We start from the raw sequence: 226,563 nt of genomic DNA on the forward strand, positions 1-226,563 counted from the left end.
GGTCAGCTCGGCGAGCGCCGGCGCGGTCGGCGCCACGCCGTTGTTCACCGCCGCCGTCCGTGCCGCCTCGGCGGCGGGCTCCAGGGTGAGCGGAGCGGCCGTGCTGTCCGTCACCGGGCCGATGCCGCGCTCGTCGAACACCTTCTTCACCTCGGCGACGGCGGAGATCGCATTCGGCCAGCCGGAATAGAAGGCCAGCTGGGTGATCGTCTCGCCGATCTCGCCGGGCTTCACCCCGTTGTCGAGCGCCCGCCGGACGTGCCCGCCGATCTGCGCCGTCTTGCCGGTGGAGATCAGCGTGGCGACGGTGATCAGGCTGCGGTCGCGCGGCGCGAGCTCCGTGCGCAGCCAGACATCGCCGAACAGCACGTCGTCGGTGAAATGGCCGAGGCCGGGCGCGACGTCGTACACCGCCGGCGGCGCGACGCGGCTGCGCTTGGTCTCTTCGGCTTCCGCGCCGGTGGCGGCGAGCGCCGAGAGCACGATCCCGGCGGCGATCTTCTTCATGGATGGTATCTCCTTGGCCGAGACCGGCGACAGCCCGGCGGTTCGCCGGCCGGGATACCGGCGGCGTTGAACGGCGACGGATGAGGATGCGCCGGACCTGCCGCGACAGGTCCGGCGCGGGAACCTCAGCTCAGATTGAGGTCGATGTTCTTCAGTGGCAGCTGGCGCACGCGCTTGCCGGTGGCGGCGAACACCGCGTTGAGCACCGCCGGCGCGGCGACCGCGATGGTCGGTTCGCCGACGCCGCCCCAGAAGCCGCCCGACGGCACGGTGATCACCTCGACCACCGGCATCTCGTCGAGGCGCATGACGTTGTAGGTGTCGAAGTTCTCCTCGACGATGCGCCCGTCCTTCACCGTGCACTCGCCATACAGCATGGCGGACAGGCCGTAGACGAAGGAGCCGGCGATCTGCGCCTCCACCTGCTGCGGGTTGACGACATAGCCGGGGTCGGTGGCCGCGACGATGCGGTGGATCTTCAGCCGGCCATCCTTGACGGAGACCTCGGCCGCCGCCGCCACATAGCTGCCGAAGCCCATGACCTGGGCGAGGCCGCGATGCACGCCCTCCGGCGGCTTGGTGGTCTCCCAGCCGATGCCCTTCGCCGCGGCTTCCAGCACGGCGAGATGCTTGGGATGGTTCGCCATCAGCTTGCGGCGGAACGCCAGCGGATCGACCTTCGCCGCCTGCGCCAGCTCGTCGATGAAGCATTCCAGATAGACGGCGTTCTGGTTGAGGTTGACGCCGCGCCAGGCGCCGGGCCGGATATGCGGGTTGCGCATCGCATGGTCGATGAGCAGGTCGGGAATGGTGTAGCCGATCGCCATTTCCGCCCCGCCGGGCATCAGGCCCTGGAAGGTCACGGGGTCGCCATTGGCGGTCATGATCGAGGGGCGCATATAGGCCATGATCGACTGGCCGGAGATGCGCATGTGCAGCGCTTCGAGATTGCCATCGGCATCCACGGCGCCGCGCAGCCGGCACTGGGTGACGGGGTGGTAGCGCCCCTGCGCCATGTCCTCCTCGCGGGTCCACATCATCTTCACCGGCGTGCCGGGGACCTGCCGGGCGATGCGGGTCGCCATGGTGACGTATTCCGTGGTCAGCCGGCGGCCGAAGCTGCCGCCGATGCGCACGACATGCACTTCGCAGGCCTCGGCCGGCAGCTCGGCGGCGGCGGCCAGCGCGTCGAGCGCCGCCTCGGCCACCTGCGTCGGGCCCCACATCTCGCAGCGCTCCGGCGTCCAGCGCACCGTGGCGTTGATCACCTCCATCGGCGCGTGGTTCTGATAGGGGAAACCGTAATCCGCCTCGATCACCCGGCCGGCACCGGCCAGCACGGCCTTGGCATCGCCGACGCGGTTACCGACGAACTGGGTGTCGGCGGTCAGTCCCTCGCGCAGCATCGCGGCGATGGTCTCGCTGGAGACATTGGCGTTCGGCCCGTTGTCCCATTCGATCGGCAGGGCGTCGAGCGCGGTCTTGGCGCGCCAGAAGGTGTCGGCCACCACCGCCACCGTCTCGTCGTCGACCCGCAGCACATGCTTCACGCCGCGCATGTTCGACACCGCCGACGCGTCGAAGCTCTTCAGCTTGCCGCCATGCACCGGGCAGGCCTTGGGAATGGCGACCAGCATGCCGGGCATGGAGATGTCCATGCCGTAGACCAGCGAACCGTTCAGCTTGTCGAGCGTGTCGAGCCGCTTCACCGGCTGGCCGGCAATGGTCCAGTCCTTCGGGTCCTTCAGCGTGAGGCCGGTCGGCGGCGCGATGCCGTTGGCAGCGGCCGCGACCGCGCCATAGGTGGTGGAGCGCCCGCTCGCCTGATGGGTGATGACGCCCTTGGCGACGCTACATCGCGCCGCCGGCACGCCCCATTGCTGCGCGGCTGCCTGTACCAGCATGGCCCGCGCGGTGGCGCCGCCCATGCGGACATATTCCTGCGAGCCGCGAATGGCGCGCGAGCCGCCGGTGGACTGGTCGCGCCACACCCGCTCGCGCCGCCGGTTCTCGCCCGGCTTGACGAGTTCGAAGCGCACCTTGTCCCAGTCGCAGTCGAGTTCCTCGGCGACCAGCTGGGCAAGGCCGGTCAGCGAGCCCTGTCCCATCTCGGCGCGGGCGATGCGGATGATCACGCTCTCGTCCGGCTGGATCACCACCCAGGCATTGACCTCCTTGACCGTTTCCTTGGCCGCCTCCTGAGCCACGGCGCGGACCGGCAGCGGAAACGAGAAGCCGAAGCTGAAGGCGCCGGCGGCGGCACCGGCGCCGGTGAGGAAGCCGCGACGGGAGAGCCGGCCGGCGGCGCTCTGCGAATGGATCCGTTCATGTATGGTCATCGACGCCTCCCTCAACCGCGATTGGTCATGCGTTCGGCGGCGAGCTTCACGCCGGCCAGCACCCGCGGATAGGTTCCGCAGCGGCAGATATTGGTGATCTCGGCACGGATGTCGTCGTCGCTGGGGTTGGGGTTCTGCGCCAGCAGCGAGGAGGCGGCCATGATCATGCCGACCTGGCAGTAGCCGCATTGGGCGACGTCGAGCTCGGCCCAGGCCTGCTGCACCGGGTGCGGCGTCTCCGCCCCGAGCCCCTCGATGGTGACGATCCTGTTCTCTTCGGTCACCGCACTGACCGGCAACGCGCAGGAGCGCGTCGCCACCCCGTCGAGATGCACGGTGCAGGCGCCGCACTGGGCAACGCCGCAGCCATATTTGGTGCCGGTCAGGCCGACATGCTCGCGTATGACCCAAAGAAGAGGCGTGTCGTCCTCGACATCGACCTCGACTACTTTCCCGTTGACGTTGAGTTTCGCCATCTCGCGCTCCCGGCTTGAGGATGAAGGTTCAGTCAGTTCGCGGCCGCCAGCCCCGCGAGATAGGCGGTGATGTTCGCCCGGTCGGCGGCATTGGCGACCGACACCGTCATCGTCGTGCCCGGCACCATGGCGCGCGGATTGGCGATGAAGCTGTCGATCCGCGCCGCGTCCCAGGTGACGTCGAGTTCACGCATCTTCGGCGAGTAGCGGGCGCCCTCGACGCTGCCTGCCTTGCGGCCGACAAGGCCGGACAAGGTCGGGCCGATGCGGTTCTGCCCCGGCTGCACGGTGTGGCAGGAGGCGCAGCGCTGGCGGAACAGGCGCTCGCCGGTGGCGGCGTCCTGCGCATGCGCCGTGGCGGGCATCAGGGCGGGTATCAAGATCACCTTCGCGAACAAGACCAGATGTCTTGCGTTCATTTCACCTTCCATCGGCGCTATCGGGTGCCGGCGGAGGGCGACGGTCCTGCCGTCGCCGCGACCGTCCGCGCACCTCACCCCTCACGTCACCTACCGTAATGAGGGGCGGCAGGGCCGATTACCCGGCGCACCGCGCATAAGCCTATGTCGCTCATTCATGAGTTGGCGTGCCGCGGCGCAAGGCGGCATGAACGCTGGATCCGGCGTCGGTGCCGGTGCGCGCGGAGGGCGGCTGATCAAGGAAAGTTGAGCATCCGGGGCCGGGAATGGCGAGCGGTCCGCCGGCATCGCGAACCTGTGGCGCGGGTTTCGTGCGTCGCGGGGGGCGGTGGCCGCTTCGGCTGGCGCAGCGGGATCGCGGTCCTGATGCTCGCCCGGCCGTGGGAGGGAGGCGAGGGGGCGGCGAAGCGGAGGCCGGCTGCAGCCGGCCCCGCAAAGTGGAGCCCGTCGGGAGGCACCCCGCCGCGCTTGTGAGGCGGCGGGGCGAACGGGTTCAGAACGGGCTGTTGGGGAAGTAGAACCGGGCGGCGTTCTCCGGGGTGATCAGCGTCGAGCCGATGATGAAGCGGCCATAGACCGGCGTGTCGGAGACGAAGCGCAGCGCGGTGATCTCCAGCGCGGTGGAGATCAGCGCCGGCGGGTAGGTGACGTCGACCGGCAGCTGCGGGTCCTTGTCCATGATGCGCTTGACGATCTCCTTCATGCCGGCACCGCCGACCACCCACATCTCCTTCTGCCGGCCGGCCTGCGAGATCGCTTCCAGCACGCCGACCGCCATGTCGTCGTCGGCCGCCCACACCGCGTCGATCTGCTTGTGCTTGGACAGGTAGTCCTGCATCACCGAGAACGCTTTGTCGCGGTTCCAGTTGCCGTGCTGCATGTCGAGGATCTCGATGCCCGAGCCCTCGATCGCCTTCTTGAAGGCATCGACGCGCTCATTGTCGAGCGTGGTGGGGATGCCGCGCAGCACGACGATCTTCTGGCCGCTCTTGAGATTGGCCTTGAAATACTCGCCGGCCACCCGGCCGAAGGCGGTGTTGTCGCCGGCGACGTAGAGATCCTCGATGCCGGCCTGCGACAGGCCGCGATCGACCACCGTCACCCATTTGCCGGCTTCCTTCACCGCCTTGACCGGGCTGGTCAGCGGCTCGGATTCGAAGGGCAGCACGACGAGCGCGTCGATGTTGCGCGTCGCCATCATGTCCTCGATGTCGTTGACCTGCTTGCCCACCGCGCCGGCGGTGGCGAGCACGAAGTCGAGGTTGGGATAGGTGGCCTTGAGCCGCTTGATGGTCTCCTGCGCGTGCCAGTTCAGCCCGCCCATGAAGCCATGCGTCGCCGAGGGGATCGAGACGCCGATGATCGCCTTCTTGCCCTGTGCCGCGACCGGCACGGAAAGCCCGGCGGCAGCGGTGGCAAGGGCCGCCGTGGCAAGGAAAGTCCTGCGTTCCATGTTGCTTCCTCCCATGTGTCGCCGCTCTCAGGCGGCTGATTTTCCACGCTGCAGCACCACAGCGAGAACGATGATCACGCCCTGGATCGCCCCGTTGAGATAGGGCGAGACGAGGTCCGCGAGATTGAGGATGTTGTCGATCAGGCTGAGGATCAGCACGCCCACCACCGTGCCCCAGACCCGGCCATAGCCGCCCTTGAGCGCGGTGCCGCCGATGATCACGGCGGCGATGGCCTCGAGCTCCCACAGCATGCCGGTCGAGCCCGACGCCGAGCCGAGGCGCGGCACATACATGATGGTGGCGAGGCCGACGAGCAGGCCGAGCAGCACATAGGTGAGCAGCCGGATGCGGTCGACATTGACCGCCGAATACAGCGCCACCTTGTCGTTGGAGCCGATGGCCTCGCAATAGCGCCCGAAGCGGGTGTGCCGCATGGCGATCTGCCCGGCGATGGCGACGGCGGCGAAGACCAGGATCGGCCAGGCGACGCCGAACAGGCCGGAATAATAGACCGGCCGGTAGAATTGCCGGACACCGAAATCGAGGCTGATCGTGCCGCCATCGGCGAGCCAGGTTACCAGCGAGCGGAAGATGCCCATGGTGCCGAGCGTGACGATGAACGGCTCGATGCGCGCCTTGGTGACGAGCAGCCCGTTGCCCAGTCCGGCCAGCAGCCCAACCGCCAGCGCGATCGCCATGCCGGCGAGCACCAGCGGCACGCCGACGCCCATGCCCGGCAAGAGCGCATTCATGGCGAGGATCATCACCCCGGCGATGAAGGCGGCCATCGAGCCGACCGACAGGTCGAGCCCGCCGGAGGTGATCACGAAGGTCATGCCGACCGCGATCATGCCGATGAAGGCCGAGCGGGCGAGCACATTGGTGACATTGCCAGCGGACAGGAAATTGTCGTTGAGGAAGGCGCCGAGCACCACCAGGAGGATCAGCGCCAGCAGCGGACCGAGGGCGGAAAGGCCGGGCAGATGCAGGCCGGTGGCGGGGCGCAGCGTGGCGTCAGACATGATGGGCGTTCCCTGCGGCATCCTCGGCCGTGCCCATGACGAGGCGGACCACCGCCGTCTCGCTGATGCGCTCGCCCGCAAGCTCGCCGGCGAGGCGGCCATGGCGCATCACCAGCACCCGGTCGGACAGGCCGAGGATCTCCGGCATATCGGAGGAGATGACGATGACGCTTTTGCCCTCGGCGGCCAGCGCGTCGATGAAGGCGTAGATCTGGCTCTTGGTGCCGACGTCGATGCCGCGCGTCGGCTCGTCGATGATGACGATTTCCGGATCGCCGAGCAGCGTCTTGGCGAGCAGCAGCTTCTGCTGGTTGCCGCCCGAGAGGTTGCCGACCTTCATGTCGCGGCGCGGGGCGCGGATGTCGAAATCGGCGATGGCCTTGCCGAGCGCCGCCTCCTCGCGCGCGGCCGACAGGAACGGCGCGCCGAAGCGGGCCAGCGTCGAGAGGGTCAGGTTCTCGCGCAGATTCTTGTCCAGCAGCAGGCCGCGTTCCTTGCGATCCTCGGTGAGGTAGGCCATGCCCCGAGCCGCCGCCTCGCGCACCGAGCCGATCGCCACCGGCACGCCGTTGCGGCGGATCTCGCCGGTCGCGGGGCGCAGGCCGACCAGCCCCTCGGCGAGCTCGGTGCGGCCGGAGCCGACAAGGCCGGAAATGCCCAGCACCTCGCCGCGCCGGAGCGCGAAGGAAACGTCGGCGACCAGCGGCGGCACGCAGAAATTCCGTACTTCCAGCACCGCTTCGCCGGGGTGATGGCGCTTGCGCGGATAGATATCCTCAAGGTCGCGCCCGACCATGGCGGTGGCCATGCCGTCCTCGGTGAGTTCGCCGCGCAGCGCCCGCCGCACCACCGCGCCGTCGCGCAGCACGGTGACGCGGTCGGCGAGGCGCGTCACCTCCTCCAGCCGGTGCGAGGTGTAGAGCAGCGCGACGCCCTGCGCCCGCAGCCGCTCGATCTGGCGGAACAGCACCTCGACCTCGCGCGAGGTGAGCACGGCGGAGGGCTCGTCCATGATCAGCACCCGCGCTTTTCGCGAGAGGGCTTTGGCGATCTCCACCATCTGCCGGTCGGACACCGGCAGGTCGCGGATGCGCGCCTCCGGGCGAATGGGGCTGTCGAGCTCGTCGAGCAGCGCCTGCGTGCCCGCCCGCATGGCGCGATGGTCGAGGAACACCCGGCCGATCTCGCGCCCGAGATAGATGTTCTCGGCGACGGTCAGGTCGGGGGCGAGGTTGAACTCCTGGTGGATCACCACCACGCCGGCCGCCTCCGCCTCGGCGCCGCTGTGATAGGGCGCGGGTCGGCCGTCGAGCCGCACCTCGCCGGCGCTCGGTGCGATGAAGCCGCCGAGGATCTTCATGATCGTCGACTTGCCGGCGCCGTTCTCGCCGATCAGCGCATGCACCTCGCCGGCATGGAGCGCGAAGTCGATGCCGTGCAGGATCTCGATCGGCCCAAAGCTCTTGCGCACGCCGGCCAGTTCCAGCACGGGCGCGACCACGCTCATAGCGTCACCCACGCGGCATCGCGCTTCGAGGACTGCACGCAGGCGGCGACGAAACGCATGCCGGCGAGCCCGTCGGCCAGCGTCGGGTAGAGCATGCCGGCAGGCGGGGCCACGCCGGTGCGGTGCGCGCGGATCGCCCGCGCCGCCTCGGCATAGATGTTGGCGAAGGCTTCGAGATAGCCTTCCGGATGGCCGGGCGGGATGCGCGAGACCCGTGCCGCCTCCGGCCCCGCGCCGGCGCCGTTGCGGGTGATCAGCCGCTTTTCCGCGCCGAACGGCGTGAACCACAGCCGGTTCGGATCCTCCTGCGCCCAATCGAGGCCGCCCTTGTCGCCGTAGACGCGCAGCCGCAGGCCGTTCTCATTGCCCGGCGCCACCTGGCTCGCCCACAGCATGCCCTTCGCGCCGCCGGCAAAGCGCAGCAGCACATGGGCGTTGTCGTCGAGCACGCGGCCGGGCACGAAGCTGGTGAGATCGGCGGCCAGCGCTTGCGGCGTCAGGCCGGAGACGAAGCAGGCGAGATTATAGGCGTGGGTGCCGATATCGCCGGTGGCGCCGCCGGCGCCGGAACGTTCCGGGTCGGTGCGCCATTCGGCCTGCTTCGAGCCGGACTTCTCCGCCGCTTCGGTCAGCCAGTCCTGCACATATTCCACCTGCACGAGTCGCAGGCGGCCGAGCGCGCCGGCCTCCACCATGGCGCGGGCCTGCCGCACCATCGGGTAGCCGGTGTAGTTGTGGGTGAGGATGAACAGCGCGCGCGACTTTTCGGCCGCCGCCGCGAGCTTCTTCGCCTCCGCCAGGGTGGCGGTGAGCGGCTTGTCGCAGATCACATGGATGCCGCGCTTGAGGAACTCGATCGCCGGCGCCGCATGCATGTGATTGGGCGTGACGATGGCCACCGCCTCGATGCCGTCGCGGCGTCGCGCCTCGCCTTTCGCCATGGCGGCGAAGTCGTCATAGGAGCGGGCGAGGCCCAGCGCCTCGGCCGAGGCGCGCGCCTTCTCCGGCGTCGAGGACAGCGCGCCGGCAACGAGCTGGAACTCGCCGTCCAGCCGCGCGGCGATGCGGTGCACCCCGCCGATGAAGGCGCCGGAGCCGCCGCCCACCATGCCCAGGCGGATCGGGGCGTGCTCCGAGGTGGGCGAGGCCGCGATCATCGGTCCAGCCCCAACAGGCGGCGGTTGGCGGCGCGGTCGGTGCCGGCGGCGGCGAAATCGTCGAAGGCGCGTTCGGTGACGCGGATGATGTGGCTCTTCACGAATTCCGCGCCCTCGCGCGCGCCGTCCTCGGGATGCTTCAGGCAGCATTCCCATTCGACGACCGCCCAGCCGTCGAAATCCATCGCCGCGAGCTTGGAGAAGATGGCGCCGAAATCCACCTGCCCGTCGCCGAGGCTGCGGAAGCGCCCGGCCCGCTTCAGCCAGGGCTGGTAGCCGCCATAGACGCCCTTGCGCCCGGTCGGATTGAACTCGGCATCCTTGACGTGGAACATGCCGATCCGCTCGGCATAGATGTCGAGATGGTCGAGATAATCGAGCTGCTGCAATACGTAGTGCGAGGGGTCGTACAGCATCTTGGCGCGGGGATGGTTGTCGACGCGCTCAAGGAACATCTCGAACGTGTCGCCGTCGTGCAGGTCCTCGCCGGGATGGATCTCGAAGCAGATGTCGACGCCGCACTCCTCGGCATGGTCGAGCAGCGGGCGCCAGCGCCGCGCCAGCTCGTCGAAGGCCTCCTCGATCAGCCCGGCCGGCCGCTGCGGCCACGGATAGACATAGGGCCAGGCGAGCGCCCCGGAGAAGCTCACCATGGCGGTGAGGCCGAGATGCCGGGAGGCGGTAAGCGCCTTCCTCACCTGTTCCACCGCCCATTGCTGGCGCGCCGCCGGATCGCCATGCACGGCGGCCGGCGCGAAGGCGTCGAACATCGCGTCATAGGCCGGATGCACCGCCACCAGCTGGCCCTGCAGATGGGTGGACAGCTCGGTGACGGCGACGCCGTTCGCCTTGGCCTGCCCGGCCCAGTCCTCGCACCAGCCCTTCGAGGCGCTCGCGCGGTCGAGGTCGAGGATGCGGGGATCGTTGGTGGGAACCTGCACGCCGCTATAGCCGCAATCGGCGGCCCAGCTTGTGATCGAATCCCAGCTGTCGAACGGCGCGTCGGCACCGATGAACTGGGCCAGAAACAGGCCCGGCCCCTTGATGGTCTTCATGTTTCCTCCCGACCGGACCTGCCGGCCAACCGTCTTGTTTTTATGATCGGTTGCAAACAGCGTAGCGGAGTTATGTAATCGATTTCAAGAGGGGTCACGTAACGGAAGAGTCGCCGGGTTGCCGGCGGGCGCGCGACCCGTCTATGGAAAGGCAATGGAGCACCAGAGACCGAAAATCGTCGATGTGGCGCGGCTCGCCGGCGTGTCGACCGCTACCGTCAGCCGCGTGCTGTCCAATCCGCAGATCGTCAGCCCCGAGACCCGCGAGCTGGTCGAGGACGCGATCCGCCAGACCGGCTACCGACTCAACCATGCGGCGCGCAACCTGCGCCACCGGCGCACCGGCGGCGTGGTGGCACTGGTGCCCAATTTGTCGAACCCGTTCTTCTCGCAGATCCTCGCCGGCATGGCGGCGGTGCTGGCGCCGGCCGGCTACAACCTCTTGGTCGCCGACACCCGCACGGCGGGCGGCGACACCGTGCTGGGCTATGCCGAGCCGAGCCGCACCGACGGGCTGATCGTGCTCGACGGCGCTCTGCCGGCCGATGTGCTGGGCCGTCGCCCGGTGGTGCTGGCCTGCGAGTGGATCCCCGGCCTCGTCGCGCCGCGGGTCAACATCGACAACCGCGCCGCCGCGACGATGGCGGTCGAGCATCTCGCCGATCTCGGCCATCGGCGCATCGGCCATGTCGCCGGCCCGCCGGGCAATGTGCTGACGCAGGCGCGCCTCGCCGGTGCCGAGCAGGCGCTCAAAGCGCGCGGCCTGCCGCCGCCTCTGGTGCTGCAGGGCGATTTCTCGCTCGAATCCGGTCGCCGCGCCGGCGCCGAATGGTTGGCGCTTCCCGCCGACGAGCGGCCGGACGCCATGTTCCTCGCCAGCGACGCCATGGCCTGCGGCTTTATCGGCGAGGTGCAGCATCGCGGCCTCACCGTGCCGCGCGACGTGTCGGTGATGGGGTTCGACGACATCGAGCTCGTTGCCCACATGACGCCGGCGCTGTCGACCATCCGCCAGCCGCGCGAGGCGATCGGCCGCCATGCGGCGCAATGCCTGCTCTCCATGATTGGCGGCGAGGCGTCGGCCGAGGACATCGTCCTGCCGGTCGAGCTGGTGGTCCGTGCCAGCACCGCGGCGTGGCCGTCCCGCTGAGCCGGAGGCTCTCCCCACGCTTCGGGAAGGCCGCCGATCCAGAGTTGTCGCGCGGTACGACCCGTTTATCTCGTGGGAAGGCCTATCCCGCGAGAGGGCGGGTGAGGGTGAGGCCGTGTCCCTTGCGGCCCTCCAACCGGCCGTCGCGCACCACGACGCGGCCGCGCACCAGCGTCGTCACCGGCCAGCCGGTGATCTCCAGCCCCTCGTAGGGCGTGTAGTCGCAGCCATCGTGCAGCAGGTCGTGGGTCAGCGTCTGCCGGAGTTCGGGGTTCCAGATGGCGATGTCCGCCTCGGCGCCGATGGCGATGGTACCCTTGCGCGGATAGAGCCCATAGGCCTTGGCGTGGTTGGTGGCGGTCAGCGCGACGAAGCGGTTGATGTCGATCCGCCCCTTCATCACCCCTTCCGAGAACAGGATCGGCAGCCGCGCCGCCACGCCGGGAATGCCGTTCGGCACCCAGCGGAAGCTGGTGCGGCCCTTCGGCACCAGCTTGCCCTGCGGATCGTCGTAGCGGAACGGGCAATGGTCGGAGGAGAACACCGAGAACACCCCCTGCTGCAGTCCCTGCCAGCAGGCGAGCTGGCTGTCGCTGTCGCGGGGCGGCGGCGAGCAGACATATTTCGCCCCCTCCATGTTCAGCCCGCCGAGGTCGTCGGCGGTGAGCACGAGATATTGCGGGCAGGTCTCGCCCATGATCTTCAGGCCCTTGGCCTGGGCGCGGCGGATCTCCTCCATCGCCTCGCGATTGGAGACATGCACCACCATCAGCGACACGTCGGAAAGCTCGGCGAGCGAGATGGCGCGGTGCGTCGCCTCGCGCTCGGCGACGATCGGCCGTGAGGTGGCGTGGAAGCGCGGCGCGGTCTGGCCCTCCTGCTCCAGCCGGTCGGTGAGGAAGCGGATCATGTCGTAGTTCTCGGCATGGATCATCACCAACGCGCCGGTGCGGCGGGCGACGTCCATCACCTCGAGGATCTGCCGGTCGTCGAGGGCGAGGCCCTCATAGGTCATGAAGACCTTGAAGGACGGGTAGCCGTCCGCCGCCAGCGCCGGCAGCTCCTGCCCGAGCACCTGCTCGGTAGGGTCGGAGATGATGAGATGGAAGGAGACGTCGACATAGCATTCGCCTTCCGCCTTGGCCTGGTAGGCCTTGAGCGCGGCGCGCAGCGATTCGCCCTTCTGCTGCAGGCAGAACGGCATGATGGTGGTGGTGCCGCCGAAGGCCGCCGAGCGGGTGCCGGTCTCGAAATCGTCGGCCATGACGATGCCCTCGCCGGAGGGCTGGGCGATGTGGACATGGCTGTCGATGCCGCCGGGCAGCACCCAGTGGCCGGTGGCGTCGATCACCTCGTCGGCGTCGGCGGCCGGCAGCCCGGCGGCTAGCGCGACGATCCGGCCGTCCTTGATGCCGATGTCGCTGGCGAAGACATCGCTCGCGGTCGCAACGCGCCCACCCTTGATGACGAGATCATAGGCACTCATGGGATTCCTGCTCCGGTACGGCGGTAGATAAGGGAATGGGTCAAAGCGAGATGCCGTAGCGGGCGGCGGCGGCGCGCACATGCTGCTGCATGGCGGCTTCGGCGCCGGCGGCATCGCGGGCGATGAGCTGCTCCGCGATCACCCGGTGCTCGCGCGGCGTCTCGCCCAGCCTTTCGCGCCAGGCCATCGGCAGGCGCTGGCTTTCCTCCGCCATCTCGCGGATCGGCCGGTACATCGCCGCCAGCATCGGATTGCCGGACAGTTCGAAGATGCAGTCGTGGAAGCCGGCATCGATGAGGCTCATCTGCGCGAGGTCGTCGCGCCGATAGGCGTCGTCCATGCGCTCGACGAACTCCATCAGCCGAGAGGCTTCCGCCGGTCCCACCCGCGGCGCCGCCAGTCGCGCGACATAGCTCTCGAGGCCGAGCCGCGCCTCATAGACGTCGCGCGGCGTGCAACGGTCGGCATAGCGCCAGAGCGGGCCGCGCTCGGCCGGGCGGGAGACGAAGACGCCGCTGCCGGCCCGCACCGTCACCAGTCCCTTGGTCTCCAATATGGTCAGGGCCTCGCGCAGCGATGGGCGGCTGACCCCGAGCTGCTCGGCGAGGTCGCGCTGCGAGGGCAGCCTTTCGCCCGATTTCAGGCTGCCTTGCAGGATGAGGCCCTGGAGATGCTCGACGACGTTGCGCGGTACCGGCCCGCGATCGCCGGCGGTACCGACCGTCGAAGCTGCCTCATTTTTTTGCATCGTCGCCCCTGAACAAAAATCGCGCCGGAAAACCCGAATCCACCATAGCGCGGCTTGACGGGAGCCGGAACCGATCGCATGGTGAACTGGTCAGACCGATCTGACCAATTTAATCCGTTCCAGTTCCTACCGCCAGCCTCAGGCACGAATTTCCCGCAACGGAATGTGCCGCGCGCTGAAGAAGAGGGGTTTCACATGACCATCGCCGGGCTTGCCCTGAAGGGGGCCTTTGCCGCGAGCCTGCTGCTCGGGATCGGTGCCGCGTCCGCCGCCGACATGAAGGTCGGCGCCAATATTGGCAACGTGCCGTGGGAGTTCCAGGACGAGAGCGGCAAGACCGTCGGCTTCGAGGTCGACCTGATGACCGAGGCCGCCAAGCGCCTCGGCTCGGGGGTGGAGTTCGTGAACATCCCGTTCAACGGCCTGTTCGCCGCCGTGCAGTCCGGCCAGATCGACGCCGCCGTGTCCTCGATCACCATCACGCCGAAGCGGCTGGAATCGGTGTCCTTCGCCCAGCCCTATTACGACAGCGACCAGTCGCTGGCGGTCGTCGCCAAGTCCGGCATCAAGGACCTTACCGGCCTCGACGGCAAGGCGATCGGCGTCGACACCGGCTCGACCGGCGACATCTGGGCGACCAAGGAGAAGGACACCTACAAGATCGCCGACATCCGCCGCTACGAAGGCCTGTCCCCGGCGATGCTCGACCTCGCCGCCGGCCGTATCGACGGCTATGTCAGCGACATTCCGGCGGTGCTCTATTACATCAAGGACAAGCCGGTCTACGCCGTGGTCCAGCGCATCCCGACCGGCGAGCAGTACTCGGTGATGTTCGCCAAGGACAGCCCGCTGGCGGCCAAGGTCAATGCCGAGATCACCAGGATGAAGCAGGACGGCACCATGGCGACGCTCCACAAGAAGTGGTTCGGCACCGATGCCGATCCCAAGACCTCGACGCTCACCGTGCTGGACATGCCCAAGAAGCCCTGAGGCGTAGCCCTGAGGCGGCGCCCCGGGCCTCCGTTCCGGGTCTACGCTCCCGAGCTGAGGCTCTGAGCCCTCGCGACGTGGACCGGCGGCTTTGAGTCGCCGGTCCACCTTGCTGCCGATGCCGGTGCGCCGCTGCCGCCGGCATCCTTCCAACGCGCACCGGAGCGCCCATGTCGGTCTTCGAGACATTCCTGAACTGGGACGTGTTCGTGCGCGTCCTGCCGCTGCTGCTGTCGGGGCTGTGGGTCACCTTCACGCTCGGCCTGCTCGCCATCGTGCTCGGCTTCGCCGGCGGCTTGCTGCTGGCGCTGCTGCGGCTCTACGCGCCGACGCCGTTCCGGCAGATCACCGTCGCCTTCATCGACGTGTTCCGTGCCATCCCCATCCTGGTGCTGCTGGTCGTCACCTATTATGCCCTGCCGTTCCTCGGCATAAGGCTCTCGCCCTTCGCCGCCGCCGCCTCGTCGCTGAGCCTCGTCTCGGCGGCCTATTCGGCGGAAATCTTCCGCGCCGGCATCCAGGCGGTCGCCAGGGGGCAGTTCGAGGCGGCCAAGGCGCTCAGCCTGTCGCCCTTCCGCACCATGACCGACGTGGTGCTGCCGCAGGCGATCCGGGTGGTGATCCCGCCGATCACCTCCAACGCGATCAACGTGATGAAGGACACCGCGCTCGCCTCGGTGGTCGCCATGCCGGACCTGCTCAAGCAGGCGACGCAGGCGCAGGCGCTGACCGCCAATCCGACCCCGCTGATCGGCGCGGCGGTGATCTATCTTGCCATCCTGCTGCCGCTCGTCCGGCTGGTCGCGCTTCTGGAGAAGCGCATGGCCGCCGGCCATCGCTGAGGAACGCCCCATGGAGACGGCGATGCGCCCCATCATCCGCATGACGGATATCGTCAAGAACTTCGGTAGCTTCCGCGCGCTGACCGATGTCGGCCTCGACGTCGGCGAGGGCGAGATCGTGGTGGTGATCGGCCCGTCCGGCTCCGGCAAGTCGACGCTGATCCGCTGCATCAACCAGCTGGAAGTGCACGACACCGGCACCATCGAGGTCGATGGCCACACGGTCACGCGCGGCGCGGGCCTCGCCGCCGTCCGCGCCGAGGTCGGCATGGTGTTCCAGAGCTTCAACCTGTTCCCGCATATGACCGCGCTGCGCAACGTCGCGCTCGCGCCGGTGCGGGTGCGCGGGTTGAGCTGGGACGAGGCCAATCAGCGCGCCCGCAAGCTGCTGACGCGTGTCGGTCTCGAGAGCCACGCGGAAAAATATCCCGCCCAGCTCTCCGGCGGCCAGCAGCAGCGCGTCGGCATCGCCCGCGCGCTGGCCATGGAGCCGAAGATCCTGCTGTTCGACGAGCCCACCTCGGCGCTCGATCCGGAAATGGTCGGCGAGGTGCTGGACGTCATGCTGCAGCTCGCCCGCACCGGCGTCACCATGGTCATCGTCACCCACGAGATGAGCTTCGCCCGCAAGGTGGCCGACCGCGTGGTGTTCATGGATGCCGGGCGGATCGTCGAGCAGGGGCCGCCGGAGCAGATCTTCGACGCGCCGCGCGACCCGCGCCTGCGCAGCTTCCTCAACGCCGTGCTGTCGCACTGATGATGCGCGTCCTCGTCCCCGAGCCGCTCGACGCGGCGACCTTCGCCCCCTTCGGCCAGGTCATGGCCTTCGATCCCGCCGCCGCCCGGCGGGTGAACGACGGCTGGGCGCAGCGCGCCGACCTTGCCGCGGTGCTCGATGCGGGCGGCTGGCAGGGGCCGCCGCAGCTGGCGGTGTTCCGCGCCCACCACCAGCCGTTGCCGGCCGCCATCGGCTTCGTCGAGCGGCATCCGGCTTCCTCGCAGGTCTTCATGCCGCTGGCGCCGGTCGGCTTCCTCGTCGTGGTCGCGCCGGCGGCGGCGGATGGCGGCCCCGATCTCGACGCCGCCCGCGCTTTTCTCGGCGCGCCGGGGCAGGGGGTGAACTACCGGCGCGGCACCTGGCACGCGCCGATCACCGCCACCGACGCCGATACCGATTTCCTGATGCTCATCTGGGAGCGCGGCACGCCGGACGACTGCGTCGTCGTGCGCCTGTCCGCCCCGCTCGTGGTACAGCCGCGCCCCGCAGACGGGGCGGCACTTGAGGAGACGCCCCATGGCGCTTGATCTTGCCTTCGTCCGCTCGCAGTTTCCGGCGCTGGCCGACGGCTTCGCCTATATGGACAATGCCGGCGGCTCGGTGGTGCTGCGCAACGTCGCCGAGCGGGTCGGCGACTATCTCCTCACCACCAGCGTGCAGACCGGGGCGAGCTACGCGCATTCCCAGCGCGCCACCGCCCGCCTCGCCGAGGCCCGTGCACGCATCGCGCTGATGCTGAATGCCGGCCGCCCGGAGGAGATCGTGCTCGGCCCCTCCACCACCGTGCTGTGCCAGAACCTCGCCCGCGCCATGCTCTCCCGGCTGAAGCCCGGCGACGAGATCATCGTCACCGATTTCGACCATGAATCGAATATCGGCCCGTGGCGCTGGCTGGAGCGCTTCGGCATCGTCATCCGCGAATGGAAGATCGGGCGCGACGACGTCGAGATCGACCTCGCCGCCCTCGACGCGCTGCTCGGCGAGCGCACCCGGCTGGTGGCGGTGACGCATGCCTCGAACATCCTCGGCACCATCAACCCGGTCGCCGAGATCGCCCGGCGCGTCCATGCGGTCGGGGCGGAGATCATCGTCGACGCCGTCGCCTACGCCCCGCACCGCGTGGTCGACGTCACCGGCTGGGACGTCGATTACTACGTGTTCAGCTTCTACAAGACCTACGGCCCGCATTTCGCGGTGATGTACGGCAAGTACGACAAGCTCGTCGAGCTCGACACGCTCTATCACTACTTCTACGAGCGCGACAAAGTCCCGGCCAAGCTGGAGCCGGGCAACACCAATTACGAGCTCGCCTGGGGATCGGCGGGCATCGTCGATTATCTCGACGCGCTCGGCGGGCGCACCGGCGACCGCGCCGCCATCGTCCGGGCCTTCGACGATATCGCCGCGCAGGAAGTGGCGCTGGCCGACCGGCTGCTCGGCTTCCTCGGCTCGCGCAACGACATCCGCATTGTCGGCCGCCCGGATGCCGGCATCGATCGCCGGGTGCCGACCGTCTCCTTCAAGGTGGAGGGCGCGAATTCCGCCGATCTCGTGCACAAGGTCGACCGCGAGCAGATCGGCATCCGCCACGGCGACTTCCATTCCCGCCGCCTCGTCGAGGCGCTCGGCCTTGCCGACGAGGGCGGCGTGATGCGGGCCTCGCTCGTGCATTACAACACGCTGGAGGAGGTCGATCGCCTGATCGCCGCGCTGGAGCGGGCGCTGGCCGGCCGCTGAACCGTCCGGCACCGGCGGCGGCCTTTGTCGCGGCCGGTGCTTCGCAGCGGTGACGAACATGGTTTAATGCGGCGCATCGTTCTCTCACCGTGCCGCCCCCATGCATGATTCCGCTGTTATCGCCTGGCTGCTGTTCTTCGCTCAGGCGGGCATCCAGCTCGTCTTCATCGCGCGGGCGCTGCTGCGCCCGCATCGCGAGCCGTCGTCGCGCTTCGCCTGGGTGCTGGTGATCGCGCTGGCGCCGGTCGTCGGCGTCGTCGCCTACATCCTGTTCGGCGAGGTCAATCTCGGGCGGGTACGCATCGGGCGTTTGCGCGCCGCCTTCGCCGCCCTGCCGCCCCCCGCCGAGGTGGCCGGCGCCTCGGCGGAGGCGGAGATCCCCGAGCGCTATGTGCCGCTGTTCAAGGTCGGCCATTCGGTGAGCGGCTATCACCCGGCCGACGGCAACCGGGCGAGCCTGCTGCCCGATTCCGCCGCCGCCATCGCGGCGATGGTGGCGGACATCGATGCTGCGCGGCAGAGCGTGCACGTGCTGTTCTACATCTGGCTCGCCGACGAGAGCGGGCTGACGGTGGTGGAGGCGCTGAAGCGTGCCGCCGCGCGCGGCGTCGTCTGCCGGGCGATGGCGGACGATCTCGGCTCGCGGGCGCTGATCCGCTCGGCGTACTGGCGCGACATGGCGGCGAGCGGGGTGCGGCTGGCGTCGGCACTGCCGATCGGCAACCCGCTGCTGCGCCCGTTCAAGGGCCGCATCGACATGCGCAACCACCGCAAGATCGTGGTGATCGACAACGCCATCACTTATTGCGGCAGCCAGAACTGCGCCGATGCCGCCTTCGCGGTGAAGGCGAGCTTCGCGCCGTGGGTCGACGTGATGGCGCGGTTCGAGGGGCCGGTGGTCCGGCAGAACCAGCATCTGTTCGCCAGCAACTGGATGGCGCAGACCGACGAGGATCTCAGCCCGCTCTTCGCCGAGCCGCTGCCGGCTGTCCCGGAGCCGGGCTTCGTCGCGCAGGTGATCGGCTCCGGGGCCGGCGTGCGCTATTCGGCAATGCCGGAGACCTTCATCGCGCTGATGAGCGCCGCGCGGCGCGAACTGGTGATCACCACGCCCTATTACGTGCCGGACGAACCGATCCAGGCCGCGCTGTGCGCCAGCGCCCGGCGCGGTGTGGCGACCACCATCGTCTTTCCCCGGCGCAATGATTCCTGGGTCGTGGCGGCGGCGAGCCGCAGCTATTACCGCGAGCTGCTGGAAGCCGGCGTCGAGATCCGCGAATTTGTCGGCGGCCTCCTGCACGCCAAGACGCTGACCCTCGACGGCGAGATGACGCTGATCGGCTCGGCCAATATCGACCGCCGCAGCTTCGAGCTGAACGCCGAGAACAACATCCTGCTGCACGACAAGGCGTTCACCCGGGCGATGCGAGAGCGCCAGCAGGCCTTCCTCGACGCCGCCACGCGGGTGACGGTCGAGCATGTGGAGGCCTATAGCCGCTGGCGCCGGCTGTGGAACAACACCATCGCCATGCTCGGGCCGGTGCTGTGAGGCCGGTGCCTTGAGACCAGTGTCTTGAAGCGGGTGCATTGACGCGGAGCGTTGACGCCCTTGCCGGTCGCGACCGGCAAGGGCGCGCCGGTCCGTCGAGCTTACGGATCCCGCGAGCCCTGCCGGCCACTGGCATCGGGCGGCCGCTTCAGCAGCGCGCGGCCCTGGAAGCTCTCGTGGCGCGGTTCCAGCGCTGCCCGGACACCTCCTGCAATCGCCGGAACGCCCATTGACGCCGTCCGATTTGCAAAGCAAACTCCAAAAATAGAGTGAACTATAAATATCATGTCGCGCGGCGCCACCCTGCCGCGCGAGGGGAGCGTCATCGATGTCCGCGCCGTCGGGAGCCGCCGCATGAGCCCGCGCCAGCACGCGCTCGCGCTCCCGGCCGGTCGCGGGGCGTTCCTGGTCGCCGTCGCGCTGGTGATGGTGTCCGACGTGCTGTTGCCGTTGCAGGACGCCCTCACCAAGCGGTTCGTCGAGGCGGTGCCGGTGGCGCAGCTGCTGCTGGTGCGCAGCTTCACCGTCATGGCGCTCGCCCTCGCCTTCGGGCGCGGCCGGCTGGCGGGGCGCATCGTGCGCTCGCCGGTGAAGCGCACGATGATCCTGCGCGCGCTGGTGATGTTCGCTGCCTGGAGCTGCTTCTACCTCGCTCTGGCGGAGATGCCGCTCGCCCAGGCGGTGACGCTGTATTTCGTCTCGCCGATCTTCGTGGCCGTCGCGTCCGGCCCCGTGCTCGGCGAATGGCCGAGCGCGCGGCACTGGCTGGCGATCCTCGTCGGCTTCCTCGGCGTGGTGCTGGCGAGCGGGCTGGTGCGCTTCGAGCTGACCACCGCGGTGGCGCTGGCGCTCGCCTCCTCGGCGCTGTGGGCGGCGGCGCTCTTGATGCTGCGCTCGATGGCGAGCGAGGAGAGCAGCCTCGTGCAGGTGACGGTGGCCAACGGTGTGTTCGTGCTCGCCGGCGCCGTGCAGTTGCCTTTCACCGGCTGGCATCTCGCACCGGCCGAGCTGTTCGGCGTGGCGCTGATCGGCGTCGTCGGCGGCACCGGCCAGTTCGCCCTCTATGAGGCGGCGCGGCGCCTCCCGGCGCATCTCATCGCCGTGCTGGAATATGGCGGGCTGATCACCGGCTTCGCGCTCGGCTACCTGATGTTCGGCGATGTGCCGACCGCGCTGGTCACCTTCGGCGCCGTGCTGGTGGTGATTTCCGGCGTGCAGGCGGTGCGGCTGGAGAGCCGTCGCGCCGCTCCCTCCATCGATGCCGGCGAGCCTGCACCCGATGCGCTAGCGCCCGGCGAGCTCGCGGCGCTGCCGGGCCTGCCGCTCACCCCCTTCCTTCCCCCTTCGCAACAGGAGACAAGCATGTCGAAGGAAACCCACGACCTCGTGGTCAACTACATCGCCAGATACCGCTTCCCCTTCCCGGGCCAGACCACCTGGCCGGAGGGCTACGTCACCACCACCAATGTGCCGGAGGCCAAGGCGTCGATCCCGACCCCGGCCGGCGCGCATTTCCCGGACATCGTCATCACCGACAAGACCGGCCGGGTGCGCGAGCTCGGCGAGGTGGAGATGGAGATCGGCCCGCAGGCGCTGCCCTATCTCAAGGCCGGCTCGGAGCTGACCGACAACGACACCCCGACCCAGGTGAAGCACTTCTTCGTCTATGTGCCGGCCGGTCACGAGGCGGTGGCGCAGAAGCTGCTCGAGGACAACACCATCTCCTATGCCGGCGTGCGCGGCTTCACGGTGAATGCTGACGGCACGGTGAAGATCGTGCCCTTCGTCACCAAGGGCGACCAGTACGACCACCAGATCACCGATCCGGCGGCCGCCTGACGCGAAAAGGCCGGGTCGCCTGCGCGGCCCGGCCATTTTTCGGCGCGGAAGGGTTTGGGCCCGGACGGGCGGCGGCGGGATCAGGGTTCGAGAAGGTCAGGGTTCGAGAAGATCCCATGGGCTGGGGAACTTCGATACCGGCACCTCGATCAGCGTCGGCCCCGTCTGTTCCATGGCCCAGCGCAGCGCCTGCGCGAAGGCTTCCGGGCCTTCGGCGCGGCGCGCCTTGGCGCCGAAGCTCTCGGCGTAGCGCACGAAGTCCGGGTTGGTGAGGCCGGTTGCGACGACCTTGCCGCCATACAGGTCTTCCTGCATGCGCCGGACATTGCCATAGGCGCCGTCGACGAACACCACGCCGATGGCGCCGATCCCGTGCTGCACGGCGGTGGCGAGCTCGTTGCCGGTGAACAGGAAGCCGCCATCGCCGCACAGCGCCACCACCGGCACCTCGGGGTTGGCCGATTTGGCGCCGAGCGCGGTGGCATAGGCGAAGCCGAGCGTGCCCTGATAGCCGGGCGTGAGCAGAAGGCGCGGCGCCGCGACGTCGAAGGCGCCGGTCGAGACATAGCCGATCTGGGTGTAGTCGGCGACGATGCGGGCCTCGGCCGGCAGCACCTCGCGCAGCGCCCGCACATAGGCCATCTGCGGCGCGAGGCGGGTGGCGAAGGCCTCGGCGATCTCCGCCTTCAGCGCGGCGATGGCGTCGGCGCGGCCGATCCTGGTCGGGTCGGTCTTCGCCGGGCCGGCCTCCACCACCTCGACGAGCGCCGCGAGGGTGAGCGGCGCGTCGGCCTCGATGGCGATCTCCGGCGGCGTGCCGCGCGCGAACTGCGCCGGGTCGGTGTCGACGCGGATGACCCGCATCCCCGCGCGCTCGCCCCAGTTGCGGCGTGCCTCGTGGAAGCGGGTGCCGACGGCGAGCACCACATCGGCTTCGGCCCACAGACGCTGCCCCTCGGCGAAGCCCACGGCCAGCGGATGCGTGCTCGGCAGCACGCCGCGCCCCTGCAGATGCGCGACCACCGGAGCTTCCAGATGCTCGGCGAGACGGGCGAGCGCCGGCTCGCCGCCATAGGCGCCGGAGCCGACGAAGATCAGCGGCGCCTTGGCCTGCGCGAGCAGGGCGGCGGCGCGGGTGACGGCATGGGCGATCGGCGCGCGCGGCGGCGCGGCAACGGCGGCGCGCGCCGCGGGCAGCTCGGCCGCCGCCAGCAGCACGTCGGCGGGAAGCTCGACGGCGACCGGCGCGATGCCGGCCTTCAGCTTGGCGAAGGCGGTCTCCATCAGCGCCGGGATCTCCTCCGGCGTGCGGGCGATGCCGCTCCAGCGCGTCAGCCCCTTCACCATGGCGGTCTGGTCGGGCAGTTCGTGCAGCTCGCCGCCCCCCACCCCGATGGCGGTGGAGGCGATCTGGCCGATCAGCGCCAGCACCGGCGCGCGCACCGCATAGGCGGTGGCGAGCGCGGCGGTGGTGTTGAGGAAGCCGGGGCCGGGCACGCAGACATAGACACCGGGCTCGCCGGTCGACTGCGCATGGCCGAGCGCCATATAGGCGACGCCCTGCTCGTGGCGGGCATTGACGATGGTCAGCCAGTTCTGCGCGCCGTAGAGCGCGTTGAACAAATGGTCGAGCTGGATGCCGGGAATGGCGTAGAGCGTCTCGACGCCGTTGGCCTTCAGCGCGTCGACGACCGCCTCGCCGCCGGTCATGTTCCTCATCGCCTCGCCTCCGGCACTCACGAACGGTAATCCGGCTGCTCGCGGTCGAGCTTGCGGCGGAAGGCCTGCCAGGGCAGCCAGCCCTTGTTGGCCTCGCCGCCGAACTGCTTGGCGGTGCGCGCCACCACCTGCGAAGGCGGGATCGACAGCGGAACGCCGGTCGACTGCGCCGCCACCTGGATGCGGCAGGACTGCTCCAGATAGTACATCCAGTAGAACGCCTCGGCGACGGTGGCGCCGACGGTGAGCAGGCCGTGATTGCGCAGGATCAGCGCGTGTCCCTTGCCGAGGTCGCGCACCAGCCGCTCGCGCTCGGTGAGGTTGTCGTCGGCGGCGATGCCCTCATAGTCGTGGATGCCGACCTCGTCATAGAACTCGATGCTCATCTGGTTGAGCGGCAGCAGCCCGCCTTCCTGCGCCGCCACCGTCATGCCGGCCAGCGTGTGGGTGTGCATGACGCAGGCGGCGTCGTGCCGCTCGCGATGCACCGCCGAATGGATGACGAAGCCGGCCGGGTTCACCGGCCAGGACGTCTCCTGCGCCGGCTCGCCCTCGGCGTCGACCACCACCAGCGACGAGGCGGTGATCTCCTCGAACAAGAGGCCGTAGGGATTGACCAGGAAGCGATGACCCTCGCCCGGCAGCCGCACCGAGAGATGGGTGAACACCGTGTCGGACATGCCGAAATGGGCGATCAGCCGGTAGGCGGCGGCGAGGTCCTCGCGCAGTTCCTGCTCGGTGGGCTGGTAGCCCGGGGCGGGCGGAGCGGGCGGCACGGCGGGGATAGGCATGGGCGGCTCCGGCGGGTTCAGCGAATAGCGAAGGAAGCGAGCGGGTCGTCGCGCTCGGTGCGGATGACGTTCTCCGGGCGGGCCGGATCGGCATGGCCGATGGCGATGCCGCAGATGAGCATGAGGTCGGGCGGCGCGTCCAGGAACGCCGCCACCGTCGGCGCGTACATCGCCCAGTCGGCCTGCGGGCAGGCATCGAGCCCGGCCTCGCGCAGGAGCAGCAGCACGGTCTGCAGATAGATGCCGAGATCGAGCCACTGATAGGGCGTGGCATTGCGCCCGATGAACAGGAGCACGCCGGCCGGGGCGCCGAAGAACTGGAAATTCTCGTCGATCCATGCCTTGCGGGCGACCGGATCGTGGCGGTCGATGCCGAGCGCGCCATAGAGGATCTCGCCATTGCGCCGGCGGCGGGCGAGCGCGGCCGGCGTCAGCACCGGCGGGTAGAAGGGATGCGCCATCGGCTCGCCGTCCGGCAGCTCGGCGAGGCGGGCGCGCATCAGCGCCTTCAGCGCGGCGATCTCCCCGCCGTCGACGAGGCGCGCCGCCCAGGGCTGGAGATTGCCGCCGGAGGGTGCCCGCGCCGCCCGGCGCAGCACGTCTTCGAGGAGGGCGCGCGACACCGGCCGGTCGAGAAAGGCGCGCGTCGAGACGCGGCCGTCCACCGCTTGCGAAACGCTCATCCCGCCCGGCGCCGCGCCGGTCACGGCACGCTCCATTCCCGCCCGCGCGGGGTGTCGACATATTCCGGCCAGCGATAGCCGATCGGGGCCGCGAAATCCTTCGGCAGCAGCGGCGCCACCCATTTGCTGCCGCCAACCCCGCCACCGGTGCGTTCCTCGAACTCGGCGCGGATCGCCGCCAGCGCCGCCGGGTCGGTCATCAGCTCGATGACGGTGGTGGCGATCACCGAAGCCGCCCTGCTCCACATCGGGTCGATGCAGGCCGGCACCCCGCCCATGGCGTTGCGGGTCCATTCCGGGTAGCGGTAACCGGGCTGGGGCGGCTGCAGGGTCGGGCGGGCCACATAGAGCCGCACCGTTGGCGCGTGCCAGGTGTAGTCGACATAGTCGTCGGCGGCGTAGTTCAGCTGCCAGGCCGGCAGTTGCGCCCGGAACGCCGCCTCTGCCTCCCAGGGCGGGGTCAGCTTTTCCATGCCGGTGAGGAACGGCTCGTCCATCGGCTCCAGCCCGAGCCCGGTCTGGAGCTGCCGGGCGAAGTCCTTCGCCTCCTCGCTCCACACCGGCGCGCCGAGTTTTTCGAAATTGCCGAAGGTCAGCTTCGACATCGCGGTGTTGGGCAGGCCGGCGCGGGTCTTGGTGATCCACGCCTTGGTGACGGTGCAATGGGTCATCGCCGCGATGTGGTCGGCGTTGCGGTCGAGCACCGCGAAGGCAGCCTCGCACATGGCGAGGTTGGGCGCGCGCATCGAATACTGGATCTGCCCGATGCCCGGGGCGATGTTGTCGGCGGTGGCCTGCCCGGCGATCGGGATGAACTCGTTGAGCGTCCACGAGCCGGAATGCGGCAGCATGGATTCCTTCATCATCTTCGAGTTGGTGTACATCAGGCACACCGCGTCGATGGCGCCGGGCGCCCGCGCCATGGCGTGCACGTGGCTCACCGTGCCGCCGGCGGCCTCGTTCTGCCAGGTCTCCGGATTCTCGCACTCGAAGGTGTAGATCCGGCTCCAATAGGGGGCGCTGGTGGTCTCCCAGAAGCAGCCATTGGTCAGCGCCGGAAAGGAATGCGGGTGGAAGCTGAAGGCGGCGTCCAGCCCGTCATAATAGCCATGCGCGGCATGCACCGGCTTGGCGCCGCACATCTTCTCGGCCGGCTCGCCGAAATAGACCAGCGTGCCGCCGATGCCGTGTTCCTCCATCGCCCGCTTGGCGGCAAGGAAGCCGGCAAAGGATCCCATGCCGAGCGCCGAATGCGGATCGGTATGGCCGGCCGCGCGCGGGCTCTCGCCGGGGCGCGGGGCGCGATAGGGCACCGGCGCCTGCGTCTGGCCGGGCACGGCGTCATATTCGGCATAGCCGGCGATCACCGGGCCGGGGCCGTTCGACCAGCGGGCGCGGAAGGCGGTCGGCATGCCCGCCGTGCCGCGCTCCACCGTGAAGCCTTCCGCCTCCAGCCGGTCCATGTACCAGGCGGAGGATTTGTACTCCCGCCAGGACGGCTCGTGCAGGTTCCAGATGGTCATGTGGTCGGCGGAGAAATCCGCCTGCCTGTCGCCGAGATAGGCGAGCGCGCTCGCCTGCGCCGGGCTCCAATCCCCTGCGGAGGTGTCAGGATCGACCATGGTCACACCTCGTCGCGGATCAGCGGGGCGGTGGAGCAGTGCAGGCCGCCGCCGCCGGAGATCACCTTGTCATAGGGAACGGTGATCACCTCGACCCCGTGCAAGGCGAGCCGGTCCATGGTGTAGCCGGAGACGCCTTCCGGCATCAGCATGCGGTAGGGGGCGACGGCGAGCGAGTTGATGATGGCGCCGTCATCCTCGTGATGCAGCTCGATCAGCCGGATGCCCAGTTCGTTCAGCCGCTCGATGAACCAGTAGGGCAGCAAGGTGAAGTTGGCGATGGCGAGGTCGGGGCCGATCATCACGAACAGCCCGTCAATGTGCAGCCGGTAGCCGGTGAGCGGCACCTTGATCAGCTCGACGCCCTGCGAGCGCATCACCTCCTCGATCTGCCGCGCGCCTTCGTCATTGGTGCGCGACGAGACGCCGGTGGCGGCGACCTTGGAGTTGAGCCAGCAGAAGCTGCCGCCCTCGGCGACGCCGGTGCCGGAAATGGTGCGCAGGATCGGGCAGCCGATCTTGGCCAGCGTGCGGGTCGCCGGCAGTTCCTCGCCGCGGCGGATGCGCGGGCCGAGCCGCATCACCATGGCGCCGCCACCGATGCCGACCACCGCGTCGCGGGTGTAGCAGGTCTTCATGCGGCCGGGCGCGGGCGCGTCGATGAACACCACCTCGACGCCCTCAGCCCTCAGCGCCGCGACATAGGCGTCGTGCTGCGCCTGCATGGCGGTGAGGTCCGGCGGCTCGTCGCCGCGCCAGTACCAGCCGGCCTGGGTGTCGCCGAAGGCGTTGTTGTCGAGCCGCTTGGCGGTGTCGACGACGTTCACCTCGTCGCCGGGCCGGTGCATCAGTACCACGCGCAGCCGGCCGACATCGTTGGTGCAGCCCCATTTGCGCCCCCACCAGCGGGTCAGCTGCTCCTCATCCTCGAAGGCCGGCTCCGGCTCGGAGGGGAACTGCTTGATCAGCTGGTTGTAGCGCCATTCGTTCTCGGTGATCGCGCCCAATTCAGGCTCCCGGCAAGGACATCATCGCGTGCACCAGGACGGTGCGTCGCCAGAAAGCCTAGGAGCGGCCCGAGGGCGTTGCAACATAAATTTGGAGTCAACTCCAAATTTATCGAAGCCTCATGCCACCCCGGCGTTTGCCGTGCCGGCGCCCGCCGGCTCGCGCAGGATCTGGCTGAGGATGAAGCGGATGTTGCGCGCGCCCTGTCCCAGCATCTCCTCCACCGTGCCGTCGGTGCGGGCGACGAAATTGCCGAACTGGAAGGTGGTGATGCCGACGATCAGCTCCGACAGCACGATGGGGTCCACCGTCGGGTCGAGCCGCCCGCGCTGCTGGTAGGTGCGGATCAGGCGGATGTAGTGGCGCTTGATCAGCGTGTTGAGCCGGGCACCGGTGCGGCTGGCCCGTCCGTCCGGCTCCAGATACTGCGCGGACATGATCACCCGCCAGCATTCGCGCGACAGATGCCGCATCGCCTGCTCGGCCAGCAGCCGCTCGAAGGAGAGGATGCCCTCCACCGGGTCGTCCGGCAGGTTGCGAATGAAGCTGCGGCGCTCGGGCAGCGCGGCGTGCACGTGGCGCAGCGCCAGCTCCATCAGCAGGTTCGGCTTGGTGGCGAAGTAGTTGTAGACGGTCGCCGGCGCCACCGAGGCCTTCTCGGCGATCGTCTCGATCCGCGTCGCCTCATAGCCCTTCTGGCTGAACAGATGCTCGGCGGCGTCCAAAACTTGTTCAGCCCTGAGCCGCTTGTGCTTTTCCCTTAGGCTGCCGCCGGCCATTCCCCAAACCCTTTCCGCGCCCGGACCTGTTTCCCGAAGCGTCGCTGTTCTAGCCGAGCCGCGTCGGCAAGGCGATCTATATTCTGCTCTAAAAATAGAGTTGACGATAAAAATTCCAACCCGAATTATATCCCGTGCCGGCCCGGCGGCCATGGCCCGTTCCACGATGGCCCATTCCGCCGCAGCCGGCGCCCTTGCGGACGCGGCCGGCCGCTCGCGGGCGACAGCTCGATCCTCCCTGCCGCGGCGCGAACGCGCCGGATCTCGATGGTGGTGCATGCTTCAGTTGATCGACAATCCTCCCCCCTGGCCGAACGGCGCGCGCTGCGCGGTGTGCTTCTCGTTCGACTTCGACGCCGAGAGCCTGCTGCACCTCTATTATCCGCAGGATTCCACCCGCCGGATCAACCTGTCCTCGTCGCTGCGCTATGGCGCCCGGGTGGCGGTGCCGCGCATCGCCCGCATCTGGAAGCATTTCGGCCTCCGCCAGACGGTGTTCGTGCCCGGCTGGTGCGTCGAGACCTATCCCGCCGCCATCGAGGCGCTGCTGGAGGACGGCCACGAGCTCGGCCATCACGGTTGGCTGCACGAGCGGCCGAACCAGCTCGCCCCGAGCGATGAGCGCCGGGTGCTGGAGCTCGGCATCGCCGCCATCGAGAAGGTCACCGGCAAGCCGCCGGTCGGCTACCGCGCGCCCTCCGGCGCCTTCTCCGAGCACACGCTCGACCTCCTGATCGAGCACGGCTTCACCTATGACGCCTCGCTTGCCGGCGACGACGTGCCCTATCTCCTCGAAGGCACGCGCGGCCGCCTCGTCGAGCTGCCCTCCGACCATCCGCTCGACGACTGGCCGCAATATGTGAACCTCAAGGAATTCAACATGGGGATGACCATCCAGTCGCCGGCGCGGGCGATGGAGGTCTTCCGCGCCGAGTTCGACGCCGCCTGGAACCATGGCGGCGTGTGGGCGGCGATCTGGCACCCCTTCGTGTCCGGCCGGCTCGCCCGCGCCGAGGCGATGGTCGAGCTGATCGAGCACATGCAGGCCAAGGGCGGGGTGTGGTTCGCCACCCTTGCCGAGATGGCCGCGCACATCAACGGCGTGATCGCGCGCGGCGAATGGACGCCGTCCGTCGAGCGCCTGCCGTTCTGGCCCGAGCCGGTGCCGCAGCCGGTGCGGCCGAGCCGCTAGGCGCCAAGTTACTGAGAGCCCGGCCACTGAGTGCCTGGCCGTCAAGTGCCGAACCCTTCCTTCCAGACAAGGCCAAAGGCCACTTCCAGATCACAGGGAACTTCGATGCTTCACAGGACGATCCTGACTGCCGTCGCGACGCTCGGCCTTGTCGGCCAGTTCGCGATGACCCATCCCGCCTCGGCGCAGGCGCTGCCGCCGGAAGTCGCCAAGAGCAAGGTGGTGCGCGTCGCCATCGAGGCGGCCTACCCGCCGCTCGAGGTGCGCAACACTGCCGGCGAACTCGAAGGCTTCGACATCGACCTCATCCGCGCGATGGGCAAGGTGCTCGGCGTCACCATCGAGCATCAGGACGGTGCCTTCGAGCAGATGACGCCGTCGCTGCAGTCGGGCCGCGTCGACATGATCATGAGCGGCTTCTACGACACGCCCAAGCGCCGCGCGATGTTCGACTTCATCGACTATCTCAAGGCCGGCGCGCAGTTCTATTCGCTCGCCGCCAACAAGGAGGTGCAGAAGCTGGAGGACCTGTGCGGCAAGACCGTCTCCAGCGTCCGCGGCACCTCCTATCCCGACACCATCAAGGCATTCTCGGACAAGATCTGCGCCGGCAAGGAGCCGATCACGGTCATCCTCGACACCAATCTCGGCCAGCAGATCACCAATCTGAAGACCGGGCGCATCGTCGCCGGCGTGCAGGGCCTCGAAGCGGTGCCGACCATCGTGCAGACCGAGCCGGGCACCTTCATGATCCTCGGCGAGCCGATCTCCATGGCGCTGATGGGCATGGCCTTCAACAAGGATGCCGACAGCACCGTGCTGCGCGACGCCTTCGCCTATGCGCTGAAGCAGGTGATCGCCGACGGCACCTATGACCAGCTGATCAAGAAGTGGAAGCTGGACATCTCCGCCTATAAGGACGTCAGCATCAACGCCGGGCCGCAGCCGTGAGCGCCGCCCCCCACGCCGATGTTGCGCGCGGGGGGCCGTCCATGGCGGAGGAGCTTGACATAGCGCGCCTCCGCCATGTCAGGCGCCCGCATTTCGGACGGATCGCGGCCATCGTCGCGATCCTCTTCGTCGCCTTCCTGCTGGTGCGAGCCTTCGCCCATGGCAAGATCGACTGGGCGACCACCTGGGAATTCCTGTTCTGGCCCACCATCCTGTGGGGGCTGTTCAACACGGTGTGGATGTCCTTCGTCTGCATGGCGGTGGGCATCGCCATCGGGCTGGCCTGCGCGGTGGCGCACGCCTCGACCAATCCGGTGCTGAAGGGCGCGGCGATCTTCTACGCTTGGTTCTTCCGCGGCGCGCCGGTGATCCTGCAATTGCTCATCTGGTTCAATCTGGCGCTGGTGTTTCCCACCCTCGGCATTCCCGGCCTGTTCGAGTTCAAGACCGTCGTCGTCATCACCCCGGCGGTGGCGACCATATTGAGCCTCGGCCTCAACGAGGGCGCCTATGTGTCGGAGATCATCCGCTCCGGCATGCTCGGTGTCGATCGCGGGCAGTATGAGGCGGCCAAGGCGATGGGCATGACCAATGGCACCGCGCTCCGGCGCATCATCCTGCCGCAGGCGATGCGCATCGTGGTGCCGCCGCTCGGCAACGAGTTCATCGGCCTCGTCAAGATGACTGCGCTCGCCTCGATCATCGGCTTCGGCGACGTCGTGCGCAGCGCCCAGGACATCTATTATTCCAACGCCAAGGTCATCGAATTGCTGATGGTGCCAACCTTCTGGTTCCTGGTGGTCGTCACCGTGCTCACCCTCGGCCAGCGCGTGCTGGAGCGCCGCTTCGGGCGTGGCTTCGGCACCGGGGGCGCCCGATGACCCGAACGGACGGCACTTCGAGCGTCACGCCGGTCGTCTCGGCGGTGAAGGTCGGCAAGAAGTTCGGCGGCCATCAGGCGCTGGCCGACGTCACCATGGACGTCATGCCCGGCGAGGTGGTGTGCATCATCGGCCCCTCCGGCTCGGGCAAGACCACCTTCCTGCGCTGCATCAACCAGCTGGAGAGCTTCGACAGCGGCGGGCTGTGGCTCGACGGCGAGCTGCTCGGCTATCGCCGGGTCGGCGAGGCGCTGCACCCCTTGAGCGACAAGGAGATCGCCCGCCAGCGCCGCAAGACCGGCATGGTGTTCCAGCGCTTCAACCTGTTCCCGCACATGACGGCGCTGGAGAACGTCACCGAGGCGCCGGTGCAGGTGCTCAGGCGCCGGCGCGACGAGGTGCACGACGCGGCGATGCTGCTGCTCGACCGGGTGGGCCTCGCCCACAAGGCGGGCGCCTATCCCTCCGAGTTGTCGGGTGGCCAGCAGCAGCGCATCGCCATCGCCCGCGCGCTCGCCATGCAGCCGAAGCTGATGCTGTTCGACGAGCCGACTTCGGCGCTCGACCCCGAGCTGGTCGGCGAGGTGCTGGCGGTGATGCGCGACCTCGCCGCCAGCGGCATGACCATGATCGTGGTCACCCATGAGCTGGGCTTTGCCCGCGAGGTCGGCGACCGGGTGGTGTTCATGGACCAGGGGCGGGTGGTCGAGACCGGTACCGCCACCGAGCTGATGAACGACCCGAAGGAAGCGCGCACCCGCAACTTCCTCAAGACCGCTTTCACGCGCGGCTGACGCCGTCTGCCGCTATGCTCGTGGGATTCGTAGCCGCCGCCCGCGATCGCGCCTTCCAGGGAGCCTTGCCGTGTCGAACCTGACGATCGATTCCGACCGCCTGTGGTCGAGCCTGATGGAAACCGCCCGCTTCGGCGGCACGCCGGACGGTGGCATCCGCCGCCTCACCCTCACGGCGGAAGACCGGCAGGTGCGCGACTGGCTGCGCGCCGAGTGCGAGGCGCTCGGCTGCACCGTCGCCATCGACGCGCTCGGCAACATGTTCGCCACCCGGCCGGGGACGGATCCCGACGCGCTGCCCATCGCCATGGGCAGCCATCTCGACACCCAGCCCACCGGCGGCAAGTTCGACGGCGTGCTGGGCGTGCTGGCCGGCCTCGAAGTGCTGCGCACCTTCCACGCCGCCGGCTACGTCACCCGCCGGCCGCTGATGCTGGTGAACTGGACCAATGAGGAGGGCTCGCGCTTCTCTCCGGCGATGATCTCGTCCGGCGCCTATGCCGGCGTCTTCACCGTCGACGACGTGTTGGCGCGGACCGATGCGCAGGGCGTCACCTTCGGCGACGCGCTGGAGGGCATCGGCTATGCCGGCGAGGCGCCGGTCGGCTCGGTGAAGTTCGGCGAGATGTTCGAGCTGCACATCGAGCAGGGTCCGGTGCTGGAGCATGAGGACAAGACCATCGGCATCGTCACCGGCGTGCAGGGCATACGATGGTACGATATTACTGTAGAAGGTTGCGCCGCCCATGCCGGCACCACGCCGATGCCGCTGCGCCGCGATGCGCTGGTCGGAGCGGCCGAAATCGTCCTCATCGTCCACCGCATCGCCCTCGAGCATGACGGCGTCGCCACCATCGGCGAGATCGGCGTGGTGAACGCCTCACGCAACGTGGTGCCGGGCGAGGTGCGCCTCACCCTCGACCTGCGCCACCCCGAGACGGCCGCCCTTGAGGCGATGGAGAAGGCGGTCGAGGCCGCGCTGGCAGGACCGGCCTTCGCCAAGACCCCGGCCCGCCTCGTCCGGATGTGGGACAGTCCGCCGGTGGCGTTCGACGCCGGCTGCATTGCCGCCGTGCGGGACGGCGCGGCTGCCGCGGGCTATCCGGCGCGGGAGATCGTCTCCGGTGCCGGGCATGATTCCGTCTACACCGCCCGGGTGGTGCCGACCTCGATGATCTTCGTGCCCTGCAAGGACGGTCTGAGCCACAATCCGGCCGAGAGCGCCACGCAGGCCGACTGCGCCGCCGGCGCCCAGACCCTGCTCAACGCCGTGCTTGCCCGCGCCGACGGGGCGAGCGGGAACTGACGAACGGATGGAGCCGTGGAAGCCCGGCTCCATCCGACGCCTCGTGGCTCGGGTCGGCCCGGTAGACCGTCTCCGGCTTCCATAGCCGCACTGGACGGCCGGCCGGGCGCGGATTAGACCGCTGGGATGCGTCCCGGTCTCATCATCTTCGATTGCGATGGCGTGCTGATCGACAGCGAGGTGCTCAGCGCCCGCGCGCTCATCGACGAGCTGGCCTGTCACGGCGTTGCCGTCGACATGGAGTTCGTGGCGCGCCACTTCATCGGCCGGGCCTACCAGGTGATCCTGACCGAGGTCCGCGAGCAGTTCGGCGTCGTGCTGCCGGCGAGCTTCGAGGCAGAGTATCGCGCGCGGCTGATCGCCGCCTTCGAGGGCACGCTGTCGCCGATGCCCGGCGCCGTCGAGACGCTGGAGGCGCTCGATATTCCCTATTGCCTCGCCACCTCGTCGACGCCGATGCGGCTCGCCGCGTCGCTGCGGATCGCGCGGCTCGAGCGCTTCTTTGCCGGCCGCGCCTTCACCGCGAGCGAGGTGTCGCGCGGAAAGCCTGCGCCCGACCTCTTCCTGCATGCCGCCACCCGCATGGGTGCCGAGCCGGCCGCCTGCGTCGTGGTGGAGGACAGCGTCGCCGGCCTTCAGGCGGGCGTGGCCGCCGGCATGCAGGTGTGGCACTTTACCGGCGGCAGCCATCTTGCCCTCAGGGCGGCTGTCCTGCCGGACGATCTCCGTCCGGAACGGAGTTTCGCCAGTTTCACCGAATTGCGGGAGGCGCTGCCGGACCTGTTCCGGTCGCCCGTTCCCGTGTCTGCCGATCGGGCCAATCCCGCATGAACCTTCCCACCGAGCTCGATGCCTCCGCCGACGATCAGGCCGCCCGCGCCGCCTGGCTCTACTACATTGGCGGCCTGACGCAGGACCAGATCGCCGCTGAGATGGGGGTCTCGCGCCAGCGCGCCCAGCGACTGGTGAGCCGTGCGGTGGCCGCCGGCCTCATCCATGTGCGGCTGAACCATCACCTGGCGAGCTGCCAGGAGCTGGAGACCGCGCTGCGCGAGCGTTTCCGGCTGGTGCGCTGCCGGGTCATGCCCGGGCTGGGCGCCGACCGCGACCCGGTGCGCGCCATCGCGCCGGCGGCGGCGGCGGAGATGGAACGGGTGCTGCGCCAGCCCGAACCGCTGGTCATCGCGCTCGGCACCGGCCGCGCCATGCGCGGCATGGTGGAGGCGCTCAGCGCGATCGAGGCGCCGCAACATCGGCTGGTGTCGCTGATCGGCAATATAGCGCCGGACGGCTCGGCTTCCTATTTCGACGTCATCATGCGGATGGCGGAAAAGGTGCATGCGCCGCACTACCCGATGCCGGTGCCGGTGATCTCCGACACCGCCGAGGAGAACGCCACCTTCCAGTCGCTCGGCCCGGTGCGCAAGGTGCGCGAGCTGGCGCGCGCGGCGGACGTCACCTTCGTCGGCGTCGGCCAGATGAGCGACGACGCGCCGCTGCTGACCGACGGCTTCCTCAAGCCGTCGGAGCTGCACGAGGTGCAGGCGGCCGGAGCGGTCGGCGAAGTCGCCGGCCGCATCTTCGATGTCGAGGGCCGCTATCTCGACCTCGCGATCAACCAGCGCCTCGGCGGCATGCAGGCGCCGGCCGCCCGGCCCGACCGCCCGGTCATCGGCGTGGCCGCCGGCCCGTCGAAGGTTCCGGCCATCGCGGCGGCGCTGCGCTCGGGCATCCTCAACGGGCTGATCACCGACGAGCCCACCGCGCGCGGCGTGCTGGCCGTCTGACGGCTCCCGCCGCTCCGGCTTTTTCCAACGATTCCGGCGTCACGCCAACGTGTCGCCACGCCCGGCAACCGGCGCGGTGGCGGCGGCGTTGAATCCCCGTATTTCCATGCCTTGCGCTCCATCCGGCCGGGAGAAGGGAGCCTGCGTCTCGCAGGTGCAGCACGGTATGGGAATTGACGACGCGTCATCCTAGGTGAATATTTGCCCACAAGGCGATGAATTGCTCAAATCGCCAGGGAGGAAAGCCATGAACGTCACCGCCCGCGCCCTCATGGGCGCGTCGCTGCTGCTTGCCGCTACCAGCGCCGTCTCGGCGCAGACCACCATCACCGTCGCCACGGTGAACAATGGCGACATGATCCGCATGCAGCGGCTCACATCCGACTTCAACGCCAAGCATCCCGACATCAAGGTCAACTGGGTGACGCTGGAGGAGAACGTGCTGCGCCAGCGCGTCACCACCGACATCGCCTCCAAGGGCGGCCAGTACGACGTGCTGACCATCGGCAATTACGAGGTGCCGATCTGGGCCAAGCAGAACTGGCTGGTCGCGCTCGACAATCTCGGCGCCGACTACGACCAGGCCGACCTGCTGCCGCAGGTGGCGGCGGCGCTCACCGTGGGCGGCAAGCTGTATGCGGCGCCGTTCTATGCCGAGAGCTCGATGCTGATGTATCGCACCGATCTTCTGGAGAAGGCCGGGCTGAAGATGCCGGAGAATCCTGACTGGGGCTTCATCACCGAGGCGGCGGCCAAGATGACCGACAAGGCGGCCGGCGTGTACGGCATCTGCCTGCGCGGCAAGGCCGGCTGGGGCGAGAACATGGCGTTCCTCACCTCGATGAACAATTCCATGGGCGGCGCCTGGTTCGACATGCAGTGGAAGCCGCAATTCGACAAGCCGGAATGGAAGAAGACCCTCGACACCTATCTGAAGCTGATGACCAGCTACGGCCCTCCCGGCTCGTCCTCAAACGGCTTCAACGAGAACCTCGCGTTGTTCCAGACCGGTAAATGCGGCATGTGGATCGACGCCACCGTCGCCGCCTCCTTCATCTCCGACCCGAAGGAATCCAAGGTCGCCGACAAGGTGGGCTTCGCGCCGGCGCCGACCCGCGCGGGCGGCTCTAACCACGGCAACTGGCTGTGGTCGTGGAACCTCGCCATTCCCGCCAGCACCACCAAGGCCGACGCCGCCAAGACCTTCGTCGCCTGGGCGACCTCGCCGGCCTACACCAAGCTGGTGGCGGAGAAGGAGGGCATCGCCAACGTGCCGCCGGGCACCCGCACCTCGCTCTACAAGAACGAGGCCTATCTGAAGGCGGCGCCCTTCGCGCCGATGACGCTCAAGGCCATCGAGGCGGCCAACACCCAGAAGCCGTCCGAGCAGCCCGTTCCCTATACCGGCGGCCAGTTCGTGGCGATCCCCGAGTTCCAGGCCATCGGCACCGCGGTCGGCCAGCAATTCTCGGCAGCACTCGCCGGCAAGGCGACCGCCGACCAGGCCCTGGCCGCCTCGCAGGCGCTGACCTCCCGCGAGATGACCCGCGCCGGCTATCCCAAATAGCGGGCACCCGAGGCCGGGCGGCGCTTCCCTCGCGCCGCCCGCCACCCGTTCCGCAGTCCCACCCTTGCCTCGCAGGCGCGGCGGATGCCGCCGGCCGCCTGCCCACGCCGGGAGCCCACCCATGGCGACGCAAGCCTCGCAGACCGCAAGCCGGCTGATGCTCTCCCCGGCGGTGCTGCTGCTGTTCCTCTGGATGATCGTGCCGCTCGGCATGACCATCTATTTCTCCTTCCTGCGCTTCAACCTGCTGATGCCGGGGACGGAGGCGTTCACTGGCTTCGAGAACTACGTCTACTTCTTCACCGATCCGGCGTTCTGGCCGGCGCTGGCCAACACGCTGACGCTGGTGCTCGGCGTGCTGGTCATCACGGTGATCGGCGGGGTGGCGCTGGCGGTGCTGCTCGACCAGCCGATGTGGGGGCAGGGGATCGTGCGCGTCCTCGTCATCGCGCCGTTCTTCGTCATGCCCAGCGTCTCGGCGCTGGTGTGGAAGAACATGCTGATGAACCCGGTGAACGGGCTGTTCGCTGCCTTCGCCCGCGGGCTCGGCCTCGAACCCTTCGACTTCTTCGCCGACGCGCCGCTCGCCTCGATCATCGTCATCGTCGCCTGGCAATGGCTGCCCTTCGCGACGCTCATCCTGCTCACCGCCATGCAGAGCCTCGACCGCGAGCAGATGGAGGCGGCGGAGATGGACGGTGCCGGACCGTTCTGGCGCTTCCTGCACCTCACCGTGCCGCATCTGACGCGGGCGACCACCGTGGTGGTGCTGATCCAGACCATCTTCCTGCTGTCGGTGTTCGCCGAGATCCTCGTCACCACCAATGGCGGGCCGGGCACCGCTTCCACCACGCTGACCTTCCTCGTCTACATGCAGTCCATGCTGCAATTCGACGTCGGGCTCGGCTCCGCCGGCGGCATCGTTGCCGTTATCCTCGCCAACATCGTCGCGATCTTCCTCATGCGGATGATCGGCCGGAACCTGGAGGCCTGACATGTCACGCGCCGTCTCGACACGCCGCAAGGCCGTCGTCACCGCCCTGGCCTGGGGCGTCGGGCTGGTCATCTTCTTCCCGATCCTGTGGACGGTGCTGACCTCCTTCAAGACCGAGGGCGAGGCGATCAACGCTCACCCGTCCTTCCTGTTCTTCGACTGGACGCTGGAGAACTACCACACCGTCAACGAGCGCTCCGACTACCTCGCGCATTTCTGGAACTCGGTGGTGATCGCGCTCGGCTCGACGCTGATCGGACTTCTCATCGCCATTCCCGCCGCCTGGTCGATGGCCTTCGTGCCGGGCAAGCGGACCAAGGACCTGCTCATGTGGATGCTGTCCACCAAGATGATGCCGGCGGTCGGCGTGCTGGTGCCGATCTACCTGCTGGCGCGCGACACCGGCCTGCTCGACAGCAAGACCGGCCTCGTCATCGTGCTGACGCTGGTCAACCTGCCGATCATCGTGTGGATGCTCTACACCTACTTCAAGGAGATCCCCGGCGAGATCCTCGAAGCGGCACGCATGGACGGTGCCTCGCTGGGCTCGGAAATCCTCTACGTGCTGACCCCGATGGCGGTGCCGGGCATCGCCTCGACGCTGCTGCTCAACGTCATCCTCGCCTGGAACGAGAGCTTCTGGACGCTGAACCTCACCGCCGCCAACTCGGCGCCGCTGACCGCCTTCATCGCCAGCTATTCGAGCCCCGAAGGGCTGTTCTACGCGAAATTGTCCGCCGCCAGCACCATGGCCATCGCGCCGATCCTGATCCTCGGCTGGTTCAGCCAGAAGCAGCTGGTGCGCGGCCTCACCTTCGGCGCCGTGAAATAGGAGACTGCCATGGGCGAGATCGTTCTTTCCGAGGTCAAGAAGTCGTTCGGCGGCGTCTCCATCATCCAGGGGATCGACCTCACCATCGACGATGGCGAGTTCGCGGTGTTCGTCGGGCCGTCCGGCTGCGGCAAGTCCACCCTTCTACGGCTCATCGCCGGGCTGGAGGACACGTCGTCGGGCACCATCTCCATCGACGGGCACGACGCCACCCACCTGCCGCCGGCCCGGCGCGGCCTCGCCATGGTGTTCCAGAGCTACGCGCTCTACCCGCATATGAGCGTGCGCAAGAACATCGCCTTCCCGCTGCGCATGGCCGGCGTGCCGAAGGACGAGCAGGAGCGCAAGGTCGAGGCGGCGGCGAAGGTGCTCAACCTCACCCCCTATCTCGACCGCCGGCCAGGCCAGCTGTCCGGCGGCCAGCGCCAGCGCGTCGCCATCGGCCGGGCCATCGTGCGCGAGCCCTCGGCCTTCCTGTTCGACGAGCCGCTGTCCAATCTCGATGCGGCGCTGCGCGTCTCGATGCGGCAGGAGATCTCCGAGCTGCACCGCTCGCTTAAGACCACGATGATCTACGTTACCCACGACCAGGTCGAGGCTATGACCATGGCCAACAAGATCGTGGTGCTGAACGCCGGACGCATCGAGCAGGTCGGCTCGCCGCTGGAGCTCTACAAGAGCCCGGCCAACCTGTTCGTCGCCGGCTTCATCGGCTCGCCGAAGATGAACTTCATCGCCGGGGCGGAAGCCGCGAAACATGGCGTCCATACGATCGGCGTGCGGCCCGAGCATATCGCCATCGCCGCCGACGGTCCGTGGAAGGGGGTGGTCGGCCTTGCCGAGCATCTCGGCTCGGACACCTTCCTCAAGGTGCAGGTGGACGGCATCGGCCCGCTGACCGTGCGCGCCGGCGGCGAGGTGGGGCTGAACTATGGCGACACCGTCGGCCTCGCGCCGCAGGCCGGCAAGCTGCATCGCTTCGACGAGGGCGGCCGGGCCGTCGCCGGATAGCGCCGCGACAGCGGCCGGCAGGAGGTTCCTCGCGCGTCGCGCGAGGCGGATCAAGGCGTTGCCCGAGGCGCTGGCGTCGACGGCGGCAAACTGGATGACACGAGATGAATACGCCCGCCCCATCGCTTCCCGCCTATGACCGCTCGGAGCTGACGCCGGGCATCGTCCATATCGGGCTGGGCAATTTCCACCGCGCGCACCAGGCCGTCTATCTCGACGACCTGTTCGCGCTTGGCGAGGGCCATGACTGGGCGATCATCGGCGCCGGGGTGCGCCCGGCCGATGCGCGGATGCGCGACGCGCTGAAGGCGCAGGACTGCCTGTCCACCGTCATCGAGCTGGACCCTTCCGGCAAGCGGGCGCGCCGCGTCGGCGCCATGATCGACTTCCTGCCAGTCGAGCCCGGCAATGGTCCGCTGATCGCCGCTATGTCGCGGCCGGAGATCCGCATCGTCAGCCTGACGGTGACGGAGGGCGGCTATTTCATGGATCCGGCCGGCCGGCTCGACACCGCCGCTAGTGAGATCGTCGCCGACGCTGCCGATCCCGCCGCGCCGCAGACCGCCTTCGGCGCCATCCTCGCCGCGCTGAAGGCGCGCCGCGCCGCCGGCATCGCACCCTTCACGGTGATGAGCTGCGATAACCTGCCGGGCAACGGCCATGTCACCCGGCAGGTGGTGGTCGGGCTGGCCGAGCTGTTCGACGCCGAGCTGGCGCGATGGGTCGACGCCCATGTCGCGTTTCCCAATGGCATGGTCGACCGCATCACCCCGGCGACCGGCGAGCGCGAATGCGCCATGGCCGCCGCCTTCGGCCTCGACGACCCGGTGCCGGTGACCTGCGAGCCATTCCGCCAATGGGTGCTGGAGGACGATTTCCCCGCCGGGCGGCCGGCGCTGGAGAAGGTGGGCGTCGTCTTCACCGATCACGTCCATGCCTATGAGGCGATGAAGATCCGCATCCTCAATGGCGGCCACGCCATCATCGCCTACCCCGGCGGGCTGATGGATATCGAGCTGGTGCACGAGGCGATGGAGGAGGCGCTGATCGTCGCCTTCCTCGATAAGGTGGAGCGCGAGGAGATCATCCCCATCGTGCCGCCGGTGCCCGGCACCGATCTCGCGGCCTATTACGCCATCATCCGCGAGCGCTTCGCCAATCCCGAGGTGGCGGACACGGTACGGCGGCTCTGCCTCGACGGCTCCAACCGCCAGCCGAAATTCATCGTGCCTTCGATCCGCGACAACCGCGCTGCCGGGCGGTTGCCGACCGGGCTGATCCTCGCTTCGGCGCTGTGGTGTCGCTACTGCGCCGGCGTGTCGGATTCCGGCGCGGTCATCGCCGCGAACGATCCCAACTGGGAGGCGCTGACGGCGCGGGCCCGGCAGGCCAAGGCCGATCCCGCCGTGTGGCTCGCCATGCAGGAGGTCTATGGCGATCTCGGCGAGGATACCGAGGTGGTGGCCGCCTTCAGGGCGGCGCTGCAGGCGCTGTGGGCGAAGGGCACGCGCGCGATGCTGACCGGGTATCTCGCCGGCTGAGGCTCCATGGCGTCAGGCTGACGGGCCGGCTGCAAGCCTCAGATGGCGAGAGCGGAGGCGAAGCGCCTCCCGGCCTAACAGGGGCGCCGGCGGTCCAGCCGTGCCTACGCCCGGGGCCTCGCCGCCAAGTGGCATGCCGGTGGTGCCCTTGCCGACCCCTCGTCTGTACGGCCCCGAGTTGTCTCGCCGTTGCGCACGTACCTGCGTCAAACCGCTTGCCGACCGAACCGCCCTTCGTCATTATCCGGGGAAATCTCCTCGCACAGCGCCGTGCGAGGATCTGGCGATGACGCCTCGCACCGAGCCTGCCGGCTCGGGCGGGGCTTTTTGTTTTCAAGCCCCGCGCACATTGTGCCGCAAGGAACCGCGCCGCATGAACCTCGACCAGTATGCGATAGCCGAAGAGCCATTTTACGCCCCCGTCGCGGAAGAGGTCGTCCTGTTCGAGGCGGCCTATGCGGAGCGCATTCCCTTGATGCTGAAGGGACCGACAGGATGCGGTAAGACCCGCTTCGTCGAGCATATGGCCTGGCGGCTGAAGCGCCCGCTGATCACCGTCGCCTGCCACGAGGACATGACCGCATCCGATCTGGTGGGACGCTATTTGCTTGATGCCGACGGGACGGTCTGGCGCGATGGGCCGCTCACCGAGGCGGTGCGCCACGGGGCCATCTGCTACCTCGATGAAATCGTCGAGGCACGCCAGGACACCACCGTGGTGATCCATCCGCTCACCGACGAGCGGCGGGTGCTGCCACTGGACAAGCGCAACGAGCTGGTCGCAGCCCATCCCGACTTCTTCCTCGTGATTTCCTACAATCCCGGCTACCAGAGCGCGGTGAAGGACCTGAAGGAGTCCACCAAGCAGCGCTTCGCCGCCATCGACTTCACCTACGCCCATGCGGACCGGGAGACAGCGATCGTCGCGCAAGAGGCCGGCATAGCGCTCGACATCGCGGAAAAGCTGGTGCGCATTGCCAGCGCCTCGCGCAATCTCGGCGGGCGTGGCCTGGACGAAGGAGCCTCGACCCGTACGCTCATCCGCGCCGGCAAGCTGATCGCCCGCGGCATCGGGATCGCGCAGGCCTGCGACATGACCATCGTCTCGGCGCTGACCGATGATCGCGACACGCGCGGCGCGCTGCGCTCGGTCGTCTCGGCCTGCCTGTGAGTGCCGGCATGGTGCCGGCCTCGCTCCGCCTCTCCGCCCCGGACGAGGGCGCGCATTCGGGCGATGTGCTGGCACGTCGTCTCGCGGGCCGTCCCGAACTCGCGGCCCGCTTCGCCGCCGCCCGTCTTCTCGTCGCGCGCCATGTCGAGGTTGCGGACGCCGATATGTGGGCAGGGTCGGTGGCGGCCCTCTACGACGCCAATGCCGGTCCGGCCCTGCTCGAGGCTCTCTGGTCGCTGGAAACGCGCCTCTTGCCCGGCACGTCGGTACCGGCACTGCTGGCGCTGTGGTCGGCCACGCGGACGCTGTGTCGCCACGCCGGCGCCGCTGTCGCCCGCCGTGCGGTGGAGGCCGTCGCGGCACGTGTCCATTATGGCGAGGATGGCGCCCACCTTGCTGCGGTGCTTCGGATTTTGGCCGGCCTCGCGGAACGTGCCGCGGACGCGGTTGCGCCGCTGCTCGATGCGTTCGACGACATCGTCGATGCGGTGGATGCATCGGGGCTCGAGGCCTGGATCGCCGATGGGCTGGCTCTCCATCCGGCCGACCGGCGGCGGCGGGCCGCCTATTTCCGGCTGGCGGACGCGGCCGCCCGGCAACGCCTGGCCGAACGGGCAGGTGCGATACGCTACGCACCGCATGAGGAAAGGCTGCGCAAGGTGACGCGTGCGCTTTTCGGCTTCGAGCCGGAGGTGCGTGTGATCGCCGATCGCGGCCTGCGCCGTACCCGTCTCGCCGGTGGACTGCTTCTGATGCCCGCGCGCTTTACCGATCTGCCGGCCGCCGAGGCGCCGACGACCTTCGAGGCGGCGGTGCTGCATGCCGCCTGCCATCGTGCCTTCACCACGACGCGATTTGCGGTCGGGCGGATGAAGCCGGTGCAACTCGCTCTCGTCGCGCTGCTGGAGGATGCACGCGTCGAGCGGTTGGCGACCCGGCGCTATCCCGGCCTTGCGCGGCTGTGGGGCGGGCTTCACCACGCGCCGGCGAGCCGGATCCAGACGATCCCCTCGCTGTTCGCGCGGTTGGCGCGCGGTCTCGCCGATCCTGCGTTCGCCGATGGCGACGGCTGGATCGCGAAGGCCCGGCGCCTGTTCGACGATGCCTTCGCCGCCGATCCCGCGCAGCAGTCCTTTGTGCCGGAGATTGCCCGTGTCATCGGCCATGACCTTGGGCAGCTCCGCATTCCCTTCGACGCCAAAGGCTATGTCGTTCAGCCGCTTTATCGCGACGACGGGCTCGGCCTGTTCGACTGGGCCGAGACCGACCCCGAGAACGCGGACGCGCTCGAATTGATGGTGGAGGCGGCGCGCATTCGCGAGGAGGAGGTCGACGCCGGGTCCTCCGACGCCCCGGCTGAACCCGGCGAGCGCGCCCGCGCGCAACCGCGCGCAGAGGATGAGGAGGGTACGCTCATCGCGCTCCACCCGGAATGGCACCACCGGCTGCGCGCCGAGCAGCCGGACCATGTGACGGTGCGGCTCTATCCCGCCGCCGAGGGCGCGACCGATCCGCTGCGCGCGCGGCTCGCGGTGGCGCGGGGCGTACGGGCCCGCATCGACGCGCTGGTGCGTCGGGCTCGGCTAGACCGTCCGACGCGCCTGCGCCGGCGCATGCAGGGGGACGACCTCGATCTGGAGGCGGCACAGGAGGCGATGCAGGCGCTGCGACTGCGCGAGATGCCCGATCCGCGCATCCACATGGCCAAGCACAGGCAGGGCCGCGACGTCGCGCTGATGCTGTTGCTCGACATCTCGCAATCGACCGCCGATCCGGTGGCCGGTGAGGGTGAGACAGTGCTCTCGACCGCCGCGCTGTCGGTGGCTCTGCTCGGGGAAGCGCTGGCCGGGTTGGGCGATCCTTTCGCCGCGGATGCCTTCGCCTCCAATGGCCGGGCGGATGTGCGCATCACCCCGCTGAAGAACTTCGACGAGCGCTGGGAGGCGGCGCTGCCGCGCCTCGCGGGCCTGCAGCCGGCCTATTCCACCCGCCTCGGTGCGGCGTTGCGTCATGGCGCCGCCCGCTTGGCGTCGCGTGCCCATCATCGTCGCGTGCTCGTGGTGGTGACCGATGGCGAGCCTTCGGACATCGACGTCGAGGAGTCGGAATATCTTATCGAGGATGCCAAGCACGCGGTCGCCCGGGCGCGGGGGCAGGGGCTCGACGTGTTCTGCGTCGCGCTGGGCGAGGCGGCCGACAAGGCCGGTGCCGCCATGTTCGGCCGGCGCAACACCTTTGGCGTAACGCGTGTATCGGAGTTGCCGCAGCGGCTGGCGGCACTTTACTACCAGCTCACTGTGCGCTGATTCTATTTGCGCCGCACCGCCGGTGGCACGCCGAAGCGCGCGGCGAAGACATGGGCGAAGGCCGCGCGCATGGCCCGCTCATGGGCGGCGCCGTCGCGGGCCAGCAGGCGCAGGCCGAGGCCGGCGCCGTTCGGCAGCGAGCTCACCCCGGCAAGGCAGCCGGGTCGGTCGAGTGCATCCTCGAAGCCGTGCGCATCGGTCTCCGCGGTCAGCCATAGCGCGCTTGCCGCGACGCGGTGGCCGTGCAGCGGACCGTCCGGCCGCGCGAGGTCCGGGCCATCGACCACCTGGCGGTCGCTGGCGACGAGCTGCCCGTCGCGACGCACGTCGACGCGGCTTCGATAGGCGAGCGGCATGCCGCCGGCGTTCTTCGGATCGTGCACCAGCAGGCCGTCGGCGAGGAAGGCGACGGCATCGCCCTCGAGGGCGATGTCCAGCCGCGTATCCGAAGCGGCACCGGGAAACAGGATCTGCGGGTCCGGCGTGTAGGCGAGAAAGCCTCCCGCCGCGACCTCGACGAGGACGCGCATCCGCGCTGTGCGGCCGCGATCGCCATGCACCAGCGTCGAGGCCTGGGTGGTGAGGTGCAACGCCGCGCCAGCGCCGACCCGCACCTGCACTGTCAGGTCCTCTCCGGCATAGAAGCCGCCGGAAGAGGACTGCATGTAGAGCGTCGCCACTTCCGGACGTGCGGCATCGAGCGCGAAGAGACGCGTGAGGTGGAACGGGTAGGTGACATAGCGCCCGACGAGGCGGCTCGCCGGGCCGCGGCGTTCCACTGCGATGTCGAGTTCGGGCCGGCGGAGGGAGGCGAGGGGGGCGTTCATCGGCGGATCAGCACCGCCGCGCAGATCGCGTCCGCTACCGCCTCGATGTTGATGCCGGCGCGACAGGCCGTGGCGAGCAGGGGGCTGCCGCCGCGCACCGCGCGCGCCTCCTCCAGCATCGCGTCGAGATCGACGCCGACATGCGGGGCGAGGTCGACCTTGTTGACGACCAGCAGGTCGCATTGCAGCACGCCCGGCCCGCGCTTCCTCGGGATGTCGCCGCCGCCCGCCACGTCGATGACGAAGATCCACCAGTCGACGAGGTCGAGCGAGAAGGTCGAGGCGAGATTGTCGCCGCCGGATTCGATGATGACGAGTTCGAGCCCGGGGAAGCGGGCGTCGAGTTCGTCGGCAGCGAGGATGTTCAGCGTCGGATCCTCGCGGATCACCGTATGCGGGCAGGCGCCGGCCTCCACCGCCAGCACGCGGGCGGGGTCGATGATGCCGGAACGGCGCAGCCGTTCGGCATCCTCGGCGGTGACGAGGTCGTTGGTGACGACGGCCACCGAGATGCCGCGCCGCTGGAACACCGGCAGCAGTGCCTCGATCAGCGCGGTCTTGCCGGAGCCGACCGGGCCGCCGATGCCGATGCGGGCGGCGTTGGCGGGATGCGGTGGAACCGGCTGGCGGGAGGGGGAGAGGTCGTTCATCTCGTCACCTCAGCATGTAGCGCTGCGTCAGCGGCAGCTTGGTCGCGGGCTCGCAGGTGGCCAGCACACCGTCGACGAAGACGTCGAAGGTGGACGGATTGACCTCGATGGTCGGCAGCGCGTCGTTGCGCAGCATGTCGCGCTTCGAGAGCGTGCGCGTGCCGATGGCGGGCAGTAGCGCCTTGGTGAGGCCGAGCGTGCCGGCGAGGTTGTCCTCGATGGCGAAGGGATGCACGAAGCAGGCGGAGAGCTGGGAGGCGGCGCGGCCGAAGGCGCCCCATTGCGGGCGCAGCGCCAGCGGCTCGCAGGTCATCAGCGACGCGGCGCTGTCGCCCATCGCGCCCCAGGCGATGAAGCCGCTTTTGATGATCAATTCCGGCTTGGAGCCGAAATAGGCCGGCCGCCAGACCACGATGTCGGCCATCTTGCCGTCTTCCAGCGAGCCGACATGGGCGTCGATGCCGAAGGTGCGGGCGGCGTTGATGGTGTATTTGGCGATGTAGCGGCGGATACGCTCATTGTCGCCGAACGTCGCCTCCTCCGGCAGGCGGCCGCGCTGGTCCTTCATCTTGGAGGCCAGCTGCCAGGTGCGGGTGATCACCTCATGGATGCGGCCCATGCCCTGGCTGTCCGAGCCCAGCATGGAGATGGCGCCGATGTCGTGCAGGATGTCCTCTGCCGCGATGGTTTGCGGGCGGATGCGGCTCTCGGCGAAGGCCACGTCCTCCGGGATCGCCGGATTGAGGTGGTGGCACACCATCGTCATGTCGAGGTGTTCGTCGAAGGTGTTGACCGTGTAGGGGTTGGTCGGGTTGGTCGAGGACGGCAGGCAATGGCCGTAGCCGGCCACCTTGATGATATCAGGCGCATGGCCGCCGCCGGCACCCTCGGTGTGGTACATATGGATGGTGCGGCCGGCGATGGCGGCCAGCGTATCCTCGAGAAAGCCGCTCTCGTTCAGCGTGTCGGTGTGGATCTGCACCTGGAAGTCGAGATCGTCAGCCACCTTCAGGCAGGTGTCGATGGCGGCAGGCATCGAGCCCCAGTCCTCGTGCAGCTTCAGTCCCAGGGCCCCGGTGCGCATCTGCTCGACGAGCGAAGCGGGCTTGTGGGAGTTGCCGCGGCCGAGGAAGCCGAAATTGATCGGCCACGCTTCAGATGCCTGCAGCATCTTGCCGACATTGAACGGCCCGCCGCAGTCGATGCCGACGGTGATCGGGCCGAGCGAGCCGCCGATCATGGTGGTGATGCCAGACGCGATGGCGTGCTCGCACAGCTGGGCGCTGTCGAAATGCACGTGGACGTCGATGGCGCCGGCGGTCGCGATCAGCCCCTCGCAGTCGCGCACCGTGGTGGCGGCGGAGACGCGCAGGCGCGGGTCGACGCCGTCCATGATAGCGGGGTTGCCGGCCTTGCCGATGCCGACGATGCGCCCGTCCTTGATGCCGAGGTCGCCCTTGACGATGCCGAGCACCGCGTCGATCACCACGACGTTGCACAGCAGCATGTCGAGCGCACCATCGGCGCTGGTCAGGCCGGCGACGGTGCCCATGCCGTCGCGCAGGGTCTTGCCGCCGCCGTGCAGGCATTCCTCGCCATAGACGGCATGGTCCTTCTCGACCACGGCGATCAGCGAGGTGTCGCCGAGGCGCACGCCGTCGCCGGTGGTGGGGCCGTACATGGCGGCATAGTCGGCGCGGCTCATCCGGGCCATGGCTCGTCTCCTTCGTGAAACTCAGGCGCCGCGGAAGCCGGCGGCGCGGGCGCGGTCGAGCGCGGCGTCCGCCGCTTCGGGGGCGGTCGATCCGTTGGTCAGGCCGTTGAGCCCGCTTACCTCGCCAATGCCGCCAAAGGCGACCAGCGCCACCTCCTTCGCCTGACCGGGCTCGAAGCGAACGGCGGTGCCGGCGGGGATGTTGAGGCGCATGCCGAAAGCCGTCGCGCGGTCGAAATCGAGGGCGCGGTTGGCCTCGAAGAAATGGAAGTGGCTGCCGATCTGCACCGGCCGGTCGCCGGTGTTGGTCACCGAGAGCTGCGCGGTGCGGCGGCCGACATTGAGCTCGATCTCACCCGGAGCGGCGATGATCTCGCCGGGCACCCGCGTCTCCGTGGGCACGGCGTGGCCGGGGCGGATCGGCTCGTGCACGGTGACGAGCTTGGTACCGTCCGGGAAGGTCGCCTCCACCTGCAGCATGGGGATGAGCGCGTCGACCCCGTCCATCACGTCGTCGGTGGTGAGGAGACTGGCGCCGAGCTCCATCATCTCGGCGACGCTGCGGCCGTCCCGGGCGCCCTCGAGGATCTCGTCGGCGATCAGCGCCGTCGCCTCGGGGGCGTTGAGCTTGCGGCCGCGCGCGCGGCGCTTCCGGGCCAGCTCGGCGGCGGAGAAGATCGTGAGCCGTTCATATTCGGTGGGCGTCAGCAGCATGGTCCGCCTCTCAGTTGGAAAACAGGCGCAACGGCAGGCGGGCCTGCCGCGCGGCGGCGATGTCGGAAAAGGGCGAGAAGCCGACCGGTTCGGCGTCGGAGGCGACCGGCTCGGCGCAGACCGCCGCCACCGTGGCGAGCAGTGCGGGCATCGCCTGCTGGGCGCCGAGCGCGCCGATCAGGCCGAGCCGCGTCGCGGCCGTCAGCCCGCCGGTGACGAGCTGGTAGCCGGCGAGGAGAGCGGCGGACGCCTCGTCGAGGCCGGAGGCCCGCCACAGCAGCCCCTGCACGGCGGCGAGCGTGCCGGGCGCCGCGCCGTCCGCTACCCGCGCGCGGTAGGCCGCCGCACCGGGCGTGCCGAGGCGCAGATGGGTGGCGAGCAGCGCTGCGCCGTTGCGCCGCGCGCCCAGCCGCAGCGGCTCGCTGAAGCTCGACAAATCGAGGTCGTGGTCGAGCGCGGCGATGGCGTCGAGGTCGCCATCGCCGCGATGACACTGCACCAGCGTCACCCGTTCGGCCGATCCCCAGCGGTGGCGGACCTGCTCGGTGAGGAAGCCGGCGATGGCGTCGGTGTCCGGCCGGGCACCGCTGACCGCGCCGAGGCCTTCGAGCCCCTGCGAGAAGGCGAAGCCGCCGCTCGGGAACGCGGTGTCGCCGAAGCGCAGGGCGAGGAGCAGCGCCGATGCGTCCATGTTCAGGCGCCCGTCTCGACGATGGTGACGCGGCCGTCGGCGATCAGGTCGCGGACGCGGTCCAGATAGGCCTGACGCGGCGCCTCCAGCGCCACCTCGACGTCGCCGCCGTCGAACCGCACCTTCCAGTGCAGGTTGCCGGCGGCGTAGCCGAGCTGCAGCGCGTCCGGCAGGCTGGCCGGGCGCAGCCGCAGCCAGGCCTGCTCGAGCGCCCGTACGACGATGGCGCGGTGGGCGTCGAGCAGCAGGATCGCGCCGTCGAACAGCTGCTCGCTGCGCGGCAGGGCGATGAGGCACGGCGTGCCGCGGTCGGTGACCACCCGCAGCCGCCGGCGGGTCATGTCGCGGGTCTCGAGCCGGACGGTCTCGACCGTCCCGTCATGCTCCATATGGTGCAGGCGGTGGCCGAGATCGTGATCGAGCCGCGATCCGACGAGGGTGGAGACGAGGACATCCTCGTCCGATTGGAGGCCGGCAGGTGCGGTCATGACGCCAACTCCGGGAGAGGGAAGAGGGGCCGATGCGCCGAAGGGCGGCGCATCGGCAGGCTGGGAGGAGCACGGTCCGGGGTGACGGCCGTGGGGGGACGCTCCTCCCGCGCGCCTAGGCGGACGGTGGGGCTCAGCGATGACCGGTGGCGAGCTTGGTCGGGATACCCTCGATCGGGCAGTCCTCGACGCCCGGGGCCGAACGGGTCATCGCCTCCACCATGTCGCGGGTGCCTTCGGGGTCGTTCGCCCACTTCTTGTAGAATTCGAACGGCAGCGCGCAGGTGCCGCGCGCATCCTCACCGGAATTGATCATGCCGGTGTAGCCACGGTGCAGCAGCTTGTAGAGGTGGTTCTGCGCCTGGCCCTTGGTGCGGGCTTCGCGGATCAGCGGGACGGAGAGCTGGGCGTACTGGATGCCGTACTCCTCCTCGCCGCATTCGCCGAGGGTGCGCCCGTCGAAGCCGACGATCGCCGAGCGGCCGAAATAGGTGTAGACGCCGTCGAAGCCGGCGGCGTTGGCGACCGCCACATAGACATTGTTGGCCCACGCCATGGCCTTGGCCATGACCACCTGCTGCTCCTTGGCCGGATACATGTAGCCCTGGCAGCGGACGATCAGCTCGGCGCCCTTCATCGCGCAGTCGCGCCAGATTTCCGGGTAGTTGCCGTCGTCGCAGATGATCAGGCTGATCTTCATGCCCTTCGGGCCTTCGGAGACATAGGTGCAGTCGCCGGGATACCAGCCCTCGATCGGCACCCACGGCATGATCTTGCGGTACTTCTGGACGATCTCGCCCTTGTCGTTCATCAGGATCAGCGTGTTATAGGGCGCCTTGTTGGGGTGCTCCTCATGGCGTTCGCCGGTGAGCGAGAACACGCCCCAGACACCGGCGGCGCGGCAGGCCTCGGCGAAGATCTCGGTCTCCTCGCCGGGGATCTGCGACGCGGTCTCGTACATCTCGGCGGGGTCGTACATGATCCCGTGGGTCGAGTATTCCGGGAAGATCACCAGATCCATGCCCGGCAGGCCCCGCTTCATGCCGACCAGCATGTCGGCGATCTTGCGGGCATTGGCGATCACCTCCGCCCGCGTGTGCAGCCGCGGCATCTTGTAGTTGACGACGGCGACGCCGACGGAATCGGCGCTTGAGGTGATGTCTCCATGCTGCATGGCATTCCTCCGGAATGGCGCCCTCGCGGGACGGATTGGGAACGGGTTAGACGGCGATGTGCCGGTGGATGAGCTCGTCGGTCAGCGTGGCGATGGGACCGGAGGCGACGGCGCGCCCCTTTTCCAGCATCGCGAAGTGGTGGCCGGCGGAGCGGGCGAAGGCGACGTTCTGCTCGACGAGGACGATGGTCAGTCCCTCCTCGGCGTTGAGCCGCACGACGATGTTCTGGATCTCCTCGACGATGTTGGGCTGGATCCCTTCTGTCGGCTCGTCGAGCAGCAGGACGCTCGGCTCGGCGGCGAGCGCGCGGGCGATGGCGAGCTGCTGCTGCTGGCCGCCGGAAAGCACGCCGCCCGGCCGGTCGAGGTTCTGCATGAGATAGGGGAACAGCTTGGGCACCAGCGGAGGGATGCCGCCGGAGCGCGGGCGGCCGCGTCCCGTCGTGGCGAAGCCGCCCATCACGATGTTCTCCCGGATGGTGAAGTCCGGGATGATCTGCCGGCCCTGCGGCACATAGGCGATACCGGCGCGGGCACGCTTATGGGTCGGCTCGGCCGAAAGCTCCCGCCCGTCGAGGACGATGCGCCCGCCGATGCGGTCGGTGAGCCCCATGATGGTCTTGAGCAGGGTGGTCTTGCCGGTGCCGTTGCGCCCGACGATGGCGGTGATTTCGCCGCCGGGCACGGCGAGGTCGAGACCGTGCAGGATATGGCTGCGGCCGTAGAAGCTGTCGACCTTTTCCAGGGTGAGCATCACTGGATCCCCTTCGAGCCGAGATAGGCGGCACGCACGTCGGGATTGGTCTCGATCTCCGCGATCGGCCCTTCTGCGAGGATGCGGCCGAGATGCATCACGGTGATGCGGCTGGCGATCTCGCGCACGAACGCCATGTCGTGCTCGACCACGACGATGGTGTGCCGTCCGCGCATCGCCTTGATGATGGCGGCGGTCTTCATCGTCTCCGCCTCGGTCATACCGGCGGTTGGCTCGTCGAGCAGGATCACCTTTGGGTCCTGCGCCATCAGCATGCCGAGCTCCAGCCACTGGGTCTCGCCATGGCTGAGGCTGCCGGCCTCCACTTCCTGCTTGGATTCCAGCCCGACGACGGCGAGGATTTCCTCGACGCGCCGCGTCTGCGCAAGCGAGAAGCCGAGCCGCAGATTGGCGAACACGCCGGGATTGCGGCAGGAGGCGACCTCGAGATTGCGTCGCACGCTGAGGTCTCGGAACACGCTGGGAATCTGGAATTTCCGCCCGAGCCCGGCCTGGGCGATGCGATGTTCTTCCAGCCCGGTGATCTCGATATCGCCGAGGAAGACGCGCCCGGTGGTTGGGCGTGTCTTGCCGGAGACGAGGTCCATGAGCGTGGTCTTGCCGGCACCATTGGCGCCGAGCAGCACCCGGAGCTCGCCGCTCTCGATCACGGTGGACACGGTGTCGACGGCGCGGAAGCCGGCGAAGTCGACGGTCAAGCCGTCGAGGGTGAGCGCGGCGCTGGCGGGATCGGCGCCAATCAGTGTCGAGGGCATGGCTCAGCTCCTCTCCTCGGCGGGGGCGGGCTCGGCGAGGGAGCGCGGCTCGGCGGCGCTGCGGGCGACCAGCCAGTCGCGCAGGCTCATGGCGAGGCCGGCGAGGCCGCGCGGCAGGAACAGCACGGCGAAGACGAAGGCGAGGCCGATCACCACCCGCCAGGCTTCCATCAGCGCCGGCGTCTCCGAGACGGTCGCCTCGATCATGTTGATGAGGAGGGCGCCGATACAGGCCCCGAGCACCGAGTTGCGCCCGCCGACCGCCGCCCACACCACCATGGTGATGGAGAAGGACAGGTCCATGAAGGTCGGCGAGGCGAATTCCGAGGCCATCACATAGAGCATGCCGGCATAGCCCGAGATCGCCGCCGAGACGCAGAAGAAGAAGGCTTGGTAGCGCGGCACGTCGAAGCCGAGGAAGCGGGCGCGGCGGTCATCGTCGCGGATCGCCTGCAGAATGAGGCCCGAGCGCGTCTCGACCAGCATCCGCGTGCCGATCAGCACCAGCGCCAGGCTGATGGCGATCAGGTAGTAGGTCTGCGGCATGTAGGGGTCGAATTCGAGGCCCAGCACAGTGAGATAGCCGAGATCGGTCAGCCCGTTGAAGCCGTTGGTGAGCGGCTGCGCCTGCACGATCAGCAGCCGCACCAGCAGCACCACCGCGAGGGTGATGATGGAGATGAACACGCCGGAGATGCGCTTGCGGAACATGATGAGCCCCAGCGCCAGCGCCACGACGACCGGCAGCACGATGCCCATCAGTATGCCGAACCAGGTGTGCTGGAACGGGATCCACAGGAAGGAGCCCTGGGTGATGCAGCACAGCTCGGTCGGCGCGCCCGGCTCGGCGTTCCACAGCATGAAGTCGGGGATCGGGGTATCCGAACCCTGGGCGAGGCTGGTGGCGCTGGCGAGCTTCAGCGACATGGCGATCGCATAGGCGCCGAGGCCGAAGAACAGGCCCTGCCCGAGATTGAGGACGCCGGCATAGCCCCAGGACAGCGCGATGGCGGCCCCGAGCATGCCGAACACCAGATATTTCGACAGCCGGTTCAGCCAGAAGACGTCGAACACCAGCGGCGCGGCGAGGATGAGGGCGATGAAGACGACATAGGCCGCCGTGTTCAGCCCGCGCTTGGACAGCTTCATCTCAGCGCCCCTTGTAGGAAAAGAGGCCCTTGGGCCGCCAGATGATGACCGCGATGACCACCGCGAAGACGATGGCGCGGGCGATGATGTCGTTGCTTACCGCGGCGGTGAGGCCGTTGATCTGGCCGAGAATGGCCGAGGAGAGGATCGACCCGATCAGGCTGCCGACGCCGCCCATCACCACGACGAGGAAGCCGTCCACCACCATCGGCGTGCCCATGTCGGGGAAGACGGTCTTGAAGCCGGCCATCAGCACGCCGGCCACGCCGGCAAGGCCGGAGCCATAGGCGAAGGCGAGGGCGTTGATGCGGGCGGTGTCGATGCCGCAGGCTGCCGCCATTTGCGGATTGCGCATGATGGCGCGCAGCTGCATGCCGAAGGAGGTGCGGTACATCAGCCCCCAGGTCAGCGCGGCCAGCGCCACCGAGACCAGGATGATGAAGGACCGGTAGACGCTGATCTGCGAGCCGGCGAGGCTGAACGTGCCGCCGAGCCATTCCGGCAGGCTGACATTCTGCAGGCCCGGCCCCAGCCCGGCGACGGTGATGCCGAAGAAGGCCAGGCCGAAGGACAGCCGCACCGCCTGCTGGATGAGGATCGCCACGCCCCAGGTGGCGAGCAGCGTGTCGAGCAGCCGCCCGTAGAGCCGGCGCACCACCAGCTTTTCGATGGCCAGCCCCAACAGAGCGGTCACAAGGAACGCGACCGGCATTGCCGCGATGAGCCCGAAGCCGAGATAGAGGCTGGTCAGCACCGCCGTATAGGCGCCGATCATCACCATCTCGCCATGCGCCATGTTGATGACGCCCATGGCGCCATAGGTGATGGCGAGGCCGAGGGCCACCAGAAGCAAGACCGAGCCGAGGCTCAGTCCGATGAATATCGTGTCGATCATCGGGTACGTGTCCCGTGGGCGCGAGAAGCGGGCGCGGAAGGAGCGCCCGGCCGGCGGTGTGACGCCGGCCGGCCGGGCGATGGGGCGATCAGCCCTTCAGCTTGGCGGAATCGAGGCCGGCCGGCGTGCAGAACAGGTTCTGCTGCGTCTCGCCATAGGCGACATAGGGCAGGGGGAAGACCGGCTCGGGATAGGCGTCGACGATCTTGCCCTGGCCGTCGGCCTGCCACTGGGCGATGCGCGGGGTGAGCGCGGTGTGGAGGTTTTCCTTCTCCACCGTCACCTTGCCGCCCGGCGCGTCGAAGCTCTGGCCCCCGACCGCGGCCAGCACCGCCGCCGCCGACGTGTCCTTGGCCTGCTCGACGGCCTGCTTCCACAGATAGACCTGGAAGTAGGAGGATTCGAGCGCGTGGTGGGTCACCGCCTTCGGATCGTTGACGAACTTGCGGTAGCGCTCGACGAAGGACTTATTTGCCGGCGTATCGATGGCCTGGAAATACGGGAAGGAGGTGTAGCTGCCCACCGCATATTCCGCGCCCATCGCCGCGATCTCGATTTCCGAGGTGACGGTGGCGCAGATCGGCAGCTGCTCGTGGGACAGGCCCTGGTTCTTGAACTCGCGGTAGAAGGCGATCACCGAGTCGCCCACCACGTTGGAGAGCACGACGTCACAGCCGGAGCTCTTGATCTTGTTGACCATCGAGCCCCATTCGGAATGGCCGAGCTCGAGATATTCGTCGGCGACATACTCGCCGCCATTCTTCTCGATCAGGATCTTGGAGACCTTCGCCATCTCGCGCGGATAGATGTAGTTGGACCCGACGATGAAGAACTTCTTCTTGCCGAGCGTCTTGATGATCCACGGGATGAAGTTCGACAGCTGCTGGTTGGGAACGGCGCCGGTATAGACGACGTTCTTCGAGCACTCGAAGCCTTCGTAATAGGTCGGGTAGAACAGCGCCGCCTTGCGCTTCTCGAACACCGGCAGCACCGCCTTGCGGCTCGCCGAGGTGTAGCAGGCGAACACGGTCGGCAACCGGTCCTGGATGACGAGCTTGGACGCCTTCTCGTTGAAGGTCTTGGGGTCGGAGGCACCGTCCTCGATCACCGCCTCGACCTGCTTGCCGAGCACGCCGCCCGACGCGTTGATCTCGGCGATCGCCATGCGCGTCGCGTCGGTCAGCGAGCGCTCGACGATGGAGAGGCCGCCGGTCTGCGAAAACAGCACGCCGACCTTGATGGTGTCGGCGCCGAAGGCGGCGCCCGGCAGGATGGCCGGAGCGGCAATGGCGCCGCCGGCAAGCGCCGCGGAAGTCGTGAGGAATTGACGACGATTCATCGACATGAAGACATTCCCTGAGCGGAAGGAAGGTTGTTTTTGCGGGAGAGGCGCGAAAGGCCGCGCGGCCGACATTCAGCCGTGCCGAGGCGCGGAACGGAGCTGCATGGAGCTGAGCTGCGCCACGAGGATCGAAACCGCCGACGGCCCTGTCGGAGCGAAAAACAAAAAAGCCCGAAACGCCTCCTGCGAGGCGATCCGGGCTACCTAGCCAGAACGGGTGGACAGCACTGTCCGGCCCGTAATGCCGACAAAATCGGCAAGTTCAAAACTGAACACAAATTGAGCTAAGCACCCTTTTGCGGGAAATGCAAGAGCTCGTTCGCGTTGATGATGGAGGTGGCGATGTCGTCCATCGAGACGCGCTTGGACATAGCCTGCTGGCGGATCGTCTCATAGGCCGCGTCCTCGCCGATCTTGTGGATCGACATCAGGATCGCCTTGGCCTTCTGGATCTTCTGCATGCTGGAGACGCGGCGCTCCAGCTTGTGGATGCGCTTCTGCTGGTCCAGCCGCTCCTGCCAGAGGCCGCGCGCCAGCAGCAGGTTGGTCAGTACGCCGAACGGACGGATCGGGCGGTCCATGGCGGCGAGGGCGCCGAGGTCGAACAGCAGTTCCAGCGTCGAGGGGTTCTCGTAATCGACGATGGCGATGATCGCCGGCGGGATGCCGTCGATCCCCTTGGCCAATCGGGCGATCTCGGCGCGGTGCTCGTGATCGACCGAGAGGAAGACGACCCCGACATTGGCCGGGATCTCGCTCGGGATCGGCCACGCGGCTTCCGTGTGGCAGCCGATGCGGCGCAGATGGTCGATCAGCATCCGTCCGTCGGTATCGGGCGGATGCACGACGAAGACCGGAAGTCCCTTCAGCGACTTGAGAGGGGGGATGGCCATGGCGTCAGTCGATCCTCGCCGGTTGCGGCACCAGCGACCAGTCGTCGAGCGAGGACGAGACGAAATAGGGGTCGGGCTTCATCCGGCGATGCGGGTCCCAGACGATCTCGAAGCGCTTCTGCGCATCGAGGCGGGCGACGCGCGGCCACAGGAAGGTGTGGTTGTTGGTCGGGTCCACCGCGACGCGCCCCTGCGGCGCCTCGAACTGCACCCGGCCGAGCGCTTCGGTGATGGCGGCCGGCGCCAGGCTGCGCGCCTGGTCGATGGCGGCGGCGACCAGATGCACCTGGAAATAGGCGGCTTCGGCGGCGGCCGTGATCGGCGTGCCGGGTCCGAACATGTCGCGATAGGCGGCGAGGAAACGCCGGTTGGGTTCGGTATCCAGCGTCTCGAAATAGGGAGCCGCCGTGAGGTGTCCCTCCGCCGCCGCAGCGGACATCTCGGCCACTTCGGCCTCGCTGGTGGTCAGGCTGGCGATGGGCATGCGGGCCGGGTCGAAACCGGCATGGCGATAGATCTCGTAGAGCATCGCCGCGCCGGAGCCGACGACATTGGAGAAGACGACGTCCGGCGAGAAGCGGCGGATCTGACGGATCGTGCGCTCGAAATCCTCGGGCTTGGGGTCGAGCGGCACATAGATCTCGTCGAGGATCTTGCCGCGCGCTTCGATCACGAGATCCGAGAAGATCCGGTTCGATTCGTAGGGAAAGATGTAGTTGGAGCCTACCAGCAGGATTCGCGAGCCATAGTGTTCGAGGATGTGGCGCACCAGCGGCTGTGTGTTCTGGTTGGGCGTGGCGCCGGTATAGATGCAGTTCGGCGAATATTCGAAGCCTTCATAGAAGGTCGGATAGGCCAGCAGCGCATTGCGCGCTTCGACCACCGGCAGCACCGCCTTGCGGGTGCTCGACATGTAGCAGCCGAACAGGATCCTTACCCCCTCCTCGTCCATCAGGCGGGTCGCTTCCTGCCGGAACGTCTTGGGGTTGGCCTGGCAATCATGCCCGACGGCAACGATCTCGCGTCCGCCGACGCCACCGGCGGCGTTGATCTCGCTGATGGCGAGGCGCGTTGCCAGCAACTGGGTCCGCTCGACCGAGGCGGTGATGCCGGTCTGCGAGAAAAGCACGCCGACCGGCAAGGGCCTGTTGCTCCAGGCAAGGTCTTCATCCGCCATTCAGACACGTCCAAACAAAAAAGCTCCCGCTGCGGTCACGCAGACGGGAGCTTCGGCGCCCCAGGAGGCCAGGATCGCCACTGATCCTGGCAAATTCCAGTGCAAGCTAACGCACCCCCACGGGCTTATCAACGCCCTCGGGGAAATTGGGAACGGCCCGCTGCCCGACCCGTCGAACTGTGCTGACCCATTAACGCGCCGTGATCGAGCCACTCCAGCGCCCTGTGCCGGTCCGACAGTTGCCGAGTTGCTTTGTGTGGGAGCCGACGTCGGTCCATTGGCGGGCGCTGCGGGGGCGCCACCCGCAGGCATGCCTATCCGTTTCCGGGCGCGCCGGCGGTGGTTCTCACCCTCCTCGCCCGCGCCCTCATCGGCGAACTGATCGTCTTCGCCACCTCGCTCGGCCATGCGGTGGCGCTCCTCGCCGTCCCGCAGATGCTCGTGCGGGCGGCGCTGTTATTCGGCGCCGTCCTCGTCATGCCGATGACCGACAAGCCGATGAATGCCGACTTCTCCGTGCTGTGGGCGGCATCATCGTCTTCGTCACCGGCTTCCGCATCTGCGGCATCAAGAGCTTCGCGGTCGCCAACATGCTGCCGGCGCTGGTGCTATTCATGCCGCTCTCCGCCGTGGGCGCGCTGCTTCTGAGGCAGCCAACTCACGCCTGCGGCAGATAGGCCTCGACGACCTCCGTCCAGAACGCGGCGCCGATCGGCAGGAGATCGTCGTTGAAATTGTAGCCGGGATGATGGAGCGGCCGGTCGGCCTCGGACGTCGCCGCGCCGAGGAAGAAGTAACTGCCGGGACGTTCCTTGAGCATATAGGCGAAGTCTTCGCTCCCCATGCTCGGCCGCGGCATCTCGGTCACCTGTCCGGCACCGGCGAAGCGCACCGCGAGTTCCCGCAGGAAGCCGGTTTCCGCGCTGTGGTTGATGGTGGCGTCGTAGCTGCGCAGATAGTCGACGCTCGCGCGCATGCCATAGCTCTCGGCCTGCCGCTCGGCGATCAGCCGGATGCGCCGCTCCAACTCGTCGCGCACTGCCGGGTCGAAGGAGCGGATGCCTACGACCAGTTCGGCGCGCTCCGGGATGACATTGCTGGCGGAGCCGCCATGGAAGGCGCCCACCGTCACCACCGTCGGGTCGAGCGGGTGGATGTTGCGGGAGACGATGGTCTGCAGCGCCATGACGATGGAGGCGCCGGCGACGATGGGGTCCGCCGTCGATTGTGGCTCCGCGCCGTGACCGCCGAGGCCGTGGACGGTGATGCGGCACTCGTCCACCGCCGCCATGATCGGCCCGTCCCGGAAGGCGAACGTGCCGAAGGGCAGGCCGGGATCGTTGTGGAGCGCGAAGACTGCATCGCAGGGGAAGCGGTCGAAGAGCCCCTCCTCGACCATGATGCGGGCGCCGCCGAAATTCTCCTCGGCGGGCTGGAAAATGAGGTGGACGGTGCCGTCGAAATGGCGCCGCTCGGCGATGGCGCGGGCGGCGCCGAGCAACATGGCGGTGTGCCCGTCATGGCCGCAGGCATGCATCAGTCCCGGAGTCTTGCTGGCATAGGGAAGGCCGGTCTCCTCCTGGATCGGCAGCGCGTCGATGTCGGCGCGGATGCCGACCGAGCGGGAACCGGTGCCGTTGGACAGCGTGGCGACGAGGCCGGTTTGGGCGAGGCCGCGCGTCACCCGGTAGCCGAGCGCGGTGAGCTCGCGGGCGATGACGTCCGAGGTCCGCACCTCCTCAAGCCCGAGTTCGGGATGGGCATGTAGGTCCTGGCGCAGCGCGACCAGTTCCGGGATCGCATTGGTGAGCAGGGCGCGGACATTCATCTCAGGCACTCCGGGTGGGTATCTTGTTCTCGAAATAGCGGAAGGCCAACACCAGGAGGGCGGTGAGGCAGAGATAGAGGAGCGCCAGCAGCAGCAGCGGCTCATAGGTGAGGAAGGTCATCTGGCGGATCTTCGACACCACCGCATAGACATCAATCACGGTGATGGTGGCAACCAGCGGCGTCGATTTCAATTGCAGCACCGTCTCTCCGCTGAGCGTGGGAAGCGCACGATGCACCGCGCGTGGCAGCCAGATGCGCCGGAACACCTTCCAGCGGCTCATGCCGAAGGCGCGGGCGGCCTCCAATTCGCCGGCCGGGACGCCGGCGAAGGCGCCGCGCATCACCTCGCCCTCATAGGCGGCGAAGGAGATCGTCAGGGCGGCGACGCCATAGGGCCACGCCTCACGCAGCCAGGGCCACAGGAAGGATTGCCGGATGGCGGGGAATTGCGGGAAAAGGGAGCCGAGGCCGTAATAGAGCAGCCAGAGCTGCAGCAGCAGCGGCGTGCCGCGAATGATGGTGCAGAACCCCTTGGCGAGCAGCTTCAGCGGCCACGGGCCGGTGACCTGCACCAGCCCGATCGGCACCGCGAGCACGAAGCCGAGCAGGCAGGTGCTCACCAGCATCAGCAGCGTGACGACGACGCCATTGGCGAGGCGTCCGGCGTATTCCGGCAGCCAGTCCCACCGCAGGAACCAGACGGCGCAGAACACGATGGCCGCCGCGACCGCCATCAGCGCCAGACGATGCGGCTTGAGGAAGCCCCTGGCGCTCGGCAGCCGCGTGAGCGCCGTGGCCTCGACGATGGTGCTCTCCTCGCTGGTCATCGCGTCGTCACCCATCCCCGCCGGGCGCGGGCTTCGATGAAACGGATGATGAGGTTCGAGACCAGCGTCAGCGCGAGATAGAGCACGCCGGCAGCGCAGAAGAACAGCATATAGGCCTTGGTGGTGCCCGCCGCCTGCCGGGTGACCAGCGTCAGCTCGCTGAAGCCGACCACCGCGAGCAGCGCGGTGTCCTTGGTGGAGATCAGCCACAAATTGGACAGCCCCGGCAGGGCATGCGGCAGCATGGCCGGCAGGGTGACGCGCCGCAGGATGAGCAGCGGCGACATGCCGAAGGCACGGGCCGCCTCGATCTGCCCGGACGGCACGGCGCGGATGGCGCCGCGGATCACCTCGGTGGCATAGGCGCCCTGGACAACGCCGATGACGAAGATGCCCGCCACCAGCCCGCTGATGTCGACCGAGCCATAGCCCGCCGCAGCAGAGAGGCGGTTCAGCAGGTCGGTGCCGGCATAATAGAGCAGCAGGATGAGGACCAGCTCGGGAACCGCCCGCACCACGGTGGTGTAGACCTCCATCAGGTCCTTCGTCACCGGCCCGCCATAGAGCTTGCCGAAGGCGCCTCCGGTGCCGAGCACGAGGCCGAGCGAATAGCCGCCGATGGCGATCTTGATCGAGTTCATCAGCCCGGCCAGCAACACCCCGCCCCAGCCGGGCGGATCGAGCGCCAGAAGGCCCCAGTCGATCAGGGATGCGGGATCGGCCGCCATGGCTCCGCCTCGCTCTGGAGGGAAGGAGGCCGGCGCACGCGGCGCCGGCCCGGTTCACACGGGATGGGACGCCCGGTCAGCCGCCGTAGATGTCGAAGTCGAAATACTTCTTCGAGAAGGTGTCGTAGGTGCCGTTGGCACGGATCGCCTTGATCGCGGCGTTGATCTTGTCCTTCAGCGCGGTGTCGCCCTTGCGCAGGCCGACGCCGACGCCGGCGCCGAGCACTTCCGGATCGTCCTTGACGTTGCCCTTCAGCTCGCAGCACTGCTTGCCCTGGTCGGACTTCAGGAAGGCGTCGAGCGCGATGGCGTCGGCCTGCACGGCGTCGAGGCGGCCGGAGGCCAGGTCGTTATTGGCCTCGTCCTGGGTCTGGTATTCCTTGACCGTCGCGCCGGCGCTGCCGAAGTACTTGTTCGCATAGTCCTGGTGGATGGTGGCGACCTGCACGCCGATGGTCTTGCCCTTCAGGCCCGCCGGGGTGGCGTCGAACTTCTCGCTCTTCGGACCGATCACGCCGGTCGGCGTGTTGTAGTACTTGTCGGAGAAGTCGATCGTCTTCAGGCGTTCCGGCGTGATCGACATCGAGCCGACGATCATGTCGATCTTCTTGGAGGTCAGCGCCGGGATGATGCCGTCCCAGGCGACCGGGGTGATGACGCAGTCGAGCTTGGCCTGCGCACAGATCGCCTGCATGAACTCCACTTCCCAGCCTTCCCACTTGCCGGAGGCGTCGGGCGAGGCGAAGGGCGGATAGGGCTCGGCGGCGAAGCCGACCTTGAGCGGCTCGGCCGCAGCGGAGGCGAGGCCGGCAAGGCCGATGGCCGCGGCGAGCGCCACTGCTTTCAGCACATTCTTCATGATCGTTCCCCTTTGTTTTTCCGTTCTTAGTGACTGGAATGGATGAACTTCTTCAGCCGTTCCGACTTTGGGGCGCCGAAGATCTGCTCCGGCGGCCCCTGTTCCTCGATTACGCCGTGGGCGAGGAAGACGATGTGATTGGCGACGTTGCGGGCGAACTTCATCTCGTGCGTCACCAGCAGCATGGTGCGCTTCTCCTTTGCGAGATCGCCGATCACGCCCAGCACCTCGCCGACCAGTTCCGGGTCGAGCGCGGAAGTCGGCTCGTCGAACAGCATGGCGTGCGGCTGGATGGCGAGGGCACGGGCGATCGCCGCCCGCTGCTGCTGGCCGCCCGAGAGGAAGGCCGGGTAGGCGTCGCGCTTCTCGAAGAGCCCGACGCGACGCAGCAGCGCCTCCGCCCGCTCCGTCGCCTCGTCCCTGGAAACGCCGAGCACGTGGACCGGCGCCTCGATGACGTTCTGGATGATCGTCATGTGCTGCCACAGGTTGAAGCTCTGGAAGACCATGCCGAGCCGGGAGCGCAGCCGCTCGACCTGCCGGCGGTCCGTGGGGGCGAGGCCGCCATGGCCGTCGCGCCGCATCGCGATCGGCTCGCCGCGGATCGCCACCGATCCTTCGCTCGGCAGCTCCAGCATGTTGATGCAACGCAGGAAGGTGGACTTGCCGGAACCGGAGCCGCCGATAATGGCGATGACGTCGCCTTCATAGGCCGTGAGCGAGATTCCCCTCAGCACCTCCAGCGCACCGAAGCGCTTGTGCAGGTCCTTGACCGCGATCGCCTCGGCCCGTTCGGTCATGGGTGCAACACCCATCGGAGCGGCGTCCCCGCTGCCCGGCATACAGAAGTCCGGCCCATGCCACGCCTTCCCCGCTTGTCGGAACGTCGCATTCCGGCGGCGAGGCTCGCCCGTCGCCTTCTTCCCTCTCGCCCATCGTTGCACTTTATGCGACAGTTACTCAAGCGTATAACAATGACGTTGGCGACTTTTTTATGCAGCGCCAAAAAAGCAGCATTCGTAATCGAGGAGTAACAAATGTCGGCTTTCGGGTCCCAGGAGATGTCGGCGCCGCTGCAGCGCGTTCTGATGCGCCGCCCGGGCCCCAGCCTCCTGGCGGCGGACCCGGCGCAATGGCATTACGGACCTAGCTTTGACGGCCGTCAGGCGGCGCAGGAATACGCCGAGTTCGCCCGTCTGGTGGAGCGTTCGGGCACCGAGATCATCTGGCTCGAGGACGAGGGCGACGGGCTCGCCGACGCCATGTTCACCCATGACCCGTCGCTGGTCAGCGACCACGGCGCCATCATCCTGCGCATGGGCAAGCCGCTGCGGGCGAACGAGCCGGAGCTGCACGAGAAAGCCTATGCCGAGCGGCAGATTCCGATTCTCGGCCGGATCGAGGCGCCGGGGACGGTCGAGGGCGGCGATTGCGTCTGGCTCGACGCCCGTACGCTGATCGTCGGGCGCGGCGTGCGCACCAACCAGAGCGGCATCGACCAGCTGGGCGACCTGCTCGCGCCGCATGGCATCTCGGTGCTCGCCTTCGACCTGCCGCTGTGGCAGGGCGAGGCGGCCTGCCTGCATCTGATGAGCGTGATCAGCCCGCTCGCCGACGATCTGGCACTGGTCTTCGCGCCCTTGCTGCCGGCGGCTTTCTACCAGTTGCTGAAGGCGCGCGGCATCCGGCTGATCGAGGCGCCGGCCGAGGAGTTCCACGCCAGCAACGGCCTGTCGCTGAACGTACTGCCGACCCAGCCCGGCCAGGTGATCATGGTCGCCGGCTTCCCGGCGACGCAAGCGGCGATGGAAGCGGCCGGCTGCACCGTCGACAGCTTCGCGGCGGAGGCGCTGTGCATCGCGTGCGAGGGGGGGCCGACCTGCCTCACCCGCCCGGTGCTGCGGCGCGCGGTATGACCCGGCGCAACTTTCATCGGGCACCCGGCGCCGAGCGTCGCCACGACCTGATCGAGGCGACGCTGGACTGCATCGCCGAGGCCGGGCTGCAGGGCGCGACGGTGCGGCGGATCGCCATCAAGGCCGGGGTGACGTCCGGTCTGATCCGGCACTATTTCGACTCCAAGGAGATGATCCTCCAGGAAGCCTACCGGGTGGTGATCGCGCGGCTGACCGAGAAGGCCAAGGCGGTGACCGGCACGCCCGAGGAACGGCTGCGGAGCTTCATCCTGATCAACCTGACCGAGCCGGTCGCCAACAGCCAGGGCCTGTCGCTGTGGGCCTCGTTCATCAGCCGGGTCGGCGTCGACCCGGCGCTCGCGGCGATCCATCGCGAAGGCTATCTCAGCTTCCGCCACACGCTCGAGGACCTGCTGGCGGAATTCCTCGCGGCGCGGGGCGAGGCGGCCGCTCCGGCGCGATGCCGGGCGCTGGCCATCGCGGTCAATGGCATCCTCGACGGCCTCTGGCTGGAAGGATGCCTGGCGGGAGAGCTCTTCGAGGACAGCGAACTGGTCTCGATCGCCTTTTCATCGATCGAGGCGCTGATCGGCCATCCGATCGGCGCCCCGGCCGCAACCGAGCAGGACCGGGAGGGTTCCGATGCGCTACGCCTCCATCACCGATAGGCTCGCCAGCCTCGGCTCCGAGAAATGGGCCGTCCATGTCGAGGCGCGCCGCCGCAGGGAAAGCGGCGAGCCGATCATCGAGCTGACCATCGGCGAGCCGGACCTGCCGCCGCACGAGACGCTGATCGCCGAGGCGACGCGCGCCATGCAGGCCGGCCGCCACCGCTATTCGAACGGTCGCGGCGAGCAGATCGTGCTGGATGCGCTGGTGCGCAAATATGCGCGGCGCCGGCCCGGCGTGACCGGCGATAACATTCTGTGCTTCCCCGGCACGCAGACGGCGCTGTTCGCGGTGATGCTCGGCCTCGTCGAGACGGGCGACGCGGTGCTGGTCGGCGACCCGCTCTACGCCACCTATGAAGGCGTCATCCGCGCCACCGGCGCCGAGCAGATCACCGTGCCGCTACGCCCCGAGCACGGCTTCCACCTGCAGGCCGCCGACCTCGAGCGCGCGGTCACGCCGCAATGCCGGGTGCTGCTGCTCAACACCCCGCACAACCCGACCGGCGCGGTGCTGACGGCCGGCGAGATCGCCGCCATCGGCGAGGTCTGCCGCCGGCATGACCTGTGGATCGTCTGCGATGAGGTCTATGAGGACCTGGTGCTGTCCGGCAGCTTCGCCTCGCCCTTCGATGATCCCCAGTTCGCCGAGCGCACCATCGTCTGCTCGTCGATCTCCAAGTCGCATGCCGCTCCGGGCTTCCGCAGCGGCTGGGCGATCGGGCCGGTGGAATTCGCCCGCCGGCTGCTCGCCGTCTCCGAGACGATGCTGTTCGGCGGGCAGCCCTTCATCGCCGACATGACGGCCTATGCGCTCGACAACCCGGTCGATACCTCGGCGCGGATGCGGGACGCCTACCGGCGCCGCGTCGACCTCATCGTCGCGACGCTGGCCGGCGCGCCGGGGCTGGTGCCCTTCCCGCCGGAGGCCGGCATGTTCATCCTCGTCGACGTCAGCGGCACCGGCATGAGCAGCGAGGCCTTCGCCCGGACGCTGCTCGACGAAGAACAGGTGGCGGTCATGCCGGGTTCGTCCTTCGGCGCCGGCGCGGCCGACTTCATCCGCATCAGCCTCACCGTGCCGGACGTGGCCATCGAGGAGGCCTGCCGGCGCATGCGGGCGCTGGCGGCCCGCTCGGCGATCAGGGAGACGGAGCGGGCATGAGCGGCGGGATTATCGGCGGCACGAGCATGAGCGGCACGCGAACGGTCGGCGAGGCGTTGATCGACCTGCTCGCGGCCAATGGCGTCGAGGTGGTGTTCGGCATTCCCGGCGTCCACACGGTGGAGCTCTACCGGGGGCTGGCCGGCTCGACGATCCGCCACGTCACGCCCCGGCACGAGCAGGGCGCCGGCTTCATGGCCGACGGTTATGCCCGCGTCACCGGCAAGCCCGGCGTGGCGCTGGTGATCACCGGCCCGGGCCTCACCAACACCATCACCGCCATGGCGCAGGCGCGCCAGGACTCGGTGCCGATGCTGGTGATCTCCGGCGTCAACCGCCGCAACTCGCTCGGCCAGGGGCGCGGCCTGCTGCACGAGCTGCCCGACCAATCGGCGATGATGAAGAGCTTCGCGCTGGCCTCGCACACGCTGGTCGATCCCGCCGAGCTGCCGGCGGTGATCGCGCAGGCCTTCGCCATCATGGGATCGAGCCGGCCGGGACCGGTGCATATCGAGATCCCGACCGACGTCATGCCGCTGCCGGCCGGCGAGGTGCCGCTGACGGCGACGCTCCCGGCGCGGCCGGGAGCTGACGCGACGACGCTGCAACGGCTCGCCGCTCTATGCGAGGGCGCGACCCGCCCGGTGATCCTGTGCGGCGGCGGCGCGGTGTCGGCGGGCGCCGCGATCACCGCGCTGGCCGAGCGGCTCGACGCCCCGGTGGTGCTCACCACCAATGCGAGGGGCCTGCTCGCGGGCCACAAGCTGCGCGTCCCCGCCAGCCCCAGCCTCGCGGCGACCCGTGCACTGATCGCCGAGGCCGATCTCGTCATCGCGCTGGGCACCGAGATGGGCCAGACCGACTACGACATGTATGCCGATGGCGCCTTCCCGCATCTGGCGAGCTTCGTGCGCGTCGACATCGATGCGCTGCAGCTGTCGCGCGAGCCGCGCGCCGACCTCCCGGTGCTCTCCACGGTGGAGGCGGCGGTCGCCGGGCTACTGCCGCTGGTGTCCCCGCATGTCGGCGACGGCGCCGCGCGGGCGCAGGCGACGCGGGAGGCTGCGTGGAACGGGCTGTCGGCGAAGATCCGCACCGAGATCGACGTGATCGACAGCATCTACCGGACGCTGCCGGAGGCGATCATCGTCGGCGACTCCACCCAGCCGGTTTATGCCGGCAATCTCTATCTCGACATCGCGCGCCCGCTGTCGTGGTTCAACGCCGCGACCGGCTTCGGCGCGCTCGGCTACGGCCCGCCGGCAGCGGTCGGGGCGGCGATCGGCGCGCCGGGTCGCCCGGTGGTGTGCCTGACCGGCGACGGTGGCTTCCAGTTCTCGCTCGCCGAGATCGGCTCGGCGGCGGATGCCGGTGCGACGGTGATCTTCCTCGTCTGGAACAATGACGGCTATCAGGAGATCGAGACCTACATGGTGGACTGCGGCATCGAACCCGAGGGCGTGAAGCCTTCGGCCCCCGACTTCGTCATCATCGCCGGCGCCTATGGCGTGCCGGCCCTTCGGCTCACTGATGTGGCGGAGCTCGGCCCGGCGCTGGCCGCGGCGGCACAGCGCAACGGCCCGAGCCTGATCGAGATCCACCAGACCCGCACCCGGGGAGCCGGCCCCGCCTGACGATGGGCCTTTCGGCTCAGTTCCGGCGGGCGCGGATGTCGCGGATGATCTCGCGGGCGGCGTTGTAGCCGGGAATGCCGGAGACGCCGCCGCCGGGATGCATGGAGGAGCCGCAGATATACAGCCCCTTCAGCGGCGTGCGGTAATCGGCATAGCCGGACACCGGCCGCTGGAAGAACAGCTGGTCGGTCGACAATTCGCCGTGGAAAATGTGGCCCTGCGGCAGGTTGACGATGTTCTCGATGTCGGGGGCCACCAGAAGCTGCGCCTCGATGACGTCGTCGCGGAAGCCGGGCGCGTAGTCCTCGATGGTGTCGAACACCGTCTTGCGGAAATTCTCCTTCTCTGTCGCCCAGTCGCCGCCCTTCAGTGTGTAGGGCGCGTGGCCGCCGAACAGGTTGACCACATGCTTGCCCGCCGGCGCCAGCGTGGTGTCGACCATGGTCGGCACCACCGGGGTGATGAAGGGGCGCGACGAGTACCAGCCATGCTTGGCGTCGTCATAGGCGCGCTCGAGATAGTCGATGTCGGGCGCGATGTGCATGTAGGTCGGGTAGTCGAAATTGCCGAGGCCGCCCTCGCGCCGCACCCGGTCCAATATGCGGTATTGCGGCGGACGCTCGCAGGCGATGTTCATCTTGAAGGCGGTGGAGAAGGTGCGGTAGCCCTTGATCTCGCGCAGCACCTCCTCCGGCAGGTGCTTTTCGCCGACCAGGTCGAGATAGAGCACCTTGGCGTTGGCGTTGGAGATGATGGCCTTGGCCGCATAGGTCTCGCCGGTCGTCGTCGACACGGCGGTCGCCCGGCCGTTCTGGACGCGCACTTCCTTGATCGGTGCGCCGGTGACGATGTCTACGCCCTTCTCCCGCGCCGAGGCGGCGAGCGCCTGGGTGATGGAGCCCATGCCGCCCTTGATGAAACCCCAGCCGCCGGCGCCCTCATGCTCGCCCATGATGTGGTGCATGATCACATAGGCTGAGCCCGGCGATTTCGGCCCGGCGAAGGTGCCGATCGAGGCGTAATAGGCGAGCACCGCCATCACGCGCTCGTCCTTGAACCATTCGCGCAGGAAGTCGTAGGCGCTCATCGTCAGCATGTCGACGATGCGGTACATCTTGCGGCCGATCTTGCGGTGCCGCCACAGCAGCGAGGCGCCGTCCTTGAAGCTGCGCCAGTCGCGCCTGGTCGGATCGACCGGCGTTTCCCAGAGCAGCTTGCGCACGATGTTGGCCGCCTCGCTGAGATAGCGGTCGAATTCGGGATAGATTTCGGCGTCGTGCTTCGAGAATTTTGCGAAGCTCGCCTGCGACTTGGCGACATTGTCGGAGAACAGGATGTAGTCATCGCCGTCGAGCGGCGAGACCATGTCCGAGCAGGGCAGTACTTCGAGGCCGTGCTTCTTCAGCTCCAGCTCGCGGATGATGCGCGGGTGCAGCAGGCTCATCAGGTAGGAGAAGATCGAGGCCCGGAAGCCCGGCGCGATCTCCTCCGTCACCGCCGCGCCGCCGACGACGTCGCGCCGCTCCAGCACCAGTACCTTCTGCCCGGCCTTTGCGAGGTAGTTCGCGCAGACGAGGCCGTTATGTCCGGCCCCGATGATGATGGCGTCGTAGCTCTTGCCCACGGTGACGTCGGCGGCATGCATGGGATGTTCCTCGGCTGGGATGGTCGCTGCGGACGGAAGGCGCGTGTGGGCTATTCGGCCGCCACGCCACGCAGCGGCTCCTTCGGCTCCAGCCCCTCGCGGCACATGTCCTGGAAGGATTTCACCGCGTACTCGTATTTCGGCGACAGTGGCCCGCGAGTGTAGACGCCGGTCTCCAGGTTGCGCTGCACGCCGGTGATGATGTCGAGGTCCTCGGTGACGATCTGCGCCGACCACTCGACGGACTGGCGGTTGTCCTCCGCCTTCTCCGGCGAGACGTCGGTGAAGAAGTACCAGTTGATGTGGCGGATGCGCCCCGGGCCGAGCGGCTCGATGGTGGCGATCGACGAGCCCCAGTCGTAGAGATTCAGCATCAGGAACGGGAACCGGTAGAAATACAGGCCGCGCGTCAGCCCGCCCTCGCGCTTGGGCGCATGCAGGTGGAAGAACTTCCGGTCGGCATAGGTGTCGATCCGGTAGCTGTCGATGTCCATGGATTCACACAGGCCCGGATGCATGGTCCGGCAGTGGTAGCATTCGAGGTAGTTCTCGCCGTAGACCTTCCAGTCGACCGCGCAGTCGCGGTTCTTCGCCATGAAGTAGCGCTGCTGCTCCAGCGGGTAGTCGGCGGCCATGTCGTGGATCGGGCCGAGCCACTCGACCAGGCTCTCGCCGCCGCGCTCGACGCGCAGGAAGACGAGGCCGCGCCACTCCTCCGCGTCGATGGCGTAGAGCCCCCAGGCCTGCGGATCGAAGGTGATGCCCTCGCCGAAATCCACCGCCTTGTTGAGCCGGCCGGAGCGGGTGTAGCTCCAGCTGTGATAGGGGCACACCACCAGCTTGCCGCAATGGCCCTCCTCCTTCTCCAGGAGTTGGGCGCCGCGATGCCGGCAGACATTGTGGAAGGCGCGCACCACGCCGTCATCGTCGCGGATGACGAACACCGGATAGCCCGCCACCGTGCCGGAGACATAGTCGCCCGGCGCCTTCAGCCGCTCCGACCAGGTGAACAGCATCCAGTTGCGGGCGAAGATCTCCTTGCGCTCGCGCTCATAGAGGGCCGGGTCGCAATAGTCGCGAGCCGGCAGCGTCCAGTCGAACGAGGCCTTGGTGGTGGCGGTCATGGCGGCGCTCCCGAAGTTGCATCGACCAGGCCGGCGCTGGGCCGGCCGGCCCTGTGTCAGTGACGGTAGGAGGGATCGATCCCGTCCAGCATGCGCAGATGGGCGGCCCATTCGAGCAGCAGGTCGCCGTCGTCGAAATTCATCTGGTCGTATTGCGCGCCGACCTTCTCGCAGACGTCCGGCGGCGGCATCACGATATCGCGGCCCATGGAGAGGGTGGCGACCTGCACCTCGCAGGCGCGCTCCAGATAGAACATCAGGTTGAACGCCTCGGCGACGGTGCGCCCGACGGTGAGCAGGCCGTGATTGCGCAGCAGCAGGCCGCACTTGGCGCCGAGGTCTGCGATGATGCGCTCGCGCTCGTCGAGGTCAAGCGCGATGCCCTCATAGTCGTGGATGCCGAGCCGGCCGTAGAACTGCAGGGCGATCTGGTTGAGCGGCAGCAGCCCTTCCTTGAGCGAGGCCACCGCCATGCCGGCGCGGGTATGTGTGTGGATGACGCAGGCGGCGTCGTGCCGGCTCATATGCACGGCGGAATGGATGGTGAAGCCGGCCGGGTTCACCCGGTACGGATTGTCGCCGACCTTGTTGCCGTCGACGTCGATCTTCACCAGCGAGGAAGCCGTGATCTCCTCCCAGCGATGGCCGTAGGGATTGATCAGGAACCGCCCCGGCTCGCCCGGCACCCGCACCGTGCAGTGGGTGTAGATGAGGTCGGTCATCTTGAAATGCGCGAGCAGCCGGTAGCAGGCGGCGAGCTCGACGCGCTGCTGCCATTCGGCGGGCGAGATGTCCGGACGCAGGCTGGTGACGGTCATCGATGGTGTCCTCTTGTGTTCAGACGGGATCGGCGATCCGCAGCGTGGCCGCCTGTTGCCAGTCTTCCTGCGCCCAGCGGCGCAGCAGCAGCGCCTCCTCCCAGCGGTCCGACAGCTCCTCGCCATCGACGTCGGTGATGGCGTAGTCGCGCGGGCCGAGCTCGCACAGGAAAACGCAGTCGGCCTCTGCCGGGTTGCGCGCCTGCCAGGACGCGAAGCCGCGCCGCCACCAGTCGCGGAACACCTCGATCCACGGCCGGTGCTGGGGGAAATGCAACGGCAGCTGCACCTGGCAGCGATTGGCGATGCGGCCCTGGAAGGAATCCGATCGCTCCAGCAGGCGCGTGACGTGGGCCTGATACTCGGGGCTGATCGGCAGCATCATCTCGCGGTCGACGACAAAGTGCGACAGGTCGGCGGCAAGCCGCATGCCGGGGATGGCGTCGAGCAGCAGCAACGTCGCGAACATGTCGTTGGTGATGCAGTTGCGATGCGTCTCGAACTGGAGGGGCACGCCCTCCTCACGGCCGATCCGTATCCACGCCTCGATCACCGGCACCATCTCGGCCACCGACAGCGGCATCACCTGGCCGATGACGACGACGAAGGGCGAGCCGATGTCCTTGGCGAGATGCAGCGCCGGGCGCAGCTCCTCGATCGAGCGCGGAAACGCGGTGAGTAGCCCGGCGAGCCCGGTGCGGGTGAATTCCGGGACGGTTCCCCGCGCGGCCTCGATATCCATGGCGCCGAGGTCGATCGCCATGCCGTCGAAGCCGGCCGCCTTCACCCGTTCGAAGCGCTCAGTGACCGGCCGTTCCGGCGTGCCGGGACGGCGCAGTTCGGTGGCCCAGAGCGACTGGTAGATCTTGAGCGGCATGGTCAGGCCTGCTTGGCGCGGCCGGGGCGCGGCGCCACGGGTTCGAGGTCGGTATCGTCCATGATCCAGATCTTGTCGTCCGGGTAATCCGCCTCGGTGCGCCCGTTCCAGAACGCCTTGATCACCGCGAGCTGGAAGCCGAGATAGGTCATCGAATGCGGCTTGCGGCCCTTCTCGACGAAGATCGTGCGGTGCAGCTTCGGCAGCTGGTGGAACGGCACGGCGGGAAAGGCGTGGTGCGCGGTGTGGAATTGCATGTTCCAGCACATCCAGCGCATGACCGCGTTGGTGCGGGTGGTACGGGTGTTCTCGCTGATCTGGTCGACATGCGGCAGGCCGAGATGCTCGATGGTGTTCTGCAGCTGGTGCACCGGCTTCATCACCAGCATCGGCAACAGCCAGAGCTTGACGGCGAGCCAGCTGCCGGTCGCGACCGATACAAGGGTGATGAGCGTGTAGCCGGCGAGGTGCCAGCGCGCTTCGCGGATCACCTTCGGGTGTTGGTCGGCGGGAATGTAGGGCTCGCTGACGATACCGAGCGAGAAGCGGACGACGCGGCGGATGCGCGTGTACCAGTAGGTCGGGCCGAGCACCCAGAGCAGGTAGGACAGCATCGAGTAGCGCTCACGCGCCAGCTCGCCGTCGCCCTCCCAGTCCTGCGTGTAGCGGTGATGGGCGAAGTGCTGGATCTGGTCGAAATCGCGCGGATAGATGAGCACGAAGCCGAACAGTCGGCCGAAGATCTCGTTGAGCTTCTTGGTCCTGAAGACCGTCGAGTGGCTCATCTCGTGCTGGCCGGCATAGAGGAAGTTGATCAGCATGCCGTGCATGATGAAGCACGGCACCGCCCACCACGTACCCCATGTGTACCAGAGCGCCGCGCCAGTGATCGCCAGCGCGCCGAGATGGCTGCCCAGCTGGACGAAGCCCGATGCGTCCGACTTCACGCTCAGTTCCTTGAGCCGGCCCGGGCTGATCATGTCCTTGCGGCCGAATACCTCGTCCATCTCACTCCTCCTCGAATTCCGGGCGACGCTGGAAGGCCATGCGGATCAGCAGGACCAGCGTGGTCATGACGATGAGCACCACCGAGATGGCGGCGATCGCGGGGTCTACATTGTCGCGCAGTCCCATCCACATCAGGCGCGGCAGGGTGATCGCGTCGACGCTGGTGATGAACAGCGTGACGCCGATCTCTTCCCAGGACAGGACGAAGACCAGCAGCGCGGCGGTGGCCACGCCGAAGCCGATATTGGGCAGGATGACGTGGAAGATGCGCTGGGCGACGGTCGCGCCGAGCCCGCGCGCGGCGAGGTCGATGCGCCGGTCCACCTGAGCCAGCGCGACCAGCACCATCACCACCGCGAAGGGCACGGTCATCACGATATGCGCCATGGTCACGCCGATGACGCTGTCGAAGCCGACGGCCTGCGAGAAGCGGGACAGGCCGGTCAGCAGGAAATACAGCGTCATCGCCGAGACCACCGGCGGCACGATCATCGGCAGCAGCACGAAGCCGACCAGCAGCGACGAGAAGCGCGGCTGCAGCATCCAGATGCCGAGCGCGAAGCTGGTGGCCAGCGCCGTCGAGATCGCGCTGGTCAGCAGGCCGACCTTGGTGCTGAGCAGGATGGCGCTCAGCCAGTCGGGATTGTCGATCAGCTGACGGTAATGGGTGAGCGACAGGCTGCCCTGCGGCATGGAGAGCATGCGGCTGGGCGTGAAGGAGATCGGCACCACCGCCAGCAGCGGCAGCAGCAGGAACGCGCCTACAGCCAAGGCGAGGGCGACGGCGAGCGGGCCGGGGCGCTGGATCTTCATTTCCCACCCCCCGTCAGCGCAAGCCGGGCGAAGCGCGACAACAGGGCCATCAGCGCCGCGACGATGATGACCAGCGCCACGCTGATCGCCGCTCCCAGCCCCCAGTCCGGGCTCTGGAACATCCGCAGATAGACCAGCTCGGCCACCATGATGGAGCGTCCGCCGCCGAGAATGGCCGGAGTGACGAAGAAGCCGAGGCTGAACACGAAGACGATCAGCGTCGCGCCGATCACGCCGGGGAGCGTCAGCGGCAGGAACACCGACCAGAAGATGCGCAGGCGCGAGGCACCCATGCCGCGGGCGGCGAGCAGTACCCGCTCATCCACCGCGCGCATGGCGGAGGCGAGCGGCAGCACCGCGAAGGGGATCAGCACATGCACCATGCCGGCGATCACGCTCGGCTCGTTGCGCACCAGCGCCAGCGGGCCGTCGATCAGGCCGAGCGCCTGCATCCAGCTGTTGAACAGGCCACGATTGGACAGCAGCGCCAGCCAGCCGAAGGCGCGGGTCAGCAGCGAGATCCAGAACGGCACGAAGATGCAGATCTCGATGACGCGCCGCTGCAGGCGCGAGCCGCGCACCCAGACATAGGTGATGGCGTAGGCCGCGGCGACCGCCACCACGGTGACGATGAGGCAGATGCGGAAGGTACGCACGAACACCGACGCCACCAGCGGGTCGCCGACCAGCCGCTGATACTGGCCGGTGCCGAGTTCCGGCAGCGTGACGCTCCACAGCGCGACGCCGAGGAACGGCAGCGCATAGGTGCACGCCAGGAACAGCACCAAAGGTGCCGTCAGGGCGAGAGCGGGCCAGATTGCCGTCCGGTTGCGCATTGTGTGTCGGTTCGGGTTCGAGTGGTCGCCGTTACTATGTTCCCGCTGCCGGTTCGGAGCGGTCGCTTGCTTCTGCTTCCTCTCTTCGTACTGAACTCGGCTGCTGCCGAGTTCAGCTCTCGGAGGGGTCGGCATCGGGTACGACCGATGCCGACGGAGAGGGCCGGGGTGGGGGATCTTCGACGCTCTGCAATCGCAGAAGCCCCTCACCGACCCGCTTCGCGGGCCCCTCTCCCCACCGGGGGAGAGGGAGGTTCCGGTCCGGCCGCGCTGCTACGCCGAGATCACCTTGGTGAATTCGTCGAGCGCCGCGCCGTAATTGTCGGCGTACCAGGGCATGTCGAGCGCGATCTGGCTCTTCATGTTGGCCGGATCGACCGGGTTGTAGCGCTTCTGGTCGGCCGGGATGAGCGCATCGGTCGCCGGGTTGGCCGGTCCCTGTCCCAGCATGTCGAACATGACCAGCTGGCGCTCCGGCACCGAGGTGGAGGCGATGAACTTCATCGCGTTCTCCTTGCCGCCGGGATTGTTCTTGATCACCGCCAGCGCGCCGGGCGAGAGCAGACCCTGGTTCCAGGTGAACTTCACCTGCCCGCCGGAATCCTTCTCGATCAGCGAGGCGCGGGTCGACCAGATCAAGCCCATCGCGGCGTCGCCGCCCAGCATGAGCTGCTGGCTCTCCGCGCCGCCGCCCCAATAGGCGACGACGTCGGGCTTCAGCGCCGCTATCTTGGCGTGGGCGCGCTTGAGGTCGAGCGGGTACAGCTTGTCGGGCGCCACGCCGTCCGCCAGCAGCGCCGCCTCCCACATGCCGGCGCCCCACTTATACATGGTGCGCTTGCCCGGATACTTCTTCACGTCGAAGAAGTCCGCCATGCTGGTCGGCGGGTTGGCGCCGAACTTCTGCGCGTCATAGGCGATGACATAGGAGAAGAAATAGGTCGAGGCGGCGTATTCCCAGTCGAAGCCCGGCCGCATCTTCGACTTGTCGACCACCTTGTAGTCGATCGGCTCGATCATGCCCTGCTTGCCGAGCGAGATCGCCGAGAACGGGTCGGCGTCGACGAGGTCCCAGGTCGGCTTGCCGCTCTTGAACTGCGCGGCGATGGCGCCCTCCGTCGGCCCGGTGCCGTCTTCCTTGACGACGATGCCGGTCTCCTTCTCGAAGGGCTGGCCATAGGCCTTGTCATAGGCCTTCAACGCGTCGCCGCCCCAGTTGACGAGGACGAGCTGCCGCACCTGCGCCAGCGCCTCGGGCGAGCGCATCAGCAGCGGCGCGCCGCCGAAGATCAGGGCGGCGAGCTGGGTGAAGCGGCGGCGGCTGATTTCCCCTCGAGCCGCCTTGGCCGCGAGGATGTCGAGGCAGTCTTTCTGGAATGCGTCGTTCACGGCGTGCTCCTGCTGTTTTCAGCTTTGCTCTGGAAGAAGGAAGCCATTGTCGAAGGACCAGGTGACCCAGAAGTCCGGGCCGCCGGTGAGGACGCGGCCGGCGGCCTCGCTCGGCAGCGTCACGGTCAGCTGCGTGCCGTTGCGCGTGGCGAGCGCGAGGCGCATGGCGGCGCCGAGATAGGTGGTGCCCGCCAGCCGGGCGGCGACGCCATTGCCGTTCGCCGGCGGCTCGGCGCCGACCGACATGTGCTCGGGCCGCACCGCCAGCACCGCGCGCCCGCTGACATGATCGTGCCGCGGCGCCCGTAGCCGCGCGCCCTCGAACAGGCCGCTGGTGCCGAGCGAGCAATGGCCGACCTCGTCGACCGGCAGCAGGTTGATCTCACCGAGGAACTCCGCGACGAAGCGGCTCTGCGGGCGCTCGTAGATGTCGCGCGGCCCGCCGACCTGCAGCAGCCGCCCGTGATTGAAGATGGCGATGCGCGAGGACAGCGACAGCGCCTCGCTCTGGTCGTGGGTGACGAAGACGAAGGTGGTGCCGAACTCGCCATGCAGGCGGGCCACTTCCTCCTGCATGCGACCGCGCAGGTGCTTGTCGAGCGCCGAGAACGGCTCATCGAGCAGCAGCACCGGCGGCTCGAACACCAGCGCGCGGGCCAGCGCCACCCGCTGCTGCTGGCCGCCGGACAGCATGGTGGGACGCTTCTTCTCGTGGCCGACCAGCCCGACGCGGGCGATGATCGCGTCGACCCGCCTGGCGATCTCCTCACGCGCCATGCCGCGCACCTGCAGCGGAAAGGCGATGTTCTGCGCGACGGTCTTGTGGGGGAACAGCGCGTAGCCCTGGAACACCATGCCGAAGGAGCGATCCTCGGCGCGGCTGCGGGTGATGTCGGTCCCGTCGCTGAGCAGCCGTCCCGCCGTCGCCGCCTGGAAGCCGGCGAGCACCATGAGGAAGGTGGTCTTTCCCGAGCCGGACGGCCCCAGGAGGGTCAGGAATTCGCCAGGCGCGATGTCGAGCGAGATGTCCTTCAGCGCCTCGAAATGGCCGAAGGATTTCCCGATCCCGATCGCCTGTATCCCGACCGCCCGCGTGGTCACGTTCGAATGCGCTCCCTCACACTGGAGGAATGCTAACTTCGAGTTTTCCTCACCTCAAATGAAGATTTTTTGCCTTTTCTGCAAATATCCTTCACCTCAATGGTGGCTGCTTGGGCATAAAGACGACCGCCTAACGATGCATCACCGGCGTGGTCTGCGCAACGCGCGACTTCAGCCAGCCGGCGAAGGCCTGGATCGCCGGGTTGCCGCTGCGCTCGTGCTCGGTGACGAAATAGTAGGCGCGTGCCGAGCGCACGGCGAAGTCGAAGGGGCGCACCAGCCGGCCCATGTCGAGCAGGTGCCGGCAGACGAAATTGTCGCCGATCGCGATGCCCTGCCCGGAGATCGCGGCGGCGAGCACGAGGTTCATGTCGGAGAAGATCACCCCCTGGTCGATGCGCGGGCCCACCACGCCGGCCGCCGCGAACCAGTTGAGCCAGTCGCCCAGCCCGTCGAGATGCAGCAGCACGGCGCGGAACATGTCGACCGGCTCGCCGAGCCCGCCGAGCTGGTTGAGCAGGATCGGGCTGCACACTGGCATGAAGTCGACGGCACTGATCAGTTCGACCGCGTGGCGCGGCCATTCGCCGTCGCCATAGGCGATGAAGGCGTCGACCCCCGGCGTGTCGACATCGTCGAGCCGCTGCGGCGTGACGATGCGCAGGCTGACATCGGGATAGAGCCGCTTGAACTCGGCGACATGCGAGCACAGCCAGAACGAGGCGAAGCCGGGCGTCGAACTCACGGTGAGCGCGCCGCGCAGCACGCCGCGGTCGACATATTGCACGGCGGCGTCGGCGAGCACGTTCAGGGCCCTGCGGACATCGGCGGCGTAGCGCTTGCCCTGCGGCGTGAGCGCTACCCCCTTGCCGGCGCGTTCGAGCAGCGCGAAGCCGAGATCCTGCTCCAGGAAGCGTAGCTGATGGCTGACGGCGCTGCGGGTTATGTTCAGCTCCGCCGCCGCCTGCCAGACCGTGCCGTGCCGGGCGAAGGCCTCGAGCGCGCGCAGGGCCTGGGTGGAAGGCAACCGCATTGGATACTCGTCTCGACCTGCGCCCCGGGACGGCCGCTCCGGAATCGGAGAACGACCGTCCGCATCGGAGCGGCGAAGCCCGGCGCCGTCAAGGAACCGGCGCCGGGTATCCGCGAGACGACACTGCCGCCGAGCCGTCGAGCGCGTACCGGCCAGGCGGCCTCGGTTCGTCGACGGGGGCTCGGCTACGGTGCGGGGCTGCCATGCAGCTGATGCGCCGCGTCGATGCGGCTTTCGATCTCCGCCGTGATGGCAATCGACAGCGAGCCGAGATCGGTGCGCAACTGGTCGAGGCTGGTGGCACCGATGATGTTCGACGTCACGAAATGCCGGCTGGTGACGTAGGCGATGGCGAGCTGCGCCGGATCGAGGCCGAAATCGCGGGCGATGGCGAGATACGCGTCGATGGCGGCGTCCGTTCCCGGCTTCTGGTAACGCTGGCCGCGCTCGAACAGCGTGGTGCGGGCGCCCGGCGGGCGGGCGCCGTGCTGGTATTTGCCGGTGAGGAAGCCCTGGGCCAGCGGCGAATAGGCGAGCAGCCCGACCTGCTCGCGGGCATGGAACTCGGCGAGGCCGACCTCATAGGTGCGGTTCAACAGGTTGTAGGCGTTCTGCACGCTGGCGACGCGCGGGCGGCCGGTCGTCTCGGCGAGGTGCAGGAAGCGCGACAGGCCCCAGGCGGTCTCGTTGGACAGTCCGATATGACGGATCTTCCCCGCCTTCACCAACGCGTTGAGCGCGTCGAGCGTTTCCTCGATCGGCACGTCGGAACCGTCGCCGCCGCGTGCCGGCGAGTGGCTGCCGCCGCCGAACAGCGCCAGCGGCCGGTTCGGCCAATGCAGCTGGTAGAGGTCGACATAGTCGGTCTGCAGCCGGGCCAGCGAATTGTCGATCGCCTCGTTGATGTTCCGCGCATCAAGGCGCGGCAGTGAGCCATCGCGGCGCAGATAGGTGCGGTCGGAGGGGCCGGAGACCTTCGTCGCCAGCACGATCCTGTCGCGCTGGCCGCGCGACTTCAGCCAGGAGCCGATGATGCGCTCGGTCGAGCCCTGCGTCTCGGCGCGCGGCGGGATGGAGTAGTTCTCGGCGGTGTCGATGAAGTTGATGCCGAAATCGACGGCGAGGTCGAGCTGAGCATGGCCCTCGGCTTCGGTGTTCTGCTGGCCCCAGGTCATGGAGCCGAGCGCGATCGAGGAGACGCGGAGATCGGTTCGCCCGAGCGGGCGATAGTCCAGCATGTTGAAATTCCTGTAGTTTTTCGGTTTGGCTTGTGCCGCACGCGCGCACGGCGCTGTCCAGGGGGGCAGCGCCGTGCGAGGCGGCGGGCAGGATTGAGTCGGCGGTCAGAAGAAGCCGAGCGTGGGCAGGCGGGTGCCGTTGATCTCGTAGCCGCCGATCGCCTGCGCCTTGTAGCTCGCCGGATTGTGCGAGGAGAGGGTGCGGGCGTTGCGCCAGTGGCGGTCGAGATTCTTGCGCTGGGTCGCCGCCGAGGCGCCGCCGACATCGAACAGTGCGGTGGCCGATCGGAGCGAAAGCTCGTCGACGATCACCTTGGCCTTGGCAGACGCGATGGCGGCGTCGTGCGCGAGCTCGTCCAGCCCCTGCCCACCGAGCCGCGCCTCGGCGACCTTGTCGAGCGCGTCGGCGGCGGCGAGCACCACCAGTTCGGTGGCGAAGGCGTCGCTGGCGATGCGCCCGATGGTCTGAAGCAGCAGCGGGTCGTCGACGGTCTTGTCGGCGGCGGCGAAGTAGAAGGTGCGGTTGCGGCTCTTCAGGAGCGCCTTGGCGTCGCGCAGGACGGCACGGATGACACCGGCATTGACCGCGGTGACGAAGATCTGCGCGATGGTCGAAGTGTAGGGCAGCAGGAAGCTCGGGTTCTGCTTGTCGAAGATGACCTCGTCAGCCTCGATACGGACATTGTGGAAATTGGTGGTGCCGGTGCCGGTGACGCGCTGGCCGATGCCGTCCCAGTCGTCGACCCGCTCGATGCCCTCGCGGCCGGTCGGGATCACGATGGAGACCGGGCGGCTGCCGGTGGCGGTCGCGCGTACCAGCAGCCAATCGGCATAGAGCGTGCCGGTGCTGTAATACTTGGTGCCGTTGAGCCGGTAGCCGTCGCCGTCCTCGGTCAGCGTGGTGTTGAAGTCGGAGGCGCCGCCGGTCTGCTTGCGGTCGAGCTCGGTGCTGGCGAGGCCGAATACCGCGCCGTTGAGCACCGCGTCGCGCCAGACCTTGCGTTGCGCGCCGACGTTGCCGCTGACCTCGCCGATCAGGAAGCGCTCCACGAAGGTGAAGTGGTTGCGGTAGATGTGGGCGACATTGGTGTCGGCCTCGGCGAGCCGCAGCGCGAGACCGATGACGTCGCGCAGCGAGCCGCCGCCGCCGCCTTCCTCGACCGGCAGGCGCAGCGCGCCGAGGCGTGCGCGGCCCAGAATCTCGACCACGTCATAGGGATGGATCCGCTCCTGGTCGCGCCGGGAGGCGTCGGCGGCGATCAGGTCCAGCAGCCGCTCCAGCTCGGGGGAGCCCGGGCGGATGGAAGCCGGATTGCCGGAGACGGCGGAAACTGTCTGGTTCATGGGAGCCTCGGTCGTTGCCATGACGCACGCGCTGGCGTCGGAGCGGTGGGAGGAGACGTCGCGCCTCGTCGACGTGCGGAGGCCGTCTCTGCCGGGAAGGGCGATGCGGATATCAAAATAACATAAACTCTATAGAAAATATGTACAGCTGCATTTGCAGCCGATTTCGAGTGTCCGAGGGGGTGCGGTTTCTACGGGTCAATGCCGGTGACTCCCAAGTTCCGAGGCGGCGAAAGGCTGCTGCGCGACGGTGGCGACGGCTTCGCTCCAGTTCGAAAGTCCCGGAGCCCGTGGGCCGACGGGAGGCGCGATGGAGCCGTCGGCGAGCCGGCGCAGGCGCAGCCAGCCATTGGCATCGACGAGCAGGTCGACGCCGTCGAGCCGGTCGGCATCGAGGCCGCCGCTGATCGCATAGGCGTCCCAGGCGTCGGGCAGGGCGGTGCGGCAGGGCTCCGACGTCGACGGATCGGATGCCGGAGACTCCGACATCGTTCGCGTCGCTATGGCCCGGCGGCCGACGACGATGGTGACGTAGTCGAGCCCGGCGGGAATCGCCGGCAGCTGCCCTGAGGCACCATCGGCGCGGAAGGCGAGGCGGATCGGCCGGCCGCGCAGCGCGTCGAGGTCGAGGGCCTGCGCGCCGCAGCTTACCGGCATGTCGGGGGCGAGGACCGGGAAGGGCCAGGCGCCGGCCTCGACGACCGCCGTGCCGGCGGCACGGGCGCGGAAATAGTCGATCAGCTGCCAGCGCTGGCGCGGCTCCAGCTGCGCGATGGTGCCATGGGCGAACGGGCTGTGGCCGATGCGATCGAAGACGTCGGTCAGCCACCAGAACAGGTCGCCATCCGGCCGCTGCCAGAGGCCGTAGGGCGTGAGGTCCGACGGGTCGTCCTTCGGGCGGAAGCACTCGTCGGTGCAATGAAGCTGCACGAGATCGAGGCCGCGGGCGACGGAAGAGGCGGTAAAGCCGGTCTCCGAGCGCTGGTAGCTGGTCGGGGTGGCCGGCTTGGCGAGCAGCCGCCAATTGGGCAGCGGCAGCAGGTACAGCGCGACGACCGCCAGTGCGGGGCCGACGAGGCGGGTGCGGCGCCAGAGCAGCGAGGCCACGCCGAGCAGCAGGACGGCGGCGATCGCCGCGATCCGCCAGACCTGTCGGCCGATATAGGGGTCGTCGAGATGCGACAGGTCCGGCCGTTCGGCGAAGGGCCAGACCGGCACCTCGTGCGCGGCCGGCGGCGAGGTGGCGAGGCTGACCGCCACGGCGACCACCGCGAGGCCGACGGCCGTCTCGATGCCGATGCTGACGGCGAGCGCCCGCCGCCCACCGGGAGAGGCGAGGCGCGGCGTCAGCAGGAAGCGGTTGATCGCCGCGATCGCCAGCAGGAGCAGGAGGCCGGCGATCTTGAGGCGCGCCAGCCCGCCATAGGGCGTGCCGAACCAGCCGCCGAGATCGCCGATCAGCTCGTCGGATTGCAGCACGGCGGAAGCGATGAGTACCAGGACCGCGCTGCCGCCGACCCGGGAAAAGCGGTGCAGGGTGCGGAGGGCGACGGGGGCGGGCAGGGCGTACAGCGCCAGTGCCAGCGGCAGCAGCCCGCCAAGCCACGCGCCCGCCGCGACGACATGCAGGCCGACGGCGAGGGGCAGCAGCGGTCCCTCGGCGGCGGCGGCATGGCCGAGCTGCGCTTGCAGCGCGAGGCCGATGCCGGCGAGGAATGTGGCGGCGGCCAGCCGCCAGCGCGAGGCGAGCCGGCCCGCCACCAGCACGGCGGCGAGCAGCAGCGCGCTGCGTGCCGCGAGGCTGGTGCCGAAATGGGTCTCGCTCGCCACCAGCCAGCTCTGCGCCGCGAGATCGGCGAGGCCGGTGGCGCCGGTCAGCGCCGCCGTCTGCACCGGCAGCCACAGCAGCGCCCCGGCGAGACCGACGACGAGGCTCGTTCGCAGCAGCCGTGTCAGCCGGCGGCGCAAGGCCGGTCCCGCCGCGCCGGGCGGCAGGACGAGGAGCGCGCTCGCCAGCGTACCGAACAGGCTGAGCGCCGCGGCAAGCTCAAGGCCGCGCGCAAGGGGCAGCAGCGCCGCGCTGTCGAGATCAGGCACGCGCCACCTTCACGGCTTGACCGCGAAGCTGAAGCTGCCGGTCGTCTTGTGGGTGTCGACCGAGGCGGCGGTCCATTGCACCGTATAGGTGCCGGCCGGCAGCACCGGAACCGTCACCGCAAGCGTCTTGCCGTCGCCGCCGGCCGCGAGACGTACCTCGCCCGTGCTCACCGCGCGGCCACCCTTGTCCGTCACCACCAGGCTGGAGAGCTTCGCCTCCAGCTTCTCGGTGAAGGTGACCGTGACCTCGCCGGGCGCGGCCGCGACCACGCCGTCCACCGGCGGCGAGGCGCTTTTGAGATGGGCGTGGGCGTCGGCGGCGCCGATGGAGCCAAGGAGCAGCAGAGCGATGGTGGCGAGCGCTCCCAACTGGCTGAGGGGCGGGAGCCGGCGCGGCCGGATTTCCGGCAGCGGGGCCAGGGCGAGTTCGCTGATCACCATTTGACGGTGCCCTTCTGCCAGGAGAGCAGCCGGTCGCGAGTGCGGAACAACAGGGTGGTGACGGCGGAGAACAGCAGCGCCATCAGCAGCAGCCCGGCATAGAGATGGCCATAGGCGCCCCAGCCCTGCGCCCAGGACAGGTAGTAGCCGAGGCCATCCTTCACCCCGAGCATCTCGGCAACCACCAGCACCGATATGCCGTTGCCGAGACCCATGAACAGGCCGACGAAGACATGCGGCAGCGAGGCCGGTACCGCGACCCTCAGCAGCAGGAAGCGGCGGTCGGCGCCCAGCGTGCGGGCGACGTCGTAATAGGCGGCATCGACGCTGGCGACGCCGGACCAGGTGAGCACGGTGACCGGGAACCAGGTCGCCAGAGCGATCAGGAAGATGCCGGCGCTGAAGGTGCCGGGAAAGGTGAACAGCACCAGCGGGATCAGTGCGGTGGTCGGCACCGGCCCGATGAAGCGCAGCACCGGGTGCACCCAGTAGCCGACGCCGCGCGACCAGCCGGTCGCCACGCCGGTGAGGAACCCGGCCAGAGCGCCGAGGCCGGTGCCGAGGGCGAGCAGTACCAACGAGTGGCGCAGGCTGCTCCACAGCCGCGCATAGTCGGTGGCGTAGACGTCGGCGAGGTCCTGCGGCGGCGGGAAATAGGGCTGCGGCCACCAGCCGGTCTTCGCCGAGGCGATCTGCCAGAGGGTGAGCAGCACCGGCAGCACGGCGAGCCACGGCACGTTGCGGCGCAGCCAGCCGGCGAGGCGGCCGAGCCGCGGTCCCAGCGCCGCCGAGGCGAGCAGCAGGATGGCGAACAGCGCCTGCGCCGCCGCGAGATCGGCGGTGAGCCGGTGAGACGTGCGATCCGGCCAGAGGCCGGTCACGGCGGCCGCGACCAGCCACAGCCCCGCCGCGCCGGCAAGGCCGGGAAAGGCGGGACGGGAAGACAGGAAGCCACGGACAAGCGCGATCCCGCCGGCGGCGGCAGAGTCGCGGGTTGTCGGGCCGAGGACGGCGTCGGTCACCTCTGCACCTCATATTTCCGGGCGGTGGGCGTCGAAGCGGAGGCCGGTTTTATTGCCGGGTAGGGCTATCGACAGGCATGCACGCGCCGCGATGAAGGTTGTCGTGGCCGAAAGTTAGGAGGTCGAGGTCCGCTCGTGTCAATCGCTCCAGATAAATGAAAAATCTATACTGGAAGGAGGGGCTACGAAGGATATTCGTACTTCCCACGTCGTCGATAAAGTGAGGATTTTCCAGGAGGGATCACTACGCTTTGCCCTGAGCCGATCGATGTCCGGCATTTGGGAGATTCTGCGAATGGCAAAGCGGGAAGGGCAATTGCGGCTGGGCGCCTTCTACCATGAGGGCGGGCATCACGTGGCGGCCTGGCGGCACCCCGAGGCGGCGCCGGACGGGCTCAAGGGCTTGATCGATTTCGCGCGCAAGGCGGAGGCGGCCAAGTTCGACGCGGTGTTCTTCGCCGACGGCCCGAGCGTGCGGCTGCGCAACCTCGCCGCCGCCAGCGCCAAGGCGCATAACGGGGTGCGGGCCTTCGAGCCGATCACGCTGCTCTCCGCGCTCGCCTTGGCGACCGACCGGATCGGCCTCGTCGCCACCGCCTCGTCAAGCTTCAACGAGCCCTACAACCTCGCGCGGCAGTTCGCCTCGCTGGACCATATCTCCGGTGGCCGGGCCGGCTGGAACCTCGTCACCACCAACGACCAGGACGCGGCGTTCAACTTCAATCACGGCGCCCAGCTGCAACATGCCGACCGCTACCGGCGGGCGGCCGAGTTCGCCGACGTGGTGCTGGGGCTGTGGGACAGCTGGGAGGACGACGCCTTTCCGCGCGACCGCGAGGCCGGTCGCTATTTCGATCCCGCCAAGCTGCACGTGCTCGACCACAAGGGGCCGCACTTCCAGGTGCTCGGGCCGCTCAACATTCCCCGGTCGCCGCAGGGCCATCCGGTGGTGGTGCAGGCCGGCTCGTCCGAACCCGGCAAGGAGCTGGCGGCACGCACCGCCGAGGTGATCTTCACCGCGCAGCAGACGCTGGCCGAGGCGGTCGAATTCTATGCCGACGTGAAGGCGCGGCTCGCCCGCTACGGCCGCTCGCGCGATGATTTGAAGATCCTGCCCGGCGTCTCGCCGGTGATCGGGCGGACGCGGGCGGAAGCGCGGGCGAAATTCGACGCGTTGCAGGAGCTGATCACGCCCGAGGTAGGGCTCGGCCTGCTCTCCGACCATCTCGGCGCCGATCTCACCGGCTATCCGGTGGACGGCCCGATACCCGACCTGCCGGCGACCAATGGCGGCAAGAGCCGGCAGACGCTGGTGGTCGACCTGGCGCTGCGGGAGAAGCTGACGATCCGCGAGCTCTATCTGCGCATCGCCGGCGCGCGTGGCCACTGGCAACTGGTCGGCACGCCGGCCGACATCGCCGACCAGCTGGAGGAGCGCTTCGTCAATTACGGCGCCGACGGTTTCAACGTCATGCCGCCGCTGCTGCCTGGCAGCCTCGACGACTTCATCGAGCTGGTGGTGCCGGAGCTGCGCCGGCGCGGCCTGTTCCGCACCGACTACGAAGGCACGACCCTGCGCGATCATCTCGGCCTCCGGCGGCCGGATAACCGCTTCGCGCAGCAGGTGGCGGCGGAATGACCATGAGCGACATTCCCTCGCCTTCCCAGGGGCACGCCAGCGCGCCTCACCTCACGCTCGCCGACGTGGTGCCGGCGGTCCCCCGGCCGCTGGTGGATGTCGTCGGGCTCGTGGCGGGCATCGCCTGGCTGGCGGTGGTGGCGGCGGCGCTGGCTTTAGAGGATGTCGGCGACTGGCCGCGCACCCCGACCTTCGCCGCCGCCGCCGGGCTGGTGGCCGCCACCTTCATCGTGCTCGCGATCGGCAGCCGCTGGCTCGGAGCGGCCTCGCGCTGGCTCGACCGCGCGGCGCTCTGGCTGATCGTGCTCGGCCTGTTCTTCACGCTGTGGCAGCTCGCCTCCGCCAAGCTCGGCTGGCTGCCGCTGCCGTTCTTCCCGCCGCCGCAGGCGCTGCTCGAGGTGTATCTCGACGACTTCCCGCGGCTGGGGGTGAGCATCCTCGCCTCGGTGAAGCTCCAGCTGTGGGGCTATTCCATCGGCGCGGTGGCGGGCTTCCTCACCGGCGTCTCCATCGGCTGGTCGCAGCGCGCCGCCTATTGGGTGCATCCGGTGCTGCGCTTCATCGGTCCGCTGCCGGCCGGCGCCTGGCTGCCCATCGCCTTCTTCGCCTTCCCGTCCAGCTGGAGCGCCGGCATCTTCCTGATCGCGCTGGCCACCGGCTTCCCGGTCACCGTGCTGACCTGGTCCGGCATATTGAGCGTCAACCCGGCCTATTACGACGTCGCCCGCACGCTGGGCGCGCGCTCGCGCTTCCTGGTGCTGAAGGTCGCGATCCCCGCCGCGCTGCCGCATGTGTTCGTCGGCCTGTTCATGGCGCTCGGCACCTCGTTCTCGGTGCTGGTGGTGGCCGAACTGCTCGGCGTGAAGGCCGGGCTCGGCTTCTACATGCAGGCGGCGCAGGGCTGGGGCGACTACGCAAACCTCTATGCGGCGCTGCTGGTGCTGGCGCTGCTCTGCTCGGGCGCGGTGTCGCTGCTGTTCGCCGCCCGCGACCGCTTCCTCTCCTGGCAGAAGGATCTCGTGACATGGTGACCGCCGCCATCCAGACGCCGGAGGCGCCCCGCGTCACCGGCGCGTCGCTCGACATCGAGGATGTCAGCCACGGCTTCGAACTCGACGGCTCGGTGCTGGAGGTGCTCGACGATGTGAGCCTCCACGTCGCGCCCGGCGAGTTCGTCGCCCTGCTCGGCCCCTCCGGCTGCGGGAAGTCGACGCTCCTGCGCCTCATCGCCGGGCTGGAGCCGCCGACGCGCGGCAAGCTCAGCGAGGCCGGGCGGCCGATCGCCGGACCCAACCCGTCGCGGGTGGTGGTGTTCCAGGATCCGACGCTGTTTCCCTGGCGCACCGTCCGGCGCAACGTCGCGGTCGGACCGGAGGCGCAGGGCACGCTGAAGCAATCGCAGCAGCGCATCGACGAGGCACTTGCTCTGGTCGGCCTGACGAAATTCGCCAAGGCCTATCCGCACCAGCTCTCCGGCGGCATGGCGCAGCGCGTCGCGCTGGCCCGCGCGCTGGTGAACGACCCCGACGTGCTCATCCTCGACGAGCCGCTCGGCAAGCTGGATTCGCTGACCCGCATCACCATGCAGGCCGAGCTGGTGTCGCTGTGGCGGCGCGAGGGCTTCACCGCCATCCTCGTCACCCACGACGTCGAGGAGGCGCTGTTCCTCGCCAACCGCGTCGTCGTTTTCAGCGACCGGCCGGCGCGTGTGAAGGCCGATATCCCGGTCGACCTGCCTTATCCCCGCCATCGAGGCGACCCGCGCCTCGCCGAACTGCGCCGTCAGGTGCTCGGCCTGCTCGGCCTCGACGCCGACTGGTAGCCGTTTTCCCCGCGCCGTTCCTCGCTCGCCGTCATTTCCCGCTCGCTTCGAAAGGTCCCTCCATGTCCGACACGTCGTCCCTCATCTCGCGCCGTCATCTCCTGGGAGCCGCCGGCGCGCTCGCGGCGGGCGTGCCCTTCGCCGCCGGCCTCCTCGATGTTCCCGCGCTGGCACAGGCTGCCGCGCCGCTGAAGGTGAAGCTCGGCTGGAGCGGCACCGGCATCTGCCTCATCTCGGTGCCCACCGCGGTGGAGAAGGGCTTCTTCGTCAAGCACGGCCTCGACGTCGAGGTGGTGAAGTTCGGCTCGGCCTTCGACCAGAGCCTGGAAGCGGTGGCCTCCGGCAAGATCGACGCCACGGTCAACTTCATCCTGCGCTTCCTGAAGCCGCTGGAGCAGGGCATCAACATCAAGTTCACCGGCGCGCTGCATGGCGGCTGCATCCGCGTGCTGACCCCGACCTCAGCCGGGATCACCGACTACACGCAGCTGAAGGGCAAGACCATCGGCGTGGTCGACCTCGCCAGCGCCGCCAAGAACTTCACCTCGGTGCAGCTCTACAAGGCCGGCCTCGACCCCAACAAGGATGTCGAGTGGCGCGTCTATCCGGTCGACCTGCTCGGCGAAGCCGTGCGCAAGGGTGAGATCTTCGCCGCCGCCGATGCCGATCCCGGCATCTACCTGGTGCTGAAGAACAGCAATGGCAGCCTGAACGAACTCGGCGGCCTCGCGCACGGCATCTACAAGGACCTCAGCTGCTGCGGCGTCGCGGTGCGCAACGAGTTCCTCACCGAGAACAAGCCGGCCGCCGCCGCGCTCACCCGCGCGCTGCTGGAAGCCGCCGACTGGGTGCACAACAACCCCGATGAGGCGGCGCAGATCTTCACCGCCTATTCGCCGATCGCCAAGCCGATCCTCGCCGAGATCATCCGCAGCCATACCCACCAGCACCATTTCGGCGGCGGCCCGGACCTGCAGAAGGAGGTCGCCATCTATGCCGACGACCTCAAGACGGTGGGCATCCTGAAACCCCGCACCGATCCGGCCAAGCTCTCCGACCGCATCGTCGTCGACGTGCTGAGCTGAGCCCCCGCGAGACCGACGAGGAACGCATCGCCCATGACCAGTCCCGCCTCTCCCGACGCCGCCTCGGTCGACGCCGTCGCTCGCGAAGCCGTCGCTCGTGAAGCCGTCGCTCGTGAAGCCGTTGCTCGTGAAGCCGTTGCTCGTGAAGCCGTTGCTCGTGAAGCCGTTGCTCGTGAAGCCTTGCGCCTCATCGGCCCCGATCCAGAGAACTGGGTGCCGCCGCGCGAGGGCGTCGACCACAATGTGGCGATCGTCGGCGGCGGGCAGACCGGGACCACCTTCGCCTTCGCGCTGCGGCGCGCGGGCGTTGGCGGGGTGAGCGTGATCGAGGCGGCGCCGGACGAACGCTCGACCGGCGTCTGGCTCACCCGGGCCCGGATGGAGCGGCTGCGCACGCCGAAGGCGCTGCCGGGGCCGGAGCTTGGCATCGCCGGGCTGTCGTTCCAGTCCTGGTACGAGGCGCGGCATGGGCGCGAAGCCTATGCCGCGCTCGCCTCCATCCCGCGCCGCGACTGGGCGGAATACCTGATCTGGTACAAGGACTTCCTGCGCATTCCCGTGCGCTATGGCGTGCGGCTCACGCGCATCGAGCCGGCGGGCGGGGTGTTCCGCCTGCATCTGGAGGCGGAGGGGCGCTCCTTCGTGGAGACGGCGCGCAAGGTGCTGCTCGCCAATGGCGTGGCGGGCAATGGCGGACCGTTCGTGCCGCCGGTGCTCGCCGACAATCTGCCGCGCGCGCGCTATGCCCACACCGCCGATGCCATCGATTTTACCGCACTCAAGGGCAAGTCGGTGGCGGTGCTCGGCGCGGCAGCTTCCGCCTTCGACGCGGCGGCGACCGCGCTGGAGGCCGGCGCCGCCGAGGTACATCTCTTCGCCCGGCGGGACGGGGTCGCCTCGGTGCCGATCAACCGGCTGCGCGGCTATCCCGGCGCCTATGACAACTACCCCGCATTGCCGGACCGGGTGCGCTGGCTGCAGGCGCTGCGCTTCCTGCGTGCCGGCTCGACGCCGCCGCCCGATGCGGTGCGGCGCGTCGTCCGCTTCGACAATTTCCACCTGCACCTCGCCGCGCCCTGGACGAGCGCGCGCGAAGAGGAGGGCCGGATCGTCGCCACCGCCGCCGGCGAGCGGTTCAGCTTCGACTTCGCCATCGCCGGCACCGGCTACTTCGTCGATCCCGCCGCGCGGCCGGAGCTCGCCGATGTCGCCGGCCATATCCTGCGCTGGCGCGACCGCTACGCGCCGCCGGCCGACGAGCGGCATGAGGGGCTCGGCGCGCATCCCTATCTGGGACTCGGGCACGAATATCTGGAGAAGGAGCCGGGCGCGGCGCCCTATCTCGGGGATATCCACGTCTACAACCCCGGCGGCTTCGTGAGCTTCGGCCTGCCGATCGGCGACGTGCCGAGCTTCCGGCGCGACATTCCGAGCGTGGTGGCGCGCATCAGCCGCGACCTGTTCCTCGCCGATCTCGATGCCCATGAGCGGCGCATCACCGGCACCATCGCCGCCGAGTTCGACGAGAGCCTCTATGCCTCGGCGGTCTGGCGCGGCGCCAAGGCGGCGGCGGAATAGCCGACCTCTCCCGCGGCCGGGCGGATGCCGGACGCATCCCGCTCGGTCGACCCTTCCCTGTCACATGAGCGAGGACCCCCATGATCCGCATCCTCTGCGGCGCGCTCGCCCTGCTGCTTGGAGTTGCGCCGGCGCTCGCCGACGGGACGCCGAAGCGCGGCGGCACGCTCAACATGCTCGTAGAGCCCGAGCCGCCGACGCTGGTCGGCATCGCCAACACCGCCGGTCCGACCGGCAAGGTATCGCCGAAGGTCACCGAGGGGCTGCTGAGCTACGGTTTCGACCTGAAGCCGCAGCCGCAGCTCGCGACCTCCTGGCAGGTCTCGGAGGACGGGCTGCGCTATACGTTCAAGCTGCGGCCGGGCGTGAAATGGCATGACGGCGTCGACTTCACCTCGGCCGACGTCGCCAATTCGATCCGCCTCCTGAAGCAGTATCATCCGCGCGGCCGCGCGACCTTCTCCAGCGTGGTCGACATCGAGACGCCGGATCCGCTCACCGCGACCATCGTGCTGTCGAAGCCGGCGCCGTTCCTGCTCACCGCGTTCGCGGCCTCCGAGACGCCGATCGTGCCGAAGCACATCTATGGCGACGGCGATCCCGCCACCAATCCGGCGAACCGCGCGCCTATCGGCACCGGCCCCTACATCTTCAAGGAATGGGTGCGCGGCAGCCATGTCGTCTATGAGCGCAACCCGAACTACTGGGACGCGCCCAAACCCTATATCGACCGGCTGGTCGTCAAGTTCATTCCCGATCCCGCGGCGCGGGCGGTGGCGTTCGAGACCGGCGCGGTGGATGTCGGCGGCGAAAGCCCGGTGCCGCTGAGCGAGATCGAGCGGCTGAAGGCGGTGCCGGAGATCGGCATCGAGACGCGTGGCTACGAATACAGTGCCTCGGTCACGCGCATCGAGTTCAACCTGTCCAACCCGTATCTCAAGGACATACGGGTGCGCCGCGCCATCGCGCACGCCATTGACCGCAAGGTGATCCTGAACACCGTCTGGTACGGCTATGGCGTCATCTCTCCGAACCCGATCAGCCCGGTGCTGGCCCGCTACTCCGATCCCGACGCGAAGATCTACGCCTACGACCCCAAGCGGGCCGAGCAACTGCTCGACGAGGCCGGCTTCAAGCGGGGGCCGGACGGCGTGCGCTTCCGGCTCGTGCATGACTTCCTGCCCTATGGCGACGGCTACAAGCGCACCGCCGACTATCTCGCGCAGGCGCTGCGCCGGATCGGCATCGAGGTGACGATCCGCAGCCAGGACTTCGCCACTTACATCAAGCGCGTCTATACCGACCGCGACTTCGACTTCACCAATAACTCGATGGGCAACACCTTCGATCCGACCATCGGCGTGCAGCGGCTCTACTGGTCGAAGAACTTCAAGAAGGGCGTACCGTTCTCCAACGGCTCCGGCTGGAGCAACCCCGAGGCCGACGCGGCCCTGGAGGCGGCGGCGGTGGAGACCGACGAGGAGAAGCGCGTCGCCGATTTCCGTGCCTTCCAGCGCCTGGTGGTGGAGGAGGTGCCGGACATCACCCTGCTCAGCCTGTCGCAGGTGACGATCTATAACCGGAAGATCAAGGACCACACGGTGGGCGCCGGCGGTCTCAACGACAACCTCGCCGGGGTCTGGATCGACCAGTGAGCGAACCGGCGGCGGGAGCCCCAAATCCCGCCGCCGGTGGCCTTCGCTTCGGGATGCGGGAGCGGCAATCCCGGCGAAGACATTGGTACGTCTTGATTTCAGGCGGCCTCAGCGGTCACAGCCGGAGTGGTCACAGCCGGAGTCCTGCCTGCTTCAGCAAAGGCAGGATGCGCGCGCCGAAGAAGGCGAGATCGGGCTCGAAATCGTAGAAGGCCAGCTGGAAACCATCGACGCCGGCCTTGTGGAGCCGCACCAGCTGGTCGGCGATCTGCTCGGGCGAGCCGATGAGCTGCACATTGCCGCCAATGGCGCCGCCGACGCCGTAGCGCAGGTTCTCGCCGGTGTGCCCGCGCCAGGCATGGGCGTCGCTGTCGAGGCGTGAGCGGCCGGCGATGGAGGCGAGGTCGGCGTGATCGACGATCGCCTGCGCGTAAGCCTCTGCTTCCGCTTCGGTTTCGCGGGCGACGATCAACGGGTTGAGGATGGTGCGGATCTCGCGGCCCTGCGCCCGCGCCGCCTGCTTGAGCCGCGCGGTGTGGGCGGGCAGCGAGGCGAGCGCGCTGTCGATGTCGCCGCCGCCGGGACTGGCGACGAAGACGAGGTCCGAGTGGCGGGCGGCGAAATCGATGCCGGCATCCGAGCCGGTGGCGTTCACCAGTACCGGCCGGCCATAGAGCGGACGCGGGCTGATATAGGCATCCTTGAACCGCCAGGAGGAGGCGCCCTCATAGGAAAACGGCTCCTCATCCGTCCACAAACGTTTGAGCGTGCTGACGAATTCGTCGGCAAGCTCGTAGCGCCGGTCGTGCTCGATGCGGGTCCAGCCGAACAGCTCGTGCTCGTGGGCGCGGTGTCCGGTGACGACGTTGATGCCCCAGCGCCCCTTGGAAATATGGTCCAGCGTGGCGCCGAAACGGGCGAGATGGACCGGGTGCCAGGGGCCGTAGAGCACGTGCAGCGTCGAGATCAGCAGGATCCGGCTGGTGATCGAGGCGAGCGCGGCGGTGGCGATGAAGGAATCCAGCCCAGCCTCGGTGCGCGTCGGGCCTTGCCCGCCCTTGGGCATCCATTGGGCGACGCCGAAAACTAGATCGAATCCAAGAGCTTCCGCCGTCAGGGTCAGCTTGGCGTTGTAGTCGAACGACCAGTCGGTGCCGCGCGGCAGGGTGGAGTTGCTCCACCCGCCGTGATGGATCGGCAGGAACAGGCCGAGCAGGGCCGGCTGCTTCAGCGCCTGCGACAGCGGACTGTCGGGGAAGTCGGCCGGCGACGAGGCCAGTGAGGTGTAGGGTGAGGCCGACGAGAGCACATTCATGCTGCGATCTCCCTTGGAAGGCCGGATGTCAGCGGTCGAGCCAGACATCGGCGAAATTGGCGGCGAGGCCGTCGGCGGTCAGCGTGTGGTTCTTCACCGCCTTGTTGAACACGGTGAAGCTCTGGAAGGAGACGAGGTTGACCGCCGGCAAGTCGGCATCCACCTGACGCTGGAAGGCGAAGAACAGCTCGCGGCGCTTGGCGGGATCTATCTCCACCGCCGCGGCTTCCAGCAGGCGGTCGACCTCGGGGTTGTCGTAGTGGCTGGCATTGGAGAAGCCGAGGCCGATCTTGAAGTTCTTCGACCAGTAGCCGCGCTGGGCGCCGATGGTCGGGTCGAAGGTGTTGCCGAGCTGCTCGACCTCGATGTCGAAGGCGCGGTCGGTATAGACCTTGCGGACATAGGCGGCGAATTCGTAGTTCTCGATCACCGCGTTGATGCCGACCTTGGCGAGCGCGCTGCGGATATACTCGGCGGAGCGCCGGTTGCCGTCATTATAGGGGTTGTAGAGCAGGCGCAGGGTGAAGCGCTTGCCGTCCGCCCCGCGCTTCTGGCCGGCCTCGTCGAGCAGCTTCTCGGCGAGCGCGACGTCGAAGGCGTGCGGCTTGATGCTGGGGTCGTGGAACGCCTTCAGCACCGGGGCGATCGGGGTCGGCGATACCGCGCCGTAGCCGTACCATGCCACTGCGAGATTGGCCTTGAGGTCGATGGCGTGGGCGATGGCCTGGCGGACCTTGAGATCCTTAAGCACGGGGGTGTCGAGGTTGAAGAACAGCTGGCCCTGATTGCCGGCATATTCATAGCCCTTGGTCTCGATGCCGAGACTGGGCAGCGACTGGAAACGCTCGCGGTCGGCGAGCGGGATCGGGTTGTCGCCGGCGAGTAGCACCTCGCCGGTCTCCAGCGCCGCCGCGCGGGCCGAGGCGTCGGGGATGAACTTCACCACGATGCGGTCGAGATAGGGCTTGGGCTTGTCCCAGTAGTCGGGGTTGCGCTCCAGCACGATATGGCTGCCGCGCACCCATTCCTTGAACACGAACGGGCCGGTGCCGATCGGCCGGCTGCCATTCGGATTGGCCGAGATGTCGGTGCCGTCATAGATGTGCTTCGGCACGATCGGCGCCTCGCCGGCGGAGAGCGCGGTGAGCAGATAGGGGGCCGGCTTCGACAGCACCAGCACGGCGGTGAGCGGGTCGGGCGTCCTCACCTCGGCGACATTGGCGAAGGTGCCGCGCCCGCGCGGATGGGTGCGCTTCAGCGTCAGGATCGAGAAGGCGACGTCGTCGGAGGTGAAGGGCTTGCCGTCATGCCACTTCACGCCGTCGCGCAAATGGAAGGTGTATTCGAGGCCGTTCTCGGCCACTTCCCATGAGGTGGCGAGCTGGGGATGCGGCTTCAGCTCGAAATCATAGGTCAGCAGCCCCTCGGTGACTTTCGGTCCGATACGCTGGGTGGCGCCGAAACTGTTGTCGATGCCGACGATGGTGGTGGGCTCGGGCACCGCGATCATGGTGAGCGTGCCGCCGCGCTTCGGCTCCTCGGCATGGCCGGAGGTGGCGGCAACGGTAAGCAGCAGGGCGGCGGCGAGCGGACGCAGGAAGGTGGCAAACGACAGCATGGCAAGGTTCCGGAAAAGGGAACCCAAGCCTAGCGCAGCGGCGGCGGCGGGAATGAGAAAAATCTACTGAATTAATATACTAAAAGAGATGTCCGTTCGTCGGCGATCGACGCGCATGGCCCGCACGAAGGCCCGGCTTTGGCGGGCGCCGATGAATGACGATTGCCATCGCTATCCACATCCTCAAGACCTCGCCGCCGAGAAATGAATGTTTCTCTTTTGTTCTCGGCTCCGATCGGCTAAGAAACAAGGGCTGACTTGATCCCGCTTCTCGCTTGGCCCGTCACGGGTGCAGGTCGGAGAGGCGGGGACCATCGCGGGGCGATGAGCTTCGCGGTGCAGGTCGATGCCTCGGCGTCTTTCGTCCGCGGGGCTTCGCTTGAAGGACGCCCGTAGCCGGGGGATAACTTTGTCGGCAGGTCCCACAGCTAGGCTTCGACAAAAGACATTGTGCAAACGGGTTCGTTCCATGGAGGTCCTGGTGGCCGCATGGCATGCAATTCGGAGAAACGCGGAGACCTCTCAACAGGAGAGAACGAAGCAGAGGGCTCGCGAATTCGGGGCGAATTTGCCGGCCAACCTTCGTAGGCTTCAGAAGCGACTCCACGGCGGCTACCGCTTTGACAAGGCGTATGGCGCCACGCCCCCGAAGGGCGGCGGCAAGCCCGGAAAGCGGCCGATCGTCGTGGCGCCGTTGGAGGATCGCATCGTTCAGCGTGCGATCCTCGATGTCCTGCAGGACGCCACGGAGATTTCCGCCGTCCAGCATGTCCTGCAGACGCCGACATCGATCGGCGGCATTCGTGGTCGAGGTGTCGATCACGCGATACGTCTGTTCGATGAGCGGGTTAAGGAGGGCGACCGGTTTGTCGCCGGGTCCGATATCTCCGGATTTTTTACGAAGATCTCTCGGCCCGATGTCATCGGATTCCTAGAGCGTGCCGCTGTCGAACCGGAGTTCGTCCAGCTCGTCCAGGATGCCCTGACCGTCGAATTGTCGAATGCGGACAAGTTGAGTGAGGAAGACCGGAAACTGTTTCCGACAGGTGACGACGGTGTCGCGCAGGGCTGCCCGCTATCCGCGCTCGCCGGCAACATTGTCCTCGCGGAGTTCGATCGCCAGATGAACGGCCGGGGCATCACCTGCATCCGTTACATCGATGACTTCATCCTCATCGGAAAGTCGATGGCGGCGGTGAAGAGGGCCATGAATTCGGCGAAGACTCTCCTGTCGGGCCTGGGGATGGATATCTACGATCCGGAGACGTCGCCGAACAAAGCCTTCATCGGTCCGATCGGCGGGGGACAGGTCTTTCTGGGCTACACGTTGCTGCCAGGCAGCTATCCGCCCGCCGATGCGGCTCGTGACAAGCTGATGAAGCAGGTCCGGGGCCTGATCGCGAGTGGCCAGCGCGCGATCATGAAGGCCGTTTCCGATAGGCGGTTGAACAGTAGCGATCCAGGGTATGCAAAAACTCTTGTCGCTATCGACAATACAATTCGAGGCTGGCGCACTTCTTTTCAATGTTCAAGGTGCCCCGAGGTTTATGATCGCATGGATGGTCAAATCGACCGGCATCTGATGGATTTTCACAAATTCTATTCGGAAAAAACGTTGAAATGCACGCCCGTTCAACGACGCAACGCGTTGCGGGTAGGGCTGTTGAACGGTTGAATTCCCGGCATCATCTGGTCGTGATCTCCATCAGCGTCACGAGACTGTAGCCGCCGGCATGTGCCGGTCTCGATCAACCTCCCCCCGGCGCGCCGGCGTCGAGGGGAGGAGGTTCGGGAGTTGGCTCCGGGAGGGTTCCTCCTTACGCCGCGCCGGCCTTGAGCGGCACCGGCGGACGGGGGAGCCGCTCGAGTTTCGTCGCCTCGCCGATAAGCGGGACGCGGCCCTCGATCGGATAGGCGGGGTCGTTATAGCCGGGCGTCGAGGCGTGGCCGGGAGAGACCAGCCGCTCCACCAGCGCCTCGTCCTCGGCGGTGAAGGCATAGTCGAGCGCCTTCACATAACCGTCCCACTGCTCCTCGGTGCGCGGGCCGGCGATGGCCGAGGTGACCAGCTTGTTGTTCAGCACCCAGCCAATGGCGAAATCCACCGGGGCGATGCCGCGCGAGGCGAGGTGGTGCTTGATCTCCTGCGCGATGGCGAGCGATTCCGGCCGCCACTCGGTCTCGCGGATGCGGGGATCGTTGCGGCCGGCGCGGCTGTCGGCGGCCGGCGGCTGGTTCGGGTCGTATTTGGCGGTGAGGATGCCGCGCGCCAGCGGGCTGTAGGGCACCACGCCGAGCCCATAGAACTGCGCCGCCGGCAATTGCTCGACCTCAGCGGTGCGGCTGACCAGATTGTAGAGCGGCTGGCTGGCGACCGGGCGGTCGATGTTGAACTGGTCGGCGAGATGCGCCACCTCGGCGATGCGCCAGCCACGGAAGTTCGACACGCCGAAATAGCGCAGCTTGCCGGCGCGGATCAGGTCCGCCACCGCCCGCACCGCCTCGCCGAGCGGCTCGTCGACCACGGCCTTATGGAAGTAGAGGAGGTCGATATAGTCGGTGCCGAGCCGCCTGAGGCTGTTGTCGACAGCCTCGAAGATCCATTTGCGCGACGAGCCGCTCTGGTTCACGCCGTCGGCGCCGCCCACCGGATTGGTGAACTTGGTGGCGATGGTGAAGCGGTTGCGATTGGCCTTCACCGCCGCGCCGACGATCTCCTCCGAACGGCCGCCGGTATAGACGTCGGCGGTGTCGAGGAAGTTGAAGCCCTGGTCGAACGCCTTGTGGATGATGCGCTGCGCGGTCGGCTCGTCGGTGGGGCCACCGAACATCATGGTGCCGAGGCTGAGCGGGGGAACCTTGAGGCCGGAGCGGCCGAGATAGCGATAATGGGGCATTGGGGGTCTCCTCAGAAGGGGCGGGCGGGACGACGCGGCCGGGCGGGCCGCGCCTCAGATCTCGGCGTGGTGGCAGGCGACGCTGCGCCCCGGCGCCAGCTCGCGCAAGGCGGGATCCTCGCGGCGGCAGAGATCGGTGGCGAGCGGGCAGCGCGGATGGAAGCGGCAGCCGGACGGCAGGTTGCTGGCGCTCGGCAGTTCGCCGGACACGCCCGCCGTCTCGCGCCCGCGCGCGGCGTCCGGCACCGCGGCGAGCAGCAGGCGGGTATAGGGGTGCAGCGGGCGCTCATAGAGACGGCGGTGGTCGCCGCTCTCGACGAGGCGGCCGAGATACATCACCAGCACCCGGTCGGCGAAATAGCGGATCACCGAGAGGTCGTGCGAGATGAACAGGTAGGACAGGCCGAGCTCGCGCTTCATCCCGACCAGCAGATTGAGGATCTGCGCCTGGATCGACAGGTCGAGGGCGGACACCGGCTCGTCGCAGATGATCAGCTCCGGTTCGAGCACCAAAGCGCGGGCGATGCCGAGCCGCTGGCGCTGGCCGCCGGAGAATTCGTGCGGGTAGCGCCCGAGCGCGTCGGGGGGCAGGCCGACGCGGTGGACGATGTCGCGCACCTTCTCGCGCCGCTCGCGCCTTGTGCCGATGCCGTGCACGGCGAGCGGGCCGGCGAGTATCTCCTCCACCGTGTGGCGCGGGTTGAGCGAGCCGAACGGATCCTGGAACACCATCTGCAGCCGCCGGCGCAGCGGGCGCAGCGCGCCATTGCGCAGGCCGGCGAGTTCGGTGCCGTCGAAGCGGATGCTCCCAGTGGTGGGCTCGACGAGGCGGATGATCGACTTGCCGAGCGTCGACTTCCCGCAGCCGGATTCGCCGACGAGGCCGACCGTCTCGCCCTTCTCGATGGCGAAGGACACGCCATCGACGGCGCGCAGCGTGGCGCCGCCTTGCGTGTAGTGGGTCGAGAGGTCAGAGACCGACAGAATGGCCATGCGGCGCCTCCCGCAGCGTGGTGACGGGGCAGGCGACGAAATGGCCGTCGCCCTGCGGCAGCAGCGGCGGCATCGCCGCCCGGCAGGCGGGGCGGGCGACCGGGCAGCGCGGGGCGAACGGGCACCCCTTCTCGCCGACCGCCGAGACGATGCTGCCGGGAATCTCGATCAGCGGACCGTCGCTGTAATGGTAGTCGGCGCGCAGCCGCGGCGAGGCGGCGAGCAGGCCCTGCGTATAGGGATGCGCGGGGGTGCCGAACAGCAGCTGCGGGCGCGCCTCTTCCACCTTGTGACCGGCATAGAGGGCGATCACCCGATCCGCCCATTGCGCGACCACGCCGAGATCGTGGGTGATCAGCAGGAGCGCCATGGACAGGTCGCGGCGCAGCTGGTCGAGCAGTTCGAGGATCTGCGCCTGGATAGTGACGTCGAGCGCGGTGGTCGGCTCGTCGGCGATCAAGAGGCGCGGATGCGCGGCGATGGCGACCGCGATCATCACCCGCTGGCGCTGGCCGCCGGAGAACTGGTGCGGATAGGCATCGAGCCGGTGGTGCGCCTCGGGAATGCGCACGAGATCGAGGAGTTCGGCCGCCCGCTTGCGCGCCGCGCGGCAGGAGAGGCCCTCATGCAGCTCCAGCACCTCGGCGATCTGCCGGCCGACCGTCATGACCGGATTGAGCGAGGTCATAGGCTCCTGGAAGATCATCGCCATGTCGCGCCCGCGCAGGCGCCGCATCTCCTGCTCGGGCAGTTGGGCGATGTTGCGGCCGGAAAACAGGATGCGGCTCGCCGCGCCGAGCCGGGCATTGCGCGGCAGCAGGCGCATCAAGGCGAGCGCGGTGAGCGACTTGCCGGAACCGGATTCGCCGACCAGCGCCAGCGTCTCGCCCTCCTCGATGGTGAAGGAAAGGTCGGGCACCGGCGTGGCGCGCGGAAAGGCGATGGAGAGGTGGCGGACGTCGAGCACGGCGGGCATGGTCAGCGCTCCGCCGACATGCGCGGATTGAGCGCGTCGTTCAGCCCGTCGCCGATCAGGTTCAGCGCCAGCACGGTGAACACGATGACGAGGCCGGGCAGGGCGGTGAGGAACCAGGCGGTGCGCAGCAATTCGCGCCCGGCGCCGATCATCGAGCCCCAGCTGACCACGTTGGGATCGCCCATGCCCATGAAGGAGAGCGCGCTCTCGTTGAGGATGGCGCTCGCCACCATCACCGAGGCGGTGACGATGAGCGGCGGCAGCGCGTTGGGCAGGATCTCGCGCAGGATGATGCGGGTGTGGCCATAGCCAAGGCTCTTGGCGGCGGCGACGAACTCCTTGGCGCGGATGGCGCGGAACTCCGCCCGCGCGAGCCGGGCGATGGTCGGCCAGGTGACGAGGCCGATGGCCACCGTGATCGTCGCCATGGTCGGCTGGGCGATTGCGACCAGCACGATCAGCAGGATGAAGCTCGGGATCGACTGGAAGATCTCGATCAGCCGCACCAGCGCCGCGTCGAGCCGGCCGCCGAAATAGCCGGCCAGCGCGCCGACCAGCGTGCCGGCGGCGAGGCCGATGGCGGTGGCGGCGAGCCCGACCATCAGCGAGACCCGCGCGCCGTGGAACAGGCCGGCGGCGACGTCGCGGCCGAGCGAATCCGTGCCGAGCGGGAAGTCCGGGTCCTGTCCCGGCCAGATCAGCGGGCGCGCCACCATGGCGAGCGGGTCGTCGGGATAGAGCACCGGCGCGGCGAGCGCTGCGGCGACCACCAGAACGAGGAAGACGAACCCGGTCATCGCGGTGGGGTTCTTGAGGAAGGCCTTGAGGGCGCGGCGCGAATCCGGCGGCGCGAGCTGCGCCTGCGCGCTCGAGGCGCGGATCGCGTCAGCGGCGTGCACATTGCTCCAGGCCGAGAGCGGCACCGGGGCGGGCTCGGCCGGCGCGGCCGGGACCGGGGGGGCGGGAGCTTCGGCCTCGGGCGGCAGCGTCAGCCCGTCGCTGACGAGGGTGAGATGCGGGCGGCTCATGACGCGGCCTCGATGCGCGGGTCGAGCCAGGCCTGCAGGAGGTCGACCAGCACATTGGCGAGGATGACCAGGAAGGAGGACAAGAGCAGCACGCCGAGCAGCACGGTGAAGTCGCGGCTCATCACCGCCTCATAGGCGAGGCGGCCGAGGCCGGGCCAGGAATACACCGTCTCCACCACCACCGCGCCGCCCATCAGCCCGCCGAGATGCACGCCGGCGATGGTGGTGACCGGCAAGAGCGCGTTGCGCAGCGCGTGGCGCAGGGTGACGGCGGCGGGGGACAGGCCCTTGGCGCGGGCGGTGCGGATGAAATCCTGCGAGCGCACCTCCAGCATCGCCGCGCGGGCGAGCCGGGCATAGATCGCCACATAGAACAGCGACAGCGACAGCGCCGGCAGCAGCATGTAGCGCGCCTGATCGAGGAGGGCGGCAAGCCCGGTGGCATCGGTGCCGATGCTGCCGGCGCCGCCGCTCGGCAGCCAGCCGAGCTTGACCGAGAACAGCACGATGAGCATCAGCCCGATCCAGAAGCTCGGCACCGAGTAGAACAGCAGCGCCAGCACCGAGAGCAGCCGGTCCGGCCAGCGCCCGGCCTGCGTCGCCATGATGACGCCGAGCGCGACGCCGACGACAAGCGCCAGCAGCAGCGACACGCCCATCAGCGCCAGGCTGCTCGGCAGGCGCTGCAGGATGAGGTCGGAGACCGGCATGTTGTAGCGCGGCGAGTAGCCGAGGCTGAAATGCGCGAGGTTCGACAGATAGGCGAGAAGCTGGTCGAGCGCCGGCAGGTCGAGCCCGAAGCGCGAGCGCAGCGCCGCCATGGTCTCCTCGGTAGCGGCGCCGGATTCGCCGGCCATGACGTCGGCGGCGTCGCCCGGCGCGAGGCGCAGCAGGAAGAAGTCGAGGATGACGATGCCGATCACCGTTGGCACCGCATGGGCCAGCGTGCGCGCGAACACGCGGGAAAGGCGCAGGAACTGGTGCATGCGGTTTCCTGTTCTGAGGCGCCCCGGAAGGCAGGTCGATGCCCCTCTCCCCGGCGGGGGAGGGACGGAATGAGGTCTCTGCGCTTCCCGATGTCGCCGCCCCTCACCGACCCGCCGCGCGGAGAGGGTGAGGAAAGGGGTGGCTGTTCAGGTGCAGGCTGTGGTCAGACCTCGAAAGAGGGGCGTCCGGGAGGCGCCGGACTGAGGCTCCCTCTAGGCGCGCTACGGTTGCACTTCAGGATGAGAGTGCTCCGTGGGCCTCTCTCGGTGTCTGTGCCCCGCCATCGCCGAAAGAGCGGGAAGGACAGGGAACGCCTCTCGGGTGAGGGTTTCCATTGGAAGTGCCCTCCAGATCGCGGCATTCCATGGGCAACCTCCGCGGTTCACGCGCTCGCCCGCTGGTCGGCCGGCGCGGCGTAGCGGTTCGCCGGGCGCGGCAGGCCGAAGCGCTCGCGAAGGGTCTTCTCGGCGTAATGGCTGCGGAACAGGCCGCGCTTGCGCAGGATCGGCACCACATGGTCGACGAAGACTTCCAGCCCGGTCGGCAGCACATCCGGCATCAGGTTGAAGCCGTCGGCGGCGCCGGCGGTGAACCACGCCTCGATGTCGTCGGCGATCGCCTCCGGCGTGCCGACCAGCACGCGGTGGCCGATGCCGCCGCCGAGCTTGTAGAGCAGCTGGCGGAAGGTGAGGTTGCCCTGGCGGGCGAAATTGAGCGTCGCCTGGGCGAAGGTGGTGCTGCCATTGACCGGGATCGGCAGCTCCGGCACCGGGGCGTCGAGCTCGAGATGGCTGAGGTCCTGGCCGAAGGTCACGCCGAGCCGGGCGATGGCATATTCCAGCGGGATGAGCGCGCCGAGCTCCTCCTGTCGGCGCTTCGCCTCCTCCTCGGTGGAACCGATGACGGTGGCGAGGCCGGGCAGCACCACGATGGAGCGCGGGTCGCGGCCATAGGCGGCGGCACGGGTGCGCAGATCGTCGGCATAGGCGCGGGCGCGCTCGACATCCTCGCCGACGCTGAACACCACGTCGGCGTGCCGGGCGGCGAGGTCGCGCCCGTCGCCGGAGCCGCCGGCCTGCACCAGGATCGGCCGCCCCTGCGGCGAGCGCGGCAGGTTGAGCGGGCCGGCGACTTCGAAGAACTGGCCCTTATGGGCGATGCGGTGGACCTTGGCAGGATCGAGGAAACGGGCGCCGGCCTTGTCGCCGACGAAGGCGTCGTCCTCCCAGCTGTCCCACAATTCGCTCACCACCTCGGTGAACTCCTTGGCGCGGGCGTAGCGGGCGCCGTGCTCGGGCAGCGACTGGCCGAAATTGGCGGAGGCGTTGGGATCGGCGGTGGTGACGACGTTCCAGCCCGCCCGCCCGCCGCTGACATGATCCAGCGTCGCGAAGCGCCGGGCGATGTTGTAGGGCTCGTTGTAGCTGGTCGAGGCGGTGGCGATCAGGCCGATATGCTCGGTGGCCGCGGCGATGGCGGTGAGGACGATCGTCGGCTCCAGGGACAGGAAGGGCCGCAGATCCGGCTTGTCCTCCAGCGCCGGGCGGTCGGCGAGGAACACGGCGTCGAGCGTGCCGCGCTCGGCGATCTGCGCGGTGCGCACGTAGTGGCCGATGTCGAAGGTGGCGTGCGGGTCCGCCTCCGGCGAGCGCCACGCCGAGGCGTAGAAGCCCGCGTGCAGGATGTTGATGTTGAGATGCAACTGACGGCGTCGGGTCATTCCGTGGTCCTCCGAGCGCCCCATCATTGCCAGCCCGGCCTGTAAGTCAATTTAGTTTATAGAATTTATATTCTATTATCGCGGCCGGTTTGGATGAAGTTTCTTCGCGGGGGGCAGCGCGATGGCGGGGGCGGCCGGGCGGCTACCTCATCCGCGCAACAAGGGCAGCAACTGCTCGCCCTGCCGGCGGATCTCGGACAGATAGGGCGTGTCCGACAGCACGAACTGGGTGATGCCGAGCGCGCGGTATTTCTCCAGCGAGCTGGCGACATCGGCCGCCGAGCCGACCAGCCAGGTGGTGCCGGCGCCGCCGCCGCCGAACCGGCCCGGTGCGGTGTAGAGATTGTCGTCGAGCACGTCGCCGCGCTCGGCGAGGTCGAGCAGACGCTGCTGGCCGACGGCGACCGCCCGCCGGTGGTCGTGCCAGCCGACGCCCTGGGTCCGGGCCATCTCGGCGACCTTGGCCTCGGCATCGGCCCAGGCCTCGGCGGTGGTGTCGCGCACCAGCGTGGTGATGCGCAGGCCGAATTCCAGCGGCGGCAGGTCGCGGTCGAGGTCGCGGCTCAGCGCCTTCAGCCGGGCGATCCGCTCGGCGAGCTGCTCGCGAGGCTCGCCCCAGAACAGCTGGACATCGGCCTCAGTGGCGGCCACCCGCTCGGCGGCCGGCGAGGCGCCGCCGAAATAGAGCTTGGGATGGCGGCGCGCGCCGCGCGGCTCGATGCGCGGCGCGATGGTCGATTCCGTGACGCGGAAATGCTCGCCGGTGAAGGTGACGTTCTCCTCGGTCCACAGGCGGCGGACGAGGCGCATGAACTCGCGGGTGCGGGCGTAGCGATGGTCCTGGTCGCCCTCGCTGTCGCCATAGGCGGCGAGGTTGTCCTTGCCCGACACGATGTTCACCCGCACGCGGCCACCGGTGAGCTGGTCCAGCGTGGCGGCGGCGCTGGCGAAATGCGCCGGCCGCCAATAGCCGGGCCGGATGGCGATCAGCGGCTCGAAGGTCGTCGTGCGGGCGGCCAGCGCGGTGGCGAGTGTGAAGGTGTCCGGCCGGCCCCAGCCGGTGCCGATCAGCGCGCCGGTCCAGCCATGCTGTTCCAGCGCGCGGGCGTGGCCGGTCAGCGTCTCCAGGCTGTTATGGCCCGCGACGGTCGAATCGCCGCGATGGCCGGGCTTGTCCTGATTGGGGATGTACCAGAGGAATTCGGTCGGCTGGCTCATGCGACGGGCGTGCTCTTCCAAGGCGGGAATAGGCTGCTGCGACGGGTGCTTCCAGGCGCGCGCGTCCGGCATCCGCAACGGTTCGAGACCGGGCATCCGGGCGGCGGGGCCGCCCGGTGCGGGGCGCGCGTCGGCGTCTACAGCCCGGTGCGCAGCACGGCGTCGGCGACGACGATCTTCTTCGGCAGCAGGCCGAGCCCGAAGAAGGTGTCGGCGACCGCCTGCTGGTCGGCGATCACCTTGTCGGTGAGCGGAGCGACGCCGAAGCTCTGCCGGCCGATGGCGATGGCCAGCACCGGCGCGGGAATGCCGGTCGACGGCGCCAGCTCGGCCACCGCCGCCGCCGGGTCCTTCTGGATCCAGCCATTGGTCTCGCCGATGGCGGCGATCAGCGCCGACACCACCTTCGGATTGGCCTCGGCGAATTTCCGCGAGCCGAGATAGAACTGGTAGTTCGGCACGATGCCCTCGGCGGTGGTCAGCGTACGCGCCTTGATGGCAACCTCGGCGGCGGCCTGGAACGGGTCCCAGATCGCCCAGGCGTCGAGGACGCCCTTCTCGAAGGCGGCGCGGGCATCGGCCGGCGGCAGGAACTTCACCGTGATGTCGGAATAGGCGAGGCCGTTCTTCTCCAGTGCCTTCACCAGCAGGAAATGCACGTTCGAGCCCTTGTTGAGCCCGACCGTCTTGCCCTTGAGGTCCTTCACCGACTGGATCGGGCTGTCATGCGGCACCAGGATCGCCTCGCCCTTCGGCGCCGGCGGCTCGTTGGCGATATAGGCGAGGTTGTCGCTGGCGGCCTGGGCGAAGATCGGCGGCGCCTCGCCGGTCTGACCGATGTCGATGGCGCCGGCGTTCAGCGCCTCCAGCATCTGCGGGCCGGCGGCGAATTCCGCCCATTTCACCCGGACGCCGAGCGGCTCCAGCTTCTTTTCGAGGATGCCGCGCCCCTTCAGCAGCACCAGCGTGCCGTATTTCTGGAAGCCGACGCGCACCTCGCTGTCGGCGAAGGCCGGGCGCAGCGCCGGGGCGGCGAGGGTGGAGGCGAGGCCGGCGGCGCCGGCGAGCAGGGTGCGGCGGGTGAGGGTGGTCATTGGCGTGTCCCGGTGTTGACGTCGGCGTCAGGAGGAGAACAGCGTGTCGAGTATACGCCCTTCGAGGGCGGCGAGTTCGGCCGAGCCGCGCCGGCGCGGGCGCGGCAGCTCGACGGCGAGGTCGAGCGCCACATGGCCGGCATCGATCAGCACCACCCGGTCGGCGAGGGCCAGCGCCTCGGACACGTCGTGGGTGACGAAGAGCGCGGTGAAGCGCTGCTGCTGCCAGATGCGCTCGACCAGCCCCTGCATCTCGATGCGGGTGAGGGCGTCGAGCGCGCCGAGCGGCTCGTCGAAGGCGAGCAGGCGCGGGCCGGAGGCAAGGGCGCGGGCGAGCGCCACACGCTGGCGCTGGCCGCCGGAGAGCACGGACGGCCAGTCGTCGGCGCGGTCGGCGAGACCGACCTCGGCGAGGATGGCGCGGGCGCGCCGATGGCGTTCCTCGCCCTTCACGCTCGCCGGCAGGCCGACCTCGACATTGGCCAGCACCCGCTCCCAGGGCAGCAGGCGCGGCTCCTGGAACATGATGCGGGTGGCGGCGGCATCGCGCGGGCCATCGAAGTCGATGCGGCCGGTGCTCGGCGTGTCGAGCCCGGCGACGAGACGCAGCAGGGTGCTCTTGCCGCAGCCGCTCTTGCCGACGATGGCGACGAACTGGCCGGCGGGAATGTCGAGCTCGATGCGCTCCAGCACCCGCTTGGCGCCGAAGCTGTGGCCGAGCCGGGCGACATGCACGCCGAGGCCGTGCGGCGCGCGGGCCAGATCGGTAGGCGAGGAATCCGCAAGGAGGGGTGTGTGGGCGTTCATGGCGATCAGTCCCGCCGCGCCTGGAACGCCGGGTGCCATTGCAGGCACCGTTCTTCCAGCCAGCGCGTCAGCACGTCGGCGAGCTTGCCGAGCAGCGCGTAGATGAGGATGGCCAGTACCACCACGTCGACCAGCAGGAACTCGCGCGCCTGCATCGCCATGTAGCCGAGGCCGGAGGAGGCGGCGATGGTCTCGGCGACGATCAGCGTCAGCCACATGATGCCGAGCGCGAAGCGCAGCCCGACGAAGATCGACGGCAGCGCGCCGGGCAGGATCACCCGCCGGAACAGCGTGAGCGGCGACATGCCGTAGACCCGGCCCATCTCGATCAACTGCGGATCGACGGTGCGCACGCCGTGCAGCGTGTTGATGTAGATCGGGAAGAACACGCCGAGCGCGACCAGGAAGAGCTTGGCCTCCTCGTCGATGCCGAACCACAGGATCACCAGCGGGATCAGCGCCAGATGCGGCACGTTGCGGATCATCTGCAGCGTGGTGTCGGTGTAGCGGCGGGACAGCTCCGAGAGGCCGTTGGCGATGCCGAAGGCGAGGCCGATGACGCCGCCGACGAACAGACCGGCGAAGGCGCGCAGCGTGCTCACCCACATGTTGCGCAGTAATTCGCCGGATTTCAGCGCCGCCCAGCCGGCCTGCGCGATCGCCGAGGGCGCCGGCAGCACATTGGGCGCGATGACGCCGATGCGGGAGAGATATTCCCACAGGACGACCAGCAGCGCCGGCAGCACCCAGCCGGCGAGGCGGGCCTCCAGCACGGCGAGGCGCGTGGCGGCGGGGCGCGCATGTTGGCGGCGCGCATCTCGGGGGCGCGCGTGTCGCGCACCGGCGATGGCGGCGCTCAGTCGGGCTCCCCGCTCCACCAGCGACATGTCAGGCCGCCGTCGCTTTGGCGTTGCGCTCGCCGCGCCGCGCCCCGGCCAGCGCGCGGACCGCCTCGTCCACCAGCTGCTCGAAGCGCTGCTGCGAGGCGCCCGGCGTAATCTCGCCATTACCGAAGTCGCGCTCGGTGAAGAAGATGCCGGTACCGAGCGGCTGCGCCTGGAAGAAGGCGAAGAGCGGCCGCAGCTGGTGCTCGATGGCGAGCGCGTGGCGGTCGCTGCCGCCGGTCGCCAGCAGCGCCACCGGCAGGCCGATCAGGCCGCGATAGTCGAGGAAGTCGACGAAATGCTTGAACAGTCCGGAATAGGACCCCTTATAGACCGGCGAGCCGGCGATCAGGAGGTCGGCGCCTTCGACCGCGGTCAGCGCGGCCTCCACGGCAGGGCTGCCCGGCCGGGCGCGCAGGCCGCCGATCTCTTCCAGCGCCGCGATGTCGACGACCTCGGTGGTGTTCGCAAGCCCGGCGACCCGCGCGGCGTCGGCGATGCGGCCCACCGTGAGCTCGACGAGCGACAGCGTGCGCGACGGCACCGACAAGCCTCCGCTGAGACCGACGATCTTCAATCCGCTCATGGGCACTTCTCCATCCTCACTGGTGTGAGCCGTTCAGCCTGTCGTCTTTCCTTCGCATGAAATCGTATAATTATCTACTAGATTTATATATCAAAGGTGCGGCGCATGGCGCCGGGCGGCGGCAAGGCTGGATTACCCGGCGGCGGGAAACGACAAGAGCTGGACGAGGCCGCCGCCCGGACGGTTCTGCAATGTGAGCCGTCCGCCATTGCCGATGGCGATCTCGCGGGCGATGGCGAGGCCGAGCCCGGCGCCGGGCACCGCGGCACCGCGCGCGGGGTCGACGCGGAAGAAGGGCTCGAATACCTGGCCCATCAGTGCCTCGGGAATGCCGGGGCCGCGATCCGAGAGGGTGACCAGGGCGTGTCCGTCGACGGAGGAGACGGCGAGATGGGCGCCGCCCCCATGCGTGGCGGCATTGATCGCCAGGTTGCGGATGGCGCGACGCAGGGAGAGCGGCCGGGCCTGGACACATACCGGCACGGTTGAATCCAGGCTGACCGCCAACCCGACTTCCCTGAGCTCGTCGACGACCTCGTGTACCAGCCCGTCGAGCCGTATCGGGCTATGTGTCGAGCCTTCCACCTCCTCGCGCACCAGCTGGATCGCGCTGTCGGCGATGCGGTCGAGTTCGTTGAGGTCGGCGATCCAGGTCTCGCGCTCCTCCACGGGCAGAAACTCGGCGCGCAGCCGCATCCGCGTCATCGGCGTGCGCAAATCGTGGCCCGCCGCGGCCACGAGGCGAATGCGGCTCTCCATCGCCTGTTTCAGCCGCGACGCGAGCAGGTTGATCGCCCGGGCCGCGGCGCGGACCTCCTTGGGGCCGTCTTCCGCCAGAGGCTCTATCTCACCGCCCGGACCGATGGCGGCGACCGTGCGCTCAAGCAGCGCCAGCGGCTCGGTGAGGCGGCGTACCGCGACCAGCATCACCAGCGTCGTGCCGATCAGCATGGCGAACACCCAGCCGAACAGCGCCCAATCCTGATTGGGCGGCTCGTGCGGCGCGGTCATCGGCAACCAGAGCCAGCGCCCGTCCGCCAGCCGGCCGGCAATCACCGGCCATGGAGCGTCCAATGTCTTGAGCACGGCGACCCTCTCGGATCGCCCCTTGGCCGCCAATGCGGCGTTTATCCCGTGCGTCGGCCCCTCCAGCTGCTCACCCGAGGGACTCTTCTCATGCACGCCTATGATGCGGTCGGGAGCCGGCGGCGGAAGGTCGCCATGCGATGCCAGATCGGCGACCAGGATCCATTGAGAGGCGAGCGCGTCTTCGATCTCATGGAAACGCGGCGGCGACAGCAGCAGGAATGACAGCGTGGTCGCGATCACCGCCACGAGCAGGAGGGCGGCGACCAATAAAAGCGTGAGCTTGGTGCGCAGCCGGTTCATGGCGTGTCCGCCGATCTAGAGGCCGCCCGGGCCTCGACCGGCACCGAAAGCTGGTACCCGCCATTTCTCAGCGTCTTGAGGATGCGGAAGCTGCCGGCATCGCCCAGCTTGCGCCGCAACCGGCTGACCAGCACGTCGATCGACCGGTCGAACGGCGAGGCGTTGCGTCCCTGGGTGATGTCGAGCAACTGGTCGCGCGACAGCATGCGGCCCGGACGTTCGAGAAAGGCCATGAGCAGGTCGAATTCGGCGCCGGTCAGCTGAATGTCGGTGCCCTCGACGTCGGCCAGCTCCCGGGTGCTGGGCTTGGCGGTGAAGCCAGCGAAGCAATAGACCGGGCCGGTGCCTTCTGTCGCTTGCGTCTGGGGATCCACGGCCGCCGGGCGCGAGGCGGTTCGCCGCAGCACCGCCCGGATGCGGGCGAGCAGCTCGCGCGGATTGAACGGCTTGCCGAGATAGTCGTCGGCGCCGATCTCGAGGCCGATGATGCGGTCGACATCTTCCTTCAGCGCGGTGAGGAGGATGATCGGCACCTGCGAGCGGGTGCGTAGGCTTCGACAGAGATCGAGGCCGGGAACATCCGGCAACATGAGATCCAGTACCACGAGGTCGATCTGCTGCGACGCCATGGCCTCATCGGCATGCCGGCCGTCCTGCGCCAGCGACACGCGGAAGCCCTGTTCTTGCAGGTAGCGTCCGAGCAACGTGCGAATGGCGTGGTCGTCGTCGACGACGAGAATGTGCGGGGCCGTCTCCAAGTCTCGCCTCCAGATCGAATGACCGCAGGTCTCGGCGACTATTGTGGCGCAATTTCAACGAGCTGTAGGGAATGGAGGGTCGAGGGGCCGATCCAGCAACGTTTCATCACAACAAAACGGCGGCCGTTTACATTCGGCAATATTCGGACCTTCGAGGGAAAAACGGCGCTGCCACATTGCGCCCGGTTTCAACGGCCCAAGAGGACTGGATGCTCTCGCATATACCGGCGCGATTCGCCGCCCTGGCTCTCTGCACCGCCATCGCTCCACCGGGCCCGGCGATCGCGCAGACGGCGGCGGTGTCCAATATGACCGTGCATTGCGTCAGCGCCCAGGATCCTTCGCCGCCGCCGGAACTGTTGCTGCCTGCCCGCATGAGCGAGGCGGAGATTCTTCTCATGCCGCCGATGAGCCCGTCGCTCGGCCTTGCCGCCTATCTCGCGGCACTGGAAACCTATATCGGCATCACGGCGTCGCAGCTCGACGCCTGGCGCGGCTATACCAATGCCTTCCAGGCGGCACTGGCTCCGCCCGACCTTCCGCAAGGCATCGAGCCGCCCCCGCGCATGGGCCCGCCCGGTGGACGGGCGCCGCATGGCGAGGCGCTGCTGCCCGGCGAAGATATGGCGCGCCACCTGGTCGACAAGGGCGAGGCGGCCCACCGCTTGATGGCCGCCATCGACGGATTGCGCAGCCAGCTGACTACCGAACAATTTGATCGGCTGAGGAACGCCGGACGGACATTCGCCCCTTTGGGCCGTCCCGCGCCTGACGCCGATCAATTGCCTCCGGGCGACATTTGTCCGGAGGCAAAGGGAGCCTGTACGTCCAACCCCTGACAGGCTCTCGGCAACGGCGGATGCTCGCTTGGCGAGCGTCCGCCGTTCGCCTTCGACCCGACATCGCCCCCTAGGAGCTCCGGTTGAATGGTGCGGTTCCTGTCGAGCATGGCCATGCTCGCAGGGGCCGTCGACGCGTTTGCGCGTGAATGGCAGACGCGCTTGCGCGTGATTGGCACCGGAGGGACCCGCCCGGCACCGGCTCTCGACCGGCGGCGCTTCTCGGCCGCCGGCGCCCCGCATGCCGCCCCGACGCTGGCGGCTACTGCCCGCCGGGGGGGCGCACGCCGATCCAGGCGTCGCGTACCTGGTCGTAATGGGTCTTCGGATTGTAGGTCGCGACCTTGAGCGTCAGCTTGGCGGCGTTGAGCTCGCCGACCGCCGACAACACGGCGTAGGACGCCACCACCCTGTCGCGCTGCGCGGTGACGAGGCTGGAGCGGGCGTCGAACAGCGACGTCTGCGCGTTCAGCACGTCGAGCGTCGTGCGCTGGCCGACGCGCCATTCCTCGCGCACGCCGCGTAAGGCGATCTCGTTGGCGGCGACCGAGGCCTGCGCCGATTCGATGGCGTCCTTGGCGGCCTGTAGTGCCCCCCAATACTGCACGACATTGGCGCGCACCTGGACGCGGTTCACGTCGACCTCGATACGCGACTGGCTCAGCAGTTCCTTGCTTTCGCGGATATTGGCGAATTCCGAGCCGCCCTGATAGATCGGCACCGAGAGATTGAGCGTGGCGGTCGCGCTGGTGCCGCGCGCGATGGGATCGCCGTCGTCGTAGTAATTATACTGCGAAGCGGCTTCGCCATTGAGCGTCAGGGTCGGCGACAGCGCGGCCTCCGAGACCTTCACATTCGCCTGCCCCTGATCCACCGCGTGCTGGGCGGCGAGAATGGCCGGATGCCGGGACAGCCCGAGCGCCACCGCGGCGTCGACGGTCTTCGGCAGCAGCGGATCGATCGGGCGGCCCGGGCTCAGCTTGTTCGCCTTGAGCCCCGTAACCCGCTGGAACACGGCATTGGCGGTGTTCAGGTCGGCGGTCGCCTGCGCCAGCGTGCTCTGTGCATTGGCGACGCTGGCCTCGGCCTGGGCGACGTCGGTGTTGGTGATCTCGCCGACCGAAAAGCGCTGGCGTGCCGAACGCAGCTCCTCCTGAAAGGCCGCGAGGTTCTGCTTGCGCAGATCGACCAGGGCGGAATTCTGCAGCACGTTCATATAGGCGGTGGCGGCATCGAGCAGCACGCTCTGCTCGGTGTTGCGCAGCAATTCGCGCTGGCCCTTCACCTGCGATTCGGCGGCTCGAACCGAACTGGCGGTTTTCAGCCCGTCATAGATCGTCTGGCTGATAGTGATGCCGACGCTCGACGGGTCGGTCTTGTAGTGGGAAATCGCCGAGCCGGATCCGGTGTCGTAGCGCCCTTCCACCCACTGCGTGCCGATCGACGCGCTGCCGAATATCTGCGGGCGATAGCCGCTCAACGCGATCGGCACATACTCGTCGGTGGCGCGGGTAGCCGCGCGTTGCGAGTTGAGCGACGGATTGGCGTTGTAGGCCGAGACCAGGGCCTGATCGAGCGTCTGCGCATGGGCGGCGGACAAGGAGGCGGCCGAGCCGAGAAAAAGCAATGTCGCGAAAAAACGCTTCGATGCCCTATGGTTAGGATCCATCGGTGCCCTCTGTTCAAAAATCGGGGCCAGACGCGCCAATCCGCAGGGGCGGGGATGGCGGTCTGACCCCTACCGGAAGGGAGCCGTCACTCCATCCGGTTTCCGATGGTTCGGGACACTATCAATGAATTACGAAACTTCATAGTACCGTATTTATGGCAGGGCTGCGCCGTTCGGGTTTCCCAATGCCGGTGCCGAGCGGCCGAGCCTCGTCGGACGTGACATGGCCGACGGTCGGCGCGAGGGATGTGCATGAGCCAGCAGCGCTACCGCGCGCTCACGCGCCTCGGGCGCGAGCGTATCCATCGTCCGGCGCGCCGCGGCGCCGGCCGTTCAGGAAAGGCAGCCTTCGACAGAGCAGGGCGGTGCCGAGCGGCCGAGTGGCTATGGCCCGATCGGTAGCCAGCGATTCAAGTCTATGACGGCTATCGCTCGCTCGCCGGCGGAAACACCCACTTGCCGTCCTTGAACGGCAGGAAGCTGCCATCGTCGACGCCCACCTCGTCCGCGATCAGGCCGTTCAGCTTGGCGTTGAGCGAAAGGATGAGGTCGCCCGATGCGCGGCCCTTCATCGCGAGGTTGTCGACCTCGTCCGGATCGTTCTGCAGGTCGTACACCTCAAGATCGTTCTTCGCCGTCAGCTCTTCCCAGGTGGTGGGCGTGTTGAAGCCCTGCGGCGCGAAATAGCGCGAGAAGCGGTAGCGGCCGTCGAACACGCTGCGGATGGAGCAGCGCAGCTGGAAGTCAGGCGGCTGCTTCTCCATGGCGGCGATGCGCTGGGCGAGCGGGATCGAATTGTCGGCCTTCACGTCGAAATGCGCGGCCCATCGGGCGTCCTGGTAGCTCAGCATATTGTAGCAGAACAGCGAGCCGGGCCGCAGCGTGTCGGCCTTGGCGGCGGCGGGCGTGGTGAGCAGCGGCGAGAAATCGTGGCCGGGCAGGCCCTCCGTCGCCTGCTTCAGCTTGTCCGGCGCCGCCCCCGTGAGCGCGAGAATGGTGGGTGTGAGATCCACCTGCGAGGTCACGGCGTTGCAGACGCCGCCGCCGGGATAGGCCGGGTGAACGATCATCAGCGGCAAATGGTTTTGCTGGCGATAGGTGGAGTTGCCCTTGCCGCGCATCTGGTGATGCCCGCCCAGTTCGCCATGATCGGCGGTGAAGACGATGATGGTATCGTCCGACATGCCGTTGGCCTTGACGGCCTCCAGCACGCGATAGACTTGCAGGTCGCAGTCGCGGATGCAGTTGAAGTAGTAGTTCTGCAGCACCCGCCAGCGGCGATCCTCGTCCGGCCACTCGCCGACGAGATAGTCCATCACTTCCTGATAGATGTGCTGCGCCTTGGGGCGGCCGGGCGCATCGAAGGCCTGGGTGCGGGTGGAGGGCAGCGGCACGTCCCAGTGCGCGGCGTAGAGGTCGTTTCCCGGCGGCCGGGCGATCGGCATGGACGACCGCTTGCCTTGCACGGTCTGCCCCGGCAGGTCGGAGTTGATGTACATGACGTCGTGCGGATTGACGAAGTTGACGGCAAGATACCAGGGCTTTCCAGCCGCCTTCAGCTCCTGCCCCTTGGTGCGCATCCAGCGAGTGACGAAGGCCGTGGTCGTGTCGTCGTAATTGTAGCCGCCGAGCGTGGTGTCGTTGATGTCGCCGACGCCGAAGAAATCGTCGAAGCCGTAGCTTTCGATGATCTCGCGATACTGCGCGAACGGGGCGTCGATCGCCTTGTCGACCTGATCGAGATTGGCGGAGAGGTGCCACTTTCCCTGATAGGCGGCGTGGTAGCCGAGCTGGGCGAGGCGGTGCCCGACCGTCTTCACATCCGTCGACATGTCCGGCTGCCAGAGCGCGTTGGCGTTGTCGAAGATGCCGGTGTGGGGAATGTGCTGGCCGGTATAGAGCGTCGAGCGGGCCGGTGAGCAGACGCAGGATGCGGCCTGGTGATTGGTGAAGGTGATGCCGTTGGCCTTGATCCATTCGCGTCCCGGCACCGGGAACGGCCACGCGTCGAAGAAGTGCTCCTGATCCACCAGAATGAACAGGATGTTGTAGCCGCCGGGCGGGGCGTCGGGCGCCTTGATGGGGGAGGGCGACCGTGACGGCAAATCTCCCGCCTCCGCCGCTTTCGGCAACAGGCTCGCCCCCACCAGAGCAGCGCCGGAGGTGAAAAGCTCCCGGCGGGACGCGACGATCTTGTTCTCAGGCTTGTCTTTCACTTTGTTCCCCCCAGGAAACATATCGAGGATTTTTATTTCCGACGAATGTGTCCCATAAGGCAACGAGATGCGTGAAGTTGGTGTTTGAACACGGGTGCGTGATACGAATTTCTGAAGATTTTCCTCATCCTTTGCGATGGCGGGCGTCGCAAAACTGTAATCATGCGTCTCAAGGAAAATGAAAGCCCGCACATCCTTCGATGGACGTCTTCTCATCGATCTTTCGCGGCCCTAGATTGCGGCAGCCGAACGCGACAAGAATTCGATTACGGGGAAGAGACGTGAACAAGATTGCCCTTGAAGAGCATTTCATCACGCCGGGTCTAGAGCCCCATATGCGGGCGGCGATGCCGAAACTGTCGCCGGAAAGTGCCGACCATCTTTGCCAACTCATGCTGGATTTCGGCGAGCGCCGGCTGGCGGCCATGGATTCGGCCGGCATCGATATCGCCGTCCTGTCCATTTCCGGCCCGGGGGTACAGGCCGAGCCGGATGCGGCGGCGGCCGTGAGGTTGGCACGAGACGCCAATGACAGGCTCGCGGCGGAGATCGCCAGGCAGCCGGCCCGGTATCGCGGCTTCGCCCATCTGCCGATGCAGGACGTGCCCGCCGCCATCGCGGAGCTCGAGCGCTGCGTAAGCGAGCTCGGCCTCGTCGGCTCGATGGTGAACGGCCATACCCATGGCGTCTATCTCGACGATCCCCGACATGATCCGTTCTGGGAGTGCATGCAGGCCCTCGACGTGCCGCTCTATCTGCACCCGACGGATTCCTTCGTGCTGCCCTATGTGCTCGAGGGCGCGCCGGAGCTGCTGAAGCCGACCTGGGAATGGAACTTCGAGACCTCGTCCCATTTCCTGCGGTTGCTGTTTTCCGGCGTGTTCGATCGCTTTCCCAGGCTCAAGATCATCCTCGGGCATATGGGCGAGACGATGCCCTATCATCTCTGGCGGTTCGACAGCCGCGCCGCGCTCATCACCGGCAAGCGCCCCCTCAGGGAAGTGCCGTCCTTCTACCTGAAGCGGAACCTGTTCGTGACGACGTCCGGCCAGTTCGACAATGTTCCGCTGGTCGCGGCGCTCTCCGCCCTCGGGGACGACCGCGTGCTGTTCTCCATCGACTATCCCTACGAGGATTCGGTCGCTGCCGGTCGTTTCTTCGACGCCGCCCCGCTCGACGAGGCGGTGCGGGCGAAGGTCGCTCGGCTCAACGCCCTCTCCGTCATGAACATCAGTATCTAGGACGCCGGCCGTCCAGTCCGGCGAACGGCATCGCGGGCTTGCGTTCCGGCGTGGGGTCCTCCAGAGGCGGAACAGGCCTCAGGAGGACGGCATTTCAGGGGAACGGGCAGGTCCGCGACGCCGCGCCCGGCCATCGATCCCGGTTACTTCAGCCCGGCAAGCGAACGGGCCTTGGCAACCGCCCGCATGCAGCCCGCCTCGTCGCCGGCCGCCTGCAGGTTCTCCGCCTCGTTCAGCGCCGCCGCGGGTCCCGTCGTCGGCTGGTCGAGGCCGGCCGCCGCCAGCGAGCCCGGTGTCGGATCGTGGGAATCCTGCGCAGCGATGGATTGCTGCTGCGTCGGTGGCTGAGCCGATTTCGGAAGGATCTGCTTCAGCTCGTGCTGCGTCTTGGCGATGGCCTCGACGCACTTCTCCCAGTTCTGCGCCTGTGCCGGGCCGCCGGCCGCGATCGATGCGAGGCCGAACAGCGCACCGGCAATGCCCAGCCTAGCAGGCCAGCGGGCGACCGCGCGTGCGGCCGTCAGGGGCCGGTTATCCTCGTTTGCGCCGAGATGTTTCGTCATGGTGCATGGTCTCGATTTGAAGAGCCGATCGTCATCGAACCGGCGGCGGTGGATGTGGAACAGGATGCCTACTTGGCCGGGTCGATCTCCGGCAGGTCGAAGCTCCGCCAATCCGGGACCTCCGATACTGCGGGGAATTCCACCCCGAACGGCCGGGTGGCGTCGATGCCCACCGCCGAAGAATAGCCGCCATCGGTCGAGGGATCGAGTGGCGCCGCCGCGGTACGGTCGACCACGAACACGTCATCGCTCGGCTTGACCCGGAACGACATCGCCCATTCCACATCCGCCGAGCTGCGGATGTCGATGTCGGGATCGACCACCACCACCCATTTCGGATGCGGATTGGAGGCGATCGCCGCCAGGATCGCCTGCCGTGCCTCGCCCTCGTAGCGCGGCGTCATGGCGATGACGAAATAGACCTGCACGCCGCCCGACGAGGTGATGGCGAGATCGGAGATGGTCGGAAACTGTGCCTTGAGCTGGCGCAGCATCGACGCCTCGAAGGGGATCTGCTTGAGGACGTGGTTCTCGGTGATCGGCTTGCCGGTGAGCAGGCCCTGGAAGATCGCGTCCTTGCGATGGGTGATCGCCGTCACCTTGGCGGTCGGCTTGGGGTCGGCGGGCGTGTAGTAGCCGGTGTATTCGCCGAGCGGCCCCTCGATGCGCTGATCGTCGGAATCGACGACGAACTCGATGATGAACTCCGCATGCGCCGGCACTTTCAGGTCGCTGGTGACGGCCTTGGTCAGCTCCACCGGCGCACCACGCAGGCCGCCGGCGACGAACCAGTCGTTCGAGGTATCCGCAACCTGCACCTGGCAGGCGAACGCCGTCATCGGGTCGATGCCGATAATGATGGCGCCGTGCAGCGGAACCTTGCGCTGCACGGCCTTCGCCATGTTCTTGCCGAAGCGGTGGCTCGGCGCCGCCCAGACGCCCAGCACTTTCGAATCGTGAAGCTGGAAACGGTAATTGCCGATGTCGGGAATTCCGGTATCAGGATCTTCGGACACCACGATGCCGGCGGTGATATAGGGCCCGCCATCCTTGGGACTGTAGGTCGGTACCGGAAGCTTGGTGAGGTCGATGGCGTCGCCCGTGACCACGACCTCCTGGCAGGGAGCTGCGCCGGCGAAGTCGACGGGCGCGATGGGATTGTCGATGCCCTTCATCACGCGTTCGTGAATATTGTCTTCGCCGGCTTCGAAGGCGATCAGCGCCCGCTTGCGATTGCCGTACAAACCGCCGACCAGCGGGAATTCCGTGCCGTTTTCCTTGAACATAAGAGCCGGGCCATTCGCCGCGCTGGTCTTGGCGAGTGCTTTGGCAATGTCATACTTCAACGCGACTGGCCGTGTAATGTCGACGAGTTCGCCGGCTGCCCGTAAGGTCGAAAGAAATGCGCGAAGGTCATTATAAGGCATAATACACCGTTCCCACCCGTCCTTGGTGCGTGAATTAATGCGCAGCTTTTCTTTCAGCGTAAAGACACAGGATGTGCGGGCCGCGTGCCGTGTCGGGGCGTCGGTGGGCCTGCCGCTTCTGGCGATGTATGCGACCAACCATCTGCATTTTGCCGTCTATGCAGCCTTCGGCGCGCTGACTTCGCTCTATGGCCATAGCGAGACCGTCCGACGCCGGGTCGAGACGCAGGCCGTGGCCGGGGCGGCGCTTCTCGCCACGCTCGCGGCGGCCGTGCTCTATTCGGCGGCGCAGGGACCCGAATGGCTGCTGTCCCTCATGCTGGCGGCCGTGGTGGTCGGCGCGGGGACGCTCGGCACCGTCATGGCATGGGTGCCGCGCGGCGAGATCTTCTTCATTCTCGTGCTTCTGGTCATCGCCGGCATTCCGCTGACGCCCGACGACATCCTGCCGACCATCGCCGCCGGCGCAGGCGGGGCGGGCTTCTCGATCCTGCTCACCATGCTGGAGCCGAACGGCGCGGTGGGGCCGCGTTCCCTCGTGCACGGCGTCCGGACGAGAACGCAGTCCGGCTCGGCGTCCCTCGACTGGGCCCGCCACGCCATCGTCATCACCATCGCGGCGCTCGCCGTCACCGGCGCCTGGGTTCTGGCGCTCGTGCTCGACATCGGCCATCCGTTCTGGGCGCCGATCGCGGTCGCCGCCCTGCTGCCGGCGCTGACACCGACCGATGCGCTGCGCCGGGCCGTGCATCTTCTGGGCGGCACGCTCGGCGGCGTCTGCATCGCCGCCGTCGTCTTCGCGCCGCAGCCCGGCCCGCTGGCCCTCGTCGTCATCATCGCGCTGTGCCAGGCGGTCGCCGAACTCTTCATGGCCCGCAATTATGCGCTGGCCCTGCTCTTCATCACGCCGCTGGCGATCGGCATGAGCAATCTCGGCCGCAATCTTCCCTGGTCGCCCCTGCTGATCGAGCGGTTCGTCGAGGCGGGGATCGGCGCCGCCATCGCTCTGCTCGCCATCATGATCGGCAGCGCGATCCTCGCGACTGTCGCCGCGCCACGGGTCGACCGTGAAGCGTAGGACATGCCCCCGATCATGCCGGCGGATTTCACCCGGACGGCAACGGCCGGCAGCCCGTATCGGGGATGCATGGGCGACCCGGCATCACGGAAATGTGAGACGGCTATCTGGCTTGTCGCGCGCGCCTCATTCGGACCAGTATCGCGACCAACAACGGGAGGACTAAATGGCTGGGGCTCATTCACTGAAGCATGAGATCTTCATTTCGGCGGATCCGGAGAAGGTCAGGCGGGCGCTCAGCACTGCCGAAGGACTGCGGGGGTGGAATACGCCGCATGTCGAGGGAAGCGGTGATCTCGGAACATTATGGAATTTGAAGTATTTTGGCCGGCCGGACTTTGCCTGGCGTGTCGACCGGGACGACCCGGAAGATATTCTGTGGACCTGCACCAAGGGGCCGGGCGATGCCGTCGGCACCACCGCGACCTTCTCCTTCGCCGCCGCAGCGGATGGCCGCACGCGGGTGAACGTCACGCATGGCGGCTGGCCGCATGACGAGGCCAACTTCACCAAGTGCAACACCATCTGGGGCGCGCTGATGCACCATCTGCGCGCCTATGCGGAATCCGGCGTCGCGGACCCGGCCTATTCCTGAAGACGGCCTCGCCCGGAACCGGACTGGAGCATTCCCTCATGCCGTCGCAGCAGTCGCTTCCCGAATTCGTGCAGGCCATGGACGCCGCCGGATTCCTCGTGCGTATCACCGATGAGATCCGTGTCGACCAGATTCCGAAGACGCTCGAGGCCAACCCCACCAAGGCGGTACTGATCGAGAAGATCAAGGACTGCGAGTTCTCGGTGCTCGCCAACGCCTATTCGAACCAGGACATGTATGCCTGGGCGATGGAGTGCGACCGGACCGAGACCGGCCGGAAGATGGTCGAGAAGGCGAAGTCGCGCGTCAAATGGGAAATCGTCGAGACGGCACCCTGCAAGGAGGTGATCCTGAAGGGCGATGACGTCGACCTGACCCGGCTCCCCCTGTTCCTGCATCACGACCGCGACGGCCACGCCTATACAAACGACAACCTGTTCATCTCGAAGCACCCCGACACCGGCGTCTATGACTGGGGCATCTACCGCTCCATGTTCCGTTCGAAGAACGAGAAGTCGGTCGACATGACCTGCACCTCGCATCGCCAGCGCATCCACGCCATGGCGGCGGCGAAGAAGGGGCAGAATCTGGAAGTCGCCATGGTCATTGGCGGGCCGATCCTCGACAAGATCTCGGCGCTGGTCGGCGTGCCCGGCGACACCGACGACTTCGAGGTGCTCGGCGGCTTCTACGGCGCGCCGGCCAAGATGGTGAAATGCGAGACCATCGACGTGATGGTGCCGGCCAATGCCGAGCTGGTGCTCGAATGCGAGCTGATGGCCACCGAGGGGCTTAACTTCGACGAAGGCCCCTATGGCGAGTTCACCGGCATGTATGGCGGCGGGATGAAGCACAATTATCGCCTCAAGATAAAGGCGATGACCTACCGCAAGAACCCGATCTACCAGCACTGCACCATCGGCGGCATGCATCCCTGGTACACCGACAACATGCTGCAATTGCCCGCCATCGAGGCCGATCTCTATGGCGCGCTGCGCCTCGCCGGGATCGACGTCGTCGAGGTGCGCAGCCCGGCCGGCGGCCTGTCGAACATCGCTTATGCCAAGATCCGGCCGCTCGGCGCCGGCGATGCCAAGCAGGCGCTCGGGCTGATGCTCACCTGCTCGAAGCAGGGCCTGCCCAAGGTGGCGATGGTGTTCAACGACGATGTCGACATCTGGGACGACCAGGCGGTGCTGGCGGCGATGGCGTTTCGCTACATGCCCGACCGCGACACCGTCATGATCAAGGACTGCAACACCATGACGGTCGATCCGAAATGCGCCGAGCCCGGCGTATCCTCGAAGATCGGCATGGACTGCACCAAGCCGATGGGCGCCGGCTGGAACCCGGACGAGTTCATCAAGAGCGCGGTGACCGATCTCGGCGAGCCGCCGGCCGATCTGAAGCCGCTGACCGAGGACGAGATCGCCCGCGAGATGGAGGCGTTCATCGGCGCCGAGCCGCGCGCCTGGCTCGACATCCTCAAGCACTTCCACGGCCAGCCCTACAAGTTCATCTATGGGGCTTTCGGCAGCCTGCGCCACAAGCTCGGGCGCATGAACGACGCGCCGTGGTACCGCTACACCCTGTCCGATCGCCCCTTCGCCTTCGAGGCGAAGCCGGCCGCCCTGTCGAATTTCGACCCGCGGCATGTCGGCTCGACCCCCGCATGAGCGCGCAAGGAAGCTGACAATGGGGAACACACCTCGGCGCATGGTGGTGGGCATCACCGGCGCCACCGGCATCGTCTATGGCGTGCGGCTCCTGAAGGCGCTGCGGGAGCTCGAGATCGAAAGCCATCTCGTCGTCTCCAAGGCCGGCGAGATGACGCGCGCCTACGAGACCGAGATGTCGTCCGAGGAACTGCGCAGCCTCGCCGATGTCGTCTATTCGCCGAACGACATCGCCGCGCCGATCTCCTCGGGCTCCTTCCGCACCATGGGGATGATCGTCGCGCCGTGCTCGGTGCGCAGCATGAGCGACATCGCCCATGGCGTGACGTCCGGCCTGATCAGCCGCGCGGCGGATGTCTGCCTGAAGGAGCGCCGGCGGCTGGTGCTGATGCTGCGCGAGACGCCGCTGCATGCCGGCCATTTGAAGAGCATGCTGGCGGTCACCGAGATGGGCGGCATCATCGCGCCGCCGGTCCCGGCCTTCTATGCGCGGCCGCAGTCGCTGGACGACATGGTCACGCACACGATCGGCCGGGTGCTGGACCTGTTCGATCTGGATCTGAAGGCGTTTTCCCGTTGGGGGGAGGACGAGGCGAAGCCCGACACGGCGCCCCCGCTCTCGTTCTCGCTCGATTCCACCGTGGATTCCTGAACGCGGAGCTGCCGGCGCTTGGCGGCGCGCGGGACCGCCGCGCGGACGTCGACGGCGAGCGGCGCTGCGGAGGATCGTTCTTCCCGGAAGATCTGTCCGCGCATCGCCTTCCCGGGCGTCGACAATTACCTCACGCTCTGGCGCGATGCCGGCTTCTGGCGGGCGCTGGTCAACATGCTCCACTATGTCGCGCTGGCGGTTCCCGCCTCGGTGGTCATCGGCCTCGTCCTCGCCGTGATGGCGAACGGCCTCCGGCATGGCCGCCCATGCGGACCCGCTCGTCATCGAGGTCGAGCATTTCATGCCGGCCCACAACGTCTTTCACGAGCAGGCCACTGCCTTCATGAAGGCGCACCCGGACATCGTCATCAAGTCCCGTGACGCCCCCCGAGCTATGGCGGGCAGCACCAGGCGCTGCGGCGCGAGGCGATCACCAACAACCTGCCGGAGGTGTATCACTCCGGCTACCACCTGCTGCCGGACGTCGTGCGCCAGCTCCAGAAGCGCGGCCAGGTCATCACGCTGGACGGCTACATCGCCAAGGAAGGCGAGGGCTGGGTCAACAAGGCGGCACTGGCGCCGGAATATCTCGGCACGTTCTATGACGCGAACCCGAACTGGTATACCAGCGTCAGGCGGATTTCCCGCGCGGCGCCCTGGGGCGGCGATCCCGGCACCAATGGCGTGAAGATCTGGCGCATGCGGCGCGACATCATCGGCCAGGTGATACGGGGGATATCACTCCGGAAGACGGTATCGCCAGCCGACCAGCGAGACCCAATGCGCTTGTGCCGAAGTGAGCGCCGTTTCCACCAAGACTTCGCCGCGCTTGGCTTCACGCGCGGTGCCTTCAGCAGGGTAGTAGCTTGATCGATCTCATCATCTTTGACTGCGACGGCGTGCTCGTCGACAGCGAAATCCTCGCCGCGCAGATGACCTCGGCGACGCTCGCCGCCATCGGACTGGAGATGTCGACCGCCGAGGCGCTGACCTCGCTGGTCGGCCACGACGCGATGACGGTGCGACGCAAGCTCGAGGACCGGTATGGCGTTGCGTTGCCGACGGATTTCGAGGCGGATCTGGCCGCCCGGCTCGACGACGCCTTCACCACCCGGTTGCAGCCGATCGCCGGCGTCCCGGAACTGCTCCTCGGCCTCGACCGCCCCTATTGCGTCGCCTCGAACAGCGGCCACGAGCGCCTGCGCCGAACCTTCGCCACTACCGGGCTCGCGCCGCTGGTCGAGGGACGGGTGTTCAGCGCCGACGATGTCGCCCGAGGCAAGCCGGCTCCCGACCTGTTCCTGCACGCCGCCCGCATCATGGGCGACGTTCCCACCGACCGGTGCCTGGTGATTGAAGACAGCGTCGCCGGCGTCGTGGCGGCGCGCGCGGCAGGAATGCGCGTCATCGGTTTCTGCGGCGGGAGCCATATCCAGCCGGGCCACGACGCGCGTTTGCTGGAGCTCGGTGCCGACCGCATTCTGACCGACCACTCCCAGCTCGCTGTCCTGCCGGGCGTCTCGGCCGGCCTTGCGGCGACCGCCGGAGCCTGAGCGTCCTCTCACGCAACGAGATATCGCCATCGGCCGCATCGCTCCCTTCTCGATGCCCGGTCGCTCGACGTCGCGCCGACCTCGCCGGACGAGGAGATGAAGGCGCCTTCATCGGCATTGCCCATCCCGGCCGGTACAGCCTGTTGCTCGCCGATGCCGAGACGCGGGTCGACACCGCCCACTCCGTCGGGATCTACAATCACGATCGACGTGACCGCCGATCATGTCGAGGCGCGCTGCTCGTCGGCCTCGCGCGCGCTCGTCGTCGGGCAGGGCTATGTTCGATGGGCCACAGCAGCGGCATCGCGACACCGGCCGCGGCGCCTGGTCCAACCCGATCTGGAAGTAGCCCCTCCAACCGGCCAGCGTGTCCACGTCAGGATGCTGAAGCCGTCCAGGGTGATCGCCCGGCTCGTCACCAATGCTCGCGTCGTGGCAATCTGGCGGCGCGGCGGACAACGGGCCGGACGGACGTCACCGATCATCCGGCAGGCTGCTTCCGACGTCCGCCAGCTAGAACGTCCACGTTACCTGAGCCGCGCGACTTTGGCCGGGGGCCTGATTCCGCATCGTCGCCGCATCGGATACGGTTGCCGCCAGCGGCATGCCCTGGAACTCGGCTACCCGCCAGTTGCTGGAGGAATGCTTGTAGTTGGCCTTGCAATTCGAGGCGCAATATCGAAGCAAACTATGCTGGTCCAGCACGAGGATGTCCCGCCCGAGCATCTCCATGCGGTGCGGTGCGTCGACGAGCCAGCCGGCGAGGCAGCGGGTCAGCAGGCCGGGGCCGCTTGATAGCCAGATCGATTCGCGGTCGCCGCGGAGAGCGGCCTCGACGGCTGCCTGGAGCGCCAGTCCTATCAGGGGATGGCGCGGCCGCGCCGCGATGAAATTGTTCCCGATCGTCCCGTAATGTTCCTGCCGCAGTACGAGTTCACGCCCGACCAAGAGAGCATTGAGGGGCGCGAGGCATCGATCATCGGCGTCGGCATAGACACCGCCTTCTTCATAGAGCAGGGCCAGCCGCAGCAGATCGGCCTTGCCGGCGATCGACGGAACGTTGCGAAAGGCCTGCAGCCAGCGAGCGTCGCGTTGCGCCAGCCAGTCCCGCGCAGAGGGCAGCGACAGCAAGGTGTGACTGAACCCCGGATTCAGGTCGCGCCAGCTGTCCACCAGCTCTGCCACATCCTCGGGCAGGTCGGGCGTATCCCAGAACTGATGGATGTGAAGCGGGATCGCCTGCCCAGATCGGGCAGGTGCGCGCATGCCCAGATGACCCGCTTGCCGCAGGTGAATGAAGAATCCGATGGCACAGCCCGTATGGTGGGAGTTCGCGCGCAGCGCATCGATCCAGCCCGGCACCGACGCCATCGCTCGCGCCGCCTGGCCGGCCGCAAGCGATCGGGGATCGCTCCAGAGATCGTTGGCGATCTCGCGCAGAAGACCCTTGGGTATCCGCGCATCGGTGCCCCGCATCTGGCGCGGGAGGGTTTCCCTGAGCGCCTCGCGGGCGCTCGGGACGTCGAAGGCCATGAGGTGCAGCTGGGCGAGTGCGCGGTGGTCTTCCGGATCGAGACCGTCATCATGTTGCCCGGACCGATAGGCCTTCAGCGCATCGTCGATCCGCCACCGGGCCTTGAGGAGCGCGGCTTTAAGGCGCGTCCTCGATCGGCGTGCCTTGCGCGTGTTGCCGGGTAGCCTTGCCAGTGACCGGTCGGCCTGCGCATGGCGTCCCGTCAGGATATCGATCCGTACGCGCAGCATCACCAGATCGACATTGTCGGGAAAGCGCTCGATCGCTGCCGCCAGGGGCCGCTCCGCCTCGGCGATACGCCCCGCCGCCAGCAATTGGCTGACCAATTCGCGCGGCAGTTCGAAGGCATCGCGACACCGCTCGATGCCGCGCGTGAGCTGGGCCAGCCCCTCCTTGGTAGAGATCAGGCGAGAGACGAGACGCGAGCATTCGATCCAGGCCGATGCGGAAGGGACGGGCAGCCGGCACGCCCGCTCGAATGTCGCCAATGCTTTCTCATCGTCACGCGCATCCAGCTGTCGCTTGCCGAGAGCGATGAGAAGGTCCGGATGGTCGGGAAAGATGGCGAGCGCCGCCGCGAGCGTCGCGTCGGCCTCGGCGCCTCGCCGCTCGCGCGCCTGGCGCTTCACCAGTGCGAGCGTCAGTGCGGGATGCCCGGGATCGCGGACTAGGCAGTCTCGCAACAGTGCTTCGCTTTCCGACGCGTCATCGGCACTTTGATGCAATTCGGCGAGCAGGGCGAGCGCATCGGTGTGGCGGGGCGCCACGGCCAGGATCTGCCGCAACAGGCCGGCCGCCTCCCCATGACCCTTTCGGAACAGCAGCAGGCGGACGAGACCGATACCGGCCTTCAGGTTGCTCGGATCGATGTCCCATGCCCGCCGGAGCAACTGCTCCGCCGTGGCGCGATCGTCGCGGTGCCGGTGCAGGTCGGCCAGCAGCAGCAAGGCATGCACGGCCGTCGGCGAAGCCTCCAGGATCTGCTGCAGCAGCGCCTCCGCGCGTGCCGGTTTGCCGGCCGCGACGAGGGCCTTGGCGCGGTCGAACCGGCTGGCGGGGGGCGAGGCGGTCAAGCCGCCCGTTCCACAAATCCCATGGCCCGTGCGCGCATGGCGAGCAGATTGCGGATGAAGGGGGAGAGCTGGCGGGCCGATTTCACACGCGGATGTTCAAGTTCGCGGGCGACGGGAGCCTCGGGAGCCTCGTGCCAATTGTCGAACGTCTTGCGGGTGACGTTGTCGATGAAGGTCTCGGCCGGAGTCTGCTCGGCCAGTATCAGCGAATGGTCGTCGAGCTCGACATGATAATAGGTGAAGCGTTCCGGCATGTCGGTATGGCGGACGATGCTGGAGCCATTGACCAGCGCCTCTGCCTGGATGAGCAGGCCGTCAAGGTACAGCGCGTGATCCGGCGAGACGTAGAGGTCGCGGGCAGGCATCCCTTTCCCCAGGGCGCCGGCGCAGATCCGGATCGGCATGACCTTCAGCGGATTGGCGAAGCGGGTGGAAACCGTCTGCCGGGCGAGCCAGCGCACCGGCCTGACGGCGCCGTCGGCGGTGGCGACGAGGTCACCGGCCTTCAACGTCTCAATCGCGATCCCGCCGGAAGGGGTGGCGATCAACGTGCCAGGCAGGAAGCAGGGGAGCTCGCTGAAGGTGTAGTCTTGCAAGGTGCCTCCGCCGTCATTCGAGAACTGGAAGGTCTCGATATTGGTAAAGGAGATGGTGGTGCGTCCACCGACAGCCGTATCGGTGATGAAAACGGTTCCACCTTCTTTCCTGAAGGAATAGAGACTCATCGCGTGATAGAACGTGGCGGTGTCGTTGCCCTCGCCGCCGTCCACCGCCGCGCTGGCGTTGCCGCCCTCTCCGTTGCCGGTGCCCTCAGAGGTGCCAAAGTCGCCCGTGTTGATCGAATCATCGCCGGCTCCGCCATTGAAGGCACCGCTCCAGCCATAAGCCAAGCTGAGGCGGTCATCGCCGTCACCTCCATTGTAAGTCGTGTTGTAAGTTTCCCGGGATGAGAAGAAGTCGTTGCCTTCTCCGCCATTGAATACGCTATTATATGTGACTGACATAGAAGACATGGAAGGGTCGTAGGTATAGAAGCCATCATCACCGGCGTCGCCGTTGTACAGGCCGCCAGCGCCGCCGGATCCATATATCGTGTCGTTGCCGTCGCTGCCGTTTAGCGTGATATTACTATAGCCTTTATTGTACATTGAGTCGGCAGTAGTCGTGCCGTTCAGCGTCTGGTTGTTTCCGGTTGCGGTGAAGGTTGCCATCCGTCTGCCTTCCCCTGAGGTTCAGATGCCCTGTATGGTTAAGGGAACGCACTATTGCAGCCACCGTCAAGACGGCCTGACCCTTACTATTTTGCCGCATGTCCGGCTCGTCGCCATTGCGTCGATGGCCAGAATGGCAGGGCGGCGCCGGAGCGTGGTGGCCGGCATGGAGCGCGTCGATCGATTTGCCTGCACTTGTCGTTATTTGGACGCGGACGCCCGGTCTGCCAAAGTTGTTCGGGGAAGACCCGTCAGAGGCGGCGCAGATCATCGACAGGCGATGCCGCGAAGGCGAGCTTCGGTTCAAAACGTAAGGTGAAGCCAGCTTCATTGGGCTCCACGGCACCGATGGCTGGCCGCTTGCCGGAGATGTTCCCGCATTATGCTTGAGAGCCGGGGCCTTTCCCGACGCGCCCCGCAATCTTGAGGGGCGGTGAGCGGTTCCGAGCGGCAGGGAGCGACAGGTGCGGCCTCCGACGGACTCCCGGCACGAGGTCCATGCGCCTTCGCGTGCCAGCCTCAGGAGGCCGGATCGGCAGTGCGTGCCGCCACCTCGTCATTTCTGTCGAGGACAGGGATTCCGGCAGTCCGCTGTCCGCGTAAGTCGGGTGCGAGCCCGACGAGGCCGGCGGTCACGGCCGCCTCATCGGTTCTGCGCGGAAGGCTCCCCGGGGGCCTTCAGGGGGTAGGCTGCTTGTGGATCGGGTCGATCCAGTAGACCGCCTCCGGTTTCTCGACCGGGTCGACATCGGTGATGTTCACCACCACCGCCTCGTTGTCCGAGCGCACCAGCACGCATTCCAGCGGCTCGTTCGGGTCGGCGTTGATCTCCTGATGCGGCACGAAGGGCGGCACGAAGATGAAGTCGCCGGGCTCCGCCTCGGCGACATATTCCAGCCGGTCGCCCCAGCGCATGCGGGCGCGCCCGCGCACCACGTAGATCACGCTCTCCAGCTCGCCGTGATGGTGCACGCCGGTCTTGGCGTCCGGCTGGATGGTCACCGTGCCGGCCCAAATCTTCTGCGCGCCGACGCGGGCGTGATTGATGGCGGCCTGACGGTACATGCCGGGCGTCTGGGCGGTGTTGTCGTCGAGCCGGTCGCCCTTGATGACGCGCACGCCATTGTGCTTCCAGTGGTCCTCCGCGTGATCGTGGTGGTGATCGTGATCATGCGGGTGGTCGTGTAAAGGCTCGCTCATTGTCTTGTCCTGTGCTCGGCCCGTTCACGCGGCCAGCGGCTGCGGCGCACGGGTCGCCTCGAGGCTCGGATGCACCGAGACCGCCGCGAACCAGTCGGCCGCCCCCCGATGGGCGCCGCGCCAATTGTAGTCGGGAAACCGCAGGTCGAGATAGCCGAGGGCGCAGGCGAGCGTGATGGTGCCGATGGTGAGGTCGGGCGTCAGGGCCGGCGACCACTCCTCGATCCGTGCCAGCGCCGAGCCGATCTTGTCGAACTGCCGCTGCTGCCAGAGATCCCAGCGATGCTCGGCCGGACGGGCCGTCTGCTCGTAACGTATCAGCAGCGCGGCATCGAGGAGGCCGTCGCCGAGCGATTGCTGGGTCAGCGCCGTCCAGCGCGCCGCTCCCTCGTTCGGAAACACCCGGCGGCGGCGCGTATGGGCGTCGAGATATTCGGCGATGACCCGGCTGTCGAACAGCGTCAGCCCGTCATCGGTGACCAGTGTCGGCACCTTGCCGAGCGGATTGGCGGCGACCACCTGCGCATCGCGGTCGATGGGATGCGGCGCGGCGGCGAGGCGTTCGATAACCGCCTCATGGCCGGTCTCGATGGCGACGGTGGCGACCTTGCGGGCATAGGGCGAGGTCGATGAGTAATAGAGCTTCACGGCAAGGGTCCCTGGCGGATCATTCGGCGGCAAGCGTGGCGGCACTCGAGCGCTCGGCAATCACCTGCCGGGCGCGCGGCAGCAATTCGCGACCGTACTGGATGGCGTCGACCAGCGGATCGAAGCCCCGGATCAGGAACTTCGAGATGCCGAGCGCGGCATAGTCGGCGAGCGCATCGGCCACCTGGTCGGGCGTGCCTACCAGCCCCGTCGAATTGCCGCTGGCGCCGGTCAGGGCGGCGATGCCGGTCCACAGGCACTTGTCGAGCCGCGAACCCTTCGCCGCCGCCTCCAGCAGACGCCGCGAACCCTCATTGGGTGGCGCGACGCCGGGATCGCGTGCCTTGCGGGCGTTGTTCGGGGCGCGACCGTCGCCGCCGCCGGCCCTGAGCGCCTTGGCGCGGGCGAGGATGTCGTCGGCCTTGGCCCAGGCCTTCTCCTCGGTGTCGGCGAGCACCGGGCGCAGCGACAGGCTGAATTCCGGCGTGCGCCCATGCTCGGCTGCCGCCGCGCGAACCCGGCCGACCAACTCGGCGACCTGCTCATAGGTTTCGCCCCACAGCGCATAGACGTCGGCATGGCGGCCGGCGACCTTGAGCGCCGCCGGCGAGGCGCCGCCGAAGAAGATCGGGATGCCCGCCGGGTTCACCGGCTTCACGTCGCCGAAGCCGCCGCGCACCTTGTAGTAGCGCCCGTCGAAGTCGAAGGGCTCGGTGCTGGTCCATTCGCGGCGCAGCACCTCGATATATTCGTCGGTGCGGGCATAGCGCTCGTCCTTGGTGAGATGGTCGCCGTCCTGCGCCAGCTCGGTGTCGTTGCCGCCGGTGATGATGTGCACCGCCACCCGGCCGCGCGAGAACTGGTCGAGCGTGGCGAGCTGGCGCGCCGCCAGCGTCGGGGCGGTGAAGCCGGGGCGATGGGCGATCATCAGCTTCACCCGCTCGGTGACTCCTGCCACGTGCTGCCCGATCAGGATGCTCTCGGCCGAGGTGGAGTGGAAGGCGACCAGCACCCGGTCGAAGCCGGTGTAATCCTGCGCTTTCGCCACCGCCTCGATATAGGGGATGTCGAGCGCCGGGCCGGTGCGGCGCAGTGCCTCCGAATTGCTGAAATGGCCGACATAGCCGATGAATTCGAGGCCGGTCGGGCCGGCGCCTGTGGGGCCGAGGGTCATGGGGCAGTCTCCGCGCTGGCGGTGAAAAGGGGGATCAGGCGGCGGCGCGGGTGTCGCGTTCGGCGACCAGCGCGCGGATGCGCGGCAGCAGCTCGCGGCCATACTGGATGGCGTCGACCAGCGGGTCGAAGCCGCGAATGAGGAAGCGCCGCACGCCGAGGTCGTAGTAGTCGAGGAGCGCATCGGCGACCTGGTCGGGCGTGCCGACCAGCGCGGTGGTGTTGCCCTGCGCGGCGGTGAGCCAGGCGATGCCGGTCCACAGGCATTTGTCGAGCCGCGGCCCCTTCGCCGCCGCCGCCAGCAGCCGGCGCGAGCCTTCGTTCGGAGGTGCCTCGCCGGTCGCGCGCTTGCGGCGGATATTGTGCGGCGACTGCTGGTTGCCGCCGGTATTCCGCAGCGCGGTGGCGCGGGCGAGGATGTCCTCCGCCTTGGCCCAGGCCTTTTCCTCGGTATCGGCGAGAACCACGCGCAGCGAGACCGAGAAGCCGGGCGAGCGGCCATGCGGCGCGGCGGCGGCGCGCACCCGGCCGATCAGCTCGGCGACCTGCTCCAGCGTCTCGCCATAGAGGGCGTAGACATCGGCATGGCGGCCGGCGATCTCGATCGCCGCCGGCGAGGCGCCGCCGAAGAAGATCGGGATGCCCGCCGGGTTCACCGGCTTCACGTCGCCGAAGCCGCCGCGCACCTTGTAGTAGCGGCCGTCGAAGTCGAAGGGCTCGGGGCTGGTCCATTCACGGCGCAGCACATCGATATATTCGCCGGTACGGGCATAGCGCTCGTCCTTGGTGAGGTGATCGCCATCCTGCGCCAGTTCGGAATCGTTGCCGCCGGTGATGATGTGGGTGACGATGCGCCCGCGCGAGAACTGGTCGAGCGTGGCGAGCTGGCGTGCCGCCAGTGTCGGGGCGGTGAAGCCGGGGCGATGGGCGATCATCAGCTTGAGCCGCTCGGTGACGCCAGCCACATGCTGGCCGATCAGGATGCTTTCGGCCGAGTTCGAGTTGAAGGCGACCAGCGCGCGGTCGAAACCGACATATTCATGCGCCTTGGCCACCGCCTCGATATGGTCGATGTCGAGCGCCGGCCCGGCGCGGCGCATGGTCTCCGACGAATTGAAATGGCCGACATAGCCGATCAGTTCGACACTCATGACGATGTCTCCGATGAAGGTGAGGCGAGCGCCGCCGACAGGGCGGTTTTGCCGGCGGCGACGAGCGCGGCATCCTCCTGCGGCGTGTGGATGCGCCCGCACAGGACGTTGCGGTGGTGGCGCTCGAGCGGGTTGGCGCGACTGATGCCGTGATTGGCGGATAGCCGCAGTGCGATGTCGACGGCGGCGATGGCGTTCTCGGTGACGGTGAGCTTGGCGAGGCCGGCGGCTTCCGGCGTCGGCAGGTGGCCCTCGTCGACGGCGCGGGCGAGCCCCTGCGACAGCACCTCGTTGACCTGCAACAGGCGCTCGATCCGCCCCATCTCCTCCTGCACGCGCGGCAGGGTGGCCAGCGGCGCGCCGAGGCCGGTGGGCACCCGTTCGTTCAGGAAGCCGGCTACCCAGTCGCGGGCGGCGCGGGCGATGCCGTCATAGACGGCGCCGAGCAGCACGCCGTGCCAGGCGGCTTGCAGGGGTTCCTTGCCGGCCCATTCCTCTGGCCGGCGCAGATCGGCAGCGTAGCGCGCCGGCACGGCGACCGCATCGAACACCACGTCGTGGCTGCCGCTGGCGCGCATGCCGAGCGCGTTCCAGGTCGGCTCGATGGCGATGCCGGGGCTGGACGCCGGCACGGCGAAGCGGCCGACGCGCACCTCCGGCTCGTCGGTGCGGGCCCAGACGATCATCCAGCCGAGCACGCTGGAGCCGGTCGAATAGATCTTGCGTCCGGTGATCGCCCAGCCGGTGGCGGTGCGCCGCGCGAGCGTCGCCGGCAGGCCGCCACGGGTCGGCGAGCCGAGCTCCGGCTCGACCCGCAGCGAGTTGATCATGCCGCCGGTGCGCACGGAATTCGTCAGCACCTCCGCGACCAGCGCCGGATCCCAGCGGCCCTGCGGCAGGGTGGCGAGGTTGAGATACTGCATGAACAGGATCAGCGCCGTGGAGGGCTCGCCCTGCGCGAGGACGCGGATCACCTCCACCGCCTCGGCAAGCCCGGCACCGGCGCCGCCATGGACGGGAGACGCGGTGAGCCCGCTCAGCCCCGCGGCGTGCAGCGCGGCGAAGTTTGCCCGTGGCACCTCGGCGGTCGCATCGTGATGCGCCGCAGTCCGCGTGAATTGCGCGGCCAGCTTGCGCGCCCGGGCGAGCGCCGTGTCGGGTCGGGTGAGCCGCGACGGAGGAGACAGCGGCGCGTCAGACAGCAGTGCGTCAGACAGCAGTGCGTCAGACATCGGCCGCTTCCTCGACGAACACCCGCCCGCCGCGCGCCTTGAGCAGGCTCGGCACCACCAGAGCCGCCCCGAGCGCGAGCACGCTGAGCACCAGGAACAGGATGGCGAGGCCGCTCGACACGAAGATCGAGAGATCGCCGCCGGAAATGGTCATCGACTGGCGGAACGACTGCTCCATCATCCCGCCCAGCACCAGGGCGAGCACCAGCGGCGCGGTCGGCACGTCGAGCTTGCGGAAGGCATAGCCGAGCAGCCCGAAGCCGAAGACGATGTAGAGGTCGAACACGCTGCCGTTCACCGCGTAGACACCGATGGAGGCGATGGCGATGACCAGCGGGAACAGGATGCCGGTCGGGATGCGCAGCAGCTGCACGAACAGGAAGATCAGCGGCAGGTTCATCACGAACAGCACGACATTGCCGACATACATGCTGTTGACGAGGCCCCAGAACACTTCCGGATGCTGGTTGATCAGCAGCGGTCCGGGCTGGATGCCGAGGATGACGAAGGCGCCGAGCAGCACGGCGGTCGCGCCCGAGCCGGGCAGGCCGAGCGCCAGCAGCGGCACCATCGAGCCGGCGGCGGAGGAGTTGTTGGCCGCCTCCGGCCCGGCGACGCCCTCGATCATGCCGGTGCCGAACTTCGCCTTGTCCTTCGAGAGTGCCCGTTCCAGGCTGTAGGACAGCATGGTGGAGACGGTGGCGCCGCCGCCGGGCAGCACGCCCTTGACGAAGCCGATGGCGGTGCCTCGGATGATCGGGCCGACGGAGCGGCGCCATTCCTCGCGGGTGAGCCACAGCCGGCCCTTGATGCCGATCAGCTGCGCCGGATTGCGGAAATGGTCCTCCAGGCTGACGAACACCTCGGAGAGCGCGAACAGCCCCACCGCCGCCAGGATGAAGTCGACGCCGTCGAGCAGTTGCGGGAAGCCGCCGGTGAAGCGCGGCATGCCGCTCTGCAGGTCGATGCCGATGGTGGCGATGACGAGGCCGATGAGCATGGACAAAAGCCCGCGCGCCACCGTCCGGCCGCCCAGCGAGGCGGCCGACAGCATCGAGAACACCATCAGGGTGAAATATTCCGGCGGGCCGAATTGCAGCGCGAACTGCGCCAGCGGTCGCGACAGCGCGCTCAGCAGCACGATGCCGACCGTGCCGGCGATGAAGGAGCCGATGGCGGATACCGCCAGCGCCGCGCCGGCCCGGCCGTTGCGCGCCATCTGGTAGCCGTCGAGCGTCGTCATGACCGAGGAGGCTTCGCCCGGCGTGTTGAGCAGGATCGAGGTCGCCGAGCCGCCATACATGGCGCCGTAATAGATCGCCGCGATCATCATCAGCGCGCTGGTCGGGTCCATGCCGAACACGATCGGGATCAGCAGCGCCATGCCGGCGGAGGGGCCGAGGCCGGGCAGGATGCCGACCACGGTGCCGAGCAGGCAGCCGACGACGATGTAGCCGAGATTGTGCGGCTGCAGAGCGACCGTGAGGCCGTGCAGGAAAAGATCGGCGCCGTCCATCAGCGGAATCCGAACAGGGTGCCGGCCGGCAGGAAGACGTCCAGCAGGTTGTTGAACAGATAGAAGCTCGCTACCGCGAAGATGGGCGCGACGGTGAGGGTGGTCCGCAGCCGCCGTCCGTCGAACACGTAGATCAGGCCGGCCAGGAACAGGCCGGTGGCGAGCATGTAGCCCAGCGGTCCGAAGGCGAGATAATAGGCCAGCGTCCAGCCCATCACCCCGGCGGCGATGCGGTAGCGCGGGTCGGCGAGATCGAAGCCGGCGCCGGCGACCGCCGGTTCGTCGCGGAACAGCACCAGCCCCTCGACCAGCAGCCCGGCGGCGCAGATGAGCAGACCCGCGCCGATCAGGTAGGGAAAGGCGCGCGGCCCCACCGGATCGACCAGTTGCGGGGTCGGCAGCGCGGCGGTGGCGCGGATATAGCCGATGGCGAAGATCGCGGTGACGGCGGACAAAGCGAGGCTGATCCTGGCCTGCGCCCCGAGCCGGCGGAACAGCGGCACCGTCGGCACGCCCAGCGCCACGGCGCTATTGCTGCTTGGCGACATCGAGGCCGAGCCCGCCATAGATGTCGGCATAGCGCTTGTTCTCATTCTCGAAGAACTTCGCCGTGTCGGCACTGTTGAGGTAGCGCGGATTGAGGTCGCTCTTCTTCACTTCCTCCTCCCATGCCGGCGTCTTGACGAGGGCCGCGAAGGTGTCGTCCCAGAACTTCACCTGCTCCGGCGTCAGGCCCTTGGGCGCGACGATGGCGCGCCAGGCGTAGATGACGGAATCGATGCCGTATTCCTTCCAGGTCGGCACATCCGACAGGAAGCCGCCGGCGCGCTCGCGGCTGGCGACGGCGATGGGGCGCAGGTCGCCCGACTGCACGAAGGGCAGCACCGGCTGCGGCGAGGACACCACCACGTCGATGCGCCCGCCGAGGGCGGCGGTGATCGCCTCGGCATTACCGTTGGAGAAATTCACCGTCTTCAGCTTGCCGCCCTTGATGTCGACGCCCACGCCCTTGGCCAGCGCCAGGGTGGCGATGTGCTGCACGGTGCCGAGGCCGGTGGCGGTGGAGAACACCACCGAGGACGGATCCTGCTTCAGCCGGTCGATCAGGTCCTGCGCGGTCTTGATGCTGGACTTCGACGGCACCGAGAACACCACCGTCTCGTCATAGAGCAGGGCGATCGGGGTGAAGTCCTTGTAGGTGATCGGGCTGCGGCCGAGCAGGTTGTTGGTGATCAGCGGCGTGTTGACCAGCTGGATGGTCTCGCCCGAGCCGACCTGGCTCGCCGTATAGGTGAGCGCCAGCGCGTGTCCGCCGCCCGGCTTGTTCACCACGACGCTGGAGGGCGGAATGGTGCCGTCCTTGATCAGCCAGTCGAGGATGAGGCGGGCATTGCGGTTCAGCCCTTCGCTGGCGGAAACACCGAGCACGATCTCCACCCGCTTCTCCGGCTTCCAACCCTCGGCGGCGGCCGGCACCGCCGAGAACGTCGCCAGGGGCGCCGTCAGCACGCCAGCGGCAGCCATAAGGCCCATCGCCTGCCGGCCGATCCCCTTCAACGGATTGCGAATGAACATGAAACCTCGCTTGTGGCCGTATCGCCACTAATTATCTATCGATTTACAAGAATATTGATCCTATCCATTTTGGCAAATTGATTCTGCGACCAGACACTTTTATAAAATTGATGAATCATTGAAGCAGTCCGCATCGGAGCCGATGAAACCCCGTCCTTTGGCAGAGCAGCGCCCTGCGGCTCGCGGCAATCTCGACATGGATCTGGTGCGTACCTTCGTCACCGGGGTGCGGCTCGGCAGCTTCGCGCGCGCGGCCGAGCGGGTGGGGCGCAGCCAGTCGGCGGTGAGCCTGCAAATGCGCCGGCTGGAGCAGCAACTGGGAGTGCGGCTGTTCCATCGCGAAGGGCGCGGGCTCGGGCTGAGCGACGGTGGACGCACCTTCTTTGCCTATGCCGAGCGCCTGCTCGACCTGAACGACGAGGCGCTGGAGGCGCTGTCGCCGCGCGAGGAGGCCGGCGAGGTGCGGCTCGGCATTCCGCCCGATCTCGCCGAGACCTGGCTGCCGCAAATGCTGGGGCGGTTCAGCCGCTCGCATCCCGGCGTGGCCATGGAGGCGCGCGTCGATCGCAATTCCGCGCTGCTCGACGACATTGCCGGCGGCCGTCTCGACATCGCGCTGGTCTGGGATCGCAATCCGCCCGCTGCCGAGGCGCCCGGGGAGTTCGTCGCCGAGCTGCCGATTCTCTGGATCGGCCCGGACGGCTCCTCCCAGCCGGAAGAGGGCGCGGTGCCGCTGGTGGTGATGGGCGAGCCCTGCCTGTTCCGCGCGCATGCGCTGGCGCGGCTGGCGGAGAGCGGCCGGGACTGGCGCATCACCTTCACCAGTTCGAGCCTCGCCGGCCTGTGGGCGGCGACATCGGCCAGGCTCGGACTGACCATACGCACGCCTTTCGGCCTGCCCAGGGGGCTGGCGCCACTCGCTCACCCGGACCTGCCGCCGCTCGGCACGGTATGCCTGCGTGCCTGCCTCGCCGAGGCGCCTTCGCCAGCGGTGAAACGCTTCGCCGCCATTCTGACCCAGACCATTCGCGAAGCGCTTTAGCGCCCGTGCGAATGACCCCATCCACGATGGACCAGCTTTCGAGCTGCTGCCCGCCCGCAGACCGCCGGGCCGCTCACGGCATCACGGTGCCGCAGTTGGGATCGAGGATCTGGCCGGTGAAGGCATCGCCATCGTTGGAGGCGAGAAACACCACCGAGCGGCCGACATCGCGCGGATGGCCCCAGCGCTTGAGCGGGATCTTCTCGCGTACCGCGTCGGTGTATTCCGGCCCGGCGCGGAAGCGGCCGGTGGCGGTCGGCCCCGGCGCCACGCAATTGACGGTGATCTCGGGGGCCAGCGCGAGGGCGAGCGACTTCGACATCGCGATCACCCCCGCCTTGGCCGCCGCATAATGCGGTAGATGCGGATCGCCGATATAGGCCTGCTCGGAGGCGATGTTGACGATGCGCCCGCCGCCGCGCGCCCGGAGATGGGGGATCGCTGCCTGCGCGAGGAAGAACGGGCCACGCAGGTTCAGGTTCAGCATCTCGTCGTAATCCGCCTCGGAGATGTCGAGCAGCGGCTTGTGGCGCGAATAGCCGGCATTGTTCACCAGGAGGTCGAGGCCGCCCAGCGCCGACACCGCCTCTTCCATGAGACGCCGGCAATCGGCGACCACCGAGACGTCGCCCGCCACCGGAAAGGCACGCCGGCCCATCCGCTCGATCTCGTCGACGACCTCGAGGCTTTCCTCCGGCCGGTTGAAGTCGGCAACGGCGATATCGGCACCTTCCTCCGCGAGGCAGATGGCGATTGCCCGACCAATGCTCTCGCGGCGTCCGGCGCCGGTCACCAGCGCGAGCTTTCCCTCAAGCCGTCCCATCGATCCGTCCTCCAGAGTGTCTTACGGCGCCGTCCCGCCGATCGTCGCCGGCTTCAGGGCGAAGGGACCGCCCCAGCGGCTCAGTCCGGCGGGGTCCCGGCCCGCCAGCATGAGGCATTTCCACAAAGTGACCGAGATGGAATCCAGAACGGCGATGCCGAGTTCGCGCTCCAGCGCCGGCGCGATCGCCGAGCCCTTCAGATTGGTGCAGACGATGGCGACGGCATCGCAGCCTTCCCGCGCCACCTCGCGCGCCATGTGGGCGATCTCGTCCTCGCCGACCTCGCCAAAGGCGAAATTGTCGCTGAGGCCGAGATGGCGCTCCGCCGTGACGGCAAAGCCGGCCGCTTCCCAATTCGCCTGGATGCGGTCCTGCACGTCGCTACTGTAGGGCGTGACCAGCCCGATGCGGCGGAAACCGCCGAGGCGGAACAGGTCGCGGAAGGCGAGTACCGCCGTGCAGGCCTCGATGCCGGTGCGCTCCCGGATCGCGGCGCACAGCGCTTCGTCGCGCTCGAAGCCGAGCCAGGCGGCGGAGGTGCCGTTCCAGCCGATGACGTCGACCTTGGCGTCGGCCAGCAGATCGGCGGCGGCGAGAATGCCCTCGGGGGCGAACTGGCCGAGGGCGGCCGGCGACAGTCCGATCTCGGTGACGCGAAAGCGTGAGAAATGCGCGCTCGCATTGTCGAGGTCGGCGAGCATGGCCGAGGTCAGCGGCTCAAGCACGGTGTTGGACGACGGGGTCAGCATGCCGAGCCGTGCGACGGCGCCGAGGGGAAGAAATGTTGTCACGACAGTCTCGCTGGGAAGGTCGAAGCATCGATCGGATGGCAGGCGCAGCGCGCCCGGATGCGCCGGAGGGCGGGCTCCATGCGGGCCACCTCGGCCTCGGCACGGTCATAGAATGGCGCGAGCGAACGGAACTCCTCCCGCGCCTCGGCGAGCAGGGCCGGCTCGTCGAGGCGGGTCAGCCCTCCCCCACGCATGACGATGGTGCCGTCGACCACGACCATGTCGATGGACTGGCCGCGCTCGGCGTGAACCAGTTGCCGGAGCAGGTCGTTGGCCGGGGTGAAGCCGACGCCGTCGAGACGGTACAGGACGAGGTCCGCCGTGGCGCCGACCTTGATGGTCCCGAGATCCTCGCTGCGGCCGAGCGCGACGGCTCCGCCACGTGTCGCCGCCCGCCAGGCCTCCTCGGCACCGACCCAGTCCTCAGGCTCCTCGCCGCGCAAGCTGTGCAGTGTGGTGGCCAGTCCGACCGAATTGAGCATGTTGGCGGTATCGGTCGAGGCACAGCCGTCGGTGGCGAGGCTGACATTGACGCCGGCATCGAGGAGAGCCCGCAGGGGGGCGATGCCGGAACCGAGGCGCAGATTGCTCCACGGATTGTGCTGGACGGTGGCGCCGCTGCGCGCGATCAGCTCGATATCGCGCGGCGTCAGCCATACGCAGTGGATCAGCGTCGTCTTCGGCCGCAGCAGGCCGATGCGGTCGAGATACTCGACATAGGTGCAGCCGTGCTCCAGCTGTGCGGTGACCACCTGCAGCCGGGTCTCCTGCACGTGGATGATCAGCGGCAGGTCGTGGCGGTCGGCGAGGTCGCGGCAGCGCCGCAGGAAGGTTTCCGAGCAGCGCTGCGGCGCCGAGGGTGCGACGACGAAGCCGACGCGGGAGCGTGCCGGATGCCGCTCTGCCGCCAGTTGCTCGGCCAGCGCGAGCAGGTCCTCGCCGGAGGCGCGCGGCGCGGCGCGCAGCTCGTCGAGCAGGGCGGGCTCGAATTCCTCCCGCACGAAGGGCAGCGCCTCGAAGAAGGGCTTGTCCATCATGCTCAACCCGACGAGGGCGCGGATGCCTATATCCTCGTAAGCCTGGTGAACCGCCGCGAGATGCTCGCGGTTCAAGGCCGCCCCGAGATTGAGGTCGTCGACGAGGGTGGTCGCGCCCGACCGCAACGTCTCGATGGCGCCGATCAGCGTGCGCAGATAGACCTGCCGCGCGGTGAGCGGGATGGGCTGCGGCGGTCGCACGAAATTCATCCACAGTTCCAGCGGCAGGTTGCGGAAGCGCCCCTTCTGGAAGTGCTCGTGCGAATGGACGTGGCCATTGATCATGCCGGGGGCGAGCAGCCCACCGCCACCGTCCACGCGGTTGCCGCCATAGCGGCCGGGATCCAGGCTGCCGGCTGGTCCGATGGCGGTGATACGCCCGGCTTCCACGGCGAGGTCGGCCGGCTCACCGGCGCCGCTATCCCCGAGAATCCGGCAGTTCTGGATGAGAAACGGGTTCAATCGCGGCCACCTGCTGTCCCCAAGAGGCTTAGCTCCGAGGCGTCGCAACTGTCAATATTGAATGCAATCCATATATGTTGAATTCATATGCATGATATTGAATTTTGTTCAAAAATCATGCACGCAAAATCAATAGCATGGAGGCAAATGGCGGGAGTGGTAGACGAAACAATGGTAGCATGTATTTTCCTGCCAGAGATTCGAGCAGCCCTTCACCTTCAGAGGTAACTTCGTCGATGGCCACGCTTCTGAACCGCCGGGATCCGGGACAGGGGAGCGCTTCCGAACGCTCTCCGCTCCATGATGATGTCGTTGATCAGCTGCGGCAGATGATCATCCGTTGCGAACTCGTTCCGGGCGAGAGGTTTACCGAGCAGAAGCTGGTCGAGAAGTTCGGCGTTTCGCGCACGCCGCTGCGCGAAGCCTTGAAGATCCTGGCGTCCGAGGGGCTGGTGGAGATGCGCCCGCACCGGGGCAGCTCGGTGTCGCCCATTTCCCTCGAGGAGATATCCGAGACCTTCGCCGTGCTCGGGACTCTCGAGGAAATGGCCGGTCCCTTGGTCTGCGATCGGGTCTCGAATGTCGATATCGCAAGGCTCGAGCGCATTAAGGACGAGATGAGCAGCAAGCGCGACGCGACCGATCGCAACAGCTATTTCGAGCTCAACGTCGCCTTCCATCAGTCGATGATCGCGCTCAGCGGCAATGCGGTGCTGTCCGCTACCTACAACCAGCTGTTCGGCAAGCTGCAGCGCGCCCGCTACCTGGTGAACGACGACCAGAACCGCTGGAGCGAGTCCGCGCGCGAGCACTCCTGGATCATGGAAGCGCTGCGCCAGCGCGACGGCGCCGAACTCTCCAAGCGGTTGAGGGAACACAATTCCCGCACCGCGCAGGCCGTGCTCGACAAGCTGCGCGGCTGACCCGCCGCGCCGGATCGGGCGGTGCTGGCATCCTCCTTGCTGAGAAGGGCAGGGCCCAGAGGCGGCGCGCCGGTCGCGTCCGTCCGTGGCTTCCCGCCTGCATCGCCCTGCCTTTTCGGGGCATGCCCCCGAATTCGGTGACGCGAGCGCCCGTTGCCCGCGCGAAGGACGATCCATGTCTCAGCCCATGTCCCGGCCGATGTCCCACCCGACGTCTAAGCCCTTGCATCTGCATATCGATAACCGATCCGCGCTCGGCCCGGTCTTCCAGGCGACGCCCGAGCGCGTCGAGGCGGCACTGGCCAAGCGCCCGGACCTGCGGGAGCAGCTGAACATCACCATCGGGACGGACGGGGCGGAGTTCGCGCGTGCCATGCAGACGGCCGACATCCTGTTCGGCTGGCAGTTCGACCGCGAGCTGATCGCACGCGGGGAGGCGCCCCGGCTGCGCTGGGTCCACGCCCATGGCGCCGGCATCAACCATTTGCTGCCGCTCGACTGGCTGCCCAAGCGCGCCGTGCTGACCAACAGCCGCGGCATCCACGCCGAAAAGGCCGACGAATACACGGTCATGGCGCTGCTGATGCTCAACAACCGCCTGCCGGAAAGCGCCACCCACCAGCGCGCCGCGCACTGGCAGCAGGTGTTTTCCTCCTCCATCGTCGGCAAGACCGTGCTGATCATCGGTGTCGGCCATATCGGTGCCGGCGCGGCGCGCTGGGCCAAGCGCTTCGGCCTCCATGTGGTCGGCATCCGCCGCAGCGGCCGGGGGCATCCGCACGTCCACGAGATGCACACGCCCGACGCGCTGCATGCCCTGCTGCCGCGGGCGGATTTCGTGCTGGTGACCGCGCCGCACACCGACGAGACCACCCACCTGATCGGTGCACCGGAACTGGCACTGATGAAGGATGGTGCGGGGCTGGTGAACTACAGCCGCGCGAATCTCGTCGACTATGACGCGCTGCGCGCCGAGCTGGAGGCGGCGCGGCTGAGCGCCGTGCTCGACGTCTTCGATCCCGAGCCGCTGCCGGCCTCCTCGCCGCTCTGGCAGACGCCCAACCTGATCATGACGCCGCATTGTTCGTCCGATGATACCGAGCTCTACACGCCGAAGACGCTGGATCTCGTGCTGCGCAATGTGGAGCGCCTCATCGCCGGCAAGCCGTTGCTGAACAAGGTCAATCCCGCCCGTCAGTATTGACGGACCGCCCCGGGGAGGCGCGCGAATTTAATTCAGCGCCTTCCGTTTGGGGACAAGGCACACCTCTTGCATTCATTTTCAACTGACGCAGGCGGCCCTGTCCAACCCCGCCCGCTGGAGGATATACGGATGACAGGTTTCAAGCTTCTGGCTCGTCGGTGGGTGCTCGCGGCGCTGGCGTTGACGGCCGCCGGAACGGTGGTCGGCACGCCCGCTCGTGCCGCCACGCTGGAGGAGATCAAGGCCCGAGGCTACATGGTCGTGGCCACCGAGGACGACTACAAGCCCTTCGAGTTCCTCGAGGACGGCAAGCCGACTGGCTTCGACAACGAGCTGCTGGTCGAGCTGCGCAAGTTCGTTCCCTTCGAGATCCGCCAGGAGATCATTCCGTGGTCGGGCATTCTCGCCGGCGTCGCCAGCGGCAAGTACGACATGGCGCTGACCGCGGTGATCATCACCAAGCCGCGCATGGAAACGCTCGCCTTCACCACGCCGATCGCCGACGCGACGCATTTCTACGTCAAGCGCAAGGACGACACCTCGATCAAGGAGATCAAGGACCTCGCCGGCAAGAAGGTCGGCGTGCAGACCGGCAGCGCCCAGCTCGACAAGCTGCCCGAGCTCCAGGTCATGCTCGACAAGACCGGCGGCAAGCTCGGCGAAGTGGTCCAGTACGGCTCCTATCCCGAGGCCTATCAGGATCTCGCCCTCGGGCGCCTCGACTATGTGGTGAACACCATCATCAACCTGCGCTCGCTGGTGAAGGACAAGCCGGAGGTGTTCGAGCTCGGCCAGGCGGTTTCCGGCCGCACCGTGCCGGCCTGGGCGATCAAGAAGGGCAACACCGAGCTCGTCGAGCTGATCAACGCCTTCCTCGCCGAGCAGAAGAAGAACGGCAACCTCGCCAAGCTGCAGGAGAAATGGTTCGGCCAGTCCTTCCCGGACCTGCCGGTGCACTTCGAGCCCTGATGCTGCCCGCCGGCCGCTCGGCGCGGCCGGCGACCTAGCGTTCCCTTTGCCGGCCGCCTCAAGCGGCCGGCGGCCTGATGTCTCCCTTGCCAGCCGCCTCGCGCGGTCGGCGGATGGCCGCTCATGACATTAAACGCCTTCCTCTCGCTGCTGAACGGCGCCGGCGTGACGATCTCGGTCTCCCTGGCCGGGATCGCGCTGGGCGTGCCGTTCGGCCTGGCGCTGGCGCTCTTGCGCTGGCAGCGCGTGCCGCTGCTGGCGCCGCTCGCCACCGTCTATGTCAGCCTGCTGCGCTCGACGCCGGCGGTGACGCTGTGCCTGCTGATCTTCTTCGCGCTGCCGGTCATCGGCATCGAGATCGACGCGCTGAGCGCGGCGGTGGCGACGCTCGCCCTCAACACCGCGGCGTTCAATTGCGAGATCTGGCGCTCCGGGCTGATGAATTTCTCGCGCGACCAGATCGAGGCGGCGCGCACCTTCGGCATGAGCGGCCCGCTCACTTTCCGGCGCATCATCTTCCCCCAGCTCTGGCGCACCTGCCTGCCCAGCCTCGTCAACGAGATGACGCTGCTCATCAAGTCGAGCACCGCCATCGCGGTGATCGGCGTGGCGGAGATCACCCGCGCCGCCATCCGCATCGGCGCGCAGACCTATGATCCGCTGCCGCCCATGCTGGTGGCGACCGGCATCTACATCGTGCTGGTTCTGGTCTTCGTCGGTCTCCAGCGCTTCACCGAGCGCGTCTACGGGCACGCGGGAGGCGCGGCATGATCCGGGACTTCTCCCTCATCTGGCAGAGCGCCGACCGGCTGCTCGACGGCCTGATCAACACCGTCCTGCTCAGCCTCGTCGGCGCCGTGCTCGCGCTGGCGCTCGGGGCGCTGCTGGCGATCCCGCTGATGGCGTCCAACCCGGTGCTGCGCCTGGTCAGCCGCGGCTTCGTCGACCTGATGCGCTGCGTGCCGTTCCTGATGCTGACCTATCTCGTCTATTACGGCCTGCCGCGACTGGGGCTGCGCTTCGACAACTGGACGGCCGGCCTCGTCGCCATCGTCGTCTACAACACCGCCTACATGGCCGAGATCATTCGCGGCATCTGGAGCCGGCTGGAGCGCGAGACCATCGAGGCGGCGGTCGCCTTCGGCTTCCATGGCTGGCGACTGGTCTCGCGCATCATCCTGCCGCAGATCGTGCTCGCCGCCGGGCCGATGATCGGCAACCAGCTGATCCAGATCATCAAGGACACCGCCTTCCTGACGATCATCGCGGTGCCCGAGCTGACCCACGCCGCCAACAGCATCCAGGCGCAATATTTCATTCCCTTCGCGACCTTCATCACCGCGGTGCTGCTGTACTGGGCGCTGTGCATGCTGGTGGAGGTCGGGGTCTATGCCGTCGAACGTATCGCGGAGAAGCGACGCTGATGACTGACACTGCTTCCGAAAGCCGCGACGCCCCGGTGCTCGCTCCGGTGCTGGAGATCAGCGGGCTCACCAAGACCTTCGACGACAAGGTGGTGCTCGACGGCGTCTCGCTGACCGTCGCGCGCGGGCAGACCGTCTGCCTCTTGGGGCCGAGCGGCTCGGGCAAGTCGACGCTGCTGCGCTGCGTGAACTGGCTGGAGAAGCCCGACCAGGGCACCGTGCTGCTCTGCGGCGAGCGCATCGGCATGCGTCCGGGCGGCGTGGTGCCGATGGGCAATGCCGAGCTCGCCAAACTGCGCATGCGCATGGGCACGGTGTTCCAGCACTTCAATCTCTGGCCGCACCTGACGGTGTTGCAGAACATCATCGAGGCGCCGGTCCATGTGCAGAAGCGGCGGCGTGAGGAGGTGATCGCCGAGGCCGAGGCGCTGTTGGAGAATGTCGGCCTCGCCGACAAGCGCGACGCCTTTCCCAGCCGGCTGTCGGGCGGACAGAAGCAGCGCGTCGGCATCGCCCGTGCGCTGGCGATGAAGCCCGAGCTGCTGCTGTTCGACGAGCCGACCTCCGCGCTCGACCCGGAGCTGGTGGGCGAGGTGGTGGCGGTGATGAAGAGCCTGTCGCAGGCCGGCAGCACCATGCTCGTGGTCACCCATGAGATGGGCTTCGCCCGCGAGACCGCCGACAAGGTTGTGCTGATGGATGGCGGCCGCGTCGTCGAGGAGGGCGGGCCGGAGGAGTTCTTCGGCAATCCGCGCACCGAGCGCGCGCGCCAGTTCCTGCAGCGCTATGTGAGCGCCTGACGGCTTCAGGAGGATCGAATGAACGAGACGACGACGCCCGCCGCGACCGCACTCGACGGCGTGGTCTACGATCATGTGGTGCCGGCGCGCCAGCCATGGAGCCGTGTGGTCCGGGCGGGGGAGATCCTGCGGATCATCGACCTCGAAGGCCAGCAGGCGGTGGACTTCCTCTGCTACAACGCCGCCGATCCCGGCGACCGCTACAGCTCGATGAACACCATCAAGGTGCAGGGCAACTCCTATGTCGGCAAGGGGACTGTGCTCTACAGCGACGCCGGCGTGGCGCTGTTCACCGTGACCGAGGACACGCTCGGGCGGCACGACACCGTCTATGGCTGTTGCAGCATCCCCAACAACTTCCTGCGCTACGGCGTGAAGACGACTGAGAGTTGCTACTCGAACTTCCTGAGCGAGTTGGCGACGCATGGCATGGACCGCAGCGCCATCGTCTCCAACGTCAATTTCTTCATGCAGGTGCCGATCCGCGACGACGGCAGTGCCGGCGTCGCGGCCGACGTGTCCCCGCCGGGCGGCTTCGTCGATCTGAGGGCGGAGGTCGACGTGCTGGCGGTGATCTCGAACTGCCCGCAGATGCACAATCCCTGCAACGCCTACAACCCGACGCCGATCCGCGTCATCGTCCGCACGGTGGCCTGACGTTTGACCGCCGCGACCGGCGCGACAATCCGGCGCCGGCGGCGGGCGAGGGGAGGTCGCTAGCCACCTCGTCCGCCGCCGCCCGCCAATGACCAGCCGCCGGTTCGGCCGGGAATGACGAGCGGGCTGCCGGACACGGGATCGGCGATGATGACCGCCGGCAGCCCCCGAACACCTCCTCGACGAGCTGCGGCGTGACGACCGCCCCGGGCGCTCACTCGGCGACGATGGCGCCCTGCTTCATGACCAAGAGATGCGTCGCGTAGCGGCAGGCATGATTGAGGTCGTGCAGCACGGCGATGATGGTGCGGCCCTCGGCGTTGAGGCCGGCGAGCAGATCGAGCAGCTCGATCTGGTGGGCGATGTCGAGGAAGGTGGTCGGCTCGTCCAGCAGCAGGATCGGGGTTTGCTGCGCCAGCACCATGGCGATCCATATTCTCTGGCGCTGGCCGCCGGACAATTCGTCGACCAGACGGCCGGACAGCTCGGTGATGCGGGTTGCCCGCATCGCCGCTGCCACCGCCTCCTCGTCCGCCTCCGACCATTGCCGGAAGAAGGACTGATGCGGGTAGCGGCCGCGCGCCACCAGATCGGCAACCCTGATGCCGTCCGGCGCGAGGGAGCTTTGCGGCAGCAGACCGAGACGGCGGGCCACCTCCTTCGCCGCCAGATCGGCGATGTCGCCGCCGTCGAGCACCACCTGGCCGTCCGCCGGGATCAGCAGACGCGACAGGGCGCGCAGCAGGGTCGACTTGCCGCAGGCGTTCGGGCCGACGATCACGGTGAACGAGCCGTCGGGGATCGAGAGGGAGAGATCGCTGGCAATGGTTCGCCGGTCATAGCGAAGCGTGACGCGGTCGGCGTGCAGCCGATCATCCATTGGGCCGGCACTCATGTTCGCTCCGCCCGCAAAAGCCGCGGTCGCTGGATCTGACACAACAGTGTCGACATATGTCGGCCTAATGTCGTCTAATTCGCTTTTAAATAGAAAAAGTGTCGACAAAAAATCTGCGTGCCGTATGTATGGGGCAACATGCGGAGGTGCGGACATGACATTGGATCTAGATGCCCGGCGAAATTTCGGCTCGCATGGCCAGCTATTCTCCTGTCACGCGCTTTCCGTGCTCGAGGAGAGGTACGGCTTCGCGCTGGAGACGCGCCCCTACTGCCTGAGGGTGCTGCTGGAGAACGTGCTGCGGAATGTCGGCGTCAACGACATCGGCGAGGAGGACGTTCGCCGTCTGGTCGCCTGGTCGCCGGCGGCCGATCAGATCATCCCGGTGCCGTTCCATCCGGCGCGTGTGCTCATGCAGGATTACACGGGCATTCCGACCCTGGTGGATCTCGCCGCGATGCGCGATGCCATGGTTGCGCGCGGCCGGGATGCCGGGGACGTCAATCCGCAGATCCCGGTGGACCTCGTCATCGACCATTCGCTGATCGTCGACGAGGCCGGCCATGCGGGCGCGATGAGCCTCAATCTCGTTCATGAGTTCCGCCGCAACTCCGAGCGCTACCAACTCGCCAAGTGGGCGCAATCCGCTTTCGAGGGCATCCGCGTCGTTCCGCCCGGCAAGGGCATCCTGCATCAGGTGAACATCGAGCACATCGCCACGCTGGTGCGGACGCAGCGACAGGCCGACGGCACGCTGCTGGCCTATCCCGACACGATGGTCGGCACCGACAGCCACAGCACGATGGTCAACGGCATCGGCGTGCTGGGCTGGGGCGTCGGCGGCATCGAGGCCGAGGCGGCCATGCTCGGCCTGCCGCTGGTGGTGCCGCTCGGGCGCATCGTCGGCGTGCGGCTGACCGGCATGGTGCGCGAGGGCGTGACGGCGACGGATATCGTGCTCACCCTGACGCAGCGCCTACGGGCGGTCGGCGTGGTCGACGCCTTCGTCGAGTTCTACGGCCCCTCCGCGGGCCGGCTGAGCGTCGCCGACCGCGCGACGCTCGCCAACATGTCACCCGAGTTCGGCTCGACCTGCGGCTTCTTCCCCATCGACCGCGCGACCATCGATTATCTCGAGCTGACGGGCCGGTCGCCCGATCACGTGCGGCTGGTCGAAGCCTATGCGAAGCAGCAGAATCTCTGGCGCGACGACGCGGCCCCCGAACCCGAATACAGCCGCGTGGTCGAGTTCGACCTCGGTGCGGTGGAGCCGAGCGTGGCCGGTCCGCGCCGCCCACAGGATCGCGTGGCGCTGCCGCAGGTGGCGGACAATTTCCGCTCGCAGATGAAGTCCGAACCCAAGGGCGTCGGCGACGGCGTCGACAACGGCTCCGTCGTGCTGGCGGCGATCACCAGCTGCACCAATACGTCCAATCCGGCGGTGATGATCGGTGCCGGACTGCTGGCGCGCAAGGCGGTCCAGCGCGGCCTGACCTCGAAGCCGTGGGTCAAGACCTCGCTGACGCCGGGGTCGCGCGTCGTCAGCGGCTATCTCGAGGCGACCGGGCTTCAGACGGATCTCGACCGCCTCGGCTTCCAGGTGGCCGGCTATGGCTGCGCGACCTGTGGCGGCAATTCCGGCCAGCTCGACCCGAAGATCGAGGAAGAGATCGTCTCCCGGCAGGCCGTGGCGGTCGCGGTGCTGTCGGGCAACCGCAATTTCGAGGCGCGCATCCACCCGCTCGCCAAGGCGAACTACCTGATGTCGCCGCCGCTGGTCATCGCCTACGCGATTGCCGGCACCGTCGATATCGACCTGACGAACGACCCTGTCGGGACGGACCCGGACGGACGCCCGGTCTTCCTGAAGGACATCTGGCCGAGCTCGCAGGAGATCCTGGACCTGCTGTCGCAGGCGGTGACGCCGGAGCTGTTCCGCAAATACTACGCGGACCTGTTCACCGGCGATGCGGTGTGGAACGCGCTGGAAGCCTCGCGCGGCCAGCTTTTCCCCTGGCAGCCGGCCAGCACCTATATCCGCCGCCCGCCCTATTTCGACGACTATAGTGATCGGCCGGACGCGGTTTCGACCATCGAGGGCGCCCGCCCGCTGCTGCTGCTGGGCGACAGCATCACCACCGACCACATCTCGCCGGTCGGCGATATCGCGGCGTCTTCCCCGGCGGGGCTGCTGCTGTCGAGCCATCAGGTGACGCAGCGCGACTTCAACGCCTATGGCTCGCGCCGCGCCAATCACGAGGTGATGGTGCGCGGCACCTTCGCCAATATTCGCCTGCGCAACGAGATGGTGCCCGGCGTGGAAGGTGGCGTCACGCGGCACGTTCCGAGCGGCGATGTCCTCCCGATCTTCGATGCAGCCATCCGCTATGCCGACGACGGCGTACCGCTGGTGATCGTCGCCGGCCGTGAATATGGCTGCGGCTCCTCCCGTGACTGGGCGGCGAAAGGCACGCGGCTGCTCGGCGTGCGGGCGGTGATGGCGGAGAGCTTCGAACGCATCCACCGCTCGAACCTCATCGCCATGGGCGTGCTGCCTCTCCAGTTCCCCGACGGCGTCACCCGCGCCACGCTCGGGCTCGACGGGTCGGAGCGCATCGATCTTGAAGGGTTCGATGCCTGGACGACGCCCGGCGAGACGCTGACGGCGCGCATCACCCGCGCGGACGGCTCGGTGCAGACGGTCGAGATGCGAGGACGGCTCGATACCGCGAACGAACTCAAGGTGTGGCGCGCCGGAGGTATCCTGCCCTTCGTCTTCCGCCGCCTGCTGGAAAACGGCGCCCAATCGGAAGGACGAGCCGATGTCGCATGAGCTGACGCCGCAGATCGCCATACCTGCCGTCTATATGCGTGGCGGCACCAGCCGGGCCATTATCTTCCATGCGGCGGACCTTCCCGTGGATCCGGCGGCGCGCGACGCGATCATTCTCGCCGCGATCGGCAGTCCCGATCCGAACCGGCGCCAGCTGGACGGACTGGGCGGGGCGATCTCCTCGCTCTCCAAGATCGCCATCGTCGGTCCTTCGAGCCGGCCGGACGCGGATGTCGACTACACTTTCGGGCAGGTGGCCATCGACGCCCCGCTGGTGGGGTACAAGGGCAATTGCGGCAACATCTCCTCGGCGATCGGGCCGTTCGCGCTCGATGAGGGGTTGGTCGCGGCTGATGGCGACAGCGCGACGGTGCGCATCCACAACACCAATACCGGCAAGGTCATCGTCGCGCGGTTCCCGGTGAGCGGTGGCCGGGCGGCGGTGGAGGGCGACTTCGAGCTGCAGGGCGTCGCCGGCAAGGGCGCGCCGATCCGCATGTCGTTCCTCGAACCCGGCGGCGCCGCGACCGGCCGCCTGCTGCCGACCGGACGGGCGCAGGACGAACTCGCCGTCGAGGGGATCGGCACCGTGACGGTCTCGCTGGTCGATGCCGCCAACCCGGCCGTGTTCGTGGACGCCCGCTCGCTCGGCATGACCGGCCTCGAATTGCCGGACGAGATCGAGGCGCGGCCCGGGCTTCTTGCAAAGCTGGAGGCGATCCGCGTCGCCGCCGCCGTGGCCATGGGCATCGCGGCGACCGAGGAGGAGGCGCGGACCCGCATCCGCAACCTGCCGCTGGTGGGCATCCTCGCCGCGCCTGTCGATGCCCCGACGCTCAGCGGGAAGACGCTGCCCGCGTCATCGTTCCACATTCTGGCGCGCATGATCTCGGCCGGCCAGCCGCACAAGGCTTCGCCGCTGACCGGCGCCATGTGCCTCGCCATCGCCATGCGGCTGCCGGGGACGATCGCCGCCGAACTCGCGCATCTTCCATCCGATCCCGACGCGGATCTCGTCGTCGCGCACCCGTCCGGCCTGCTGCCGGTCGCCGCGCGCCTGAGCCGTGAGGGCGAGCCGCATGCCGACGAGGCCGTGGTCTACCGCACGGCCCGGCGGCTGATGCAGGGCAGCGTCCTGGTGCCGCGCAGGGTGCTGGAGAGCGCGGAAAATGTGTCGACAAAAATCTGAGGCCCCGGCAGGCTCCGCCGCATCATGCGAGGAAGGGTGCCATGCTGGACGAACTGGATGATTCCACGACCGTGGCGGACAGCGCCCTGGCGCGCCTGACCCAGGTCATTCTCGACGGAGAGCTGAAGCCCGGTGCCAAGGTTAGCGAACCCGAGCTGGCCCGGCGTTTCGGCATCAGCCGCGCGCCTTTGCGCGAGGCGATCCGCCGCCTTGAGGAGCGCAGCGTGCTGACCCGGGCACCGCGCCTCGGTGCGCGGGTGGTGGTGCTGTCTCCGGCCAAGGTGGAGCAGATCTTCATCGTGCGTGAGGCCGTCGAGGGAATGATCGCGCGCGAGGCGGCCACGCGCATCACCGATTCCGAAATCGCCCAGTTGAGGGAAAACCTCGCGCGGCAGAAGGCGCGGTCCGAGGAGATCGGCTTTTCCACCTTTCTCACCCGCGAGCTCGACAGCGACTTTCACACCTTCATCGCCCGGTGCAGCCGCAACGAATTCCTCATCAAGTTCCTCTGCGAGGACTACGCCACGCTGATCGGCCTGTGCCGCAAGCATCTGCGCCAGGTGCCCGAGCGCGCCTATCGCGCCTTCGTCGAGCATGGCCGCATCGTCGATGCGCTGGCCGACCGCGATGCCGACATGGCGGAGCTCGCCATGCGCCGGCACATCCAGGCCTCGCGACAGATGATGGTGGCCAGCGTGCAGGAGTCCGGCGGCGAGGGCGTGCGACACCGGCGGCGCCTGCCGAAGTAGATTCTACGTCTATTGTGTCGACACAATGGATGGTTCATGTTTAGAATAACTTGACATTGTTGGATATATCCCAACATATGTCGACAATATGCGAGACGGCAAAGAGCTCGCACTATCGGGAAACGTTCGTCAGGAGAGTCTCATGATCCGTTCCATGCAGCGGAGCGCGCCGGCGCGCTTCGCTTCGTTCGGGCACGCCGTGCGCCGCGGCATCGGAGGCGCCGTGTTCGTCGCCGCGCTCGCCAGCGCGGGTGTCGCACAGGCGCAGCAGACCACCGTGACCATCCCGGCGTCGCCGGGCGGCGGCTGGGACAACACGGCCCGCATGACGATGCAGGTCCTCCAGAAGGAGAAGCTGGTCACCGGCGGCATCCAGTTCGTCAACAAGGGCGGCGGCGTCGGCATCATCGGGCTCACCGATTTCGTCCGTAACAACAAGGGCAACGACAACGCCCTGATGTTCATGGGCGTGATCATGCTGTCGAGCATCCTGACCAACCGCTCGGCCATCACCATGGACGACGTGGCGCCGCTGGCGCGGCTGACCCGCGAATACAACGCCGTCGCGGTGCCGACGGATTCGCCGATCAAGACCACGGCGGACCTCGTGGCCGAGCTCAAGAAGGATCCCGGCGCGTTCGCGGTCGGCGGCTCGGGGGTCGGCACCGTCGACCACCTGACGATGGCGCTGATCGCCAAGACGCAGGGAATTCCCGCCAACAAGTTGAATTTCATCGCCTTTAGCGGCGGCGAGATCGTGCCCGCGCTGGTCGGCGGGAAGATCAAGGCGGCGGTCTCCGGTCTTTCCGAGCTCTATCCGCTGGCGCAGGCCGGGCGTATCCGCCTCATCGCGGTGACCTCGGACAACCGCCTGCCGGGCGTGGACGTTCCCACGCTGAAGGAAGCCGGCCTCGACGTCTCCGTGAGCAACTGGCGCGGCGTCGTCGGAGCGCCCGGCATGAGCGCGGCGGCCCGCAAGGAGTGGATCGGCCGGTTCGAGACCATGGCCAAGTCGCCGGAATGGGCGGCGGCGCTGGAAAAGCAGGGCATGGAGAATGCCTATCTCGGCGGCGAGGCGTTCTCGACCTTCATCGCGTCGGAAAACCAGAACTGGCAAGGGCTTCTGAAGGAAGCCGGCCTCGTCAACTGACGACGCGGGAGGTAGGGCGATGAGCGCTGGCGTATCGCCGCGTCCCTGGTGGGTACCCGGAGGCGTGATCGCCTTCGGGGGCGTCATGCTCTACGGGGCGACACAGCTTGGCCAGTCCGACGCCCATTCGGGCGTGGGGCCCGGCCTGTTCGTGACGATCATCGGCATCGCCCTCGTCGTCCTCGGCGTGGCGCTCGGCGTGCAGGTCGCGCGGGGCGTCGCCTTCACCTCGCCGGAGGGCGAGGACGCGTATGGTGAGGTGGACGATGAGGACAGGACCCACCGTGGACCGCTGCTCCTCGCCATCGCCTCGCTGGCGGCACCGCTGGTGTTGATGCAGGCCGCCGGCTTTCCCGTCACCGCCGCGGTGGTGTTCGCCGGCGTCGCTCGTGCCTTCGGCTCCCGGCGGCCAGTTGTCGACATTCTGACCGGCGCGGTGCTGGGCGCCGTGGCCTGGTTCTTCTTCAACTGGCTCGGCGTCAATCTCGGCCCGTTCCTGCCGCTGCTGTCGGAGCGCTGACCATGTCGACCCTCGACCTGCTGCTGCACGGCTTCGGCGTCGCCTTCCAGCCGATCAACCTGCTGATGGCCTTCATCGGCAGCCTGCTCGGCACCGCCATCGGCGTGCTGCCGGGAATCGGGCCGGCATTGACCATCGCGCTGCTGATGCCGGTGACCACCTCGCTGGAGCCGGCCTCCGCCTTCATCATGTTCGCCGGCATCCTCTACGGCGCGATGTATGGCGGCTCGACCACCTCGATCCTGCTCAACACGCCGGGCGAGAGCGGGTCGATGATGACCGCGCTCGAAGGCAACCAGATGGCCCGGCGCGGGCGAGGCGCCGCCGCGCTGGCCACCGCCGCCATCGGCTCCTTCGTCGCCGGCACCATCGGCACGCTGGCACTGTCCTTCGTGGCGCCGGCCGTCTCCGAACTCGCCTTCATCTTCGGGCCGGAGGACTATTTCGCGCTGATGGTGCTGTCCTTCACCACCATCTCGGTGGTGCTGGGCAATTCGCCGCTGCGCGGCGCCATCGCGGTGGCGGTCGGCCTCGGCCTCGGCGTGATCGGCATCGACGCGCAGACCGGGCAGTCGCGCCTGACCTTCGGCAGCCTCGACCTGCTCGACGGCATTCCCTTCACCATCGTGCTGGTGTCGCTCTTCGCCGTGGGCGAGATCATCTATGTCGCCAGCCGCGGGCCGGAGCGCAGCAGCGGCATGAACCCGCTGAGCGGCGGCATCTGGATGACCAAGGAGGACTGGAAGCGCTCCTGGAAGCCGTGGTTGCGTGGCACCGCGCTCGGCTTCCCCATCGGCGTGCTGCCGGCCGGCGGCTCGGAGATCCCGACCTTCCTGTCCTATGCGGTGGAGAAGCGTCTCTCGAAGCACCCGGAAGAGTTCGGCTCCGGCGCCATCGAGGGCGTGGCCGGGCCCGAGGCGGCGAACAACGCGGCGGCGGCCGGCATATTGGTGCCGCTGCTCACCCTCGGCCTGCCGACCTCGGCGACCTCCGCCATCCTGCTCAGCGCCTTCCAGGGCTATGGGCTGCAGCCGGGCCCGCTGCTGTTCGTGAACAATGCCGAGCTGGTGTGGGGGCTGATCGCCTCGCTCTATATCGGCAATTTCATGCTGATCGTGCTCAACCTGCCGCTCGCCGGCATGTGGGTGCGGCTCCTGATGATCCCGCGCCCGCAGCTCTATGCCGGCATCGTGATCTTCGCCCTGGTCGGCGTATGGGGTTTGTCGACCTCGTGGTTCGACCTGCTGCTGATGTTCACGATGGGCCTGCTCGGCTACGCGATGCGGCTTTACGACTTCCCGGCGGCGCCGGTGCTCATCGGGCTCATCCTCGGGCCGATGGCCGAGCAGCAGCTGCGCCGGGCACTCGCCATCAGCCAGGGCGATCCCACGGCGCTCGTCTCGACGCCGATCTCCGCCACGCTGCTCGGCCTCGCCCTGTGCATCGTGGTGCTGCCGCCGCTGCTGCGCTACCTCGCCCGGCGCCCCGCCGGCGACGACCGCTACGCCGCATCGCGACCCACGCACTGACCTTTTCTGCACCTTCCCCCATTGTCCGAGGCTGCCATGACCGAAACCGTCCACCGCCGCTTCCGCCGCCAGGTCGCCGAGCGTCGCGGCCTGCTGCTGCCGGGCGCCGCCAACGCGCTCGCCGCGCGGGTGATCGCCGACATGGGCTATGAGGCGGTGTATCTGTCGGGGGCGGGCCTGACCAATACCTTCCTCGGCGTGCCGGATCTCGGCTTCGTCAGCCTGCCGGAAATCGCCCAGCATACCGCCGCGATTGCCGACGTGGTCGACATCCCGATCGTCGTCGACGCCGACACCGGCTTCGGCAACGCGCTGAACGTCCAGCACACGGTGCGGGTGCTGGAGCGGGCCGGCGCCAGCGCGATCCAGCTGGAGGACCAGGTTTCGCCGAAGCGCTGCGGCCACTTCACCGGCAAGGACGTAGTGCCGGCGAGCGAGATGGTGTCGAAGATCAAGGCCGCGGTGGATGCGCGCCATGACGGCGACCTGATGATCATCGCCCGCACCGATGCCCGCGCCGTGGACGGCTTCCAGGCGGCGGTCGACCGCGCCGGCGCCTATGCCGAGGCCGGGGCCGACATCCTGTTCATCGAGGCGCCGGAGAGCCGCGAGGAAATCCTCGCTTTGCCGAAGGCGGTCGACGTGCCGCAGCTGATCAACATCGTCGTCGGCGGCCGCACCCCGGCGCTGCCGCGCGCCGAACTGGCCGCCGGCGGCTTCGCGCTGGTGCTCTACGCCAATGTGGCACTGCAGGGCGCGGTCTATGGCATGCAGAACGCGCTGAAGGGACTGATGGACGCCGGCATCATGGACGAGAGCGCGCCGGTCGCCTCCTTCAAGGAGCGCCAGCGGCTGGTCCGCAAGGAGGTGTTCGACGATCTCGAACGCCGCTACGCCGCCGGCTGAACGAGAGAGGCTTCCTGCCGGTCCGGGACCGGCAGGGAACCGGACGTATAGCCCGGCCGTATCAGCGCCCCGAGCCGGCCCCGGCCGCCGAGGCGCGGTTGAGCAGCCGGTTGCAGATCACGATGGCGAGCAGCGAACCGACGCCGACCAGCGTGAAGATGGCGTTCACCGACGGGGTGAAGCCGAAGCGCATCTGGTTCCACACCCAGATCGGCAAGGTGGGCGAGGTTCCCGACAGGAACAGCGTCACCATCACGTCGTCGGCCGACAGGGTGAAGCCGAGCAGCGCACCGCCGACGATCGCGCCCCGGATCGACGGGAACAGCACGTGGACGAAGGTCTGCCAGTGGTTGGCGCCGGCATCCATCGAGGCTTCCAGCAGCGCCCCGTCAAGCCGGCGCAGCCGCGCCAGCACGATCATCAGCACCACCGGCATGACGAAGCTGGCCTGCCCGATGACGATGCGCCCGACGCCGGAGGGAATCTGAGCCAGCTGCGTCGCCAGCACCATGACGATGCCGAGCACGACGCCGGGAATGGCGACCGGCAGCGCCAGCGCGAACTCGAAGAAACGCGCCTGCCGCACCCGTCCATAGTGGATGGCGAAGGCGAAGCCGGTGGCCGTCACGGTGGAGGCCAGCACCACGCAGACACCGACGACGAGGCTGCGCTGCACCGCCTCCAACATGCTGCCATTCTCGGCCAGCTCGCCATACCAGCGCAGCGTCGCCCCGCTGAGCGGGAAGGCCTGCACCGAGGAATCGTTGAACGACATCAGCACCATGAGCGCGAGCGGCGCGTAGAGGAACAGATAGGGCAGGGCGAAGGCCACCGCCGCGCCCGCCCGCAGCAGCCGCCGGCCGGGGGACAGGCGATGCGCCGCGACCGGCGGCCGGGCGCCCTCGTCGCCCATCAGCACCCCCTTGGTCTGGCCCGCCCACATCACCACGGCCAGCACCACGCCGACGCTGACCATCAGGCACACCGCGATCGCCGAGCCATAGGGCCAGTTGTTGGCGATGCCGAACTGCGAGGCGATCACCATGCCGATCATGGTGCCGTCGATGCCGCCGACCATGGAGGGGGTGATGTAGTCGCCCACCGTCATCAGGAAGGCGAGCGAGAAGCCGATGGCGACGGCCGGCCGCGACAGCGGCCACACCACATGGCGGAAGGTCTGCCAGGCGGAGGCGCCGCTGTCCTGCGAGGCCTCGATCAGCGAATGCGGGATCTTCTCCAGCGCGGTGAAGATGGCGATGAAGCAGAACGGAATCGAGATGTAGGTGTAGGTGAGCAGCACCGAGAAGCCGGTGTAGAGGAAGGCCTCGCTCGGCTGGTCGAGGATGCCGCTGCCGACGAGGAACGAGTTCAGTATGCCGTTCTGGCCGAGGATCATCCGCCAGGCGAAGACGCGCATCAGAAGGCTGATCCACAGCGGGATGATCACCAGCAGCACCAGCACCGAGCGGTTCTTCTGCACCACGCGCGCGGCGTAATAGGCCATCGGATAGGCGATGAGGCAGCCTATGGCGGCGGCACCGAAACTGGTGGCCAGCGTCTTCACCAGCAGGAACTGGAAGCTCGCCGACTTCCACAGCCGCAGATAGCTGGCGATCGTGGGGTCGAAGGCGATCATCCCGTTGGAGGTGCGCAGGAAGCTGGTGCCGATCAGCAGCAGGTTCGGCACCAGAACGAGGACGATGAACCAGGCATAGACCGGCCAGCCGAGCAGGCTGATCCGGTGGAGGCGCATGGGGCGGGTGGCGGGCATCGGCAGGTCGGAGGCGATGTCAGCCATGGAACACCGTCGCATTGGCGGCGTCGAACAGCACCTGCACCGGCTGGCCGGACGCGAAGCGCTCGCCCTCCGCCGAGGGCACGGCGGCGATGATGTTGAGCCCGCCGCACCGCACGTTCACCTCCAGCGCGTTGCCGAGGAACAGCACGTCCTCGACGGTGCCGGGAACGCTGCAGGATCCCTCCGCCGGCTCGCCGGCCGGGGCGAGGCGCACGCATTCGAAGCGGATCGCCATGCGCGCCGCGCCCGAGCGCGGCACCGCGACGCCGGGCAGCGGCTTGCCGTCCAGCAGGGCGGTGAGGGCGCCGCCGCGCGGCTCGCAGTCGATCGGCAGCAGGTTGGAGCGGCCGACGAACTGGGCGACGAACTCCGAGGAGGGCGCGAAATAGATCTCGCGCGGCGTGCCGAGCTGGGCGATGCGGCCCTCGCTCATCACCGCCACGCGGTCGGACATGGACAGCGCCTCGCCCTGATCGTGGGTGACATAGACGAAGGCGATGCCGAGCTCGCGCTGGAGCGACACCAGCATGTGCTGCATCTGCTGGCGCAGGCGCAGGTCCAGCGCGCCGAGCGGCTCGTCGAGCAGCAGCACGCGGGGGCGGCAGACGATGGCGCGGGCGAGCGCGATGCGCTGACGCTGGCCGCCGGAGAGCTGGTGCGGCAGGCGGGCGGCGAAGTCGCCCATGCTGACCAGATGGAGGCAGTCGCGCGCCTTGGCGAGACGCTCGGCCTTGCGCGCGCCGGCCATGCGCAGCGGATAGGCGACGTTCTCCAGAACGTTCATGTGCGGGAACAGCGCGTAGCTCTGGAACACGGTGCGCACGTCGCGGCGGAACGGCGGGACATCGGTGATGTCCTCGCCGTCCATCAGCACGCGCCCGACATCCGGCCGCTCGAAGCCGGCGATCATGCGCAGCAGCGTGGTCTTCCCCGAGCCCGAGGGGCCGAGGATGGAGAAGAACTCGCCCGGTGCGACCGCGAGCGACACCCGGTCGAGCGCCGGCCGCGTCGCGCCGTCATAGGTCTTGTCGATCCGCGCAAGGCTCAGGATCGGCTGCGAGGCATCCGTCATCGGTCGGCTCCGTGCTGCAAGGTCAGGGAAGGCACGCTCAGAGCGTGCCGGCCTTGAAGTCGTTCCACATCTGCAGGCGGCGGTCGAAGTCTTCCGGCTTCTGCAGGATGACCAGCTTCTCCCAGAAGTCGCCGGCCTGCGAATCCGGGATGTTGGTGCGCTTCAGCGTCGCCTCGGTCACGCCGCCGCTCTTGGCCTCGGTGAGATCGAGCACGCCGTTATTGGTCGAGGCCTCGATGAAGCGCGCCTGCCATTTGACGGCGAGGTTGTCGTTCATGAACTTGTAGACGATGTCGCGGTTGCCCTTCTTGGAGACGCCGGCGCAGTCGATCCAGGTGGGGGTGCCTTCCTTGGGCAGCGAGTAGTTGAAGTTCTTGCCCTTGTCCTGCAGCGAGGTGACGACGGCGATGTTCTGGCAATAGCCGATCACCGCGTCGCCGGCGGCGTAGATGGTGGTGGCGTCGTCGAAGCCGCGCGCGATGGTGCGCACCTGCTGGCGAAGCGTGCGCAGGGCTTTCTCGCAGGCCTCGAAATCCGCATCGGTCAGGTTGAACGGGTCCTTGGCGCCGACATGGAGCGCGATCATCGGGAAGACGATGGTGCAGTCGTCGAACACGTTGACCTTGCCGCGATACTGCTCGTCCCACAGCGCCGCCCAGGTGTCGGGCGACTTGATGGTGTCGGCGTTGAACATCAGCGGCTGGGTGCCCCAGTTATAGGGTACGCCGACGATGTCGCCGTCGACATTGGTGTACTTCTTCCAGTCGAGCTTGGAGGTGATGTTGGCGATGTTCGGCACCTTGGAGGTGTCGAACGGCACGATCAGCCCGGCTTGCTTGAAGCGCGGCAGCGAACCGGTCTCGATATACATGATGTCCGGCTGCACGGCGCCGGAGAAGGGCTGCGAGAACAGTTCGTCGACCGAGCCGATGACGACGGGCTTCACCTCGACACCGTTCGCCTCGCTCCATTCCTTGCACCAGGCCGGGTCGTGATAGGTCTCCCAGGTGAGCAGCACGATGGGATCCTGCGCATAGGCCCGGCGCAGCACGCCGGGAGCGGCCAGTGCGGCGGCGGCCGCGCCCATGCCCTTCATGACACTGCGTCGCGAGGGCACCCAGCCTGCGTTTTGGAAGGTCATTTTTATCCCCTGTGTTCGAGCCTTTGTGGCCTGAGTCGGGGTTCGGCAACTATCGTGCCAGACCTTTTTTCTGCGGTCACAATAGATGAAATGCGAGGTCCCGGAGCGTATATAGTGCATATTGGAATGTAATAAATTTTATTTATAAGTAATATTTACGAGGGGGGCCAGATGTATCCCCCGATCGCGGGTCGATGCGCGCCGATGTCCGCAGGCCGGCGGATCGCGTGGCGGCGACGCTGTTTCAGGGGTGAGGCGCGGCGTGTCGCAGCCGCGCGACAGCGCGCGGCAAGGGCGCGCGTCACTGTGCGATCTGGTAGCGCTGGAGCTTGCGGTAGAGCGTGGCGCGGCTGAGCTGCAACGCGGTGGCGGCCGCCTTCACATTGCCGCCGCAGCGCGCCAGCGTCGCGACGATGGCCTCGCGCTCGGCGGAGGCGATGGCATGGCGGGCGCTGCCGGCCTCGCCATCGGCGCCGGCGTCCGACGCGGCATCGCCCGGGGGCGGCATGGGCGCGGGCGATGCCGGCACCGGAACCCGGCCGGCCGGGCGGATGGCGAGGTCGCCGGCCGTCAGCACGTCGCCTTCGCAGATGTGCATGGCGCGGTTGAGCACATGGCGAAGCTCGCGGACATTGCCCGGCCAGTCATGCGCCAGCAGCGTCGCGAGCGCGTCGGGCGAGAGGGTAAGCCGGCGGCCGGGCGCGAGACCGGCGAGGATCGCCTCGACGAGTTCGCGCCGGTCGGTGCGCTCGCGCAGCGCCGGGATGTCGATGACCGCGCCGGCGAGGCGGTAGTACAGATCCTGCCGGAACTGGCCGCGGGCGATCTGCGCTTCGAGGTTCTGGTTAGTGGCGGCGATCACCTGCACGTCGATGCGGCGCGGCTTGCCGGAGCCGAGCGGCGTGACCTCGCCGGATTCCAGCACGTGCAGCAGGCGCGTCTGCTGGCTGATCGGCATGTCGCCGATCTCGTCGAGGAACAGCGTGCCGCCATCCGCCTCGACGAGCCGGCCGGGGCTGCCCTCGCGGCGCGCGCCGGTGAAGGCGCCGCTGCCATAGCCGAACAGCTCGCTGTCGATCAGCGTGTCCGGCACCGAGGCGCAGTTGAAGGCGACGAAGGGGGCGCTCCGGCGCGGGCTTTCCTCATGGACGGCGCGGGCGAAGGCGTCCTTGCCCACCCCCGTCTCGCCGAGCAGCAGCAGCGGCAGCGAACCGCCGAGCACGCGGCGGACGAAGCGCACATTGGCCGCCATGCGCGGATCGGTGCCGGCGCAGTCGTCGAGGGTGAGGATGCGCGGCACCGCGCGAGGCGGCAGGGCCGCCGGTGCGCGCGGGCGGGCGGAGGGTTCGGCGCCGGCCGGTTCGGCGGCGGCGGACCCGGCGGTGGGCTGGGCGAAGCCGCGAACCTTGGCGCCCGTCATGGCCGGCACGTCGAGCGGGCCGCTGAGCGAGACGGTGATGGCGTCGCCGCCCTTTTGCAGATGCAGGGTCAGTTCGGCGGCGCCGAGGCGGGCGAGGTCGATCAGCCGGTGGTCGCGCTCGAACACCGCCCACAGGCTGCGCACGCGGGCGAACTGCACCCGGTCGCGCAGCATCTCGCGAGCGGCGTGGTTCAGGCCGACGAGCTGGAAATCGCTGTCCACCGCGATGAGGCCGTGATCCACCGGTCCGGCGGCGAATTTGAGGATGTAGCTGCGACGGAAGGCCTGCCGGAACATCCGCTCGCCGATGCGGTCGGCGAGGCTGGTGGACAGGCCCAGCACCACCTTCAGCGTCTCGCGCTGGAGGTCGGGGTTGCGGATCGAGATATTGATCGCGCCCATCAGCTCGGCATCGGGGCCGAAGAGCGGCGCGCTGGCGCAGGAGAGCGCGGAGAACTCGTAGAAGAAATGGTCGTTGGTGTAGACGCCGACCGGCTGGCGTTCGACGAGGCAGGTGCCGATGGCGTTGGTGCCGGCGGACTCTTCGGCCCAGGCGGTGCCGGCGCGCTCCACCTCGCTGTAGAACTCGGGATTGTAGTTCGCCCGCTCGCTGATGATGTAGCCTTCGATATTGCCGAGGCTGACGGAAAAGCCGGACAGCGAGACGGCGCCGAACATGGCGTCGATCTCCGGCCGCGCATGGCGGACCAGTTCATCATTGGCTTCGCATTGCCGCTTGAGCTCGGCATCGCTCACCGCCTCGATGCGGAACTTGGCGCCGGGATCGAAGCGGTAGCCTTCCATGCAGCGCCGCCAGGAGGCGGCCATCGCATCGGCCGCGCGGGGCGCGCGGAAATCGCCCGAGGGAAGAGCCAGCTGGTTGGCGCTCGAGACGATACGGGACACGTGGCTGCGCAGATCCAGCATTTCCGGCTCCGGTTGCGTTCCCCCGCCTAAATTCTGCGCAGCACAAAGTTTGATCGTCAACCCATTGTCCCCGGCTTCGCGCGCTCGATATGAAAAGGGCCGGCTGAGCCGGCCCGCCTCATGCGAAGAGCATCCGCAGATGGTCGTTGAGAAAGACCCCGTCGGGATCCATCTCGCGGCGTAGCCGCTTGAACGCATCGTATTTCGGGTAGATGCGCTCCAGCCGCTCCGGCGTCATGAAGTGATGCTTGCCCCAATGCGGGCGGGCATCGTAGCGGTCGAGGATCGCGTCGGCGTCGCGCAGCATGCCCCAGGTCCATTCCTCCAGCGGGCCGGAGATGGAGAGCGCATAGCCGTCGCGCTCGGCATAGGCCGACATATAGGTGTCGTCGCCCTTCACCGCGCGGCATTCGACCGGGTAGATCGCATTGGGATACCTGGTCTGGAACATGTGCCGGACCTCCGCGAAGCATTCCTCGAAGCGGCCGAACGGCACGGCGTATTCGATCTCGCGGAAGTTCGGGATGTAGTCGTTGGGGTAGATGATCGAGGAATGGTCGAACTCCACCCCCGGCCCGATCTCCGGCGCCGGCTCATCTACCGGTACGGCGTTGTAGGTGCGCATGTGGCAGATGTCGAAGTCGCGCGTCGCCCTGGAGGGCACCTTGCCGCCCGGCAGCTCGTAGAGATCGGCGGATTCCCTGAGCGGCAGCCAGAAGAACCAGAAGGTCCGGTTCTCGTCGAGTAGCTGGTGCAGGTTGCCGATGCAGTCCTCGGTGTCGGTGTTCCAGGAGCGCTTGTAGATATTGTAGGACGGCACCGCCTGGATGGTCAGCGACACCACGAGGCCGAACATGCCGATCGAGGTCTTGAACGCCTTGAACAGCTCGCCATCAGCGGGCGAGAGGTCGCGGAGCTCGCCGTCGGCGGTGACGATGCGCGCGCCGACCAGCTGGGCGGAGAGGCACGGCAGCTTCTTGCCGGCGCCATGGGTGCCGGTCATCAGCGCGCCGACGATCGCCTGCCGGTCGATGTCGCCCTGATTGTTGAGCGACATGCCCTGCTCGCGCAGATATTTGGTCAGCGCGCTGATGCGCATGCCGGGGCGCACCGTGACCTGCAGCTTCTCCCTGTCGACCGAGACGACCTGATTGAAGTCGTCGAAGTCGATATGGACGCCGGGGGTCGGCACGATGGCGGGGTTGGAGTGGCCCGCGCCGCTGGCGCGGACCGGCAGGCCGCGCCGGCGCGCCTCGCGCACGATGGCGCAGACCTCCTCCTCGGAGGTGGGTCGCGCGGTGTGGCGCGGCACGAAATATTGCTCGCCGAACCAGTTCCACCAGAGCTTGCCGGGCTGGAGCAGAGCGGTCTTGTCCATGGTCGTCATGTCGATATTTGCCACCTGTGCCGTTCCGTTCAAACCGCGAGCGCGGGTTCTGCCGCGAGGGCCGCATTGACGGCCGGCATGACGCGCGTGGCAAGCAGCTCCATCGAGCGCCGCATCGCCGCCTTGTCCTCCCATTCGTGCGAGGTCATCATCAGCGTGCCGAACGGGCCGACCTCCTCGCGCAGTTCGAGGATCTTGCGGGCCACCGTCTCCGGGCTGCCATAGATCACGAAATTGTCGCGCACCAGCTGGTGGGTGATCGTCGCCGGATCGGTGTCGCGGAACGGCGCCAGCAGGGCTCCGGCGCCCATGCGGGCATACACCTGGTACATGTAGTCATAGTACCAGTCATAGGCGCCGCCGGGCTTCTTCACATAGGCCGCGGCTTCCTCATCGGTCTCGGCGACGTGGATCGAGCGGGCGACGCGCCATTTCGAGCCGTCCGGCGTCTTGCCCAGCTTGGCCAGCTCGTCGCAATAGGTTTCCCAATGGGTCTTCACCACCCAGGAGGCGACGAAGTTCGCCGAGATCGGCATGAAGTCGTTGCGGGCGGCCACGCGCATCGAACTGGAATTGGGGCTCGACACCGAGACGGCGAGCGGCGGGTGCGGCTTGGTCAGCGTCTTCGGCAGGATGCCGACGCCGAGGTCGGGCCAGTACATCTCGCTGAGCTTGACGTTCCAGAACTTGCCCGGAATGTCGTAGGGCGGATCGGAAGCCCAGATCTTCTTCATGATCTCGATGGAATCGAGCATCATCGCGGTGCGGTCGGCGTCCTTCATGCCGAACACCTCGAAATCCGAGCCGAGGCCGCCGGTGCCGATGCCGAGCAGCAGCCGGCCCGGCGCGAGATGGTCGAGCAGCGCGATGTGCGAGGCCGCCATCACCGGATGGTAGAGCGGCAGCGGCAGCACGCCGGTGCCGAGCTTGATGCGCTTGGTCTGCGGCGCCATGTGCGCCAGGAACATCAGCGGCGAGGAGATCTGCTCGATGGAGGCGGAGTAGTGCTCGCCGATCCAGGCTTCCTCGAAGCCCAGTTCGTCGGCGAGTTTGAATGCCTCGATGTCCTCGGCAAGGGTGGTGGCGTAGTCCCTGTCGACCGAGTGCAGGGGCATCATGAAGAAGGAAAGCAGCACGATCGGACTCCCTTGACTGCCACCGGCACGGTGCCGGCAAAGCATGCTTGGGCAAACGGCATGCCAGAGAGCTAACGCAAGGAAATATAAGGGTAAATTCTGACCGTCTCGTCTTCGCCGGTTGCGGGTGTCTCATCCCGGAGAAACCCAGCCGCGCGGCTGAGAAATGTACCTGCCTCAGAAGCGCGTCGGCGCGAAGGGGGCGATGTCGAAGGCGAGCGGGCGGGCGGCGAGGAGATCGGCCACCGTCATCCCGGTGCGCGCCGCCGAGGCGAGGCCGACATGGCCGTGCCCGAACGCATACACCACCTGCGGGCACGCGGTGGCGCGGCCGATGACCGGGAGCGAATCCGGCATGCTCGGCCGGAATCCCATCCAGCGCGACACGCGCTCCTGCGGATAGCTCGGCGCGAGGCCGGGGAACAGCCGGCGGCCCAGCGTCATGAGGTAGTCCGCGCGCGTCCAGTTCGGCGGGGCATCCAGCCCGGCGAACTCGACCGTGCCGGCCATGCGCAGACCGGTCTCCATCGGCGTCGAGACGAATTTGGCGGTGGCGTCGAGGATCGGCCGCTGCGGGCGGGTCTCGGGATCGGCGATCAGCACGTGATAGCCGCGCTCGGTGTCGAGCGGCACGTCGTCGCCGAGCAGGGCGGCGAGCTTCTTCGAATGGGCACCGGCGGCGACCACCGCCGCGTCGGCGGGGATCACGCCCTGATCGGTCTCGATCCCCCTGAGCGTCACCCCATCGTGCACGAAGCCGCGGACCTCCGCCGTCGCGATGCGCCCGCCGTCGCGCTGGAGCGCCTCGGCGACGGTGCGCACCAGCCGGTTCGGGTTCACCGTGTGGCCGCACTGGCGGAAGATCACGCCGATCGTGTAGTCGGGCGAGATGCTGGGCTCGAAGTCCCGGAGATCCTGCCCGCGCAATATCTCATAGGGAATGTCGTTGTCGCGGCGGAGCTGATAGCCGAGCGCGTCGCCCTGGAAGTCGGCCTCGGTGCGGTAGACGGCGAGGAAGCCCTCGCGGTGGATGAGCGCGTCATTGGTGGCGTTGCGCACCAGCGGCAGCCACGCGCTGAAGGAATCGTCCAATAGCGGCTTCAGCGCGCGCGCCTGGTGCCGCACGCCGGCTTGCGTGCCGGCCTTGACGAAACGGATCAGCCACGGCGCCAGCGTCGGCAGATAGCGCCAGCGGATCGACAGCGGGCCGAGCGGATCGAGCAGATAGCCCGGCACCTTGGCCAGCGTACCGGGCATCGACATCGGCACCACGGAGGAGGGGGCGAGCACGCCGGCATTGCCGAAGGAGGCGCTGTCGCCGATGCCGCCGCGCTCGATCAGCACGACGTCGTGGCCGTCGCGCAGCAGGAAGCTCGCCGTGGCGACGCCGACCGCGCCGCCGCCGATCACCGCGATGGTGCGCTTGCCGTTTGCCTTGCCGGGAATTGCCATGGGATCAGGCCGCCTTGATGAAGTCGGCGCAACGCTCGCCGATCATGATGCAGTTCGCGTTGAGATTGCCGCTGACCACGACCGGCATGATCGAGGCGTCCGCGACATAGAGGTTCGAGAGGCCGCGTACCTTCAGCGTGGGATCGACCACCGCCATCGGATCCACGCCCATCTTGCAGGTGCCGGCGGGGTGGTAGATGCCGATGGAGGTCTCGCGGACATAGGCCGCCCACTCGTCCTCGCTCTGCACCTCCTTGCCCGGCTTGAACTCGCCGAGCACGTGGCGGGCCATGGCGGGCGCCTCGAAGATGGCGCGCAGCGTCTTGGCGCCGGCGACGAGGGTGGCGATGTCGCGCGCGTCGCCGAGCAGGTTGGGCTGGATCGCCGGCGCGGCGAAGGGGTCGCGCGAGGCGAGCCGCACATGGCCGCGCGAATAGGGCCGGTGGATGTTGTTGAGCGCGGTGACCGCCGGCTTGTCGAACAGGATCGGCCCGGTGTCGGTGAGATCGTAGCCGACCGGGGTGAAGTGGATCTGCAAATCGCAGCGCGGCAAATCGGGCTTCGAGCGGTGGAAGGCGAGTACATGGGCGTCCGGCGTGGTGCCGGGGCCGCGTCCCGCCAGCAGCCACGTCGCGCCGAAGGCGAGTGCATGGCGCAGCGTGTGCTGGACGTTGTAGGTGGGCTGATCGACCCAGACGATGTGGCTGGTGCCGGGATGGTCGTGGAAATTCTCGCCGACGCCCGGCAGGTCGTGCACGACGCCGATGCCCTGCTCGCGCAGATGCGCCTGCGGCCCGACGCCCGACAGCATGAGAAGCTGCGGCGAGCCGAAGGCGCCTGCCGCGAGCACCACCGCTTTCGCCGCCCTGGCGGTGCGGGTCTGGCCGTTCTGCACGAACTCGACGCCGCTGGCGCGCGTGCCCTCGAACAGCACGCGCCGCGCCTGCGCCTTGGTGAGCACGGCGAGGTTGGGGCGCTTGCGCCACAGATAGGCGCGGGCGGCGCTGCAACGCCAGCCGCGCTTCTGCGTCGCCTGCAAATAGCCGATGCCGCCCTGCGGGGGGCGGTTGATATCCGCCACCTTGCCGAGCCCGGCTTCGACGCCGGCCTCCAGGAAGGCGTCGGACAGCGGATGGGTGGTGCGCAGGTTCTGCACCGAGAGCGGGCCGCCGGCGCCATGGACGGCGTCCGCTCCGTTCTCATTGTCCTCGGCGCGGCGGAAATAGGGGAGGACGCGCTCGAATTCCCAGCCGGCACAGCCGGCGGCCGCCCAGTCGTCGAAATCCTCCGGCTGGCCGCGCACATAGAGCATGCCGTTGATGGAGGAGGAGCCGCCGAGCACCTTGCCGCGCGGCATGTAGTCGGTGCGCCCGCCGCGCGAGGGGTCGGGCTGCGAGGTCAGCCGCCAGTCGAAGGCGGGATTGCCGATGGCGTAGAGATAGGTCGCGGCGGGCATCAGCACCGGCAGGCGGCGATCCGACCCGCCGGCTTCCAGCACCAGCACGCGCGCCTTGCCATCCTCCGCGAGCCGCCCGGCGACGGCGCTGCCGCCCGATCCCGAGCCAATGACGATGTAATCGAAGTCCATCAGAATCTACGCCATTTTGCCGCGGGTCGCCTTCTTGTCGATCATTCAATATTATTCAAATGGAATGAAGTATAGATGGAAATTTATATTCGGAATTTTCTCATAAATGAGACATTGAATTCTCAATATTGAGATGATGGGTGGCGTGCGCGTGGCAGGTGCTCGTCGCGGCGTGCGTTGATCTGCACGTTTTGATGGAGGCGGCACTCGCGTCTCACAAAGCGCCTTGCCAGAAAAATAGGCGTGCCGCATTATGGGTCAAAATCGCGCCGGGGGACGTTCGGGGTCTTCCTGCGCGCAAGCGTCCTCCTGCCGTGCCGGCTGACGGTGCGGTCGCGTGAGCCATCCCCTAGCGCAGCAGGATCGAGCGAATGCTGGACCATAGTCGGAAGGTGCTTGAGGCGGTGCGTCCCGGTTCCCGGACGCTCCCCATGGTGCGGGAGTTTCCCGTGCGCTCCTGGCTGCGCTGCATCGAGGAGTACGGCCTCGAACCGGGTGCATGCGGCGCGATCCCCCGCGTTACGCATCGCGAGATCAACCAGGCGCGCGATGCGCTCGAAGACAAGCTCGTCATCGCCTATGAGGAGGTCGACTTCCTCTATTCGATCGTCGGGCGCATCGGCTATTGCGTCACGCTGACCAATGCCGACGGCGTGACGGTGATCGAACGCGCCGACCGATCCTCGCGCTTCTATTCCGACACGGAGCGTCCCGGCTCGGTGTGGAGCGAGCGTCATGCCGGCACCAACGGCGTCGGCACCTGCCTGCGCGACGCGGCGGTGACCTCGGTCTACCAGGACGAGCATTTCTTCGCCGACTTCATCGAGATGTCCTGTGCCGCGATGCCGCTGTTCGGCCCGAACGGCTCGCTCTGGGCGGCGCTCAACATCACGGTTCGCAATCCCAATCTCCATCGCGAGACGCACGCCATCGCGCTCGAGGTGGTGCGGAAATCCGCCGAGCGCCTGTCGGAGGCGCTGTTCCGGCGCAGCTATGGCAACCGGACCATCCTGAAGCTGTGGAGGCCGGACGGGTCGGCCTGCCTGCTCGCGGTCGACGCGGACCACGCGGTGGTCGGCGCGGACGCGGCGGCGCGGCAGCTGCTCAGCCTGCCCAAGGCCGATTTCACGCCGTTCTCGCTGTGGCGCCTGTTCGCGCGCGACCCCTCCGCGCTCCGCTCGCAGGGCGGGCTCTCGCTGCCGCTGGAACTCACCCGGCTCGATGGCTCGGCGCTGCGCGGCTATGCCTATGGCCCGACGACGGAGGCGCCGCGCGCCCGTCCCGCCTCGGTCGCCGCCTCCGCCCCGGCAGCGCCGGCCGAGGCCGCCAAGGTGTCGCTCGACCAGTGGGCCGGCGGCGAACCGCGCATGACGCGCAACGTCGACATATTGCGCCGGCTCCGGCACACCGGCCTGCCGATCCTCGTGCTCGGGGAGACCGGCGTCGGCAAGGACACGCTGGCGCGCGCCTATCACACGGAATCGCCGCGCGCCGCCCAGCCCTTCGTGGCGCTGAACTGCGCGGCGATGCCGGAGACGCTGATCGAGAGCGAACTGTTCGGCTATGCCGGCGGCGCCTTCACCGGTGCGCGCAAGGAAGGCTCGACGGGCCGCTTCGTGCAGGCGCATGGCGGCACGCTGTTCCTCGACGAGATCGGCGACATGCCGCTGCATCTCCAGACGCGGCTGTTGCGCGTGCTGGAATCGGGCGAGGTCGCCCCGCTCGGCTCGGGCAAGATCCAGCGCGTCGACGTGCAGGTGATCGCCGCCACCAACCAGAAGCTCGAACAGCGCATCGCGCAGGGCGCCTTCCGTGCCGATCTCTATTATCGCCTCGCCGGCGTGATCATCAACGTGCCGTCGCTGCGCGAACGGTCCGACAAGGAGGCCGTTGTCGACGCGTGCATCGCGCGTACGGCGGGTCGGCTGGGCCTGCGCGTCGCGCCGGAGGCGCGGCGGCTTCTGCTGAGGCACGCCTGGCCGGGCAATCTGCGCGAGCTCTATCTCGTGGTCAGCCGCGCCGCTTCGCTTGCCGAGGGCAAGGTGATCGAGCCGCATGACCTGCTGCTGCCGGATGCGCCGATCCTCGCCGACATGGCACTGCCAGTCGCCTCGATGCCCTCCGGCAGCGAGGAGCGTGCCGGCGGCGTGCGGGCGCAGGTGGATGAGGTCGAGCGCGCCGCGATCCTCGACAATATCGCGGCCTGCCAGGGCGACATCGCCGCCGCCGCGCGCAATCTCGGCATGAGCCGGGCGACGCTCTATCGCCGGCTCAAGGCGCACGGCATCACCCGCCGGGGGTGACATCCCTACATCCTGTTGAAGCGGGCGAGGCTGTAGGGCGCCGGATCGATGTGCGGTGGCGTGCCGGTGACGAGATCGCGCACCAGCCGCGCCGTCGTGCTGGCGCCCACCATGCCGGTGTGCCCGTGGCCGGCGGCGACGAATAGCCCCGCCATGCCGGGCACCGGGCCGATGGCGGCCACGCTGTCCGGCAGCGAGGGCCGGAAGCCCAGCCATTTGCGGTAGGACGCCGCTTCGAGGCCCGGGAAGACCAGCTTCGCACGGTCCATGAGCTGGCGCGCGCGCCGTTCGTCCGGCGGTGCGTCGAGGCCGGCGATCTCCACCGTGCCGGCGAGGCGCAGGCCTTCCTCCATCGGGGTGATCGCCATGCCGCCGTCGCGCAGCAGCAGCGGCAGCTTCGGGGTGATATTGGCGCCCTCCAGCATCAGGTGATAGCCGCGCTCGGTCTCCATCGGCAGGTTGACGCCGAGCGGGGCGAGCAGGCGACCGGTCCACGAGCCGGTGGCGAGCACGACGGTGCGGGCGCGAAAATCGCCGAGCGTGCCGAACAGTTCGAAGCCGCCCTCGACCGGGCGCACCGACATCACGTTCTCATGGCGCAGCACGCCGCCCGCTTCGGCGAACAGCCGGCCGACGGTGCGCGTCAGCCGGCCGGGATTCACCGTCCAGCCATTGTGCGGGAAATACAGCGCGCGCTGGGCGACGGGGCCGATGCCGGGAAACATCTCCTTCAGCGCCGCGTGGTCGAGGTCCTCGGCCACGATGCCGTGCCGGGCGATCAGATGGCGGATGAACGGCTCGTTGCGCCCCGGCGTGGCGTTGTAGAAGACGTTGACGCTGCCCTCGGTGCGGATGAGTTCGGCGAATAGCGAGGGGCCGAGCAGTTCGCGATAGCCGTCCATCGTGTCGCGATGCAGCGCGCGCAGCGCATCGGACGCGGCGTAGACCGTCTTCTTGGGGCTGGCGAGGATCCATTTCGCCAGCCAGGGCGCGGCGGTGGGGAGGTAGCGCCAGCGCACCGCCAGCGTACCGTCCGGGTTGGTGAGCCAGCCCGGCACGTTGCGCCAGATGCCGGGCAGGGCGATCGGCATGTTGGTGCCGGCGCTGAGCAGCCCGGCATTGCCATAGGAGGTCGCGCTGCCCGGCGGCAGCGGATCGACCACGGTGACGGTGCGACCGGCACGCTGGAGCAGCAGCGCGGCGGACAGGCCGATGATGCCGGCGCCGACGACAACGACATCGTTCTCGGGAGCGTTTGCCATGTCGCGCGCCCTCAGAACCGGTTGCCGCGCATGAAGTCCGCCGCGCGCTCGCCGATCATGATGGTCGGGCCGTTGAGATTGCCGGAGACGACATAGGGCATGATCGAGGAATCCGCGACGCGCAGCCCGTCGACGCCGCGCACCCGCAATTGCGGATCGACCACCGCCATGTCGTCCGTTCCCATCTTGCAGGCGCCGGACAGGTGCAGCGCGCCCTGCGTCTCGCGCCGGACGTACTCGTCATAGTCGGCATGCGTCCTGAGCGGCTTCGACGGCTTGTGCGAGGCGGCGATGTATTTGGCGATGGAGGGCCTCGACATGATCTCCTCGCCCTTCTTCACCCCCTCGATCAGCACCTCGACGTCGTGCGGGTCGGCGAGATAGTTGGCGTCGATCTTCAGGGGCACGGAAGGATCGGCCGAGCGCAATGTGATCGCGCCGCGCGAACGCGGGCGGCAGCCATAGACGTTGAGCGTGCAGCCATTGCCGCTCGGCGTGCCGTCGACGCCGACCTCGACGCCCGCGCCGGCAAGGAAATGGTATTGCAGATCGGGCAGCGGATCGGAGCTGTCGCCCCACCAGAAGGCGCCGCCCTCGCAGACATTCGAGGCGACCGGGCCGGTGCGGAACATGGCGTATTCGAGCCCGGCGACCGCCTGCCAGCGCAGCTTCTTGTACTTGTCGTAGCCGTGGGCGCCGTTGAGGTCGTAAATCAGGAAGCAGTCGGTGTGGTCCTGCAGGTTCTGGCCGACGCCGGGTAGGTCGTGCTTCACCTCGACGCCGACGCTCCTGAGATCGTTCGCCGGACCGATGCCGGAGAGCAGCAGCAGGCGCGGCGAGCCGATGGCGCCGGAGCATACCACCACCTCGCGCTCGGCCCGCACGATGCGGCGCTCATTACCGTCGCGATATTCGACGCCGACCGCGCGATTATTCTCGATCAGGATGCGCACCACCGGCTTGCCGGTGAGGACGGTGAGGTTCTTGCGCCCGCGCGTCGGCTTGAGATAGGCGACCGCCGCGCTGCAGCGCCGTCCGTTGCGCATCGTCACCTGATAGAGGCCGCAGCCGGCCTGCGTACCTGAGTTGAAGTCGGGATTGTAGGGCAGCCCCGCCTCCTGGCACGCCTTCAGCCATTCCTTGGTCAGCGGGCTGGTGTAGCGCTGGTCGGAGACCGAGAGCGGCCCCTCGGTGCCGTGCGTCTCGCCCGACAGGCTCTCATTCGCCTCGGCCTTCCTGAAATAGGGCAGCACGTCGCGATAGGACCAGCCCTCGGCGCCGGATTCCTGCCAGCGGTCGTAATCCTGCGGGTTGCCGCGGATATAGACCATGGCGTTGACCGACGAGCCGCCGCCCAGCACCCGCGCCTGTCCGGTGTCCGGAGCCATGTCGAACTGGTGCTTCAGCGGTTCGAGCTGGATCCGCCGCAGCATGCGCTGGGTCTTGTAGTAGGTCACCGGCATGTGGATGAACGGATTGCGGTCGGACGGGCCGGATTCGAACAGCAGCACCGAGGCGCCGGCATCCTCCGATAGCCGCGAGGCGATGGTGCACCCCGCCGAGCCGCCGCCGACGACGATGTAGTCGCATGAGCTGATGGTCATCCTGGCTCCGTCAACGCGTTCCGATGGTGAGATTGAACAGGCTTGGCAGGGCGGCGACGGCACGGGCGAGCGCCGGGGCGCGCCGCTCGTCCTCCTCCGCCTCCTCGCAGGCAAGAATCGCGCGACGGATCGCGCAGCCGCCGAGATAGCGGGCCGGCTCCGGCGGCAGGCCGGGCAGCGCCCGCGTGCAGAAGGGCGAGCGGGTGAACTCGTCCTTCTGCCCGAGCGCGAGCGAGGCGAGACACTGGCCGATGATCCAGCTCGGATTGACGCCATGGCCGGAGAAGCCGAACCCGTAGGCGACGCGCCCGCCGGCGCAGCTTCCGGCGACGGGAAAACGGTCGGAGGACACATCGAGCGCTCCGCCCCAGCGCGCCGCGACCGGCACGCCCGCGAGCGCGGGAAACAGCCGGCCGATGCCGCGCTCGCAGCGGGCCAGCGAGGCGGCGTCGCGGGTCATCGCCGCCGCCTCCACCTGTCCGCCACGGGCGATGGGGCCGGAGCCGGTGCCCATCAGCAGGCGTCCGTCCGGGGTGCGGCGGGAATAGTGCAGGAAGGAGCGCGCATCGACGATGCTGACCGGCGACGTCCAGCCGATGGCCTCCAGCCGCTCCGGCACGGGCTGGGTCATCAGCGCATAGCTGGAGAACGCCATGAAGCGCCGGCTCAGGCCGGCGTCGAGTGTCGCGAGCTGGCCGATCTGGTGCACATTGCTGGCCAGCACCACGCGGCCGGCGGTCAGCGAGCCATCCGGCACCTCGATGTGGCAGGTGCCGTTGTCGACGACCAGCCGCCGCATCGGCGTCGTCTCATGGAGGGCGACCCCGGCGTCCAACGCCGCCGCGCGCAGGGCGCGGGCGAGCCGGGCGGGATGCACCGTGGCCTCCTCGGCATAGAAGATCCCCTCGCGCAAAGATGGCGACCGGCAGATGTCGCGCACTTCGTGGCGGGAGAGCCGGCGGGCATAGCGTTCCGCGCCCAGCGTGCTCATGGCCCTGGCGGCGGCGTCGATGGCGGTGTCCTGCGCCGGCGCGGCCGAGACCTTGAGGCCGCCGCCCTCGCGCCACCAGATGTCGCGCCCGCAGCCGGCGGCGAAGCTCCGCAGCGCATCCTGCGCACGCGAGCCGAGACGCGCCATCTCCCATGCCGCGTCCGCCCCGAGCAGGCGTGCCAGACGCGGCAGGCTCGTCCAGTAGCCATGTACCTTGCCGGCATTCTTGCCGCTGGTACCGGCACCGCAGATGTCGCGCTCGATCAGCGCGACGGAGAGGTCCGGGCGGCGGGCGCGCAGGGCGAGCGCGGTCCACAGGCCGACGAAGCCGCCGCCGACGATGGCGATATCCGCGCGCGCCACGCCGGCCAGCGCCGGGGCGGGCGGTACCCGTCCCTCGTCGGCAAGCGCGTCGGCCAGCCACCAGGAGGCGGCGGCGCCGGCGGAGGTTGCACTCATCTTCCGGCTCCCGCCGCCTCCGGGCCGCGAGGACCCGGTGGCGGCCATTACAGGGTTCACAGGACGGCGGTGGCCATCATCTCGACGAGATTGGTGCCATGCCCCGCGAGACGGGACTCGACGGTGGCACGAGCCGGCGCATTGTCCTTGTCGACCCACGCGTCCCACACTTGGTTCATGGCGTCGAAGTGGCCCATGTCGTGCAGCCAGATGTTGACGCGCAGCAGCCGCGTCTTGTCGATGCCGACCTGCGCGAGATGGGCGTCGATCTGTGCCAGAACATCGGTGGTCTGGGCGGCGACATCGGGCGCCTTCACCTTTGCGGTGATGCCGGAGAGATAGACGGTGCCGTTGGCGACAACGACCCGCGAGAGCCGGCCGTTGGAGTCGAGACGCTTGATGGAAGTGTCGGTCATTGGGTCACATCATGAACTGAGGGTGGGCAAAGGCGAGAACGCTCCCGCGGGCGTGGCGCGCGGGAGCAGGCGCGTCATTCGGCGGCGATCTTCGAGCGGCAATAGTCGTTGAGCTTCGGCATCACGTCCTGCGCCAGCAGACGCATGGACTTCTGCTGGAAGGCCGGGTCGTCCCATTCCTTGAAGCCCTGGAGCAGCGTGCCGAACGGGCCGCCGAGATAGTCCACCAGCGCCACGAGCTGATCGAGCACGCTCTTGGGCGAGCCCGAGATGATCATCGTGTCCATGCAGTATTTCAGCGTCACCTCTTCGTCCGCCATGGACGGGTCATGCTTCAACACCGGCAGGATGTTGTAGGTACGCATGTCGTCGAGCACGAAGTCGTAGTACCAGGCGTGGGAGTTGCCCTCCGAGGCCAGATAGGCCTCCGCCTCGGCATCGGTGTCGGTGACGAGGATCGAGCGGGCCACGCGCCACTTGTTGCGGTCGGGTGCACGCCCGGCCTTCTCGCAGCCTATGACGTACTGTTCCCAGTGTGACTTCGCCCAGCAGGCCTGGATGAAGTTGGCCGAGACGAAGCCCCAGCCCTGCATGCCGGCCTGCCGGGCGCTGCCGGAATTGGGCGTCATCGCCGAGATGGCGACCTCCGGGTAGGGCTTCTGGAACGGCTTGGCCATCGGGCCGAAGCCGAGCTTCGGCATCACCGTGTCCTCGATCTTGATGTGCCAGTACTTGCCCTTGATGTTGTAGGGCGCGTCGGAGGCCCAGATCTTGTGGATGATCTCCAGCGAATCCACGAGCATCTCGGCGCGGTTCTTGTCGCCGATCTCGAACAGCTCGAAGTCGCTGGCGAGGCCGCCCGGGCCGATGCCCATGATGAGCCGGCCCTTGCAGAGGTGATCGAGCTGCGCCACGTCGCCGGCGATGTTGGCGGGATGGTGCTGCGGCAGCGCCAGCACGCCGGTGGCGAACTTGATGTTCCTGGTCGCGTCGATCAGCGAGGCGAAGAACTGCAGCGGGTTCACGATGGGTTCGATGCTGGACGAGTAATGCTCGCCGACCCACACCTCGGCATAGCCGAGTCTGTCGGCGAGGATGGCGGCCTGACGGTCCTCATCCAGCATGTCGGTGATGCTGCGCTTCGGGTCGTGAAGCGGCTGCATGAAAAGCCCGAGATCCATCTGCCTCTCCCTGACGCGACCCGCTCGCTAAGCTCCGGCGGTGTCGCTACGGTTTCACTACGGACCGCCTCCGGCGGTGCCCCGCGGCACCGAGTGCCGCGTGAATTCCCTTGCGCAATCGGCGTGCCAGAATAAAAAGATCAATAAAATCAATGATATTGACGAAGAGGACGCCGCGGCGGCCGGACGCGGTGAGACGTCGCGCCGCTGAGACGTCTCGCCGGGCTGAGACGCCCGGCGAGAGCCGGGATCACTGGGTGAGCAGCACCGCCGCATCCGGCCGCCAGGAGGCGCGCACTTCCTCGCCCGGCGCGAGCATGCTGCCGTCCACCGAGCGGGTTTCCTGGAATTTGAGCGTCTCGACCGGGGTGCGGATCGAATAGACGACGCGGCTGCCCATGAACACGACGTCCTCGACCACGCCGTCCAGCGCGTTCTCCGTCGTCTCGCCCAGCCCCTGGCGCCGGCGTACCTGCAGTGCCTCCGGGCGGATCGCCAGCGAGACGTTCTGGCCGACCGAGACGGCGCTGCCATTGGCGGGGACCTTCACCGTGCCACGTCCGACCGCGACATGGGTGAGATCGCTGTCGCAGGCGCTCACCGCGCCGGAAAGGATGTTGGTCTCGCCGAGGAAGCGGGCGCAGAACAGCGAGCGGGGATGGGCGTACATCTCCTCCGGCGTGCCGATCTGCTCGATCCGGCCCCTGTTCATCAGCACGATGCGGTCGGACAGGATGGTGGCCTCGTCCTGGTCGTGCGTCACATAGATGAAGGTGGTGCCGGTCTCGCGGTGGATGCGCTTGAGCTCGGCCAGCATGTGGTGGCGGATCTTCAGGTCGAGCGCGGCTAGCGGCTCGTCGAGCAGCAGCACCTTCGGCGCGTTGACCAGCGCCCGCGCCAGCGCCACCCGCTGGGCCTGCCCGCCGGACAGCTCGTGGATCCAGCGGCTGCCATACTCGCCGAGCTGGACGAGATGCAGCATGTGCTGCACCGCCTCGCGGATGCGGTCCTTCGGCCACTTCTTCAGCCGCAGGCCGAAGGCCACATTGTCGAATACGTCGAGATGGGGAAACAGCGCGTAGCGCTGGAACACCATGTTCACCGGCCGCTGGTCCGGCGACAGGTTCGAGACGTCGACCCCCTCGATGATAACACGCCCGTGCGTCGTCGGCTCGAAGCCGGCGATGAGGCGCATCAGCGTGGTCTTGCCGCAGCCAGACGGCCCGAGCAGGGTCAGGATCTCGCCCTGTTGGATGGACAGGTCGATGTCGTGCAGCACGGTGAGCGCGCCGAAGGCCTTGGTCACCCCGTAGAGTTCGACGATGTTCGGTAGGCTCATGCTTGCGTGTCCCTGGCGCGTGCGTTCAGCGCCGTGCGGCGCTGGTACCAGACGAGAAGGCCGCCGATCAGGATGACGCCGATCGACAGGCCGAGCGAAATGACGGAGGCGGCGTTGATGTCCGGGCTCACGGCGCGGCGCATCATCGACCAGATGGTCAGCGGCAGGGTGGTGTCGTTGCCGCTGACGAACACGGTGATGATGAATTCGTCGAAGGACAGGGCGAAGGACAGGATCGCCGCGCCGCCGATGGTGGGCCCGATGATCGGCAGCGTCACGAGGCGGAAGGCCTGCATCGGCGTCGCCCCGAGATCGCGCGCGGCCTCCTCCAGCGAGAGATCGAAATACTCGATGCGCGAGCGCACCGCCTCGATGAAGAAGGGCAGGGTGAACAGCACATGCGCGATGGTGACGGTGAGCAGCGAGCGCTGCAGCCCCATCTGCGAGAACAGCATCACCAGCGCGATGCCGAGGAACAACCCCGGCAGAGCCACTGGCCCGAAGGCGAGCAGGCCGAAGAAGGTCTGGATGCGCCCCTTGAGTCGCGCGAGGCCGAGCGCGGTGAGCGAGCCCAGCACCGTCGTGACCAGTGCCGTCGAGGCGCCGACGATCAGGCTGTTCTGCAGCGAGGTCATGAAGGTGGTGTCGGAGAAGATCTTCTCGTACCAGCGCAGGCTTACTCCCTCGAACGGGAAGGTGAGGCTGGGCGAGGAGTGGAAGCTGAACAGCGTGATGACGGCGATCGGCGCATAGAGGAACGCCACGTAGAGCCAGACATAGAAGCGCAGCATGGGACCTCCGTGCGCCGGCGTGACGACGCGTCTCAATCGTGGAAGCGGCGGCCAGGGGCGAGCCGCAGCAGGTCGAGCAGCCGCACGAAGGCGAGGTAGACGATGAGGAAGGCGGCCAGCATCAGGAAGGCCATGGCGGCGCCGAACGGCCAGTTGCCGGCGGTGCGGAACTGGTTGGCGATGAGGATGCCCGTCGTCATGCCATCGCGCCCGCCCAGCAGTTGCGGGGTGACGAAATCGCCGGCCGAGATGACGAAGGTGAACATGAAGGCGCCGACCACGCCCTTGTAGCACATGGGCAGGATGACCTTGGTCAATACCTCGATCTGGCTGGCGCCTAGGTCGCGCGCGGCCTCGATATAGTCGGTCTTCACGTCGCGCAGCGCCGAGACGAGCAGCAGCAGCCCGAAGGGCAGCATGATGTGGGTCAGCGTGAGGATCGTCGCGAAGGGGCTGAACAGCAGCACCTCCAGCGGCTCGCTGATCAGCCCCAGCTGCATCAGCGTGGTGTTGATCAGCCCGTTCGAGCCGAGGATGACCCGCCACGCATAGATGCGGACCAGGTAGCTCGAGAACCACGAGACGAGGATGAGGTAGAACAGCAGGTTGCCGCGGGTGCGGTAGACGATGAAATAGGCCGCCGGAAAGCTGAGGCCGACGGTCAGTACCGCCGTGCACAGGCCGTTCTTCAGCGCGTTCCACGTCAGCGCGTAGAACCCGCCCGCCGAGAGCGCGCGGGTGTAGTTGTCGAAGGTAAAGGCCGGGATCAGCCGGAACGACTGCGCCAGCCAGAAGCTGCAGACGAACAGGAGAAGCGTGGGAACGATGAAGAATATCAGAAGGAAGAGGAACGACGGGGTGGCCAGCGCCAGCCCCATCGCCTCGCGACGGCTGCTCTTCAGCATTCGCAATTCGCTCTCCGTGTGCGGCGGTCAAAAGGCCGGGTCGCGCGCCCGGCCGTCGCGTCAGAACGACGATTTGAAATCGGTCCAGGCCTGCGTCCACTCGTCATAGGTTGCGTAGGTGTCGGAGACGCGCGGCGGCTGGCCCTGAAGCGGCGACTTGCGGAACACCTCCGGCAGGTTGCTGTAGTCGAACAGCGCCTTGGTATCGGCGTCCATCAGCGCGGAGGCGTGCTGGTTGACCGCCCCGCCATTCACCGCCTTGGCGACCTCGGCCTGCGTCTTGGCGGCGACGGCCTCGCTCATGAACGCATAGGCGGTGTCGATGTTCTGCGCGCTGATCGGCATGAACCAGGCGTCGCACCACATCACCGCGCCTTCCTCGGGCACGGTGTAGATGGTCTTGATGCCGCGCTTGGCGGTCTCCACCGGCGTGCCGCTCCACACCGAGAAGCAGGCGGCGATCTCGCCCGAGGCGAACAGCGAGATGACGTCGCCATTCGAGGAGCCGAACACGCGGCACTGGTCGCGATAGGGGGCGAGACCCTCGAAGGCGACCTTCAGCTCGTCCTTGGAGATGTTGGGGAATTTCGAGCCGAAGCCGGCGAGGCGGGCGATCATCGGCCAGGTGGCGATGGTGTCGTCGCAGAAGGTCAGCTTGCCCTTCAGCTCCGGCGCCAGCAGATCCTTGTAGGAGGTGATCGGCTTGGTCATCGCCGGGTTGTAGACGAGGGCGTTGAGGCCCCAGATCCACGGAACCGCGAAATGCGTGTTGTTCCAGTACCAGGTCGGCGCCTCGTAGAACTGCGGATAGATGTTCGCGGCGGTGAAGTTCGGCACCTTGGCGATGTCCAGCGGCTTCACGATCTTCAGCTCGTCGACATAGAAGCGCTCGAAGCCCTGCGAATACTCCGCGAGGTCGAGGCGCACCGGGCTGGTGCCGATCAGCTTGGCGTGCACGTCGTCCTGCGTGCTGATGATCGCGGCGTTGACCTTGACCTTGTTGGCCTCGCGCCAGGCCTTGAGCTCGTTGTCGAGGGTGAAGCCTTCCCAGGCCATGATCTCAAGGTCACCGCCGACCGCTGCGCCCGCCGGGCCGGGCCAGGAGCCCAGCGTGGCGCCAGCCATGGCGCCCGCGCCGAGCGCCAGCGACGAGCCGAGGAAGCTGCGGCGCGACAGGACGTCGTTACGGAGAATGTTCGCGGGCCCGAACGGGCGCCGGTCAGGCGAGTCCACCATGCTGTTCCCCTTGATTGATCTGGCATTGTTTCGAAATCACGACTACCCGCCAGTTCAGCAAGAGGCATGCCAGCGCGCATTTTAAGAATATTAGTAAGCTATATCAGATACTTGTCATCTTGAAGGCGCGGCTTTCGACGGATTGTCGCAGGGAGTCTCACGCCGCGACGAATGGGCGAGAGACGGCATGCGATACCGCCGTCGCGCCGATGCCGCGCAGGAGGTCGGCCGCCTTCTCCGCCACCATGATGGTCGCGGCATTGGTGTTGCCGGAGGGGACGGTCGGCATGACCGAGGCATCGGCGACGCGAAGCCCCTCGATGCCATGAACACGCAGCGCCGGGTCGACCACGGCGCGCGCATCCCTGCCGATCCGGCAGGTGCCGACCGGGTGCAGCGCGCCCTGTGCGCGCTGCCTCACATAGTCGCGTCGCTCCTCCACCGTCGCGAGGCGGCGGCCGGGGATCTGCTCGCGGGCGAGCAGACGCGCCATGGAGGGCTGGCTCATGATCTCCTGTCCCAGCCTTATGCCCTCGGCCATGCAGTCGAGGTCGAACGGCTCGGCGAAATAGTTCGGCGCCACGCGCAGCCGCGCCAGCGGATCGGCCGAGGTGAGCTCGACGACACCGCGCGAGCGCGGCCGGGTCAGGCAGATGTTCATCGTGGTACCGCAGGCGCCGGCCGCCGGCTGCACGCCTTCCTCGACGCCGGTGCCGGGCAGGAAGAAGAATTGCAGGTTCGGCTCGGCGACGGACGGGTGGCCGGAAAGGAAGGCGCCGCCCTCGATGAGGTTGGAGCAGAGAGGTCCGCGCCGGAACAGCAGCCATTGCAACCCGGCCAGCAGCTTGCGGTGGAAGCGGCGATAGACGTCGTAGCTCTCCACCCCGTCGAGCTCATGCACGATGTAGACGTCCATATGGTCCTGAAGCCCCCGGCCGACGCCGGGAAGATCATGCCGCACCTCGACGCCGACACGGCGCAGCTGATCCGCCGGCCCGATGCCGGACTGGAGCAGCAGGCGCGGCGATTGGAGCGCGCCCGCCGCGAGGATCACCTCGCGCTCCGCCCGGGCCGTCTCGACGCGCGAGCCGCGCCCGAGGAACTCGACGCCGACCGCGCGCCCTGCGTCGAGCACGATCCGCGTCGCCCGGCAGCCCGTGCGGACCGTGAGATTGCGGCGCTTGCGGGCCGGATGGAGGTAGGTCACGGCGGTGGAGGCGCGCCGGCCGTTGCGGGCGTTGATCTGGTAGAGACCACAGCCGGACTGCGTGCCGCCATTGAAGTCGGCGGCCGGCGGGATGCCGAATTCCTGGCAGGCCCGCAGCCACGCCTTGGTGAGAGGGTGCGGGGAGGGCTGGCTCGACACCCAGAGTGGACCATCCGTGCCATGCGCGTCGTCGGAGAAGGTGTCGTTGCTCTCCGCCCGCCGGAAATAGGGCAGCACGCCCCGATAGTCCCAGCCGTCGGCGCCGTCCGCTGCCCAGCCGTCGAAATCGCTGGCGATGCCGCGGGCATAGACCATGGCATTGACGGAGCTGCCGCCCCCGAGCACGCGGGCCTGCACCATATAGGGGTTCTCGACGCCGGCCGCGGCGCCGTTGGCGGGCTCCCATGGAATGCGCTGGAGCAGGTTGCCGGTCGCGGTCTTATAGACCATGGCCGGCAGATGGATGGCCGGCGAGCGGTCGGGCGGGCCTTCCTCCAGCAGCAGCACCGATACCGACGGGTCTTCCGACAGGCGCGCGGCCAGCACGCAGCCCGCCGATCCGCCGCCCACGATGATGTAGTCGTACATGTCTCTTCCCCGCCGGTGCACTGCGGCGGGGTATCCAGCAAGTTCCGGTCCGGCGCGGGCAGGCGTTGCGGCACGGCGGTTTGCGGGCGCCCCATCTCACGCCGGGGCGTGAGACTCGTGCGAAAATCGCGAGACACGGGCGCGGGACCGACGGGCGTTGCCCCCGTATCCCTCATGCCGATACGCGGCGTTTGCCAGCAGGCCGTTGCCGGGCCATGAGTGCGGCCGGCGCGGCGGGGACTGGCATGCATCATGCCGTAGCGACGCGACGACGGGCGGCATCGCCGGCCGGGTGTTGAATGGGAAGCAGCATGAGTGAAATATCCGTCGCGCACGAGCAGCGAGCCCTGTTCGCCTCGCGCGTGGCCGTGAGTGCCATATTCTTCGTCGGCGGCACCGGCCTGACATTGTGGGCCACCTATATTCCGATCCTCAAGGCCCGTGCCGGCCTCGATGACGCCGAGGTCGGGCTGGTCCTGCTGTGCGTGACGCTCGGCTGCCTGTGCGGCATGCCGGCAGCGGGGTTTCTCCGGCCGCGGCTCGGGCCGCTGCGCGCGGGTGCGCTGGCCGGCATCGCCTTCGCGGTGGCGAGCTTCGGCCCGGCGCTCGGCGTCACCATGCCGTTGCTGGCGGCCTCCGGCTACTTCATCGGCGTCTGCTTCGGCTTCCTCGACGTGTGCATGAACTCGCACGCCTCGGCGCTGGAGCGCGAGCTCGGGCGGCCGATCATGTCGTCGGCGCATGCCTTCTTCAGCCTCGGCAACGTCGCGGGTGCGCTGTCCGGCGGCGCGCTGATCGGGCTCGGCCTCGACATACCCTCCGGCCTCGGCCTTGCCAGCCTCGTGCTGGTGGCGCTCGCGCTGGCGGCGACGCCGTGGCTCTGGCTGCCGGACGCCTATGTGCGCGAGGCGGCCGACACCTCGGTGTTCCGCCTGCCGAACCTCACCATGCTGGGCATCGGCGTGCTGACCGTGCTCGCCTTCATCACCGAGCTGGCGCTGATCGACTGGGGCGCGCTCTATCTGGTGCAGGCCACCCAGTCGGCGCCGGCGCAGGCGGCTTATGGTGTCGCGGCCTTCTCGCTCGCCATGACCACCGGCAGGCTGCTCGGCGACCGGATCACCCGCCGGCTCGGCGCCGTCGCCACCATTCAGTGCTCGGGCGTCATCGCCTTTCTCGGCGTGGCGATCATCGTCCTGGCGCCGACGACGCTCGCCGCGCTGCCCGGCTTCGCCATCGCCGGTCTCGGCATCGCCAATCTGGTGCCGATCCTGTTCTCGCTGAGCGGGCGCATGCCCGGCATCCCGCCCAATGCCGGCATCGCCATGACGGTGACCATCGCCTATGGCGGCGGGCTGTTCGGGCCGCCCGTCATCGGCTTCGTGGCGCATTCGTTCGGGATGCGCGCGGCCTTCGTCATGCTCACCGTCGCCGCGCTGGTGATCGCGCTGGCGGTGCGACGGGTCATCCCCCGCGACGCGCGGCAGTAGCGCTCAAACGGAACGGGCCCGGCGAGCGCTTTCCGCTCGCCGGGCCCGTTGTTTGCGCGACGCCGTCTCAGCCGAGCTTCATCACCACCGACTTGGTTTCGAGATAGGCCTCGAGGTGCTCGACGCCGGATTCGCGGCCGTAGCCGCTGGTCTTGTAGCCGCCGAACGGCACCACCGGATCGAGCCCGCCATAGGTGTTGACCCACACCGTGCCGGCGCGGATCGCCTTCGACATGCGGTGGGCGGTGGTGACGTTGGTGGTCCACACGCCGCCGCCGAGGCCGAACACCGTGTCGTTGGCCATCGCGGCGGCCTCCTCCAGCGTGTCGAAGGGGATGGCGGCGGCCACCGGGCCGAAGATCTCCTCCTGCGCGATGCGCATGTCGTTGGTCACGCCGCTGAGCACGGTCGGCTCGAAGAAATAGCCGTCCTTCAGCGCGCCGTCGGTCATGCGCTTGCCGCCGGTGGTGGCGGTGACGCCCTCCTCGAGGCCGATATCCATGTAGCCGGTGACGCGCTTGAGCTGTGCGGCGTTCACCACCGGGCCGATCTGGGTCGCCGGGTCGAGGCCGTTGCCGACCTTGAGCGACTTCGCATAGGCGCTGACGCGCGACACGAACTCCTCATAGATCGGCCGCTGGATCAGCAGGCGTGTGCCGGCGCAGCAGATCTGCCCGGTATTGGCGAACACGCCCATGCCGGCGCCGGCCACGGCGGCGTCCATGTCGCAATCGGCGAAGATGATGTCCGGCGACTTGCCGCCGAGTTCCAGCGTCACCCGCTTGATGTTGCTGCGCGAGGCCTCGATCACCTTGCGTCCGGTCGCATCCGAGCCGGTGAACGCCACCTTGTCGACGTCCATGTGGCGGGCCAGCGCGTCGCCGGCGGTGTGGCCGAAGCCGGGAACGATGTTGACGACGCCTTCCGGCACGCCGGCTTCCAGCAGCAGCTCGCCGAGCCGAAGCGCGGTGAGCGGGGCGTCCTCGGCGGGCTTCAGCACCAGCGTGCAGCCGGTGGCCAGCGCCGGGGCGATCTTCCAGATGGTCGAGGTCAGCGGCGCGTTCCACGGCGTGATGGCGCCGACCACGCCGACCGGCTCCTTCAGCGTGTAGGTGAAGACCTCGCCGGGCATCGAGTTCGGCAGCGTGGCGCCGCTGATCACCGTGCACATGCCGGCATAGAAGCGGGGCAGGGCGAGCGCACGCTGCCGGCGGGCGTTCATGGCGGTGATGGGGGCGCCCATGTCGAGCACGTCGATCAGCGCCAGATCGTCGAAATGCTTTTCCACCAGATCGGTGAAGCGCAGCAGCAGCTGCTGGCGCTGGAACGGCGTGAAGCGGCTCCACGGGCCGGTGAACGCCCGGCGAGCGGCGGCGACGGCGAGGTCGATGTCGGCCTTGTCGCCCTCGGACACCTCGGCCAGCAGTTCGCCGGTCGCCGGGTTGCGGGTCTCGAAGGTCTTGCCGGACAGCGAGGGGACGAACTTGCCGTCGATCAGAAGCTGCTTGGGCAGCGGTGCGATGATGTCGGCGACAGGGTTGACGTTGATGGTCATGACCATGCTCTCACAACGAAAGGGGTGCGGGGAGACCGCAAGAGCCAACAAGAGCGCAAGAGCTGTGCCATGGTTTCCGCGTCCGCGGGCGCGGAGCGGTTCCGGCGCGTTCGCCTGTCGGGAAGCCGCTCCGATACTCGATTTCTCGCCACGACACCCCGTGCGACCTAGCCTGTCCGGCGCCTCGTCCGGCAGGCCCAGCCGTCTCACATCAGCGACATTTGTCGCAGCGCGGGCGAGACGCGGGCCGCGATCGCGGTGTTTTTCCTGGGCCGGCGACGTGGCACGCGACTTGCGCTCCCTTTTCCGCAGTTCCGGCCCCGCACGGCCGGACGAACTGCGAAGTGGAGTTTGCCATGATCGAGCCGTCTCATTTCAAGCAGGGCATGCGGCGCCTCGCCGCCGGCGTGTCGGTGATCACGACGGTCGAGGACGGCCATCCGCACGGTTTCGTCGCGACCTCGGTCACCTCGGTCGCCGCCGAGCCGACGCCTACCCTGCTGGTCTGCGTCAACCGCGACGTCTCCTGCCACGACGTCATCGACAAGTCCGGCGCGTTCTGCGTGAACCTGCTGGCCGAGCCGGAAATGGAGCTTGCCAAGGCCTTCAGTTCCGCCGCCCTCCGGCACATGCGGTTCAGCACCCATGAATGGCGCACCCTGGCGACCGGGGCTCCGGCGCTGATGGGCGCGCTGGCGAGCTTCGACTGCAAGCTGGACGGCAAGGTCACGGTGCACAGCCACAGCATCTTCCTTGGCAAGGTGGTGGCGATCCATCTGCCCGAGACGCCGTTGCAGCCGTTGATCTATGCGGGTGGCCGGTTCGACACGCTGGGTTCGGGCGTCGCCGGCGCGATGCAGGCGCGCGGATAGGCCGCCCTCTCGTTTCGCCCCCCCTTGGCCGGCCTTCGTTCGGGGAAGAAACGCCGCCATGCCGTCCGGCATGGCCCTTGTAGCTAGTAGCCGATCGTGAAACGCGTCCGCTCGTGCCGGGGCCTTTCCAGCTCGTCGACCAGCGCGACCGCGTGGTCCTCGAAGGATATGTGGTTCCTGCCCTCCGCGTCCCTGACGGCATCGTCGGCGCCGAGGCGGAACGTGCCCGTGCGCTCGCCGGGCTCGATCACCACGGGGGGCTGAAATAGGTCCAGCTGATATCCGACGCGCGCAGCGCCGCGACGGCAGCGCATGCGCGCCGACAAGAGCGACGCGCCATTGAAGGCTTTCACCGGGGTGGTTTTCGGATCGCTGCTCGTCTGACCCATCGGGTGGCGACCGTCCACCAGCACGTGGAAGCCTCGATCGGCAGAACTCCAGTCCGGCACAGCGAGAGCGGGCGAGGGTCAGTTGGCCTGCTTGCGTTCGATGCGAAGCGGAAACTCGCCCGTGACGTGGAGGGCCTCGTACCCGTCGTCGAACCGCCCCAGGCGAATGAGCCCAGGATATTTGTAGTCGGCATGGAACATGGCCAGGTTTCCCCAGGGCATGAAATAGCAGAGGTCATAGGGCCGCTCATTGTCGAAGCGGCCGCTGCCTTCCTCGGTCAGCTTGCGGGGGAGATAGGCGATCTTCTCGTTCGAGCCGTAATCCTTGATCGCGAGGTCCAGAGGCAGCATCGCATAGAAATCGCGGGCCGATGGATTGTCGTACAGCGTCGCGGTCATGACGCGATCGGCAAAGCGCATGCGGATTTTCATCTCGGTCGGCGTCTGGTCGTTGGGATTTCCGCGTGTTTGACTGCGAGCCGATTGCGAGGCCAGGAGGTATCCGACCCCTGCCGCAAGAGCGCCGCGGCGGTTCACGAGATCGGTGGCGTTCACGCTGTTTGCCCTATGGTTGCTTTCCCCGGCGCAGCCATTCACCGCATTTGCAGGACGATCGGATCGCTGCTTGCGGCGTTGGTGAGCTCGCGCAAGGTGCGAACCTCCTCCGCCGTGACCGACGCGGCCCTGTTGCCCCAGGAGCCTCGGATGAAGGTCAGCACATCGGCGATCTCACCATCGCTCAACTGGTCGCGCAGTGCCGGCATGCGATAGGCGTCGGGCACGCCGGCGGCGACCACGCGGCCGGAACCGTTCAGCGTGATGTTGATCACGGAGGCGTTTTCCAGCGCGAGCACGGAACTGGCGCCCGCGAGCGGCGAAATCCATTCGTTGCGGCCGCGCCCGTCGCTGCCGTGGCAGAAGCCGCAGCGCGCGGCATAGATCCGCGCTCCCGACGCCATCGGTCCCGCCGGCGCCGGCGCGGCTGCGGCCTGATAGCTCCACGGCGCGCCGTCCCGCGCGGCATCGCCCGGCAGCGATTTGAGATAGCGGGCGATCGCCGCGAGATCGCCGTCGGTCATGAACTGGGTGGAATTGTTGAAGGCCTCCATCATCGAGCCGAACACCACGCCGTGCTGGTTCCGGCCGTCCTTCAGGAAGGTCGCGACATCTTCCTCGCTCCAGCGCCCGAGCCCGGTATTGTGATCGTTGCGCAGGCTGGGTGCGTACCAACCGTCGAGCAGGGCGCCGGACAGGAAGCGCGGGTCGCGCTCATCCAACGCCACCTCCTGGAGCGCGAGGCCGCGCGGGGTGTGGCAGCTGCCGCAATGCCCGGGACCCTGCACCAGATAGGCGCCCCGGTTCCAGATCTCGTCATGGGCGGGGGCTGGCCGATAGCTGCCGGCATCGGCGAAGGCGAGGTTCCAGAACGCCAGCGGCCAGCGCATGTTCAGCGGCCAGGCGATGGTCGTCGGGCGGTTCTCCTGCCGCACCGCCGGCACGTGATGCAGGAAATAGTCGTAGAGCGCGCGCACGTCGTCGTCGCTCATCTTCGCGTAGGAGGGATGCGGCATGGCCGGATACAGGCGGCGCCCATCGGGCGCGACGCCGCGGCGTACCGCATTGTCGAACTGCGCGAGCGTGTAGCCGCCGATGCCGGTCTCGCGGTCCGGCGTGATGTTGGTGGAAAAGATCGTGCCCAGCGGCGTGCCCATGGCGAGGCCGCCGGTGAACGCCTTGCCTCCCTCGGTGCTGTGGCAGGCCACGCAATCCGCCAGCCGGGCAGCATATTCGCCGCGCTCGACCGGCAGGGGAGCCGTGGCGGAACCGACGCTGTCGAAGGGCGAGGCCGGAATGCGGGTGGCGAACCAGTATCCCGCCCCGACGGCGAGAACGGCGAGGACGACGAATGCAGCCAGCTTCTTCACGGCCAACCTCTGATCGAAAGCGTCTCCGGGCGCGGCTGGCGCGCCCGGACGGGGGATGAGCGGGGATGAAAGAGATCCGCGATGGATCAGCCTTCGCCGGCGCTCAGCCTCTGCTTGGACAGCGGCAGGCTGCGAATGCGCTTGCCGGTCAGCACGGACGCCGCGTTGACCACCGCCGGCGGCACGCCCGGCACGCCGGGCTCGCCGATGCCGCCCATCGGCGCGCCGCTCTCGACGATGCGCACATGCACCTTCGGCATGCGGTCGGGCGGCAGGATCGGGTAGCCATCGTAGTTGCGCGCCCGCGGCACGCCCTCCGCATAGACCGCTTCCTCGAACAGCGCGGAGGACAGGCCCAGCGCGACCGCCGAATTCACCTGCGCGTTGATGATCGCCGGGTTGACGATGCTGCCGGGATCGATCGCCACCCAGACGTCATGGACCACGACCTCGCCGTCGCGCAGCGACACTTCGGCGATGGTCGCCACCTCGCTGCCGAAGGGCGACGCCATCGCGACGCCCCGCGCACGGCGGGTGCCGTCCTGCGCCGTGAACGGGCCACGCTTCCAGCCGCCGGACAGATCGGCGACGGCCTCCAGCAGGGCCTTGTGGCGCGGCTTGTCGGCCAGCAGGCGAAGCCGAAGCGCGTAGGGGTCCTGCTTGCCGGCGTCGGCCATCTCGTCGAAGAACGTCTCGGAAAAGAAGTCGTTCATCGAATGGCCGACCGAGCGCCAGAAGCCGATGATCATCGGGTCGTCGACATGGATCTGGGCGATGCGGCGGTTCGGAATGGCGTAGGGCTTGCCGGCGATGCCCTCCACGGACGAACTGTCCACCTTGTCGGTCTTGCGGCCGAACCAGCGGCCGGCGGGGCCTTCACCAACCGCGACGGCCTCATAGGCGACCGGAAGGCCGTTGGCGTCGAGGCCCGCGCGGAAGCGCGCCACCGCCATGGGACGCAGCGCATCGCGCAGGAACTCTTCTTCGCGACTCCACAAGAGCTTGACGGGCCGGCCGGATGCCTTCGCCAACAGGATGGCCTGAGGATAGGCATTGGCGGTGGTGTAGAGGAAATGCCGCCCGAAGAACCCGCCCAGCAGCTGCGAATGCAGGATCACCTTGTCGGGCGAAAGGCCGGCCACCTTGGCCGCATCAGCCTGGAACATCTCCGGCGCCTGATTGGGCAGCCAGAGCTCCAGCGTTCCGTCCGCATTGAAGCGCGCCAGCGCCGATGACGGCTCCAGCTGGCCATGCGCGAGATAGGGCGCGTCATAGACCGCCTCGACCTTCTGGGTCGCGCCGGCCAGAGCCGCCGCCGCATCGCCCTCGGTCTCGAAATCGAGCCCGGCACCCGGCATGGCCTTGAGCTTGGCCAAGTGACCTTCGGTCGAGAAATCGGCCGGCATGGCATTCGCGGTGCCAGAGGCCGGCTCGGTCCAGTTCACCTCCAGAGCTTCGGCCGCGCGACGGGCCCGCCACCAGCTGTTCGCGAGCACGGCGACCGCGCCCGGCAGCCGGTGCACCGAGTGCACGCCGGGCATCGCCCGAACCTGCGCCTCGTTCGAGATGTCGCCGGGCTCCATGCCGAGGCGCCGAGCGTGCTGGACCGCGCCATACAGCATGTCGTCGACCGTCTGGTCGATGGCGTAGCGCGCCTTGCCGGTGCTTTTCGCATGGATATCCAGCCGGGCGAACGGCTTGCCGATCCAGCGGAAATCCGCCCGCTCGCGAAGCGTGACATTCTCCGGCACGGGCAGGGCCGCAGCGGCGCCGGCCAGATCGCCGTAAGCGAGGCTTCGGCCGCTCGCCGCGTGTACGACGCGCCCGGGCTCGGTGGTCAATTCGGCAAGCGGCACGCCCAGCTGCACGGCGGCCGCCTGCAGCAGCATCTGGCGGGCGGCGGCGCCAAGCCGGCGCATGGCGTCGTAGCTCAGCCGCACCGACATGCTGCCGCCGGTGAAGCGCATGCCGCCGATCAGCAGATAGTCGGGGCCGGGAGGGGCCGGCTCCATCACGAACTGTGTCGGCTCGACGTCGAGCTCCTCGCCGACGATCTGCGCCAGTGCCGTGAAGATGCCCTGTCCGCCCTCCATGAACGGGCTGCGGAACAGGACGGTGCCGTCGGGGCGGATTTCAAGAAACGCGTTGACGCGCGTGCCGGGCTTGATGGCCGGCGCGTCGGCCTGCTGGGCGCGCGCCTGCCGTGCGGGGAGCGCGACCCCGAGCACGAGGGCACCGAGCGAGGCGCCGAGGAAGCCACGGCGCGAAAGGTTGAGCGGCGCGCCGGTCGAGGAGGCCTGGGCAGGAACCGTCATGTCGTTCATGGCCGCGTCTCCCTCAAGCCTGCGCCGCTTCGCGGACGGCGGCCGCGATCGCGTTATACGTTCCGCAGCGGCACAGATTGACCATGGCGCCGGCGATCTCCTCGTCGGTCGGCCGCGCGCTCTGCTTCAGCAGCGCCGTCGCGGCCATCACCTGCCCCGACTGGCAGTAGCCGCATTGCGGCACCTGCTGTGCCACCCAGGCCTCGACGACCTTCTGGCCGACCGGATCGGTTTCGATCGCTTCGATCGTCATGATCTTTGCGCCGGCCACGGTCTCGACCGGGGTCACGCAGGAGCGCGTCGCCTGCCCGTGGACCAGAACGGTGCACGCCCCGCACTGGGCGAGCCCGCAGCCATATTTCGTGCCCGTCATGCCGAGTTCGTCGCGCAGCACCCACAGCAGCGGAGTGTCCGGCTCGATGTCGACCTGATGCGTCTGACCGTTGATCGTAAGTTCCACGGCGTTGCTCCTCGATAGGCGTCCGGCACGGTGAACGAGGCAGGAAAAACCTCCCCGCGTAACCGGCGACATGGCGAGCCATCGACAGATGGCGCGCAGTTTAGAGGAGGTCGATAGTAGGCCAGATGCGGGGGCGGAATTAGAGGGCGCTCGACGCTAGAACCTATGAACGCATCTCATAAATGGCCCGGTGCCAAATAGCGCATAATCCCATAGGAAAATCCCATGATCGCCAGGATGCACGTCTCGGGAGCGGCTCCGCTGTTGCGGTCTCCCTCAGGGCCATGCGCGGGTCCGGCAGTTTTCCGGCACCCGGCAGGCCAACAGCGAGACAGGAAATGAGTCGAGAGAATCTCAGCGATCTGCAGGTCTTTCTCGCGGTTGCTCGGGAGCGGAGTTTCACCCGCGCCGCCGCCAGATTGGGGGTCTCGCAATCGGCGCTCAGCCACACCATCAAGCTGCTGGAAGCGAGGCTGGGCGTGCGACTGCTGTCGCGCACCACGCGCGCCGTCACGCCGACCGAGGCCGGAGCCAAGTTGATCGAGGGAATCGGCACCCATTTCGATCACATCGAAAGGGCGGTGGATGCCCTCAACGCGCTGCGCGAGAAGCCGGCCGGTACCATACGCATCGCCGCTTCCGACCATGCCATCCGGTACATCCTCTGGCCGAAGTTGCGAGGCTTCCTGCCGCAATACCCGGATATCAAGGTCGAACTGACCCTGGACAACGGCCTCACCGACATCGTGACCGAGCGCTACGACGCCGGCGTGCGCATCGGCGAACTGGTCGCGAAGGACATGATCTCGGTGCGCATCGCGCCGGATCTGCGCCTCGCCGTCGTCGGCACGCCGTCCTATTTCGAGCGGCACGGGACGCCGGAGCATCCCAAGGATCTCCTCGGGCATCACTGCATCAACTTCCGGCTGACCGGCTCCGGTTCGCTCTACGCCTGGGAGTTCGAAGACGCCGGAAAGGAACTTCGCATCCGCGTCGACGGGCAGCTCGCCTTCAACAATACGTTCGACGTGCTGGAGGCAACGCTGGACGGCTTCGGCCTGTCCTACATCCCGGAGGAGATCGTCTCCCCCTTCATCGCCGACGGCAGGCTTGTGCGCGCGCTCGATCGGTACTCCCCCGCCTGGGAGGGCTATCATCTGTACTATGCCAGCCGGCGGCAATCCTCGCCGGCCTTCGTGGCCCTGGTCGACGCGCTACGGTATCGCGGCCCGGCCAGATGATCGGCGCGCCTTCATGAGGATGTCTCATGAGGGCGCGCCGATGTCGGTGGGTAATCGACGGCCGCCGATCCTGTCGATGTTTCGGGCGGCCCGGCCGGCAGACATTGCGGATGCGTTCTGCGGGGCGGCAATGGCAGCCGCAACCGAATTGTCCGAGCATCATTGAAGTAGATATGAATCGAACGGTAACGGTTGCTCCCGGCCAGGCGAAATGGAGCGCGGTTGGTACCCTGGCTCTTTGCGTCGCGAGAGAACGATGCTTGGATGAACGCGCCGGAGCGAAATCAGTGCGTCCATCGCGCGCTGGGTATGCTGCGCTTCCGCCCTCGCATGCCTTTCCACACGGCTGGTCCCGGGGCGTCGCGTTTCAATGAGCGGTGAATCCGCCATCGACGGCGAGCGCGTGGCCGATCACGAAGGTCGAGCCCGGACTGCACAGCCAAAGCACGGCATCGGCGATCTCTTGCGAACGCCCCAGGCGGCCGATCGGCTGATCGCGCAGGATCTCCTTCATGGCATCGGCCTGCTCGGCGAGCATGCCGGAAACCATCGGGGTATCGATCGTGCCCGGGCAGATGGCGTTGATCCGAATACCGCGCGGAGCATATTCGAGGGCGGCGCTGCGAGTGAGGCCTATCACGCCGTGCTTTGAGGCGTGATAGGCGGCTCGGCTCGGCAGTCCCACAAGGCCGCCGAGGGACGAACAGTTGACGATGGCGCCGCTGCCCTGCTGCCTCATCTGCTTGAGTTCGTGCTTCATGCAGGCCCAGACGCCGCGAAGATTGACGGCGTTCACCCTATCGAAGTTCTCTGCGGTCTCATCGGCGGCGTCGCTGGGAGGAACCTGAATGCCTGCGTTGTTGAACGCCGCATCCAGACGGCCGAATGTCGCGACGGTGTGCTCGACCAGACGGGCGACTTGGTCTTCATCGGCGACGTCGCAGGCGATCGCCGCGACCTTGTGTCCGGCCCGTTCGAATGCCTCGCGAGCCGCGGCCAGCGCGGTCTCGTTGATGTCGGACAGGACAATGGCGGCGCCGGCGGCGGCGAAGGCCTCGGCCGTCGCGAGACCCATTCCCGAGGACGCGCCGGTGACGAGCGCGACGTGCCCGGTGAAATCGTAGGTTACGGTCATGACTGTTCTTCTCGGATGCGCGGACGACAGGGCCAGCGCTGTTCAGGTGAGGTGAGGTCCGATGCCGCGCGGCCGCGTGCCCGGCCCTGAAAACGGGCCGGGTCGGCTTAGACACAGCGATGGAGGGGAGCGAACGGCGTTGCCGGCTACGGCGCGGCGTATTGCTCGTCCGTCACTTGTTCCATCCAGGTGACGTTGTTGCCGTCCTTCATGTAGGAAAGCGCGATATGGGCCATGGCGTCCGAGGCGGTGGCGCCGTGCCAGTGCTTCACGCCCACCGGAATCCACACGACGTCGCCCGCGCGCACCACGATGCGCTCGCGTCCCTCTTCCTGAACCCAGCCGCGTCCCGAAGTGATGATCAGCATCTGGCCGGCGGGGTGCGTGTGCCATGCGGTGCGGGCGCCGGGCGTGAAATTGACGAGGCCGCCGGTGGCATGGGTCTCCGCATTTCCCGGAAATAGCGGGGTGACGGCGGCCGTGCCGCTGAAATTCTGCGCCGGTGCGATGATCGAGCGGTTGGAGCCGGCCTCCGTCACCTGGATGCTTTGCGCCGAGGCGGGGGCGACGCCCGCGAGCACAAGCGAGGACGCCGCGAGAATTGTTTTCTTCATAGCTGGTTTCCTGTTCGATGTTCCGTCCCGCGAGATAGCTGTGCGGACGCGGGCCTCGGGCCTTCCGCGCATGAGGGGCCGCGCATGAGAGGCCCACGATCATGCGTGCGTTCGATCGGCCGTTGCGCGAAGGATCTCGTTTAGAATCTACTTCGGAAGACCTTGGACGATGTACGTGTTGGAGCGGCCCGAGCGCTGCCGCATCGGCAGGATTTCCTGATAGGCTGCCGAATTGTACCAGGCGCGCGCCTTGTCGATGCTGTCGAACTCGATGACGACGAGGCGGCCGATGGGACCATCGCCCTCCTTCACCTCCGCCTGACCGCCGCGAACGATGAAGCGCCCGCCAAAGGGCTCGAAGGTCGCCGCGACGCGCTCGCTATAGGGGCGGATGCCGTCGCGATCGGCCACCTCGAACTCGGCGACGTAGTAGGCGGGCGCAGCCGGCGTGGACATCGTATCGGCATGGGCCGTGATGGCCCCCGCACCCAGCATCCCGGCCATCGTCAGGCACGCCGACAGAAGAAGGTGACGCTCGTTCATCATTGATCTCTTCATGAAGTGATCGTCGTCCGGCCTGAAGGCGGGCGTTACGCATGCCTCAGCGCGGCTTGGCGCTGAGCTGCACCGGGGCGGTCTCGATCAGTTTGCGGGAGCGGATCATCTTCTGCGTCGTCGCCACATATTTCTTGAAATGCGGCGATTCCAGATGAAGGAGGTAGGCCTCGTCGCTGGCGTAGATCTCGAAGAAACGAAGGCTGTTCGGCCTGTCCTTCTCGGCGACCGAGTAGATGGCGAGCACTCCCGGCTCCAGTCGGATCGCATCGTCCATCTCTTCCTTCACCGCGACCTTGTAGGCGTCCAGCTGAGACGGTTCGATCTCCAGTTCGGCGATGCGGACGACGGTTCGATCGCGCCCCTGCGCATCGAGGGTGTTCATTCCGATGGCTCCGAGCCCCACGCCGCAGATCGCGGCGAGGGTGAGGGAAAGCTTTGTGGTCATGACGACTTTCTCTGGCGCGGCACCACTACACAATCACGCAGCACGCGGCCGACGGTGGTCCATGCGGGGAGGATCGCCGCCGCGCGAGCGGCGATCCGTCGCCTTGGTCCCGGCTACTGGTTCACCGTGGCCGGCGCGCCGGTCTGCGCGGTCTCCTGCGTCAGAGCCACGGTCGCGTTGTTCCGGGGCGCGCTGTCGGCGCCCGGGCTGGCAGCAGCCTGCGAACGTTCGGTCGTGGCGGAGGCGGCCCTGTACTTGGCGGCGCAGTCGCCTTCGGCCAAGGCGGATGTGGCAGTGATGGCAAGCACCGAGGCAATCACGGCAGTGATCTTCATGTCGTATCCTCTGGGTCGAATGCAATAACGACGATTGCGGCGTAAAGTTAGTCGAGCATTGTTGGCGTGAGTACCCGATCAATCCTGCATGGCCATATGAGCTGTTCTCATGAAACAGTATGGCCTCGCCGCAACGGCAGGCAGCGCTGGCGGATGGTCGGCGAACGACCGCGCCGCCTTCACTGGCGCGGCGAAAGCCGGATCAGGCGATCCCCGTTCGAAGGCCCATCCGCCCGCGGCGAGCGGTTGGTCGTGATGACGTAGAGCCGGCCATCTACGGGGAGGACGTCGCGGAAGCGCTCGCCCGACGAGAACACTGGCTTGAGGCGCCCGGCTCTTTCATCGAAGACGTACAGGCCGCGAGCGCCAAGGGCAGTGACCAGCAGTTCGTCACCGGCGAATGCAATGCCCGAGGGCGCCCACGTGTCGCCGCCCGAGCTAAGCAGGGGCGGCTCCATGCCCTCGCGCCGTTCGGTCCCGGATATGACGGGCCAACCATAATTGCCGCCCGGACGGATCAGGTTGATTTCGTCGCGCGCCGATTGGCCGTGCTCGGAGACGTACAGTTCGCCTCGCCGGCTCCAGGCCAATCCCTGCGGATTGCGATGCCCATAGGAATACACGAAGGAGCCGGGGAACGGATTGTCGGCCGGCACCTCGCCGTTGCGCGTCATCCGCAGCACCTTGCCCGCGAGGCTGCCGAGATCCTGTGGCCGCGCGGGGTTCTCTGTCCAACCCGTGGTGACATAGAGATGACCGTCGGGGCCGATGGCGATCCGCCCGCCATTGTAGAGCCGATGGCCCGGTATGCCGGCGATGAGGACGCGGGTCTCCCGCCAGGAGCGGCCGTCGAAGCGCGCCTCGATCACCTTGTTCGTCAGGCCGGAGCCTGAGCGGTAGCTGTGGTAGAGATAGGCGAGGCCGCTATGCGGGAAATCATCCGGCAGCGCCATGCCGAGAAGGCCGCCGCCGCCGTCGTGCACGACTGGATCGGACGTTTCCAGCCAGTAGCGGGTCAATTTTCCGCCCGCGATCATGACGATGGTGCCGCCCGCCTCGGTCAGGATGAGCATGTCACCGGAACGGTTGATATCCCACGGATAGGACAACTGGTCGCTCACGACATCGGCAATCCAATCGTGCGGCTCCGTTTCGAGGATGGAGCGCGGTGCCGGAGCTTGTCGAGCGTGCGGCCCTGACACCGGGAATGCGACCGAGAAGGCGAGCGCGGCAAGAAGGACATGGGAGACGCTCATGCCGTCGTCCTGTCGCTGAAATCCACCATACGGTGCTCCTCCATTTTCTGAGCGCGGCTTGCCCCCGACCTGCCGGAGAGTGATGACGGAGCGCAACGAGCATGGCCTGCCCGCATTCCGGAAAGGCCTTGTCCGATTCATGCGGACACGCCGTCGGAGCTGGACCGAAACGCCGGCGTCGCAATGCCGGCATGCCATGATCTTCTGAAACCGGAAGCTAGCATCTCACCCGGCGGCAGCATTAGCGGGCGAGCTTTGTATGGGCCTATGAGAACAGCTCATGAAATGAACGGACGAAACGGTGGGCATGGGCGCGGCGACCTCGTTCCGGACGCCCGGCCAGCGACGACCACTCTGCGATTGATTATTTAATCTCATAAGTACATGCAAATTGTTGCGGCTAATCGAGAAGCAGCCCGCGAGCTATGTTCAGCCCGTCAAGCGATAAGGCGCTGATTTCGGTCTGTGGGACGCGTGGAGCAGCTCTCGCGGATCGGTGGTCGGCTCGTCCTGGAGACGGTGGAGCATGCATGTCGAGCGGCATCCTCATAGGCCTCCCGGTCGCCGCTCTGCTGATCGCCGTGAGCCTTGCCCGCCGGGTGTCGGCTCAGCCGGCGGACATGGCAGGCGGGCACCAGGGGCAGCCGGTGAAGATCAGGATCATTCTGGAGGCCGGACCGTTGCCGCGACACTGGTCGACACCCGACTGCCCAGGACCTCGCGTCGCTGCTTGCCCTGACGCCGACGCTCACCGACCACGCATCGATAGAAAAGGTTGGTGAATCTGCCGCGCAGGCTGAGCCGCGAGGGGACCCGGAGGCGATCGATCCCACGGTCGACGACATCGCCTGCCACCCACCCCGGGGCAATCTGGCGATCTTTCATCGCGACTTCGGACGCTGTCCCGGCCCGATCCCGCTCGGCTCCCTCTATTTCGGCGCAACGCTTTTCGCTCGCCCCGGCCCGATGAGAGCGAGGATCGAACGGGTGAACGATTGACGGAGAACGGCAATGAACTGGTCCCCGGATGAACTGGCAAGGATCGATCAGGCGGATGACCTGAAGATCGCTCCCTTTCGCGAGGATGGCGTCACCTATGGCACGCCGACCTGGATCTGGGAGGTCGTTGTCGACGGCGCGCTCTATGTACGCGGCTACCATGGCAGGAAATCGCGCTGGTATCAGGCCGCGATCCGCCAGAAGGCCGGGCGGATCATCGCGGCGGGCATGACGCGCGAGGTCGGCTTCGAACCCGTCGAGGGATCGATCAACGACCGCATCGATGAGGCCTACCGTGCGAAGTACGCCAGCAGCCCATATCTGGCGCCGATGATTGGCGCCCGTGCGCGTGCGGCGACCGTGAAGATTGCTCCACGAGACACGGTGCCCTGACGCCCGGTCTTGGATGTAAGCCGACTAATAACTCGGCGCCTGAACCGCAAATCCGCAGACTTCAGACGTCTGAAGCGAGGCCACAGGAAAGGAGCGGCGCATGCTCTCGACAATTCTCTACGGGCCGGGAGACATCCGGGTCGAAGACCGTGACCGTCCCGCCATCCAGAAGCCGACCGATGCCGTGATCCGCGTCGCGGTGAGCTGCGTGTGCGGCTCGGATCTGTGGCCTTATCGCGGGCTTCAGGCGACCGATGGGCCGACCCCGATGGGCCACGAATATTGCGGCATCGTCGAGGAGGTCGGCAGCGCCGTGAAGACCATCAAGCCGGGTCAGTTCGTCATCGGCTCGTTCTTCGCCTCCGACAATACCTGCCCGCATTGCCGCTTCGGCTATCAGAGCTCGTGCCAGCATCGGGAGTTCGTCGGCGGGGCGCAGGCGCCCTATCTGAGAGTGCCGCTCGCCGACGGCACGCTGGTCGCCACGCCGGAGGTGCCCTCGGACGAGCTCCTGCCCAGCCTGCTCGCCGTCTCCGACGTCATGGGGACCGGCTGGTTCGCCGCCGACGCGGCGAATGTGAGGCCCGGCTCGACGGTCGCCGTCGTTGGCGATGGCGCCGTCGGACTTCTCGGTGTCCTCTCGGCCAAGTTGATGGGAGCCGAGCGCATCATCGCCATGAGCCGCCACGCGCCACGCCAGGCGATCGCAAGGGCGTTCGGCGCCACCGACATCGTCGAGGAGCGCGGCGATGCCGGTGTCGAGCGCATCCGGGAACTGACCCGAGGCGTCGGCGCGGATTCGATCCTCGAATGTGTCGGTACGCAGGAATCGATGATGCAGGCGATCCGTTCCATTCGGGCGGGCGGCTCGATCGGCTATGTCGGCGTTCCCCATGGCGTCGAGCTCGACGGCGAGCAGCTCTTCTTCGCCCATGTGCATCTGCACGGCGGACCGGCACCTGTGCGCCGCTATCTGCCCGACCTGATCAGGATGGTGTTCGACCGTGAGATCGAGCCGGGCAGGGTGTTCGACATGGAGTTGCCGCTCGCCGAGGTCGCCGAGGCTTACAGCGCGATGGATGAGCGGCGCGCGATCAAGGTCTTGCTCCGCCCCTGACCAAGATGAGAAGCCGCTGCTTCCGCGCGGCGACGGTCGATATCAAAGTGAAATAAGGGAAGCGATGATGAAGAAATTTCTGGCCGCTACCGCGATATCGGTCGCACTAAGCGAGCCCGGTTTCGCACAGCAGGCAAGCGGAGGCGCGCCCATGTCGCAAAGCGGTTCCACGCTGTCGATCACCGACATTCAGGCGGTCTCGCCGGCACTCGGCCGGTACGCCCAGGAGGATGTGCTGGGAGACTTGTGGCGGCGGCCGCAAATGTCGCCGCGAGACCGCAGCATCGTGACGGTGTCCGTCCTCATCGCGCGCAATCAGGGCTTCGATCTGAAGCATTACATGAATGTGGCGCTCGACAGCGGTGTCAGCCCGGCCGAGCTCTCCGAGATCATCACCCATCTGGCGTTCTATTCCGGCTGGTCGAACGCCATGTCGGCTGTCGCCGCGGCGAAGGAGGTCTTCGCCGAACGGGGCATCAAGGCCGATCAACTGCCGCCCGCCTCGCCGGAGCTACTGCCGCTGAACGAGGAGGTCGAGCGCCAGCGTGCCACCGGCGTCGAGAAGAATGTCGGTCCGATCTCGCCCGGCCTCGTCACGTTCACCACCGACCCGCTCTTCCTCGATCTCTGGCAGCGTCCGGCTCTGGCGCCCCGCGATCGCAGTCTCGTGACGGTCAGTTCGCTGATCGCCTCCGGTCAGAGCGCCCAGATCACCTATCACCTCAACCGGGCGATGAATAACGGGCTTACTGCGGAAGAGGCCGGCGAATTGATTGCCCAGACCGCCTTCTATGCGGGCTGGCCCAACGCTTTCTCGGCTTCGGCGGTGGTCGGCGAGGTGCTGCGCAACCGGCCGAAGTGAGCGCGCCACCGACCTTACGCAAAGGTGATCGGGCGCGGTCGCGTTACAACTCGTGAGCTCCCTCTCTCATGTGTATGAGCTTTCAATCATTGCTCGGCCATGAGAGAGGCTCACGAATGGAGCGGCAGAACGTCAATGACATGATGGTGTTCCTGGCGGTGGCTCGTGAGCGCAGCTTCACCAAGGCCGCCGCCAAGTTCGGCGTGTCGCAATCGGCGCTCAGCCATACCATCCGCCAGCTGGAGGAACGGCTCGGCATTCGGCTGCTGATGCGGACGACGCGCAGCGTCTCGCCGACGGAGGCGGGCGAACGCATGCTGCAGAGCATCGGTCCGCTTTTCGACGAGATCGGATCGGCGATCGACGGGCTGAATGCCCTCAGGGAGAAACCGGCGGGCACTATCCGCCTCACCGCCGGCGATTACCAGATCCAGTGCTATCTCTGGCCGAGGCTACGCACCTTCCTGCACCAATATCCGGACATCCGGCTTGAACTGGACGTGAATTACGGCCTGCAGGACATCGTCAGCGATGGCTACGATGCCGGCGTCCGCTTCGGTGAGCAGATCGCCAAGGACATGATTTCCGTCAGGATCGGGCCGGACATACGCTTCGCGGTGGTCGCGGCGGAATCCTATTTCTCCTCGCGTGATATTCCCCAGCACCCCAAGGACCTGACGCAGCACAAATGCATCAACCTGCGCTTTCCGACCCTGGGCGGCCTCTATGCCTGGGAGTTCGAGGAGAATGGCCGGGAGATCAAGGTGCGGGTGGATGGGCAACTGGTCTTCAACACCATCTACAATGTGCTGGAGGCCGCCACCGACGGGTTCGGCTTTGCCTTCGTGCCGGAGGACATTGCCAAGCCGCATCTGGAGGCCGGCCGGCTGCATCGGTTCCTGGAGGCCTATTCGCCCTATTGGGAAGGATTCCATTTGTATTACCCGAGCCGGCGGCAGGCTTCCCCAGCCTTTTCACTCCTCGTGAACGCATTGCGCTATTCGGTGTGATGGAGCATCCGACACTCGATCCTGCCGAGCCGCCTCAAGCTTCCTGAGGCCGTAACCGTTTCCACGCAGGGCCGAAGATCCCGTTGCGGCGTGGGCACTGGTGACACAGCGCGGGCGGGCGCTGCCAAGCGCGCCGTCAGGAGATGAACAGGATCTCGAGACTGCGCGGCCCCAGCTGGGCGATGTCGCCGACGGCTTTGCCCATCAGCGCAAGGGCGAGTGGCGAGCCATGCGATACCGTCGCCTGAGACGGGTTCGCCTCATCCTCGCCGACGATGCGGTAGGTCTGAGTACGCCCGTCATCGCGTTCGAAGGTCACGGTGTGACCGAAGGCAATGACGTCATTCGATGCCGGCGGCGGAGTGACCCGGGCCGTCTTTACGCGCTGGGTATAATAGTGGACGTCCCGGGTCGGCAGCGCCGACTGCCGTCGCCGCTCATTGACGTCTTCCAATGCATGAGCTGTCGTAAGAGCGCGCTGGGCACGGGCCAATTCCTCTTGCAGCATCTGAAGGCCAACCTCCGTGACGAGATTGATCCGGTCGGAGATCGGACGCGCCGGCAAGATGGTCTCAGATGCCGCCTCGGCACTTTCTTCCTTTGCAAATGCCACACTCAAGTCGTCGAGCCTCCCGGCAAAATTCGCCCAAGATGTGTCCTCATACGCCAGATCAAAGCGGCGAACACATCGCGGGTACCACAAAAAAGGGTTGCTGGCGCGTGGATCCCAACAGCCGCATCAGAGTGCAGGAACAGTGTGGCCCCAGAGCGCAAACCCAGGAGGCCAGCTGTTACGATGTCGACAGGCTCGATGGGCGCGGCATGGAGTGATGTGCGTCGATTTGAGTCCACACGCATCGCCGCGCCCCTGCAAACCTAACGCGGGACCTTCACGAAAAGGTCTCTGAAGCGGGACGGTTGGCAGCGCAGATACTGGTCGGCGGCGCCGACCTGACCGCCTAGCGCGGCAGCGGCGTGCCAAGGCCAGCGGGGATCGTAGAGGATGGTGCGTGCGAGTCCGACGAGATCGGCGTCGCCGGTCGCAACAATCGCCTCCGCCTGCTCGTAGCCGGTAATGAGCCCGACAGCCACGACCGGCATCGAGACATGAGCCTTCACGACGCGCGCCAGTGGAACCTGATAGCCGGGAGAGAGCGGAATCGCCTGCGACGGGTGCAGGCCGCCGCTCGAAACATGGATGGCAGCGCAGCCCCGCGCTTCCAGCTCTTTGGCGAAGGCGATCGTCTGGTCCACGTCCCAGCCGCCTTCCACCCAATCGGTCGCCGACACCCGCATCGTTACCGGGCGGTCGGCCGGGAACGCGTCGCGCACAGCGTCAAACACCTCGAGAGGGAAACGCATGCGGTTCTCGAGAGTGCCGCCATAGGCGTCCTCACGCCGATTGGAGATCGGCGACAGGAATTGGTGAAGGAGGTAGCCGTGCGCGCCGTGGATCTGGATGGCGTCGAGCCCTAGCCGGCCGGCGCGGGCGGCGGCCGCGGCAAAAGCATCGCGCACCCTTTTGAGGCCTTCGGCATCCAGTGCGTGAGGGGGCCTGTTACTCTCCGCGAACGGAATTGCGGACGGTGCGACCGTCTGCCAGCCGTTCGGCGAGGAAGGTGCGATGTGCTGGCCACCGAGCCAGGGCTTTTCGGTCGACGCCTTGCGACCCGCGTGGGCGAGCTGGATGGCGATCGGCATGTCAGACCAGCGGCGCACGGCATCAAGCGTCCGGCCCATCGCGGCCTCGGTCGCGTCGTCGTAAAGCCCCACGTCACCATAGGAGATGCGCCCCTCGGGAACGACCGCGGTTGCCTCGATGGTGAGCAAGGCTGCGCCAGAGAGCGCGAGCTGCCCCAGATGGATGAGGTGCCAATCCGTCATGCGGCCGTCCTCAGCCGAGTACTGGCACATAGGCGCGATGACAATTCGGTTCGCGAGCTTGAGTTTGCCGACGGCGAAGGGGGTGAAGAGCGTGGGGGCGGTCAACGGCGGCCTCTTTATCTTGCTATGAAAATGGAGGGTCCGACAGGAGTTCGCGGAGCGCCAATGGTACATATCGGGAGAAGGTCGCTCCCGCGTGTCAGCAGCAACACGGAACCTCGCACGTCACTTACTCGCACCACGCGACCGCATGTCCTACCTCTACATCAACAATCTCTCACGCAGCATTCATTTCGCACGCAACCAGCTCTCTTGGCCGGCCCCCTGAAAAGTGGTCTTCCGTGAAGTAGGCTTTCGGGCCTTTGGAGGATGGCGCTATGGCGTAGAAGAACCACAGGTCTGACGAGATCGTCTCGAAGCTTCGGCAGGTGGACGCATTGGTGTCACAGGGCGGCCTGTGGCTGAAGCGATCCGGTCGATGGAAGTGACCTCGTTCACCTATTATCGCTGGCGCAAGGAGTTCGGTGGGCTGAAGAGCTACCAGATGAAGCGCCGCGCCGGCTGCCATTCCCTTCGCGTAACCCTTTCCCATCGGAGCTTTGCGATGTCCCACAACTTCCTGCAGCCGCTCACCGGGTCTTTCGCCATGCCGGCGGCGGAGAATCCGACCGTCGCCATGGTGGAGGCGGCCTATCGCCACCATGGGCTCGACTGGCGCTACATCAATTGCGAGGTCGCCCCCGAGGCGCTGGGCGACGCGGTACGTGGCGCGCGGGCGATGGGATGGCGGGGATTCAACTGCTCGATCCCGCACAAGGTGGCGGTGATCGAGCATCTCGACGGACTTGGCGAGTCGGCGCAAATCATCGGCGCGGTGAACACCATCGTGCGTCGGGGAGACGAACTGATCGGCGAGAACACCGACGGCAAGGGCTTCGTGAAGGCGCTTTCCGACGTGGTCGATCCGACCGGCAAGACGGTCGTGCTGTTCGGCGCCGGCGGTGCGGCGCGGGCGGTCGGCGTCGAGCTCGCGCTGGCCGGCGCCGCCCGCATCAGCGTGGTCAATCGGGGCCGCGCGCGGGGCGAAGAGGTGGCGGGACTTCTGAATGCCCGTACCAGAGCCGAGGCCGACTACATCGCCTGGGAGGGGACGTTCAAGGTGCCGGTGGGCACCGACATCGTCATCAACGCCACCTCGATCGGGCTTTTCCCTAAGGTGGAGGAAACGCTCGACCTCGACACGGACACGCTGATGCCGACCATGGTGGTCGCCGACGGCATTCACAACCCGCCGCTGACACGGCTTCTGAAGGCCGCGCAGGCGCGCGGCTGCCGGACGGTGGACGGGCTCGGCATGCTGGTGGGGCAGGGGGTGATCGGTATCAAATACTGGACCGGCATCGATGCCGATCCGGCCGTCATGCGCCAAGCCTTGCTCGACCTCAAGCTGTGACGGGTTGCTTTGGATGGAGGCGACTTTCCCGATCCAACCGTCGAGGCGCCCGAGGACGGGATCACAGGCCAGAGGATGGTCCCAGGTTCAGCCGACCCGAGACCGATCATGGCCGTGGTCAGCGGAAAGCAGCTCTCTAAAGCGCCGCTTCGATACTGCGGGTCGACAGCACCTCTGTCCGCGTAGAACAGCGTCAGCCGGCGTGGACGACGTGCCAGAGCGGCTGCCGGGTAAGCACCGGAGCGGCTTCGACCGCTTTGCCGGCTGCCTGCCGGGCGAAGGCCGGGATGTCGCCGCGGTTGAGGCCGAAATCGGCCAGCTGACGGTCGGTATGGGCCGCAAGCTCGGCCACGACCCGCTTGTAGACGAGGTGCCGAGCGAAGGCTGTCCGCAGGGCGATGCCGATCTGGGCGATCTGCACGATAGGTTCTCCCAATGGTTTATGCTGCATAGCAGCAAGCATCGGGGAACATAGTGTGCGGCGCAGCATCGCAGAAGCGCGAAATGCGCGCCGGAGCCATGCGTTCTGATCGGACGTGGAAAGCCGGAAAAAATCCGCCGACCCGCTTCGGCGCAAGCGGGTCGGCGGCACCACGCGGGTCCGGCGGGAGACGGCCCACGATCTCGGGGGACGGGGAGGTTTCCGGCCCCCGGAGCTGTTTCCGATCGGCTGGAACGGCGGATCGGCGGGAAGCGCCCCGTGTTCGTCCTGTCCTAGGCGGCCAAATCCTCCGCCGGGGCCTTGGCGCCGGTCATGAAGGCCACCGCGTCGGACATGGTGTAGTCCTTCGGGTTGATGACGCAGAGCCGGCGGCCGAGCCGGTGAATGTGGATGCGGTCGGCGATCTCGAACACATGCGGCATGTTGTGGCTGATCAACACGATCGGCAGGCCGCGCGAGCGCACCTCGAGGATCAGCTCGAGCACGCGACGGGATTCCTTGACGCCGAGCGCGGCGGTCGGCTCGTCCATGATGACGACGCGCGAGCCGAAGGCGGCGGCGCGCGCCACCGCCACGCCCTGCCGCTGGCCGCCCGAGAGCGTCTCCACCGTCTGGTTGATGCTCTGCACCGTCATAAGGCCGAGCTCGCTGAGCTTGTCGCGGGCGATCTTCTGCATCGCCGGCCGGTCGAGCATGCGGAACACCGAGCCGAGCATGCCCGGCCGGCGAATCTCGCGGCCGAGGAACATGTTGTCGGCGATCGACAGGCTGGGCGAGAGCGCCAGCGACTGGTGCACCGTCTCGATGCCGGCCCGCTGGGCGTCCATCGGCGAGCCGAACTTCGTCACCTCGCCATCGAGCCGGATCTCGCCCTCGTCGGGGATCAGGGCGCCGGACAGCGCCTTGATAAGCGAGGACTTGCCGGCGCCGTTGTCGCCGATCACCGCCAGGATCTCGCCGGGGTAGAGATCGAAATCGGCGCGGTCCATGGCAGTGACCCGGCCGTAACGCTTCACCAGACCACGGGCGGAGAGGACGGGGGTGATGGGGGCAGCGGGCTTGGACATGGTCTTCAGCTCCGTGAGAACCGTGTTCGTGATCATGCCGACACCTTGCGGATCCACTGGTCGAGCGCGACCGCGACGATGATGAGGATGCCGACGGTGAACTCCTGCCAGAGTACGTCGACGCCGGAGAGTGCGAGGCCGTTGCGGAACACGCCGACGATGAGCGCGCCGATCAGCGTACCGATGATCGAGCCGCGTCCGCCGAACAGGCTGGCGCCGCCGATCACCACCGCGGTGATGCTGTCGAGATTGGCGGTCTGGCCGGCCTGCGGGCTCACCGAGCCGATGCGCCCGATCAGCGCCCAGGCACCGAGCGCGCAGATGACGCCCGCGGCGACATAGACGGTGAACAGCACCTTGCGGGTGCGGATGCCGGAGAGCTCGGCCGCCGCCGGATCGTCGCCCACCGCGTAGAGATGCCGGCCAAAGGCGGTACGGTTCAGCACGTACCAAACCAGCGCGATCAGCCCCAGCAGGAAGAAGGAGCCATAGGTGAAGCGGGCGCCGAACACGTCCACCGGCGTGCCGAGGAACTGAAGGAACGGCGCCGCCTTGGCGACGTCCTGCGAGCGGATGGTCTCGGAGGCCGAGTACCAGAGGTTCAGCGCGAAGAAGATAGACCAGGTGCCGAGGGTGACGATGAAGGGCGGCAGCCTCAGTCGCGTCACCAGCACGCCGTTGATCGCGCCGCAGCCGCCGCCGACCATGATGCCCATCATGAAGGCGAGCGGCGCCGGCACGCCAAGCGTCACCGCCAGCTTGCCCATCACTACCGAGCACAGCACCATGATGGCGCCGACCGACAGATCGATGCCGGCGGTGATGACGATCAGCGTCTGGGCGATGCCGATGATGCCGATGATCGTCACCTGCTGGATGATCAGCGACAGGTTGAAGGACGACAGGAAGCGGCCGCCCACGATCAGGCTGAAGCCGATGATGCCGAGCACCAGCACGATGGCCGGCACCGCGGTCGGGTTGGCGTGCAGGAAATGCTGCACGCGCTGAAGCGGCGATTTTGGCGCGACGTCGAACTCGGCAACACGGCTGTCGCGCTTTTCGAGCACCTGCTCGAAAGCCTGCATTGCCGGGTGACCCGAAGGGTTCGCTCCGGAACTGCTCACATCGGTCATCGCCATACCCTCCCGCAGACCGGCTTCGCGCTGGCGACGCACGGGGCCGGGAGAGGCTCCCGGCAGGAGCCTCTCTGTTGATTCACATGGACGATCCGTGCCGCCGGGGCGGCACCATGTCAGACCATCCGCGCCGCCCGGGGGACGGCGCGGAGAGCGATCAGCCCCAGCACTTCTTCAGCGCTTCCGAGGACGGGATCGACTTGATGCCGGGCACCGGCTTGTCGGTGACCAGCTCGACGCCGGTGTTCACGAAGTCGAGGCCGGGGGTAGCCTGCGGCTTGGCGCCGGTATCGGCAAAGGCCTTCACCGCCTCGATGCCCTTGGACGCCATCAGCAGCGGGAACTGCATGGAGGTGGCGCCGATGACGCCGTCGGCGACGTTACGCACGCCCGGGCAGCCGCCGTCGACCGAGACGATCAGCACATCCTTGTCGCGGCCGACCGACTTCAGCGCCTCATAGGCGCCGGCCGCCGCCGGTTCGTTGATCGTGTAGACCACCGAAACCTCGGGGTCCTTCTGGAGCAGGTTCTCCATCGCCTTGCGGCCGCCCTCCTCGTTGCCGAGGGTGGTGTCGTGGCCGACGATGCGCTTGTCCTTCTCGTCGCCGATCACCGCCGGATTGGCGAGATCGATGCCGAAGCCCTTCATGAAGCCCTGGTCGCGGGAGACGTCGACCGAGACCTGGTTCACGCTCAGGTCGAGCAGCGCGACCTTGGCAGAGCCGGCCTTCTCGCCCAGCGCCTTGGCCGCCCATTGCCCGATCATCTCGCCGGCGAGGAAATTGTCGGTGGCGAAGGTGGCGTCGGCGGCGTTCGGCGGGTCGAGCTGCGTATCGAGGGCGATGACCAGGATGCCGGCGGCGCGGGCCTTCTCGATGGAGGGCACGATGGCGCGCGAGTCGCTCGGCGTGATCAGGATGCCCTTGGCACCGGCGGCGATGAGGTTCTCCACCGCGGCGACTTGCGAGTCGTTGTCGCCGTCGACCTTGCCGGCGAAGGAGCGCAGTTCCATGCCGAGTTCGTCGGCCTTGGCCTGCGCGCCCTCCTTCATCTTCACGAAGAAGGGGTTGGTGTTGGTCTTGGTGATGATGCCGACGATCGGCTTGTCGGCCGCGGCGGCGAGCCCGGCGCCCGCAAGCGTGGCACTGGCGAGCGCGACGGCGGAAACAGCCGAGAAAACAAGGTGATGCCGGAACGAGCGGCGCATGCTTCCCTCCCTTGGGGCGATGTGAAATCGCGCGGGTTTGCCCCGCGACGTGCTCTTTGACGCTTTCATGAAGCCGCAGGGTCGAACCTCTGTCAATAAATAAATCACTCAGATTTAATAATTGACAGGCCCGACTTGCCTGCCTCATCCTTTCGACGATAGACCTGCCCAACGAAGCGGCGGCGCGAGAACAAGACGGTGAGGAGCACAGGGAGCATGGAGGAGACGGCGTCCTTTCCGATTCCGGACGAGTCCGCGCCGCTCTCCCCCGCTGGCCGCGGCACCAACCCGACCGGCGTGCGGCTCTACAATGAGCGGGTCATCCTCTCGTTGATCCGCCGGCATCGGGCACTCGGCAAGGTCGATATCGCCCGCCTGACCGGGCTCTCGACCCAGACCACCACCGTGATCATGAACCGGCTGCATGCGGATGGCCTGCTGACGGCCGGCGAGCGCCAGCGCGGGCGTATCGGCCAGCCCTCGGTGCCGTTTTCGCTGAATCCGGACGGTGCCTTCGGCCTTGGGCTGATGATCGGCCGGCGCTCCTCCGATCTGGTGCTGATGGACTTCACCGCCGGCATCCGCGCCCGCGCCCGCCTCACCTATGCCTATCCGCTGCCGCAGGCGCTGATGGATTTCGCGGAACGGGAGATCCCCCGGCTGACCGCCGTGCTCACCGAGGAACAGCGCGCCCGCGTCACCGGCATCGGCGTCGCCATGCCCTTCGAGCTGTGGAACTGGGAAGCCGACCTCGAAACGCCGCCCGGCGCGCTTGCCAGCTGGCGGACCTTCGACGTCACGCGGGAGCTGGGGCGGCTGTTCCCGGACTGGCCGGTGCGCATGTGCAACGACGCCACCTCCGCCTGCGCCGCCGAGCTGACCTTCGGCCGCGGGGCGGCGTTCCACGACTTCGCCTATCTCTATATCGGCACCTTCATCGGCGGCGGCATCGTGCTGAATGGCAGCCTGTTCCCCGGCCGCTCGGGCAATGCCGGCGCGCTCGGCTCGATGCCGATCCTGCGGCGCGAGGCGGACGGCACGGCCAGCCTGCAACAGCTCATCCGCACCGCATCCATCTACCGGCTGGAGCGACGGCTGATCGCCCGAGGCCTTCCCGGCACCGACATCTGGCTGTCGCCGGACGACTGGTCGAAATTTGCCGAACCGCTGGAAGACTGGATCGACGAGGCGGCTGACGGCCTGGCGCAGGCCATCGCCGCCATGCTGTCGGTGATCGATTTCGAGGCGATCGTCATCGACGGCGCCTTTCCCACCGATGTGCGGACCCGTCTTGTCGAGCGGACCCGCCAGCGGCTCGCCGCCATAGATCGACAGGGCCTTACCGACGCCGTGGTGGTGGAGGGCTCGGTCGGGCGCGACGCCCGTGCCATCGGCGGCGCCGCGCTGCCGCTGCTCGCCACCTTCGCGCGCGATTTCGACGTTCTTTTCAAGGAATAGGCCATGCTCAAGGGCATCGATCCGCTCATCGGCCCCGACCTGCTCAGGACATTGCGGGCCATGGGGCATGGCGACGAAATCGCCATCGTCGACGCCAACTACCCGGCCGACGCCCATGCTCGGCGCCTCGTCCGCATGGACGGACATTCCGCCCCGGCGATCCTCGACGCGGTGCTGTCGCTGATGCCGCTCGACGCGGCGGTCGAGCATGCCGCCTTCCGCCCGTGCGCCCATGGCGACTGCGGGCGGCTGGAGGAGGTGTTCGTCGAGTTCACGCGGATCATCGATCGGCGCGAGCCCGGCTTCCAGCTGGTGCCGATCTCGGGCGAGCCGTTCTACGACCGCATCCGCGCCGCCTATGCCATCGTCGCCTCGGGCGAGCGACGGCTCTACGGCAACATCATCCTGCGCAAGGGCGTCATCCGGCCGGAGGAGGCCACGGCATGATACTGGTCTGCGGAGAGGCGCTCATCGACCTGTTCGTCGGCCCGCCGGAGGGCACCGAGATGCCGGCCCGCGCGGTTGCCGGCGGCTCGCCCTTCAACGTCGCCATCGGCCTTGCGCGGCAGGGCGCGCGCGCCGCCTTTCTCGGCGGCATCTCGCGCGACCGCTTCGGCACGCTGCTCTCCGACATTCTCGAGCGCGAAGGGGTCGATACGCGTTTCATCGTGCGCACCGACCGGCTGTCGACCCTTTCGGCCATCGCTACCGCCCCGGACGGGCAGCCGAGCTATTCCTTCCACGGCGAGGCGGCGGCCGACCGTTCGCTGGCGCCGGAGGACCTGCCGCCGCAGCTGCCGGACCAGGTGCGTGCGCTCATCTTCGGCTCCTACACCATGGTGGTGGAACCGGTGGGCTCGGCCTATGCGCTGCTGGCAGCGCGCGAGAAGGGGCGCCGGGTGATCAGCGTCGACCCGAATGTGCGCCCGACCGTGGTGCGCGACATGAAGCGCTGGGGCGTCGCTGCCGAGCGCTTCTATCGCTGCGCCACCATCGTCAAGGCGAGCGACGAGGATGTGCGCACCGCACTGGGCGAGGACACCTCGCTTGCCGATGCGGCGGCCTACTGGCTGGGCCTCGGCGCCCGGCTGGTGGTGATCACTCGCGGTGCCGCCGGGGCGGTTGCCTTCAGCGCCGCCGGCACCGTGAGCGTGCCTGGCCGCGAGGTGAGCGTGCGCGACACGGTGGGCGCCGGCGACACGTTCCACGCCGCATTGCTCGCCCGTCTCGCAGCCACTGACCGGCTCGACGAAGCCGCCATCGCCGCGCTGGGTGCCGAGGCGATCGGCGACCTCCTCGCCTATGCGACAGCCGCGGCGGCGGTGACGATCACCCGCCGTGGCGCCGACCTGCCTCGCCGCGCCGATATCGAGGCGGTGCTGAGCGGGCCGGCCGCCTTGCCTGGCACGGTCGCTACGGCCTTGTGCGACATCTGAACCGGCGGCTCCTGATGATGTCCGCGACTGCGGATGTTGTTTCGCTTGTGGTGGTCGAGGCAGTCTGAAGCCTTTGGGGCTCCGGCGGCGCGCCACCAGGTACGAAGGCTCGCGAGTTCGGGCCTGATCCGAGGCCGGTGGCGCCGGTCCACTTCATGCCGGCGCCCCGCGTGCATCCCCCGCAATCGTCTCAGATCATGCCGTTCGCCTTGGCGATCACCTTCGTCAAGCTTCCGGTTGCCGGGAAGAGGGGGATGAGGCAGGCCTGCAGGGCGTGATAGATGTCGCCCTTGCCTGGGAACAGGGTGTGCGAGGGCACGAGGTCTTCCGTCAGTTCCTCATGCCAGCCGCCGTTCTTGTGATCGATGAAGACGCGCTCGATCAGGTCCCAGATCTTGCGGTAGTATTCCTCGTGGAAGTCGCTGGGGAGATGCTCGTTCAGGAAGTGCGCCGCCCCCGCGCCTTCGCAGGCGGGCCACCACAGCTTGTTGCGCTTGTCGGGCCTGTCGTTCCAGTCGAGCGTATAGAAGAACCCGCCCTTCTCTCCATCCCAACCAAGCACGACGGATTGCGAGAACAGGTTCTGGGCCGCAATCGGCATCCAGTCGTGTTTTCGGCCGCCAAGAACCCAAAGCTGGAGAATGAGGCGGGCCCATTCCAGCCAGTGGCCGGGGGTGGTTCCGGCGGGGCGGAACATCTCGTTCGGATGATAGTAATGCGTGTCGAGATCCCAGTTGGCACTGAAATGCTCGGCCACGCGCCAGCCGGCGCGACCGGCGATGCGACGGATGATCAGGTCGGCAATGCTTTCGGCCTTGGCGAGATAGCTTCGGTCGCCGGTCGCCTCGAAGGCGGCCATCAACGCCTCCGTCAAATGCATGTTGGAGTTCTGGCCACGGTAATCGTCGCGGCCGAGCGCCTGCCAGTCGGCGGCAAATTCCTCGGCGATGGCGTTGTGCTTGTCCTCCCAGAACCTGGCGTTCAGGACCTCCGTAATGTCGGCAAGCATGGCGTCGGCGAGCGGGTGGCCTATGGTCTTCGCAGATGAGGCCGCAAGCAGAACGAAGGCATGACCATAGCCCTGCTTGCTTGTGTCAACAGGACCATTGTCGTCGAGCGACCAGAAATAACCACCGTTTCTGGTGTCGCGATGATGGTTCCAAATATACTGCATGCCGTGATCGACCACGGCTGACGCACCCGGGCGGCCCAGCAGGGTGCCGATGGCGAAGCAATGCACGGCGCGCGCGGCAATATGAATGGGGCGAACCTGGCCGACGGCATTGAGAGGCCGGCCGATGTCGTCAAGATCGTAGAAGCCGCCTTTTGGGTTGATCGAATTGTGCTGGAAGAACTCGAACAGGCCATTCGCCTGTGCGAGCAGCCAATCACGGTGATAGGCGCGCCCCGTCCATTTCTGGAGAGAAGGAGATTGCGTTTCGTTTGTCATGGGATCCAGAAATGAGATCTTGGAGAGGCTGCGTATTATTACTGAATTGCGGCCGTATCGACGAATGGACTGCGTCCGATAAGCGTGGAGGCTGGGGTGCCCCACGCCACGCATTTTCCATCAGCGAGCCAATTGCGCCAGAACAGTAGCGCGAATGTCACCGTTTCGCACGAGGCGCCTGAACGGTGACCCTAAACTTCCTCAAGATTTAGGTAGGGTCCGTCGAGTTCTGAGGGCGCCCTGCATTTGGCCCAGCAGGAGCTGGAAAATCCGGGGTTAGGGTTCATGTCGACGGCGGCCTCGAAGAGCCATTCATGAGCGCAATCGGCGGCGCGTTGCCGATCGCGCTATGTGGACGTTCTGGCACCTACCGGAGATCCGGTTTCGGTGACGCTGCCAATGCCCTCTTATGGCGCGAACGGGATAGTGCGCTCGAACGGATGCCTACAGAATTGTGCCCGGAGTGGTCACTGCGCGTTGCCGAGTTTGGCTGAAACGACGACCGGCGCTCCTCAGCTCCGGTACGGTACGAGAATGTCGTCGAGATGCGCCGGGAACGGAGCTGCTTTTCGCGTCGCCAGGCTGACATTGATGGCGAGCTGCTCGAGGGTCGCCGCCAGATAGTCCTGCTCTGTGTGGCGCATCTCGAGGCTCGTCCAGAGCCGTTTGGCGTCGGCTTTCACAATGCGCAGGCGGATCTCCAGAGGAGCGCCTGCCGTCACTTCCCGGCGATACGCAATCCTGGCGTCGACCGTGAACAGCCCGAAGCCATGCGCCTGGGTATAGGCCGCGCCGAGGCCGTAGGCCGACAGCATGTCGTGGCAAGCGTCGTCGAAGATCTTGACGTAGTAGGCCATGTTCATATGGCCGTAGAGATCGACCCAGGCCGGATCCACGCTCGTGTGGCGGATATCGCGTTTAATCGGGACAGCTTTGCTCATGACATGATTCTAGAGACCGCTATCTTCCGTGACGAGCAGCTTATGCGGACGCCTCTGGTGCATGGCGGGCTCCGGTCACCGGCGCGGCCACGAACTCCTCCAGCCATCGGCGCAGCGCGGCGATGGCTGGATCGTTCCATCGGCGCGCGGGGGTGATGAAGTAATAGGCCCCGAGCCTCACCGACGTCGGGATCACCTCCACCAGCTCGCCTTCCGCCAGCATCTCGCCGGCCATGAGGTCGCTGACCAGAGCGACGCCCTGGCCGAGCCGCGCGGCTTCGACGGCGAGGTGGCCGTGCCACAGTTTGGGTCCCTTCAGCGGGGGGATATCGACGACGCCGGCATGCTCCAGCCAGTTTTCCCACTGCCGGGTCGACCGCTCGTGGATGAGCGGCAGGCCCACAAGGTCGACCACGTCGTCCAGCGGGCCGTGCGCGGCCTGAAAACCGGGGCTCGCGACGGCGAGAATGCGCGGGCGGAAGAAGATCTCGCCCCTCAGCTCATCCGGGAAGTTCGGGTTCTCCAGGTAGTTGATCTCGGCATCGACGTCGCCCTGGGAAAAATTCGGCCGCGAGGAGATCGGCTGCAGGATGATTTCGCGCCCCCCGATGAACTGCTCGATCTCCGGCAGCCGCGCTAGCAGGCGGCGAGAGGCAAGGCCGGCCATGCAGCAGATGTGCAGTGCGTCGCTGCTGCCACCCCACAGCTCGCCGGTGGCGCTGGCGATCAGATCGAGCGCGTGCGTGGTCTGCGCGGCGTAGCGCTTGCCTTCGCGCGTCAGCATCAGGCCTCGGCCGGATTTCTGGACCAGCTTGATGCCGATGGACAGTTCGAGGTTCTGGATGTGCCGGGAGACGACGGTGTGCGAGACCGCGAGTTCGTCGGCGGCGGAGCGGACGGAGCCGACCCGCCCGAATGTCTCAAATGCACGTAACGCCAGAAGCGGAGGCAGACGGCGACGCATGGAAAACTCCATTCGCAGGGGTACGCGAGCGAGCCGCGCGATAGGAGGCCCGGCCAGGCGGCACCCGAGTAGAAACGCTCTCCCACCTCCTGCGGTCAAGCGTTCCCCGGTGCATTTTTCGCACCGGTAGAGATGTTTCTAACTGCTTGTTGGTGCTCTGAAAGCACCTAGGCTCAACACACCTAGACTTCAGGGGCTAGGCAGGCAGGAGCAGCGTCGTGAGCGCCATTTCCAGAGCAGCGTCGATCGTCGGCGCCTACGAGTCGCCGCGCCGCCAGGCGCCGCGGCTGCATCCCTTCGCGCTCCAGATGGAGTGCGTCATGGGAGCGCTGGCCGATGCTGGCATCACGCTCTCCGAGGTCGACGGCCTGTGCGTCGCGGCCGGCGACTGGGCGGAAGGCGGGGGCGTGAGCAGCCTGACCGAGTTCGCCGAGTATGCCGGCATCACGCCCACCTATTTCGACAGCACCGATGTCGGCGGCTGCTCCTATATCGTTCACGCCGGACACGCGGCGGCGGCCATCGCGGCGGGGCTCGCCGAGGTCGTGGTCATCAGCTACGCGTCGTGTCCGCGCTGGTGGCCGCTCGCGACCCCGTCCTTCGATCCGTTCGTGCTTCCGGCGGGGCCGGGCCAGTTCGAGATTCCCTACGGGCCGACCCTGATCTCTGCCTATGCGATGTATGCGCAGCGCCACATGGCGCTGTACGGCACGACATCGGAGCAACTGGCGAAGGTCGCGGTGACCTTCCGCCAGCATGCGGCGGGCAATCCCGACGCCCGCTTCCGGGCGCCGATCACCGTCGACGACGTGCTGGCGTCGGCGCCGATCGCCTCGCCGTTGCGCAAGCTCGACTGTTGCGTGGTGACGGATGGCGGTGGCGCGATCGTCATGACCAGCCGCGAGCGGGCGCGCGACTGCCGGAAGCGGCCGGTGCATCTCGCCGGCTTCGGCAGCGCGGCGGCGCGTACCCAGCTCAGCCAGATCTCGCCGGACATCGCGACGCCGGCCGCCATCTCCGGCCCCCGCGCCTTCGCCATGGCAGGGGTCGACCGCGACACCATCGACGTGGCGCAAATCTATGACGCCTTCACCATCACGCCCATGCTGGCGCTTGAGGACCTCGGCTTCTGCCCGAAGGGCGAGAGCGGCGGCTTCGTGGATGACGGCCATCTCACCCTTGGCGGTCGGCTGCCGACCAATACCGACGGGGGCGGCCTGTCGTCCAACCATCCCGGCAAGCGCGGCATCTTCACCCTGATCGAGGGCGTGCGGCAGCTGCGCGGCGAGGGGCCGGGCATCCAGGTGCCGGATGCCGAGGTGGCGCTCGTGCATGGGCTGGGCGGGACGTTCTGTGCCGCTGCCACCGCCATCCTCACCGTCTAGGAGTGCCCGATGAGCGCGCCGAGCCTGCCCGTCACCGATCTGGTCTCCGACCCCTTCTGGGAAGGTGCTCGCGCCGGGAAACTGATGATCCAGCGCTGTCCGGTCACCGGTCGTCATCAATGGTACCCGCGCGCCCATTCCCTCCACGCCTCCGGGGCCGTGCCGGATTGGGTCGAGGCGAGCGGCCGCGGCACCGTGTTTTCCTTCTCCACCATCCATCGCGGCGGACAGGGCGACGCGCCCTATGTCTGCGCGCTCGTCATGCTGGAGGAAGACGTGCTGATGCTGACGCGGCTGGAAGGCATCGCCGCCGACGCCATCCGCGTCGGCATGCCGGTCGAGGTCGCCTTCGGCGCGATTGCCGGCTCGCCGGTGCTGCCGCTGTTCCGCCCAGTGGAGGCGCGGGCATGACGATTCCTTTTTCCGCCATCGAAGCCGGCCAGAGCTTCGTCTCGGCGCGGGTGACGGTGACCGAGACGCATATCGTGCTGTTCGCCGGGCTGACCGGCGACTTCAACCCGCTGCACATGGATGCCGAGTTCACGGCCGGCAGCGACTTCGGGCGGCGGATCGCCCACGGCATGCTTGGCCATGCCCTGAGCACCGGGCTGCGCTCGCCGATCGACGATTGGGCCATCGAGGCGTTCCTCGAGACGCGGCGCCGTTTCGTCGCGCCGGTCTTCGCCGGCGACACGGTGCACTACCAGGCCACGGTGCTCGAAGCGCGCCCGAGCCGGTCGCGGGAGGGGGCCGGCATTGTGCGGATCGGCATGTCGCTCAGGAACCAGCAAGGGGTCGTGGTGCAGGAGGGCGAGGACGTCCTGCTGGTCGGGGGCGGTGTCGAAGGAGAACTGGCATGAGCATGCAGCGCCTCGCAGGGCACACCGCCTTCGTCACCGGCGGGGCGGGCGGTATCGGCAGCGCGATCTGCGAGCGGCTCGCCTCCGAGGGCGCCCGCGTGATCGTTGCCGATCTGGTGCTCGAGCAGGCCGAGGCCTGTGCCGAACGTCTCGCCAGCCAGGGATATGCCGTCCATGCCGCCGCCCTCGACGTCGCGGACCGAGAGAGCTGGCAGCAATCCGTCGCCGCGCTGCCTACCGGCTTCCGCGAGGTCGACATCATGGCCAATGTCGCGGGCATCGTGCGCGACCGCTCGCTGCCGAAGATGACCGATCGCGAATGGAGCGAGGTGATCGACGTCAGCCTGCGCGGCACCTGGCTCGGCTGCCAGACCGCCTTCGAGCTCATCGGCAAGCGCGGCTGGGGGCGGATCATCAATACCGCCTCGACGGCGATGTTCGGTTCCTTCGGCCAGTCGAACTATTCCGCCGCCAAGGCCGGGATCGCCGGCCTCACCCATGCGGTGGCGCTGGAAGGCGCGCGCCGGGGCATCCTCGTCAACGCCATCGCGCCGGGGATCGTGGAAACCGCCATCCTGAAGGACGTTCCTGCGACGCTGCGCGAGAGCTGGATCGCGAAGATGCCGCTCGGCCGAACCGCGCGCCCATCCGAGATCGCCTCGGTGGCGGCGTTCCTGGCATCCGACGACGCGAGCTACGTCACCGGCCAGGTGATCGTCGTCGATGGCGGCGCCACCACCGGTGACTACTGACCCGTGGCGGGCAATCTATCAAAACAAAGAGGGGACCGACCGATGACAATGCTGAACCGACGACATGTCCTGATGGCGGGTGCCGCCGGACTGGTCGCCACCGCGTGGCGGATTTCGCCGGCAAGCGCCGCCGACGACGTGCTCTATGCCGCCGCGAAGAAAGAAGGCGCCCTCAACCTTTATTGGGGCTCCTACGAGCAGAAGACGATCGAGGACATCCGCGACGCCTTCAAGGCCAAGTATCCCGGCATCGAGGTCAACCTGCTGCGGCAGGCGTCGCAGACCGTCTACACGCGCCTGCGGCTGGAAATCCAGAACGATGCCGTCCAGTGCGATTCGCTCGGCACGACCAACCTGCTCCACTACCAGGAGCTCAAGAAGATCAACGCCATCCAGGCTTTCGAGCCCAGCAACGCCGGAATGCTGCCCGCGGCGTTCCGCACACTCGATCCCGACAACACCTATCATGTCGGCGCCATCAGCCTGACCACCATCAACCAGTCGTCCAAGGTCACCGAGCCTCCCAAGTCGTGGCAGGCGCTGCTCGATGCGCCCTGGGCCGGCAAGATCACCACCGGCAGCCCCGCCTATTCCGGCGACGTCGCCAGCTGGGTGGTGGCCATTCGCAAGAAGTACGGCGACGACTACCTCAAGGCGTTCGCCAAGCAGAAGCCGAAGGTCGGCCAGTCGAATGTCGACACCGTCACCGACATCCTGTCCGGCGAGCGCACGGTGGGTTCCGGGGCGCCGTTCAGCTACTCGCTCGCCCAGAAGGTCGCCGGCAATCCGATCGACGTCACCATCCCGGAGGATGACGCGATCCTGAATCTCGGCCTGACCGCCGTGCCGACGAAAGCACCGCACCCCAATGCCGGCAAGCTGTTCACCGACTTCCTCTACTCGGTCGAGGTGTCGCAGATCCTGTCGAGGAACTTCTGGCCGACACTGCGCACCGACGTGCCCTGGGCCGAGGGGCGAACGCTGGAATCGGTCAAGTGGTATCGCAATCCGGTCGACAATCTCGCCGCCGAAGTCGCGGAAGGGATTGCGAAGTGGAAGGAATATATCGTCTGACACGATAGCCCGGTCATCCGCGCGCCGGTTGACCGGGCCGCCGCAGCCGTTGCGACCACCGCGCGAGGGAGGCGGCGGGCTCCGGAATTGGGCCGCCCCTGCGGCGCGAGAACCTGAAAGCACATTCATGGTCCCTCAATCCCCGTCCAAGGCGGCCGGCGCCGCAGCCCTCGGCTACTGGCGCCATCACGCGGTGCGCGGGCTGGTCTTCGTCGCGCTGCTGGCCGTCCTGGCCCTGCTTGTCGTCCACCCGCTGGGCTGGATCGTCTTCAACAGCCTGCACGATGACGACACCGGCCGGTGGACGCTGAACAATTACGGCCAGATCCTGCGCTCGGCGTCGCTGATCGCCCCCCTGCTGAACTCGCTGCTGCTCGCGACGGCGGTCGCGGTTCTTTCCACCCTGATCGGCGTCCCCCTGGCCTGGCTGGTGGCCCGCACCGACCTGCCCGGTCGCGGGCTCATCCGGGTGCTCACTTTGGCGGCCTTCGTCACGCCGTCCTTCATCGGCGCTCTCGGATGGATCCTGCTCGCGGCGCCGAATTCCGGCTGGCTGAATGTCGGCTGGCGCTGGATCACCGGCGCGGAGAATGCGCTGCTCGACATCTACACCATGGCCGGCACGGTGTTCGTCTGCGCCATCTACACCGTGCCCTATACTTTCACGATGGTATCGAGCGCGCTGGAGGAGATGCCGGTCGAGCTTGAGGACGCCGCCACCACGCTCGGCTCGGGCCTGCTCAGGACCATGCGCTCGGTGACGATCCCGCTGGTGATGCCGGCCGTGCTGGTCAGCTTCATCCTGTCCTTCATCCAGGGTATGACCCTGTTCGGCGTGCCGGCCTTCCTGCTCACGCCGGGCGGCACCCTGGTGGTGACCACCAAGCTTGCCGAGTTCTACCAGCTGTTCCCGCCGGCGCTGTTCCTCTCGGCGGCCTATTGCATGCCGCTGATCGCCATCACCGGTGCGCTGTTCTACGCACGCCGCCGCATTCTCGGGCGCCGGCAGTTCACCACGATCGGCGGCAAGGGCCGGGCCGGCCGTCGCATCCGGCTCGGCGGCTGGCGGGTACCCGCGCTGGCCTTCGCTCTGATCGTGCCGATGACGGCGGTGATCCTGCCCTACATCGCCATCGTGCTGGTGTCGCTCAGCCGGGCATGGGGACGCGGCCCGGTCCCGTCGAACCTCACCTTCCACTGGTATCGCTGGGCCATCATCGAGAATGGCGAGACCCAGCGGGCGATCGTCAACAGCCTGCTCTATGCCGGGCTGGCCGCCAGCTTCTGCATGCTGATCGGCATCCTCGTCGCCTACATCGTCGAGCGCCGGCTGGTGCGGGGCGCGAGCCTGATCGCCGCTCTGGTGACGATCCCGATCATCATTCCCGGCATTGTCCTGTCGGTCGGGTTCTTCTCCGCCTACACCCGCCCGCCGCTGAACTTCTACGGAACGGCGACCATTATCATCGCGGCCTTCGTCGCCACTTTCCTGCCCATCGCCTATTCGCAGGCCGGCTCGATCCTCAAGGGCATCAGCCCCGATCTCGAACGTGCCGCCCGCAGCGTGGGGGCGAGCGAGGGCCGGACCTTCGCGTCCATTACGGTGCCGCTCATGCGCGGCGGCCTAGTGGCCGGCTGGCTGCTGGTGTTCATCCCCATCATGCGGGAACTGTCGGTCGCGATCTTCCTCGTCTCCCCGAAGACCAATGTGATGACGACCCTGATCTACAACTACAAGGACGGCGGCAATTACGAGGCCGTCTGCGCGGCCAGCACGCTTCTCCTGTTCGGTACCTTGCTGGTCGTCCTCCTCGCGCGTGTCGTCGCCGAGGGGACGGCGAAGCGCCGGCGTAACGCGACGAGCCTCGGAGCCGCGACATGAGCGATATCGACATCCGCCAGCTTTCAAAGTCCTACGGCGCCTACCACGCGCTCCGGTCGATCGACCTGCGGATACCGAATGGCACGCTGCTCGCGCTCCTCGGCCCGTCGGGTTGCGGCAAGTCGACGACGCTGCAACTGCTGGCCGGCTTCGACACCCCGACCGGCGGCGAGATCCGGGCCGATGGCGAAGTGCTCTCCAGCCCCCAGCGCGTCATTCCGCCCGAGCGCCGCGGAATCTCGCTCGTGTTCCAGAACTACGCGGTCTGGCCGCACAAGACGGTGGCCGAGAACGTCGCGTTCGGGCTGCAACTGCGCAAGCTCCCGCGCGCCGAACTCGATGCACGTCTTGCCCGGGCGCTCGACACAGTGCGCCTCGGGGCGCTGGGCGACCGCTACCCCTTCGAGCTCTCGGGCGGCCAGCAGCAGCGCGTGGCGCTCGCCCGGGCGCTCGCCGTCGAGCCGCGCATCCTGTTGCTGGATGAACCGCTGTCGAACCTCGACGCGCATCTGCGCGAGGAGATGCGCTTCGAGATCCGGCGGGTCCATGACGAACTCGGCATCACCACGGTCTACGTGACCCACGATCAGGGTGAGGCACTGGTAACGGCCGACCAGGTTGCGGTCATGAAGGGCGGCATCGTCCAGCAGCTCGGCACGCCCGAGCAGATATTCGAGCAGCCTGCGAACGCTTTCGTCGCCTCCTTCATCGGCAGCAATAACGAGATCGCCGGCACGATCGGCGGGCCCGGCAGCTTCCTGCTGGGCGCACAACCCATTGCCGGCGTGGAACGCGCCTCCGGCACCACCGGCCAGCAGGCGGTGCTGTGCATCCGTCCCTCGCGCGTCGAACTGTGCGATGCCCGCGCCACCGGTAACGTGCTCGACGGTGTGGTGAAGCGCTCCGCTTATCTCGGAGAGTATCGCGACGTGCTGATCGAGATCGGCGAGGCCGGCACGCTGCGCGCCTTCGTGGCGCCCGATCGGCGCCCGCAGCCTGGCGAGCGGGTGCGGGTGCGTCTGCCGCCCGAGCACTGCCAGATCTTTCCGGCGCCGCGGGACTAGCCGGGCACCGACACGACTTCCAGCCCTATACGGAATCTCTTCATGACCTCTCGGGAACACGACGACGCACCGCTGCTGAGGAAACGCCGGGGAGCGGTCGAGTGGCTGATCTTCCACCGGCCGCGGGTCCGTAACGCGATGTCGCCGGCGATGGAGGAAGCCCTCCTCACGGCGGTCGATGCCATCGCGGCCGACGACACGGTCAAGGCGGTCGTCTTCACCGGCGCGCGCGGCGACAAGCCGGCCTTCATGGCGGGCGCCGACATGGGAGCGCTGTCGGGTGCCACCGACCCGGTGGCGGCGGTGGCGCTGGAGCGCGAGGCTGAGCGGCTGATCGTCGCCATCGAGCAGCTTCGCATACCCACCGTAGCCGCGATGGCCGGGGCGTGTGTCGGGCAGGGGGCTCTTCTCACCTCTGCCTGCGACGTCCGCATCGCCGCCCCCTCGCTGCGCTTCGGGTTCCCCATTGCGCGCACGGTGGGCAATTGCCTGAGCCTGACCAATTATGCCCGGCTCATCGCGATGATGGGCGAGGCGACGACCAAGGAGATGATCTTCAGCGCCCGGCTGCTCGGCGCCGACGACCTGATGGCCGCCCGCTCGATCCGGGCGGTGGTCGGCGACGACGAGATCGAGGAACGGGCGCAGGAAGTGGCGGAAGCGCTGACGAAGCTCGCACCGCTCACCCTGTGGGCAACGCGCCAGGCGCTGCTGAGGCTGCGCGACCATGCGGTGCCGGCGAATGCCGACGACGATCTTCTCGCGGCCTGCTACGGCTCGCGAGACATGCAGGAGGCGATTGCCGCCTTCCTCGCCAAGCGCGAGCCCAACTGGTTGGGACGCTGATCGTCCGGCCGGCCCCAGCCCCGCCCAGCCCCACATTGATGATCGATAACGCACCCGCCGCCCGATCCTTGACCGGGCGGCGGGTGTCGTCTGGTGTTCAGATGACCGCTTCGGCGCGCAGATCCGCGATCTGCTCGGGAGAGAAGCCGAGATCGCCGAGAATCGCCGCGCTGTGCTCGCCGAGTTCCGGCGGCGCCGTCTCCGGCGGCAGGGGCGTGTGCGGCATCTTGATCGGCACCGAAACGAAGTGGTGCCCGGAGCCCTCCGGCACCTCCGCGACCATGGCGCGGGAGATCACCTGAGGATCTTCCAGCGCTTCCGGGACGGAGTTGATGGCGCTCGCCGGGACATCGGCGCGATCCAGGAGTTCCAGCCATTCCGTCCGGCCCCGCGCAAGGAAAACGCCGGCGAGGATCGGTTCGAGCGCAGCATGGTTCGCCGCCCGCGCCGAGCCGTCGGGGAAGCGGGCGTCGGACAACAGCTCGGGCCGTTCGATTGCCGCGCACAGGCGTTCCCACTGCTCGTTGGTGTCGACGCAGACCGCGATCGGCTCGTCGGCGGTGCGGAAGGCCTGGAACGGCGCGATGAGCGGGTGCCGGCTGCCGAGACGCCGCGGGGTCTCGCCGGCGTTGAGCCAGCGCGCGATAGCGTTCTCCATGAGCGCGAGCTGGCAATCGAGCATGGCGACGTCGACGAAGGTTCCCCGCCCGGTCCGCTCGCGCTGCTGGAGGGCGGACAGCACGCCGATCGTCGCGAAAAGGCTGGAGCCGATGTCACCGATCGAGGTGCCGACGCGCGCCGGCGGGCCGGTCTCCTCGCCGGTGATGCTCATCATGCCGGAAAGCGCCTGCGCGATGGCATCGAATGCCGGCTTGTGGCGATAGGGGCCGGTCTGGCCGAAGCCGGAGATCGAGGCATAAATGAGCCTGGGATTGAGTGCGGCGACCGCATCATATCCGAAGCCGAGCCGGTCCATGGCTCCGGCACGGTTATTCTCGACGAAGACGTCGGCGCCTTGCAGAAGCTTTTCCAGGATCTGCTTGCCGCGGGGGTTCTTTAGGTCCAGCGCGAGGCTCCGCTTGTTGCGGTTCACGCTCATGAAGTAGATGCTCTTCTGGTCGCGAAACGGTGCGATGATACGCGTGAAGTCCCCGGCCCCCCGACGCTCTATCTTGATCACGTCGGCACCGAGCGCCCCGAGCAGCCACGTGCAATAGGGGCCGGCGAGCATGTGCGTGGCATCGATGACCCGGATGCCGGAAAGAGGGCCGGAGGACGCCTCGCCCGGGCGTGAGGAATTGTCAGCGTTCATCGTGCATCGGCTCCTGCGGATCGGAACAGCCGCATCCGGTCGCGGCATGGGATCGAGGGACTGTCTCGAAATGCGCCCGCACGAACAATCAGCTATTTCAGGCCTATTTCGTGCTCTGAATGCACCAATGTCACCTGACCGGCATGGCGCTTCCACTCGAACAGGAAGGTTGATCGACGGTTTCCCGGATCGACGACATGTGCATCGTCAGCACCAATGGCTGCGATAAAACTGATCGTGCGGTGGCGCGGGCACGGCTAGTTTGCCGCCACCTGCTTCGGAACGCTTGCCATGCCCAATCATTTCATCGACCTCGTGCGCGCACATGCGCCGGATGCCGCGCGGACCTTCCTGGAAACGCCGGAGGGACGCGTCGTCTCCTATGGCGAGCTCGACCGCCGCTCGGCGCAATACGCCAATGCACTGGCCGCACGCGGGGTCGCTCCCGGCGACCGGGTGGCGCTGCAGGTCGAAAAAAGCGTCGAGGCGGTGTTCGCCTTTCTCGGCACGCTACGGGCGGGAGCGGTGTTCCTGCCGCTAAACACCGCCTATACGGCCCCCGAGATCGACTATTTCCTCGGCGATGCCGAAGCGACGGTCTTCGTGTGCGATCCCGCCCGGCTCGGCGAATTGTCGGCGGTCGCCTCGGCCCGCAAGGTTCCGCACGTGCTCACCCTGGACAGGGAAGGCGCGGGCACGCTGGCGCAGGTGGCGGACCGAGCGGCCACGGACTTCCGTGATGCCGCGCGAGGCGAGGACGACCTCGCGGCGCTCCTGTACACCTCGGGTACCACCGGCCGCTCCAAGGGAGCCATGCTCACCCATGGCAATCTCGCCTCGAACGCGCTGGCCCTTGTCGAGAGCTGGCGTTTCACGTCGGACGACGTGCTGATCCACGCACTGCCGATCTTCCACACGCATGGCCTGTTCGTCGCCATCAATCTGACGCTGCTCGCTGGCTCGTCGATGATCTTCCTGCCCAGGTTCGACCCGGATCAGGTCCTGCCGCTGATGGCACGGGCGACGGTGATGATGGGCGTGCCGACCTTCTATGCCCGGCTTCTCAGGCAGCCGAACCTGTCGTCGGCGGCGACCGCGCATATGCGGCTGTTCATTTCCGGATCGGCGCCGTTGCTCGCCGACACGCATCGCGAGTGGGAGGCGCGGACGGACCACGCTATTCTCGAACGCTACGGCATGACCGAGACGGGCATGAACACCTCGAACCCCTATGAGGGGGAGCGGATTGCCGGAACGGTGGGGTTTCCCTTGCCCGGCATCCGGGTGCGCGTCGTCGATCCGCAAAGCGGGGCGGGGCTCCAGTCCGGCGAGATCGGCATGATCGAGGTGAAGGGCCCGAACGTGTTCGCCGGCTATTGGCGGATGCCCGAGAAGACCGCCTCCGAGTTGCACGACGGCTGGTTCGTTACCGGCGATCTCGGCTTGGTCGACGCCCGCGGCTATGTGCAGATCGTCGGGCGCGGCAAGGACCTCGTGATCACCGGCGGCTACAATGTCTATCCCAAGGAGATCGAGAGCGAGATCGATGCGTTGCCGGGCGTGGTCGAAAGCGCGGTGATCGGCCTGCCGCACGCCGATTTCGGCGAGGCCGTCACCGCGGTGGTCGTGGCACGCGAAGGTGCCGGCCTCGATGAAAAGGCCGTCCTCGCGGCCCTCAATGGCCGTCTCGCCCGATACAAGCTGCCGAAGCGGGTGCTGTTCCTCGACGATCTGCCGCGCAACACGATGGGCAAGGTGCAGAAAAACCGTCTGAGAGAGACTTACGGCACCCTGTACCGCGACCTCCCATGAGGCCAAGGCGGAACCAAATGTCCGCCTCTGGCGCTAAGGCGCGCGACCATACGCGCGTCTATCGCGAGCTGAGTCCTGATCGCCTCCGGCCTGAGGAGGGCTTCTGAGTTTCATTGATCCGAACCCATGCGTCGGATCACCAGAAGCTGACCTTCGCCACAAGGGCCGGCAGTGTCCGCTTCCCAGTGGAGCGCTAACGACCGGTTTTGGCGCTGGGGCGACATATTTTCATGCTCGGCGAGGGCTTTTATGCTTCTTCTGGCCGGCCTGCTACACGCGCCAGGCAGATGACGGCACGGCGCCCGGGCAGCGGCGGTCTGGTGGAGCCCACCGCTATGCCGGACCCAACGAACCAGGCTGACGCCTTCTACGATGCTGGCTGCGCCTCCGGCATCTTCCACTCTCCGTTCAGGATCTCGGCTCGAGGGCGGTAGAGCCGAAAGGTGTAATTCCACCCCTTCGTGATCGGCAGGCAATTCACGATTTTCCCGTCGCAGCCACCGAACTGGACGTCGATCGCGCCATCGGCACTCTTCTTGGCGGTGATGCTGTTGACCGAATAGGCGTCGTAATCGTTCTTCCGGAAGAAGCCCTTGTCGTCATAGACACTGATCGACCAGAACGCGTCGACGGGGACCTCTCCCACTCTGAGCTTGTAAGTCGTCTCGCCGTCGTTTTTGGCCGGGGCCACTGAGAGGTAGGAAGCATCCTTATCGGGGTTGCCGCCCCAGCCGGCTGCCGTGCCGATCAAGTGCTTGACCGGATCGACCTCTCCCTTCGCTCCGAACGCATTGGTGAAGCTGCCGGATGCCGCGGACAGAGCTTCGAGCGCGTCGCGGATCTTCTTCTGTTGAGCCAGGTCCCAGTTCGGGGCCTCGAACTTGCCAACCGAGTTCTGCTCCAGCTTCAGTGCATCTTGCAGAGCGTGAACCTGCGCGAGGTCGTTGGTGTCGTTGGGATCGACAAGGATACGGACCGCAACGAACACATAGCGGGTACCGACTTCATCCCCGGTGAGCGTCGTGCGGCCGGGGTCGTAGACCACCATCGGGGTGTAATGGTCTTCGTTGATGACCTGCATCGAGATGAAGCGCTTGCCGGCGTCGGGAAGGGTGATGGTCACCGGGCCGGCATCGAGGTCGAAGAGCGCCTGGGAATAGAGCGTATCCCGGTTCATCCGGACCACAGGCTGCTTGTCGATCGGCGTCGGCGTCCTGTTATGGACGAATTTGCCGAGGCCGCCCGCGTCGACCGTTTTGCTCATATAGAAATCGGTCTCGGCTCGCTTGAAGTTGTCGACGTTGACGGGAACCGTCTGTGAGGACGCCGCGCAGGGTGCGAGAACCAGGAAACTCAGGCTGTAGACCAACTTCATTCGCATTGAGCGGTACCTCATTGGCGTCTTTGATTCATTTGCTTATCGGCGCAAGGCCGATGGGCCCATTCTCGTGCCCGGGCTGATCGCTGGCAAAGGATCGGTAGATGCCCGCGATCCACCAGGGGGCATGTCCGGTTCTGGGCGGCGAACCAATT

202 protein-coding genes and 3 pseudogenes (1 of these 205 only partly in view) are annotated in these 226,563 nt (G+C 67.7%); 80 read left to right on the forward strand and 125 right to left on the reverse strand.

Going from position 1 to position 226,563, the window contains the following annotated elements:
* From KHC28_RS12985 to KHC28_RS13025, 9 genes are all read right to left on the reverse strand, one after another.
* Nucleotides 1-507, reverse strand: the 5' end (the start) of a protein-coding gene (locus KHC28_RS12985) for a (R)-mandelonitrile lyase (protein ID WP_214008761.1). Its footprint begins 714 nt before the window's first position; the window shows 507 of its 1,221 coding nt (coding positions 1-507); the start codon lies at nucleotides 505-507; the stop codon falls past the left edge of the window.
* A gap of 125 nt (nucleotides 508-632) precedes the next feature.
* A complete protein-coding gene (locus KHC28_RS12990; RefSeq protein ID WP_214008762.1) occupies nucleotides 633-2,846 on the reverse strand; it encodes a xanthine dehydrogenase family protein molybdopterin-binding subunit in 2,214 nt (737 codons plus the stop codon).
* An 11-nt stretch (nucleotides 2,847-2,857) separates the two neighbouring features.
* On the reverse strand, nucleotides 2,858-3,322 hold the full coding sequence (locus tag KHC28_RS12995) for a (2Fe-2S)-binding protein (RefSeq protein ID WP_214008763.1): 465 nt from the start codon (nucleotides 3,320-3,322) through the stop codon (nucleotides 2,858-2,860).
* 32 nt (nucleotides 3,323-3,354) lie between these two features.
* Nucleotides 3,355-3,741, reverse strand: a complete 387-nt coding sequence (locus tag KHC28_RS13000; RefSeq protein ID WP_214008764.1) for a c-type cytochrome — start codon at nucleotides 3,739-3,741, stop codon at nucleotides 3,355-3,357.
* Nucleotides 3,742-4,234: 493 nt separating this feature from the next.
* The gene (locus KHC28_RS13005; RefSeq protein ID WP_214008765.1) at nucleotides 4,235-5,194 is read right to left on the reverse strand and encodes an ABC transporter substrate-binding protein; all 960 of its coding nucleotides are present in this window, start codon (nucleotides 5,192-5,194) and stop codon (nucleotides 4,235-4,237) included.
* A gap of 27 nt (nucleotides 5,195-5,221) precedes the next feature.
* Nucleotides 5,222-6,217 (reverse strand): ABC transporter permease, encoded by a 996-nt coding sequence (locus KHC28_RS13010; RefSeq protein ID WP_214008766.1) that lies wholly within the window; start codon nucleotides 6,215-6,217, stop codon nucleotides 5,222-5,224.
* Nucleotides 6,210-7,724 (reverse strand): sugar ABC transporter ATP-binding protein, encoded by a 1,515-nt coding sequence (locus KHC28_RS13015; protein ID WP_214009040.1) that lies wholly within the window; start codon nucleotides 7,722-7,724, stop codon nucleotides 6,210-6,212. Before KHC28_RS13015 ends, KHC28_RS13010 begins: the two co-directional genes overlap by 8 nt.
* Nucleotides 7,721-8,881 (reverse strand): Gfo/Idh/MocA family protein, encoded by a 1,161-nt coding sequence (locus KHC28_RS13020; protein ID WP_214008767.1) that lies wholly within the window; start codon nucleotides 8,879-8,881, stop codon nucleotides 7,721-7,723. Before KHC28_RS13020 ends, KHC28_RS13015 begins: the two co-directional genes overlap by 4 nt.
* Nucleotides 8,878-9,936, reverse strand: a complete 1,059-nt coding sequence (locus KHC28_RS13025) for a sugar phosphate isomerase/epimerase family protein (protein WP_214008768.1) — start codon at nucleotides 9,934-9,936, stop codon at nucleotides 8,878-8,880. The genes KHC28_RS13020 and KHC28_RS13025 overlap by 4 nt, the downstream gene beginning before the upstream one ends.
* 154 nt (nucleotides 9,937-10,090) lie before the next feature.
* Between KHC28_RS13025 and KHC28_RS13030 the strand changes: the two genes are divergently transcribed.
* Nucleotides 10,091-11,086: a LacI family DNA-binding transcriptional regulator gene (locus tag KHC28_RS13030; protein ID WP_214008769.1), complete on the forward strand. Its 996-nt coding sequence runs from the start codon at nucleotides 10,091-10,093 to the stop codon at nucleotides 11,084-11,086.
* Between the two features lie 82 nt (nucleotides 11,087-11,168).
* On the opposite strand, the gene hydA is transcribed toward KHC28_RS13030, so the two are convergent.
* Nucleotides 11,169-12,572: a dihydropyrimidinase gene (hydA, locus tag KHC28_RS13035; protein WP_214008770.1), complete on the reverse strand. Its 1,404-nt coding sequence runs from the start codon at nucleotides 12,570-12,572 to the stop codon at nucleotides 11,169-11,171.
* Nucleotides 12,573-12,612: 40 nt separating this feature from the next.
* Nucleotides 12,613-13,320: a FadR/GntR family transcriptional regulator gene (locus KHC28_RS13040; RefSeq protein ID WP_214008771.1), complete on the reverse strand. Its 708-nt coding sequence runs from the start codon at nucleotides 13,318-13,320 to the stop codon at nucleotides 12,613-12,615.
* A gap of 195 nt (nucleotides 13,321-13,515) precedes the next feature.
* Between KHC28_RS13040 and KHC28_RS13045 the strand changes: the two genes are divergently transcribed.
* From KHC28_RS13045 to KHC28_RS13075, 7 genes are all read left to right on the forward strand, one after another.
* Entirely contained in the window at nucleotides 13,516-14,310 is a 795-nt protein-coding gene (locus tag KHC28_RS13045) for a transporter substrate-binding domain-containing protein (protein WP_214008772.1), read from the forward strand.
* 170 nt (nucleotides 14,311-14,480) lie between these two features.
* A complete protein-coding gene (locus KHC28_RS13050) occupies nucleotides 14,481-15,152 on the forward strand; it encodes an amino acid ABC transporter permease (protein WP_214008773.1) in 672 nt (223 codons plus the stop codon).
* A gap of 22 nt (nucleotides 15,153-15,174) precedes the next feature.
* On the forward strand, nucleotides 15,175-15,909 hold the full coding sequence (locus tag KHC28_RS13055; RefSeq protein WP_281419106.1) for an amino acid ABC transporter ATP-binding protein: 735 nt from the start codon (nucleotides 15,175-15,177) through the stop codon (nucleotides 15,907-15,909).
* Nucleotides 15,909-16,457, forward strand: a complete 549-nt coding sequence (locus tag KHC28_RS13060; protein ID WP_246564739.1) for an ureidoglycolate lyase — start codon at nucleotides 15,909-15,911, stop codon at nucleotides 16,455-16,457. The genes KHC28_RS13055 and KHC28_RS13060 overlap by 1 nt, the downstream gene beginning before the upstream one ends.
* Nucleotides 16,447-17,667, forward strand: a complete 1,221-nt coding sequence (locus tag KHC28_RS13065) for a cysteine desulfurase-like protein (protein ID WP_214008774.1) — start codon at nucleotides 16,447-16,449, stop codon at nucleotides 17,665-17,667. Before KHC28_RS13060 ends, KHC28_RS13065 begins: the two co-directional genes overlap by 11 nt.
* Nucleotides 17,668-17,767: 100 nt before the next feature.
* Entirely contained in the window at nucleotides 17,768-19,216 is a 1,449-nt protein-coding gene (gene cls / locus KHC28_RS13070) for a cardiolipin synthase (RefSeq protein WP_214008775.1), read from the forward strand.
* Nucleotides 19,217-19,570: 354 nt separating this feature from the next.
* Nucleotides 19,571-21,055, forward strand: coding sequence for a DMT family transporter (locus KHC28_RS13075; RefSeq protein WP_214008776.1), 1,485 nt, complete (start codon nucleotides 19,571-19,573; stop codon nucleotides 21,053-21,055).
* A 96-nt stretch (nucleotides 21,056-21,151) separates the two neighbouring features.
* On the opposite strand, the gene KHC28_RS13080 is transcribed toward KHC28_RS13075, so the two are convergent.
* The 6 genes from KHC28_RS13080 to KHC28_RS13105 form a co-directional block, all read right to left on the reverse strand.
* Nucleotides 21,152-22,774, reverse strand: coding sequence for a thiamine pyrophosphate-dependent enzyme (locus tag KHC28_RS13080; RefSeq protein ID WP_214008777.1), 1,623 nt, complete (start codon nucleotides 22,772-22,774; stop codon nucleotides 21,152-21,154).
* 17 nt (nucleotides 22,775-22,791) lie between these two features.
* Nucleotides 22,792-23,565: a class II aldolase/adducin family protein gene (locus tag KHC28_RS13085; protein WP_214008778.1), complete on the reverse strand. Its 774-nt coding sequence runs from the start codon at nucleotides 23,563-23,565 to the stop codon at nucleotides 22,792-22,794.
* Between the two features lie 17 nt (nucleotides 23,566-23,582).
* Nucleotides 23,583-24,248, reverse strand: coding sequence for a nitroreductase (locus KHC28_RS13090; protein WP_214008779.1), 666 nt, complete (start codon nucleotides 24,246-24,248; stop codon nucleotides 23,583-23,585).
* A gap of 20 nt (nucleotides 24,249-24,268) precedes the next feature.
* A complete protein-coding gene (locus KHC28_RS13095) occupies nucleotides 24,269-25,870 on the reverse strand; it encodes a zinc-binding metallopeptidase family protein (protein WP_214008780.1) in 1,602 nt (533 codons plus the stop codon).
* Nucleotides 25,871-25,872: 2 nt separating this feature from the next.
* Nucleotides 25,873-26,877: a dimethylarginine dimethylaminohydrolase family protein gene (locus tag KHC28_RS13100; RefSeq protein WP_214008781.1), complete on the reverse strand. Its 1,005-nt coding sequence runs from the start codon at nucleotides 26,875-26,877 to the stop codon at nucleotides 25,873-25,875.
* A gap of 120 nt (nucleotides 26,878-26,997) precedes the next feature.
* Entirely contained in the window at nucleotides 26,998-27,657 is a 660-nt protein-coding gene (locus tag KHC28_RS13105) for a TetR/AcrR family transcriptional regulator (protein ID WP_214008782.1), read from the reverse strand.
* 277 nt (nucleotides 27,658-27,934) lie between these two features.
* Here KHC28_RS13105 and KHC28_RS13110 point away from each other — a divergent pair, with 277 nt between their 5' ends.
* The 14 genes from KHC28_RS13110 to KHC28_RS13175 all read left to right on the forward strand — a co-directional run bounded on the left by KHC28_RS13110 (nucleotide 27,935) and on the right by KHC28_RS13175 (nucleotide 43,990).
* Entirely contained in the window at nucleotides 27,935-28,849 is a 915-nt protein-coding gene (locus tag KHC28_RS13110) for a polysaccharide deacetylase family protein (RefSeq protein ID WP_214008783.1), read from the forward strand.
* Nucleotides 28,850-28,954: 105 nt separating this feature from the next.
* On the forward strand, nucleotides 28,955-29,800 hold the full coding sequence (locus KHC28_RS13115; RefSeq protein WP_214008784.1) for an ABC transporter substrate-binding protein: 846 nt from the start codon (nucleotides 28,955-28,957) through the stop codon (nucleotides 29,798-29,800).
* A 41-nt stretch (nucleotides 29,801-29,841) separates the two neighbouring features.
* Nucleotides 29,842-30,681 (forward strand): amino acid ABC transporter permease, encoded by an 840-nt coding sequence (locus KHC28_RS13120; protein ID WP_214008785.1) that lies wholly within the window; start codon nucleotides 29,842-29,844, stop codon nucleotides 30,679-30,681.
* Complete coding sequence (locus KHC28_RS13125) at nucleotides 30,678-31,475, forward strand: amino acid ABC transporter ATP-binding protein (protein WP_214008786.1); 798 nt, start codon at nucleotides 30,678-30,680, stop codon at nucleotides 31,473-31,475. The genes KHC28_RS13120 and KHC28_RS13125 overlap by 4 nt, the downstream gene beginning before the upstream one ends.
* Nucleotides 31,476-31,545: 70 nt before the next feature.
* On the forward strand, nucleotides 31,546-32,781 hold the full coding sequence (locus KHC28_RS13130; RefSeq protein ID WP_214008787.1) for a Zn-dependent hydrolase: 1,236 nt from the start codon (nucleotides 31,546-31,548) through the stop codon (nucleotides 32,779-32,781).
* A 126-nt stretch (nucleotides 32,782-32,907) separates the two neighbouring features.
* Nucleotides 32,908-33,612 (forward strand): HAD family hydrolase, encoded by a 705-nt coding sequence (locus KHC28_RS13135; RefSeq protein ID WP_214008788.1) that lies wholly within the window; start codon nucleotides 32,908-32,910, stop codon nucleotides 33,610-33,612.
* A complete protein-coding gene (locus tag KHC28_RS13140) occupies nucleotides 33,609-34,568 on the forward strand; it encodes a sugar-binding transcriptional regulator (protein WP_214008789.1) in 960 nt (319 codons plus the stop codon). Before KHC28_RS13135 ends, KHC28_RS13140 begins: the two co-directional genes overlap by 4 nt.
* Nucleotides 34,569-34,815: 247 nt before the next feature.
* Nucleotides 34,816-36,135, forward strand: coding sequence for an ABC transporter substrate-binding protein (locus KHC28_RS13145; protein WP_214008790.1), 1,320 nt, complete (start codon nucleotides 34,816-34,818; stop codon nucleotides 36,133-36,135).
* Nucleotides 36,136-36,256: 121 nt separating this feature from the next.
* A complete protein-coding gene (locus KHC28_RS13150; RefSeq protein ID WP_214008791.1) occupies nucleotides 36,257-37,129 on the forward strand; it encodes a carbohydrate ABC transporter permease in 873 nt (290 codons plus the stop codon).
* 1 nt (nucleotide 37,130) lies between these two features.
* Nucleotides 37,131-37,961, forward strand: a complete 831-nt coding sequence (locus KHC28_RS13155; RefSeq protein ID WP_214008792.1) for a carbohydrate ABC transporter permease — start codon at nucleotides 37,131-37,133, stop codon at nucleotides 37,959-37,961.
* 9 nt (nucleotides 37,962-37,970) lie between these two features.
* Nucleotides 37,971-38,972, forward strand: coding sequence for an ABC transporter ATP-binding protein (locus KHC28_RS13160; protein WP_214008793.1), 1,002 nt, complete (start codon nucleotides 37,971-37,973; stop codon nucleotides 38,970-38,972).
* 104 nt (nucleotides 38,973-39,076) lie between these two features.
* Complete coding sequence (locus tag KHC28_RS13165; RefSeq protein ID WP_214008794.1) at nucleotides 39,077-40,513, forward strand: mannitol dehydrogenase family protein; 1,437 nt, start codon at nucleotides 39,077-39,079, stop codon at nucleotides 40,511-40,513.
* Nucleotides 40,514-40,886: 373 nt separating this feature from the next.
* A complete protein-coding gene (locus tag KHC28_RS13170) occupies nucleotides 40,887-41,684 on the forward strand; it encodes a CbbQ/NirQ/NorQ/GpvN family protein (RefSeq protein WP_214009043.1) in 798 nt (265 codons plus the stop codon).
* Nucleotides 41,685-41,692: 8 nt separating this feature from the next.
* Nucleotides 41,693-43,990 carry a VWA domain-containing protein gene (locus KHC28_RS13175; RefSeq protein WP_214008795.1) on the forward strand — a complete coding sequence of 766 codons (2,298 nt, stop codon included), beginning with the start codon at nucleotides 41,693-41,695 and terminating at the stop codon, nucleotides 43,988-43,990.
* A 2-nt stretch (nucleotides 43,991-43,992) separates the two neighbouring features.
* On the opposite strand, the gene KHC28_RS13180 is transcribed toward KHC28_RS13175, so the two are convergent.
* From KHC28_RS13180 to KHC28_RS13245, 14 genes are all read right to left on the reverse strand, one after another.
* On the reverse strand, nucleotides 43,993-44,817 hold the full coding sequence (locus tag KHC28_RS13180) for an urease accessory protein UreD (protein ID WP_214008796.1): 825 nt from the start codon (nucleotides 44,815-44,817) through the stop codon (nucleotides 43,993-43,995).
* A complete protein-coding gene (ureG, locus tag KHC28_RS13185; protein ID WP_214008797.1) occupies nucleotides 44,814-45,467 on the reverse strand; it encodes an urease accessory protein UreG in 654 nt (217 codons plus the stop codon). The genes KHC28_RS13180 and ureG overlap by 4 nt, the downstream gene beginning before the upstream one ends.
* Before the next feature lie 4 nt (nucleotides 45,468-45,471).
* The gene (gene ureC / locus KHC28_RS13190) at nucleotides 45,472-47,181 is read right to left on the reverse strand and encodes an urease subunit alpha (RefSeq protein WP_214008798.1); all 1,710 of its coding nucleotides are present in this window, start codon (nucleotides 47,179-47,181) and stop codon (nucleotides 45,472-45,474) included.
* Between the two features lie 21 nt (nucleotides 47,182-47,202).
* Nucleotides 47,203-47,895 (reverse strand): urease subunit beta, encoded by a 693-nt coding sequence (locus KHC28_RS13195; RefSeq protein ID WP_214008799.1) that lies wholly within the window; start codon nucleotides 47,893-47,895, stop codon nucleotides 47,203-47,205.
* Nucleotides 47,896-47,905: 10 nt separating this feature from the next.
* Nucleotides 47,906-48,586: an urease accessory protein UreF gene (locus KHC28_RS13200; protein ID WP_214008800.1), complete on the reverse strand. Its 681-nt coding sequence runs from the start codon at nucleotides 48,584-48,586 to the stop codon at nucleotides 47,906-47,908.
* Nucleotides 48,587-48,588: 2 nt separating this feature from the next.
* The gene (gene ureE, locus KHC28_RS13205; protein ID WP_214008801.1) at nucleotides 48,589-49,074 is read right to left on the reverse strand and encodes an urease accessory protein UreE; all 486 of its coding nucleotides are present in this window, start codon (nucleotides 49,072-49,074) and stop codon (nucleotides 48,589-48,591) included.
* A 133-nt stretch (nucleotides 49,075-49,207) separates the two neighbouring features.
* Nucleotides 49,208-50,248, reverse strand: a complete 1,041-nt coding sequence (locus KHC28_RS13210) for an aliphatic amidase (RefSeq protein ID WP_214008802.1) — start codon at nucleotides 50,246-50,248, stop codon at nucleotides 49,208-49,210.
* 46 nt (nucleotides 50,249-50,294) lie between these two features.
* The gene (urtE, locus tag KHC28_RS13215; RefSeq protein ID WP_214008803.1) at nucleotides 50,295-51,002 is read right to left on the reverse strand and encodes an urea ABC transporter ATP-binding subunit UrtE; all 708 of its coding nucleotides are present in this window, start codon (nucleotides 51,000-51,002) and stop codon (nucleotides 50,295-50,297) included.
* The gene (gene urtD, locus KHC28_RS13220; protein WP_214008804.1) at nucleotides 51,002-51,778 is read right to left on the reverse strand and encodes an urea ABC transporter ATP-binding protein UrtD; all 777 of its coding nucleotides are present in this window, start codon (nucleotides 51,776-51,778) and stop codon (nucleotides 51,002-51,004) included. Before urtD ends, urtE begins: the two co-directional genes overlap by 1 nt.
* Before the next feature lie 3 nt (nucleotides 51,779-51,781).
* Entirely contained in the window at nucleotides 51,782-52,927 is a 1,146-nt protein-coding gene (gene urtC, locus KHC28_RS13225) for an urea ABC transporter permease subunit UrtC (protein WP_214008805.1), read from the reverse strand.
* A gap of 1 nt (nucleotide 52,928) precedes the next feature.
* Nucleotides 52,929-53,822 (reverse strand): urea ABC transporter permease subunit UrtB, encoded by an 894-nt coding sequence (gene urtB / locus KHC28_RS13230; RefSeq protein WP_214008806.1) that lies wholly within the window; start codon nucleotides 53,820-53,822, stop codon nucleotides 52,929-52,931.
* Nucleotides 53,823-53,910: 88 nt separating this feature from the next.
* Complete coding sequence (locus tag KHC28_RS13235) at nucleotides 53,911-55,167, reverse strand: ABC transporter substrate-binding protein (protein ID WP_214008807.1); 1,257 nt, start codon at nucleotides 55,165-55,167, stop codon at nucleotides 53,911-53,913.
* A 281-nt stretch (nucleotides 55,168-55,448) separates the two neighbouring features.
* Nucleotides 55,449-56,057 carry an ANTAR domain-containing response regulator gene (locus KHC28_RS13240; RefSeq protein ID WP_214008808.1) on the reverse strand — a complete coding sequence of 203 codons (609 nt, stop codon included), beginning with the start codon at nucleotides 56,055-56,057 and terminating at the stop codon, nucleotides 55,449-55,451.
* A 4-nt stretch (nucleotides 56,058-56,061) separates the two neighbouring features.
* On the reverse strand, nucleotides 56,062-57,234 hold the full coding sequence (locus KHC28_RS13245; RefSeq protein ID WP_214008809.1) for a transporter substrate-binding domain-containing protein: 1,173 nt from the start codon (nucleotides 57,232-57,234) through the stop codon (nucleotides 56,062-56,064).
* A 521-nt stretch (nucleotides 57,235-57,755) separates the two neighbouring features.
* On the opposite strand from KHC28_RS13245, the gene KHC28_RS27870 reads away from it, so the two are divergent.
* Nucleotides 57,756-57,911 (forward strand): DUF554 family protein, encoded by a 156-nt coding sequence (locus KHC28_RS27870; protein WP_214008810.1) that lies wholly within the window; start codon nucleotides 57,756-57,758, stop codon nucleotides 57,909-57,911.
* On the opposite strand, the gene KHC28_RS13255 is transcribed toward KHC28_RS27870, so the two are convergent.
* The 5 genes from KHC28_RS13255 to KHC28_RS13275 form a co-directional block, all read right to left on the reverse strand.
* On the reverse strand, nucleotides 57,893-59,062 hold the full coding sequence (locus KHC28_RS13255; RefSeq protein WP_214008811.1) for a M20 aminoacylase family protein: 1,170 nt from the start codon (nucleotides 59,060-59,062) through the stop codon (nucleotides 57,893-57,895). The genes KHC28_RS27870 and KHC28_RS13255 overlap by 19 nt on opposite strands.
* A gap of 1 nt (nucleotide 59,063) precedes the next feature.
* The gene (locus tag KHC28_RS13260) at nucleotides 59,064-59,891 is read right to left on the reverse strand and encodes an ABC transporter permease subunit (protein WP_214008812.1); all 828 of its coding nucleotides are present in this window, start codon (nucleotides 59,889-59,891) and stop codon (nucleotides 59,064-59,066) included.
* Nucleotides 59,888-60,619 carry an ABC transporter permease gene (locus tag KHC28_RS13265; RefSeq protein ID WP_214008813.1) on the reverse strand — a complete coding sequence of 244 codons (732 nt, stop codon included), beginning with the start codon at nucleotides 60,617-60,619 and terminating at the stop codon, nucleotides 59,888-59,890. The genes KHC28_RS13260 and KHC28_RS13265 overlap by 4 nt, the downstream gene beginning before the upstream one ends.
* 76 nt (nucleotides 60,620-60,695) lie before the next feature.
* On the reverse strand, nucleotides 60,696-61,478 hold the full coding sequence (locus tag KHC28_RS13270) for a transporter substrate-binding domain-containing protein (RefSeq protein WP_214008814.1): 783 nt from the start codon (nucleotides 61,476-61,478) through the stop codon (nucleotides 60,696-60,698).
* Between the two features lie 26 nt (nucleotides 61,479-61,504).
* Nucleotides 61,505-62,278 (reverse strand): ABC transporter ATP-binding protein, encoded by a 774-nt coding sequence (locus tag KHC28_RS13275; protein WP_214008815.1) that lies wholly within the window; start codon nucleotides 62,276-62,278, stop codon nucleotides 61,505-61,507.
* Between the two features lie 237 nt (nucleotides 62,279-62,515).
* Here KHC28_RS13275 and KHC28_RS13280 point away from each other — a divergent pair, with 237 nt between their 5' ends.
* Genes KHC28_RS13280 through KHC28_RS13295 form a run of 4 tightly spaced genes read left to right on the forward strand, consistent with a single transcriptional unit; the run spans nucleotide 62,516 to nucleotide 66,861 of the window.
* Complete coding sequence (locus KHC28_RS13280) at nucleotides 62,516-63,394, forward strand: dimethylarginine dimethylaminohydrolase family protein (protein ID WP_214008816.1); 879 nt, start codon at nucleotides 62,516-62,518, stop codon at nucleotides 63,392-63,394.
* Nucleotides 63,391-64,062, forward strand: coding sequence for a TetR family transcriptional regulator C-terminal domain-containing protein (locus KHC28_RS13285; RefSeq protein WP_214008817.1), 672 nt, complete (start codon nucleotides 63,391-63,393; stop codon nucleotides 64,060-64,062). Before KHC28_RS13280 ends, KHC28_RS13285 begins: the two co-directional genes overlap by 4 nt.
* On the forward strand, nucleotides 64,037-65,227 hold the full coding sequence (locus tag KHC28_RS13290) for a pyridoxal phosphate-dependent aminotransferase (RefSeq protein ID WP_214008818.1): 1,191 nt from the start codon (nucleotides 64,037-64,039) through the stop codon (nucleotides 65,225-65,227). Before KHC28_RS13285 ends, KHC28_RS13290 begins: the two co-directional genes overlap by 26 nt.
* Entirely contained in the window at nucleotides 65,224-66,861 is a 1,638-nt protein-coding gene (locus KHC28_RS13295) for a 5-guanidino-2-oxopentanoate decarboxylase (RefSeq protein WP_246564741.1), read from the forward strand. The genes KHC28_RS13290 and KHC28_RS13295 overlap by 4 nt, the downstream gene beginning before the upstream one ends.
* 16 nt (nucleotides 66,862-66,877) lie before the next feature.
* Here the strand turns inward: KHC28_RS13295 and KHC28_RS13300 are convergent, their stop codons facing one another.
* The 15 genes from KHC28_RS13300 to KHC28_RS13370 all read right to left on the reverse strand — a co-directional run bounded on the left by KHC28_RS13300 (nucleotide 66,878) and on the right by KHC28_RS13370 (nucleotide 83,647).
* The gene (locus KHC28_RS13300) at nucleotides 66,878-68,506 is read right to left on the reverse strand and encodes a phytoene desaturase family protein (RefSeq protein WP_214008819.1); all 1,629 of its coding nucleotides are present in this window, start codon (nucleotides 68,504-68,506) and stop codon (nucleotides 66,878-66,880) included.
* A 50-nt stretch (nucleotides 68,507-68,556) separates the two neighbouring features.
* Entirely contained in the window at nucleotides 68,557-69,630 is a 1,074-nt protein-coding gene (locus tag KHC28_RS13305) for an aromatic ring-hydroxylating oxygenase subunit alpha (RefSeq protein WP_214008820.1), read from the reverse strand.
* 56 nt (nucleotides 69,631-69,686) lie between these two features.
* The gene (locus KHC28_RS13310; protein WP_214008821.1) at nucleotides 69,687-70,448 is read right to left on the reverse strand and encodes a class II aldolase/adducin family protein; all 762 of its coding nucleotides are present in this window, start codon (nucleotides 70,446-70,448) and stop codon (nucleotides 69,687-69,689) included.
* Between the two features lie 19 nt (nucleotides 70,449-70,467).
* Nucleotides 70,468-71,325, reverse strand: coding sequence for a sugar phosphate isomerase/epimerase family protein (locus tag KHC28_RS13315; protein WP_214008822.1), 858 nt, complete (start codon nucleotides 71,323-71,325; stop codon nucleotides 70,468-70,470).
* A 2-nt stretch (nucleotides 71,326-71,327) separates the two neighbouring features.
* Nucleotides 71,328-72,332, reverse strand: a complete 1,005-nt coding sequence (locus KHC28_RS13320; RefSeq protein WP_214008823.1) for a fatty acid desaturase — start codon at nucleotides 72,330-72,332, stop codon at nucleotides 71,328-71,330.
* Between the two features lies 1 nt (nucleotide 72,333).
* Nucleotides 72,334-73,146 carry an ABC transporter permease gene (locus KHC28_RS13325; RefSeq protein ID WP_214008824.1) on the reverse strand — a complete coding sequence of 271 codons (813 nt, stop codon included), beginning with the start codon at nucleotides 73,144-73,146 and terminating at the stop codon, nucleotides 72,334-72,336.
* On the reverse strand, nucleotides 73,143-73,982 hold the full coding sequence (locus tag KHC28_RS13330; protein ID WP_214008825.1) for an ABC transporter permease: 840 nt from the start codon (nucleotides 73,980-73,982) through the stop codon (nucleotides 73,143-73,145). Before KHC28_RS13330 ends, KHC28_RS13325 begins: the two co-directional genes overlap by 4 nt.
* Before the next feature lie 273 nt (nucleotides 73,983-74,255).
* Nucleotides 74,256-75,371 carry an ABC transporter substrate-binding protein gene (locus KHC28_RS13335; protein ID WP_214008826.1) on the reverse strand — a complete coding sequence of 372 codons (1,116 nt, stop codon included), beginning with the start codon at nucleotides 75,369-75,371 and terminating at the stop codon, nucleotides 74,256-74,258.
* 18 nt (nucleotides 75,372-75,389) lie between these two features.
* The gene (locus tag KHC28_RS13340; RefSeq protein ID WP_214008827.1) at nucleotides 75,390-76,472 is read right to left on the reverse strand and encodes an ABC transporter ATP-binding protein; all 1,083 of its coding nucleotides are present in this window, start codon (nucleotides 76,470-76,472) and stop codon (nucleotides 75,390-75,392) included.
* Nucleotides 76,473-76,602: 130 nt separating this feature from the next.
* The gene (locus tag KHC28_RS13345) at nucleotides 76,603-77,505 is read right to left on the reverse strand and encodes a LysR substrate-binding domain-containing protein (RefSeq protein WP_214008828.1); all 903 of its coding nucleotides are present in this window, start codon (nucleotides 77,503-77,505) and stop codon (nucleotides 76,603-76,605) included.
* Between the two features lie 185 nt (nucleotides 77,506-77,690).
* A complete protein-coding gene (locus KHC28_RS13350) occupies nucleotides 77,691-78,740 on the reverse strand; it encodes an aldo/keto reductase (protein ID WP_214009045.1) in 1,050 nt (349 codons plus the stop codon).
* 108 nt (nucleotides 78,741-78,848) lie between these two features.
* On the reverse strand, nucleotides 78,849-80,087 hold the full coding sequence (locus KHC28_RS13355; RefSeq protein WP_214008829.1) for an acyl-CoA dehydrogenase family protein: 1,239 nt from the start codon (nucleotides 80,085-80,087) through the stop codon (nucleotides 78,849-78,851).
* 198 nt (nucleotides 80,088-80,285) lie between these two features.
* A complete protein-coding gene (locus KHC28_RS13360; protein ID WP_214008830.1) occupies nucleotides 80,286-82,184 on the reverse strand; it encodes a CopD family protein in 1,899 nt (632 codons plus the stop codon).
* A 9-nt stretch (nucleotides 82,185-82,193) separates the two neighbouring features.
* A complete protein-coding gene (locus KHC28_RS13365; protein ID WP_214008831.1) occupies nucleotides 82,194-82,625 on the reverse strand; it encodes a copper resistance protein CopC in 432 nt (143 codons plus the stop codon).
* On the reverse strand, nucleotides 82,619-83,647 hold the full coding sequence (locus KHC28_RS13370; protein ID WP_312893180.1) for an ABC transporter permease: 1,029 nt from the start codon (nucleotides 83,645-83,647) through the stop codon (nucleotides 82,619-82,621). Before KHC28_RS13370 ends, KHC28_RS13365 begins: the two co-directional genes overlap by 7 nt.
* A gap of 295 nt (nucleotides 83,648-83,942) precedes the next feature.
* Here KHC28_RS13370 and KHC28_RS13375 point away from each other — a divergent pair, with 295 nt between their 5' ends.
* The 6 genes from KHC28_RS13375 to KHC28_RS13400 all read left to right on the forward strand — a co-directional run bounded on the left by KHC28_RS13375 (nucleotide 83,943) and on the right by KHC28_RS13400 (nucleotide 91,426).
* Nucleotides 83,943-85,286, forward strand: a complete 1,344-nt coding sequence (locus tag KHC28_RS13375; RefSeq protein ID WP_214008832.1) for an LLM class flavin-dependent oxidoreductase — start codon at nucleotides 83,943-83,945, stop codon at nucleotides 85,284-85,286.
* Nucleotides 85,283-86,317: an ABC transporter permease gene (locus tag KHC28_RS13380; protein ID WP_376772686.1), complete on the forward strand. Its 1,035-nt coding sequence runs from the start codon at nucleotides 85,283-85,285 to the stop codon at nucleotides 86,315-86,317. Before KHC28_RS13375 ends, KHC28_RS13380 begins: the two co-directional genes overlap by 4 nt.
* Nucleotides 86,311-87,108: an ABC transporter ATP-binding protein gene (locus KHC28_RS13385; RefSeq protein ID WP_214008834.1), complete on the forward strand. Its 798-nt coding sequence runs from the start codon at nucleotides 86,311-86,313 to the stop codon at nucleotides 87,106-87,108. Before KHC28_RS13380 ends, KHC28_RS13385 begins: the two co-directional genes overlap by 7 nt.
* A gap of 62 nt (nucleotides 87,109-87,170) precedes the next feature.
* Complete coding sequence (locus KHC28_RS13390) at nucleotides 87,171-88,193, forward strand: ABC transporter substrate-binding protein (protein WP_214008835.1); 1,023 nt, start codon at nucleotides 87,171-87,173, stop codon at nucleotides 88,191-88,193.
* 33 nt (nucleotides 88,194-88,226) lie between these two features.
* A complete protein-coding gene (locus tag KHC28_RS13395) occupies nucleotides 88,227-89,771 on the forward strand; it encodes a flavin-containing monooxygenase (RefSeq protein WP_214008836.1) in 1,545 nt (514 codons plus the stop codon).
* 80 nt (nucleotides 89,772-89,851) lie between these two features.
* Nucleotides 89,852-91,426 carry an ABC transporter substrate-binding protein gene (locus KHC28_RS13400; RefSeq protein ID WP_214008837.1) on the forward strand — a complete coding sequence of 525 codons (1,575 nt, stop codon included), beginning with the start codon at nucleotides 89,852-89,854 and terminating at the stop codon, nucleotides 91,424-91,426.
* A gap of 130 nt (nucleotides 91,427-91,556) precedes the next feature.
* Here the strand turns inward: KHC28_RS13400 and KHC28_RS13405 are convergent, their stop codons facing one another.
* Complete coding sequence (locus KHC28_RS13405) at nucleotides 91,557-92,741, reverse strand: LLM class flavin-dependent oxidoreductase (protein WP_214008838.1); 1,185 nt, start codon at nucleotides 92,739-92,741, stop codon at nucleotides 91,557-91,559.
* Between the two features lie 28 nt (nucleotides 92,742-92,769).
* Nucleotides 92,770-94,359, reverse strand: a complete 1,590-nt coding sequence (locus KHC28_RS13410) for an ABC transporter substrate-binding protein (protein ID WP_214008839.1) — start codon at nucleotides 94,357-94,359, stop codon at nucleotides 92,770-92,772.
* A gap of 469 nt (nucleotides 94,360-94,828) precedes the next feature.
* Between KHC28_RS13410 and KHC28_RS13415 the strand changes: the two genes are divergently transcribed.
* Nucleotides 94,829-96,034 carry a reverse transcriptase domain-containing protein gene (locus KHC28_RS13415; RefSeq protein WP_214008840.1) on the forward strand — a complete coding sequence of 402 codons (1,206 nt, stop codon included), beginning with the start codon at nucleotides 94,829-94,831 and terminating at the stop codon, nucleotides 96,032-96,034.
* Between the two features lie 142 nt (nucleotides 96,035-96,176).
* On the opposite strand, the gene KHC28_RS13420 is transcribed toward KHC28_RS13415, so the two are convergent.
* The 13 genes from KHC28_RS13420 to KHC28_RS13480 all read right to left on the reverse strand — a co-directional run bounded on the left by KHC28_RS13420 (nucleotide 96,177) and on the right by KHC28_RS13480 (nucleotide 109,696).
* Entirely contained in the window at nucleotides 96,177-97,256 is a 1,080-nt protein-coding gene (locus tag KHC28_RS13420) for an aldo/keto reductase (protein WP_214008841.1), read from the reverse strand.
* A gap of 54 nt (nucleotides 97,257-97,310) precedes the next feature.
* A complete protein-coding gene (locus KHC28_RS13425) occupies nucleotides 97,311-98,249 on the reverse strand; it encodes an ABC transporter ATP-binding protein (RefSeq protein WP_214008842.1) in 939 nt (312 codons plus the stop codon).
* A complete protein-coding gene (locus KHC28_RS13430; RefSeq protein WP_214008843.1) occupies nucleotides 98,227-99,225 on the reverse strand; it encodes an ABC transporter ATP-binding protein in 999 nt (332 codons plus the stop codon). The genes KHC28_RS13425 and KHC28_RS13430 overlap by 23 nt, the downstream gene beginning before the upstream one ends.
* 2 nt (nucleotides 99,226-99,227) lie before the next feature.
* Nucleotides 99,228-100,253 carry an ABC transporter permease gene (locus KHC28_RS13435; RefSeq protein WP_214008844.1) on the reverse strand — a complete coding sequence of 342 codons (1,026 nt, stop codon included), beginning with the start codon at nucleotides 100,251-100,253 and terminating at the stop codon, nucleotides 99,228-99,230.
* Nucleotides 100,250-101,239 carry an ABC transporter permease gene (locus KHC28_RS13440; RefSeq protein WP_214008845.1) on the reverse strand — a complete coding sequence of 330 codons (990 nt, stop codon included), beginning with the start codon at nucleotides 101,237-101,239 and terminating at the stop codon, nucleotides 100,250-100,252. The genes KHC28_RS13435 and KHC28_RS13440 overlap by 4 nt, the downstream gene beginning before the upstream one ends.
* A 383-nt stretch (nucleotides 101,240-101,622) precedes the next feature.
* Nucleotides 101,623-102,960 (reverse strand): LLM class flavin-dependent oxidoreductase, encoded by a 1,338-nt coding sequence (locus tag KHC28_RS13445; protein WP_214008846.1) that lies wholly within the window; start codon nucleotides 102,958-102,960, stop codon nucleotides 101,623-101,625.
* Nucleotides 102,961-103,107: 147 nt separating this feature from the next.
* On the reverse strand, nucleotides 103,108-104,178 hold the full coding sequence (locus tag KHC28_RS13450) for an LLM class flavin-dependent oxidoreductase (RefSeq protein WP_214008847.1): 1,071 nt from the start codon (nucleotides 104,176-104,178) through the stop codon (nucleotides 103,108-103,110).
* 137 nt (nucleotides 104,179-104,315) lie between these two features.
* Nucleotides 104,316-105,272, reverse strand: a complete 957-nt coding sequence (locus tag KHC28_RS13455) for a sulfonate ABC transporter substrate-binding protein (RefSeq protein ID WP_214008848.1) — start codon at nucleotides 105,270-105,272, stop codon at nucleotides 104,316-104,318.
* 27 nt (nucleotides 105,273-105,299) lie between these two features.
* Complete coding sequence (locus KHC28_RS13460; RefSeq protein ID WP_214008849.1) at nucleotides 105,300-106,079, reverse strand: ATP-binding cassette domain-containing protein; 780 nt, start codon at nucleotides 106,077-106,079, stop codon at nucleotides 105,300-105,302.
* A 5-nt stretch (nucleotides 106,080-106,084) separates the two neighbouring features.
* Entirely contained in the window at nucleotides 106,085-106,966 is an 882-nt protein-coding gene (locus tag KHC28_RS13465) for an ABC transporter permease subunit (protein ID WP_214008850.1), read from the reverse strand.
* A gap of 1 nt (nucleotide 106,967) precedes the next feature.
* Nucleotides 106,968-107,549, reverse strand: a complete 582-nt coding sequence (locus tag KHC28_RS13470) for an NAD(P)H-dependent oxidoreductase (RefSeq protein ID WP_214008851.1) — start codon at nucleotides 107,547-107,549, stop codon at nucleotides 106,968-106,970.
* 132 nt (nucleotides 107,550-107,681) lie between these two features.
* Nucleotides 107,682-108,938 (reverse strand): ATP-binding protein, encoded by a 1,257-nt coding sequence (locus KHC28_RS13475; RefSeq protein WP_214008852.1) that lies wholly within the window; start codon nucleotides 108,936-108,938, stop codon nucleotides 107,682-107,684.
* The gene (locus tag KHC28_RS13480; protein WP_214008853.1) at nucleotides 108,935-109,696 is read right to left on the reverse strand and encodes a response regulator; all 762 of its coding nucleotides are present in this window, start codon (nucleotides 109,694-109,696) and stop codon (nucleotides 108,935-108,937) included. The genes KHC28_RS13475 and KHC28_RS13480 overlap by 4 nt, the downstream gene beginning before the upstream one ends.
* Before the next feature lie 209 nt (nucleotides 109,697-109,905).
* On the opposite strand from KHC28_RS13480, the gene KHC28_RS13485 reads away from it, so the two are divergent.
* On the forward strand, nucleotides 109,906-110,535 hold the full coding sequence (locus KHC28_RS13485; RefSeq protein ID WP_214008854.1) for a hypothetical protein: 630 nt from the start codon (nucleotides 109,906-109,908) through the stop codon (nucleotides 110,533-110,535).
* Between the two features lie 262 nt (nucleotides 110,536-110,797).
* On the opposite strand, the gene KHC28_RS13490 is transcribed toward KHC28_RS13485, so the two are convergent.
* Both KHC28_RS13490 and KHC28_RS13495 read right to left on the reverse strand, forming a co-directional pair.
* The gene (locus KHC28_RS13490; protein ID WP_246564742.1) at nucleotides 110,798-112,135 is read right to left on the reverse strand and encodes a TolC family outer membrane protein; all 1,338 of its coding nucleotides are present in this window, start codon (nucleotides 112,133-112,135) and stop codon (nucleotides 110,798-110,800) included.
* A gap of 494 nt (nucleotides 112,136-112,629) precedes the next feature.
* The gene (locus KHC28_RS13495; protein WP_312893181.1) at nucleotides 112,630-114,420 is read right to left on the reverse strand and encodes a sulfatase family protein; all 1,791 of its coding nucleotides are present in this window, start codon (nucleotides 114,418-114,420) and stop codon (nucleotides 112,630-112,632) included.
* Between the two features lie 281 nt (nucleotides 114,421-114,701).
* Here KHC28_RS13495 and KHC28_RS13500 point away from each other — a divergent pair, with 281 nt between their 5' ends.
* Nucleotides 114,702-115,661, forward strand: coding sequence for an amidohydrolase family protein (locus KHC28_RS13500; RefSeq protein ID WP_312893182.1), 960 nt, complete (start codon nucleotides 114,702-114,704; stop codon nucleotides 115,659-115,661).
* Nucleotides 115,662-115,804: 143 nt separating this feature from the next.
* On the opposite strand, the gene KHC28_RS27390 is transcribed toward KHC28_RS13500, so the two are convergent.
* Both KHC28_RS27390 and KHC28_RS13510 read right to left on the reverse strand, forming a co-directional pair.
* On the reverse strand, nucleotides 115,805-116,335 hold the full coding sequence (locus KHC28_RS27390; protein WP_246564743.1) for a hypothetical protein: 531 nt from the start codon (nucleotides 116,333-116,335) through the stop codon (nucleotides 115,805-115,807).
* Nucleotides 116,293-117,651, reverse strand: a complete 1,359-nt coding sequence (locus KHC28_RS13510) for a UbiD family decarboxylase (RefSeq protein ID WP_214008858.1) — start codon at nucleotides 117,649-117,651, stop codon at nucleotides 116,293-116,295. Before KHC28_RS13510 ends, KHC28_RS27390 begins: the two co-directional genes overlap by 43 nt.
* Nucleotides 117,652-117,754: 103 nt before the next feature.
* Between KHC28_RS13510 and KHC28_RS13515 the strand changes: the two genes are divergently transcribed.
* From KHC28_RS13515 to KHC28_RS13540, 6 genes are all read left to right on the forward strand, one after another.
* Complete coding sequence (locus KHC28_RS13515; RefSeq protein WP_214008859.1) at nucleotides 117,755-118,729, forward strand: FUSC family protein; 975 nt, start codon at nucleotides 117,755-117,757, stop codon at nucleotides 118,727-118,729.
* Nucleotides 118,730-118,895: 166 nt separating this feature from the next.
* The gene (locus KHC28_RS13520; protein WP_214008860.1) at nucleotides 118,896-119,324 is read left to right on the forward strand and encodes an SRPBCC domain-containing protein; all 429 of its coding nucleotides are present in this window, start codon (nucleotides 118,896-118,898) and stop codon (nucleotides 119,322-119,324) included.
* Nucleotides 119,325-119,362: 38 nt separating this feature from the next.
* Nucleotides 119,363-121,000: a UbiD family decarboxylase gene (locus KHC28_RS13525; RefSeq protein ID WP_214008861.1), complete on the forward strand. Its 1,638-nt coding sequence runs from the start codon at nucleotides 119,363-119,365 to the stop codon at nucleotides 120,998-121,000.
* A 19-nt stretch (nucleotides 121,001-121,019) separates the two neighbouring features.
* Complete coding sequence (locus KHC28_RS13530) at nucleotides 121,020-121,652, forward strand: UbiX family flavin prenyltransferase (RefSeq protein WP_214008862.1); 633 nt, start codon at nucleotides 121,020-121,022, stop codon at nucleotides 121,650-121,652.
* A 450-nt stretch (nucleotides 121,653-122,102) separates the two neighbouring features.
* Entirely contained in the window at nucleotides 122,103-122,522 is a 420-nt protein-coding gene (locus KHC28_RS13535) for a hypothetical protein (protein WP_214008863.1), read from the forward strand.
* Nucleotides 122,519-123,205: an HAD-IA family hydrolase gene (locus KHC28_RS13540; protein ID WP_214008864.1), complete on the forward strand. Its 687-nt coding sequence runs from the start codon at nucleotides 122,519-122,521 to the stop codon at nucleotides 123,203-123,205. The genes KHC28_RS13535 and KHC28_RS13540 overlap by 4 nt, the downstream gene beginning before the upstream one ends.
* Before the next feature lie 513 nt (nucleotides 123,206-123,718).
* Here the strand turns inward: KHC28_RS13540 and KHC28_RS13545 are convergent.
* The 10 genes from KHC28_RS13545 to KHC28_RS13590 form a co-directional block, all read right to left on the reverse strand.
* Nucleotides 123,719-125,812 (reverse strand): tetratricopeptide repeat protein, encoded by a 2,094-nt coding sequence (locus KHC28_RS13545; protein WP_214008865.1) that lies wholly within the window; start codon nucleotides 125,810-125,812, stop codon nucleotides 123,719-123,721.
* A complete protein-coding gene (locus KHC28_RS13550) occupies nucleotides 125,809-127,023 on the reverse strand; it encodes a Hint domain-containing protein (protein WP_214008866.1) in 1,215 nt (404 codons plus the stop codon). Before KHC28_RS13550 ends, KHC28_RS13545 begins: the two co-directional genes overlap by 4 nt.
* A 678-nt stretch (nucleotides 127,024-127,701) precedes the next feature.
* Nucleotides 127,702-128,223: a cupin domain-containing protein gene (locus KHC28_RS13555; protein ID WP_214008867.1), complete on the reverse strand. Its 522-nt coding sequence runs from the start codon at nucleotides 128,221-128,223 to the stop codon at nucleotides 127,702-127,704.
* Nucleotides 128,224-128,247: 24 nt separating this feature from the next.
* Nucleotides 128,248-128,871: a glutathione S-transferase gene (locus KHC28_RS13560; RefSeq protein ID WP_214008868.1), complete on the reverse strand. Its 624-nt coding sequence runs from the start codon at nucleotides 128,869-128,871 to the stop codon at nucleotides 128,248-128,250.
* 19 nt (nucleotides 128,872-128,890) lie between these two features.
* Complete coding sequence (locus KHC28_RS13565; protein WP_214008869.1) at nucleotides 128,891-130,045, reverse strand: LLM class flavin-dependent oxidoreductase; 1,155 nt, start codon at nucleotides 130,043-130,045, stop codon at nucleotides 128,891-128,893.
* A 34-nt stretch (nucleotides 130,046-130,079) separates the two neighbouring features.
* Nucleotides 130,080-131,195 carry an LLM class flavin-dependent oxidoreductase gene (locus tag KHC28_RS13570; protein WP_214008870.1) on the reverse strand — a complete coding sequence of 372 codons (1,116 nt, stop codon included), beginning with the start codon at nucleotides 131,193-131,195 and terminating at the stop codon, nucleotides 130,080-130,082.
* Nucleotides 131,192-132,427, reverse strand: a complete 1,236-nt coding sequence (locus tag KHC28_RS13575) for an acyl-CoA dehydrogenase family protein (protein WP_214008871.1) — start codon at nucleotides 132,425-132,427, stop codon at nucleotides 131,192-131,194. Before KHC28_RS13575 ends, KHC28_RS13570 begins: the two co-directional genes overlap by 4 nt.
* Nucleotides 132,420-133,943, reverse strand: a complete 1,524-nt coding sequence (locus tag KHC28_RS13580) for a tripartite tricarboxylate transporter permease (protein ID WP_214008872.1) — start codon at nucleotides 133,941-133,943, stop codon at nucleotides 132,420-132,422. The genes KHC28_RS13575 and KHC28_RS13580 overlap by 8 nt, the downstream gene beginning before the upstream one ends.
* Nucleotides 133,943-134,491, reverse strand: coding sequence for a tripartite tricarboxylate transporter TctB family protein (locus KHC28_RS13585; protein ID WP_214008873.1), 549 nt, complete (start codon nucleotides 134,489-134,491; stop codon nucleotides 133,943-133,945). The genes KHC28_RS13580 and KHC28_RS13585 overlap by 1 nt, the downstream gene beginning before the upstream one ends.
* The gene (locus tag KHC28_RS13590; protein WP_214008874.1) at nucleotides 134,472-135,518 is read right to left on the reverse strand and encodes a Bug family tripartite tricarboxylate transporter substrate binding protein; all 1,047 of its coding nucleotides are present in this window, start codon (nucleotides 135,516-135,518) and stop codon (nucleotides 134,472-134,474) included. The genes KHC28_RS13585 and KHC28_RS13590 overlap by 20 nt, the downstream gene beginning before the upstream one ends.
* 142 nt (nucleotides 135,519-135,660) lie before the next feature.
* Here KHC28_RS13590 and KHC28_RS13595 point away from each other — a divergent pair, with 142 nt between their 5' ends.
* Complete coding sequence (locus tag KHC28_RS13595; RefSeq protein ID WP_214008875.1) at nucleotides 135,661-136,560, forward strand: LysR substrate-binding domain-containing protein; 900 nt, start codon at nucleotides 135,661-135,663, stop codon at nucleotides 136,558-136,560.
* Between the two features lie 73 nt (nucleotides 136,561-136,633).
* On the opposite strand, the gene KHC28_RS13600 is transcribed toward KHC28_RS13595, so the two are convergent.
* Genes KHC28_RS13600 through KHC28_RS13610 form a run of 3 tightly spaced genes read right to left on the reverse strand, consistent with a single transcriptional unit; the run spans nucleotide 136,634 to nucleotide 139,674 of the window.
* Complete coding sequence (locus tag KHC28_RS13600) at nucleotides 136,634-137,383, reverse strand: SDR family NAD(P)-dependent oxidoreductase (protein ID WP_214008876.1); 750 nt, start codon at nucleotides 137,381-137,383, stop codon at nucleotides 136,634-136,636.
* 21 nt (nucleotides 137,384-137,404) lie between these two features.
* On the reverse strand, nucleotides 137,405-138,133 hold the full coding sequence (locus KHC28_RS13605) for a maleate cis-trans isomerase family protein (RefSeq protein ID WP_214009047.1): 729 nt from the start codon (nucleotides 138,131-138,133) through the stop codon (nucleotides 137,405-137,407).
* A gap of 38 nt (nucleotides 138,134-138,171) precedes the next feature.
* The gene (locus tag KHC28_RS13610) at nucleotides 138,172-139,674 is read right to left on the reverse strand and encodes an amidohydrolase family protein (protein WP_246564745.1); all 1,503 of its coding nucleotides are present in this window, start codon (nucleotides 139,672-139,674) and stop codon (nucleotides 138,172-138,174) included.
* Between the two features lie 236 nt (nucleotides 139,675-139,910).
* On the opposite strand from KHC28_RS13610, the gene KHC28_RS13615 reads away from it, so the two are divergent.
* From KHC28_RS13615 to KHC28_RS13645, 7 genes are all read left to right on the forward strand, one after another.
* Entirely contained in the window at nucleotides 139,911-140,597 is a 687-nt protein-coding gene (locus tag KHC28_RS13615) for a GntR family transcriptional regulator (RefSeq protein ID WP_214008877.1), read from the forward strand.
* Between the two features lie 175 nt (nucleotides 140,598-140,772).
* Nucleotides 140,773-141,801, forward strand: coding sequence for a D-2-hydroxyacid dehydrogenase (locus KHC28_RS13620; protein ID WP_214008878.1), 1,029 nt, complete (start codon nucleotides 140,773-140,775; stop codon nucleotides 141,799-141,801).
* A 129-nt stretch (nucleotides 141,802-141,930) separates the two neighbouring features.
* Nucleotides 141,931-142,770, forward strand: coding sequence for a transporter substrate-binding domain-containing protein (locus KHC28_RS13625; protein WP_214008879.1), 840 nt, complete (start codon nucleotides 141,931-141,933; stop codon nucleotides 142,768-142,770).
* Between the two features lie 123 nt (nucleotides 142,771-142,893).
* Nucleotides 142,894-143,541 (forward strand): amino acid ABC transporter permease, encoded by a 648-nt coding sequence (locus KHC28_RS13630; protein ID WP_214008880.1) that lies wholly within the window; start codon nucleotides 142,894-142,896, stop codon nucleotides 143,539-143,541.
* Complete coding sequence (locus KHC28_RS13635; RefSeq protein WP_214008881.1) at nucleotides 143,538-144,194, forward strand: amino acid ABC transporter permease; 657 nt, start codon at nucleotides 143,538-143,540, stop codon at nucleotides 144,192-144,194. Before KHC28_RS13630 ends, KHC28_RS13635 begins: the two co-directional genes overlap by 4 nt.
* Nucleotides 144,194-144,994, forward strand: a complete 801-nt coding sequence (locus KHC28_RS13640) for an amino acid ABC transporter ATP-binding protein (RefSeq protein ID WP_246564747.1) — start codon at nucleotides 144,194-144,196, stop codon at nucleotides 144,992-144,994. Before KHC28_RS13635 ends, KHC28_RS13640 begins: the two co-directional genes overlap by 1 nt.
* Before the next feature lie 18 nt (nucleotides 144,995-145,012).
* Nucleotides 145,013-145,651, forward strand: a complete 639-nt coding sequence (locus KHC28_RS13645; protein ID WP_214008882.1) for a DUF1989 domain-containing protein — start codon at nucleotides 145,013-145,015, stop codon at nucleotides 145,649-145,651.
* A 59-nt stretch (nucleotides 145,652-145,710) separates the two neighbouring features.
* On the opposite strand, the pseudogene KHC28_RS13650 reads toward KHC28_RS13645, so the two are convergent.
* A pseudogene (locus KHC28_RS13650) lies at nucleotides 145,711-146,531 on the reverse strand (ABC transporter ATP-binding protein).
* 169 nt (nucleotides 146,532-146,700) lie between these two features.
* Here KHC28_RS13650 and acnA point away from each other — a divergent pair.
* From acnA to KHC28_RS13685, 7 genes are all read left to right on the forward strand, one after another.
* A complete protein-coding gene (acnA, locus tag KHC28_RS13655) occupies nucleotides 146,701-149,379 on the forward strand; it encodes an aconitate hydratase AcnA (protein ID WP_214008883.1) in 2,679 nt (892 codons plus the stop codon).
* Nucleotides 149,369-150,568: a 2-methylaconitate cis-trans isomerase PrpF family protein gene (locus KHC28_RS13660; RefSeq protein WP_214008884.1), complete on the forward strand. Its 1,200-nt coding sequence runs from the start codon at nucleotides 149,369-149,371 to the stop codon at nucleotides 150,566-150,568. Before acnA ends, KHC28_RS13660 begins: the two co-directional genes overlap by 11 nt.
* A 41-nt stretch (nucleotides 150,569-150,609) precedes the next feature.
* Entirely contained in the window at nucleotides 150,610-151,317 is a 708-nt protein-coding gene (locus tag KHC28_RS13665; protein WP_214008885.1) for a GntR family transcriptional regulator, read from the forward strand.
* A 142-nt stretch (nucleotides 151,318-151,459) separates the two neighbouring features.
* Nucleotides 151,460-152,467, forward strand: a complete 1,008-nt coding sequence (locus KHC28_RS13670) for a Bug family tripartite tricarboxylate transporter substrate binding protein (RefSeq protein WP_214008886.1) — start codon at nucleotides 151,460-151,462, stop codon at nucleotides 152,465-152,467.
* A 19-nt stretch (nucleotides 152,468-152,486) separates the two neighbouring features.
* A complete protein-coding gene (locus tag KHC28_RS13675) occupies nucleotides 152,487-152,987 on the forward strand; it encodes a tripartite tricarboxylate transporter TctB family protein (protein WP_214008887.1) in 501 nt (166 codons plus the stop codon).
* 2 nt (nucleotides 152,988-152,989) lie between these two features.
* Nucleotides 152,990-154,516: a tripartite tricarboxylate transporter permease gene (locus tag KHC28_RS13680; RefSeq protein ID WP_214008888.1), complete on the forward strand. Its 1,527-nt coding sequence runs from the start codon at nucleotides 152,990-152,992 to the stop codon at nucleotides 154,514-154,516.
* Between the two features lie 36 nt (nucleotides 154,517-154,552).
* The gene (locus KHC28_RS13685) at nucleotides 154,553-155,422 is read left to right on the forward strand and encodes an isocitrate lyase/PEP mutase family protein (protein WP_214008889.1); all 870 of its coding nucleotides are present in this window, start codon (nucleotides 154,553-154,555) and stop codon (nucleotides 155,420-155,422) included.
* 61 nt (nucleotides 155,423-155,483) lie between these two features.
* Here KHC28_RS13685 and KHC28_RS13690 read toward each other — a convergent pair whose 3' ends face one another.
* The 8 genes from KHC28_RS13690 to KHC28_RS13725 form a co-directional block, all read right to left on the reverse strand.
* Complete coding sequence (locus tag KHC28_RS13690) at nucleotides 155,484-157,220, reverse strand: ABC transporter permease subunit (RefSeq protein ID WP_214008890.1); 1,737 nt, start codon at nucleotides 157,218-157,220, stop codon at nucleotides 155,484-155,486.
* Entirely contained in the window at nucleotides 157,213-158,292 is a 1,080-nt protein-coding gene (locus KHC28_RS13695) for an ABC transporter ATP-binding protein (RefSeq protein ID WP_214008891.1), read from the reverse strand. The genes KHC28_RS13690 and KHC28_RS13695 overlap by 8 nt, the downstream gene beginning before the upstream one ends.
* A gap of 37 nt (nucleotides 158,293-158,329) precedes the next feature.
* On the reverse strand, nucleotides 158,330-159,433 hold the full coding sequence (locus tag KHC28_RS13700; protein ID WP_214008892.1) for an ABC transporter substrate-binding protein: 1,104 nt from the start codon (nucleotides 159,431-159,433) through the stop codon (nucleotides 158,330-158,332).
* 301 nt (nucleotides 159,434-159,734) lie between these two features.
* A complete protein-coding gene (locus KHC28_RS13705; RefSeq protein WP_214008893.1) occupies nucleotides 159,735-161,780 on the reverse strand; it encodes a sigma-54-dependent Fis family transcriptional regulator in 2,046 nt (681 codons plus the stop codon).
* Nucleotides 161,781-161,898: 118 nt separating this feature from the next.
* Nucleotides 161,899-163,167, reverse strand: a complete 1,269-nt coding sequence (locus tag KHC28_RS13710; RefSeq protein WP_214009050.1) for a D-arabinono-1,4-lactone oxidase — start codon at nucleotides 163,165-163,167, stop codon at nucleotides 161,899-161,901.
* Between the two features lie 29 nt (nucleotides 163,168-163,196).
* Nucleotides 163,197-164,303 (reverse strand): LLM class flavin-dependent oxidoreductase, encoded by a 1,107-nt coding sequence (locus KHC28_RS13715; protein ID WP_214008894.1) that lies wholly within the window; start codon nucleotides 164,301-164,303, stop codon nucleotides 163,197-163,199.
* 177 nt (nucleotides 164,304-164,480) lie between these two features.
* Nucleotides 164,481-165,755: an NAD(P)/FAD-dependent oxidoreductase gene (locus KHC28_RS13720; protein WP_214008895.1), complete on the reverse strand. Its 1,275-nt coding sequence runs from the start codon at nucleotides 165,753-165,755 to the stop codon at nucleotides 164,481-164,483.
* A gap of 4 nt (nucleotides 165,756-165,759) precedes the next feature.
* On the reverse strand, nucleotides 165,760-167,343 hold the full coding sequence (locus KHC28_RS13725; RefSeq protein ID WP_246564749.1) for a GMC family oxidoreductase: 1,584 nt from the start codon (nucleotides 167,341-167,343) through the stop codon (nucleotides 165,760-165,762).
* Between the two features lie 371 nt (nucleotides 167,344-167,714).
* On the opposite strand from KHC28_RS13725, the gene KHC28_RS13730 reads away from it, so the two are divergent.
* Nucleotides 167,715-169,646, forward strand: coding sequence for a sigma-54-dependent Fis family transcriptional regulator (locus KHC28_RS13730; RefSeq protein WP_214008896.1), 1,932 nt, complete (start codon nucleotides 167,715-167,717; stop codon nucleotides 169,644-169,646).
* Between the two features lie 5 nt (nucleotides 169,647-169,651).
* On the opposite strand, the gene KHC28_RS13735 is transcribed toward KHC28_RS13730, so the two are convergent.
* The 10 genes from KHC28_RS13735 to KHC28_RS13780 form a co-directional block, all read right to left on the reverse strand.
* Nucleotides 169,652-170,908, reverse strand: coding sequence for an NAD(P)/FAD-dependent oxidoreductase (locus KHC28_RS13735; RefSeq protein ID WP_214008897.1), 1,257 nt, complete (start codon nucleotides 170,906-170,908; stop codon nucleotides 169,652-169,654).
* 11 nt (nucleotides 170,909-170,919) lie between these two features.
* Complete coding sequence (locus tag KHC28_RS13740; RefSeq protein ID WP_214008898.1) at nucleotides 170,920-172,512, reverse strand: GMC family oxidoreductase; 1,593 nt, start codon at nucleotides 172,510-172,512, stop codon at nucleotides 170,920-170,922.
* A 10-nt stretch (nucleotides 172,513-172,522) separates the two neighbouring features.
* On the reverse strand, nucleotides 172,523-173,962 hold the full coding sequence (locus KHC28_RS13745) for an NAD(P)/FAD-dependent oxidoreductase (protein WP_214008899.1): 1,440 nt from the start codon (nucleotides 173,960-173,962) through the stop codon (nucleotides 172,523-172,525).
* Nucleotides 173,963-174,018: 56 nt separating this feature from the next.
* On the reverse strand, nucleotides 174,019-174,378 hold the full coding sequence (locus KHC28_RS13750; RefSeq protein ID WP_214008900.1) for a RidA family protein: 360 nt from the start codon (nucleotides 174,376-174,378) through the stop codon (nucleotides 174,019-174,021).
* A gap of 74 nt (nucleotides 174,379-174,452) precedes the next feature.
* Nucleotides 174,453-175,559, reverse strand: a complete 1,107-nt coding sequence (locus KHC28_RS13755; protein WP_214008901.1) for an LLM class flavin-dependent oxidoreductase — start codon at nucleotides 175,557-175,559, stop codon at nucleotides 174,453-174,455.
* A gap of 250 nt (nucleotides 175,560-175,809) precedes the next feature.
* Complete coding sequence (locus tag KHC28_RS13760) at nucleotides 175,810-176,898, reverse strand: ABC transporter ATP-binding protein (RefSeq protein WP_214008902.1); 1,089 nt, start codon at nucleotides 176,896-176,898, stop codon at nucleotides 175,810-175,812.
* On the reverse strand, nucleotides 176,895-177,689 hold the full coding sequence (locus KHC28_RS13765) for an ABC transporter permease (RefSeq protein WP_214008903.1): 795 nt from the start codon (nucleotides 177,687-177,689) through the stop codon (nucleotides 176,895-176,897). The genes KHC28_RS13760 and KHC28_RS13765 overlap by 4 nt, the downstream gene beginning before the upstream one ends.
* Nucleotides 177,690-177,721: 32 nt before the next feature.
* Entirely contained in the window at nucleotides 177,722-178,594 is an 873-nt protein-coding gene (locus KHC28_RS13770; RefSeq protein ID WP_214008904.1) for an ABC transporter permease, read from the reverse strand.
* Between the two features lie 60 nt (nucleotides 178,595-178,654).
* The gene (locus tag KHC28_RS13775; protein ID WP_214008905.1) at nucleotides 178,655-179,830 is read right to left on the reverse strand and encodes an ABC transporter substrate-binding protein; all 1,176 of its coding nucleotides are present in this window, start codon (nucleotides 179,828-179,830) and stop codon (nucleotides 178,655-178,657) included.
* A 157-nt stretch (nucleotides 179,831-179,987) separates the two neighbouring features.
* On the reverse strand, nucleotides 179,988-181,625 hold the full coding sequence (locus tag KHC28_RS13780; protein ID WP_214008906.1) for a GMC family oxidoreductase: 1,638 nt from the start codon (nucleotides 181,623-181,625) through the stop codon (nucleotides 179,988-179,990).
* Nucleotides 181,626-181,936: 311 nt separating this feature from the next.
* Between KHC28_RS13780 and KHC28_RS13785 the strand changes: the two genes are divergently transcribed.
* On the forward strand, nucleotides 181,937-183,115 hold the full coding sequence (locus tag KHC28_RS13785; protein WP_214008907.1) for an MFS transporter: 1,179 nt from the start codon (nucleotides 181,937-181,939) through the stop codon (nucleotides 183,113-183,115).
* Nucleotides 183,116-183,182: 67 nt separating this feature from the next.
* On the opposite strand, the gene KHC28_RS13790 is transcribed toward KHC28_RS13785, so the two are convergent.
* Complete coding sequence (locus tag KHC28_RS13790) at nucleotides 183,183-184,670, reverse strand: aldehyde dehydrogenase family protein (protein ID WP_214008908.1); 1,488 nt, start codon at nucleotides 184,668-184,670, stop codon at nucleotides 183,183-183,185.
* 356 nt (nucleotides 184,671-185,026) lie between these two features.
* On the opposite strand from KHC28_RS13790, the gene KHC28_RS13795 reads away from it, so the two are divergent.
* The gene (locus tag KHC28_RS13795; RefSeq protein WP_214008909.1) at nucleotides 185,027-185,542 is read left to right on the forward strand and encodes a flavin reductase family protein; all 516 of its coding nucleotides are present in this window, start codon (nucleotides 185,027-185,029) and stop codon (nucleotides 185,540-185,542) included.
* A gap of 83 nt (nucleotides 185,543-185,625) precedes the next feature.
* On the opposite strand, the gene KHC28_RS13800 is transcribed toward KHC28_RS13795, so the two are convergent.
* The 5 genes from KHC28_RS13800 to KHC28_RS13820 all read right to left on the reverse strand — a co-directional run bounded on the left by KHC28_RS13800 (nucleotide 185,626) and on the right by KHC28_RS13820 (nucleotide 190,640).
* Nucleotides 185,626-185,955, reverse strand: a complete 330-nt coding sequence (locus KHC28_RS13800; RefSeq protein WP_246564750.1) for an NAD(P)-dependent oxidoreductase — start codon at nucleotides 185,953-185,955, stop codon at nucleotides 185,626-185,628.
* A 54-nt stretch (nucleotides 185,956-186,009) separates the two neighbouring features.
* Entirely contained in the window at nucleotides 186,010-186,486 is a 477-nt protein-coding gene (locus tag KHC28_RS13805; protein WP_376772688.1) for a cyclophilin-like fold protein, read from the reverse strand.
* 38 nt (nucleotides 186,487-186,524) lie between these two features.
* Nucleotides 186,525-187,856, reverse strand: a complete 1,332-nt coding sequence (locus tag KHC28_RS13810) for a c-type cytochrome (RefSeq protein WP_214008910.1) — start codon at nucleotides 187,854-187,856, stop codon at nucleotides 186,525-186,527.
* An 86-nt stretch (nucleotides 187,857-187,942) separates the two neighbouring features.
* Nucleotides 187,943-190,180: a xanthine dehydrogenase family protein molybdopterin-binding subunit gene (locus KHC28_RS13815; RefSeq protein WP_214008911.1), complete on the reverse strand. Its 2,238-nt coding sequence runs from the start codon at nucleotides 190,178-190,180 to the stop codon at nucleotides 187,943-187,945.
* Between the two features lie 13 nt (nucleotides 190,181-190,193).
* Entirely contained in the window at nucleotides 190,194-190,640 is a 447-nt protein-coding gene (locus KHC28_RS13820) for a (2Fe-2S)-binding protein (RefSeq protein WP_312893186.1), read from the reverse strand.
* A 338-nt stretch (nucleotides 190,641-190,978) separates the two neighbouring features.
* On the opposite strand from KHC28_RS13820, the gene KHC28_RS13825 reads away from it, so the two are divergent.
* Complete coding sequence (locus KHC28_RS13825) at nucleotides 190,979-191,881, forward strand: LysR family transcriptional regulator (RefSeq protein WP_214009053.1); 903 nt, start codon at nucleotides 190,979-190,981, stop codon at nucleotides 191,879-191,881.
* 367 nt (nucleotides 191,882-192,248) lie between these two features.
* Here KHC28_RS13825 and KHC28_RS13830 read toward each other — a convergent pair whose 3' ends face one another.
* The 6 genes from KHC28_RS13830 to KHC28_RS13855 form a co-directional block, all read right to left on the reverse strand.
* On the reverse strand, nucleotides 192,249-193,016 hold the full coding sequence (locus KHC28_RS13830) for an SDR family oxidoreductase (RefSeq protein ID WP_214008913.1): 768 nt from the start codon (nucleotides 193,014-193,016) through the stop codon (nucleotides 192,249-192,251).
* 146 nt (nucleotides 193,017-193,162) lie between these two features.
* Nucleotides 193,163-193,630, reverse strand: a complete 468-nt coding sequence (locus tag KHC28_RS13835; RefSeq protein ID WP_214008914.1) for a (R)-mandelonitrile lyase — start codon at nucleotides 193,628-193,630, stop codon at nucleotides 193,163-193,165.
* A gap of 147 nt (nucleotides 193,631-193,777) precedes the next feature.
* Nucleotides 193,778-194,176, reverse strand: a complete 399-nt coding sequence (locus KHC28_RS13840) for a DUF1330 domain-containing protein (protein ID WP_214008915.1) — start codon at nucleotides 194,174-194,176, stop codon at nucleotides 193,778-193,780.
* Between the two features lie 55 nt (nucleotides 194,177-194,231).
* A complete protein-coding gene (locus KHC28_RS13845; protein WP_214008916.1) occupies nucleotides 194,232-194,633 on the reverse strand; it encodes a putative quinol monooxygenase in 402 nt (133 codons plus the stop codon).
* 113 nt (nucleotides 194,634-194,746) lie between these two features.
* Nucleotides 194,747-194,968: a hypothetical protein gene (locus KHC28_RS13850; RefSeq protein WP_214008917.1), complete on the reverse strand. Its 222-nt coding sequence runs from the start codon at nucleotides 194,966-194,968 to the stop codon at nucleotides 194,747-194,749.
* A gap of 179 nt (nucleotides 194,969-195,147) precedes the next feature.
* Nucleotides 195,148-196,224: a PQQ-dependent sugar dehydrogenase gene (locus KHC28_RS13855; RefSeq protein ID WP_214008918.1), complete on the reverse strand. Its 1,077-nt coding sequence runs from the start codon at nucleotides 196,222-196,224 to the stop codon at nucleotides 195,148-195,150.
* A 711-nt stretch (nucleotides 196,225-196,935) separates the two neighbouring features.
* Between KHC28_RS13855 and KHC28_RS27995 the strand changes: the two are divergent.
* From KHC28_RS27995 to KHC28_RS13880, 5 genes and pseudogenes are all read left to right on the forward strand, one after another.
* Nucleotides 196,936-197,223 (forward strand): annotated as a pseudogene (locus KHC28_RS27995) (cyclophilin-like fold protein); the annotation flags it as partial.
* A 12-nt stretch (nucleotides 197,224-197,235) separates the two neighbouring features.
* Nucleotides 197,236-197,616, forward strand: coding sequence for a DUF2255 family protein (locus tag KHC28_RS13865; protein ID WP_214008919.1), 381 nt, complete (start codon nucleotides 197,236-197,238; stop codon nucleotides 197,614-197,616).
* A gap of 100 nt (nucleotides 197,617-197,716) precedes the next feature.
* Nucleotides 197,717-198,733 (forward strand): zinc-dependent alcohol dehydrogenase family protein, encoded by a 1,017-nt coding sequence (locus tag KHC28_RS13870; RefSeq protein ID WP_214008920.1) that lies wholly within the window; start codon nucleotides 197,717-197,719, stop codon nucleotides 198,731-198,733.
* Between the two features lie 67 nt (nucleotides 198,734-198,800).
* Nucleotides 198,801-199,595 carry a carboxymuconolactone decarboxylase family protein gene (locus tag KHC28_RS13875; RefSeq protein WP_214008921.1) on the forward strand — a complete coding sequence of 265 codons (795 nt, stop codon included), beginning with the start codon at nucleotides 198,801-198,803 and terminating at the stop codon, nucleotides 199,593-199,595.
* A 116-nt stretch (nucleotides 199,596-199,711) separates the two neighbouring features.
* Complete coding sequence (locus KHC28_RS13880) at nucleotides 199,712-200,605, forward strand: LysR family transcriptional regulator (RefSeq protein WP_214008922.1); 894 nt, start codon at nucleotides 199,712-199,714, stop codon at nucleotides 200,603-200,605.
* Nucleotides 200,606-200,741: 136 nt separating this feature from the next.
* On the opposite strand, the gene greA is transcribed toward KHC28_RS13880, so the two are convergent.
* Nucleotides 200,742-201,224: a transcription elongation factor GreA gene (gene greA, locus KHC28_RS13885; RefSeq protein WP_214008923.1), complete on the reverse strand. Its 483-nt coding sequence runs from the start codon at nucleotides 201,222-201,224 to the stop codon at nucleotides 200,742-200,744.
* A gap of 257 nt (nucleotides 201,225-201,481) precedes the next feature.
* Nucleotides 201,482-202,594 (reverse strand): NADH:flavin oxidoreductase/NADH oxidase, encoded by a 1,113-nt coding sequence (locus KHC28_RS13890; RefSeq protein ID WP_214008924.1) that lies wholly within the window; start codon nucleotides 202,592-202,594, stop codon nucleotides 201,482-201,484.
* A gap of 302 nt (nucleotides 202,595-202,896) precedes the next feature.
* On the opposite strand from KHC28_RS13890, the pseudogene KHC28_RS13895 reads away from it, so the two are divergent.
* Nucleotides 202,897-203,042: pseudogene (locus KHC28_RS13895) on the forward strand (transposase); the annotation flags it as partial.
* A gap of 93 nt (nucleotides 203,043-203,135) precedes the next feature.
* A complete protein-coding gene (gene aroE, locus KHC28_RS13900; RefSeq protein WP_246564827.1) occupies nucleotides 203,136-203,942 on the forward strand; it encodes a shikimate dehydrogenase in 807 nt (268 codons plus the stop codon).
* Between the two features lie 193 nt (nucleotides 203,943-204,135).
* Here aroE and KHC28_RS13905 read toward each other — a convergent pair whose 3' ends face one another.
* The 4 genes from KHC28_RS13905 to KHC28_RS13920 all read right to left on the reverse strand — a co-directional run bounded on the left by KHC28_RS13905 (nucleotide 204,136) and on the right by KHC28_RS13920 (nucleotide 207,794).
* Entirely contained in the window at nucleotides 204,136-204,363 is a 228-nt protein-coding gene (locus KHC28_RS13905) for a DUF1127 domain-containing protein (RefSeq protein WP_312893187.1), read from the reverse strand.
* 293 nt (nucleotides 204,364-204,656) lie between these two features.
* Nucleotides 204,657-205,451 carry an ATP-binding cassette domain-containing protein gene (locus tag KHC28_RS13910; protein WP_246564752.1) on the reverse strand — a complete coding sequence of 265 codons (795 nt, stop codon included), beginning with the start codon at nucleotides 205,449-205,451 and terminating at the stop codon, nucleotides 204,657-204,659.
* Nucleotides 205,452-205,483: 32 nt separating this feature from the next.
* Nucleotides 205,484-206,536, reverse strand: a complete 1,053-nt coding sequence (locus KHC28_RS13915) for an ABC transporter permease (protein ID WP_214008926.1) — start codon at nucleotides 206,534-206,536, stop codon at nucleotides 205,484-205,486.
* 208 nt (nucleotides 206,537-206,744) lie between these two features.
* Nucleotides 206,745-207,794, reverse strand: coding sequence for a sugar ABC transporter substrate-binding protein (locus tag KHC28_RS13920; protein WP_214008927.1), 1,050 nt, complete (start codon nucleotides 207,792-207,794; stop codon nucleotides 206,745-206,747).
* A gap of 216 nt (nucleotides 207,795-208,010) precedes the next feature.
* Here KHC28_RS13920 and KHC28_RS13925 point away from each other — a divergent pair, with 216 nt between their 5' ends.
* From KHC28_RS13925 to KHC28_RS13935, 3 genes are read left to right on the forward strand one after another with little or no spacing between them, the layout of a single operon-like run.
* Nucleotides 208,011-209,252 (forward strand): ROK family transcriptional regulator, encoded by a 1,242-nt coding sequence (locus KHC28_RS13925; RefSeq protein WP_214008928.1) that lies wholly within the window; start codon nucleotides 208,011-208,013, stop codon nucleotides 209,250-209,252.
* Between the two features lie 3 nt (nucleotides 209,253-209,255).
* The gene (locus KHC28_RS13930; RefSeq protein ID WP_214008929.1) at nucleotides 209,256-209,699 is read left to right on the forward strand and encodes an RbsD/FucU family protein; all 444 of its coding nucleotides are present in this window, start codon (nucleotides 209,256-209,258) and stop codon (nucleotides 209,697-209,699) included.
* Nucleotides 209,696-210,688, forward strand: a complete 993-nt coding sequence (locus tag KHC28_RS13935; protein ID WP_214008930.1) for a PfkB family carbohydrate kinase — start codon at nucleotides 209,696-209,698, stop codon at nucleotides 210,686-210,688. The genes KHC28_RS13930 and KHC28_RS13935 overlap by 4 nt, the downstream gene beginning before the upstream one ends.
* A gap of 190 nt (nucleotides 210,689-210,878) precedes the next feature.
* Here KHC28_RS13935 and KHC28_RS13940 read toward each other — a convergent pair whose 3' ends face one another.
* The 3 genes from KHC28_RS13940 to KHC28_RS13950 form a co-directional block, all read right to left on the reverse strand.
* Entirely contained in the window at nucleotides 210,879-212,138 is a 1,260-nt protein-coding gene (locus KHC28_RS13940) for an AGE family epimerase/isomerase (protein ID WP_214008931.1), read from the reverse strand.
* Nucleotides 212,139-212,650: 512 nt separating this feature from the next.
* Nucleotides 212,651-213,079 carry a thioesterase family protein gene (locus tag KHC28_RS13945; RefSeq protein WP_214008932.1) on the reverse strand — a complete coding sequence of 143 codons (429 nt, stop codon included), beginning with the start codon at nucleotides 213,077-213,079 and terminating at the stop codon, nucleotides 212,651-212,653.
* Nucleotides 213,080-213,119: 40 nt separating this feature from the next.
* The gene (locus KHC28_RS13950) at nucleotides 213,120-214,043 is read right to left on the reverse strand and encodes a LysR substrate-binding domain-containing protein (RefSeq protein ID WP_214008933.1); all 924 of its coding nucleotides are present in this window, start codon (nucleotides 214,041-214,043) and stop codon (nucleotides 213,120-213,122) included.
* A gap of 218 nt (nucleotides 214,044-214,261) precedes the next feature.
* Between KHC28_RS13950 and KHC28_RS13955 the strand changes: the two genes are divergently transcribed.
* The 8 genes from KHC28_RS13955 (at nucleotide 214,262) to KHC28_RS13990 (ending at nucleotide 221,906) form a co-directional block, all read left to right on the forward strand.
* Nucleotides 214,262-215,428 (forward strand): thiolase C-terminal domain-containing protein, encoded by a 1,167-nt coding sequence (locus KHC28_RS13955; RefSeq protein WP_246564754.1) that lies wholly within the window; start codon nucleotides 214,262-214,264, stop codon nucleotides 215,426-215,428.
* A 9-nt stretch (nucleotides 215,429-215,437) separates the two neighbouring features.
* Entirely contained in the window at nucleotides 215,438-215,839 is a 402-nt protein-coding gene (locus KHC28_RS13960; protein WP_214008934.1) for a Zn-ribbon domain-containing OB-fold protein, read from the forward strand.
* Nucleotides 215,836-216,288, forward strand: a complete 453-nt coding sequence (locus tag KHC28_RS13965) for a MaoC/PaaZ C-terminal domain-containing protein (RefSeq protein WP_214008935.1) — start codon at nucleotides 215,836-215,838, stop codon at nucleotides 216,286-216,288. The genes KHC28_RS13960 and KHC28_RS13965 overlap by 4 nt, the downstream gene beginning before the upstream one ends.
* Nucleotides 216,285-217,040: an SDR family oxidoreductase gene (locus KHC28_RS13970; RefSeq protein ID WP_246564755.1), complete on the forward strand. Its 756-nt coding sequence runs from the start codon at nucleotides 216,285-216,287 to the stop codon at nucleotides 217,038-217,040. Before KHC28_RS13965 ends, KHC28_RS13970 begins: the two co-directional genes overlap by 4 nt.
* Nucleotides 217,041-217,082: 42 nt before the next feature.
* Nucleotides 217,083-218,114, forward strand: coding sequence for an ABC transporter substrate-binding protein (locus tag KHC28_RS13975; RefSeq protein WP_214008936.1), 1,032 nt, complete (start codon nucleotides 217,083-217,085; stop codon nucleotides 218,112-218,114).
* Nucleotides 218,115-218,241: 127 nt separating this feature from the next.
* Nucleotides 218,242-219,996: an ABC transporter permease gene (locus KHC28_RS13980; protein WP_214008937.1), complete on the forward strand. Its 1,755-nt coding sequence runs from the start codon at nucleotides 218,242-218,244 to the stop codon at nucleotides 219,994-219,996.
* A complete protein-coding gene (locus KHC28_RS13985; RefSeq protein WP_214008938.1) occupies nucleotides 219,993-221,060 on the forward strand; it encodes an ABC transporter ATP-binding protein in 1,068 nt (355 codons plus the stop codon). The genes KHC28_RS13980 and KHC28_RS13985 overlap by 4 nt, the downstream gene beginning before the upstream one ends.
* A gap of 42 nt (nucleotides 221,061-221,102) precedes the next feature.
* A complete protein-coding gene (locus KHC28_RS13990) occupies nucleotides 221,103-221,906 on the forward strand; it encodes an enoyl-CoA hydratase (RefSeq protein WP_214008939.1) in 804 nt (267 codons plus the stop codon).
* 97 nt (nucleotides 221,907-222,003) lie between these two features.
* Here KHC28_RS13990 and KHC28_RS13995 read toward each other — a convergent pair whose 3' ends face one another.
* Nucleotides 222,004-223,266 (reverse strand): CaiB/BaiF CoA transferase family protein, encoded by a 1,263-nt coding sequence (locus KHC28_RS13995; protein ID WP_312893189.1) that lies wholly within the window; start codon nucleotides 223,264-223,266, stop codon nucleotides 222,004-222,006.
* Nucleotides 223,267-223,509: 243 nt separating this feature from the next.
* Here KHC28_RS13995 and KHC28_RS14000 point away from each other — a divergent pair, with 243 nt between their 5' ends.
* Nucleotides 223,510-225,030, forward strand: a complete 1,521-nt coding sequence (locus KHC28_RS14000) for a malonate--CoA ligase (RefSeq protein WP_214008941.1) — start codon at nucleotides 223,510-223,512, stop codon at nucleotides 225,028-225,030.
* A gap of 367 nt (nucleotides 225,031-225,397) precedes the next feature.
* Here the strand turns inward: KHC28_RS14000 and KHC28_RS14005 are convergent, their stop codons facing one another.
* Entirely contained in the window at nucleotides 225,398-226,405 is a 1,008-nt protein-coding gene (locus KHC28_RS14005) for a DUF1254 domain-containing protein (RefSeq protein WP_376772696.1), read from the reverse strand.
* Nucleotides 226,406-226,563 lie beyond the last annotated feature (158 nt).

The sequence above is a fragment of the Ancylobacter sonchi genome (assembly GCF_018390695.1).
Taxonomy (GTDB): domain Bacteria; phylum Pseudomonadota; class Alphaproteobacteria; order Rhizobiales; family Xanthobacteraceae; genus Ancylobacter; species Ancylobacter sonchi.

Excerpts from the sequence above, each read along its gene's own strand:
- KHC28_RS13750 (WP_214008900.1), bottom strand. The coding sequence starts at position 174,378 with ATGACCGACACTTCCATCAAGCGTCTCGACTCCAACGGCCGGCTCTCG.
- KHC28_RS13790 (WP_214008908.1), bottom strand. The coding sequence starts at position 184,670 with ATGACCATCAACGTCAACCCTGTCGCCGACATCATCGCACCGCTGCCC.
- KHC28_RS13145 (WP_214008790.1), top strand. The coding sequence starts at position 34,816 with ATGAACGTCACCGCCCGCGCCCTCATGGGCGCGTCGCTGCTGCTTGCC.
- urtC (WP_214008805.1), bottom strand. The coding sequence starts at position 52,927 with ATGAAGCTGTCCAAGCGCGGGCTGAACACGGCGGCCTATGTCGTCTTC.
- KHC28_RS13065 (WP_214008774.1), top strand. The coding sequence starts at position 16,447 with ATGGCGCTTGATCTTGCCTTCGTCCGCTCGCAGTTTCCGGCGCTGGCC.
- KHC28_RS13450 (WP_214008847.1), bottom strand. The coding sequence starts at position 104,178 with ATGAGCCAGCCGACCGAATTCCTCTGGTACATCCCCAATCAGGACAAG.
- KHC28_RS13685 (WP_214008889.1), top strand. The coding sequence starts at position 154,553 with ATGACCGAAACCGTCCACCGCCGCTTCCGCCGCCAGGTCGCCGAGCGT.
- KHC28_RS13825 (WP_214009053.1), top strand. The coding sequence starts at position 190,979 with ATGAGTCGAGAGAATCTCAGCGATCTGCAGGTCTTTCTCGCGGTTGCT.
- KHC28_RS13395 (WP_214008836.1), top strand. The coding sequence starts at position 88,227 with ATGACCAGTCCCGCCTCTCCCGACGCCGCCTCGGTCGACGCCGTCGCT.
- KHC28_RS13405 (WP_214008838.1), bottom strand. The coding sequence starts at position 92,741 with ATGAATGTGCTCTCGTCGGCCTCACCCTACACCTCACTGGCCTCGTCG.
- KHC28_RS13770 (WP_214008904.1), bottom strand. The coding sequence starts at position 178,594 with ATGCTGAAGAGCAGCCGTCGCGAGGCGATGGGGCTGGCGCTGGCCACC.
- KHC28_RS13475 (WP_214008852.1), bottom strand. The coding sequence starts at position 108,938 with ATGAACCGGCTGCGCACCAAGCTCACGCTTTTATTGGTCGCCGCCCTC.
- KHC28_RS13855 (WP_214008918.1), bottom strand. The coding sequence starts at position 196,224 with ATGAGCGTCTCCCATGTCCTTCTTGCCGCGCTCGCCTTCTCGGTCGCA.
- KHC28_RS13720 (WP_214008895.1), bottom strand. The coding sequence starts at position 165,755 with ATGGCAATTCCCGGCAAGGCAAACGGCAAGCGCACCATCGCGGTGATC.
- KHC28_RS13170 (WP_214009043.1), top strand. The coding sequence starts at position 40,887 with ATGAACCTCGACCAGTATGCGATAGCCGAAGAGCCATTTTACGCCCCC.
- KHC28_RS13865 (WP_214008919.1), top strand. The coding sequence starts at position 197,236 with ATGAACTGGTCCCCGGATGAACTGGCAAGGATCGATCAGGCGGATGAC.
- KHC28_RS13555 (WP_214008867.1), bottom strand. The coding sequence starts at position 128,223 with ATGAGCGAGCCTTTACACGACCACCCGCATGATCACGATCACCACCAC.
- KHC28_RS13025 (WP_214008768.1), bottom strand. The coding sequence starts at position 9,936 with ATGAAGACCATCAAGGGGCCGGGCCTGTTTCTGGCCCAGTTCATCGGT.
- KHC28_RS13735 (WP_214008897.1), bottom strand. The coding sequence starts at position 170,908 with ATGGCAAACGCTCCCGAGAACGATGTCGTTGTCGTCGGCGCCGGCATC.
- KHC28_RS13850 (WP_214008917.1), bottom strand. The coding sequence starts at position 194,968 with ATGAAGATCACTGCCGTGATTGCCTCGGTGCTTGCCATCACTGCCACA.
- KHC28_RS13585 (WP_214008873.1), bottom strand. The coding sequence starts at position 134,491 with ATGTCGCCAAGCAGCAATAGCGCCGTGGCGCTGGGCGTGCCGACGGTG.
- KHC28_RS13160 (WP_214008793.1), top strand. The coding sequence starts at position 37,971 with ATGGGCGAGATCGTTCTTTCCGAGGTCAAGAAGTCGTTCGGCGGCGTC.
- KHC28_RS13460 (WP_214008849.1), bottom strand. The coding sequence starts at position 106,079 with ATGAACGCCCACACACCCCTCCTTGCGGATTCCTCGCCTACCGATCTG.
- KHC28_RS13430 (WP_214008843.1), bottom strand. The coding sequence starts at position 99,225 with ATGCCCGCCGTGCTCGACGTCCGCCACCTCTCCATCGCCTTTCCGCGC.
- KHC28_RS13530 (WP_214008862.1), top strand. The coding sequence starts at position 121,020 with ATGGGGAACACACCTCGGCGCATGGTGGTGGGCATCACCGGCGCCACC.
- KHC28_RS13180 (WP_214008796.1), bottom strand. The coding sequence starts at position 44,817 with ATGAACGCCCCCCTCGCCTCCCTCCGCCGGCCCGAACTCGACATCGCA.
- KHC28_RS13990 (WP_214008939.1), top strand. The coding sequence starts at position 221,103 with ATGACCTCTCGGGAACACGACGACGCACCGCTGCTGAGGAAACGCCGG.
- KHC28_RS13330 (WP_214008825.1), bottom strand. The coding sequence starts at position 73,982 with ATGCGCAACCGGACGGCAATCTGGCCCGCTCTCGCCCTGACGGCACCT.
- KHC28_RS13980 (WP_214008937.1), top strand. The coding sequence starts at position 218,242 with ATGGTCCCTCAATCCCCGTCCAAGGCGGCCGGCGCCGCAGCCCTCGGC.
- KHC28_RS13465 (WP_214008850.1), bottom strand. The coding sequence starts at position 106,966 with ATGTCGCTGGTGGAGCGGGGAGCCCGACTGAGCGCCGCCATCGCCGGT.
- KHC28_RS13300 (WP_214008819.1), bottom strand. The coding sequence starts at position 68,506 with ATGCATGCCGCCGACGTCACCGTGGGCAAGAGCTACGACGCCATCATC.
- KHC28_RS13400 (WP_214008837.1), top strand. The coding sequence starts at position 89,852 with ATGATCCGCATCCTCTGCGGCGCGCTCGCCCTGCTGCTTGGAGTTGCG.
- ureC (WP_214008798.1), bottom strand. The coding sequence starts at position 47,181 with ATGGCCCGGATGAGCCGCGCCGACTATGCCGCCATGTACGGCCCCACC.
- KHC28_RS13415 (WP_214008840.1), top strand. The coding sequence starts at position 94,829 with ATGGAGGTCCTGGTGGCCGCATGGCATGCAATTCGGAGAAACGCGGAG.
- KHC28_RS13040 (WP_214008771.1), bottom strand. The coding sequence starts at position 13,320 with ATGCAAAAAAATGAGGCAGCTTCGACGGTCGGTACCGCCGGCGATCGC.
- KHC28_RS12995 (WP_214008763.1), bottom strand. The coding sequence starts at position 3,322 with ATGGCGAAACTCAACGTCAACGGGAAAGTAGTCGAGGTCGATGTCGAG.
- KHC28_RS13275 (WP_214008815.1), bottom strand. The coding sequence starts at position 62,278 with ATGACCGAACGGGCCGAGGCGATCGCGGTCAAGGACCTGCACAAGCGC.
- KHC28_RS13670 (WP_214008886.1), top strand. The coding sequence starts at position 151,460 with ATGATCCGTTCCATGCAGCGGAGCGCGCCGGCGCGCTTCGCTTCGTTC.
- KHC28_RS13960 (WP_214008934.1), top strand. The coding sequence starts at position 215,438 with ATGAGCGCGCCGAGCCTGCCCGTCACCGATCTGGTCTCCGACCCCTTC.
- KHC28_RS13240 (WP_214008808.1), bottom strand. The coding sequence starts at position 56,057 with ATGGCCATCCCCCCTCTCAAGTCGCTGAAGGGACTTCCGGTCTTCGTC.
- KHC28_RS13305 (WP_214008820.1), bottom strand. The coding sequence starts at position 69,630 with ATGACCGCCACCACCAAGGCCTCGTTCGACTGGACGCTGCCGGCTCGC.
- KHC28_RS13845 (WP_214008916.1), bottom strand. The coding sequence starts at position 194,633 with ATGACCACAAAGCTTTCCCTCACCCTCGCCGCGATCTGCGGCGTGGGG.
- KHC28_RS13835 (WP_214008914.1), bottom strand. The coding sequence starts at position 193,630 with ATGAAGAAAACAATTCTCGCGGCGTCCTCGCTTGTGCTCGCGGGCGTC.
- KHC28_RS13325 (WP_214008824.1), bottom strand. The coding sequence starts at position 73,146 with ATGAAGATCCAGCGCCCCGGCCCGCTCGCCGTCGCCCTCGCCTTGGCT.
- KHC28_RS13775 (WP_214008905.1), bottom strand. The coding sequence starts at position 179,830 with ATGGTGGACTCGCCTGACCGGCGCCCGTTCGGGCCCGCGAACATTCTC.
- KHC28_RS13285 (WP_214008817.1), top strand. The coding sequence starts at position 63,391 with ATGACCCGGCGCAACTTTCATCGGGCACCCGGCGCCGAGCGTCGCCAC.
- KHC28_RS13765 (WP_214008903.1), bottom strand. The coding sequence starts at position 177,689 with ATGCTGCGCTTCTATGTCTGGCTCTACGTGGCGTTCCTCTATGCGCCG.
- ureE (WP_214008801.1), bottom strand. The coding sequence starts at position 49,074 with ATGACCGCACCTGCCGGCCTCCAATCGGACGAGGATGTCCTCGTCTCC.
- KHC28_RS13620 (WP_214008878.1), top strand. The coding sequence starts at position 140,773 with ATGTCTCAGCCCATGTCCCGGCCGATGTCCCACCCGACGTCTAAGCCC.
- urtB (WP_214008806.1), bottom strand. The coding sequence starts at position 53,822 with ATGATCGACACGATATTCATCGGACTGAGCCTCGGCTCGGTCTTGCTT.
- KHC28_RS13930 (WP_214008929.1), top strand. The coding sequence starts at position 209,256 with ATGCTCAAGGGCATCGATCCGCTCATCGGCCCCGACCTGCTCAGGACA.
- KHC28_RS13875 (WP_214008921.1), top strand. The coding sequence starts at position 198,801 with ATGAAGAAATTTCTGGCCGCTACCGCGATATCGGTCGCACTAAGCGAG.
- KHC28_RS13675 (WP_214008887.1), top strand. The coding sequence starts at position 152,487 with ATGAGCGCTGGCGTATCGCCGCGTCCCTGGTGGGTACCCGGAGGCGTG.
- KHC28_RS13605 (WP_214009047.1), bottom strand. The coding sequence starts at position 138,133 with ATGCTGACCCCGTCGTCCAACACCGTGCTTGAGCCGCTGACCTCGGCC.
- KHC28_RS13390 (WP_214008835.1), top strand. The coding sequence starts at position 87,171 with ATGTCCGACACGTCGTCCCTCATCTCGCGCCGTCATCTCCTGGGAGCC.
- KHC28_RS13455 (WP_214008848.1), bottom strand. The coding sequence starts at position 105,272 with ATGACCACCCTCACCCGCCGCACCCTGCTCGCCGGCGCCGCCGGCCTC.
- KHC28_RS13935 (WP_214008930.1), top strand. The coding sequence starts at position 209,696 with ATGATACTGGTCTGCGGAGAGGCGCTCATCGACCTGTTCGTCGGCCCG.
- KHC28_RS13880 (WP_214008922.1), top strand. The coding sequence starts at position 199,712 with ATGGAGCGGCAGAACGTCAATGACATGATGGTGTTCCTGGCGGTGGCT.
- KHC28_RS13365 (WP_214008831.1), bottom strand. The coding sequence starts at position 82,625 with ATGGTGATCAGCGAACTCGCCCTGGCCCCGCTGCCGGAAATCCGGCCG.
- KHC28_RS12990 (WP_214008762.1), bottom strand. The coding sequence starts at position 2,846 with ATGACCATACATGAACGGATCCATTCGCAGAGCGCCGCCGGCCGGCTC.
- urtE (WP_214008803.1), bottom strand. The coding sequence starts at position 51,002 with ATGCTCACCCTGGAAAAGGTCGACAGCTTCTACGGCCGCAGCCATATC.
- KHC28_RS13375 (WP_214008832.1), top strand. The coding sequence starts at position 83,943 with ATGGCAAAGCGGGAAGGGCAATTGCGGCTGGGCGCCTTCTACCATGAG.
- KHC28_RS13780 (WP_214008906.1), bottom strand. The coding sequence starts at position 181,625 with ATGTACGACTACATCATCGTGGGCGGCGGATCGGCGGGCTGCGTGCTG.
- KHC28_RS13050 (WP_214008773.1), top strand. The coding sequence starts at position 14,481 with ATGTCGGTCTTCGAGACATTCCTGAACTGGGACGTGTTCGTGCGCGTC.
- KHC28_RS13950 (WP_214008933.1), bottom strand. The coding sequence starts at position 214,043 with ATGCGTCGCCGTCTGCCTCCGCTTCTGGCGTTACGTGCATTTGAGACA.
- KHC28_RS13270 (WP_214008814.1), bottom strand. The coding sequence starts at position 61,478 with ATGAAGAATGTGCTGAAAGCAGTGGCGCTCGCCGCGGCCATCGGCCTT.
- KHC28_RS13105 (WP_214008782.1), bottom strand. The coding sequence starts at position 27,657 with ATGGCCGGCGGCAGCCTAAGGGAAAAGCACAAGCGGCTCAGGGCTGAA.
- KHC28_RS13630 (WP_214008880.1), top strand. The coding sequence starts at position 142,894 with ATGACATTAAACGCCTTCCTCTCGCTGCTGAACGGCGCCGGCGTGACG.
- KHC28_RS13680 (WP_214008888.1), top strand. The coding sequence starts at position 152,990 with ATGTCGACCCTCGACCTGCTGCTGCACGGCTTCGGCGTCGCCTTCCAG.
- ureG (WP_214008797.1), bottom strand. The coding sequence starts at position 45,467 with ATGAACGACCTCTCCCCCTCCCGCCAGCCGGTTCCACCGCATCCCGCC.
- KHC28_RS13295 (WP_246564741.1), top strand. The coding sequence starts at position 65,224 with ATGAGCGGCGGGATTATCGGCGGCACGAGCATGAGCGGCACGCGAACG.
- KHC28_RS13740 (WP_214008898.1), bottom strand. The coding sequence starts at position 172,512 with ATGACCATCAGCTCATGCGACTACATCGTCGTCGGCGGCGGCTCGGCG.
- KHC28_RS13385 (WP_214008834.1), top strand. The coding sequence starts at position 86,311 with ATGGTGACCGCCGCCATCCAGACGCCGGAGGCGCCCCGCGTCACCGGC.
- KHC28_RS14005 (WP_376772696.1), bottom strand. The coding sequence starts at position 226,405 with ATGAAGTTGGTCTACAGCCTGAGTTTCCTGGTTCTCGCACCCTGCGCG.
- KHC28_RS14000 (WP_214008941.1), top strand. The coding sequence starts at position 223,510 with ATGCCCAATCATTTCATCGACCTCGTGCGCGCACATGCGCCGGATGCC.
- KHC28_RS13280 (WP_214008816.1), top strand. The coding sequence starts at position 62,516 with ATGTCGGCTTTCGGGTCCCAGGAGATGTCGGCGCCGCTGCAGCGCGTT.
- KHC28_RS13580 (WP_214008872.1), bottom strand. The coding sequence starts at position 133,943 with ATGGACGGCGCCGATCTTTTCCTGCACGGCCTCACGGTCGCTCTGCAG.
- KHC28_RS13055 (WP_281419106.1), top strand. The coding sequence starts at position 15,175 with ATGCGCCCCATCATCCGCATGACGGATATCGTCAAGAACTTCGGTAGC.
- KHC28_RS13235 (WP_214008807.1), bottom strand. The coding sequence starts at position 55,167 with ATGTCGATGAATCGTCGTCAATTCCTCACGACTTCCGCGGCGCTTGCC.
- KHC28_RS13310 (WP_214008821.1), bottom strand. The coding sequence starts at position 70,448 with ATGACCGTCACCAGCCTGCGTCCGGACATCTCGCCCGCCGAATGGCAG.
- KHC28_RS13590 (WP_214008874.1), bottom strand. The coding sequence starts at position 135,518 with ATGTTCATTCGCAATCCGTTGAAGGGGATCGGCCGGCAGGCGATGGGC.
- KHC28_RS13690 (WP_214008890.1), bottom strand. The coding sequence starts at position 157,220 with ATGGCTGACATCGCCTCCGACCTGCCGATGCCCGCCACCCGCCCCATG.
- KHC28_RS13725 (WP_246564749.1), bottom strand. The coding sequence starts at position 167,343 with ATGGACTTCGATTACATCGTCATTGGCTCGGGATCGGGCGGCAGCGCC.
- KHC28_RS13645 (WP_214008882.1), top strand. The coding sequence starts at position 145,013 with ATGAACGAGACGACGACGCCCGCCGCGACCGCACTCGACGGCGTGGTC.
- KHC28_RS13915 (WP_214008926.1), bottom strand. The coding sequence starts at position 206,536 with ATGCAGGCTTTCGAGCAGGTGCTCGAAAAGCGCGACAGCCGTGTTGCC.
- KHC28_RS13565 (WP_214008869.1), bottom strand. The coding sequence starts at position 130,045 with ATGACCCTCGGCCCCACAGGCGCCGGCCCGACCGGCCTCGAATTCATC.
- hydA (WP_214008770.1), bottom strand. The coding sequence starts at position 12,572 with ATGAGTGCCTATGATCTCGTCATCAAGGGTGGGCGCGTTGCGACCGCG.
- KHC28_RS13060 (WP_246564739.1), top strand. The coding sequence starts at position 15,909 with ATGATGCGCGTCCTCGTCCCCGAGCCGCTCGACGCGGCGACCTTCGCC.
- KHC28_RS13150 (WP_214008791.1), top strand. The coding sequence starts at position 36,257 with ATGGCGACGCAAGCCTCGCAGACCGCAAGCCGGCTGATGCTCTCCCCG.
- KHC28_RS13435 (WP_214008844.1), bottom strand. The coding sequence starts at position 100,253 with ATGAGCCGCCCGCATCTCACCCTCGTCAGCGACGGGCTGACGCTGCCG.
- KHC28_RS13785 (WP_214008907.1), top strand. The coding sequence starts at position 181,937 with ATGAGTGAAATATCCGTCGCGCACGAGCAGCGAGCCCTGTTCGCCTCG.
- KHC28_RS13125 (WP_214008786.1), top strand. The coding sequence starts at position 30,678 with ATGACCCGAACGGACGGCACTTCGAGCGTCACGCCGGTCGTCTCGGCG.
- KHC28_RS13320 (WP_214008823.1), bottom strand. The coding sequence starts at position 72,332 with ATGGACGAGGTATTCGGCCGCAAGGACATGATCAGCCCGGGCCGGCTC.
- KHC28_RS13200 (WP_214008800.1), bottom strand. The coding sequence starts at position 48,586 with ATGGACGCATCGGCGCTGCTCCTCGCCCTGCGCTTCGGCGACACCGCG.
- KHC28_RS13830 (WP_214008913.1), bottom strand. The coding sequence starts at position 193,016 with ATGACCGTAACCTACGATTTCACCGGGCACGTCGCGCTCGTCACCGGC.
- KHC28_RS13080 (WP_214008777.1), bottom strand. The coding sequence starts at position 22,774 with ATGAGGAACATGACCGGCGGCGAGGCGGTCGTCGACGCGCTGAAGGCC.
- KHC28_RS13110 (WP_214008783.1), top strand. The coding sequence starts at position 27,935 with ATGCTTCAGTTGATCGACAATCCTCCCCCCTGGCCGAACGGCGCGCGC.
- KHC28_RS13175 (WP_214008795.1), top strand. The coding sequence starts at position 41,693 with ATGGTGCCGGCCTCGCTCCGCCTCTCCGCCCCGGACGAGGGCGCGCAT.
- KHC28_RS13410 (WP_214008839.1), bottom strand. The coding sequence starts at position 94,359 with ATGCTGTCGTTTGCCACCTTCCTGCGTCCGCTCGCCGCCGCCCTGCTG.
- KHC28_RS13485 (WP_214008854.1), top strand. The coding sequence starts at position 109,906 with ATGCTCTCGCATATACCGGCGCGATTCGCCGCCCTGGCTCTCTGCACC.
- KHC28_RS13115 (WP_214008784.1), top strand. The coding sequence starts at position 28,955 with ATGCTTCACAGGACGATCCTGACTGCCGTCGCGACGCTCGGCCTTGTC.
- KHC28_RS13870 (WP_214008920.1), top strand. The coding sequence starts at position 197,717 with ATGCTCTCGACAATTCTCTACGGGCCGGGAGACATCCGGGTCGAAGAC.
- KHC28_RS13985 (WP_214008938.1), top strand. The coding sequence starts at position 219,993 with ATGAGCGATATCGACATCCGCCAGCTTTCAAAGTCCTACGGCGCCTAC.
- KHC28_RS13420 (WP_214008841.1), bottom strand. The coding sequence starts at position 97,256 with ATGCCCCATTATCGCTATCTCGGCCGCTCCGGCCTCAAGGTTCCCCCG.
- KHC28_RS13615 (WP_214008877.1), top strand. The coding sequence starts at position 139,911 with ATGGCCACGCTTCTGAACCGCCGGGATCCGGGACAGGGGAGCGCTTCC.
- KHC28_RS13695 (WP_214008891.1), bottom strand. The coding sequence starts at position 158,292 with ATGACGGATGCCTCGCAGCCGATCCTGAGCCTTGCGCGGATCGACAAG.
- KHC28_RS13970 (WP_246564755.1), top strand. The coding sequence starts at position 216,285 with ATGAGCATGCAGCGCCTCGCAGGGCACACCGCCTTCGTCACCGGCGGG.
- KHC28_RS13710 (WP_214009050.1), bottom strand. The coding sequence starts at position 163,167 with ATGACGACCATGGACAAGACCGCTCTGCTCCAGCCCGGCAAGCTCTGG.
- KHC28_RS13945 (WP_214008932.1), bottom strand. The coding sequence starts at position 213,079 with ATGAGCAAAGCTGTCCCGATTAAACGCGATATCCGCCACACGAGCGTG.
- KHC28_RS13470 (WP_214008851.1), bottom strand. The coding sequence starts at position 107,549 with ATGAGCGGATTGAAGATCGTCGGTCTCAGCGGAGGCTTGTCGGTGCCG.
- KHC28_RS13705 (WP_214008893.1), bottom strand. The coding sequence starts at position 161,780 with ATGCTGGATCTGCGCAGCCACGTGTCCCGTATCGTCTCGAGCGCCAAC.
- KHC28_RS13510 (WP_214008858.1), bottom strand. The coding sequence starts at position 117,651 with ATGCCTTATAATGACCTTCGCGCATTTCTTTCGACCTTACGGGCAGCC.
- KHC28_RS13795 (WP_214008909.1), top strand. The coding sequence starts at position 185,027 with ATGATCGAGCCGTCTCATTTCAAGCAGGGCATGCGGCGCCTCGCCGCC.
- KHC28_RS13345 (WP_214008828.1), bottom strand. The coding sequence starts at position 77,505 with ATGCGGTTGCCTTCCACCCAGGCCCTGCGCGCGCTCGAGGCCTTCGCC.
- urtD (WP_214008804.1), bottom strand. The coding sequence starts at position 51,778 with ATGCCCTCGACACTGATTGGCGCCGATCCCGCCAGCGCCGCGCTCACC.
- KHC28_RS13745 (WP_214008899.1), bottom strand. The coding sequence starts at position 173,962 with ATGAGTGCAACCTCCGCCGGCGCCGCCGCCTCCTGGTGGCTGGCCGAC.
- KHC28_RS13640 (WP_246564747.1), top strand. The coding sequence starts at position 144,194 with ATGACTGACACTGCTTCCGAAAGCCGCGACGCCCCGGTGCTCGCTCCG.
- KHC28_RS13940 (WP_214008931.1), bottom strand. The coding sequence starts at position 212,138 with ATGACAAACGAAACGCAATCTCCTTCTCTCCAGAAATGGACGGGGCGC.
- KHC28_RS13255 (WP_214008811.1), bottom strand. The coding sequence starts at position 59,062 with ATGAATGTCCGCGCCCTGCTCACCAATGCGATCCCGGAACTGGTCGCG.
- KHC28_RS13010 (WP_214008766.1), bottom strand. The coding sequence starts at position 6,217 with ATGTCTGACGCCACGCTGCGCCCCGCCACCGGCCTGCATCTGCCCGGC.
- KHC28_RS13995 (WP_312893189.1), bottom strand. The coding sequence starts at position 223,266 with ATGCCGCGACCGGATGCGGCTGTTCCGATCCGCAGGAGCCGATGCACG.
- KHC28_RS13260 (WP_214008812.1), bottom strand. The coding sequence starts at position 59,891 with ATGACCAGCGAGGAGAGCACCATCGTCGAGGCCACGGCGCTCACGCGG.
- KHC28_RS13090 (WP_214008779.1), bottom strand. The coding sequence starts at position 24,248 with ATGAGCGTTTCGCAAGCGGTGGACGGCCGCGTCTCGACGCGCGCCTTT.
- KHC28_RS13290 (WP_214008818.1), top strand. The coding sequence starts at position 64,037 with ATGCGCTACGCCTCCATCACCGATAGGCTCGCCAGCCTCGGCTCCGAG.
- cls (WP_214008775.1), top strand. The coding sequence starts at position 17,768 with ATGCATGATTCCGCTGTTATCGCCTGGCTGCTGTTCTTCGCTCAGGCG.
- KHC28_RS13600 (WP_214008876.1), bottom strand. The coding sequence starts at position 137,383 with ATGGGACGGCTTGAGGGAAAGCTCGCGCTGGTGACCGGCGCCGGACGC.
- KHC28_RS13760 (WP_214008902.1), bottom strand. The coding sequence starts at position 176,898 with ATGAGCCTACCGAACATCGTCGAACTCTACGGGGTGACCAAGGCCTTC.
- KHC28_RS13135 (WP_214008788.1), top strand. The coding sequence starts at position 32,908 with ATGCGTCCCGGTCTCATCATCTTCGATTGCGATGGCGTGCTGATCGAC.
- KHC28_RS13815 (WP_214008911.1), bottom strand. The coding sequence starts at position 190,180 with ATGAACGACATGACGGTTCCTGCCCAGGCCTCCTCGACCGGCGCGCCG.
- KHC28_RS13925 (WP_214008928.1), top strand. The coding sequence starts at position 208,011 with ATGGAGGAGACGGCGTCCTTTCCGATTCCGGACGAGTCCGCGCCGCTC.
- KHC28_RS13595 (WP_214008875.1), top strand. The coding sequence starts at position 135,661 with ATGAAACCCCGTCCTTTGGCAGAGCAGCGCCCTGCGGCTCGCGGCAAT.
- KHC28_RS13550 (WP_214008866.1), bottom strand. The coding sequence starts at position 127,023 with ATGGCAACCTTCACCGCAACCGGAAACAACCAGACGCTGAACGGCACG.
- KHC28_RS13570 (WP_214008870.1), bottom strand. The coding sequence starts at position 131,195 with ATGAGTGTCGAACTGATCGGCTATGTCGGCCATTTCAATTCGTCGGAG.
- KHC28_RS13625 (WP_214008879.1), top strand. The coding sequence starts at position 141,931 with ATGACAGGTTTCAAGCTTCTGGCTCGTCGGTGGGTGCTCGCGGCGCTG.
- KHC28_RS13030 (WP_214008769.1), top strand. The coding sequence starts at position 10,091 with ATGGAGCACCAGAGACCGAAAATCGTCGATGTGGCGCGGCTCGCCGGC.
- KHC28_RS13730 (WP_214008896.1), top strand. The coding sequence starts at position 167,715 with ATGCTGGACCATAGTCGGAAGGTGCTTGAGGCGGTGCGTCCCGGTTCC.
- aroE (WP_246564827.1), top strand. The coding sequence starts at position 203,136 with ATGCCGGCGGCGGAGAATCCGACCGTCGCCATGGTGGAGGCGGCCTAT.
- KHC28_RS13700 (WP_214008892.1), bottom strand. The coding sequence starts at position 159,433 with ATGACCTTCCAAAACGCAGGCTGGGTGCCCTCGCGACGCAGTGTCATG.
- KHC28_RS13120 (WP_214008785.1), top strand. The coding sequence starts at position 29,842 with ATGGCGGAGGAGCTTGACATAGCGCGCCTCCGCCATGTCAGGCGCCCG.
- KHC28_RS13265 (WP_214008813.1), bottom strand. The coding sequence starts at position 60,619 with ATGGCGGCCGATCCCGCATCCCTGATCGACTGGGGCCTTCTGGCGCTC.
- KHC28_RS13965 (WP_214008935.1), top strand. The coding sequence starts at position 215,836 with ATGACGATTCCTTTTTCCGCCATCGAAGCCGGCCAGAGCTTCGTCTCG.
- KHC28_RS13440 (WP_214008845.1), bottom strand. The coding sequence starts at position 101,239 with ATGCACCAGTTCCTGCGCCTTTCCCGCGTGTTCGCGCGCACGCTGGCC.
- KHC28_RS13165 (WP_214008794.1), top strand. The coding sequence starts at position 39,077 with ATGAATACGCCCGCCCCATCGCTTCCCGCCTATGACCGCTCGGAGCTG.
- KHC28_RS13000 (WP_214008764.1), bottom strand. The coding sequence starts at position 3,741 with ATGAACGCAAGACATCTGGTCTTGTTCGCGAAGGTGATCTTGATACCC.
- acnA (WP_214008883.1), top strand. The coding sequence starts at position 146,701 with ATGACATTGGATCTAGATGCCCGGCGAAATTTCGGCTCGCATGGCCAG.
- KHC28_RS13315 (WP_214008822.1), bottom strand. The coding sequence starts at position 71,325 with ATGCCGCTCAAGATCTACCAGTCGCTCTGGGCCACCGAACTGCGCCGT.
- KHC28_RS13445 (WP_214008846.1), bottom strand. The coding sequence starts at position 102,960 with ATGACCCGACGCCGTCAGTTGCATCTCAACATCAACATCCTGCACGCG.
- KHC28_RS13140 (WP_214008789.1), top strand. The coding sequence starts at position 33,609 with ATGAACCTTCCCACCGAGCTCGATGCCTCCGCCGACGATCAGGCCGCC.
- KHC28_RS13910 (WP_246564752.1), bottom strand. The coding sequence starts at position 205,451 with ATGTCCAAGCCCGCTGCCCCCATCACCCCCGTCCTCTCCGCCCGTGGT.
- KHC28_RS13755 (WP_214008901.1), bottom strand. The coding sequence starts at position 175,559 with ATGGATCTCGGGCTTTTCATGCAGCCGCTTCACGACCCGAAGCGCAGC.
- KHC28_RS13920 (WP_214008927.1), bottom strand. The coding sequence starts at position 207,794 with ATGCGCCGCTCGTTCCGGCATCACCTTGTTTTCTCGGCTGTTTCCGCC.
- KHC28_RS13095 (WP_214008780.1), bottom strand. The coding sequence starts at position 25,870 with ATGGTCGATCCTGACACCTCCGCAGGGGATTGGAGCCCGGCGCAGGCG.
- KHC28_RS13355 (WP_214008829.1), bottom strand. The coding sequence starts at position 80,087 with ATGAACCAGACAGTTTCCGCCGTCTCCGGCAATCCGGCTTCCATCCGC.
- KHC28_RS13020 (WP_214008767.1), bottom strand. The coding sequence starts at position 8,881 with ATGATCGCGGCCTCGCCCACCTCGGAGCACGCCCCGATCCGCCTGGGC.
- KHC28_RS13015 (WP_214009040.1), bottom strand. The coding sequence starts at position 7,724 with ATGAGCGTGGTCGCGCCCGTGCTGGAACTGGCCGGCGTGCGCAAGAGC.
- KHC28_RS13575 (WP_214008871.1), bottom strand. The coding sequence starts at position 132,427 with ATGTCTGACGCACTGCTGTCTGACGCACTGCTGTCTGACGCGCCGCTG.
- KHC28_RS13425 (WP_214008842.1), bottom strand. The coding sequence starts at position 98,249 with ATGGCCATTCTGTCGGTCTCTGACCTCTCGACCCACTACACGCAAGGC.
- KHC28_RS13975 (WP_214008936.1), top strand. The coding sequence starts at position 217,083 with ATGACAATGCTGAACCGACGACATGTCCTGATGGCGGGTGCCGCCGGA.
- KHC28_RS13210 (WP_214008802.1), bottom strand. The coding sequence starts at position 50,248 with ATGCAGCATGGAGACATCACCTCAAGCGCCGATTCCGTCGGCGTCGCC.
- KHC28_RS13005 (WP_214008765.1), bottom strand. The coding sequence starts at position 5,194 with ATGGAACGCAGGACTTTCCTTGCCACGGCGGCCCTTGCCACCGCTGCC.
- KHC28_RS13045 (WP_214008772.1), top strand. The coding sequence starts at position 13,516 with ATGACCATCGCCGGGCTTGCCCTGAAGGGGGCCTTTGCCGCGAGCCTG.
- KHC28_RS13520 (WP_214008860.1), top strand. The coding sequence starts at position 118,896 with ATGGCTGGGGCTCATTCACTGAAGCATGAGATCTTCATTTCGGCGGAT.
- KHC28_RS13075 (WP_214008776.1), top strand. The coding sequence starts at position 19,571 with ATGAGCCCGCGCCAGCACGCGCTCGCGCTCCCGGCCGGTCGCGGGGCG.
- KHC28_RS13155 (WP_214008792.1), top strand. The coding sequence starts at position 37,131 with ATGTCACGCGCCGTCTCGACACGCCGCAAGGCCGTCGTCACCGCCCTG.
- KHC28_RS13380 (WP_376772686.1), top strand. The coding sequence starts at position 85,283 with ATGACCATGAGCGACATTCCCTCGCCTTCCCAGGGGCACGCCAGCGCG.
- KHC28_RS13660 (WP_214008884.1), top strand. The coding sequence starts at position 149,369 with ATGTCGCATGAGCTGACGCCGCAGATCGCCATACCTGCCGTCTATATG.
- KHC28_RS13665 (WP_214008885.1), top strand. The coding sequence starts at position 150,610 with ATGCTGGACGAACTGGATGATTCCACGACCGTGGCGGACAGCGCCCTG.
- KHC28_RS13840 (WP_214008915.1), bottom strand. The coding sequence starts at position 194,176 with ATGATGAACGAGCGTCACCTTCTTCTGTCGGCGTGCCTGACGATGGCC.
- KHC28_RS13245 (WP_214008809.1), bottom strand. The coding sequence starts at position 57,234 with ATGGCGGATGAAGACCTTGCCTGGAGCAACAGGCCCTTGCCGGTCGGC.
- KHC28_RS13195 (WP_214008799.1), bottom strand. The coding sequence starts at position 47,895 with ATGCTGCTGACGCCCACCGAATATGAACGGCTCACGATCTTCTCCGCC.
- KHC28_RS13635 (WP_214008881.1), top strand. The coding sequence starts at position 143,538 with ATGATCCGGGACTTCTCCCTCATCTGGCAGAGCGCCGACCGGCTGCTC.
- KHC28_RS13085 (WP_214008778.1), bottom strand. The coding sequence starts at position 23,565 with ATGCCTATCCCCGCCGTGCCGCCCGCTCCGCCCGCCCCGGGCTACCAG.
- KHC28_RS13525 (WP_214008861.1), top strand. The coding sequence starts at position 119,363 with ATGCCGTCGCAGCAGTCGCTTCCCGAATTCGTGCAGGCCATGGACGCC.